This window comes from Variovorax sp. V116 (assembly GCF_041154435.1).
Taxonomy (GTDB): Bacteria; Pseudomonadota; Gammaproteobacteria; order Burkholderiales; family Burkholderiaceae_C; genus Variovorax; species Variovorax paradoxus.
Window position 1 is genome coordinate 2,795,770 of the sequence record NZ_AP028661.1, and the last position, 223,707, is coordinate 3,019,476.

Annotated in this window: 212 protein-coding genes and 3 pseudogenes (2 of these 215 cut by a window edge); 99 read left to right on the forward strand and 116 right to left on the reverse strand. The window is 68.2% G+C overall.

What is annotated here, in order from left to right; all coding sequences use genetic code 11:
- The 4 genes and pseudogenes from ACAM58_RS13345 to ACAM58_RS13360 all read right to left on the reverse strand — a co-directional run.
- A protein-coding gene (locus ACAM58_RS13345) for a DUF6616 family protein (protein WP_369662964.1) crosses the window boundary here: on the reverse strand, window positions 1–273 show its 5' portion. 114 nt of this gene lie to the left of the window's left edge; the window shows 273 of its 387 coding nt (coding positions 1–273); the start codon lies at window positions 271–273; its stop codon lies off the left edge, out of view.
- Complete coding sequence (locus tag ACAM58_RS13350; protein ID WP_369664489.1) at window positions 270–785, reverse strand: MarR family winged helix-turn-helix transcriptional regulator; 516 nt, start codon at window positions 783–785, stop codon at window positions 270–272. Before ACAM58_RS13350 ends, ACAM58_RS13345 begins: the two co-directional genes overlap by 4 nt.
- A 122-nt stretch (window positions 786–907) precedes the next feature.
- Window positions 908–1,003 (reverse strand): annotated as a pseudogene (locus tag ACAM58_RS13355) (DUF736 domain-containing protein); the annotation flags it as partial.
- A 131-nt stretch (window positions 1,004–1,134) separates the two neighbouring features.
- On the reverse strand, window positions 1,135–1,569 hold the full coding sequence (locus ACAM58_RS13360; protein WP_369662965.1) for a cupin domain-containing protein: 435 nt from the start codon (window positions 1,567–1,569) through the stop codon (window positions 1,135–1,137).
- 121 nt (window positions 1,570–1,690) lie between these two features.
- On the opposite strand from ACAM58_RS13360, the gene ACAM58_RS13365 reads away from it, so the two are divergent.
- From ACAM58_RS13365 to ACAM58_RS13385, 5 genes are all read left to right on the forward strand, one after another.
- Window positions 1,691–1,843, forward strand: a complete 153-nt coding sequence (locus ACAM58_RS13365; RefSeq protein ID WP_369662966.1) for a hypothetical protein — start codon at window positions 1,691–1,693, stop codon at window positions 1,841–1,843.
- An 11-nt stretch (window positions 1,844–1,854) separates the two neighbouring features.
- On the forward strand, window positions 1,855–2,595 hold the full coding sequence (locus tag ACAM58_RS13370; protein WP_369662967.1) for a metal ABC transporter ATP-binding protein: 741 nt from the start codon (window positions 1,855–1,857) through the stop codon (window positions 2,593–2,595).
- Window positions 2,592–3,467: a metal ABC transporter permease gene (locus ACAM58_RS13375; protein ID WP_369662968.1), complete on the forward strand. Its 876-nt coding sequence runs from the start codon at window positions 2,592–2,594 to the stop codon at window positions 3,465–3,467. Before ACAM58_RS13370 ends, ACAM58_RS13375 begins: the two co-directional genes overlap by 4 nt.
- 89 nt (window positions 3,468–3,556) lie before the next feature.
- Window positions 3,557–4,462 (forward strand): metal ABC transporter substrate-binding protein, encoded by a 906-nt coding sequence (locus ACAM58_RS13380; protein WP_369662969.1) that lies wholly within the window; start codon window positions 3,557–3,559, stop codon window positions 4,460–4,462.
- Between the two features lie 40 nt (window positions 4,463–4,502).
- On the forward strand, window positions 4,503–5,483 hold the full coding sequence (locus ACAM58_RS13385) for a GTP-binding protein (RefSeq protein ID WP_369662970.1): 981 nt from the start codon (window positions 4,503–4,505) through the stop codon (window positions 5,481–5,483).
- Between the two features lie 52 nt (window positions 5,484–5,535).
- Here ACAM58_RS13385 and ACAM58_RS13390 read toward each other — a convergent pair whose 3' ends face one another.
- A complete protein-coding gene (locus ACAM58_RS13390; RefSeq protein WP_369664490.1) occupies window positions 5,536–6,108 on the reverse strand; it encodes an intradiol ring-cleavage dioxygenase in 573 nt (190 codons plus the stop codon).
- A 158-nt stretch (window positions 6,109–6,266) separates the two neighbouring features.
- On the opposite strand from ACAM58_RS13390, the gene thpR reads away from it, so the two are divergent.
- Both thpR and ACAM58_RS13400 read left to right on the forward strand, forming a co-directional pair.
- On the forward strand, window positions 6,267–6,872 hold the full coding sequence (gene thpR, locus ACAM58_RS13395; protein ID WP_369662971.1) for an RNA 2',3'-cyclic phosphodiesterase: 606 nt from the start codon (window positions 6,267–6,269) through the stop codon (window positions 6,870–6,872).
- Between the two features lie 97 nt (window positions 6,873–6,969).
- Window positions 6,970–7,461, forward strand: a complete 492-nt coding sequence (locus ACAM58_RS13400; protein ID WP_369662972.1) for a RidA family protein — start codon at window positions 6,970–6,972, stop codon at window positions 7,459–7,461.
- On the opposite strand, the gene ACAM58_RS13405 is transcribed toward ACAM58_RS13400, so the two are convergent.
- Window positions 7,458–8,537: a DUF72 domain-containing protein gene (locus ACAM58_RS13405; protein ID WP_369662973.1), complete on the reverse strand. Its 1,080-nt coding sequence runs from the start codon at window positions 8,535–8,537 to the stop codon at window positions 7,458–7,460. The genes ACAM58_RS13400 and ACAM58_RS13405 overlap by 4 nt on opposite strands.
- 61 nt (window positions 8,538–8,598) lie before the next feature.
- On the opposite strand from ACAM58_RS13405, the gene ACAM58_RS13410 reads away from it, so the two are divergent.
- The 8 genes from ACAM58_RS13410 (at window position 8,599) to ACAM58_RS13445 (ending at window position 15,025) form a co-directional block, all read left to right on the forward strand.
- Window positions 8,599–10,098: a sensor histidine kinase gene (locus ACAM58_RS13410; RefSeq protein ID WP_369662974.1), complete on the forward strand. Its 1,500-nt coding sequence runs from the start codon at window positions 8,599–8,601 to the stop codon at window positions 10,096–10,098.
- Window positions 10,095–10,736, forward strand: coding sequence for a response regulator transcription factor (locus ACAM58_RS13415; protein WP_369662975.1), 642 nt, complete (start codon window positions 10,095–10,097; stop codon window positions 10,734–10,736). Before ACAM58_RS13410 ends, ACAM58_RS13415 begins: the two co-directional genes overlap by 4 nt.
- Window positions 10,737–10,873: 137 nt before the next feature.
- Window positions 10,874–11,377: a heme-binding protein gene (locus ACAM58_RS13420; RefSeq protein ID WP_369662976.1), complete on the forward strand. Its 504-nt coding sequence runs from the start codon at window positions 10,874–10,876 to the stop codon at window positions 11,375–11,377.
- Entirely contained in the window at window positions 11,377–12,075 is a 699-nt protein-coding gene (locus ACAM58_RS13425) for an ankyrin repeat domain-containing protein (RefSeq protein ID WP_369662977.1), read from the forward strand. The genes ACAM58_RS13420 and ACAM58_RS13425 overlap by 1 nt, the downstream gene beginning before the upstream one ends.
- Before the next feature lie 45 nt (window positions 12,076–12,120).
- Window positions 12,121–12,765 (forward strand): FMN-binding negative transcriptional regulator, encoded by a 645-nt coding sequence (locus ACAM58_RS13430; RefSeq protein ID WP_369662978.1) that lies wholly within the window; start codon window positions 12,121–12,123, stop codon window positions 12,763–12,765.
- A 1-nt stretch (window position 12,766) separates the two neighbouring features.
- On the forward strand, window positions 12,767–12,970 hold the full coding sequence (locus ACAM58_RS13435; RefSeq protein WP_278878785.1) for a hypothetical protein: 204 nt from the start codon (window positions 12,767–12,769) through the stop codon (window positions 12,968–12,970).
- Entirely contained in the window at window positions 12,960–14,069 is a 1,110-nt protein-coding gene (gene tadA / locus ACAM58_RS13440) for a tRNA adenosine(34) deaminase TadA (protein ID WP_369662979.1), read from the forward strand. Before ACAM58_RS13435 ends, tadA begins: the two co-directional genes overlap by 11 nt.
- Window positions 14,066–15,025 carry an LD-carboxypeptidase gene (locus ACAM58_RS13445; RefSeq protein ID WP_278878787.1) on the forward strand — a complete coding sequence of 320 codons (960 nt, stop codon included), beginning with the start codon at window positions 14,066–14,068 and terminating at the stop codon, window positions 15,023–15,025. The genes tadA and ACAM58_RS13445 overlap by 4 nt, the downstream gene beginning before the upstream one ends.
- A gap of 22 nt (window positions 15,026–15,047) precedes the next feature.
- Here ACAM58_RS13445 and ACAM58_RS13450 read toward each other — a convergent pair whose 3' ends face one another.
- Entirely contained in the window at window positions 15,048–15,284 is a 237-nt protein-coding gene (locus ACAM58_RS13450) for a hypothetical protein (protein WP_012747901.1), read from the reverse strand.
- Window positions 15,285–15,556: 272 nt separating this feature from the next.
- Here ACAM58_RS13450 and ACAM58_RS13455 point away from each other — a divergent pair, with 272 nt between their 5' ends.
- Both ACAM58_RS13455 and ACAM58_RS13460 read left to right on the forward strand, forming a co-directional pair.
- On the forward strand, window positions 15,557–16,504 hold the full coding sequence (locus tag ACAM58_RS13455) for an adenylate/guanylate cyclase domain-containing protein (RefSeq protein WP_012747902.1): 948 nt from the start codon (window positions 15,557–15,559) through the stop codon (window positions 16,502–16,504).
- 124 nt (window positions 16,505–16,628) lie between these two features.
- Window positions 16,629–16,988, forward strand: a complete 360-nt coding sequence (locus tag ACAM58_RS13460; protein ID WP_012747903.1) for a hypothetical protein — start codon at window positions 16,629–16,631, stop codon at window positions 16,986–16,988.
- A 20-nt stretch (window positions 16,989–17,008) separates the two neighbouring features.
- On the opposite strand, the gene ACAM58_RS13465 is transcribed toward ACAM58_RS13460, so the two are convergent.
- The 5 genes from ACAM58_RS13465 to ACAM58_RS13485 form a co-directional block, all read right to left on the reverse strand.
- Window positions 17,009–17,371, reverse strand: a complete 363-nt coding sequence (locus ACAM58_RS13465) for a response regulator (protein ID WP_369662980.1) — start codon at window positions 17,369–17,371, stop codon at window positions 17,009–17,011.
- Window positions 17,372–17,445: 74 nt separating this feature from the next.
- A complete protein-coding gene (locus ACAM58_RS13470) occupies window positions 17,446–18,666 on the reverse strand; it encodes a hybrid sensor histidine kinase/response regulator (RefSeq protein WP_062366906.1) in 1,221 nt (406 codons plus the stop codon).
- Window positions 18,656–19,261: a chemotaxis protein CheB gene (locus ACAM58_RS13475; RefSeq protein WP_012747906.1), complete on the reverse strand. Its 606-nt coding sequence runs from the start codon at window positions 19,259–19,261 to the stop codon at window positions 18,656–18,658. The genes ACAM58_RS13470 and ACAM58_RS13475 overlap by 11 nt, the downstream gene beginning before the upstream one ends.
- Entirely contained in the window at window positions 19,258–20,112 is an 855-nt protein-coding gene (locus ACAM58_RS13480) for a protein-glutamate O-methyltransferase CheR (protein WP_081247642.1), read from the reverse strand. The genes ACAM58_RS13475 and ACAM58_RS13480 overlap by 4 nt, the downstream gene beginning before the upstream one ends.
- Window positions 20,109–23,627, reverse strand: a complete 3,519-nt coding sequence (locus ACAM58_RS13485) for a response regulator (RefSeq protein WP_369662981.1) — start codon at window positions 23,625–23,627, stop codon at window positions 20,109–20,111. The genes ACAM58_RS13480 and ACAM58_RS13485 overlap by 4 nt, the downstream gene beginning before the upstream one ends.
- A 135-nt stretch (window positions 23,628–23,762) precedes the next feature.
- Here ACAM58_RS13485 and ACAM58_RS13490 point away from each other — a divergent pair, with 135 nt between their 5' ends.
- Window positions 23,763–26,120 carry a helicase C-terminal domain-containing protein gene (locus tag ACAM58_RS13490; RefSeq protein WP_369662982.1) on the forward strand — a complete coding sequence of 786 codons (2,358 nt, stop codon included), beginning with the start codon at window positions 23,763–23,765 and terminating at the stop codon, window positions 26,118–26,120.
- A complete protein-coding gene (locus tag ACAM58_RS13495; RefSeq protein WP_369662983.1) occupies window positions 26,089–26,697 on the forward strand; it encodes an alpha-ketoglutarate-dependent dioxygenase AlkB in 609 nt (202 codons plus the stop codon). Before ACAM58_RS13490 ends, ACAM58_RS13495 begins: the two co-directional genes overlap by 32 nt.
- Here the strand turns inward: ACAM58_RS13495 and ACAM58_RS13500 are convergent.
- Both ACAM58_RS13500 and ACAM58_RS13505 read right to left on the reverse strand, forming a co-directional pair.
- Window positions 26,661–27,374, reverse strand: coding sequence for a UdgX family uracil-DNA binding protein (locus ACAM58_RS13500; RefSeq protein WP_369662984.1), 714 nt, complete (start codon window positions 27,372–27,374; stop codon window positions 26,661–26,663). The genes ACAM58_RS13495 and ACAM58_RS13500 overlap by 37 nt on opposite strands.
- Before the next feature lie 42 nt (window positions 27,375–27,416).
- A complete protein-coding gene (locus ACAM58_RS13505; protein ID WP_012747911.1) occupies window positions 27,417–27,614 on the reverse strand; it encodes a hypothetical protein in 198 nt (65 codons plus the stop codon).
- Between the two features lie 427 nt (window positions 27,615–28,041).
- Here ACAM58_RS13505 and bioA point away from each other — a divergent pair, with 427 nt between their 5' ends.
- From bioA to bioD, 3 genes are read left to right on the forward strand one after another with little or no spacing between them, the layout of a single operon-like run.
- Window positions 28,042–29,439 (forward strand): adenosylmethionine--8-amino-7-oxononanoate transaminase, encoded by a 1,398-nt coding sequence (gene bioA / locus ACAM58_RS13510; protein WP_369662985.1) that lies wholly within the window; start codon window positions 28,042–28,044, stop codon window positions 29,437–29,439.
- The gene (gene bioF / locus ACAM58_RS13515; protein ID WP_369662986.1) at window positions 29,423–30,655 is read left to right on the forward strand and encodes an 8-amino-7-oxononanoate synthase; all 1,233 of its coding nucleotides are present in this window, start codon (window positions 29,423–29,425) and stop codon (window positions 30,653–30,655) included. Before bioA ends, bioF begins: the two co-directional genes overlap by 17 nt.
- On the forward strand, window positions 30,652–31,452 hold the full coding sequence (gene bioD, locus ACAM58_RS13520; RefSeq protein WP_369662987.1) for a dethiobiotin synthase: 801 nt from the start codon (window positions 30,652–30,654) through the stop codon (window positions 31,450–31,452). The genes bioF and bioD overlap by 4 nt, the downstream gene beginning before the upstream one ends.
- On the opposite strand, the gene ACAM58_RS13525 is transcribed toward bioD, so the two are convergent.
- On the reverse strand, window positions 31,435–32,484 hold the full coding sequence (locus ACAM58_RS13525; RefSeq protein WP_369662988.1) for an aldo/keto reductase: 1,050 nt from the start codon (window positions 32,482–32,484) through the stop codon (window positions 31,435–31,437). The two genes, bioD and ACAM58_RS13525, sit on opposite strands and share 18 nt — an antisense overlap.
- Window positions 32,485–32,721: 237 nt before the next feature.
- Between ACAM58_RS13525 and ACAM58_RS13530 the strand changes: the two genes are divergently transcribed.
- Window positions 32,722–33,714 carry an AraC family transcriptional regulator gene (locus ACAM58_RS13530; RefSeq protein ID WP_012747916.1) on the forward strand — a complete coding sequence of 331 codons (993 nt, stop codon included), beginning with the start codon at window positions 32,722–32,724 and terminating at the stop codon, window positions 33,712–33,714.
- A gap of 20 nt (window positions 33,715–33,734) precedes the next feature.
- Here ACAM58_RS13530 and ACAM58_RS13535 read toward each other — a convergent pair whose 3' ends face one another.
- On the reverse strand, window positions 33,735–34,178 hold the full coding sequence (locus tag ACAM58_RS13535; protein ID WP_369662989.1) for a universal stress protein: 444 nt from the start codon (window positions 34,176–34,178) through the stop codon (window positions 33,735–33,737).
- A gap of 105 nt (window positions 34,179–34,283) precedes the next feature.
- Here ACAM58_RS13535 and ACAM58_RS13540 point away from each other — a divergent pair, with 105 nt between their 5' ends.
- From ACAM58_RS13540 to ACAM58_RS13585, 10 genes are all read left to right on the forward strand, one after another.
- The gene (locus ACAM58_RS13540) at window positions 34,284–36,617 is read left to right on the forward strand and encodes a heavy metal translocating P-type ATPase (protein WP_369662990.1); all 2,334 of its coding nucleotides are present in this window, start codon (window positions 34,284–34,286) and stop codon (window positions 36,615–36,617) included.
- A complete protein-coding gene (ccoS, locus tag ACAM58_RS13545; protein WP_012747919.1) occupies window positions 36,617–36,754 on the forward strand; it encodes a cbb3-type cytochrome oxidase assembly protein CcoS in 138 nt (45 codons plus the stop codon). Before ACAM58_RS13540 ends, ccoS begins: the two co-directional genes overlap by 1 nt.
- Before the next feature lie 65 nt (window positions 36,755–36,819).
- The gene (ccoN, locus tag ACAM58_RS13550) at window positions 36,820–38,259 is read left to right on the forward strand and encodes a cytochrome-c oxidase, cbb3-type subunit I (protein WP_012747920.1); all 1,440 of its coding nucleotides are present in this window, start codon (window positions 36,820–36,822) and stop codon (window positions 38,257–38,259) included.
- Between the two features lie 9 nt (window positions 38,260–38,268).
- Window positions 38,269–38,898 carry a cytochrome-c oxidase, cbb3-type subunit II gene (gene ccoO / locus ACAM58_RS13555; RefSeq protein ID WP_278878322.1) on the forward strand — a complete coding sequence of 210 codons (630 nt, stop codon included), beginning with the start codon at window positions 38,269–38,271 and terminating at the stop codon, window positions 38,896–38,898.
- Window positions 38,899–38,911: 13 nt separating this feature from the next.
- Window positions 38,912–39,052: a CcoQ/FixQ family Cbb3-type cytochrome c oxidase assembly chaperone gene (locus ACAM58_RS13560; RefSeq protein WP_012747922.1), complete on the forward strand. Its 141-nt coding sequence runs from the start codon at window positions 38,912–38,914 to the stop codon at window positions 39,050–39,052.
- A gap of 19 nt (window positions 39,053–39,071) precedes the next feature.
- A complete protein-coding gene (ccoP, locus tag ACAM58_RS13565) occupies window positions 39,072–39,983 on the forward strand; it encodes a cytochrome-c oxidase, cbb3-type subunit III (protein ID WP_369662991.1) in 912 nt (303 codons plus the stop codon).
- 18 nt (window positions 39,984–40,001) lie between these two features.
- The gene (gene ccoG, locus ACAM58_RS13570; protein ID WP_369662992.1) at window positions 40,002–41,462 is read left to right on the forward strand and encodes a cytochrome c oxidase accessory protein CcoG; all 1,461 of its coding nucleotides are present in this window, start codon (window positions 40,002–40,004) and stop codon (window positions 41,460–41,462) included.
- Between the two features lie 12 nt (window positions 41,463–41,474).
- On the forward strand, window positions 41,475–41,771 hold the full coding sequence (locus tag ACAM58_RS13575; protein ID WP_369662993.1) for a FixH family protein: 297 nt from the start codon (window positions 41,475–41,477) through the stop codon (window positions 41,769–41,771).
- Complete coding sequence (hemN, locus tag ACAM58_RS13580) at window positions 41,768–43,180, forward strand: oxygen-independent coproporphyrinogen III oxidase (protein ID WP_369662994.1); 1,413 nt, start codon at window positions 41,768–41,770, stop codon at window positions 43,178–43,180. The genes ACAM58_RS13575 and hemN overlap by 4 nt, the downstream gene beginning before the upstream one ends.
- A 2-nt stretch (window positions 43,181–43,182) precedes the next feature.
- Window positions 43,183–43,875 (forward strand): sulfite exporter TauE/SafE family protein, encoded by a 693-nt coding sequence (locus ACAM58_RS13585; protein ID WP_369662995.1) that lies wholly within the window; start codon window positions 43,183–43,185, stop codon window positions 43,873–43,875.
- A 13-nt stretch (window positions 43,876–43,888) separates the two neighbouring features.
- On the opposite strand, the gene ACAM58_RS13590 is transcribed toward ACAM58_RS13585, so the two are convergent.
- On the reverse strand, window positions 43,889–46,240 hold the full coding sequence (locus ACAM58_RS13590; RefSeq protein ID WP_369662996.1) for a phosphoketolase: 2,352 nt from the start codon (window positions 46,238–46,240) through the stop codon (window positions 43,889–43,891).
- On the reverse strand, window positions 46,233–46,463 hold the full coding sequence (locus ACAM58_RS13595) for a BON domain-containing protein (RefSeq protein ID WP_012747929.1): 231 nt from the start codon (window positions 46,461–46,463) through the stop codon (window positions 46,233–46,235). The genes ACAM58_RS13590 and ACAM58_RS13595 overlap by 8 nt, the downstream gene beginning before the upstream one ends.
- A 247-nt stretch (window positions 46,464–46,710) precedes the next feature.
- Here ACAM58_RS13595 and ACAM58_RS13600 point away from each other — a divergent pair, with 247 nt between their 5' ends.
- Window positions 46,711–46,932 (forward strand): hypothetical protein, encoded by a 222-nt coding sequence (locus ACAM58_RS13600; RefSeq protein ID WP_062366875.1) that lies wholly within the window; start codon window positions 46,711–46,713, stop codon window positions 46,930–46,932.
- Window positions 46,933–46,949: 17 nt separating this feature from the next.
- On the opposite strand, the gene ACAM58_RS13605 is transcribed toward ACAM58_RS13600, so the two are convergent.
- A complete protein-coding gene (locus ACAM58_RS13605; protein WP_012747931.1) occupies window positions 46,950–47,459 on the reverse strand; it encodes a universal stress protein in 510 nt (169 codons plus the stop codon).
- A gap of 189 nt (window positions 47,460–47,648) precedes the next feature.
- Between ACAM58_RS13605 and ACAM58_RS13610 the strand changes: the two genes are divergently transcribed.
- On the forward strand, window positions 47,649–48,233 hold the full coding sequence (locus ACAM58_RS13610) for a hemerythrin domain-containing protein (protein WP_012747932.1): 585 nt from the start codon (window positions 47,649–47,651) through the stop codon (window positions 48,231–48,233).
- Here the strand turns inward: ACAM58_RS13610 and ACAM58_RS13615 are convergent.
- The 9 genes from ACAM58_RS13615 to ACAM58_RS13655 all read right to left on the reverse strand — a co-directional run bounded on the left by ACAM58_RS13615 (window position 48,230) and on the right by ACAM58_RS13655 (window position 57,960).
- Window positions 48,230–49,108, reverse strand: coding sequence for a murein L,D-transpeptidase (locus ACAM58_RS13615; RefSeq protein ID WP_369662997.1), 879 nt, complete (start codon window positions 49,106–49,108; stop codon window positions 48,230–48,232). The two genes, ACAM58_RS13610 and ACAM58_RS13615, sit on opposite strands and share 4 nt — an antisense overlap.
- Before the next feature lie 91 nt (window positions 49,109–49,199).
- Complete coding sequence (locus ACAM58_RS13620; RefSeq protein WP_369662998.1) at window positions 49,200–50,594, reverse strand: DUF5666 domain-containing protein; 1,395 nt, start codon at window positions 50,592–50,594, stop codon at window positions 49,200–49,202.
- Complete coding sequence (locus ACAM58_RS13625; RefSeq protein ID WP_062366867.1) at window positions 50,591–51,433, reverse strand: DUF6502 family protein; 843 nt, start codon at window positions 51,431–51,433, stop codon at window positions 50,591–50,593. The genes ACAM58_RS13620 and ACAM58_RS13625 overlap by 4 nt, the downstream gene beginning before the upstream one ends.
- 120 nt (window positions 51,434–51,553) lie before the next feature.
- Window positions 51,554–52,069 carry a GspH/FimT family pseudopilin gene (locus ACAM58_RS13630; protein ID WP_369662999.1) on the reverse strand — a complete coding sequence of 172 codons (516 nt, stop codon included), beginning with the start codon at window positions 52,067–52,069 and terminating at the stop codon, window positions 51,554–51,556.
- Between the two features lie 13 nt (window positions 52,070–52,082).
- On the reverse strand, window positions 52,083–55,178 hold the full coding sequence (locus ACAM58_RS13635) for a pilus assembly protein (protein WP_369663000.1): 3,096 nt from the start codon (window positions 55,176–55,178) through the stop codon (window positions 52,083–52,085).
- 46 nt (window positions 55,179–55,224) lie between these two features.
- Complete coding sequence (locus tag ACAM58_RS13640; protein ID WP_369663001.1) at window positions 55,225–55,791, reverse strand: hypothetical protein; 567 nt, start codon at window positions 55,789–55,791, stop codon at window positions 55,225–55,227.
- Window positions 55,788–56,960 carry a PilW family protein gene (locus tag ACAM58_RS13645; RefSeq protein WP_012747939.1) on the reverse strand — a complete coding sequence of 391 codons (1,173 nt, stop codon included), beginning with the start codon at window positions 56,958–56,960 and terminating at the stop codon, window positions 55,788–55,790. Before ACAM58_RS13645 ends, ACAM58_RS13640 begins: the two co-directional genes overlap by 4 nt.
- A complete protein-coding gene (locus ACAM58_RS13650; RefSeq protein ID WP_062366863.1) occupies window positions 56,957–57,556 on the reverse strand; it encodes a prepilin-type N-terminal cleavage/methylation domain-containing protein in 600 nt (199 codons plus the stop codon). The genes ACAM58_RS13645 and ACAM58_RS13650 overlap by 4 nt, the downstream gene beginning before the upstream one ends.
- A complete protein-coding gene (locus tag ACAM58_RS13655) occupies window positions 57,550–57,960 on the reverse strand; it encodes a type IV pilin protein (protein ID WP_369663002.1) in 411 nt (136 codons plus the stop codon). Before ACAM58_RS13655 ends, ACAM58_RS13650 begins: the two co-directional genes overlap by 7 nt.
- A 282-nt stretch (window positions 57,961–58,242) precedes the next feature.
- On the opposite strand from ACAM58_RS13655, the gene ACAM58_RS13660 reads away from it, so the two are divergent.
- The 5 genes from ACAM58_RS13660 to ACAM58_RS13680 all read left to right on the forward strand — a co-directional run bounded on the left by ACAM58_RS13660 (window position 58,243) and on the right by ACAM58_RS13680 (window position 64,176).
- Window positions 58,243–58,503 (forward strand): hypothetical protein, encoded by a 261-nt coding sequence (locus ACAM58_RS13660; protein ID WP_369663003.1) that lies wholly within the window; start codon window positions 58,243–58,245, stop codon window positions 58,501–58,503.
- Window positions 58,504–58,529: 26 nt separating this feature from the next.
- Window positions 58,530–58,775, forward strand: coding sequence for a hypothetical protein (locus ACAM58_RS13665; protein WP_369663004.1), 246 nt, complete (start codon window positions 58,530–58,532; stop codon window positions 58,773–58,775).
- Between the two features lie 134 nt (window positions 58,776–58,909).
- On the forward strand, window positions 58,910–59,218 hold the full coding sequence (locus ACAM58_RS13670; protein WP_369663005.1) for a proteophosphoglycan ppg4: 309 nt from the start codon (window positions 58,910–58,912) through the stop codon (window positions 59,216–59,218).
- Between the two features lie 10 nt (window positions 59,219–59,228).
- On the forward strand, window positions 59,229–59,861 hold the full coding sequence (locus ACAM58_RS13675) for a L,D-transpeptidase (RefSeq protein ID WP_369663006.1): 633 nt from the start codon (window positions 59,229–59,231) through the stop codon (window positions 59,859–59,861).
- 238 nt (window positions 59,862–60,099) lie between these two features.
- Entirely contained in the window at window positions 60,100–64,176 is a 4,077-nt protein-coding gene (locus ACAM58_RS13680; RefSeq protein WP_369663007.1) for an autotransporter outer membrane beta-barrel domain-containing protein, read from the forward strand.
- A gap of 27 nt (window positions 64,177–64,203) precedes the next feature.
- Here the strand turns inward: ACAM58_RS13680 and ACAM58_RS13685 are convergent, their stop codons facing one another.
- The 5 genes from ACAM58_RS13685 to nirB all read right to left on the reverse strand — a co-directional run bounded on the left by ACAM58_RS13685 (window position 64,204) and on the right by nirB (window position 70,586).
- Complete coding sequence (locus tag ACAM58_RS13685; RefSeq protein WP_369664491.1) at window positions 64,204–65,937, reverse strand: protein kinase; 1,734 nt, start codon at window positions 65,935–65,937, stop codon at window positions 64,204–64,206.
- A gap of 24 nt (window positions 65,938–65,961) precedes the next feature.
- Window positions 65,962–66,774 carry a formate/nitrite transporter family protein gene (locus ACAM58_RS13690; protein ID WP_012747948.1) on the reverse strand — a complete coding sequence of 271 codons (813 nt, stop codon included), beginning with the start codon at window positions 66,772–66,774 and terminating at the stop codon, window positions 65,962–65,964.
- 62 nt (window positions 66,775–66,836) lie between these two features.
- Window positions 66,837–67,610 (reverse strand): uroporphyrinogen-III C-methyltransferase, encoded by a 774-nt coding sequence (gene cobA / locus ACAM58_RS13695; RefSeq protein ID WP_369664492.1) that lies wholly within the window; start codon window positions 67,608–67,610, stop codon window positions 66,837–66,839.
- 65 nt (window positions 67,611–67,675) lie between these two features.
- Window positions 67,676–68,107 carry a nitrite reductase small subunit NirD gene (gene nirD / locus ACAM58_RS13700; protein ID WP_369663008.1) on the reverse strand — a complete coding sequence of 144 codons (432 nt, stop codon included), beginning with the start codon at window positions 68,105–68,107 and terminating at the stop codon, window positions 67,676–67,678.
- Window positions 68,108–68,126: 19 nt separating this feature from the next.
- Entirely contained in the window at window positions 68,127–70,586 is a 2,460-nt protein-coding gene (gene nirB, locus ACAM58_RS13705) for a nitrite reductase large subunit NirB (RefSeq protein WP_041945708.1), read from the reverse strand.
- A 372-nt stretch (window positions 70,587–70,958) separates the two neighbouring features.
- Here nirB and ACAM58_RS13710 point away from each other — a divergent pair, with 372 nt between their 5' ends.
- A complete protein-coding gene (locus tag ACAM58_RS13710) occupies window positions 70,959–71,165 on the forward strand; it encodes a dodecin (RefSeq protein ID WP_025569376.1) in 207 nt (68 codons plus the stop codon).
- 53 nt (window positions 71,166–71,218) lie between these two features.
- Here the strand turns inward: ACAM58_RS13710 and ACAM58_RS13715 are convergent, their stop codons facing one another.
- Window positions 71,219–71,641, reverse strand: a complete 423-nt coding sequence (locus ACAM58_RS13715; RefSeq protein ID WP_018905825.1) for a secondary thiamine-phosphate synthase enzyme YjbQ — start codon at window positions 71,639–71,641, stop codon at window positions 71,219–71,221.
- 185 nt (window positions 71,642–71,826) lie between these two features.
- On the opposite strand from ACAM58_RS13715, the gene ACAM58_RS13720 reads away from it, so the two are divergent.
- Complete coding sequence (locus ACAM58_RS13720) at window positions 71,827–72,207, forward strand: cupin domain-containing protein (protein ID WP_062367364.1); 381 nt, start codon at window positions 71,827–71,829, stop codon at window positions 72,205–72,207.
- A 192-nt stretch (window positions 72,208–72,399) separates the two neighbouring features.
- Here the strand turns inward: ACAM58_RS13720 and ACAM58_RS13725 are convergent, their stop codons facing one another.
- The 7 genes from ACAM58_RS13725 to mltG all read right to left on the reverse strand — a co-directional run bounded on the left by ACAM58_RS13725 (window position 72,400) and on the right by mltG (window position 77,679).
- Window positions 72,400–72,885 carry a DUF2726 domain-containing protein gene (locus ACAM58_RS13725; RefSeq protein WP_369663009.1) on the reverse strand — a complete coding sequence of 162 codons (486 nt, stop codon included), beginning with the start codon at window positions 72,883–72,885 and terminating at the stop codon, window positions 72,400–72,402.
- A 113-nt stretch (window positions 72,886–72,998) separates the two neighbouring features.
- Entirely contained in the window at window positions 72,999–73,676 is a 678-nt protein-coding gene (locus tag ACAM58_RS13730) for an ankyrin repeat domain-containing protein (protein ID WP_369663010.1), read from the reverse strand.
- The gene (locus ACAM58_RS13735) at window positions 73,673–74,482 is read right to left on the reverse strand and encodes a TatD family hydrolase (protein WP_369663011.1); all 810 of its coding nucleotides are present in this window, start codon (window positions 74,480–74,482) and stop codon (window positions 73,673–73,675) included. Before ACAM58_RS13735 ends, ACAM58_RS13730 begins: the two co-directional genes overlap by 4 nt.
- A 119-nt stretch (window positions 74,483–74,601) precedes the next feature.
- Complete coding sequence (locus ACAM58_RS13740; protein ID WP_012747958.1) at window positions 74,602–74,982, reverse strand: PilZ domain-containing protein; 381 nt, start codon at window positions 74,980–74,982, stop codon at window positions 74,602–74,604.
- The gene (locus tag ACAM58_RS13745; protein ID WP_027729627.1) at window positions 74,979–76,001 is read right to left on the reverse strand and encodes a DNA polymerase; all 1,023 of its coding nucleotides are present in this window, start codon (window positions 75,999–76,001) and stop codon (window positions 74,979–74,981) included. The genes ACAM58_RS13740 and ACAM58_RS13745 overlap by 4 nt, the downstream gene beginning before the upstream one ends.
- On the reverse strand, window positions 75,998–76,660 hold the full coding sequence (gene tmk, locus ACAM58_RS13750) for a dTMP kinase (protein ID WP_027729626.1): 663 nt from the start codon (window positions 76,658–76,660) through the stop codon (window positions 75,998–76,000). Before tmk ends, ACAM58_RS13745 begins: the two co-directional genes overlap by 4 nt.
- A complete protein-coding gene (gene mltG, locus ACAM58_RS13755) occupies window positions 76,657–77,679 on the reverse strand; it encodes an endolytic transglycosylase MltG (RefSeq protein WP_012747961.1) in 1,023 nt (340 codons plus the stop codon). Before mltG ends, tmk begins: the two co-directional genes overlap by 4 nt.
- A 122-nt stretch (window positions 77,680–77,801) precedes the next feature.
- Here mltG and ACAM58_RS13760 point away from each other — a divergent pair, with 122 nt between their 5' ends.
- Together ACAM58_RS13760 and ACAM58_RS13765 are read left to right on the forward strand one after the other, a co-directional pair.
- On the forward strand, window positions 77,802–78,728 hold the full coding sequence (locus tag ACAM58_RS13760) for a folate-binding protein YgfZ (protein WP_012747962.1): 927 nt from the start codon (window positions 77,802–77,804) through the stop codon (window positions 78,726–78,728).
- 137 nt (window positions 78,729–78,865) lie between these two features.
- Window positions 78,866–79,804: a hypothetical protein gene (locus tag ACAM58_RS13765; protein ID WP_369663012.1), complete on the forward strand. Its 939-nt coding sequence runs from the start codon at window positions 78,866–78,868 to the stop codon at window positions 79,802–79,804.
- Window positions 79,805–79,823: 19 nt separating this feature from the next.
- On the opposite strand, the gene ACAM58_RS13770 is transcribed toward ACAM58_RS13765, so the two are convergent.
- Window positions 79,824–80,702 (reverse strand): YbgC/FadM family acyl-CoA thioesterase, encoded by an 879-nt coding sequence (locus ACAM58_RS13770; RefSeq protein ID WP_018905835.1) that lies wholly within the window; start codon window positions 80,700–80,702, stop codon window positions 79,824–79,826.
- Entirely contained in the window at window positions 80,699–81,676 is a 978-nt protein-coding gene (locus ACAM58_RS13775; RefSeq protein WP_369663013.1) for an alpha/beta hydrolase, read from the reverse strand. Before ACAM58_RS13775 ends, ACAM58_RS13770 begins: the two co-directional genes overlap by 4 nt.
- 69 nt (window positions 81,677–81,745) lie before the next feature.
- Between ACAM58_RS13775 and ACAM58_RS13780 the strand changes: the two are divergent.
- The 7 genes and pseudogenes from ACAM58_RS13780 (at window position 81,746) to ACAM58_RS13810 (ending at window position 90,969) form a co-directional block, all read left to right on the forward strand.
- Window positions 81,746–82,881 (forward strand): annotated as a pseudogene (locus ACAM58_RS13780) (iron-containing alcohol dehydrogenase).
- A 402-nt stretch (window positions 82,882–83,283) separates the two neighbouring features.
- Window positions 83,284–85,626, forward strand: coding sequence for a type VI secretion system Vgr family protein (locus tag ACAM58_RS13785; RefSeq protein WP_369663014.1), 2,343 nt, complete (start codon window positions 83,284–83,286; stop codon window positions 85,624–85,626).
- Window positions 85,627–85,629: 3 nt separating this feature from the next.
- Window positions 85,630–86,073 (forward strand): hypothetical protein, encoded by a 444-nt coding sequence (locus ACAM58_RS13790; protein ID WP_278879269.1) that lies wholly within the window; start codon window positions 85,630–85,632, stop codon window positions 86,071–86,073.
- Window positions 86,074–86,080: 7 nt separating this feature from the next.
- Window positions 86,081–88,726, forward strand: coding sequence for a DUF2169 domain-containing protein (locus tag ACAM58_RS13795; protein WP_369663015.1), 2,646 nt, complete (start codon window positions 86,081–86,083; stop codon window positions 88,724–88,726).
- Complete coding sequence (locus ACAM58_RS13800) at window positions 88,723–89,835, forward strand: pentapeptide repeat-containing protein (protein WP_369663016.1); 1,113 nt, start codon at window positions 88,723–88,725, stop codon at window positions 89,833–89,835. Before ACAM58_RS13795 ends, ACAM58_RS13800 begins: the two co-directional genes overlap by 4 nt.
- Complete coding sequence (locus ACAM58_RS13805) at window positions 89,832–90,566, forward strand: DUF3540 domain-containing protein (protein WP_369663017.1); 735 nt, start codon at window positions 89,832–89,834, stop codon at window positions 90,564–90,566. The genes ACAM58_RS13800 and ACAM58_RS13805 overlap by 4 nt, the downstream gene beginning before the upstream one ends.
- Before the next feature lie 16 nt (window positions 90,567–90,582).
- Window positions 90,583–90,969, forward strand: a complete 387-nt coding sequence (locus tag ACAM58_RS13810; protein WP_369663018.1) for a DUF4150 domain-containing protein — start codon at window positions 90,583–90,585, stop codon at window positions 90,967–90,969.
- 6 nt (window positions 90,970–90,975) lie between these two features.
- Here the strand turns inward: ACAM58_RS13810 and ACAM58_RS13815 are convergent, their stop codons facing one another.
- From ACAM58_RS13815 to ACAM58_RS13825, 3 genes are all read right to left on the reverse strand, one after another.
- Entirely contained in the window at window positions 90,976–91,962 is a 987-nt protein-coding gene (locus ACAM58_RS13815) for a tripartite tricarboxylate transporter substrate binding protein (RefSeq protein WP_369663019.1), read from the reverse strand.
- Between the two features lie 91 nt (window positions 91,963–92,053).
- The gene (locus tag ACAM58_RS13820) at window positions 92,054–93,130 is read right to left on the reverse strand and encodes a phospholipase (protein ID WP_369663020.1); all 1,077 of its coding nucleotides are present in this window, start codon (window positions 93,128–93,130) and stop codon (window positions 92,054–92,056) included.
- 361 nt (window positions 93,131–93,491) lie between these two features.
- Entirely contained in the window at window positions 93,492–95,867 is a 2,376-nt protein-coding gene (locus ACAM58_RS13825) for a Tex family protein (protein WP_369663021.1), read from the reverse strand.
- A gap of 186 nt (window positions 95,868–96,053) precedes the next feature.
- On the opposite strand from ACAM58_RS13825, the gene ACAM58_RS13830 reads away from it, so the two are divergent.
- From ACAM58_RS13830 to ACAM58_RS13895, 14 genes are all read left to right on the forward strand, one after another.
- Window positions 96,054–96,791, forward strand: coding sequence for a FadR/GntR family transcriptional regulator (locus tag ACAM58_RS13830; protein WP_369663022.1), 738 nt, complete (start codon window positions 96,054–96,056; stop codon window positions 96,789–96,791).
- 68 nt (window positions 96,792–96,859) lie between these two features.
- The gene (locus ACAM58_RS13835; protein WP_018904449.1) at window positions 96,860–97,690 is read left to right on the forward strand and encodes an ABC transporter substrate-binding protein; all 831 of its coding nucleotides are present in this window, start codon (window positions 96,860–96,862) and stop codon (window positions 97,688–97,690) included.
- Between the two features lie 44 nt (window positions 97,691–97,734).
- Window positions 97,735–98,589, forward strand: a complete 855-nt coding sequence (locus ACAM58_RS13840; protein WP_012747980.1) for an ABC transporter substrate-binding protein — start codon at window positions 97,735–97,737, stop codon at window positions 98,587–98,589.
- Window positions 98,590–98,596: 7 nt separating this feature from the next.
- A complete protein-coding gene (locus ACAM58_RS13845) occupies window positions 98,597–99,634 on the forward strand; it encodes an L-idonate 5-dehydrogenase (protein ID WP_018904451.1) in 1,038 nt (345 codons plus the stop codon).
- 49 nt (window positions 99,635–99,683) lie between these two features.
- On the forward strand, window positions 99,684–100,349 hold the full coding sequence (locus tag ACAM58_RS13850; RefSeq protein ID WP_012747982.1) for an amino acid ABC transporter permease: 666 nt from the start codon (window positions 99,684–99,686) through the stop codon (window positions 100,347–100,349).
- A 16-nt stretch (window positions 100,350–100,365) separates the two neighbouring features.
- The gene (locus tag ACAM58_RS13855) at window positions 100,366–101,025 is read left to right on the forward strand and encodes an amino acid ABC transporter permease (RefSeq protein WP_012747983.1); all 660 of its coding nucleotides are present in this window, start codon (window positions 100,366–100,368) and stop codon (window positions 101,023–101,025) included.
- Complete coding sequence (locus tag ACAM58_RS13860) at window positions 101,022–101,807, forward strand: amino acid ABC transporter ATP-binding protein (RefSeq protein ID WP_018904452.1); 786 nt, start codon at window positions 101,022–101,024, stop codon at window positions 101,805–101,807. Before ACAM58_RS13855 ends, ACAM58_RS13860 begins: the two co-directional genes overlap by 4 nt.
- A 48-nt stretch (window positions 101,808–101,855) precedes the next feature.
- Complete coding sequence (manD, locus tag ACAM58_RS13865; RefSeq protein WP_307592802.1) at window positions 101,856–103,067, forward strand: D-mannonate dehydratase ManD; 1,212 nt, start codon at window positions 101,856–101,858, stop codon at window positions 103,065–103,067.
- Between the two features lie 5 nt (window positions 103,068–103,072).
- A complete protein-coding gene (locus tag ACAM58_RS13870; protein ID WP_369663023.1) occupies window positions 103,073–104,590 on the forward strand; it encodes a mannitol dehydrogenase family protein in 1,518 nt (505 codons plus the stop codon).
- 38 nt (window positions 104,591–104,628) lie between these two features.
- A complete protein-coding gene (locus ACAM58_RS13875; protein ID WP_038107168.1) occupies window positions 104,629–105,123 on the forward strand; it encodes a hypothetical protein in 495 nt (164 codons plus the stop codon).
- Window positions 105,124–105,182: 59 nt separating this feature from the next.
- A complete protein-coding gene (locus tag ACAM58_RS13880) occupies window positions 105,183–105,545 on the forward strand; it encodes a GIY-YIG nuclease family protein (RefSeq protein ID WP_012747988.1) in 363 nt (120 codons plus the stop codon).
- On the forward strand, window positions 105,542–106,021 hold the full coding sequence (locus tag ACAM58_RS13885) for an AsnC family transcriptional regulator (RefSeq protein WP_369663024.1): 480 nt from the start codon (window positions 105,542–105,544) through the stop codon (window positions 106,019–106,021). Before ACAM58_RS13880 ends, ACAM58_RS13885 begins: the two co-directional genes overlap by 4 nt.
- Complete coding sequence (locus ACAM58_RS13890; protein WP_027729609.1) at window positions 105,991–106,566, forward strand: DUF2239 family protein; 576 nt, start codon at window positions 105,991–105,993, stop codon at window positions 106,564–106,566. Before ACAM58_RS13885 ends, ACAM58_RS13890 begins: the two co-directional genes overlap by 31 nt.
- On the forward strand, window positions 106,563–107,978 hold the full coding sequence (locus ACAM58_RS13895) for an MATE family efflux transporter (RefSeq protein ID WP_018904458.1): 1,416 nt from the start codon (window positions 106,563–106,565) through the stop codon (window positions 107,976–107,978). The genes ACAM58_RS13890 and ACAM58_RS13895 overlap by 4 nt, the downstream gene beginning before the upstream one ends.
- A gap of 21 nt (window positions 107,979–107,999) precedes the next feature.
- On the opposite strand, the gene ACAM58_RS13900 is transcribed toward ACAM58_RS13895, so the two are convergent.
- The 3 genes from ACAM58_RS13900 to ACAM58_RS13910 form a co-directional block, all read right to left on the reverse strand.
- Window positions 108,000–108,476: a VOC family protein gene (locus tag ACAM58_RS13900; RefSeq protein WP_012747992.1), complete on the reverse strand. Its 477-nt coding sequence runs from the start codon at window positions 108,474–108,476 to the stop codon at window positions 108,000–108,002.
- Between the two features lie 65 nt (window positions 108,477–108,541).
- Complete coding sequence (locus ACAM58_RS13905; protein WP_369663025.1) at window positions 108,542–109,867, reverse strand: sensor histidine kinase; 1,326 nt, start codon at window positions 109,865–109,867, stop codon at window positions 108,542–108,544.
- 44 nt (window positions 109,868–109,911) lie between these two features.
- The gene (locus ACAM58_RS13910) at window positions 109,912–110,568 is read right to left on the reverse strand and encodes a response regulator transcription factor (protein WP_026283990.1); all 657 of its coding nucleotides are present in this window, start codon (window positions 110,566–110,568) and stop codon (window positions 109,912–109,914) included.
- A 108-nt stretch (window positions 110,569–110,676) separates the two neighbouring features.
- Here ACAM58_RS13910 and ACAM58_RS13915 point away from each other — a divergent pair, with 108 nt between their 5' ends.
- On the forward strand, window positions 110,677–112,743 hold the full coding sequence (locus ACAM58_RS13915) for a prolyl oligopeptidase family serine peptidase (RefSeq protein ID WP_369663026.1): 2,067 nt from the start codon (window positions 110,677–110,679) through the stop codon (window positions 112,741–112,743).
- Window positions 112,744–112,777: 34 nt separating this feature from the next.
- Here the strand turns inward: ACAM58_RS13915 and ACAM58_RS13920 are convergent, their stop codons facing one another.
- From ACAM58_RS13920 to ACAM58_RS13950, 7 genes are all read right to left on the reverse strand, one after another.
- Window positions 112,778–114,379, reverse strand: coding sequence for an MFS transporter (locus tag ACAM58_RS13920; RefSeq protein WP_369663027.1), 1,602 nt, complete (start codon window positions 114,377–114,379; stop codon window positions 112,778–112,780).
- Window positions 114,380–114,540: 161 nt separating this feature from the next.
- Complete coding sequence (locus tag ACAM58_RS13925; RefSeq protein ID WP_018904464.1) at window positions 114,541–115,173, reverse strand: membrane integrity-associated transporter subunit PqiC; 633 nt, start codon at window positions 115,171–115,173, stop codon at window positions 114,541–114,543.
- A complete protein-coding gene (locus tag ACAM58_RS13930; RefSeq protein WP_018904465.1) occupies window positions 115,170–116,816 on the reverse strand; it encodes an intermembrane transport protein PqiB in 1,647 nt (548 codons plus the stop codon). Before ACAM58_RS13930 ends, ACAM58_RS13925 begins: the two co-directional genes overlap by 4 nt.
- Entirely contained in the window at window positions 116,813–117,529 is a 717-nt protein-coding gene (locus ACAM58_RS13935) for a paraquat-inducible protein A (protein ID WP_369663028.1), read from the reverse strand. Before ACAM58_RS13935 ends, ACAM58_RS13930 begins: the two co-directional genes overlap by 4 nt.
- Window positions 117,526–118,167, reverse strand: a complete 642-nt coding sequence (locus ACAM58_RS13940) for a paraquat-inducible protein A (protein ID WP_018904467.1) — start codon at window positions 118,165–118,167, stop codon at window positions 117,526–117,528. Before ACAM58_RS13940 ends, ACAM58_RS13935 begins: the two co-directional genes overlap by 4 nt.
- Window positions 118,168–118,187: 20 nt before the next feature.
- On the reverse strand, window positions 118,188–119,618 hold the full coding sequence (locus ACAM58_RS13945; protein WP_369664493.1) for an MFS transporter: 1,431 nt from the start codon (window positions 119,616–119,618) through the stop codon (window positions 118,188–118,190).
- Window positions 119,619–119,632: 14 nt separating this feature from the next.
- Window positions 119,633–120,850, reverse strand: coding sequence for a Bcr/CflA family efflux MFS transporter (locus tag ACAM58_RS13950; RefSeq protein WP_027729630.1), 1,218 nt, complete (start codon window positions 120,848–120,850; stop codon window positions 119,633–119,635).
- A 213-nt stretch (window positions 120,851–121,063) separates the two neighbouring features.
- Here ACAM58_RS13950 and ACAM58_RS13955 point away from each other — a divergent pair, with 213 nt between their 5' ends.
- Window positions 121,064–122,929, forward strand: a complete 1,866-nt coding sequence (locus ACAM58_RS13955; RefSeq protein ID WP_369663029.1) for a M48 family metallopeptidase — start codon at window positions 121,064–121,066, stop codon at window positions 122,927–122,929.
- Window positions 122,930–122,948: 19 nt separating this feature from the next.
- Here the strand turns inward: ACAM58_RS13955 and ACAM58_RS13960 are convergent, their stop codons facing one another.
- Window positions 122,949–123,563 carry a pyridoxamine 5'-phosphate oxidase family protein gene (locus tag ACAM58_RS13960; RefSeq protein WP_369663030.1) on the reverse strand — a complete coding sequence of 205 codons (615 nt, stop codon included), beginning with the start codon at window positions 123,561–123,563 and terminating at the stop codon, window positions 122,949–122,951.
- On the reverse strand, window positions 123,560–124,732 hold the full coding sequence (locus tag ACAM58_RS13965) for an MFS transporter (protein WP_369663031.1): 1,173 nt from the start codon (window positions 124,730–124,732) through the stop codon (window positions 123,560–123,562). Before ACAM58_RS13965 ends, ACAM58_RS13960 begins: the two co-directional genes overlap by 4 nt.
- 78 nt (window positions 124,733–124,810) lie before the next feature.
- On the opposite strand from ACAM58_RS13965, the gene ACAM58_RS13970 reads away from it, so the two are divergent.
- Together ACAM58_RS13970 and ACAM58_RS13975 are read left to right on the forward strand one after the other, a co-directional pair.
- A complete protein-coding gene (locus ACAM58_RS13970) occupies window positions 124,811–125,725 on the forward strand; it encodes a LysR substrate-binding domain-containing protein (RefSeq protein WP_369663032.1) in 915 nt (304 codons plus the stop codon).
- A 64-nt stretch (window positions 125,726–125,789) separates the two neighbouring features.
- Window positions 125,790–127,010 carry an MFS transporter gene (locus tag ACAM58_RS13975; protein WP_307592764.1) on the forward strand — a complete coding sequence of 407 codons (1,221 nt, stop codon included), beginning with the start codon at window positions 125,790–125,792 and terminating at the stop codon, window positions 127,008–127,010.
- Between the two features lie 16 nt (window positions 127,011–127,026).
- On the opposite strand, the gene ACAM58_RS13980 is transcribed toward ACAM58_RS13975, so the two are convergent.
- From ACAM58_RS13980 to ACAM58_RS13990, 3 genes are read right to left on the reverse strand one after another with little or no spacing between them, the layout of a single operon-like run.
- The gene (locus tag ACAM58_RS13980; protein WP_369663033.1) at window positions 127,027–127,605 is read right to left on the reverse strand and encodes a methylated-DNA--[protein]-cysteine S-methyltransferase; all 579 of its coding nucleotides are present in this window, start codon (window positions 127,603–127,605) and stop codon (window positions 127,027–127,029) included.
- A 21-nt stretch (window positions 127,606–127,626) separates the two neighbouring features.
- Window positions 127,627–130,704, reverse strand: coding sequence for an FAD-binding and (Fe-S)-binding domain-containing protein (locus ACAM58_RS13985; RefSeq protein ID WP_369663034.1), 3,078 nt, complete (start codon window positions 130,702–130,704; stop codon window positions 127,627–127,629).
- Between the two features lie 16 nt (window positions 130,705–130,720).
- Window positions 130,721–131,416, reverse strand: coding sequence for a GntR family transcriptional regulator (locus tag ACAM58_RS13990; protein WP_278874659.1), 696 nt, complete (start codon window positions 131,414–131,416; stop codon window positions 130,721–130,723).
- A gap of 122 nt (window positions 131,417–131,538) precedes the next feature.
- Between ACAM58_RS13990 and ACAM58_RS13995 the strand changes: the two genes are divergently transcribed.
- The 3 genes from ACAM58_RS13995 (at window position 131,539) to ACAM58_RS14005 (ending at window position 134,929) form a co-directional block, all read left to right on the forward strand.
- Entirely contained in the window at window positions 131,539–132,783 is a 1,245-nt protein-coding gene (locus tag ACAM58_RS13995) for an alanine--glyoxylate aminotransferase family protein (protein ID WP_369663035.1), read from the forward strand.
- Window positions 132,784–132,840: 57 nt separating this feature from the next.
- On the forward strand, window positions 132,841–133,824 hold the full coding sequence (locus ACAM58_RS14000) for a Bug family tripartite tricarboxylate transporter substrate binding protein (protein WP_369663036.1): 984 nt from the start codon (window positions 132,841–132,843) through the stop codon (window positions 133,822–133,824).
- Between the two features lie 346 nt (window positions 133,825–134,170).
- Window positions 134,171–134,929, forward strand: a complete 759-nt coding sequence (locus ACAM58_RS14005; RefSeq protein WP_369663037.1) for a fumarylacetoacetate hydrolase family protein — start codon at window positions 134,171–134,173, stop codon at window positions 134,927–134,929.
- On the opposite strand, the gene ACAM58_RS14010 is transcribed toward ACAM58_RS14005, so the two are convergent.
- Window positions 134,878–135,840 (reverse strand): LysR substrate-binding domain-containing protein, encoded by a 963-nt coding sequence (locus tag ACAM58_RS14010; RefSeq protein WP_027729590.1) that lies wholly within the window; start codon window positions 135,838–135,840, stop codon window positions 134,878–134,880. The two genes, ACAM58_RS14005 and ACAM58_RS14010, sit on opposite strands and share 52 nt — an antisense overlap.
- Window positions 135,841–135,934: 94 nt before the next feature.
- Between ACAM58_RS14010 and ACAM58_RS14015 the strand changes: the two genes are divergently transcribed.
- Both ACAM58_RS14015 and ACAM58_RS14020 read left to right on the forward strand, forming a co-directional pair.
- On the forward strand, window positions 135,935–137,128 hold the full coding sequence (locus ACAM58_RS14015; protein ID WP_369663038.1) for an MFS transporter: 1,194 nt from the start codon (window positions 135,935–135,937) through the stop codon (window positions 137,126–137,128).
- Window positions 137,129–137,169: 41 nt separating this feature from the next.
- The gene (locus ACAM58_RS14020) at window positions 137,170–138,201 is read left to right on the forward strand and encodes an aldo/keto reductase (RefSeq protein ID WP_369663039.1); all 1,032 of its coding nucleotides are present in this window, start codon (window positions 137,170–137,172) and stop codon (window positions 138,199–138,201) included.
- Here the strand turns inward: ACAM58_RS14020 and ACAM58_RS14025 are convergent.
- Entirely contained in the window at window positions 138,168–138,887 is a 720-nt protein-coding gene (locus tag ACAM58_RS14025) for an FMN-dependent NADH-azoreductase (RefSeq protein WP_369663040.1), read from the reverse strand. The genes ACAM58_RS14020 and ACAM58_RS14025 overlap by 34 nt on opposite strands.
- A gap of 99 nt (window positions 138,888–138,986) precedes the next feature.
- On the opposite strand from ACAM58_RS14025, the gene ACAM58_RS14030 reads away from it, so the two are divergent.
- Window positions 138,987–139,907 carry a LysR substrate-binding domain-containing protein gene (locus tag ACAM58_RS14030; protein WP_369664494.1) on the forward strand — a complete coding sequence of 307 codons (921 nt, stop codon included), beginning with the start codon at window positions 138,987–138,989 and terminating at the stop codon, window positions 139,905–139,907.
- Window positions 139,908–140,229: 322 nt separating this feature from the next.
- On the opposite strand, the gene ACAM58_RS14035 is transcribed toward ACAM58_RS14030, so the two are convergent.
- The 20 genes from ACAM58_RS14035 to ACAM58_RS14130 all read right to left on the reverse strand — a co-directional run bounded on the left by ACAM58_RS14035 (window position 140,230) and on the right by ACAM58_RS14130 (window position 164,694).
- On the reverse strand, window positions 140,230–141,135 hold the full coding sequence (locus tag ACAM58_RS14035; protein WP_012748016.1) for an SDR family oxidoreductase: 906 nt from the start codon (window positions 141,133–141,135) through the stop codon (window positions 140,230–140,232).
- 117 nt (window positions 141,136–141,252) lie between these two features.
- The gene (locus ACAM58_RS14040) at window positions 141,253–142,191 is read right to left on the reverse strand and encodes a glutathione S-transferase family protein (protein WP_012748017.1); all 939 of its coding nucleotides are present in this window, start codon (window positions 142,189–142,191) and stop codon (window positions 141,253–141,255) included.
- Window positions 142,192–142,223: 32 nt separating this feature from the next.
- Window positions 142,224–143,864 carry an isovaleryl-CoA dehydrogenase gene (locus ACAM58_RS14045; RefSeq protein ID WP_369663041.1) on the reverse strand — a complete coding sequence of 547 codons (1,641 nt, stop codon included), beginning with the start codon at window positions 143,862–143,864 and terminating at the stop codon, window positions 142,224–142,226.
- Between the two features lie 31 nt (window positions 143,865–143,895).
- The gene (locus ACAM58_RS14050) at window positions 143,896–144,912 is read right to left on the reverse strand and encodes an NADP-dependent oxidoreductase (RefSeq protein WP_012748019.1); all 1,017 of its coding nucleotides are present in this window, start codon (window positions 144,910–144,912) and stop codon (window positions 143,896–143,898) included.
- Window positions 144,913–144,934: 22 nt separating this feature from the next.
- Window positions 144,935–145,399: a PaaI family thioesterase gene (locus ACAM58_RS14055; RefSeq protein ID WP_012748020.1), complete on the reverse strand. Its 465-nt coding sequence runs from the start codon at window positions 145,397–145,399 to the stop codon at window positions 144,935–144,937.
- A 356-nt stretch (window positions 145,400–145,755) separates the two neighbouring features.
- Window positions 145,756–146,550 carry an SDR family oxidoreductase gene (locus ACAM58_RS14060; RefSeq protein ID WP_307592741.1) on the reverse strand — a complete coding sequence of 265 codons (795 nt, stop codon included), beginning with the start codon at window positions 146,548–146,550 and terminating at the stop codon, window positions 145,756–145,758.
- A 31-nt stretch (window positions 146,551–146,581) separates the two neighbouring features.
- The gene (locus ACAM58_RS14065) at window positions 146,582–146,884 is read right to left on the reverse strand and encodes a Dabb family protein (RefSeq protein ID WP_369663042.1); all 303 of its coding nucleotides are present in this window, start codon (window positions 146,882–146,884) and stop codon (window positions 146,582–146,584) included.
- A gap of 22 nt (window positions 146,885–146,906) precedes the next feature.
- A complete protein-coding gene (locus tag ACAM58_RS14070) occupies window positions 146,907–147,143 on the reverse strand; it encodes a hypothetical protein (protein ID WP_012748023.1) in 237 nt (78 codons plus the stop codon).
- Between the two features lie 2 nt (window positions 147,144–147,145).
- Window positions 147,146–148,999, reverse strand: coding sequence for an acyl-CoA dehydrogenase (locus tag ACAM58_RS14075; RefSeq protein ID WP_369663043.1), 1,854 nt, complete (start codon window positions 148,997–148,999; stop codon window positions 147,146–147,148).
- A 136-nt stretch (window positions 149,000–149,135) separates the two neighbouring features.
- Window positions 149,136–150,311, reverse strand: a complete 1,176-nt coding sequence (locus tag ACAM58_RS14080) for an acetyl-CoA C-acyltransferase (RefSeq protein ID WP_369663044.1) — start codon at window positions 150,309–150,311, stop codon at window positions 149,136–149,138.
- Window positions 150,312–150,354: 43 nt separating this feature from the next.
- Window positions 150,355–151,830: a M20 family peptidase gene (locus ACAM58_RS14085; RefSeq protein ID WP_278874163.1), complete on the reverse strand. Its 1,476-nt coding sequence runs from the start codon at window positions 151,828–151,830 to the stop codon at window positions 150,355–150,357.
- Between the two features lie 22 nt (window positions 151,831–151,852).
- Complete coding sequence (locus ACAM58_RS14090; protein ID WP_369663045.1) at window positions 151,853–153,958, reverse strand: 3-hydroxyacyl-CoA dehydrogenase NAD-binding domain-containing protein; 2,106 nt, start codon at window positions 153,956–153,958, stop codon at window positions 151,853–151,855.
- 152 nt (window positions 153,959–154,110) lie between these two features.
- Window positions 154,111–154,806: an ABC transporter ATP-binding protein gene (locus tag ACAM58_RS14095; protein WP_018904492.1), complete on the reverse strand. Its 696-nt coding sequence runs from the start codon at window positions 154,804–154,806 to the stop codon at window positions 154,111–154,113.
- Between the two features lie 358 nt (window positions 154,807–155,164).
- Window positions 155,165–155,941 (reverse strand): ABC transporter ATP-binding protein, encoded by a 777-nt coding sequence (locus tag ACAM58_RS14100; RefSeq protein WP_369663046.1) that lies wholly within the window; start codon window positions 155,939–155,941, stop codon window positions 155,165–155,167.
- Window positions 155,941–157,269, reverse strand: a complete 1,329-nt coding sequence (locus ACAM58_RS14105; protein ID WP_027729939.1) for a branched-chain amino acid ABC transporter permease — start codon at window positions 157,267–157,269, stop codon at window positions 155,941–155,943. The genes ACAM58_RS14100 and ACAM58_RS14105 overlap by 1 nt, the downstream gene beginning before the upstream one ends.
- A 4-nt stretch (window positions 157,270–157,273) precedes the next feature.
- The gene (locus ACAM58_RS14110; RefSeq protein WP_012748031.1) at window positions 157,274–158,227 is read right to left on the reverse strand and encodes a branched-chain amino acid ABC transporter permease; all 954 of its coding nucleotides are present in this window, start codon (window positions 158,225–158,227) and stop codon (window positions 157,274–157,276) included.
- An 81-nt stretch (window positions 158,228–158,308) separates the two neighbouring features.
- A complete protein-coding gene (locus tag ACAM58_RS14115) occupies window positions 158,309–159,547 on the reverse strand; it encodes a branched-chain amino acid ABC transporter substrate-binding protein (protein WP_012748032.1) in 1,239 nt (412 codons plus the stop codon).
- Between the two features lie 200 nt (window positions 159,548–159,747).
- Window positions 159,748–160,977 (reverse strand): branched-chain amino acid ABC transporter substrate-binding protein, encoded by a 1,230-nt coding sequence (locus ACAM58_RS14120; protein WP_012748033.1) that lies wholly within the window; start codon window positions 160,975–160,977, stop codon window positions 159,748–159,750.
- Window positions 160,978–161,117: 140 nt separating this feature from the next.
- Window positions 161,118–162,761 (reverse strand): 3-(methylthio)propionyl-CoA ligase, encoded by a 1,644-nt coding sequence (locus tag ACAM58_RS14125; protein WP_369663047.1) that lies wholly within the window; start codon window positions 162,759–162,761, stop codon window positions 161,118–161,120.
- Between the two features lie 130 nt (window positions 162,762–162,891).
- A complete protein-coding gene (locus ACAM58_RS14130) occupies window positions 162,892–164,694 on the reverse strand; it encodes a carboxylesterase/lipase family protein (RefSeq protein WP_369663048.1) in 1,803 nt (600 codons plus the stop codon).
- 200 nt (window positions 164,695–164,894) lie between these two features.
- On the opposite strand from ACAM58_RS14130, the gene ACAM58_RS14135 reads away from it, so the two are divergent.
- From ACAM58_RS14135 to ACAM58_RS14160, 6 genes are all read left to right on the forward strand, one after another.
- A complete protein-coding gene (locus tag ACAM58_RS14135; protein ID WP_369663049.1) occupies window positions 164,895–165,971 on the forward strand; it encodes an AraC family transcriptional regulator in 1,077 nt (358 codons plus the stop codon).
- A gap of 65 nt (window positions 165,972–166,036) precedes the next feature.
- The gene (locus ACAM58_RS14140; RefSeq protein WP_369663050.1) at window positions 166,037–167,521 is read left to right on the forward strand and encodes a YdiU family protein; all 1,485 of its coding nucleotides are present in this window, start codon (window positions 166,037–166,039) and stop codon (window positions 167,519–167,521) included.
- A complete protein-coding gene (gene msrB / locus ACAM58_RS14145; protein ID WP_369663051.1) occupies window positions 167,518–167,928 on the forward strand; it encodes a peptide-methionine (R)-S-oxide reductase MsrB in 411 nt (136 codons plus the stop codon). The genes ACAM58_RS14140 and msrB overlap by 4 nt, the downstream gene beginning before the upstream one ends.
- Window positions 167,925–168,464 (forward strand): septation protein A, encoded by a 540-nt coding sequence (locus tag ACAM58_RS14150; RefSeq protein WP_369663052.1) that lies wholly within the window; start codon window positions 167,925–167,927, stop codon window positions 168,462–168,464. Before msrB ends, ACAM58_RS14150 begins: the two co-directional genes overlap by 4 nt.
- A complete protein-coding gene (locus tag ACAM58_RS14155; protein ID WP_012748040.1) occupies window positions 168,461–168,742 on the forward strand; it encodes a BolA family protein in 282 nt (93 codons plus the stop codon). The genes ACAM58_RS14150 and ACAM58_RS14155 overlap by 4 nt, the downstream gene beginning before the upstream one ends.
- 138 nt (window positions 168,743–168,880) lie before the next feature.
- The gene (locus ACAM58_RS14160; protein WP_012748041.1) at window positions 168,881–169,666 is read left to right on the forward strand and encodes a peptidylprolyl isomerase; all 786 of its coding nucleotides are present in this window, start codon (window positions 168,881–168,883) and stop codon (window positions 169,664–169,666) included.
- Between the two features lie 69 nt (window positions 169,667–169,735).
- On the opposite strand, the gene purL is transcribed toward ACAM58_RS14160, so the two are convergent.
- Window positions 169,736–173,770 carry a phosphoribosylformylglycinamidine synthase gene (purL, locus tag ACAM58_RS14165; protein ID WP_369663053.1) on the reverse strand — a complete coding sequence of 1,345 codons (4,035 nt, stop codon included), beginning with the start codon at window positions 173,768–173,770 and terminating at the stop codon, window positions 169,736–169,738.
- 200 nt (window positions 173,771–173,970) lie between these two features.
- Between purL and map the strand changes: the two genes are divergently transcribed.
- The 3 genes from map to pgm all read left to right on the forward strand — a co-directional run bounded on the left by map (window position 173,971) and on the right by pgm (window position 179,177).
- Window positions 173,971–174,795, forward strand: coding sequence for a type I methionyl aminopeptidase (gene map, locus ACAM58_RS14170; RefSeq protein WP_018904501.1), 825 nt, complete (start codon window positions 173,971–173,973; stop codon window positions 174,793–174,795).
- A gap of 34 nt (window positions 174,796–174,829) precedes the next feature.
- On the forward strand, window positions 174,830–177,436 hold the full coding sequence (locus tag ACAM58_RS14175; protein WP_012748044.1) for a [protein-PII] uridylyltransferase: 2,607 nt from the start codon (window positions 174,830–174,832) through the stop codon (window positions 177,434–177,436).
- 88 nt (window positions 177,437–177,524) lie between these two features.
- Entirely contained in the window at window positions 177,525–179,177 is a 1,653-nt protein-coding gene (gene pgm, locus ACAM58_RS14180; RefSeq protein WP_012748045.1) for a phosphoglucomutase (alpha-D-glucose-1,6-bisphosphate-dependent), read from the forward strand.
- A 15-nt stretch (window positions 179,178–179,192) separates the two neighbouring features.
- Here the strand turns inward: pgm and ACAM58_RS14185 are convergent, their stop codons facing one another.
- The 3 genes from ACAM58_RS14185 to ACAM58_RS14195 are packed head-to-tail and all read right to left on the reverse strand — an operon-like array spanning window position 179,193 to window position 182,277.
- Window positions 179,193–180,251, reverse strand: coding sequence for an amino acid ABC transporter permease (locus ACAM58_RS14185; protein ID WP_012748046.1), 1,059 nt, complete (start codon window positions 180,249–180,251; stop codon window positions 179,193–179,195).
- On the reverse strand, window positions 180,248–181,246 hold the full coding sequence (locus ACAM58_RS14190; protein WP_012748047.1) for an ABC transporter permease subunit: 999 nt from the start codon (window positions 181,244–181,246) through the stop codon (window positions 180,248–180,250). Before ACAM58_RS14190 ends, ACAM58_RS14185 begins: the two co-directional genes overlap by 4 nt.
- Window positions 181,243–182,277 (reverse strand): amino acid ABC transporter substrate-binding protein, encoded by a 1,035-nt coding sequence (locus ACAM58_RS14195; RefSeq protein WP_012748048.1) that lies wholly within the window; start codon window positions 182,275–182,277, stop codon window positions 181,243–181,245. The genes ACAM58_RS14190 and ACAM58_RS14195 overlap by 4 nt, the downstream gene beginning before the upstream one ends.
- 169 nt (window positions 182,278–182,446) lie before the next feature.
- On the opposite strand from ACAM58_RS14195, the gene ACAM58_RS14200 reads away from it, so the two are divergent.
- The gene (locus ACAM58_RS14200) at window positions 182,447–182,842 is read left to right on the forward strand and encodes a DoxX family protein (protein WP_012748049.1); all 396 of its coding nucleotides are present in this window, start codon (window positions 182,447–182,449) and stop codon (window positions 182,840–182,842) included.
- Window positions 182,843–182,892: 50 nt separating this feature from the next.
- Here the strand turns inward: ACAM58_RS14200 and def are convergent, their stop codons facing one another.
- The 5 genes from def to smc form a co-directional block, all read right to left on the reverse strand.
- On the reverse strand, window positions 182,893–183,432 hold the full coding sequence (gene def, locus ACAM58_RS14205) for a peptide deformylase (RefSeq protein WP_012748050.1): 540 nt from the start codon (window positions 183,430–183,432) through the stop codon (window positions 182,893–182,895).
- 33 nt (window positions 183,433–183,465) lie between these two features.
- The gene (locus tag ACAM58_RS14210; protein WP_259347703.1) at window positions 183,466–183,840 is read right to left on the reverse strand and encodes a hypothetical protein; all 375 of its coding nucleotides are present in this window, start codon (window positions 183,838–183,840) and stop codon (window positions 183,466–183,468) included.
- A gap of 173 nt (window positions 183,841–184,013) precedes the next feature.
- Complete coding sequence (ligA, locus tag ACAM58_RS14215; RefSeq protein ID WP_012748052.1) at window positions 184,014–186,098, reverse strand: NAD-dependent DNA ligase LigA; 2,085 nt, start codon at window positions 186,096–186,098, stop codon at window positions 184,014–184,016.
- Between the two features lie 22 nt (window positions 186,099–186,120).
- Window positions 186,121–187,224 carry a cell division protein ZipA C-terminal FtsZ-binding domain-containing protein gene (locus tag ACAM58_RS14220; protein WP_012748053.1) on the reverse strand — a complete coding sequence of 368 codons (1,104 nt, stop codon included), beginning with the start codon at window positions 187,222–187,224 and terminating at the stop codon, window positions 186,121–186,123.
- A gap of 12 nt (window positions 187,225–187,236) precedes the next feature.
- Window positions 187,237–190,752 carry a chromosome segregation protein SMC gene (gene smc, locus ACAM58_RS14225; RefSeq protein WP_012748054.1) on the reverse strand — a complete coding sequence of 1,172 codons (3,516 nt, stop codon included), beginning with the start codon at window positions 190,750–190,752 and terminating at the stop codon, window positions 187,237–187,239.
- Between the two features lie 113 nt (window positions 190,753–190,865).
- Here smc and ACAM58_RS14230 point away from each other — a divergent pair, with 113 nt between their 5' ends.
- The 4 genes from ACAM58_RS14230 (at window position 190,866) to ACAM58_RS14245 (ending at window position 194,070) form a co-directional block, all read left to right on the forward strand.
- Window positions 190,866–191,627 (forward strand): hypothetical protein, encoded by a 762-nt coding sequence (locus ACAM58_RS14230; RefSeq protein WP_012748055.1) that lies wholly within the window; start codon window positions 190,866–190,868, stop codon window positions 191,625–191,627.
- Between the two features lie 60 nt (window positions 191,628–191,687).
- Window positions 191,688–192,017 carry a transcriptional regulator gene (locus ACAM58_RS14235; protein ID WP_012748056.1) on the forward strand — a complete coding sequence of 110 codons (330 nt, stop codon included), beginning with the start codon at window positions 191,688–191,690 and terminating at the stop codon, window positions 192,015–192,017.
- On the forward strand, window positions 192,014–193,312 hold the full coding sequence (locus tag ACAM58_RS14240; protein ID WP_012748057.1) for a type II toxin-antitoxin system HipA family toxin: 1,299 nt from the start codon (window positions 192,014–192,016) through the stop codon (window positions 193,310–193,312). Before ACAM58_RS14235 ends, ACAM58_RS14240 begins: the two co-directional genes overlap by 4 nt.
- 65 nt (window positions 193,313–193,377) lie before the next feature.
- A complete protein-coding gene (locus ACAM58_RS14245; protein ID WP_012748058.1) occupies window positions 193,378–194,070 on the forward strand; it encodes a mobilization protein in 693 nt (230 codons plus the stop codon).
- Here ACAM58_RS14245 and ACAM58_RS14250 read toward each other — a convergent pair whose 3' ends face one another.
- The 8 genes from ACAM58_RS14250 to ACAM58_RS14285 form a co-directional block, all read right to left on the reverse strand.
- Window positions 194,071–194,574 carry a disulfide bond formation protein B gene (locus ACAM58_RS14250; protein ID WP_041945520.1) on the reverse strand — a complete coding sequence of 168 codons (504 nt, stop codon included), beginning with the start codon at window positions 194,572–194,574 and terminating at the stop codon, window positions 194,071–194,073.
- Window positions 194,571–195,668, reverse strand: a complete 1,098-nt coding sequence (locus tag ACAM58_RS14255; protein WP_012748060.1) for a sulfate/molybdate ABC transporter ATP-binding protein — start codon at window positions 195,666–195,668, stop codon at window positions 194,571–194,573. The genes ACAM58_RS14250 and ACAM58_RS14255 overlap by 4 nt, the downstream gene beginning before the upstream one ends.
- A gap of 90 nt (window positions 195,669–195,758) precedes the next feature.
- Window positions 195,759–196,652, reverse strand: coding sequence for a sulfate ABC transporter permease subunit CysW (cysW, locus tag ACAM58_RS14260; RefSeq protein ID WP_012748061.1), 894 nt, complete (start codon window positions 196,650–196,652; stop codon window positions 195,759–195,761).
- 1 nt (window position 196,653) lies between these two features.
- Window positions 196,654–197,541, reverse strand: a complete 888-nt coding sequence (cysT, locus tag ACAM58_RS14265; RefSeq protein WP_012748062.1) for a sulfate ABC transporter permease subunit CysT — start codon at window positions 197,539–197,541, stop codon at window positions 196,654–196,656.
- Window positions 197,542–198,558 carry a sulfate ABC transporter substrate-binding protein gene (locus ACAM58_RS14270; RefSeq protein WP_012748063.1) on the reverse strand — a complete coding sequence of 339 codons (1,017 nt, stop codon included), beginning with the start codon at window positions 198,556–198,558 and terminating at the stop codon, window positions 197,542–197,544.
- Window positions 198,555–199,130: an alpha/beta hydrolase gene (locus ACAM58_RS14275; RefSeq protein ID WP_012748064.1), complete on the reverse strand. Its 576-nt coding sequence runs from the start codon at window positions 199,128–199,130 to the stop codon at window positions 198,555–198,557. Before ACAM58_RS14275 ends, ACAM58_RS14270 begins: the two co-directional genes overlap by 4 nt.
- 20 nt (window positions 199,131–199,150) lie before the next feature.
- Window positions 199,151–199,792 carry a peroxiredoxin gene (locus ACAM58_RS14280; RefSeq protein ID WP_012748065.1) on the reverse strand — a complete coding sequence of 214 codons (642 nt, stop codon included), beginning with the start codon at window positions 199,790–199,792 and terminating at the stop codon, window positions 199,151–199,153.
- 112 nt (window positions 199,793–199,904) lie between these two features.
- Window positions 199,905–200,819, reverse strand: coding sequence for a LysR family transcriptional regulator (locus ACAM58_RS14285; RefSeq protein ID WP_012748066.1), 915 nt, complete (start codon window positions 200,817–200,819; stop codon window positions 199,905–199,907).
- Between the two features lie 130 nt (window positions 200,820–200,949).
- Here ACAM58_RS14285 and ACAM58_RS14290 point away from each other — a divergent pair, with 130 nt between their 5' ends.
- Window positions 200,950–201,597 carry an FMN-dependent NADH-azoreductase gene (locus ACAM58_RS14290; RefSeq protein ID WP_012748067.1) on the forward strand — a complete coding sequence of 216 codons (648 nt, stop codon included), beginning with the start codon at window positions 200,950–200,952 and terminating at the stop codon, window positions 201,595–201,597.
- A 77-nt stretch (window positions 201,598–201,674) separates the two neighbouring features.
- On the opposite strand, the gene ACAM58_RS14295 is transcribed toward ACAM58_RS14290, so the two are convergent.
- A complete protein-coding gene (locus ACAM58_RS14295) occupies window positions 201,675–202,232 on the reverse strand; it encodes an NADPH-dependent FMN reductase (RefSeq protein WP_012748068.1) in 558 nt (185 codons plus the stop codon).
- Window positions 202,233–202,413: 181 nt separating this feature from the next.
- Between ACAM58_RS14295 and panE the strand changes: the two genes are divergently transcribed.
- On the forward strand, window positions 202,414–203,349 hold the full coding sequence (panE, locus tag ACAM58_RS14300) for a 2-dehydropantoate 2-reductase (RefSeq protein ID WP_012748069.1): 936 nt from the start codon (window positions 202,414–202,416) through the stop codon (window positions 203,347–203,349).
- Between the two features lie 16 nt (window positions 203,350–203,365).
- A complete protein-coding gene (locus ACAM58_RS14305; protein WP_012748070.1) occupies window positions 203,366–204,043 on the forward strand; it encodes a hypothetical protein in 678 nt (225 codons plus the stop codon).
- Window positions 204,044–204,056: 13 nt separating this feature from the next.
- Here the strand turns inward: ACAM58_RS14305 and ACAM58_RS14310 are convergent, their stop codons facing one another.
- The 13 genes and pseudogenes from ACAM58_RS14310 to ACAM58_RS14370 form a co-directional block, all read right to left on the reverse strand.
- Window positions 204,057–205,424 (reverse strand): tryptophan 7-halogenase, encoded by a 1,368-nt coding sequence (locus ACAM58_RS14310; RefSeq protein WP_012748071.1) that lies wholly within the window; start codon window positions 205,422–205,424, stop codon window positions 204,057–204,059.
- Window positions 205,425–205,497: 73 nt separating this feature from the next.
- Window positions 205,498–206,412 (reverse strand): serine O-acetyltransferase EpsC, encoded by a 915-nt coding sequence (gene epsC / locus ACAM58_RS14315; protein ID WP_012748072.1) that lies wholly within the window; start codon window positions 206,410–206,412, stop codon window positions 205,498–205,500.
- A gap of 139 nt (window positions 206,413–206,551) precedes the next feature.
- Window positions 206,552–206,767, reverse strand: a complete 216-nt coding sequence (locus tag ACAM58_RS14320) for a molybdopterin-binding protein (RefSeq protein WP_007829250.1) — start codon at window positions 206,765–206,767, stop codon at window positions 206,552–206,554.
- Between the two features lie 62 nt (window positions 206,768–206,829).
- A pseudogene (locus ACAM58_RS14325) lies at window positions 206,830–208,118 on the reverse strand (O-acetylhomoserine aminocarboxypropyltransferase/cysteine synthase family protein).
- A gap of 36 nt (window positions 208,119–208,154) precedes the next feature.
- A complete protein-coding gene (locus ACAM58_RS14330; protein WP_012748074.1) occupies window positions 208,155–208,985 on the reverse strand; it encodes an ATP-binding cassette domain-containing protein in 831 nt (276 codons plus the stop codon).
- Complete coding sequence (locus tag ACAM58_RS14335; RefSeq protein ID WP_012748075.1) at window positions 208,982–209,956, reverse strand: aliphatic sulfonate ABC transporter substrate-binding protein; 975 nt, start codon at window positions 209,954–209,956, stop codon at window positions 208,982–208,984. Before ACAM58_RS14335 ends, ACAM58_RS14330 begins: the two co-directional genes overlap by 4 nt.
- A gap of 11 nt (window positions 209,957–209,967) precedes the next feature.
- A complete protein-coding gene (gene ssuC / locus ACAM58_RS14340) occupies window positions 209,968–210,822 on the reverse strand; it encodes an aliphatic sulfonate ABC transporter permease SsuC (protein WP_369663054.1) in 855 nt (284 codons plus the stop codon).
- 12 nt (window positions 210,823–210,834) lie between these two features.
- A complete protein-coding gene (ssuD, locus tag ACAM58_RS14345; RefSeq protein WP_369663055.1) occupies window positions 210,835–212,004 on the reverse strand; it encodes an FMNH2-dependent alkanesulfonate monooxygenase in 1,170 nt (389 codons plus the stop codon).
- 24 nt (window positions 212,005–212,028) lie between these two features.
- Entirely contained in the window at window positions 212,029–212,178 is a 150-nt protein-coding gene (locus ACAM58_RS14350; protein ID WP_369663056.1) for a hypothetical protein, read from the reverse strand.
- Window positions 212,178–213,137, reverse strand: coding sequence for a sulfonate ABC transporter substrate-binding protein (locus ACAM58_RS14355; RefSeq protein WP_012748079.1), 960 nt, complete (start codon window positions 213,135–213,137; stop codon window positions 212,178–212,180). The genes ACAM58_RS14350 and ACAM58_RS14355 overlap by 1 nt, the downstream gene beginning before the upstream one ends.
- A 41-nt stretch (window positions 213,138–213,178) precedes the next feature.
- On the reverse strand, window positions 213,179–213,313 hold the full coding sequence (locus tag ACAM58_RS14360) for a hypothetical protein (protein WP_012748080.1): 135 nt from the start codon (window positions 213,311–213,313) through the stop codon (window positions 213,179–213,181).
- Window positions 213,314–213,431: 118 nt separating this feature from the next.
- Window positions 213,432–214,016, reverse strand: a complete 585-nt coding sequence (gene ssuE, locus ACAM58_RS14365) for an NADPH-dependent FMN reductase (RefSeq protein WP_027730598.1) — start codon at window positions 214,014–214,016, stop codon at window positions 213,432–213,434.
- Between the two features lie 50 nt (window positions 214,017–214,066).
- On the reverse strand, window positions 214,067–215,104 hold the full coding sequence (locus ACAM58_RS14370) for a sulfate ABC transporter substrate-binding protein (protein ID WP_027730599.1): 1,038 nt from the start codon (window positions 215,102–215,104) through the stop codon (window positions 214,067–214,069).
- Window positions 215,105–215,241: 137 nt separating this feature from the next.
- Between ACAM58_RS14370 and ACAM58_RS14375 the strand changes: the two genes are divergently transcribed.
- From ACAM58_RS14375 to ACAM58_RS14395, 5 genes are all read left to right on the forward strand, one after another.
- Window positions 215,242–215,514, forward strand: a complete 273-nt coding sequence (locus ACAM58_RS14375) for an oxidative damage protection protein (protein ID WP_012748083.1) — start codon at window positions 215,242–215,244, stop codon at window positions 215,512–215,514.
- 7 nt (window positions 215,515–215,521) lie between these two features.
- Window positions 215,522–217,384, forward strand: coding sequence for an FAD-dependent 5-carboxymethylaminomethyl-2-thiouridine(34) oxidoreductase MnmC (gene mnmC, locus ACAM58_RS14380; protein ID WP_369663057.1), 1,863 nt, complete (start codon window positions 215,522–215,524; stop codon window positions 217,382–217,384).
- 24 nt (window positions 217,385–217,408) lie between these two features.
- Complete coding sequence (locus ACAM58_RS14385) at window positions 217,409–218,317, forward strand: transglutaminase family protein (protein WP_012748085.1); 909 nt, start codon at window positions 217,409–217,411, stop codon at window positions 218,315–218,317.
- A gap of 184 nt (window positions 218,318–218,501) precedes the next feature.
- Window positions 218,502–220,010 carry an alpha/beta hydrolase gene (locus ACAM58_RS14390; protein ID WP_027730601.1) on the forward strand — a complete coding sequence of 503 codons (1,509 nt, stop codon included), beginning with the start codon at window positions 218,502–218,504 and terminating at the stop codon, window positions 220,008–220,010.
- Window positions 220,011–220,099: 89 nt separating this feature from the next.
- A complete protein-coding gene (locus ACAM58_RS14395) occupies window positions 220,100–220,588 on the forward strand; it encodes a YcxB family protein (protein ID WP_012748087.1) in 489 nt (162 codons plus the stop codon).
- 6 nt (window positions 220,589–220,594) lie between these two features.
- Here ACAM58_RS14395 and ACAM58_RS14400 read toward each other — a convergent pair whose 3' ends face one another.
- Together ACAM58_RS14400 and ACAM58_RS14405 are read right to left on the reverse strand one after the other, a co-directional pair.
- Window positions 220,595–222,091, reverse strand: coding sequence for an ATP-binding protein (locus ACAM58_RS14400; protein WP_369663058.1), 1,497 nt, complete (start codon window positions 222,089–222,091; stop codon window positions 220,595–220,597).
- Complete coding sequence (locus ACAM58_RS14405; RefSeq protein WP_278876308.1) at window positions 222,091–222,819, reverse strand: response regulator transcription factor; 729 nt, start codon at window positions 222,817–222,819, stop codon at window positions 222,091–222,093. The genes ACAM58_RS14400 and ACAM58_RS14405 overlap by 1 nt, the downstream gene beginning before the upstream one ends.
- A gap of 97 nt (window positions 222,820–222,916) precedes the next feature.
- Here ACAM58_RS14405 and ACAM58_RS14410 point away from each other — a divergent pair, with 97 nt between their 5' ends.
- Window positions 222,917–223,549 carry a cytochrome b/b6 domain-containing protein gene (locus ACAM58_RS14410; protein ID WP_369663059.1) on the forward strand — a complete coding sequence of 211 codons (633 nt, stop codon included), beginning with the start codon at window positions 222,917–222,919 and terminating at the stop codon, window positions 223,547–223,549.
- A gap of 1 nt (window position 223,550) precedes the next feature.
- A protein-coding gene (locus ACAM58_RS14415) for a molybdopterin-binding protein (RefSeq protein WP_018904536.1) crosses the window boundary here: on the forward strand, window positions 223,551–223,707 show its 5' end (the start). 635 nt of this gene lie beyond the right edge of the window; the window shows 157 of its 792 coding nt (coding positions 1–157); it begins with the start codon at window positions 223,551–223,553; its stop codon lies off the right edge, out of view.

A 223,707-nucleotide genomic window follows, 5' to 3' on the forward strand; every position in this document is an offset into this window, starting at 1 on the left:
ATCGCGGGCCCTGGCATCGGGAAAGCGCCAGATGCCGAGGAAGCGGTGGCCGCTGGCCTGGTCGATGCCTGGCTCGGTCTGGCCCAGCATCAGGATTTCGACGCCGAGTTCGCCCAGGCCGCCCATGCCTGCCTTGATTCCGTCCAGGAACTGGCTGCGCTGCACCGCCGGCAACGCCAGCCAGCCGGGCTTGGGCGAATAGAGTTCAACGAGGTAGTGGGACATGGAAGCTCCTTTGCTCGAGGTTGTGTGATGCGCGGTGTTGTTGGTCATGGCGGGCCTCCCGCCGCATCACTGCGGTCGGCCATGCCTGCCGCTACTTTCTGCAGCAGGCCGCCGAGCGTCTTTCGCTCCTGCGCGGACAGATGGAGGAACAGGCTGGCAATCCAGCGGCCATGTTGATCGAACGCCTTCCTGGCCATCTGCTTGCCCTTGCGCGTGAGTCGAATGGTCAAGGAGCGCCGATCGTTGCCATCGGCATGCCGCTCGATCAGCGACTCGCGCTCCAGCCCATCGAGCAGGCCGGTGACGGTGGCGCGCGTGACGCCTGCCCGCTCGGCCAGTGCATTGGGAGCCAGTCCGTCGTCGGCCGCATCGAGCACGAACAACAGCACGAAGCGGCCTTCGGACAGGCCGAACGGGGCCAGCAGCGCGGCGCAGTCGCGGTCGATGGACGAGGCGAGCGACAGCACCTGAAAGCAAAGCCGGATGCTGTCCAGATCGGGCAACTGGCGCCGCTCGGCTTCACCCAGAAGGGCAAGGTACTTCTGTTCTAGCTTTTTCATAGTCACCATATTGTATGGTGGCTAATCATATCGTCGACATCGCAAGAAGGCGAGAGATTGGAAGATGTTATTGCGAATATGCTCACATCTCTCGACTCGGGGCAGGGCGACGAGGACGAAGATCAGTCAGTAGTGCTGCGTAACCAGATCAGACGATGCGTGTCATCCTCGCCTTCGATCAAGCGGGCGTAGATCGTGACGGGGAACAAACGATCGTCCGAGTCACCAACAGCGTCCACTAAGCCGTGGTCACTGTGTCAGTGACCCAAGAGGACGCGGCGGAAAAGTCATCCCCACAAAAGCGCGCATAGCGATGATCCGATGCCGGGTTCTTGATCCTCTCGAACCGCTAAAACACCATCTCCGGCCGATCGACGGGCACGCCGTCGATTTTGATGGCGATTCTTTCGTTATCGCTGCGCACAACCAAGAAATCAACGGCCTCGCGGTCGCTGAGGTTCAACTCCTGGTGTGGCACATAGGGGGCGAAGTAGACAAAGTCACCATCAGACACCTCAGCCGCAAATTCGAGCCTGTCGCCCCACCGTATTTCACTGCGGCCTTTGAGCACATAGATGGCGACCTCATGGCGACCGTGATGGTGCAGCCCCGTCTTCACACTGGGTTGGACAGTCACTGTGCCAATCCAGGTCTTTTGCCCCCCGGTTCCGGCGAAATCGAGCGCTGTTGCACGTCCAGTTCCCGATGGGTCACGCAAGACCAGGTCCAGTTTCCGTCCCCGCACGACCGTTACACCGTCTCGCCACGTTTTTGTTTCAGGCATCACTCAACTCCATTCAAGGCTTCGATCCAGTCTAAGGCGAAACCATCTTTGACATCAAGATTGCGAGAGGATCAAAGTAGTTATTGCTAATGCATTCGCAATTGCAATATATAGTCAGGGCATGAAACACCCAGCCCGCCAAACTGAAGCCGCGCCCAATGCCTGGCCGCAAAGCCCGCCGAGCCTGCTGATGGCCAGCGCATGGGTGCGTGTGGCGGGCGCGCTGATGCTTGCCGCGGCACTGTGGCTGGCTGTTGGCTGGGCGCTGAAATGAGCGGGGCGCCGATGCCTCCTCCCGCCATCCGGTTGAACAACCTCACGGTGGCCTATCGCGGCCACCCGGCCGTGCATCACCTGTCGGGAGAGTTTGCGCCGGGCTCGCTCACTGCCATCGTCGGGCCGAACGGTGCGGGCAAGACCAGCTTGCTCGCCGCAATCATGGGACGCATCCGGGCGGCCGAGGGCGGGGTCTCTTTCGATGGCGCCTCGCGCGACCGCATCGCGTGGCTGCCGCAGCAGGCCGAGATCGACCGGAGCTTTCCGATCCGGGTGTTCGACCTGGTGGCGCTCGGACACTGGGGACGGCTCGGCTGCTTCAAGGGCATCGCCGCGCGGCAGCGCGATGCCGTGGGGGCGGCGCTCGAGGCCGTCGGCCTTGGCTTCCAGCGCCGCGGCATCGCCGAGCTGTCGGCAGGGCAGTTCCAGCGCGTGCTCTTTGCGCGCGTGCTGCTGCAGGACGCACCGGTGATCCTGCTGGACGAACCTTTCAACGCGATCGATGCGCGCACCACTGCCGACCTGCTGGCCGTGGTCGCGCGCTGGCATGCGGAGGCGCGCACCGTGATTGCCGTGCTGCACGACCTCGAGCAGGTGCGCCTTCATTTCGACCGCACCCTGCTCATGGCACGGCGCTGCGTGGCTTGGGGGCCGACGGCCGAAGTGCTGCATGCCGAGAACCTGTTCCGCGCGCGCCAGATGGCCGAGGCGTGGGACGAGGATGCGCCTGTCTGCAAGGAAGCTGCATGACCGCAGGTGCCTTGCTGGTCCAGCCCTTCGTGGAGTACGGCTTCATGCGCCGCGCGCTGGTGGCCACGCTGGCGCTCGGCCTGGGCAGTGCGCCGATCGGCACCTTGCTGGTGTTGCGGCGCATGAGCCTGATGGGCGATGCGATGGGGCACGCGCTGCTGCCGGGCGCGGCGCTCGGCTTTCTGTTTGCCGGCTTCTCGCTGGCCGCGATGAGCGTGGGCGGATTCTTCGCGGCGCTCGCGGTGGCGCTGGCGGCGGGTTTCGTCACTCGCGTCACCTCGCAGCGCGAAGACGCGAGCTTTGCGGCCTTCTACCTGATCGCGCTCGCGCTGGGTGTGCTGCTGGTGTCGACCCACGGCAGCAGCGTCGACCTGATGCACATGCTTTTCGGCACCATCCTTGCGGTGGACGACGCGGCGCTGCTGCTGATGGCCGGCGTCGCGAGCCTGACCTTGGTCGTGTTGGCGGTGATCTACCGGCCGCTGCTCGTGGAATGCCTCGACCCGGGCTTCCTGCGAAATGTGGGCGGGCCCGGTTCGCTGGTGCACGGCATCTTTCTGGTTCTTACGGTTGCCAATCTTGTGGCGGGCTTCCAGGCGCTGGGCACGCTGATGGCGGTCGGCTTGATGATGTTGCCGGCCACCGCGGCGCGCTTCTGGGCCGCCGAAGTCTGGAGCCTTGCGCTGGTTGCAGCCGGCATGGCGCTGCTGTCCGGCTTTGCCGGGCTGCTGCTGTCCTTCCATGCGCAGTGGCCCTCGGGCCCCGCGATCGTGCTGGTGGCGGGCGCGGCCTACCTGCTGTCGCTCGTGTTCGGACCGCACGGCGGACTGCTCGCCCGGCTCCTGCGCCCACGTTCTCATCGAAATGCCTGACATGAACCCCCACGCTCATCACTTCGTGTATTCGCTGCCCCCCGAGGGGGCGCAGGCCTCCCTTGGGGCGGCCCAGCGGGAGACCTGACATGAACTTTCCATCGAACCCCGCGCGCCGCCGGTTCTTCGCCGCGTCGCTCGTTGCGCTGCCGCTGCCAGTGCTTGCGCAATCCACCGCACCACGGCCGCTGCGCGTCGTCGCGAGCTTCTCGATCCTTGCCGACATGGCGCGCGAGATCGGCGGCAGCGCCGTCGAAGTCGCGGCCCTGGTCGGTCCGGACTCCGACGCGCACGTCTTCCAGCCGAGCCCGGCCGATGCGCGGCGCCTCGCCAATGCCGAACTGGTCGTCGTCAACGGACTGGGGTTCGAAGGCTGGATGGACCGCCTGGTGCGCTCATCCGGCTACCGCGGTCCCGTCGCCGTGGCCAGCGAGGGCGTGCCGGTGCGCCGCATGGGCCGCGAGCCCGATCCGCATGCATGGCAGGACCTTGCGAACGCGCAGCGCTATGCGGCTAACCTGCGCGATGCAATGACGCGGGCACGGCCGGCATTCGCGGGCGAGATCGGGCAGCACTGCGCGAGCTACATCGAGCGGCTCCAGGCGCTCGACCGCGAGATTCGCGCGCGTTTCGACGCGGTGCCTCGCCAGCATCGCCGCGTGATCAGCTCGCACGATGCATTCGGCTATTTCGGCGCGGCCTACGGCATCGAGTTTCTTGCGCCGCAGGGCATGAACACCGACAGCGAAGCCTCGGCCGCCTCGGTTGCGCGCCTGATCGGCCAGATCCGGCGCGAGGATGTGCGCGCGGTGTTCGTCGAGAATATCTCCGACCCGCGCCTGGTCCAGCGCATTGCGCGTGAGGGCGGGGGCATCGTCGGCGGCCGGCTTTATTCCGACGCGCTGTCGGCACCGGGGACCGAGGCGGACACCTACCTGAAGCTGTTCGCGCACAACGCCACAACCATTGCCTCGGCGCTCTCGGCAAAGCGCTGAGCTTGCCGAGCGCCCGATCAATCTTCACTCAAAGTCATCCATGAGCCTCATTCCCGTCACCATCCTCACCGGCTTCCTCGGCAGCGGCAAGACCACGCTGCTGAACCGCATCCTGAAGGAGCAGCACGGCCACAAGGTTGCCGTGATCGAAAACGAGTTCGGCGAAGCCGGCATCGACAACGAACTGCTGGTGCAGGACGAGGGCGAGCAGATCATCGAGATGAACAACGGCTGCATCTGCTGCACCGTGCGCGGCGATCTGGTGCGCATCCTCGGCGAGCTTGCGGCGCGCCGCAAGAACGGCAGCGCGAGCTTCGATCGCGTGATCATCGAGACCACCGGGCTGGCCGACCCCGCGCCCGTGGCGCAGACGTTCTTCGTCGATGAAGAGATCAGCCAGACCTATTTGCTCGATGCGATCGTGACGCTGGTCGACGCCAAGCATGCGATGGCGCAGCTGGACGAGCACCATGAGGCCCAGGAGCAGGTGGGCTTTGCGGACCGCATCCTGCTTTCGAAGACCGACCTGGTGCCAGTCGACGAGGTGAAGGCGCTCGAGCAGCGCCTGCTGCGCATGAATGCGCGCGCGCCGATCACCGCAGCGCATTTCGGCCAGGCGCCGATCGACCAGCTGCTCGACATCCGCGGGTTCAACCTGAATGCGATCCTGGAGATCGAACCCGACTTCCTGACCGATGTGGACCACGAACACGATGACGACGTTTCCAGCTTCGTGTTTCGCGCCGAACGGCCCTTCGATGCGGCGCGGCTGGAGGACTTTTTCGGCGCCATCCTGCGCATCTACGGCACCCACCTGATGCGCTACAAGGGCGTGATCGCAGTGTCCGGGCTGGACACCCGCGTGGTGCTGCAGGGCGTTCACATGCTGATGGGCACCGAGGCCGGCTCCAGCTGGAAAGAGGGCGAGCTGCGCCACAGCCGCATCGTCTTCATCGGCAAGCAGCTGCCCAGGGATGTGCTGGTGCAGGGACTCGAACAATGCCTGGCGCCGGCGCCGTAAGCCGTCCTTGCAGGCCGGACCTGATTCCCCGCGCGTCCGTGGTTGAGCGCCTTCAGGCCGCAACGGCAATCGGAAAGCGCGCCTGCAGGCCATCCGGCCCGCGCTCGAAAGGCACTGTGACAGCCTCCCTTGCGGCCTGCGGAAGATTGCGCCAGATGAAGTCGCGCGCATTGCCCGGGTCGCCGGCCACGTAGAGCTGCGTAGTCAGCAGCTCGCGCGTGCCGAGCTTCACCTTGACGTGGATGTGCGGCGTGCGGCCGCTGTAGGGCACCGGGCGGATGGTGCGGAAGCGGTAGCTGCCGTCTTCGCCGACCGTGACGCGGCCAAAGCCCTGGAAGGCGGCGTCGGCGCGGTCGCCGTCGCCGGGGTGGTGGTAGTGGCCGTTCTGATCGCATTGCCAGATCTCGACCTGCGCGCCGCGCAGCGGCCTGCCGCCCAGGTCGGTCACCGTGCCATCGACCCAGGCCGGCTGGCCGCCGCGGTAGTCCAGCGTGCCGTTGCGCAGCAGATCGCCGTCGGAATCCTGCGGCAGGCGCACGGGGTAGAACGGCCCCTCGGTCTGCGAAGGGGTGGCGAGCCGGCTTGCCGCCGGCTGCGCGCGGGCGCCCAGCCAGAGCGCGGGCATGGCAACGAGCGCTGCGGCGACGGTGCGCCGGGGAAGGCCGGGTGCGGATAGGGCGTTCATGGCAGGTCAGAGCCGTGCAGCATGCGCCGAGTTCCGGGTGCGGGTCAACCGACGGTCTCCGGCCGTGTTTGAATGCACCGGTGAATCCGATATCTCCCATGCCCGAACAACTGCTGCTCCCAGGCATCGATCCCGCGCCGCCGCCGTTGCGCCGCCCGCGCCGCACCGTACCACCCAAGGAGCGCCTGCCGCGCTCGCTGTTCTTCGCGATCTTTCCACGCCCCGAAGATGCCGCATCGATTGCCGCGCTGGCGGCGCGCCTCAAGGACCGGCACGCGCTCAAAGGCAAGCTGACCGAGGCGCATCGCCTGCACGTCACGCTGCATCACCTCGGGCATTTTCCGGCAGTGCCGCGCGAGAAGCTGCAAGCCGCCCTGCAGGCCGCGGCCGCCGTGGCGCCGCCGTCGTTCGAGGTGGTGTTCGACGAGGCCATGCGCTTCGAGCAGAGCAAGGCCTTTGTGCTGTGCGGCAGCGGCACCTCGGCGCTTGCGGCATTCAGGCAGCGCCTGGGCGAGGCGCTGGCGGATGCGGGCTTCAAGCCCGAGCGCGGCTTCACGCCCCACATGACGCTGGCCTACACGCCGCGCAAGATCGAGCCGCATCTGGTCGAGCCGGTCCGGTGGATGGCCGACTCGTTCTCGCTGATCGAAAGCCACGTCGGCGAAGGCATCCACGAGGTGCTGGGGCGGTGGCCTGAGGCGTGACGCATCGTCTGTTGTGCATCGCGCTTGTGCGATCTGTATCTGTTCGCCGAAGAGCGGCTGGCGACAATGAGGCTTCACTAAACGGAAGCCAACAAAGATGACGTCGCAGACCCGAGACCAGATTGCCGACCGCATCGCCGCCGAGCTGGGCCACAGCTTCGAGGGCGAGCTCGTCGCCGGCGGCAACTACATCCCCGTCGTGCGCGACGGCCGCACGCTCTACACCAGCGGCCAGGTGCCGCGCGTGGGCACCACGGTGGTCGTCACCGGCCGCGTGGGCGACCAGGTGCCGCTCGGCAAGGCCCGCGAGGCCGCGCAGATCTGCGCCTTGCGCTGCCTCGCGCTGCTGCGCCGCGAGCTCGGCTCGCTCGACGGCATCGAGAAGGTGCTGCGCGTTGGCGTCTTCGTGCAGTGCACGGCCGAATTCGCGCAGCAGAGCGAAGTGGCCGATGCGGCCTCCGAGCTGCTGCACCGCGTGTTCGGCGAGGCCGGCGTGCATGTGCGCACGGCCGTCGGCGTCTTTGCGCTGCCGAAGAATGCGAGCGTGGAGCTGGAGATGACGGTGGCGGCCAAGGACAACGCAGGTTAGCGCTTTGGCAGCCCGGCGATGTCCCGCGCAAGCGAGGCGATCGTCAGCGGCGCGCAGCCTTCGGCGTTGTTGCTCACCGTGACGTAGGCCAGCTGGCCCGCGCCGGTGGTGCCCGCGATCACGCGGGCCAGGGCCTCGCGGGTCTCGGGGTCGGGATCGACGATCCTGTCGAACGGGCCGTAGAGCTTTTCCGCATCTTCATAGCCGAAGCGGCCGTGGCGGCGGTGCAGGTTCCAGCGGCACACCAGCGGCCCGGGCCAGAGCGCGCGCAGCATCGGCAGCTGGTCCTCGATCGGCGGCATCTTGGCGTGCAGGCCCATGCAGAAGGTGGCGCCCACGCTGCGCAGCATGTCGGCGAAGGCGGGGCAGAGCAGCTGCGGGTCGCGCACCTCGACGGCGATCACGGCATCGGGCGCGGTCGGCTTCAGGCCGGGCAAGGCCTCGAGCATCTCGCCGATACGTGCGAGCAGCGCGGGCTGGTCGGCCAGCAGTTGCGCAGGGATCGGGCTCAGCTGAAACACCAGCGCGCCGATGCGGTGGCCCAACCCTTCGAGCGCCGGCTGCACGAATTCCTGGATCGCGATCTCGCTGTTCAGGAACACCGGATTGGCCTGCGTGCCGCGGCCGCTTTCGTCGCGCACGGTGGCGTCGGTCACGAGGCTCGGCGCCTTCACCACGAAGCGGAAGTCGTCGGGCACCATGGCCGCGTAGCGCGCGTACTGGCTGGCCGTGAGCGCGCGGTAGAAGTTGCGGTCCAGGCTCACGGTGCGAAAGAGCGGATGGCGGGCGAGGGCGGCGAGGCCGCTCTTCGACAGCACCGCCTCGGCGTATTCGCCATCCCAAACGAGGTTGGCCCAGCCCGGATAGCTCCACGAAGAGGTGCCGAGCCGCAGCCCGGGAGGGAGCGCCGCGGCCAGTTCGACCAGCGCCGGGCCGGCGGGCGCCGACGCCACGATGGCGCCGCGCGGCTTCTTCTTCGCGGGCGGCTCGGCCTCGGCCTCCGGCGGCACAGTGGAGGGAGCCTCGGTCGGGCGCGGAAGATCGGGAAAAAGGGAGTCCTGCACTTCATCAGCCATGTTGGGGCCGCATTCTCAACCAACATCGGGCGGCCGCGCCGCGACGGGCACAATCCGCGCCATGAAACAGTGGTTGCGCACGCAGGGTGGCTGGTGGCTGGCATGGCTGGCCCTCACGGCCGTGGGCGCGGTGTGGCTCGCGCGCGCCGAGCTCGCGCAGCTGCAGCAGGATTTCGAGACCGACGCGCGCATCGCGCACCGGCTCATGAGCCAGCAGGTGGTGCAGTACGACGCGGTGCTGGCCACGCTCGCGCTGCTCGAACCCGGCGACGGCGCGGACCGCCCGGAGCAGCGCCTGCCATCGGTCTATCCGTCGATCCTGCGCGTGCAGCGGCGCGAACGCGACCAGGCCTGGCCCGACGAGAAGCAGGCCGGCGCCTTGGCCGCTGCGGAAGCGCGCTCGCGCAGCGAGCGCCGCGCCGAACTGGCGGGACTGGACCTCGCGCAGGGCCGCTACGAGCTCGTGATGGGCGCGACGCCCGTCAGCTACGCCCTCGAGATCGACCTGGCCGGCTCGGTGCCGTGGCGCGACTGGCCGATGGACCCGAAGCAAAGCCCGGTGCGCGTGAGCCTGCAGCGCGGCGCGCAGCAGTTCGTGCTGCAGCCGGGGCGGACGGCGCAATCGGACGCGGGCGGCTGGCGCTTCGGCCTCACCAAGGCCCTGGCCTCGCCGAGCCAGCCTTTCGACCTGATGGCCGAGCGCCATGTGGGCTGGGGTGAACTGCCGTGGCGCGGCATCGCCGGCTGGGCCGTGGCGGCGGCGCTGCTGCTGTCCGGCCTGTGGACCGCGCAGCGCCAGCGCATCGCGCGGCGCCGGGCCGAGGAGCTGCTGCGTCTCGGCCAGGTGGCGCGGCTCAATGCCCTGGGCGAGCTTTCGGCAGGGCTGGCGCACGAGCTGAACCAGCCGCTCACGGCCGTGCTGGCCAATGCGCAGGCCGCGCGCCGGCTGCTCGACGAGGATCCGCCCGACCTGGCGACGGCGCGCAATGCCATGGGCCAGGCCGTGGAGCAGGCGCGCCGCGCGGCCGGCGTGGTCGGCCGGCTGCGCCGTGTCATCGAACGCCCCGAAGCCGGCGGCGACGTGAAGCCGCTGGTGCTGCAGGAGGTGGTGCGCAGCGCCATGCACCTGCTGGCACCCGAGTTCGCGCAGCGCGGCGTGGCGGCGCAGTTCGACGCCACCGCGCAGGCGCCGGTGCGCGTGCAGGCCGAGGCGGTGGCGCTCGAGCAGATCGTGCACAACCTGCTGATGAACGCCTTGCAGGCGCTCGACCTGGTGCCCGCGTCCGAACGCCGCCTTTCCGTTTCGGTCGGCCGCAATGGGCAGGAGGGCGTGCTGACCGTGACCGACAACGGACGCGGCATCGCGCCCGAGGCCATGCCGCGCCTCTTCGAACCTTTCTTCAGCACGCGCGAGGGCGGCCTGGGCCTTGGCCTGAGCCTCAGCGAAACGCTGGCGAGCGGCATGGGCGGCAGCCTCACCGCAGCCAATGCGGCGCCGCGCGGCGCGCGCTTCACGCTGCTGCTGCCGTTGGTGGCGGCGTCCACGGAGCGCATGGCATGAACACCGCCTCTGGCACCCACCAGCCGCAATCGCCGCTGATCCATCTCATCGACGACGACCAGGCGGTGCGCGACAGCCTGTCGCTCCTGATCGGCACGGTCGGCCTGCGGGTGCAGGGCTGGGCCGATCCGCAGGCCTTCATCGACGGCTTCGACCGCGCGAGCGTCGGCGCCATCGTGCTCGACGTGCGCATGCCCGGCATCAGCGGCCTCACGGTGCTCGACCGGCTCATGGCGCAGGGCGTCGACCAGCCGGTGATCATGCTCACCGGCCACGGCACGGTCGAGATGTGCCGCCGCGCCTTCAAGGCCGGCGCGGCCGAGTTCCTGGAGAAACCGGTGGACGACGAGCAGCTGCTCGAGGCCCTGCAGCAGGCGGTGCGCCAGCATGTGCGCTCGCGCGAACGCTCGCAGGCCGACAACGCGGCGCGCGAGCGCGTGGCGCAGCTGTCGGAGCGCGAGCGCGAGGTGCTTGCCTTCATCGTGCAGGGCCTCACCAACAAGGAGATCGCGCGCACGCTCGCGCTGTCGCCGCGAACGGTCGAGACGCACCGCGCCAACCTGTTCGCCAAGCTCGACTGCGTTTCGCTCGCGCAGTTGATCCGGCGCTACGCGGTGCTGGTCGCGGGGCAAGACTGAAAGCGGGCGCTCCGTAGAACTACGGAGCACCGGGCGTAGCCGTACGAATGGCCTTGGCGGACGGTGTTTCCTACAGTGGCGCAGCCGCCGGCAGACAGCCGGTGCCATCACCCTGCATCCACTGGAGAAAACGAAAAATGCGTTCCAACCTTCGCCTCGGCGCTCTCGCCATCCTGCTTGCCGCATCGGCCGTCCAGGCCCAGACGCCTGCACCCGCGGTGCGCACCGAGAAGAACATCTCGCTCGCGCTGGCCAACCAGATCGCGGCCGAAGCCGTGGCCGCCTGCGCAGCCAACGGCTACAACGTGGCCGCCACCGTGGTCGACCGCGCCGGCACCGTGCGCGCCGTGCAGCGCGCCGACAACGCCGGCCCGCACACGCTGGCTTCGAGCGAGCGCAAGGCATGGACCTCGGCATCGGCCAAGAGCGCGACGCAGGCCATGATGGAAGGCGCGCAGAAGAACCCCGGCGCCGCCAACCTGGTGTACCTGCCGGGCTTCCTGCTGCTGGGCGGCGGCGTGCCGGTGAAGTCGGGCAACGAAGTGATCGGCGCCGTGGGCGTCGGCGGTGCGCCGGGCGGCCACCTGGACGACCAGTGCGCCAACGCGGCCATCGAGAAGGTCAAGGGCCAGCTGGGCTGATGATGAAGCGCGGCATCGGGTCCGGGCTGCTGGCGGTTGCGCTTGGACTGGGCGCATCGGCCGGCGTGTCGGCCCAGGTGCCGCCGCAGGCTGCCGAGCTGCTGGCCTATGAAGGACTGCACCGGGCGGCCTGGCAGGGCGACCTGGTCAAGCTGAAGGGCTTGATCGCCTCGGGCGCCAATCTGGATGCGCGCGATCCGCGGGGCCGCACGCCCTTGCACGTCGCCACCCATGCACGGCAGCGCGAGGCGGTGAAGCTGCTTGCCAAGGCCGGCGCGAACCTCGACCTGCTCGACGACGACCGCTACGACGCGGTCACCATCGCCGCGGTGGCCGACGATGCCGCGACGCTCGCGCTGCTGCTGTCGCTCGGCGCGAAGGCCGGGCAGGTGACCAGCCGCTACGACGGCACCGCGCTCATTGCCGCGGCGCACCTGGGCCATGACGAAGTGGTGCGCCAGCTGATCGCGGCCGGCGCGCCGCTCGACCACGTCAACAACCTGCACTGGACCGCGGTGATCGAATCGATCGTGCTGGGCGACGGCGGCCCGCGCCACCAGCGCACGCTGGCCGCGCTGGTCGACGCCGGCGCCAACCTTGCGCTGGCCGACCGGCAGGGCAACACGCCGCTGCAGCTGGCGCGGGCCCGCGGCTACACGGCCATGGTGAAGCTGCTGGAAGCGCCGCGCGCAAGATAGGACGGCTCGGGGACAATCGGAGCCTCACCACGAGGAAATTGCCCCATGTACATGCCGCCGCAATTCAACGCCAAGGACCCGGCCATCGCGCTGGAGCTGATGCGTGCACATCCCTTCGCCAGCCTGATCTCGAACGACGACGAGGGCCTGCCTTACGTCACGCACCTGCCGCTGGTGGCCGAGCAGCAGGAGGGCGGCCAGCTGGTGCTGCTGGGCCACTGCGCCAAGCCCAATCCGCATTGGCGCTACTTGCAGGCGCGGCCGCAGGCGGTGGCCACTTTTCTCGGTCCGCATGCCTACCTGTCGCCCTCGGTCTATCCGGACCTCGCGCGCGTGCCGACCTGGAACTACCTGGTGGTGCACTGCACCGTCGAAGCCCGGCTGATCGAGGAGCCCGCGGCCAAGGACGCGCTGCTCAAGAAGCTCATCGGCGAGCATGAGCCCGGCTACGCGCAGCAATGGCGCGACCTGGGCGAGGAGTTCCAGCTCAAGATGCTGGCCGGCATCGTCGGGTTCGAGCTGCGCGTGAGCGCACTGCAATGCAAGGTCAAGCTGAACCAGCACCGGCGCGAATCGCACGCCGCCATGCATGCCATCTACAGCGCCGGCACGCCCGACGAGAAGGCGCTGGCCGGGTGGATGGAACGCCTGGGCATGACGGCCGAAGCACCGGTGGCGGAAGGAAGCTGAGATGCGCATGTTCGGACTGGTCGGCCTGCTGCTGGCGCTCGTGATCGCCGGGGTGGTGGCGAAGAAGCAGCTCACCAGCGTGGCCGCGCCCGCATCCGGCGAGGCGCCCGCCGATCCCCGCACGCAGGTCCAGCAGGTGCAAAAGCAGGTCAAGGAAGCGCTCGACGCCGCGGCGCAGGCGCGCAAGATGCCGGATGACAACTGAGCCCGCTGCCAAGCCCATGGACGACGCGCACTGGATGGCGCTCGCGCTGGCCGAGGCGCGCCTGGCGGCCGAGGCGGGCGAGGTGCCGGTCGGCGCGGTGCTGGTCAGGAACGGGCAGCTCGTGGCCAGCGGACGCAACACGCCGGTCGCGCAGCACGACCCGAGCGCCCATGCCGAAATCAACGCACTGCGCGCCGGCGCCGCCGCGCTCGGCAACTACCGGCTCGACGGCTGCGAGCTGTTCGTCACGCTCGAGCCCTGCGCCATGTGCGCGGGCGCCATGCTGCATGCGCGGCTCGCGCGCGTGGTGTTCGGTGCGGCCGACCCCAAGACCGGCGCGGCCGGCTCGGTGCTCGACCTCTTTGCCGAACCCCGGCTCAACCACCGCACGCAGGTGCAGGGCGGCGTGCTGGCCGCGGATTGCAGCGCACTGCTGCAAGGCTTCTTCCAGCAGCGCCGCGATGCGGCGCGCGAGCAGGCCCAGCCCCTGCGCGACGATGCGCTGCGCACACCGCCCGAGCGCTTCGACGCGCTCGCGGGCTACGCCTTCGAGCCGCGCTACGTCCATGACCTGCCCAGCCTGCAGGGCTGGCGCATGCACTACCTCGACGAAGGGCCGCAGGACGGCTCGGCCGCCGCGTGCCTCTGCCTTCATGGTCCGGGCGAATGGGGCTACTTCTTTCGCCGCCTCGTCGGCGCACCCGGGCTGCGCACGCTGGTGCCCGACCTGATCGGCTTCGGCAAGAGCGACAAGCCCAAGCGCGAGGCGGCGCACCGCATCGAATGGCACTGCCAGGTCCTGGGCGAATGGCTCGACCGCCTGCAGCCGCCGCCGATGGTGCTGGTGCACAGCGCCGCGGCCACCGGCCTGGCCACGCGGCTGCATGCCGAAAAGGGCGGCCTGTTTGCGGCCGTGCTGCTCGCGCCCGAAGGCGGCGAGCCGGTGAGCGATGCATGGCGCGCGCCGTTCCCCGACCGCGGCTACCAGGCCGCGCTGCGCGCGCTCGGCCCCATCGCGTCGTCGTCCGGCCCGAATGCGCAGCAGGCTGCGCTGCTCGCCCGGGCGGTGCGCAACGCAATGGGATACTCGACGCCGTGAGCAAACACATCTACATCTATTCCCCCTCCAGCGCGATTCGCGACAAGGCCGCCTTCCGGCGCGGCGTGGCAAGACTCAAGGCCCTGGGCTACGAGGTCGAAATCGACGAAGCCGCGCTGGCCGTGCACCAGCGCTTTGCGGGCGACGACGCGACGCGCCTCGCTGCCATCGGCCGCGCGGCCGCGAGCGGCGCCGACATAGCGCTGATCGCACGCGGCGGCTACGGGCTCACGCGCATCCTCGACGCCATTCCGTACAAGGCCGTGGCCAAGGCGATCCAGCGCGGCACCGAATTCGTCGGCCTCAGCGACTTCACCGCGCTGCAGTGCGCACTCTTCGCCAAGACCGGCGCCGTGACCTGGGCCGGCCCCGCGGTCGGCGAAGACTTTGGTGCCGAAGGCGGCGCGGACGACATCATGGAAGCCTGCTTCGACGACCTGGCGAGCGGGCAGGGCGAAGGCACCGGCTGGCGCATGCCGGTGCGCGATGCCGGCCTCAAGGTGAAGCCCGTGCATGACGCCACCTTGTGGGGCGGCAACCTGTGCGTGCTCGCGAGCCTGCTCGGAACGCCCTATTTCCCGGTAGTGGAGAAGGGCGTGCTGTTCATCGAAGACACCAACGAGCATCCCTACCGCATCGAGCGCATGCTCGACCAGCTGCGCATGGCCGGCGTGCTGGCCAGGCAGCGCGCCATCGTCTTCGGCCAGTTCACGGGCATGCGCAAGGTGCCGGGCTACGACCGCGGCTTCGGCTTCGATGCGGTGGTCGACCGGCTGCGCGCCATGCTCAAGGTGCCCGTGCTCACGGGCCTGCCATTCGGGCACGTGCCGACCAAGGTGCTGCTGCCTGTGGGCGCGAAGGTCGAGCTGGCGGCCGAAGGGCGCGACGTCTTCATGGTGTGGGGCCACCGGCATGGCGGCCATGACCATGACCACAGCCACGGCCATGCGCATTGAACGCGCGGCGCCGCGCTATCCTTCAGTGGGTGAAGCGCTGATGGGCGCGCGGGCCCATCGAGCCGGGCAGGCCGCCCTTGAACATGCTGTTGATGGCTTTCATCTGGCGGCGGGCAGCGGCTTCGCCGTCGATGGCACTCAGGGCAACCATCACGTCCTGGCGCAGGTACCAGAGCGCTTCCACGTCGGACGCAAAGCGCACGCGCTGCGCCACGCGCTGGACCGAGTGCCCGCCGTGCGCCTGCAGCACCGACAGCATGGCGGCCCGGATGCGTCCCAGCTGGTTCTCTCCTACCCGGGGAGCCCCGATACCGGGAATTCCGAGAAGGCGGAAAAAACGACGAAGAGGCAGCATGTGGACTAAAGGCGTATTGCCGGGAGCCAGGACGGTCGCTACCTTAAGCCTCGGACGGCCGATTCACAAGTTCTGAAACACTGTTTCTTGTTTGTAAACAACACACTTTACGTTGCACTTAAAGCCTCTGTAGTGATTTGAGTACAAAAGCAATATAAGCAGGCCGCTGTCACAGCATGGACGTCAATTCCACAGTCGTATTCGCAGACCTCACCGGAAGCTCCAGGGTTTTCGAAGCCATGGGAAATGCGCGCGCCACCGACACGGTGACGCGGCTGACCCAATGGATCGGCGGCGTCTGCCAGGCACACGGCGGCAGGGTCGTGAAGTCGCTCGGCGATGGCGTGTTCGCCCTTTTTTCGAACGCGGCCACCGCCATGCAGGCCGTGATCGAACTGCAGCGCTATCACCAGAAGCGCCTCATGACCTGGCCCGTGCCGCTGCGCATGGCGCTGCAGATCGGCGTGGCAAGCGGCGAGGTGGTCGAGGTCGAGGGCGACTGCTTCGGCGATGCGGTCAACCTGGCGTCGCGCCTGAGCGACCTGGCGGGGCCGGGCCAGATCTGGGCCACCGATGCAACCATTGCGCAGCTGGGCGAGACGGCTGTGCGGCACCGCGACCTGGGGCTCATCACCATTCGCGGGCGCAGCGAGATGTCGGCCGTCCACCGCATCGACTGGCAGGAGGAGATGACCTCGTTCCTCACGCTGCCGGCCGCGCTGACGCCGCTGCGGCTGCCCGATTCATCGCTGGGGCAGATCGAACTGGCGTGGCTCGACGTGCGGTCCACCTTCCGCACCGAAGAGCTGCCGATCCACCTCGGGCGCGTGAGCGATGCGCAGTTCGTGGTCAACGATCCGCGGGTCTCCCGGCTGCATGCGCGCATCGAGCTGCGGCATGGCAGCTGCGTGCTGACCGACCTGAGCACCTACGGCACCTGGGTCCGGTTTCATGGCAACGGCGGACCGAGCCAGGAAGTGGCGCTCAGGCGCGAGGAATGCGTGCTGCACGGACGCGGCGAAATCGGCCTGGGCGCGCCGCTGAGCGATTTCACCGCGCCGACCATCGCCTTCAACACCACCGGCGCCGAGGTGCAGCTTTCGCGCCGCGAAATCACGGGCTGAGCGCACACGCCGCGCAGTGACGTTTGGCAACGATCCGGCGAGGCGGCAGGTGCACTCGCAGAGGGCCTCGGGCGTTGCAACCACCATGAGTGCTGGCCGTCGGCACCTTCTCAAGGGAGCTGCAGTGAAACTCGAAAACAAGCGTTCGTCCGTCTTCAAATGGATGGCCCTTGGCGCGATGGCGGCCAGTGCGCTGCTCGCCGCGGGCGCGGCCAGCGCGCGCGGAAGCTGGTCGGTGCAGATCGGGGCGGGCGGCTATCCGGCGCCGTACTACGCGCCTCCGCCGCCTGCCTACTATCCGGCGCCGATCTACTACGCGCCGGCCCCGCCGGTCTATTACCGTCCGCCGCCGCCCGTGTACTACCGTCCCGCACCCGTCTATGCGCCGCCGCCCGGACGGATCTACTACGGGCCGGGCTACCCGTATCGCCCGCCGAACGGCGACGAGTGGGACAACGACCGGGAATACGAAGACCGGGACTGACAGCCCGCCGAATACCCCGCTCAGCGCGGCCCGGACAGGATGGCGGTGAGTTCGCCCATGTCGATGGGCTTCTGAAGATGGTGGTCGAACAGCTTCTGCGCTGCGGCGCCGCCGGCCGCCTCTTCCTCCGAAAAGCCCGAAATGGCGACCAGCAGCCGGGGGCCGCGGTCCGCGGCGGCCAAACGCAGCCGCCGCGCCACCTCGGTGCCGGGAAAGTCGGGCAGCGTGAGGTCGATGAGCGCTGCATCGAAGCGCTCCTCAGCCGCCGCATCCATGGCCTGTTGCGCCGTGTAGGTGCAGCGGGCGGTATGGTCCTGCAGCGTCAGGAGTTCCTGCAGCAGGTCTGCCGCGGCTTCGTTGTCATCGACGATCAGCACGTTCACTGGGAGAAGGCTTTCAAGCAAGTTGTATCCGCCCAGTATCCCGGCCAATCGCCTCCCGTGCAGTAGGAAGGCGCCTACGCCCGCACTTGCGTCGCAGTCTTGGCGGCAGCCTGCAGCGGCAGCTCGACATGGAACAGCGCGCCTTCGCCGGGCCGGCTCTCCACCTCGATGCGTCCCCCGTGCAGGCCCACGATCTTGCGCGTGATGTAGAGCCCGAGGCCCAGGCCGGGCGCGTGCTTGCGGCTGTCGTCGGTGCGTTCGAACTGCTCGAAGATGCGCTCCTGGTCTTCGGGCGCAATGCCGATGCCCTGGTCGCGCATGGTGATGTGCGCGGTGCCGTCACGTTCCCACAGCATCATCTCCACGGGCTTGCCGCCGCCGTAGCGCAGTGCATTGGTCAGCAGGTTGGTCAGCACCTGCTCGATGCGGAACTCGTCCCACACGCCGCGCAGTTCGCCCGGCGCTTCCAATGCAATGACAGAGCCCGCGGCCTCGGCCTGCTGCTTCAGGCCTTCCACCACGGCCCGTGCGAGCGCGGCCAGGTCGACCGGCTTGGGCTGGATCGACAGCGCGTCCCTTCGCATGCGCGTGACATCGAGCATGTCGTCGATCAGCCGCACCATGTTGCGGATCTGCCGCTGGTCGCGCTCGATCATCGCGGGCAGGCGATCCGCGGCAAAGGACTCCAGCTTGCCCCTGGACACCTGGACCTGGCGCAGTTGCGTTTCGAGGTACAGGGTGTTGAGCGGCGTGCGCAGCTCGTGCGAGACCATCGACATGAAGTCGTCGCGCATGCGCACCGCGCGTTCGAGTTCGCCCTGCGTGTGGCGCAGCTGCTGGACCAGTTCTTCCTGCTTCTGGTTGGCCACCGCGAGCGCATTCATTTCGTGCCGCAGCGCCTTGCGGTGGCAATGCAGGTCGACGAACACGTTGACCTTGCCGGTGACGGCATGCGGATCGAGCGGCTTGTAGAGGAAGTCGACCGCGCCGCTTTCGTAGCCCTGGAAGGCGTAGTTCGAATCGCGGCCCGCGGCCGTCACGAAGATGATCGGGATGTGCCGCGTGCGCTCCGTGCCGCGCATCAGCTCGGCCAGCTCGAAGCCGTTCATGCCGGGCATCTGCACGTCGAGGATGGCCAGCGCGAATTCGTGGTCCAGCAGCAGCGCAAGCGCCTCCTCGGCCGAGGAGGCGCGGTACACCGCACGGCCCGGGCCGCGGATCAGGGCCTCGAGCGCAAGAAGGTTTTCGGGCAGGTCATCGACGATCAGCAGCTTGCTTTCGACGTCAATGGGCATGGGCGGACTCCAGTTGCAGCAGCAATGTGCGAAGCTCGCGCAGGGCAAGCACGTGATCGGGGGAATGGCGGGCAATGGCTGCCCTGGGCATGGTGGGAATCTGGGCTTCCTCCGGGTCCTGGACGGCGGTGAGGCCGCCGGCCATGTGAATGCGCAACAGGCCTTCGGCGCCGTCGTCGTTCGCGCCCGTGAGCAGGAACCCGGCGAGCGCGGGGCCGTAGGCGTCGGCGGCCGAGGCCATCAGCACGTCGATCGATGGCCGCGAAAAGTGCACGGGCGGCTCGCAGCTGAGCGAAAAGCATCGGTCGCGCTCGATCGACAGGTGATAGCCGGGCGGCGCGAAGTACAGGCTGTCGGGCGCGACCGGCATCTTGTCGGCGGCCTCGTGCACCGGCATGTGCAGCCGCTCGGCAAAGATCTCGGCCAGGTGGCTCTGGTGGCCTTCGGGCAGGTGCAGGACCACCACCACCGGAAGCCGCCACGGCGGTGGAATGCCGTGCAGGAGCGCCAGCAGCGCCTCGATGCCGCCCGCGGACGCGCCGACCACCACGGCCTCGACGCGCCGCGCAGGGAAGGGGCGGGCATCCGGCTTCATGTGGCCTTCCGGTAGATGCGCTCCGGCTGCGAATGGGCGTCGAAGCGCCCGGCATAGCTCGAGAAGTCGATGCTCTCCTTCGCGCCCAGGCCCAGGAAGCCGCGGTGGCAGAGCGACTCGTGGAACAGGCCGAGCGCGCGGTCCTGCAGCTCGCGGTTGAAATAGATGAGCACGTTGCGGCACGACACGAACTGCGTCTCGGCAAAGACGCTGTCGGTGGCCAGGCTGTGGTCGGCAAAGATGACGTCGGCGCACAGCGCCGGGTCGAAGCGCGCGGCGTCGTAGGCCGCGGTGTAGTAGTCGGAGAACGAACTGCGTCCGCCGGCGCGCTGGTAGTTGGCCGTGTAGCCGCGGATCGATTCGATCGGGAAGATGCCCTGGCGCGCCTTCTCGAGCGAAGCGGGGTTGATGTCGGTGGCATAGATCTGCGTGCGGGAGAGCAGGCCTTCCTCGCGCAGCAGGATCGCCAGCGAAAAGACCTCCTCGCCGGTGCTGCAGCCCGCCACCCACACCTTGAGGGACGCATAGGTGTGCAGGATCGGCACCACGTGCCGGCGCAGCGCGAGAAAGTAGGCCGGGTCGCGGAACATCTCGCTCACGGGAATCGTCAGGAATTCGAGCAGCCGGCCGAACAGCAGCGGATCGCGCAGCACCTTCTCCTGCAATGCCGAGATGCTCGGCAGCCCGAGCTGCGCGAGCGCGTGCAGCACGCGGCGCTTCTGCGAAGCCACGGTGTAGTTGCGGAAGTCGTAGCTGTAGCGCAGGTAGATGGCTTCCATCAGCAGCCGCAGCTCGATCTCCGTGTTGCTCAACGCGGATGGCAGGGGCAGGGATGCGGCATTGGGGTTCACAGCCGCTCCATTTTGGGCATCCACACGCGCAGAAGCGAGAACAGGCGCTCCAAGTCCACAGGCTTGGCCAGGTAGTCGCTGGCGCCCGCGGCCAGGCACTGCTCGCGGTCGTCCTTCATGGCCTTGGCGGTGATGGCGATCACGGGCAGCTTCTCGAAGCGCGGGTCCGCGCGCAGCCGGCGCGTGGCCTCCAGGCCGTCCATCTCCGGCATCATCACGTCCATCAGCACCAGGTCGATCTCGCGCGCCTGGTCGAGCTTCTGGAGCGCCTCGCGGCCGTTGCGGCCGATCTCGACCGCGGCGCCGCGCTGCTCCAGCGCGCTCGTGAGCGCGAAGAGGTTGCGCACGTCGTCGTCCACCAAAAGGATGGTGCGGCCCTCGAAGATGCGGTCGCGCCCGCGCGCCGCCTTCAGCATGCCCTGGCGCTCGCTGGACAGCTCGGCCTCGACCTTGTGCAGGAACAGCGTGACCTCGTCGAGCAGGCGTTCCGGCGAGCGCGCGCCCTTGATGATGATGGAGCGCGAATAGCGCTGCAGCTCGGCTTCCTCGCCGCGCGTGAGGTTGCGCCCGGTGTAGACGATCACCGGCGGGAACGAGACGATTTCCTCCGACGCCATGCGCTTGAGCAGCTCGCTGCCCTGCATGTCGGGCAGGTGCAGGTCGGTGATCATGCAGTCGAACACGCGCCTGCGCAGCAGTTCGAGCGCCTCTTCGCCGGAGCCCACGGCGGCGATCTCGATGTCTTCGTCGCCGATCAGCCGGATCACGCTTTCGCGCTGCAGCGCATCGTCCTCGACCAGCAGCACGGCCTTGACCTTCTGCGTGAGCTTTTCCTCGAGCCGGGCGAACACCTGCGTCAGCTCGGCGCGCGTGGCCGGCTTCTGCGCATAGCCGATGGCGCCCATGTGCAGGGCGGCGGCCTGCGCGTCGTCGGCGGCCGAGACCACGTGGATGGGGATGTGGCGCGTCTGCGGCGAATCCTTCAGGCGCTGCAGCAGGCCGAGCCCGGTGCTGTCGGGAAGGCGCATGTCGAGCAGGATGGCATCGGGCAGGAACTGGTGCGCCAGTTCGAAGCCGTCGGCCGCGCCATGGGCCACCAGGCAGCGGTAGCCCAGCTCATGCGCCAGGTCGTAGAGGATGTGCGCGAACTGCGGCTCGTCCTCGATCACGAGCACCCGGCGCACCTGGTCGGGCGGCAGCGTGCGGTCGTCGGCAAAGGCGGGCGGCGGCACGGCAGCCGGCGGCGAGGGTGCCGCGGGCGTGGCGTGCGCAGCAGGGAAGGGCGCGCGCGCCGCTGCGGACCTGGCGGGCGCCGCGGCAGGGGGCCGAGCTGCATGCTGCGAGGCCTTTTGCGAAGCCTGTGGCAAGGCCTGCGGCGCCGCGGCCGGCAGCTGCAGCGTGAAGGTGCTGCCCTGTCCGGGCTGGCTTTGCAGCGTGAGCGTGCCGCCCAGGAGGCGCGTGAGGTCGCGCGAAATGGAAAGCCCCAGGCCGGTGCCGCCATAGCGGCGGCTGGTGGTGCCGTCGGCTTGCTGGAAGGCTTCGAAGATCAGCTCCTGCTGCTCGGGGGCAATGCCGATGCCCGAATCGCTCACCGCGAAGACCGCGCCGCCGTCCGCGGCCGCCGAGACCGTGAGTGCCACCTCGCCGCTGTTGGTGAACTTGATCGCATTGGAGAGCAGGTTCTTCAGGATCTGCTCGACGCGGTGGCGGTCGGTGGCCAGCGTGGCGGGCGTGCCGGGCTGCATTTCCAGGCGGAAGGCCAGCTGCTTCTCGGCGGCCAGCGGCCTGAAGGTGCTCTCCAGGCTCTGCGCGAGCTTGCCCGGCGCCACCTCCTCGACCACCACTTCGAGCTTGCCGGCCTCGACCTTGGAGATGTCGAGGATGTCGTTGATCAGCACCAGCAGGTCGTTGCCCGACGCGTAGATCGATTCCGCGAACTTCACCTGCTCGGGGCTCAGGTTGCCCTGCGGGTTGTCGGCGAGCAGCTTGGCCAGGATCAGCGCGCTGTTGAGCGGCGTGCGCAGCTCGTGCGACATGTTGGCCAGGAACTCCGACTTGTAGCGGCTGGCGCGCTGCAATTCGTCGGCGCGGTCTTCCAGGTCGCGCTGCACGCGGCGCAGGGCGGCGTTGCGCTGGTCGAGCGCCTCGGTGCGCTCGGAGAGCTGGCTGTTGGTCTGCTCCAGCTCGGCCTGCTGGTTCTCCAGCATGGCCTGCGAAGCCCGCAGCGCACGCGACTGCTCCTCGAGCTCCTCGTTGGCGGTGCGCAGCTCTTCCTGCTGCACCTGCAGTTCCTCGTTCAGCTGCTGCGTTTCGGCCAGCGCGTCCTGCAGCTGCTCGCGGTAACGCGCCGCCGCGAGCGAGTCGCCGATGTCCTCGGCCACCAGGTCGAGCAGTTCGTTGGTCCGCGTATCGGGCACGGCCGGCAGTCCGAGCTCGACCACGCCGTTCACCACGCCGTCGCTCGACACGGGCACCAGCAGCACGGCCGTGGGTGCCATTTCGCCCAGGCCCGAATTGACCTTCAGGTAGTCGGCCTGGATCGGCTCCACGAGCATGCGGCGCCGTTCGGCCGCCGCCTGGCCAACCAGGCTCTGGGTCGGCGAGAACACCTGCGGCGAGGCCTCCGCTTCCATCGAGAAGCCGTAGCTCGCGGCGCGGCGCAGCGTGCCCTGCCGCTCGCGCACGTACAGCGCGCCGACCGCGCTGCCCAGGTAGCGTGAGAAGAAGGCCAGGACCTTGCGGCCCAGGTCGTTGGCATTGAGTTCGCCCACCAGCTCGCCCACCAGTTCGGTCTGCGCGCTGCGCAGCCAGGCTTGCTGCGCCAGCCGCTCGGCATGCTCGGCCTGGTCCCGCAGCACCGCGTCGTAGCTGTCCGAAAGCCGCACCAGCTGCCGGCGGCCGAAGTAGGCCACCATGCCGGTGAACACCAGCGTGAACAGCAGGAACACGGCCACCACCAGCCAGGCCGTGCGGTTGACCTCTTCGTTGCGCTGGTAGCGCAGGCCCTCCTCGGTGTCCATGAAGGCCGTGAATTCAGAGCGCATGTCGTCGCGCAGCTGCTTGCCCCGGCCCTGGCGCACCGCCTGCGGGTAGTTGCCGCCGGCGCGGCGCAGCGCGATCAGGTCTTCTGCGAACCCGTTCCAGGCCTCCTGCAGCGCTGCGATGCGCTCGACACGCTGCGCCTGCTGCCGGTTGTCCAGCACCAGCTCGCGAAGCGCGGCGGTGTCGCTCTTGATTCTTGGCAGCGCCCGGTGGTAGGGCTCGAGAGAGCTTTCATCGCCGGTGATCAGGAAGCCGCGCAGGCCGGTTTCCATGTCGATGCTGCGGCCCTGCAGCTCGCTGGCGCTGCGCGTCACGCGGTCGCTCTGCTCGACCCGGCTGATGGTGAACAGCAGGAACACGATCAGGCTGACGAACACCAGCGCGCCGATCACCCCGCCCAGCAGCGGCCACTTGAGATTGCGGCTCAGCTGGCGGTCGAAGTCGTCGGGGTCGATCGCGGTCGGCGTTTTCATTCGAACAAGATTTGTAAGCAAAACTTTTGAAGTTTTGCCGAATTCTGGAGCGCCGGGTGTCGGAGAAAGGCCCGATACCGCCTTTGCCCCCGGTGCGGTGGTCTCGCTATACTGTTGTTTTATACAGCATCAGCCGTGACCACGGACCTTTCCACCCCGCCGACCGAAGACGCGCCCGATGCCCGCGCCGTCTCCGTCAAGGCCCTGTGCGCCTTCGGTGCCAAGGCCGGCGACCTCGACCTGCGCTTCGTGCCTGCACCCAGCGCGCTCGAAGGCATGGCCGGCCATGCGCTGGTGCAGGGCCGGCGCGGCGACGGCTATGAAAGCGAGGTGCCGCTGGTCTCCCGCTGCGGCGCGCTCCAGGTGCGCGGCCGTGCCGACGGGCACGACCCGCGCGAACCCCGCGTCGAGGAGATCAAGACCTTCCGCGGCGACTTCGACGCCATCCGCGGCAACCACCGGGCGCTGCACTGGGCGCAGGCCCGCTGCTACGGCTGGATGCTCTGCGAGGTGCACGGCTACGAGCACATCACCGTGGCGCTGGTCTATCTGGACCTCGGCACCGGCGACGAAACCGTGCTGGAAGAGCAGCACACGCGGGCCGCGCTGCAGGCGCATTTCGAACTGCTGTGCGAGCGCTACAGCGCCTGGGCGCAGAGCGAGGCCGCGCACCATGCGGCGCTCGGCCATGCGCTCGGCCGGCTTGAATTTCCGCACGGCTCGTTCCGGCCCGGCCAGCGCGAACTGGCCGAAGCCGTCTACCGCGCCGCCGTAAACGCGCGCTGCCTGATGGCGCAGGCACCCACCGGCATCGGCAAGACGCTGGCCACCATCTTTCCGCTGCTGAAGGCGCGGGCCGCGCGCAAGATCGACAAGATCTTCTTTCTCACCGCCAAGACCTCGGGCCGGGCCGTGGCGCTGGAGGCCGTCGGCGTGCTGGGCAAGAACTGCGCGCAGCTGCGGGTGCTCGAACTCACCGCGCGCGAAAAGGTCTGCGAATACCCCGACCGGGCCTGCAACGGCGATGCCTGCCCGCTGGCCAAGGGCTTCTACGACCGCCTGCCCGCCGCGCGCGAAGAAGCCGCGCAGGCCGCCCGGCTCGACCGGCCGGCGCTGCGAAGAATTGCGTTGGCGCACAGCGTGTGCCCCTATTTCCTCGCGCAGGAAATGGCGCACTGGTGCGACCTGATCGTGGGCGACTACAACTACTACTTCGACGGCAGCGCCTTTCTCTACGCCACCATGAAGGATGCCGAATGGCGCGCGGCGGTGCTGGTGGACGAGGCGCACAACCTGCTGGAGCGCGCGCGCGGCATGTACACGGCGCGGCTCGACGGCCTCGCGCTCGAAGAGGCCCACCGCGTGGCGCCGGCCTCGGTGCGCGGCGCGCTGGGCCGGCTGTACCGCGAATGGGACACGGTGCAGCAGGCGCAGGCCGAGCCCTACGACACCGCCGACGAGATTCCCGAGCGCTTCGCGCGCACGCTGCAGGCCGCCAACACGGCCATGGGCGAGTACTTCGCGGCCACGCCCGACGCGGCCCAGGGCCCGCTGCAGCGCTTCTTCTTCGATGCGCTGCAGTTCGCCCGGCTGGCCGACGCCTTCGACGACCATTCGGTCTTCGAGCGCACGTTGGGCCCCGCGCACGACCAGCAGCAGCGCAGCCTCGCGATCCGCAACCTGGTGCCGGCGCCGTTCCTCGAGCCGCGCTTCGCGGACGCCGCATCGTGCACCTGCTTCTCGGGCACCTTGTCGCCGTTCGAGTTCTACCGCGACGCGCTCGGCTTGCCGCCGGAAACGATGCTGCTCGACGTGGCCTCGCCATTCCGCAGCCAGCAGCTGCGCGTGGAGGTGGCCATGAACGTGTCGACCCGCTTTCGCGACCGCGCGGGCTCGCTCGCTCGCGTGGCCGGGATCATCGGCGAGCAGTTCGAGCGCATGCCGGGCAACTACCTCGCGTTCTTCAGCAGCTTCGACTACCTCGAAAAAGCCTGCGCGGCCTTCCTGGCCAGGCACCCCGGCGTGCCCGTGTGGGCCCAGACGCGCGGCATGGCCGAGGCCGACCGCCACGGCTTTCTCGCACGCTTCGAGGAGGGCGGCCGGGGCATCGGCTTTGCCGTGCTCGGCGGTGCGTTCGGCGAAGGCATCGACCTGCCCGGCAGCCGGCTGATCGGCGCCTTCGTGGCGAGCCTGGGCCTGCCGCAGCACAACGCGCTCAACGAGATCACGCGCGAGCGCATGCAGGCGCGCTTCGGCAAGGGCTACGAATACACCTACCTCTATCCCGGCCTGCAAAAGGTGGTGCAGGCGGCCGGCCGCGTCATCCGCACCGAGCAGGACAGCGGCGTGCTGCACCTGCTGGACGACCGCTTTGCGCGCGCCGAGATCCGGCAGCTGCTGCCGCCCTGGTGGGAGCTGCGCCTGGGCGGCCCGGCACACGTGGGCGAAGGAGAGAGCATCGATGCGCTCAGCCAGGCACATCCAGTTCGCTGACGAGCCCGACCTGTTCGGCGAGGCGCCCGCGGCCGCCGTCGAAGGCCTGCGCTACGAGCGCGAATTCCTCACGCGCGCCGAGGAAGCCGAGCTGCTGCGGCTCGTGCAGGGCTTCGAGCTGCGCGAGATGCGCTACAAGGAATACACCGCGCGCCGCCGCGGCATCAGCTTTGGCGGCAGCTACGACTTCGACAAGAAGCGGCTGCGTCCCGGCGCGGCCATGCCGCCCGCGCTTCATCCGCTGCGTGCGCGGGTGGCCGCGTGGATGGGCATGGCGCCCGAGGATTTCGCCCACATGCTGATCTCCGAATACCGGCCCGGCACGCCGCTCGGCTGGCACCGCGACGTGCCGGACTTCGAGGACATCGTGGGCGTTTCGCTGCAGGGCGACGCAGTGATGCAGCTGCGTCCCTACCCGCCGGCCAGCGCCAGCGCACCTGCGAGCCTGCAGCTGCTGATCGAGCCGCGCTCCATCTACATGCTGCGCGGCGAAGCGCGCTGGGCCTGGCAGCACAGCATCGCGCCGACCGAGGCGCTGCGCTATTCCATCACCATGCGCACGCGGCGGCGCGCGTGACTTGCGGCGGGCCTTGCGGCCGGCTTTTTTGCGGCGGGCTGTTTTTCGGCCGGGCGCCTGGCCCCGGCTTTCTTCATCAGCTCCGAAGCCATCGACAGGTCCTTGAGCCAGGCTTCCCAAGCCGCTTCGCGCTGCAGCGGATCGCCGCGCAGCAGGGCGGAGGGATGCAGCGTGACCAGCACGCGGCGGCCTGTTGCGGCATCCTCGACCCACTGGCCGCGCTCCTTCATCACCGCGACCGGCCGGCCGAGCAGTGAGCGCGCAGCCGTGCCGCCGAGCGCGATGTAGGCGCGCGGCTGCACGAGCTCCATCTCGCTTTCGAGCCAGTGGTGGCAGGCATCCACTTCGCGCTGGCCCGGGGTCTTGTGCATGCGGCGCTTGCCGCGCGGCTCGTACTTGAAATGCTTCACCGCATTGGTCACGTAGAGCTTCTCGCGCGACCAGCCGAGCTCGGCCACTGCGCGGTCGAACAGCTTGCCGGCCGGGCCCACGAAGGGGCGGCCGACCAGGTCTTCCTTGTCGCCGGGCTGCTCGCCCACCACCATCAGCGCCGCGCCGACCGGGCCTTCGCCGAACACCGACTGGGTCGCATGCGCGCCCAGCGGGCATTCGCGGCAGGCATCGGTCGCCACGCTGAGCGCCTTCAGCGCGGCCGTGGCTTCGTTGCGATGGGACATGTTGCCGGCTCGGGCAGTTCGGCGGCCTTCAGGCCGCTCTCGTCAATGCGTGGAACCGCCGGCGCCGCCACGCCGCGATTGGCTCTGGTTGCTGCCGCCGACGTGGCTTTCGCGGTCGTGGCGGCTCTCGGTGGTGCGGCGCGGCTCGTTGCGCGGTGTCGGGCTCTGGTGGCCGGCCTTGTTGTGCTGGGGAGGCAACGAACCACGCTCGTCGGGCGTGTTGGGGTTCGTCTTGGACATGGGCTGCTCCTTCGAATGAATGATGAATGGATGGACATTCATTTGTCCGCGCGGTGCCTGCCCGCCGGTGTCGGAATTGGCCCACCGCGGGCGTCGTCCAAGCCTCATGCGCAGGCACGGTGGGGCGCGGAATTTGCCGATAGCCGATATCTGCCACCAGGCTGTCCGATCACGCCAACCACCCCCTCGATCAAGGTAAGAACTCGATACTCCGCAAAAATCTTTGTCGCCGCCAAGACAACTTGCATTGGCCTTGCGGACCCGCCTCCGTACACGATGCCGCCCTGTTGCGCGGCCTTGGTCCGAACGGGCGTGCTACCCCGGCCAACGTCGTTCAAGTGCCCGCATTCCGATGCCCGCACCGGCGGTTTGCCGCGCCGCATGGGCGCCGATACGATCCCGCGCCTTGCCCCAAAGGAATGCGCGGATGCCGCCAACGATTGCTTCTCCCTCGATGCCCGCCGCATCGAAAAACGCCGGCTGGCAGCAGCGCAGCCGGCGCCACGTCTGGCATCCGTGCACGCAGAGCATCCGGCTCGAGGCGGTGCCGCCGCTGCCGATCGCGCGGGGCGAGGGCGTCTGGCTGTTCGACCACGACGGACGCCGCTACCTCGACGCAACGAGCTCGTGGTGGGTCAATCTCTTCGGCCATGCGCACCCGGCCATCAACGCCGCGCTCAAGGACCAGCTCGACACGCTCTCGCACGTGATGCTCGCGGGCTGCACGCACGCGCCGGCCGTCGAGCTGGCCGAGCGGCTCGCCGCGCTGACCGGCCATGCGCTGGGCCATTGCTTCTATGCCTCGGACGGCGCCTCGGCGGTGGAGATCGCGTTGAAGATGAGCTTTCATGCCTGGCGCAATGCGGGCCGCGCCGGCAAGCATGACTTCGTCGCGCTGCGGCAGGGCTACCACGGCGAAACGCTGGGCGCGCTGCATGTGACCGACGTGCCGGTGTTCCGCGACGCGTACGCGCCGCTGCTCGCGAATGCGCACCTCGTGGCATCGCCCGACGCCCGGGCCGCGCGGTCGGGCGAAGACGCCGCTGCCGTGGCGCGCCGTGCCGCGGCCGAGCTCGAAGCGCTGCTGGCCGAACGGCATGCATCGATCGCCGCCGTGATCGTCGAGCCGCTGGTGCAATGCGCCACCGGCATGGCGATGCACGACCCCGACTACTTGCGCCTCGTGCGGGCACTGTGCGACCGCTACGGCGTGCACCTCATCGCCGACGAGATTGCAGTGGGCTGCGGGCGCACCGGCAGCTTCTTCGCCTGCGAGCAGGCCGGCATCTGGCCCGACTTCCTGTGCCTGTCCAAGGGCATCAGCGGCGGCTACCTGCCGCTGGCGCTGGTGATGACGCGCGATGCGATCTACCAGGGCTTCGTGGACGACGACGTGGCGCGCAGCTTCCTGCATTCCCATTCCTACACCGGCAACGCGCTGGCTTGCCGCGCGGCGCTGGCCACGCTCGACCTGTTCGAGCACGAGGACGCGCTGCGCCGCAACCGCGCCCGCGCCGAGCGGCTGATCGGCCGCTTGCGCGAGGGGCTGCACGGCATGCCCGTCGATCACCTGCGCCAGCGCGGAATGATCACGGCCTTCGACGTGCGCGAGCCCGGCGCCCGGTTCGCGGAACGCTTTCACCTGGCCGCACGCGCAAACGGACTGCTGATGCGCCCGATCGGCCCGACCGTCTACCTCATGCCGCCCTACGCGATCGGCGACGACGACATCGACCGGCTGGTCGACGGCACCCTGGCCACGCTGGAAGCGGTGGCCGCTTCCGCCCACGCAGAGGAAGGAGGCCGCAATGCCGCGCTTGCTTGAACGCCTGCAGGACGAGATCACGGCGCTCGACGCGCAATCGCTGCGGCGCCGCCGGCAGATCGCCGAAACCGCCTGCGCACCCGGGCAATCGCTGACGCTGGCCGGCGCGGGCGCGCCGCGCACCATGCTCGGCTTCAGCAGCAACGACTACCTCGGCCTGGCCGCGCATCCGGCGCTGGCCGCCGCACTGGCCGAGGGCGCGGCGCGCTACGGCACGGGTAGCGGCGGGTCGCACCTGATCCTCGGCCACTCGCGCGCGCACGCCGAGCTCGAGGAGCGGCTGGCCGGCTGGATGGCGCCGTTCATCCCGGAGGCGCAGAGCCTGTTCTTCTGCACGGGCTACATGGCCAACCTCGCGGTGCTGTCGGCGCTCGGCGGCGCGGAGGCGGTGATCTTTTCGGAGTCTCTCAACCACGCATCGCTGATCGACGGGGCGCGGCTGGCCAAGGCGCGGGTCGAGCGCTATCCGCACTGCGGCGTGGCCGCGCTCGATGCGCAGCTCGGCGCCTGCGATGCGCCGGTCAAGCTGATCGTGAGCGATGCGGTCTTCAGCATGGACGGCAACATCGCGCCCGTGGCCGAGCTGCTCGCGCTGGCCGAGCGCCACGACGCCTGGCTGGTGCTGGACGATGCGCACGGCTTTGGCGTGCTCGGCGCCACGGGTCGCGGCGTGCTGCAGGCCATGGGGCTGCGCTCGGAGCGGCTGGTGCTCGTCGGCACGCTGGGCAAGGCGGCCGGGGTGTCGGGCGCGTTCGTGGCGGCGCACCGCACGGTCATCGACTACCTGGTGCAGCGCGCGCGGCCGTACATCTTCACCACCGCCGCGCCGCCGGCCATTGCGCATGCGCTGCTCGCGAGCCTCACGCTGATCGAAAGCGAGGAAGGCGACCTGCGCCGCGCCCATTTGAAGGCGCGCATCGCCCAGCTGCGCCGCGGCCTCGAGGCGATCCTGCCGGCGGACGGCAGCGCCTGGCTGCCCGAATCGCCCACCGCGATCCAGCCGCTGGTCGTCGGCGACAACGCGCGCGCGATGCAGGCGATGGCGCAACTCGATGCCCGCGGTTTGCGCGTCGGCGCGATCCGCCCGCCGACAGTGCCCGCCGGCACCGCGCGGCTGCGGATCACGCTGTCGGCCAGCCACTCGGAGGACGATGTGGCGCGGCTGCTCGATGCCTTGGGCGATGCGTTGGCGCGGCCGTGGAAAGAGGCCGCATGAGCGCCGCGCTGCGTGCACCCACGGCACACCGCCGCTGGTTCGTCACCGGCACCGACACGGGCGTCGGCAAGACGCTGGCCAGCAGCGCGATGCTGAGCCTGCTGGCCGCCTCGGGCCTGCGCGCGGTCGGCATGAAGCCGGTGGCCGCAGGGCTGGAGCTGGTCGATGGCGCCTGGCGCAACGATGACGTCGAGCAGCTGCGCGCGGCCGGCAATGTCGATGCGCCGCTGGCCCTGCGCTGCCCGTACCTGCTGCGCGCGCCGATGTCGCCGCATCTGGCGGCAAGGGAGGAGGGCGTGCGCATCGAATTGCCGCCGCTGCTGTCGGCCTTCGCGGCGTTGTCGCAGTGCGCCGACGCGGTGGTGGTCGAAGGCGTGGGCGGCTTCTGCGTGCCGTTCGGCGACGACCTCGACAGCGCCGAGTTGGCCGTGGCGCTGGGACTGCCGGTGATCCTGGTGGTCGGGCTGCGCCTGGGCTGCCTGAACCACGCGCTGCTCACGGCGGAGGCGATCCGCGCGCGCGGGCTCGTGCTGGCGGGGTGGATCGCGAGCACCATCGAACCGGGCATGCTGGCGCCCGAAGCCAATCTGCAGACGCTGCGCGGCCGGCTCGGTGCGCCGCTGCTCGGTGTGGTGCCGCACCTGGCCGAACCCTCGGCGGCCAGCGCCGCGCGGCACCTCGACCTGCGCGCATTGCGCGCCACGGCGGCCTACGCGGCGCGCCGGTCGGCGGAGCTGGCCGAGTTCAGCCACCCGGCGACGCCGGCCGAGCTCAGCCGCTCAGCCGCGCTGGCCTGATTCAGCCAGCCGCTTCGCCCGCGCGCCGCCCTGGCGCTCGAGCATCCAGCCGGGGTACTCGGAGGGCAGGGCGCTCACCTTGCCGAGTTCGGCCAGCTCGTCGGCGGAGAGCCGGATCGCGGTGGCGGCAATGTTGTCGTCCAGCTGCGCGACGCGCTTGGCGCCGACGATCACGCTGGTCACCACCGGCTGGTGCAGCAGCCACGCAAGCGCGATCTGCGCCACCGACACCTTGCGCGCTTCGGCCAGCTGGCGCATCACGTCGATGCAGTCGTAGGCACGCTCGACGTTCACGGGCGGAAAGTCGAAGCTGGTGCGGCGGCTGCCTTTCTCGGCTTCGGTGCCACGCCCGTACTTGCCGCTCAGCAGGCCACCCGCCAGCGGGCTCCAGACCATCAGGCCGAGGTTTTCGCTCTGCAGCATCGGCGCCAGTTCGCGCTCCAGGTCGCGGCCCGCGATGGTGTAGTAGGCCTGCAGCGATTCGAAGCGCGCGAGCCCCTGGCGCTCGGCAATGCCCAGCGCCTTCATGATCTGCCAGGCCGCCCAGTTGGAAACGCCCACGTAGCGCACGTGGCCCTGCTGCACCAGGTTGTCCAGCGCGCGCACGGTTTCCTCGATGGGCGTGACGGGGTCGAAGCCGTGGATCTGGTAGAGGTCGATGTGGTCCAGCTGCAGGCGCCTGAGGCTGGCCTTCACGCCGTCCATGATGTGGTAGCGCGAGGCGCCGGCCGCGTTGGCGGTCTTGCCGGTCTCGCCGAACACCTTGGTGGCGACCACCACGTTCTCGCGCGGCACCTTGAGGTTCTTCAGCGCCTGGCCGGTGATGGTTTCCGACAACCCTTCGGAATACACGTCAGCGGTGTCGATGAAGTTGATGCCGGCGTCGAGCGCGCGGCCGACCAGGCCTTCCGCCTCGGACTGCTGGAGGTTGCCGATCTGGCCCCAGATGCCGCTGGCGCCGCCGAAGGTCATGGTGCCGAGGCAGAGTTCGGAAACGAACAGGCCGGTGCGGCCGAATTTGCGGTACTGCATGAGAGATGTCCTTTGGATGGGTGGCGCAAGAAGGAGGCCGGAAAGCCCCCGCCGTCCGCAAAAGTATCCGGCCGCGGCGCCGGGCATGGCGAGCGCGTTCCTGCAAAGTCCTTGCCTATTTCTCCAGACCTCCTGCACGGGCCGTGCAGATTCGTTGGCGTGGCGCTAAGCTTTGAACCACCCGATCCTCCACGCCGGCCGCCACCGCGGCCCCATCCGTGACAAGGCCCCCCGAACATGCCCCAAGACACACCCGAAATCGCTGCCGCCATTGCCCAGCCGATGCCGCTGGAGCCCGAACTCGACGAAGCCAGGAAGGAACTGGTCGCGCTGATCAACCGCATCACGCGCGGCCAGGACGGCACCGTGGAAACGCCGGTGGCCGGCCTGCAGGTGTTCTGCATCAGCAAGCCCGACGGCCCCAAGCATGCCTTCGCGACCCCGGCGCTCGGGCTCATCGCGCAGGGCTCCAAGCGGATCATCGTGGGCGACGACATCTATGTGTACGACCCGATGCACTACCTGGTGACCTCGGTCGACCTGCCGGTGTGCGGCCAGGTGCGCCTGACGAGCGACAACGAGCCCTACCTGGGCGTGCGGCTGGAACTGGCGATCGACGAGATCGGCAAGCTCATCGGCGACGAGAAGCTGCCCGCGAAGGCCAATGCGCCTGCCTCCCGCGGCATGTACGTCAACCGCATCGGCATGCCGGTGCTCGAGCCGGTGCTGCGGCTGCTGCGGCTGGTCGAGTCGCCCGAGGACGTGCCGATCATGGCGCCGCTCATCAAGCGCGAGATCATGTACCGCCTGCTGGTGAACGGGGAGGGCGCGCGGCTGCGGCAGATCGCGCTGCAGGACAGCCACACCCAGCGCATCGCCAAGGCGATCAGCGCGCTGCGCATCAACTATTCGCAGTCGCTGCGGATCGAGGACATGGCGCGCGCAGTGCACATGAGCGTGTCGTCGTTCCACCATCACTTCAAGGCCGTGACGGCCATGAGCCCGCTGCAGTACCAGAAGCAGCTGCGCCTGCAGGAAGCGCGCCGCCAGATGCTGATGGCCGGCGCCGACGTGTCGAGCGCGGCGCACAGCGTGGGCTACGAGAGCCCGTCGCAGTTCGCGCGCGAGTACAGCCGCATGTTCGGCGCGCCGCCGCTGCGCGACAAGCGCCGCTGGCTCAGCGACGCCGAGAACGACGCGCTCGGCGCGGGCTCGATGCAGGCCGCCTGAAGCTGAGGCCCGCCGCGCGGTCAGCGCAGCACCAGCACGGGCAGCGTGGAGTGCGTCAGCACGTGCTGCGTCTCGCTGCCCAGCAGCAGCCGCTTGATGCCCTTGCGGCCGTGCGAGGCCATGACGATCAGGTCGCACTTGTGCTTCTTTGCGGCGGCGACGATCGATTCGGCCACCAGGTCCGAGTTGGCGATGGCGGTCTTCAGCTGCACGCCGCTCGCCACCGCGCGCGCGGCCACGGCGTCGAGCATGTCCTGTGCCTTGTCGGCCCATTGCTTCTCGACCCGGGCGATGTCTTCGGGCGAGAAGGACATCGCGCCGTCGAAGTAGCTCTTGGGGTAGCGCGGCACCACGGTGAGCGCGACAAGGTCGGCATCGTGCCGGCTCGCGAGGGCGATCGCGCTCGTGACCGCCTTCTTCGAGAGCGTGGAGCCGTCGGTGGCCACGAGAATGCGCTTGTACATGGTTTTTCTTTCCGGAGACGTGTGCCGCGAGCTTAGGCAGGCAGCCACCCGCGCCGCTTGATGCAGATCAAATGCGCGCGCCTGGCCGGCCCTTAGCCTTGCCCGATGCAAGCCGCGCTCGCCTCCTTTTCCCCGGCCGCCGCGCTCCCACGGGCACCCCGTGAGGCGTGGCAGGTGCTCGACGATCCCGCCGAATGGCCCGCCTTCGGCCATGCGCTCGATGGCGGCGATGCGGGCACGGGGCGCTGGGAATCGCAGGTGGCGGTGGAAGGCATGCACTGCGCGGGCTGCGGCCTCGCCGTGGAGGCCGCGCTGCTGCGCGTCGCGGGCGTGCTCGAGGTGCAGGTGAATGCCGCGAGCCAGCGTGCCCGCGTGCTGTGGTCCGCCGCGCAGACGCGGCCCTCGCGCTGGTTCGAGGCTTCAGAGGCCGCCGGCTACCGGCTGGTGCCCGCCGCCGACGGCTCCGCACGCGAGCGCCGTTCGCGCGAGTTGCGGCTCGCGCTCTGGCGCTGGCTGGTGTCGGGCTTTTGCATGATGCAGGTGATGATGTACGCCTACCCGGCCTACATCGCGCAGCCCGGGGAAATGACGCCGGACGCCGCCCAGCTGCTTCGCTGGGCCTCCTGGGTGCTGACGCTGCCGGTGCTGTTCTTCTCCTGCGGGCCGTTCTTTCGCAGTGCGTGGCGCGACCTTCGCCATGCGCGCATCGGCATGGACGTGCCGGTCGCCTTCGGCATCGCCATTGCGTTCGCGGTCAGCACCGCGGCCACCTTCGACGGCGCGGGCGCATTGGGACACGAGGTCTATTTCGACTCGCTGACCATGTTCGTGTTCTTCCTGCTCACGGGCCGCTGGCTCGAGGCGCGGCTGCGCGACCGCACGGCCGGCTCGCTCGAGGCCGTGATGAACCGCCTGCCCGATGGCGTCGAGCGGCTCGGGGCCGATGGCGGCTGGCAGCGCGTGGCGGTGCGGCGCCTGGCCGCGGGCGACGTGGTGCGGGTGCGCCCGGGCGAGGCCTTTCCGGCCGACGGCGTGCTGATCGACGGCGGCACCAGCACCGACGAAGCGCTGCTGACCGGCGAATCCCGCCCCGTGGCGCGGGCGCGCGGCGAGCGCGTGCTGGCGGGCAGCCACAACCTCTCGGCCACCGTGCAGCTGCGCATCGAATCGGTGGGCGAGGGCACGCGCTTCGCGCAGATCGTGCGGCTGATGGAAAGCGCCGCGCTCGGCAAGCCGCGCCTGGCCCAGCTCGCCGACCGCATCGCGCGGCCGTTTCTCGTGCTGGTGCTGGTGTCGGCTGCCGGCGCCGCGGCTTTCTGGTGGCATGCCGACCCGGGCCGCGCGCTGATGGTGGCGGTGGCGGTGCTGATCGTGACCTGCCCGTGCGCGCTCTCGCTCGCCACGCCGGCCGCCATGCTTGCGAGCGCGGGCGCGCTGGCGCGCGGCGGCGTGCTGACCTCCAACCTGCAGGCGCTGGAGGCGCTGGCCTCGGTCGATACGGTGATCTTCGACAAGACGGGCACGCTGACCGGCGACACGCCGCGCCTGGAACGCGTGTACTGCCGCCAGGGTTTGCGCCCGGGCGATGCGCTGGAGATCGGCGCCGCGCTCGGCGCGCACTCGCTGCATCCGGGCGCGCGTGCACTGGTGAATGCATGGAATGCGCAGTTCCGCGCGCCGCCCGGCTGGGAGGTCACGCAACCGACTGAGCTGGCCGGTCTCGGGCTCGAAGGCCTGCTGCGCCGAAGCGGCGATGCCGGCGGCCCGGCGCGGCGCGTGCGGCTGGGCTCGGCGAACCATTGCGGCGTGGCGCCGCTGCAGGTCGAGGCGCCGCAGGTGCACCTGAGCGACGAGCAGGGCTGGATCGCGAGCTTCGTGCTGGCCGAGGAGCTGCGCCGGGACGCCGCCGCCGCGGTGGCGGCGCTGCAGGCCGAAGGCGTCACGGTGCGCCTGCTGTCGGGCGACCGCGACAGCGCCGCGCGGGAGATCGCTGCGCGCGCCGGCATCGAATTCGCACAGGGCGGCTGCACGCCCGAGGACAAGCTCGCGGTCCTGTGGCGGCTGCAGGCCGAAGGCCGGCAGGTGGCGATGGTGGGCGACGGCCTGAACGACGGGCCTTCGCTGGCGCGCGCGAATGCCTCCTTCGCCTTCGGGCGCGCCGTGCCGCTCGCGCGCGCACGGACCGACTTCGTGGTGCCGGGCGATGCGCTCGCGGCCATTCCGCGCACCATCGCGCAGGCGCGGCGAACGCTGCGCGTGGTGCGGCAGAACCTGGCATGGGCGGCCGGCTACAACGCGCTGTGCGTGCCGCTGGCCGTCATGGGCTGGCTGCCCGCCTGGCTGGCCGGGCTGGGCATGGCGGCGAGTTCGCTGGTGGTGGTGCTCAATGCGGCGCGGCTCGCGGCCCCCGCAGCTTCCGAGGCCAGGGCGGTGCGCTGATGGACATCCTCTTCCTGCTGATCCCGCTGTCGGTCGTGCTGGTGCTCGCCATACTTGGCGGCCTCTGGTGGGCCATCGAGCGCGGGCAGTTCGAAGACATCGAGATCGAAGGCGACCGCATCCTGCGCGGCGATTGATCTGCATCAAACCCTCGGGAGGAGGGCGCGGGGACACTGCCCGCAGTCCATCAAGAGGCACCACGATGCAAGAACCCCATCCTCCCGCAGCGGTCTACGACGACACCGCCGTACGGCAGCTCGCCCTCATGTCCGTGGTCTGGGGCGTGGTCGGCATGCTGGTCGGCGTGATCATCGCCACCGAGCTCGCCTGGCCCGAATTCAGCCTTGGCATCCCGTGGCTCAGCTACGGGCGGCTGCGGCCGCTGCACACCAACGCGGTGATCTTCGCGTTCGGCGGCTGCGCGCTCATGGCCACCAGCTTCCACGTGGTGCAGCGCACCTGCCAGGTCCGGCTGTTCGCGCCGGCGCTCGCGTCGTTCGTGGTCTGGGGCTGGCAGGCGGTGATCGTGGCCGCCGCCATCAGCCTGCCGCTGGGCTACACCACGGGCAAGGAATACGCCGAGCTCGAATGGCCGATCGACATCCTGATCGCGGTGGTGTGGGTGGCCTATGCGGTGGTGTTCTTCGGCACCATCGGCATGCGCCGCGTGCGCCACATCTACGTGGCCAACTGGTTCTACGGCGCCTTCATCATCGCGGTGGCGCTGCTGCACATCGTCAACAGCGCCGAGATTCCGGCGGGTTGGATGAAGAGCTACTCGGCCTATGCCGGCGTGCAGGACGCGATGGTGCAGTGGTGGTACGGCCACAACGCGGTGGGCTTCTTCCTCACCGCGGGCTTCCTCGGGATGATGTACTACTACATCCCCAAGCAGGCCGGCCGGCCGGTGTATTCGTACCGGCTCTCCATCGTCCACTTCTGGGCGCTGATCTTCACCTACATGTGGGCCGGCCCGCACCACCTGCACTACACGGCGCTGCCGGACTGGACGCAGTCGCTGGGCATGGTGTTCTCGCTGATCCTGCTCGCGCCGAGCTGGGGCGGCATGATCAACGGCGTGATGACGCTCTCGGGCGCCTGGCACAAGCTGCGCACCGACCCGATCCTGCGCTTCCTGATCGTGGCGCTGTCGTTCTACGGCATGTCGACCTTCGAGGGTCCGATGATGTCGATCAAGACCGTCAACGCCCTGAGCCACTACACCGACTGGACCATCGGCCACGTGCACTCCGGCGCGCTGGGCTGGGTGGGCTTCATCACCATGGGCTCGCTGTACTACCTGATCCCGCGCATGTACGGCCGCACCGCCATGTTCAGCGTGAAGGCCATCGAGGCGCATTTCTGGATGGCCACCATCGGCATCGTGCTGTACATCGCCGCCATGTGGATCGCCGGCGTGATGCAGGGCCTGATGTGGCGCGCCATCAATCCCGACGGCACGCTCACCTACACCTTCGTGGAGAGCGTGAAGGCCACCTTCCCGTTCTACGTGGTGCGGCTGGCCGGCGGCCTGCTGTATCTGGCCGGAATGCTGGTGATGGCATGGAACGTGTGGATGACCGTCATCTCCGGGCGCTCCATGCAGGCCGCCATTCCCCCCGTTGCCATTGCCCACGCCTGAGGAAGCGCCATGACGCAAAAGACCCCCTCCAGCACCGGCTTCACCCATGAGAAGGTGGAGACCAACAACCTGCTGATGATCGTGCTGATCCTCGTGGTCGTCGCCATCGGCGGCCTGGTCGAGATCGTGCCGCTGTTCTTCCAGAAGTCGACCACCGAGCCGATCCAGGGCCTGAAGCCGAACACCGCGCTGCAGCTGGCCGGCCGCGACGTCTACCTGCGCGAGGGCTGCTACAACTGCCACTCGCAGATGATCCGGCCGTTCCGCTCGGAGACGCTGCGCTACGGCCACTACTCGGTGGCCGGCGAGTTCGTCTACGACCATCCGTTCCAGTGGGGCAGCAAGCGCACCGGCCCCGACCTGCACCGCGTGGGCGGCAAGTACAGCGACGAATGGCACCGCATCCACCTGAACAACCCGCGCGACCTGGTGCCCGAATCGAACATGCCGGCCTATGCCTGGCTGGACAAGACCCAGGTCGATGCCGATGCCGTTCCGCGCCACATGCGTGCGCTGCGCCAGGTCGGCGTGCCCTACACGGACGAGGAGATCGCCCGTGCCGCCGACGACGTGCGCGGCAAGACCGAGATGGACGCCACCGTGGCGTACCTGCAATCGCTGGGCCTCGCGCTCAAGTAGGGAGCACCGAACCATGATCGACATCACCACCTTGCGCGTTGCCGCCACCGTTTCGTGCTTCGTGCTTTTCCTCGGCATCGTGGCCTGGGCCTATGCCCGCCGCAACGCGCCGCGCTTCGAGGAAGCCGCGCAGCTGCCGTTCGAGCAGGACTGAAGAACAAAAGGGGCCCACGATGAGCGATTTCGTCAACAACTTCTGGTCCAACTACGTTGCCGCGGGCGCGGTGCTGAGCATCCTCGGATGCATGCTGCTGCTGTGGCTCACGGCCCGCAAGCGCGTGCCTTCCGATGCGGACAACACCACCGGCCACGTGTGGGACGAGGACCTGCGCGAGTCCAACAATCCGCTGCCCATGTGGTGGATCGGCCTTTTCGTGCTGACCATCGTCTTCGCGGTGGGCTACCTGGTGGTCTTTCCGGGCCTGGGCAGCTTCAGCGGCCAGGCGAACTGGAGCACCCGGAGCGAGTACGAAGAGGACGTGGCCAAGGCCACCGCGGCGCTGGCGCCCGTCTACGCGAGCTACGCCGGCATGACCATGGAAGACATCGCGCGCGAACCCAAGGCCATGGCCATCGGCGAGCGCCTGTTCATGAACAACTGTTCCCAGTGCCACGGCTCCGATGCGCGCGGCAGCAAGGGCTTTCCCAACCTGACCGACAAGGACTGGCTGCACGGCGGCACGCCCGAGAAGATCGCCGAGACCATCACCAAGGGCCGCATCGGCACGATGCCGCCAATGGCCGCGGCGGTGGGCACGCAGGACGACGTGAAGAACGTGGCGAACTACGTGCTGAGCCTTTCAGGTGCGCCGCACGATTCGGTGCGCGCCGGCCTCGGCAAGTCAAAGTTCACGGTGTGCGCCGCCTGCCACGGCATCGGCGGCGTGGGCAACCAGGCGGTGGGCGCGCCCAACCTGAGCGACAAGACCTGGCTGCATGGCTACGGCGAGGCGGCCATCGTGCAGATGGTCAATGCCGGCAAGCACAGCGAGATGCCCGCGCAGGAAGGCCGGCTCACCGAGGCGCAGATCAAGCTGCTCGCGTCCTATGTGTGGGGACTTTCCAACCCTGCCACGGGGCCCTGACGCCGCCAGGCCATCACCATGGATCCATCCGCTCCCGTTTCCGCCGCATCGGCCCAGGCCGGCCCCGGCACGCGCAAGATCATTCCGATCGCGCCGGCCGAGAGCGAGTCGGTGGGCCTGTACGAGGCCTCCAAGAAGATCTATCCGCGCACCGTGCGCGGCATGTTCGCGCGCTGGCGCTGGGGCATGGTCTTCCTGACCCAGCTGCTGTTCTACGGCCTGCCGTGGGCCCAGTGGGGCGAGCGGCAGCTGCTGCTGTTCGACCTGGCCGCGCGGCGCTTCTACGTCTTCGGCCTGGTGCTGTATCCGCAGGACCTGATCTACCTCTCGGGGCTGCTGGTGGTGAGCGCGCTGGCGCTCTTTCTCTTCACCGCCGTGGCCGGGCGGCTGTGGTGCGGCTATGCCTGCCCGCAGACCGTCTACACCGAGATCTTCATGTGGGTGGAGCACCGGATCGAGGGCAACCGCACCGCGCGCATGCGGCTGGACGGGGAATCGATGTCGCTCGAGAAGCTGGTGAAGAAGTGGTTCAAGCACCTGGTGTGGATCGGCATCGCCATGTGGACGGGCTTCAGCTTCGTGGGCTACTTCACGCCGATCCGCGAGCTGGGCATGGCCTTCCTGCAGACCCGGATGGGCTCGTGGGAAGTGTTCTGGGTGTTCTTCTACGGCTTTGCGACCTATGGCAACGCGGGCTTCATGCGCGAGCAGGTGTGCAAGTACATGTGCCCGTATGCGCGCTTCCAGAGCGCCATGTTCGACCGCGACACGCTCATCGTCAGCTACGACCCCAAGCGCGGCGAGCCGCGCGCGCCCCGGCGCAAGGGCATCGACCCGCGCAGCATGGCGCTGGGCGACTGCATCGACTGCGGGCTGTGCGTGCAGGTGTGCCCGACCGGCATCGACATCCGCCAGGGGCTGCAGCACGAATGCATCGGCTGCGGCCTGTGCGTGGATGCCTGCGACACGGTGATGCAGAAGATGGCCTATGCGCCGCGGCTGATCCGCTACGACACGCAGAACGGCATGGAGGCCGGATGGTCGCGCCGCCAGCTGCTGCGCCGGGTGCTGCGTCCGCGCGTGCTGGTCTACAGCGCCATCCTGTCGCTGCTGGTCGTCGGGCTGCTCGCGAGCCTCGTGGCGCGCACGCCGCTGAAGGTGGACGTGGTGCGCGACCGCGCCTCGCTGGCCCGCATCGTCGAGGACGGCCCGCTCGAGAACGTCTACCGGCTGCAGATCATGAACGCCACCGAGGAGCCGCGCGACTACCGCATTGCCGCCCACGGCATCGAGGGCCTGACCGTCTCGCCCGGCGCGGCGGTCGCGGTGGGTGCGGCGCAGTCGCGCTGGGTCGCGGTGCGGCTGCAGGTGCCCTACGGCGCGGTTCCCGCGGGCTCGCACACGGTGCACTTCGACATCCGGGACGAACGCGGCGGTTTTCAGGTGTCGGAGAAAGCGGTCTTCCTGGTGCCGCGCTGAAGGAGACGAAAGATGAATGCAACGACGAACGATCCGCCGGCTGCCGGCGATGCATGGTGGCGCCACCCGCTGCTGTGGATGGTGATTGCCGGCCCGGCGCTGGTGGTGGTCGCAAGCTTCGTGACCTTCTGGGTTGCCTGGGGCGGCGCCGACCCGCTGGTGTCGGAAGACTATTACCGCCGCGGCGTCGAAATCAACAAGGCCCTGGCGGACAAGACACTGATGCCCGCCGTCAACGGCAGGAACCACGCGGCGACACCGGCCGAGGCCTTGCCGCTGCCCCGCAATCTTCCCGAGCGTCCGCAATGACACAGCCTTGCACCGCCTCCACGGGGCTTCCAGATGCCGCCCCCTTGTCGGCTGCCGTGCTGCGGCAGTTCGACGTTGCGGGCCCGCGCTACACCTCGTATCCCACGGCCGACCGGTTCATCGAAGCCTTCGGTGCGGACGAGTACGCAGCGGCGCTGCGCGAGCGGCGCGATGCGGGCGCTTCGGCGCCGCCGCTGTCGCTCTACGTGCACATTCCGTTCTGCGAATCGCTGTGCTACTACTGCGCATGCAACAAGGTGGTGACGCGGCACCATGAGCGGGCCACCCAGTACCTGGCCTACCTGGCGCGCGAGACCCGGCTGCAGGCCGCGCAGCTGGGCCGCCGCGCCGCCGTGAGCCAGTTGCACCTGGGCGGCGGCACGCCCACCTTCCTGAGCGACGCGGAGCTGGGCGAACTGCTGGCCATGCTGCGCGAATCCTTCGACTTCGTCCCCGGCGGCGAATGGTCCATCGAGATCGATCCGCGCACCGTCGATGCCGCGCGGCTCGCCAGCCTGGCGACGCTGGGTTTCAACCGGCTGAGCTTCGGCGTGCAGGACTTCGACCCCGAGGTGCAGAAGGCCGTGCACCGCATCCAGCCCGCGCACCAGGTGTTCGGCTTGATGGCCGATGCGCGCGCGCTGGGATTCAAGTCGATCAACGCCGACCTGATCTACGGGCTGCCGCGCCAGAACGACAGGTCCTTCGAGCGCACCATGGCCCAGGTCTGCGAGCTTCGGCCCGACCGCATCGCGCTCTACGCCTATGCACACCTGCCCGAACGCTTCAAGCCGCAGCGGCGCATTGCCGCGGACGAACTGCCCGACGCCGCCGCGCGGGTGCGGATGCTCTCGCGCGCCATTGCCACGCTCAGCGATGCGGGCTACGTCTACATCGGCATGGACCACTTCGCGCTGCCGGACGATCCGCTGGCGGTGGCCAAGCGGCAGGGGCGGCTGCAGCGCGACTTCCAGGGCTACAGCACGCAGCCGCAGGGCGACCTGGTGGCGCTCGGCGTTTCCGCCATCGGCCGCATCGGCGCCAGCTACAGCCAGAACGCCAAGACGCTGGACACCTACTACGACCTGCTCGGCCAGGGCCGCCTGCCCGTGGTCCGCGGGCTTGCGCTGTCGCGCGACGACGTGCTGCGGCGCGCGGTCATCATGGCGGTGATGTGCAGGGGGCGGGTGGTGTTCGACGCCATCGGCGAGGCGCACCGCATCGACTTCCGGCACTACTTCGCGGCCGAGTTCGCGGCGCTCGGGCCGCTTGTGGCCCAGGGACTGGTGCGGGTCAGCGACCACGACATCGAGGTCACGGCCGAGGGCTGGTTCGTGGTGCGCGCCATCGCCATGGTGTTCGACCGCTATTGCCGCGAGAACCGCACGCGCTTTTCGCGCGTGGTCTGAGCATGCAGACCGCGTGGGCCGCCTTGCTGATGGGCCTGGCAGGCGGCCCGCACTGCGTGGCCATGTGCGGCGTGGCCTCGGCCGCGGTGATCCGCATCGTGCCGGCGGCGGCGGGCGGCCATGCCAACACTGCCTTCGCGGCGCCGGCGGCCTTTCATGTGGGCCGCATCGCAAGCTACGCCGCCGCGGGCGCCATTGCGGCCGCAAGCGTGGACAGCCTGGCCCAGGCCAGCGCGCAGGTCGCCGCGCTCAGGCCGCTGTGGATGCTGCTGCATGTGTTCGTGTTCGCATGGGGCGCCATGCTGGCCGTCGCGGGCCGGCAGCCGGTATGGGCGCAGCGCGTCGGCCGAACGCTCGAAGCGCGCCTTCGCCCGCTGGCCGGCGGCACGCCGCTGGGGCTGCTGGCCGCGGGCGCACTCTGGGTGGCCATGCCTTGCGGGCTGCTCTACTCGGCGCTGCTGCTGGCCAGCCTGGGCAACGGGCCGCTGCAGGGCGGTCTCGCGATGGTGCTGTTTGCCATCGGCAGCGGCATCTCGCTGGTGCTGGCGCCGTGGCTGTGGCAGCGGCTGCGCTGGGGCGGCACCGGCCGGCTCCAGGCCTGGGGCGCGCGCCTGGCGGGCGTGCTGCTGGCGGCGGTGGCGCTGCAGGCGCTCTGGGCGGACCTCGGCCACCGGATCGCCGACTGGTGCCGCTGAGCGGCGCGCCGGCTCAGCCCGCCCAGCGCCAGTCCTCGATCTCCGGCATGTCCTTGCCGTGCACGGTGACGTAGGCGCGGTGCTCCAGCAACTTGTCGCGCAGATGCTGCTGTACATGGCCCGCGCTGTCGCGAAAGCGCTCCACGCGCGCAATGGCGTCGGCCGCCAGGTGGAAGCGGTCGAGCCGGTTGAGCACGGTCATGTCGAACGGCGTGGTGGTGGTGCCCTCCTCGCAGTAGCCGTGGACATGGAAGTTGTCGTGGTTGGTGCGCTTGTAGGTGAGCCGGTGGACCAGCGAGGGATAGCCGTGGAACGCGAAGACCACCGGGCGGTCGGTGGTGAAGATGGCGTCGAACTCCGCATGCGGCAGGCCGTGCGGATGCGCATCGGGCGACTGCAGCGCCATCAGGTCGACCACGTTCACCACGCGCACCTTCAGTTCGGGCAGCATCCTGCGCAGCAGGTCGACGGCCGCCAGCGTCTCGAGCGTAGGCACGTCGCCGGCGCAGGCCATCACCACGTCGGGCACGGCATCCTGGTCGTTGCTGGCCCAGGTCCAGATGCCCAGGCCCACGGTGCAGTGGCGCACCGCGGATTCGATGTCCAGCCACTGCGGGCCCGGCTGCTTGCCCGCGACGATCACGTTCACGTAGTTGCGGCTCTGCAGGCAATGGTCGACCACCGACAGCAGCGTGTTGGCATCGGGCGGCAGGTACACGCGCACCACCTCGGCCTTCTTGTTCACCACGTGGTCGAGAAAGCCAGGGTCCTGGTGGCTGAAGCCGTTGTGGTCCTGCCGCCAGACATGGCTGGTGAGCAGGTAGTTGAGCGAGGCGATCGGGCGGCGCCAGCCGATGCCGCGCGTCACCTTGAGCCACTTGGCATGCTGGTTGAACATCGAGTCGACGATGTGGATGAAGGCCTCATAGCACGAGAAGAAGCCATGGCGCCCGGTGAGCAGGTAGCCTTCGAGCCAGCCCTGGCACAGGTGCTCGCTCAGCACCTCCATCACGCGGCCTTCGGGCGACACATGGTCGTCGCCGGGGAGGATCTCGGCGGTGGAAGTCCGCGCCGTGACCTCGAACAGCGCGCCCAGCCGGTTCGACGTGGTTTCGTCCGGCCCCATGACGCGGAAGTTGCGCGCTGCCTCGTTGCGGCGCATCACCTCGCGCAGGAACTGGCCCGCCACGCGCGTGGCCTCCGCATCCGCGGCGCCGGGCGTGGCCACCGCCACCGCATGCTCGCGGAAGGGCGGCATGGCCAGGTCCCGGAGCAGCAGGCCGCCGTTGGTGTGCGGATTGGCGCTCATGCGCCTCGCTCCCTTGGGCGCCAGCGCCGCGATCTCGGGGCGCAACGCGCCGCCTTCGTCGAACAATTCCTCGGGCCGGTAGCTGCGCATCCAGTCTTCGAGCAGGCCTACATGCTCCGGCTTGGCGGCAAAGCCGGTGAGCGGCACCTGGTGCGCGCGGAAGGTGCCCTCGACCGGCACGCCGTCCACCTGCCGCGGCCCGGTCCAGCCCTTGGGCGAACGCAGCACGATCATCGGCCAGCGCGGCCGCTCGCGGAAGCCGTTCTTCCGGGCATCGGCCTGGATGGCGTCGATGCCGTCGAGCGCCTTGTCGAGCGCGGCCGCCATCAGCCGGTGCATCTGCGCGGGCTCGTGGCCGACAACGAAGTACGGCTCGTGCCCGTAGCCCCGCAGCAGTTGCGCCAGCTCTTCGTCCGGAATGCGCGCGAGCACCGTGGGGCCGGCGATCTTGTAGCCGTTCAGGTGCAGGATCGGCAGCACGGCGCCGTCGCTCTCGGGGTTCAGGAACTTGTTGGAGTGCCAGCTTGCCGCGAGCGCACCGGTTTCGGCCTCGCCATCGCCGATCACGCAGCAGGCGAGCAGGCCGGGGTTGTCGAACACCGCGCCGTAGGCATGCAGCAGCGAATAGCCGAGCTCGCCGCCTTCGTGGATCGAGCCCGGCGTTTCGGGCGCCACGTGGCTCGGAATGCCGCCCGGGAACGAGAACTGCGTGAAGAGCCGCTTCATGCCGTCGGCATCCTGGCCGATGGCGGGGTAGACCTCGCTGTAGGTGCCCTCGAGATAGGTGTTGGCAACCACGCCCGGGCCGCCGTGGCCGGGGCCGGCGATGAAGATGGCGTCGAGCTCGCGCGCCGCGATGGCGCGGTTCATGTGCGCATAGACGAAATTGAGGCCCGGCGTCGTGCCCCAGTGGCCCAAGAGCCGCGGCTTGATGTGCGAAAGGCTCAGCTTCTCGCGCAGCAGCGGGTTGTCCATCAGGTAGATCTGGCCCACGGACAGGTAGTTGGCCGCGCGCCACCAGGCGTCCAGCAACGCGAAGTCGTCGTGCTCAGTCATTGTTCGCGCATTCCGCGGTGGTCAGCCGGTTGACGATCAGCGTGACGCCTTCGGCCCGGCGCACGGCGCGCTCGACGGCGCTCTTCAGGTCCTCGCTGGCCAGCTGGCCATGCAAGGTGACCACGCCGTCGGCCACGCGCACGTCGACATCGCAGCTGCACACCGCCGGGTCCCAGTTCAGCTGGGCGAAGACCTCGTGCCTGAGTTGAATATCGGGGTTCATCTCAAACCTTTCGAAGAAGAAAAGACAGAGAAAAACAAAGAGGAGCGGCTTCCACTATCGGTGCACACGCTTCGCACCTTGCCGTCGCGGCGCAATTCCGATGTGGCCTGCGGGTCTTTTTTGAGTTCGCGCCGGCTTTTGCGCGGACCGCGCCCGCTCGATAGGATGTGCTCGACGCGGCTGCATCGCGGCGCCCGACCCGGCTCGCCCCACATGATTCCATTTCCGGACAACCCAGGAGAACAGCATGGACAGCAACGTTCCCGCAACACCCGCATCGGCATGGACCGATGCCTACTTTCGCTCCCTGCTCGACTGGCAGGCGGCCTGCGGCGCGAGCGTGCTGCGGGCGCAGCAGGTCCAGTGGGGAATGCTGGCTGCCTGGCAGCAGTCGGCCAAGGCCGTCCAGCAGGAACTGCTGGACCAGTGGACCAGCCGTTTCGGCGGCGGCGTGCCGCTGGACGGGTAGACACCCGGCCGGCCTGCCTACTGGCTCGCCACCGCGCCGCCCGGCATGGTGAAGCGCGCCGCTTCCGCCTTGGCATGCGACTCGGGCGCGCGCACCAGCAGCACCGGAACGCTCGCGCTGCGCAGGATCTGTTCCGCACTGCTGCCCATCACCATGCGGCCAAGGCCGCGCCGGCCGTGCGTTCCCAGCACGATCAGGTCGGCGGGCCATGAAGCCGCCTCGGCCGTGACCCGGTCGGGAACGGCCCCCCTGAAGTTGTCGCACAGCACCGAGTCGGCCTCGACGCCTTCGGCGGCGGCCCTTGCCTTGCCTTCCTCGAGCAGCCTGGCGGCGGCGGCGCGCAGTTCATCGAGCCAGTCGCCCGTGCGGCCCGAATAGGCGTCCATTGCCAGGGCAAAGGAGAGCTCGTCGATGACGTGGATCAGGCGCAGGCGCCCTGCGGTGACCTTGGCAAGGCGAATCGCTTCGCCCAGGCCATGGCTGGATGTCGAACTTCCATCGACAGGAACAAGAATTCGCTGGTACATGGTGTCCTCGCTTTGCTTTGAGGTGGGTATGCGGCCAGTGTCCGGGCCGGTGCGAGGCGCGGCTTGATGCGGATCAAGCGAAGGCGTTCTCGCGGGCGAAAAGGTCCGCACGGGATGCATCGCGTTTGATCTGCAGCAAGCCTGTGCAGGCCCGGACCCGCGATCCTCGGGTACGCACAGGAGCCATCCATGACCCACGCCACCGTTCGCATCATTCGCCAGGAGCATGCGGCGCTTGCCGCCATGCTGCGCTCCATCATCATGCTGCTCGAACAGCACCGCCGCAAGGGAACCCCGCCCGACTTCGCGGCCTTGCGCGCCATGCTGTTCTACGTGGACGAATTCCCGGAAAAGCGCCACCACCGCAAGGAGAGCGAGCTGCTGTTTCCCAAGCTGCGCGCCCGCACGCCGATCTCGCGCGAGCTGATGGACCGGCTCGACAACGACCATGCCTGGGGCGAGCGGAAGATCCGCAACGTGGAGCACGCGATGCTGGCCTTCGAGATGCTGGGCGACTCGCGGCGGGCCGCCTTCGAAAGCGCGATGGGGCAGTACGTCGACTTCTACCTGGACCACATGGCGATCGAGGAGCGCGAGATCCTGCCGCTCGCCGAGAAGGTGCTGACTGCCGAGGACTGGCGCGACTTGGACGAGGCGTTCGGACGCAACCGCGATCCGCTCACCGGCTACCGGCCGGAGCGGGAGTACGAAGCGCTCTTCACCCGCATCGTGAACATCGTGCCCGCGCCGATCGGGCTGGGCCCTGCGGCTTAGGGCGCGGAATCGGCGCCCGTGGGCAACGGGCCGGGCTTCGGCGATGGCGGCGGCGACCAGGCGGGCCGTTCGGAGCGGCCGGTGTCGACGACGATGAGATAGCGCCCCGCGCCTTCGACCGGCGCCTGGTCCGGCGGCAGCACCCACGGCGCGCTGCCCTCGGCCTTGGCCCTGAGGTAGTCGGCATCGAGCACGCCCAGGCGGTCGAGGAAGCGGTTCAGGCTGGCCGCAATGCGGATGCAGCCCTTCGATTGCACGCTGCCCAGCCGCGCCTCGAGCCGGTCGGGATCGGTGGCGTGCATCTGCAGCCGCATCGTGCTCGTGCCGCCCCGGCCCCACAGGCGCCGCGCCTGCTGCCAGCCGAAATCGAACACGCGCATTCCCTTTTCGCCATAGCCCCGAATGCCGAATTCGTTGCGCGTGCCCTCCGCGCGGAAATCGGGGTTTGCCACCGAGTGGTCGAACACGCCCAGCGGCGTCTCGAAGTACTCGAACCCGCCGCGGCGCCCGGTCGATACCGGCGCTGCCCCGATCAGCACGGGCGCGGCGCCGGCCGGCAGCCAGAAGACGAAGAGGGCCTGGACCGAGGCGCTGCGGTCCACCAGCAGCGCGTACTGGGGCGGCTCCTCGGCGATGCCCGCGCGCCTGAGTTCATCGCGCGCGAGGTTGCCGTAGCGCTGCACTTCGTCGGGTGGCGGATCGAGCCGGCGATCGACCTGTTCCATGAAAGCCTGGCGCAGGCCCATTGGGTCTTCGGCCCAGCAGGTGGCGAGCGCGCCTGCAAGCGCCGCAAAGACGAGCGCCCGGGCGGCGCAGCGCAGCCTGCCGAGAACGGCCGCGCCCGTGCTCTTCTCTTGTGCTCCCGTTTCCTTCATGCCTGCCAGGGCAGGCGAGTTGCGCCGGCCCTGGAAGGTTGGTACCCCGGAGGCCTGCGCGAGTTCCCGGGGTGCGGCCCGGCCGGCCTGTTCAGGGCGTCAGGAATGTGACGCGGTTCGCGATGAGCACGCCGTCGACCACCGTGTCGCCCACCACAGAGACTTGGCGATTGGGGGGGAGATTGGCGAGATCGGCGATCGTGCCGTTTTCGAATACCGTTGCGGAGCCGCTGGCATTCACGCGCTGTCCCTTCACCTTGAAGTCGGAAGCGGATTGATAGTTGGTAACAGGGCCGATGACAGTGAACACGACCGGCCCGCCCGTGCCGGGGACATAGCGGATGCGCAGCTTCTTCACCACCAGCACGCCATTGGTCATGAAGCCGTCGAGTTCCACCTTGACGCCGTTGCCGACCGAGCTTGCCGGGCCACCCGTGACGAGCGCATTCGATGCATCGACGGCCGTGCCCAGCACCTTGAAGGCATTGAGCCCGGCGTAGTTCGTGATGACACCCGCCAGCTGCACCGCGGCCGCGTTCTGCGTGGGCACCGCGTACCAGCCCTGCACCTTGCTTGCAGTGAAAGTGCCCAGCACCGGCGCAGCGCTGCCGCGCACGCGGACGATGGCGCCCTCGGCCAGCGTGGAGGCGTCGATGCCGCCCGAGAATGTGGCGCTGCCGTAGCGCACCGTGAGCTGGCCCAGCGTGAATTGCTGGGCAAGCCGGTCCAGGTTTTGCACCGCGCCGGTCACCAGCGGCTCAGCCGAAGCCGGCTTGAGTTCAACCCGCGTGGCACGCAAGCTGCCCGGCGCCGAGGGCAGGCCCCAGACCTGCACCACGCCGCCGATCGTGAGCCCAGCCAGGCTGTTCGCGCCGCTCCAGACCGTGGCGTTGTCGATGGTGACCGTGGTGCCCATCACGGCGAAGCTGCCGCCGACGGCATCGATGGCCGAGACGGCACCGCGCAGCTCGGCAGCCGAATCGACCTGCTGCGCCGTGGCCGCGGTGAAGTCGCTGTCGATCTTGCCGGCAATGCGCACGCTCATGCCGATCTGCAGTTCGGTGGTGTCTTCGAGGTTGGTGCTGGCGGTATCCGTGTTGTAGCGCACGCCATTCAGGATGATGCTGCCCAGCCCGCCGACGGAGCCGATGCCGGTGGCGTCGGCGGTGCTCACGCCGGTGCCGCCCGAGCCCACGCCCGAACCGTCGCCGCTGCCGCTGCCGGCGGTGCTCGTGCCGTCGGAGCCGCCCGCGGTACCTGTGCCACCTGTACCACCTGTACCGCTGGTGCCATCGGTCCCGCCGCCTCCCGTGCCCGCGCCATCGCTTCCAGAGCCTGTCGCGCCGCTCCCGCCAATGCCGGCCAGGCTGCCTGCCGAACCCCCGCCGCCGCCGCCACCACCACCGCCGCACGAGAGCAGCAAGGCCATGGCTCCGGCAAAGAGGATGCCGCGCATCCATCGGAAGTGGTGGTTCTTCATCATCATCGTGTTCCTTTGTCCCGCGGGGCGGGGACGGGAGGCGCGCCGGGCGCCGCCTCGTCTTCATAGTAGGTGTAGATCCCGACGCGCATGCGCCCCTTGGCGCCCTCTGGCGCCCGGTCGACCGCGCGGTTCATCTCGCCCGCCAGTTCCAGGTGCAGGGCCGCCCAGCGCTCGCGCACCATCTGGTGGATATTTTCACAATCCTGAAGGGAAAGGCCGCGCGCATACACCGAGCGCTCGAGCATGCGGGGCTCTTCGCCGAGCGTGTTGGACACCGCCGCCAGCAGGTGGTCGCGGCCGTTGTCGCCAAGGAACGCCAGCATCGACTGCAGGTCGTCCACCGGCACGAAGCCGTTGGCCTTGAGCTCGGCATAGCCGTCCTGCTCGGCCACCATGTTCAGGCGCACCAGCTCGTCCAGGATGGTTCGATGGTGCACGTTGCCGCGGCTGCCGAGCCTGGCCACGGTCTCGAAGGAGGGCGCATCGTCGCCCTCGGAGGTGATCGGCAAGCGCTGGAAGGACTGGTTCTGCGACACCATCTGCAGCCACAGCGTGAAAGTCTTGGCCGCGGCCGAGATTTCGGTGTGGGGCAGGGCGTCCACGGTGTCGCGCACCTTGGCCGTCACGGCTTTGCGGTTGAGCCCTGTGGTGACGGACAGCTGGCTGATATTGGGCTTTGCCACCCCCTGCTGGCGCCAGGAGCGCTTGGCCTCCTCGAGCAGCAGGTCGCGCAGCAGGACTTCCAGGTGCGGGTGCTTGACCCCCATCGCCAGGGCGAGCCTGACCACCGGCCGCAGGATGCGGGCGCAGGCGGCCAGTGCCCAGTCGAGCTGGTGTTCCATGAAATGAGGCGTTTCTTCTGATGCGATTGCGGTGCGGCGGCCGGGACTGAAGGGGGCCCCGGGCCGTCGATCAGTGCACTATTGTCCGCGTCGCCGAGGATCGCACAAAAAAGACCTCATTCATGCGGCGCAGCTTCCTGCATCGGTCCGCGTGACAGAGGAACGGCCGGTGGCGCTGATCTTGACCAGCCGCTTCGGGGTACCCTGCGGGGTAGCCCGGCAGATCGTGAAGTTGGCCGCGGTGGCGCCGACGCCGGTCCCTTCGAAGGCGAGCGCGCTGAGGCCGCCGCTGTCGCGGATGCGGTAGCCGCTGGCGGCTGCGGGCTGCTTCTGGATCACCGTGGGTGTCGCACCGCTGCTGATGATGATCCAGCCGGCCTCCCATTGACCGTCGGTGGCGCAACTGGTGCCGTTGGACGAGGCGCACAGCGTGACGGGCGCGTTGCGCTTGATGGCCTCGCTGCGCGCGAGCTGGCTGCCGGCGACGAGATCGGTCGCGTAGGAATTCAGCCGGGTCGAAAGCCTTATGTAGTCGAAGGAGGGAACCGCCACCGACACCAGCACGATCAGCACCACGAGGGTGATCATCAGCTCGATGAGCGTGAAACCGCGAGCGCGCGTGCCGGCCATGGCCATCCCTTTTTTCCTTTTACTTCTGGATGAACCAGTAGACGCGGCCCTTGGGCTGCTTGAAGGCGGCCTTGACCGTGGCGCCCTTCGGGCTCAGGAACGAGTCGGGGTTGGCGCCGATCACCACGTCGCGCAAGGTGTCGCCCACCATGACCCGGCCGACCACGGGCGATGGCGCGAGGCCGCCGCCAATCACGTTCTGGAAGCGCGCGCCGTTCTGCCCCGTGGCGTCCAGGTACGACAGGTTGTAGACGTTGGCGGTGCCCAGGTTGGAGCGGCACGACTGGCTCACGGCCGGGTCGGTGGGCGTGTGGGTGTTGAAGGTCGTGTTGCCATAGGCCGTGACCGACGAGGTCACCACCTGCTCGCCGGCCGCAAGCGCGAGGTACCAGCCCTTCTTGGCCGCGAGCTCGGTCGCGGACGGCGCCGTGGTGCCCGTGATGGCAAAGAGCGAGTTGTGGCACAGCAGCGAGTTGCCGTCGCAGTGGCTGGCCTCCGCGGTGAGCCAGGCGGTGTCGGAGGGCTTGTCGACCAGCATGTAGAAGCGGTTGGAGACGCTGAGCGCGGCGGCGTAGGAGCGCAGCGGCTTCTCGCGGTCGCCCGAGCCCAGCAGCAGCACGTACATGCCGTTGTCCTCGACCACGTCGGGACCGAACATGAACTTGCGGTTGGGCGTGCAGGCGGTCACGGTGTCGCTGCAGCCGAGCGAGGCGATCTTGACCATGCTCCAGCTGGCGGGCGCGCCGCTTCCGATGGTGATGCGGTACACGTTGCCGCCCAGGTCGGCCGCGTAGGCGAACTTGGCGAGGCCGGTGCTGTCGTTCACGATGGTGACCTCGCCGCTGACCGCGCGGACGGTGTCGAAGGTCTTGAGGACATCGCCAGTGCTGGCGTCCAGCACATAGATCTTGTTGCCCTTGGTGGCCGAGCCGCAGGCGCTGGCGGGCGTGGTGGTGTCGACGTCCTCGCACTTGTCGTAGCCGCCGCCGAACATCACCATGGGCGTGTTGCCGGCGCCATAGCCGCTGGCCTTCACGATCTTCGGTGCCGACCAAGTCTGGCCGATGCCGCTCATGTCGTTGGCGCCGCTGTCGCAGCCCGTATCGTTGTCCTGGTTCGGGCAGCCGCGGCGCCATTTGAGAACGGGCGACGCGGGGTTGGACACGTCGAACGCATAGATCAGCCGGCCGCCGCGGCGCATGCTCGCATAGAGCCATGCCGATGTGCCCTGGCGGTAGGCCGCCATCGGGCCGTCCATGCCATAGGGCTTGGGCGCGGTGGCGCCCACGCTGACCGGAATGCCCGGAAAGTTGATCCGCGTGGTGTTGTCGTACAGCCGCTTGATGCTGCCGTAGAACTCCGGCGGCACGAAGGACCACAGCTCGCTGCCGGGCGCTGCCGACCCGATGGAGGTGGCCTGATTGCCGTTGACGGCGCGCAGCACGCCGTCGTTGGCGCCATAGAACACCACCACCTGCGCGTTCGCCAGGTCGTCGCTGCCGTAGTTGATGGCCACCGGCCGCGAATGCACCACGTCGCCGTGCACCGAGGGGCGCATGGCGGTGGTGGAGGTCAGGGGATTTCCGGTGGTGTCCTTGCGCTCGTCGCCCTTGTTGTCCAGGCCCCGGAGCCAGTTGATCAACGCGGTCCGTTCGGTGGTGGTTTGCGCCCCGAGGGCCGTCGACGTGATGCCCGCATTGCCATCGGCGAAGGTGGTCAAGGCCGAGCAGGCGCCCGGCGCGCAGGTCATGACGTTGCGGTCGGCGGTGGCCACTTGGCGCAGCATGTAGGCTTGTGCGCCTTTCTCGACCACGTTGCCGTCCGGGCTGTCCGAAGCGCGAAGGTCGATGGTTGTGTCGCTGCTGATGCAATCGCCGGAGGGGTTGAAGCTCCAATAGGTGTTGCGACTGGTCGGCGTCCAGAAACTCCGCGCGCAAGGTGCAATGAAGCCGGTCTGGTTGTTGATGGCGTTGGCGCCCGAGGCGTCCTGCAGGATCAGCTGGTTGCTGCCATCCACGCCCAGCTTGTATTGCTTGAGATTGCCGTTCCAGCGGGGATAGGCGGAATCGTCGGGGCGGAACATGCCCACGAACACCTGGTTCAGGTAGGTGCCCTGCGTGTTCACGCTCACGGGCAGGCTCACCGACGAGAACACGCTGTTGACCGACTGGATCTTGCTGAAGATGTCGTCGAGCGCATCGCTCAGCGCCTTGCCCAGGTTGGGATTGGTGGAAATGTCGTAGTACTCGCCATTGCTCTGCTTGGACATGCTCTTGAGCAATGCAGTCCAGCCCGGCCCCTGGCCGCCGCTGGCCGTCGCGGCTTCGACGGTGTAGACCTTCACGCCCATCCTGCTTTGCAGGAACCTGGCCCATTCGTCGGCCACGTTGTCCTGCGAGCCGCTCGGGTTCAGCGTAATGGCGGTGGTCGTGCCGCCCGCGGCGCGCAGGGCATCGGTGGAAGTCGTGGTGTCGCTGTTGTTGTCCTGTGCGGCACCATTGCTGATGTAGATGACGTAGGTGCCGATGCAGTTGGCCGTGTTCGGACCGATATAGGTGTTGCTATCAACGGCCGTCAAGGGGTTTCCCGGCAGCGCATAGATTGCCTTGGATGCGGCGGTTCCAAAGGTATTGCCCGCGTAGTCCGCCTTGGCCTTGTTGTTGCCAGCCATGGGTGCGCCGTTGCTCAGGTAGCGGTAGACCTCCGCCATCATCTTGCCGGCCTTGCCGCCGTTGGACTTGTCGTCCCGCACATCGAGGCTACGGATCAGCGCGCCGTAGTTCGTCTTGTTGGCAGCATCGAGCAAGCGCACGCCAGCGCGCAGGTAAGCACCATCGACGTTCGAATTGCCTCCGCCCGTTTCGGTGAACATCATCACGCCCACCTTGAACTTGCCCACGGGCAGGCTTTCGAAGGCGCTCGCCAGCGCGTTCATTTCAGCGGTGAAGAGCGGGGTCCAGTTGGCCGTGTTGTCCACCACGAACAGCACATTCGGCGCCTCCGTGGTGGTCTGGTTGTAGCCGACGAAAAGATCGATGTCTTCCGCCTGGGCCGAGCCCAGGCCGAGCATCAGCATCGCAGCGGCGCAGAGCGACCGGAAGAAGTTCTTTTTCATGATTGCGATCCGTTCGTCGTCGTGATCATCGGGAGGAGGGGAATGGCTATGAACACAGCGCCAGGAACTGCTCTTTGCTCAGGAGCGCGCGCACGCCCTGGCGAACCGAGGTGACCGTGCCGCTCACGGCATCGGTCACGCTGGTGCTGATGTCCCACACCGAGTTGTATTGGTCGGGCAGCGCATTGAGGCCCGAGCCGGCGGTGGATGCCCCGCCGCCGATGCCGCCGGGTCCCACCGCGCCGCCGCCGCCGGTATCCGTCGACTTGGTCGCCCGCACGCAGGTCGGCGGTGCAATCTGGACTTCGTAATCGATCGTGCCGTCGTTGTTGATGTCCACCATGCTCACGGTGCGCTGCGGCGCCGCAAGCGAAGGCGAGCCGTCCACGCCCGGCAGCAGCAGCGAGGCCGCCACTTCCTCGATGGCGCGGTTGGAAGCGGCCACGGCTTCGTTCCGGCTCTGCATGTTGCCGACCGACTTGAGGTTGGTGTTGCTGAGCGTGAACCCCGCCGTCACGGCCAGCGTGATGAGCACCAGCATGATCAGCCCGACGATCAACGCCGCGCCGTCTTGTTGCCGGCGCATGGTGGAGTGCGTTGTCGATGGCTTCACGGCGTTTCCCTGCGTCCGGTCACGTTGGTCATGCGGATCGCGGTGGTGAACGCATGCCGCTTGTAGTGGTCGTTGAAGGGGCCGAGCGATCCGCTTCCCATGTTGTAGGTGCGCGTATCCGTGTGGCCGGGAGAAATCTCCAGGCTGCGGGCGACCACATAGAGCTTGACGGCCGCCACGTTCATCAGCTGGTCGGCCGTGCAGGGCAGCGCGGTGCTGCAGTGCACGAAATCGCCATCGGGGCTTCCGTCGCCGCGATTGGTGGGCGTGGACCTGTTGGCCACGTCGGCCCAGTTGATGGCCTGGGCGTAGTTCACGAGCGCGCCGGTCTTGCTGAGCGTGTCCAGGCCCAGTTCCACGCGGAAGCCCTCGATGCCCTCGATGAGGGGAACCGGCGGCTGCTGCGCCAGGCCGGTGGCCGAGAGGTCGAAGCGCGAGCGCGCCAAGGTCGGAATGCCGTCGCCCACGGTCTCGGCGTAGGTGCGCACGTAGTAGATGTCGGAGATGAACTTGCGCTTGGGCGCCGGCGCCGTGCAGTTCTTGGCCAGCATGGTGGCAAAGCCCGCCGTGCTGAGATCGAAGTCCGAGGGCTTCTGCGTACCGCAGAACGACGACTGGAAGTAGAGCTTGCCCAGCGTGTCGGCTTCGCAGTTGGGCGCGCCCGGCACGCAGGTCTCGGCATGGCGCACCACCAGCACGTCGGTGCCGGCTTTCTGATTCGGCAGCAGATCGGTGCAGCTGGCGGGCACCGCGGCGTAGGCCTGCACGGGCATGTCGAGCAGGCTGCGCTTGTAGTCGTCGGTCCAATTGGCCGCCGAGTAGGCCAGGCAGGGATCGGGCGCCGTGCCGGTGGGTACTTTCTGGGGCACGCCACTGACGGTGAGGTCGTCGAACTCGGGCATGTAGTTTTCCCAGAAGCCCGCGTGCGAGACCTCGTTCTCAAGCACGAAGATGCTGAGGCGGCCGCTCTCGATCTGGCGATTGACCCTGACCATCTCGCGCTGGGTGTTGTTCACGTTGAGGAACAGCGCCAGCAGCGCGGCCACGACGATCAGCATGATGGTGATCGCCACCATCAGCTCGATCAGCGTGAGGCCGTGCTGGCGCAGCGAGGCGCGTGTCCGCCGGGCAGGGCGCTGAACCGCGATCGCGAAGCTGGCCTGGCTCATGAGAGATTCCCGATGCGCACCAGCGTCGTCACGGTCCTTCGGCACCTGTCGCTGGAACAGGCCGGCGCCGGTTCGCTGGCCGAGGCCGGGGCAGCTGCGTCGTACAGGTCCTTGCCGCAGGGCACGCCCTCCGGCGGCGCGGCGATGGGCACCAGGCCTTGCCAGGCGACCGTGATCAGGTATTCGTTGTTGCCCAGGTCCTGCACGCAGCCGCGGCCGCCGATCATCGCGCCAAGCTTGGTGCCGCTGGAGGTTTCGGCTGCGCCCTGCAGCGCGTTGCACCACTCCTTGACGTCGACCTGCAAGCGCGTGGCGGTGGCGGTCGGGCAAGTGGCTCCGGCGCCCAGCGGCGCAGTCGTGACGTAGCTGGAGGCCATGCGGCGGTTGATCTCGATGCGGCTGGCCATGTCGTTGAGCAGGATCAGCGCCTGCGAGCGCTGGTAGGACTCCATCTCCGACGACTGGAGGCGTGCTTGCAGGCCCACGAGCCCAAAAAGCCCGAACGAGACGATCAGCAGCGTGACCAGCACCTCGAGCAGCGTGGCGCCGCGCTGCCCTCGGCCGTTCGGTGCGGCAGACAAATGGCGCCTCACCATTTGCCCGCCGGCGTCTTGACGCCCTGGTTGTCGAGGGTGAGGTCGCCATCTCTCTGCTGGCTTCCCGTGGGGCTGAAGGTCAGGAGAAAACTGGGCACCTGTGTGCCGGCGTCCTGCAGCGTGATGGTGTAGCCGTAGTTGGCCGCAACCTCCGCGGGCAGCGTGTAGCCGCTGGCCGTGAGGGCGTCCTTGGTGGCGTAGCTGCGGTTGGCCAGCAGGAACTGCTGCTGGCGGTTGGCGATGTCCATCATCTGCGCCTGGGCCGCCGAGCGCTTGGACCGGATGATGTACTGCTGGTAGCTGGGATACGCGATGGACGCCAGGATCGCAATGATCGCCACCGTGATCATCAGCTCGATCAATGTGAAGCCATTGCGCTTGCGCGGGAACGAGTGCTTTTTCATTCAGCTGGCCATCAATGTTTCACAATGTTATTTATGTGAATTTATCACATACAAATGTGAATAGGGGGCATTCGATGCTGATCCATTCGAGCGCCGCCGGCAAGGTGTTGCGCCTTTGGAGAAACGCTTCAGCAACATTCAACAACCGAACGGCGGCCCTGGGGCGAGGAAGCTTCCGACTCAGGGACGCTGGCCTCGTCCTACGTGCGGGACCGGGCTACCTCCCAGAATGGGTTCGTTCCAACTTGTGTTCCCAAAGCGAACAGAGAGGAGTCGATCGACATGACCAGAGCACCCGGAAGCCTCGGTTCAGGCGACGGATCGCGGCCCACCACCGACGGGGGCGTCGACAACATCGGCGCAGGCGACAAGTTCGCGAGCAGTTCATCGGCGGCAGGCGAACAGGACTCGGCACCGGCGCCGGCCGAGCGCATGGCGCGCAAGCGCAAGAACGCGGAGGCCTCGCGCCATGACGATTCCGCGCCCTTCGGGCTGCGGGAGGATCTCCGCGCCGAAACCAACCAGGAGCCGTCCAAGCCCTGATGCTTGGATGGCCTGAGGAGCCCAAGATGACTTCTTCGGAAAAAGCCTTTCCCTTTCCCACCTCCAAGAACCACGGCAAGCCGCCGGTCGAGCCCGCCAAGCCGACCGAACAGGCGCCGAGCGAGGAGGCCCTGGACAGCGGGGTCGAGGAATCCTTTCCCGCGAGCGACCCGGTGTCGGTCACGGTGACCAAGGTCAAGTTGCCCAAGGCGCCGCAGGACAAGCCGCAAGACAAGGCGCAGGAAGGCCCCGACCCGGACGCCAAGAGGTAGCGCTCCTACACCGCGCCGCGCAGCGAACCGACCCCGCGCAGCCGCGAGGCTCCTAGCTTTCCTGAGGTCGGGCATCCGGTTCGACACGGCCTTTTCTGCCGGGGATTGCCGGCTTCTCTTCAGGAGACATGACCATGAACAGCACTTCCAGACTCCTTGCAGCGCTCGCCCTGGGTGCCGCAGGCGCGGCCTTCGCGCAAGGCAACCCGCCCACCACGGCGCCCGCCAATCCGGCCACGGCGGCCGGCCAGCAGAATCCGTCGGGCGGCGCCATGGGCACCACGGGCGTGACGCCGCAGAACACGCAGAGCGGCAGCACCTCGGGAAGCTCCTCCGCGCCCACGGCCCAAAGCTCGCCTGACACCAGCAGCAGTTCCAGCAGCACCATGGCCGCGTCGGGCGACACGCCTGCCATGCGGCGTGCACGCGCCGACCGCAACTGAGCGCGGTGCCGTGACAGCTGCGCCGGGCACGGCGAGCCGCGCGCTTGCCGTGTTCGTCTCGCTTTCGCTTCTGTCGCTGTCGGCGTCGGCCCCGTCGCCGCCCGCGGTGGAAGATGCGCAGTGGCTCGCGCGGGCCGTGGTGGCCACGGCGGACAACCGGGCGGCCCCGTTCGCGGTGGTCGACAAGAGGAACGCCCGCGTCTTCGTCTTCGACGCGGCTGGCCGGCTCCAGGGTTCGTCGCCCGTGCTGCTGGGCCTGGCGCACGGGGACGACTCCGTGCCGGGCATCGGCGAGCGCGAGATGTCCAGGATTCGGCCTGAGGAGCGCACGACGCCGGCGGGGCGCTTCAGGACGGAGCCGGGTCGCAACGCCCAAGGCGAAGACATCGTCTGGATCGACTACGACGCCGCCGTCTCGATGCACCGGGTGCGCGCCACCGTCAAGTCGGAGCGCCGCCTGGAGCGGCTGGCGTCGCCCAGCGTGGCCGACAACCGCATTTCGTATGGCTGCATCAATGTGCCGGCCGCGTTCTACGACGCCTACATCAAGCCCGCGCTCGGCAGCCGCCGCGGCGTGGTGTACGTGCTGCCCGAAACCGTGGCGCCGCACCAGCGCTTCGAATTCCTGAGCCGGCCTGAATAGCGGCCGCCTGGACTGGGCAGGACGGCGCGCGGGCAAGCCTCTCGCCTCTCACAAACAGTTGAAAGAAGACACGCACTCTGGCATAAAGCCAGAGGTTGTGACGAAGTGTCTTTATATGTCAACTATTGTTTCAATATTTCCCGCTGCTCCATCGCGATGCCTGCCGGGAACGCGGAATGAGGCCGCCTTCGCCACAGGTTCCGCATAGCCAATACCAATCAATACGAGGAGCGAGGGCATGAACAACATTCATTGCAGCGTCTGGAACGCTGCGCTGGGCGCGTGGGTGGCCGTTTCGGAGCTTTCACGGCGGCGCAGGCGAGGAGCTTCGTCTTCCGCCGCGGCGGCCGTGTGCCTGCTGGCGCTTGTGAGCCTGCCGGGAACGGCCTCCGCGCAGGCCGCCGGCGGCGGCGCAGCCATGGTGGCCGGAGGCACCGGTGGCCGCGGCGGCGCGGGAAATGGCGCCGGAGCCGGGGGCGGCAGCGTCGGCGAGTACCCCACCAGCAATGGACAGGCGCCGACAGCCGGAGCCGGGGGTGCTGGCGGCAACGGTGCGGCGGGGGCTGGCGGTACGGGCGGCGCGGTAGGCGCCACCAGTGCCGCGGGCTCCGCCACTGGGGCGTCGGGAACCAACGGCGTTGCCGACCCCGACCCTGTCTATGGCGCCGGCGGTGGCGGTGGCGGCGGTGCCGCCGTGTACACCACCGACACATCCATCACCGTGGTAGGTGGGACCACTCTCCTGGGTGGCAACGGCGGCAACGGTGGCATTGGGCGCTTGTCCGGCGGCGGCGGCGGTGGCGGCGCGGGCCTTCAGGCCGTCGCCGCGAATGCAGTGGTCAACAATGCGAGCCTGACGGTCACGGGCGGCAATGGGGGCAACGGAGGCGTCGGCCAATGGGCCGGCGGCGGTGGTGGCGGCGGCGATGGCATCGTGTTGCAAGGCGGAGGCGCCATTGTCAACAACACCGGCACTGCCACGGGCGGAAATGGCGGAAGTGGTGGCACCGTCACCATCGGCGGCCTGGTGGGCGGCGGCGGCGAAGGCGGTGCCGGCCTGGCGCTGGAGTCCAGCGGCAACTCGGTGCTCAATACCGGTGCGCTGGTGGGAGGTGCAGGCGGTGCCGGCGGAAGCAGCGCTGCCAACGGCATCGGCGGTGCGGGCCTGCGCATCCGCGGCAACACGAACACCATCGTCAACACCGGCATCTTGACCGGGGGCTTCGCCGGCGATGGCGCTACGCGTGGCGATGCGGTGCGCATCACCGGCAACGACAACTCGCTCGAACTGCAGGGCGGCTCGGTGATCACCGGGACGCTGACTGCGAACGGCATCGGCAATGTGCTGCGCCTGGCCGGCGCGCTGACCGATGGAACCACCTCGCTCGGCGCCGCCACCTACCGCGGCTTCGACCGCTACGAGAAGACGGGCGCCAGCACCTGGACGCTGACCGGCACCACCACCGAACTGACGCCCTGGCACGTGCTGGGCGGCACGCTCGCCATTGCCGACGACGCCGCCCTCGGCAGCTCGGCCGGCACGCTCACGCTCGACGGCGGCACCTTGCGCGCCACCGGCACGACCGCCGGCACGCGCAATGTCACGGTGGGCGCGGGCGGTGCGGCTTTCGAGATTGATCCTGCGCAGGCGCTGACACTCAACGGCGTGCTTTCCGGCAGCGGCAGCCTGCAAAAGACCGGCGCCGGCACGCTGGTGCTCGGCGCGGCCAACAACTACGGCGGCGGCACCCTTGTCAACGACGGGTCGTTGATCGCGACAGCCAGCGGAGCCCTGGGCAGCGGACCCGTCATCGTCAACGCGTCGCTCACGTTCGAGACCGGCGTGAATGCGGGATCGCTGTCCATCACCAACCAGAACGGCTACACCCGATTCAACGGCACCAGCACCGCAGGCACGGCCAGCATCGTCAACAACAACGGCAGCGGCACCGACTTCTATGGCGACAGCCGCGCAGGCACGGCAAGCATCACCAACAATGACTACGCTTTCACATACTTCCGCGAGACTGCATCGGCGGAGCAGGCGACGATCCTGAACCCCTCGGGCACCACCTTCTTCATCCAGAACGCCACGGCCGGCAACGCCAACATCGACAACAGCGGCGGGCAGGCGCGCTTCTACGACAGCAGCAGCGCGGGCTCCGCGAAGATCATCAATCGCAGCGGCGGCATCACCTATTTCGTGAACACCAGCAGTGCCGAAAGCGCCACCATCGACAACCGCGCCGGAGGCAGTGTCGATGCGTCGTACCACACCGGCGGGCTCTCGATCGGTGCGCTGTCGGGCGCCGGGCGCCTGCTTCTGGGCGCCGAGGCCGTCAGCGTGGGGGCGCTGGGCACGAACACGACGATCAGCGGCGTGATCGCCGATGGCGGCGAGAACGGCGGCACCGGCGGCTCGCTCGTGAAGGTCGGCACCGGCACCTTGACGCTGTCGGGCGCCAACACCTACACCGGCGGCACCGCGCTGAAGCAGGGCCGCCTCGACCTCGGCCACAGCCAGGCGCTGGGCACCGGCACGCTGGCGATGGACGACGGCACCACGCTCGGCTTCAGCGCCGACGGACTGACCATCGCCAATGCCATCGAGCTGACCGGCAGCAACGACCCCGTCATCGACACCGGCACCTTCAGCGAAACGCTCAGCGGCGCGATCAGCGGCGGCGGCTTCATCACCAAGCAGGGCAGCAGCACGCTCACGCTGACGGGCGCCAACACCTACACCGGTGCCACCAACGTGGCCCAGGGCACCTTGCGTGCCGGCGCGGCCAACACCTTCAGCGCGAGCTCCGCGCACAGCGTGGCGGCCGGCGCCACGCTGGACCTGGCGGGCTTCAGCCAGACGGTGGCCTCGCTTGCCAACAGCGGCACCGTCTCGCTCGTCGGCAGTGCGCCGGGCACCACCTTGACCGTCAGCGGCCCCTACGCCGGCAACGGCGTGCTGCGCCTGGGCACCGCGCTGGGCGCCGATGGCAGCGCGAGCGACCGGCTGGTGCTCGACGGACCCACTGCCGTTGCCAGCGGCAGCACGACGGTGCAGGTCACCAACCTGAGCGGACTGGGCGCACTCACCAGCGGCAACGGCATCGAGGTGATCAGTGCACGCAACGGCGCCACCACCACCGCGCAGACCACGAAGAGCGCCTTCTCGCTCGCGGGCGGCCATGTGGATGCGGGTGCCTACGAGTACCGCCTGCATGCCGCCGATGCGGGTGGGGCAGGGGAGAACTGGTACCTGCGCTCCACCACGAACGTGGTCCCGCCGGCCGATCCCGTGGCGCCGTCTCCCCCGGACCTTCCAGCCGCGCCACCTGTCGTCGTGCCCACCTACCGCGCCGAGGCCTCGCTGTATTCCGCGCTACCGAGCCAGCTGCGCCAGGGCAGCATCGCGATGCTGGGCGACCTGCGCAAGCGCGTGGGCGACGACGATGTGAAGGGCACGGCCGCAGCGCCGGCGGGTTCGCAGCGCCGCGCCTGGGCACGCGTGCTCTCCGCCGACCTCGACATCCGGCAGGGCGGCACCGTCTCGCCCACCAGCAAGGGGCGCTTGACCGGCGTCCAGGCCGGCACCGACCTGCTGGCCGCACCCAACTGGCGCGCTGGCCTCTACGTGGGCCAGCTCGACGGCGATGCGCGCGTCAACGGCTTTGCCAGCGGCTTGCAGAACCTGCGCGTGGGCCGCAACGACCTGCGCAGCCAGTACGTGGGCATCTACGGCACCTACAGCGGCGACAGCGGCCTGTATGCCGACGCCGTGGTGCAGTCGGGCCGGCACCGCTACACGGTGCAGCCGAACCTCGGCGGCGGCGTGGAAGGCAAGGGCCACAGCCTGCTGGGCTCGATCGAAGTGGGCCAGGCCTTCGCGCTGGGCGCGAGCGGCTGGAGCGTGGAGCCGCAGCTGCAATTGATCCACCAGCACCTGGACCTGAACAACTCGGCCATCGTCGGCGCGGTGGTCCAGCCCGAGGCCGACAGCGGCTGGATCGCACGCGCGGGCATCCGCGTGAAGGGCGAGCTCGCCACCGGCCTGGGCACGCTGCAGCCGTACGGCCGCTTCAACGTCTACAAGAGTTCGAGCGGCGCGGATGTGGCGCGCTTCGTGAACGGCGCCACGCGCACCGACATCGCGGCGCCGACCGGCGGCACCAGCACCGAGCTGGCGGGCGGCTTCACGCTGGCGCTGGGCAACACCACCAGCCTGTACGGCGAAGTGGGCAAGCTCTGGTCCTCGGGCGGGGACGCCAAGGTGAAGAGTTCGGTCAACGCGTCGCTCGGCGTGCGGGTCAAGTGGTGAGCGGCCGAGCGGGCGGCCTTCGCTCCCTCAGCTGCGCAGGCTGATCACACCAAGCAGCACCACCACCGCCATGCCCAGCAGCAAGGCGGTGCATTTCCAGAAGACCACCGGGTTCTTGTCGACGAGCGGCGTGCCGCGCCGGGCCAGGAAATCAGGATGCGGCTGGCGCAGGTCCTCGACGAATTCCGACAGCGCTTCATGGCGCTTGAGCGGGTTGGGGTGCAGCGCCTTGCGCAGCACTTCATCGATCCATGCGGGGATGGCGCGCTGCGCTTCGAGTGCCGGGCGGTACTGCAAGTTGCGCTGGTCCGCGCGCGTGCGGATGCGCGCCACCTGCGCGCCGTAGGGCAGGCGGCCAGTCAGCATCTGGTAGACGACCACGGCCAGCGAGAACAGGTCGGACTGCGCTGAGCCGCCGTCGCCGACGAAGTATTCGGGCGCCGTGTACTGCACCGTGCCCAGCACCTGGGCCGGGTCGGCCAGCTTGCTGTCGCCCAGGCCCGCCACCCAGGCCGAGCCGAAGTCGATGATCCGCACCGTGCCCGTGCGGTCGATCATGATGTTCTCGGGCCGCAGGTCCTGGTGCAGCATCTCCATGCGATGGAAGGCCTGCAGCCCCTTGGCCAACTGCTCCACGATGCCGCGCACCGACTCCAGGCTCGGCCGCGGGTTGTCGACCATCCACTGCGCGAGCGTCTGCCCGTCGACGAACTCCATGGCCACATAAAGATAGCTGCGCTTGCGTTGCGGCACATGCGGCTTGAGCACATGCGCACTGTCGATGCGCCGCGCCACCCATTCCTCGAGCAGGAAGCGGTCGAGATGGGCCTCGTCGTTCTGAAGGTCGACGGACGGCGTCTTGAGCACGACGCGCTCGCCCGTGTCGTTGTCGACCGCCAGGTAGATGTGGCTGCGGCTGCTGCGGTGCAGGTCGCGCACGATGGTGTAGCCGTCGAACTGCATGCGCGCTTCGAGCATCGGCGGCAGGCGCAGTGCCGCGCGCTGCACCTGCAGTTCATTGACCTCGCCGTCGGGCAGGGCGTCGACGCGCACGATCTGCACCGTCAGGTTGTCGGGGCTGCCGCGCCGGTACGCTTCCTCGGCGATGCTTCTTGCCGCGGCGTCCAGGTCGCCGGGGTGGGCATCGAGCGCGGTGCTGATGGCGGCCGCATCCACGTGTTCATGGACGCCGTCGGAGGTCAGCAGGAAGACATCGCCTTTCTCGATGGCGAGGGCCTGGTAGTCGATCTCCACATGCGGACCCACGCCCAGCGCCCGGCTCAGATAGCCGTGCCCGCCGGCCACCGAGACGCGGTGGTCTTCGGTCAGCTGCTCGAGCGCCCCGGCATGCCAGCGGTAGACGCGCGTGTCGCCCACATGGAAGACGTGCGCCGTGGTCGACTTGATCACCAGCGCGCTGAAGGTGCAGACGTAGCCGCGGTCCTTGTCGAAGCGGCCGCTGCTGTTCTGGGTCTGCGCGTGCAGCCAGGCATTGGCGGCCGTGAGCACGCGCTGCGCCGAGCGGCTCACGCTCCAGGCGTCGGAGGTGCAGTAGTAGTCGGTCAGGAAGCTCCTGACCGCCGACTCGCTGGCCACGTGGCTCACGTCGCTGCTGCTGATGCCGTCGGCAATGGCGACGGCCACGCCCTTGGCGCTGCGGCCCGGCGCCTCCGGCAGGGCGGCGCCGTGGAAGTCCTGGTTGGAATCCTTGCGTCCCTTGTCGGAGTACTGGCCGATGGAGACCGCGAGGCCGGAGCGCATCGTCACGCGGCGTCGGTGCGCAGGTCAGCGCGGAACGCGCTTGGGCGCCGTGCGCACGTGCGTGGCGTACAGCGTCAGGCCGGTGAACGACAGGCCGCCGACGAGGTTGCCCAGCACGGTGGGGATCTCGTTCCAGATGATGTAGTCCATGATCGAAAAATTGCCGCCCATGAGCAGCGCCGAGGGGAACAGGAACATGTTGACCACCGAGTGCTCGAACACCATGAAGAAGAACACCATGATCGGCATCCACATGGCCAGCACCTTGCCGGTCACCGAGGTCGAGATCATCGCACCCACCACGCCGGTGGACACCATCCAGTTGCACAGCATGCCGCGCACGAAGAGCGTCAGCATGCCCGCGGCGCCATGGGCGGAGTAGCCGAGCGTGCGCGCTTCGCCGATCGTGGCGATCACCTGGCCGACCTTGTCGGGCGGGCTGGTGAAGCCGAAGGTGAAGACGATGGCCATCAGCACGGCCACGGTGAAGGCGCCGAGGAAATTGCCGACGAACACCAGGCCCCAGTTGCGCAGCACGCCGCCAATGGTCACGCCCGGCCGCTTGTCGATCAGCGCGAGCGGCGTCAGCACGAACACGCCGGTCAGGAGGTCGAAGCCGAGCAGGTAAAGAATGCAGAAGCCGACGGGAAACAGGATCGCGCCGATGATCGAGTAGCCGGTCTGCACATTGATGGTGACGGAGAACACCGCCGCCAGCGCGAGGATCGCGCCCGCCATGAAGGCGCGGATGAGCGTGTCGCGCGTGGACATGAAGATCTTGGATTCACCGGCGTCCACCATCTTGGTGACGAATTCGGAAGGCTGCAGGTAGGCCATGGATTTTTTCTTTGGAATTGAAGGGTGAGAAGCTGAACGGAAAAAGGGGGAGGGGCCGCGCCTCAGGCGGCCTTCTCCAGCGCGGGCTGCGCGGAGGAAGCTGCGGCCGCGAGCCCTTGCAGGACATCGCCGACCACGATGATCGAGGGGCTGCCAAGGCTGTTGTCGGCAATCGTGCGCTGCAGCGTCGCCAGCGTGCCGACGGCGTGCCGTTGCAACGGCAGGCTGGCGTTCTGCACCACCACGACAGGCGTGGCCGGCGGCAGTCCGCTCAGCAGTTCGTCCTGGATCGAGCCCGCGCTCGATACGCCCATGTAGATGACCAGCGTGAGGCGCGCCGAATGGGCCGTGGCCGCCAGCGTGCGCCAGTCCGGCCCCGGCGATCCGGGCTTCGCGTGGCCGGTGATGAACACCACGCCCTGCGCATGCGCACGGTGCGTGAGCGGCACGCCGAGCGAGGTCAGCCCGGCCAGGCCGGCGGTGATGCCGTTCACCACCTCCACATGGATGCCGGCCTGCGCGAGGTGCTCGACCTCTTCGCCGCCGCGGCCGAAGATGAAGGGGTCGCCGCCCTTGAGCCGGACCACGTGCTCGCCTTCGCGCACCGCCATGATCATCAGCCGCTCGATGAAGCTTTGCGGCGTGCTCTTGCAGCCGCCGCGCTTGCCGACGTGGATCACGCGCGCGCCCGACGCTGCCATGGCGACGATGTCGTCGCTGACCAGGTCGTCGACGAGCAGCACGGTGGCCGACTGGATGGCCCTGAGCGCCTTCAGCGTGAGCAGTTCGGGATCGCCGGGGCCGGCGCCGACGAGGGTGCAGCGGCCGAGCGCCATGGGCGCCCGCACATGCGTCGCAGGCGTCGAAGAAGTCAGAGTGAGGCTCATGGTGGCTCCGCGGTTCAGGCGGCCGTGTCTTCGGACAGGCGGGTGCGGTTCGCGGGCCCTGCAACGGGGCGTTCCAGTTCGACGGCATGCGTCGCGAGTTCTTTCGAATCCAGATGCACCACGCCTTCGGCGACCTTCACCGCAAACTTCGGCGTGCACCCCACATCCGGCGACTTGGCACACCCGTCCTCCAGCCCGATGGCCCAGTTGTGCAACGGACACGCCACGCTGGTGCCGAACACGATGCCCTGGCTCAAGGGCCCGCCCTTGTGCGGACAGCGGTCCAGCAGCGCGAACACCTGGTCCTCGGCATTGCGGAACACCGCCACGTCCACGCCCACCGGCCGTGCCACGCGGCGCGCCCCCAGCACCGGGATGTCCTCGACCCGGCAGATCACCTGCCACTCGTTGCCGCTGTTGTTGGGGTTGCTGTTGTTGTTGCTCATTTGCTGTTGCTCCTCGTCTTCAGGCCGCCTGGCTCGCCTTGTCATCCACCACCGCCACCGGCGTGAACTGCCGCACGTCCACCGACGCCTGGCTCGACTCGAACCACGGATCGGGCTCCCCATCCAGCGCGAACTGCAGCCGCTCCCACAGCGCCTTGCGGCCTTCGGTGTCCTCCAGGATCTTCTTCTTCACATGGTCCAGCCCCACCCGCCCGATGTAGTGCACCGTGCGCTCCAGGTACCAGCCTTCCTCGCGGTACAGCTGCAGGAAGGCGCCCGAATACTCCATCACCTCGGCGGCCGTCTTCACCTTCACCAGGAACTGCGCCACCTCGGTCTTGATGCCGCCGTTGCCCCCCACGTACAGCTCCCAGCCCGAATCCACCCCGATCACCCCCACGTCCTTGATCCCGGCCTCGGCGCAGTTGCGCGGACAGCCCGAGACCGCGAGCTTGACCTTGTGCGGCGAATACATCGCCCACAGCGCCCGCTCCAGATCCTTGCCCATCTGGGTGGAATCTTGCGTGCCGAAGCGGCACCACTCGCTGCCCACGCAGGTCTTCACCGTGCGCAGGCTCTTGGCATAGGCAAAGCCCGAGGGCATGCCGATGTCCTTCCACACACCCTCCAGGTCCTCCTTCTTCACCCCCAAGAGGTCGATGCGCTGGCCGCCCGTGACCTTGACGGTCGGGATCTGGTACTTGTCGGCCGCATCCGCGATGCGGCGCAGCTCGTCGGGCGTGGTGTGGCCGCCCCACATCCGCGGGATGACGGAATAGGTGCCGTCCTTCTGGATGTTGGCGTGGCTGCGCTCGTTGATGAAGCGGCTCTGCGGATCGTCCTTGGCCTCCTTGGGCCAGGTGCTGATCAGGTAGTAGTTGATGGCCGGGCGGCAGGTGGCACAGCCGTTGGGCGTGCGCCAGCCCAGGTTGCGATACACCTCGTCGTGCGTCAGGTAGTGTTCGCGGCGGATGGCGTCGCGCACGTCCTGGTGGTTCGCGTCGGTGCAGCCGCACACGGCCTTCTTCTTGGGCGTGGCCGAGTAGTCGCCGCCGGCGGTGAACATCAGGATCTGCTCCACGAGGCCGGTGCACGAGCCGCAGCTGGCGCTGGCCTTGGTGTGCTTCTTGACCTCGTCCAGGGTGAACAGGCCCTTGTCCTTGATGGCCTTGCAGATGGTGCCCTTGGTCACGCCGTTGCAGCCGCACACCTCGGCGTCGTCGGGCATGCCGGCGGCCTTGCTGTGGCCCTCGTGGCCGGTGTCGCCGATGTTGGATTCGCCGAACATCAGCTTGTCGCGGATGTCGTGCACGCTGCGCCCGTCGCGCAGGAGCTTGAAGTACCAGCTGCCGTCCACCGTGTCGCCGTACAGGCACGCGCCCACCAGCTTGTCGTCCTTGATGACCAGCTTCTTGTAGACCCCGCCGAAGGGGTCGCTCATGACGATCTCTTCCGTGCCTTCGCCGCCCATGAACTCGCCGGCCGAGAACAGGTCGATGCCGGTGACCTTGAGCTTGGTGGAGGTGAGGGACCCCAGGTAGCGCCCGATGCCGAACTGGGCCAGGTGGTTGGCCGCGACCTTGGCCTGCTCGAAGAGCGGGGCGACCAGGCCGTAGGCGATGCCGCGGTGGGCCGCGCATTCGCCCACCGAGTAGATGCGCGCATCGGTCACGGTCTGCATGGTGTCGGTGACGACGATGCCGCGGTGGCAGTGCAGGCGCATCCGCTCGGCCAGTTCGGTGTTGGGGCGGATGCCCACAGCCATGACGACCAGGTCGGCGGGAACCTCGGTGCCGTCCTTGAAGCGGATGGCGGCCACGCGGCCCTGGTCATTGCCCACCAGTTCCTGGGTCTGGGCGCCGATCAGGAACTTCAGGCCCCGGTCTTCGAGCGACTTCTGCAGCAGCTTGCCCGCCACGTCGTCCAGCTGGCGCTCCATCAGCCAGGGCATGACGTGCACCACGGTGACGTCCATGCCGCGCAGCATCAGGCCGTTGGCCGCTTCCAGCCCGAGCAGGCCGCCGCCGATGACGACGGCGCTCTTGTGGGTGCGCGCGGTCTCGATCATGTAGTCGGTGTCGGCGATGTCGCGGTAGGCGATGACGCCCTTCAAGTCCTTGCCGGGCACCGGGAGCATGAAGGGGTTGGAGCCGGTGCACATCAGGAGGCGGTCGTAGGGGGCCTCGGTGCCGTCCTCGGCGCGCACGATGCGTTTCACGCGGTCGACCTCGGCCACCTTCTTGCCGGCGTGCAGGGTGATCTTGTTCTCGGCGTACCACTCCCAGCTGTTGAGGACGATCTCGTCGACCGTCTGCTCGCCGGCGAGCACGGGCGACAGCAGGATGCGGTTGTAGTTGGGGTGCGGCTCGGCACCGAAGACGGTGATGTCGTACAGGTCGGGGGCGAGCTTCAGCAGCTCTTCGAGCGTGCGCACGCCGGCCATGCCGTTGCCGACCATCACGAGCTTGAGTTTCTTCATCATGGGTGGGGCCTTCGGAGAATCAATCGATTCGAAACAACAAATACAAATGCCGACATGCAGCCTTTGCGGGGCCGCATCGTCGGGCGGGGATTAAGGGGGCAGGGAAGCCCGCGGAGCGCGGGCGGGGTGCTGGGCGCTCTTCACGCTCCGGGCTCCGCAAGACCGCGGAAACCTCACCAAAACAGTGCTTCGTTACACCGTGAGCTTGCAGTCACGCAAAGACCGTGCCTGCGCCACGCCGGGTTTGCGCGGCGCGAAAAACCTTCGGTCCGGCACTTCCAACAAGCGGGCCGAGGGGTCAACATGTGTGCCGTGCGGCCGATCCGCACCGAGAGCAGCTGCGGCGCACCAATTCAAGGAGCAAAAGACATGTCGAATCACGTTTACAAGTCGCTCGAGCTGACCGGCTCTTCGCCGATCGGCATCGAGGATGCCGTGCAGACGGCCATCACCAAGGCGCACGAGACGGTCCGCAACATCCAGTGGTTCACCGTGACCGAGACGCGCGGCCACGTGGTGGATGGCAAGGTCGCGCACTGGCAGGTGACGGTGAAGATCGGATTCACTCTGGAGTAACCGCGGGCAGCGTACCGGCGCAGCCCGGCAGAGAAGGGCGGTGGGCCGGGCCGCTAGGACCCGATCAGGTGCAGGGCCACCTGCCTCCGGTGCGGCTTCAGCCGGTGCTCCCACAGGTAGATGCCCTGCCAGGTGCCCAGCGCCATGCGGCCGTTCGTCACCGGAACCGACAGCTGGACCGCGGTCAGCGCCGAACGCACATGGGCCGGCATGTCGTCCGGCCCTTCGGCGCGATGCCGGAAAAGCGCGTCGCCATCGGGCACCAGGCGCGCAAGAAAACGGTCGAGATCCGCCTGCACTTCAGGATCCGCGTTCTCCTGCACCAGCAGGCTGGCCGAGGTATGGCGGATGAAGAGCGTCAGCAGCCCGGTCTGAAAGCCGGTGCTCGCGACCCATTGCGCCACGGCCTCCGTGATTTCCAGAAGGCCCCGGCCATCGGTGTCGAAGTCGAGTGTGGTGGTTGTCTGCCTGAGCATCGCATCGACACTTTAGCGGCCGCAAGTTTCTGCGCACCTGCTCCAGGTGCACGCCAGTGGGTACCTACCGGGCGAGAAATGCGTCGCCGCAAGCGTGGCCCAGGACTAGTATTCCATCGTTCGGCGCGCGGCTTGGCACGAGGCTGCCGCGGACTGCCTACTCACTCGTGCCAAGGAGAGTAGCGATGGCAAGTTCTATGAATGTCACCAAGCTTCAGACGAAATCCCATGACGAGCCGGACGAGGTTCGGGAGCCCGAAAAGACCCGCGTCGAAGTGGTCCGCCTCGAGGGCTACACCCTGGGGCGCTTCAAGTTTCAGCCCGGGTGGCGCTGGTCGCAGTGCATCAAGCCGGTCGTCGGCACGGACAGCTGCCAGGTGGCCCACGTCGGGTACGTGGTTTCCGGGCGGATCACGGTGCAAATGAACGACGGCTCGAAGACCATCCTCGAGGAAGGCATGTCGTACACCATTCCTCCGGGCCATGACGCATGGGTTGAAGGCAACGACCCGTTCGTTGGCGTCGAGGTGATGAGCGCAGAGGAATACGCAAAGCCCAAGAGCTGATGACCCCGATGGGTCTGTCGGCCGGCTGGCAATGGTGACGAGGATTTACCGCAGCAGCTGCAGGGAGCAGTGGGACATGGACGACAAGGTCCTGCGGGGCGGAGTTGCTGCTTATGTCATTTAACATAATGCACATTGTGTTCCTTTTGGGTGAAGCTGATCGAAGGCCATCCAGGCCAAACCAGCCCGCCCTCAGGAACCCATGGGACTCACCGACGCCAGCGTCGGATCGAAGTCCGCTTCCACGCGCCCCACATCCGGCATCCGTGGATAGCGCAGCACGCGGTAGCCGGCTTCCACCAGCAGCGCCTCGCGGTCCAGGTCGCGCTGCGACTTGCCCTTGCTGCTCTTGTCGCCGCCAAACGCGACCACGGCCACGACCTTGAACGAACGGTCGCACACGACGAAGTCGGCAATCTTCCGGCTGAACGAGCTCCGCGCCGCGCGCGTGCGGGCCGTGAGCAATGCACCGAAGCTGACCTGCGGCAGCACCACGAGGTCCGGCAGCGTCTGCACGAGCCGGTTGTACATGGCCTGTTCGCGCGCCGTGAGCGGCGGGCGTGCCTTGGGCTTGTCGACGAAACCGCTGCTGTTTTGCGCCGACCTCTTTTTGGCGACCGCTGCGAGCACAAGCAGGCCGATGGCCAGCAAAAAGATTATGAATAGGAACGTATTCATCTCTGCTTCTCCTTCAGCGCAGAGTCTCGCACGAGGCGCGGGCGCCCTCTTTTTGGCGTTTTCCCGGGCCTGCCGTTGCGGCGGATCCGGCCCTCAATGGAGCGTATGGAAGCTCACCATTTGCCGTCCTTCGGAATGGCCTTGGGGTCCGCCTTGGCGCCGGCCGCAGCAGCGATCAGCTGCGCAGCCTCCGGGCGGTTGGCCTTGTTCGCGAAGTCGACCGCCGTCATGCCGAGCTGGTTCTTCATGGTGGTGTCCGCACCTTCGGCCAGCAGGAGCTTCACGGCCTCGGTCGAGCCGTACATCGCGGCCATCATGAGCGGCGTGGTGCCGTTGGGCGATTGCGCATCGAGGAAGGCAAAGTTGTCGAGCAGCACCTTCATGATGCTCAGCTGGCCGCTGCTGGCGGCGTAATGCAGCGGCGTCCAGCCGGTCTTGTTGACGGCGGCGTCGCGCTTGAGCAGCTGCGCGACCACGTCCTGCTGGCCCTTGATGGCGGCCAGCATCAGCGGGGTTTCGTCCTTGGCGTTGGCGATGTCGACGTCGGTCTGCGGCGATTCGATCAGCACCTGGACCACCTTGGGCGACGGTTCGCGCAGCGCGATGATCAGGCCGGTCTGGCCGTGCTCGTCGCGCGTGTTGGGGTCGAAACCGCGGTTCAGCAGGGTGCGCACGCCGCTCGCGTTGTCTGCGCGCACGGCCCGGAAGAAATCTTCGAACGAACCTGCGTGGGTGGAAAAAGTTGCTGCCACGACAGCAAGATACAAGAACTTCTTGATGTATTTCTTCATATTGCTTTGACGCCCTTGAACAGCGTTTCGAAGTTGCTGCTGGTGGCCTCGGCCACGGCTTCGAGCGGCAGCTTGCGCAGTTCGGCGATCTGCTTGGCCACAAGGGGCACGTAGGAGGGGTTGTTGGTCTTGCCGCGGTACGGCACCGGCGCCAGGTACGGGCTGTCGGTTTCGATCAGCATGCGGTCGAGCGGCACGAAGGCCGCCACGTCGCGCAGGTCCTGCGCCTTCTTGAAGGTCAGGATGCCCGAAAAGGAAATGTAGAAACCCAGGTCGAGCGCCGCGCGCGCCACTTCGGCGGTTTCGGTGAAGCAATGGAACACGCCGCCCGCAGCCTTGCCGGCGCCGTCTTCGCCCTCCTCCTTGAGGATGGCGAGCGTGTCGGCCGAGGCTTCGCGCGTATGGATGACCAGCGGCATGCGGGTTTGCTGCGCGGCGCGGATGTGCACGCGGAAGCGGTCGCGCTGCCACTCCATGTCGGAGATGCTGCGCCCGCCCTTGCGCTCTTCCATCTGGTAGTAGTCGAGCCCGGTTTCGCCAATGGCCACCACGCGGGGCAAGGCCGCGCGGCGCACCAGGTCGTCCACCGTGGGCTCGGCGATGTCCTCGTTGTCGGGGTGCACGCCCACGCTCGCCCAGAAGTTGTCGTAGCGCGCGGCCAGCGCCTGCACATCGTCGAACTCCTCGAGCTTGGTGCAGATGCACAAGGCCCGGTCGACCTGCGCCTCGGCCATGGCGGCGCGGATTTGCGGCATCTGGTCCGCGAATTCGGGGAAAGTGAGGTGGCAGTGGGAATCGGTGAACATGGCGCTGATTGTCTGGCTTATGCCAGAGACACCGAGGAACCGGCTTTGCCGGGCTTCTGGTGTCGCCCCCGGTAGGGGGTGGGCGTAGCGACACGAAGTGCGCGCAGCCTGGGGGCGAGCTAAATGGTTTGTGTGGGGCGGTCGGAGGCCATCGAGCCGCCGAGCGCCGCTTCGATGCGGGCCTTGAGCTGGCGCGATTTCTCGTCCGACGGAAAGCGGATGCCCACGCCCGGCGCCCGGTTGCCCGCGGCGCGCTGCGGCGTGATCCATGCGACCTTGCCGGCCACCGGATAGCGCTGCGGGTCTTCAGGCAGGGTCAGCAGCACGTAGACGTCGTCGCCCAGGCGGTATTCGCGCGTGGTCGGAATGAAGATGCCGCCTTCGGCAAAGAGCGGAATGTAGGCGGCATAGAGCGCGCCCTTTTCCTTGATGGCGAGCTGGATCACGCTCGGCCGTTGAGGCGCCGGGGCGGCGGGTGCGGGTGCGGCTGGTTGGTTCATGGGCGGCGAGCAGCAGAGTTTAGGGTGGTTCGCGCTTCGCTCACAAGCGCTTCCAGCATGAGGCCCGCATTGAAGGGGTGTTCGGCGGTCCTGGCCGCGTTCGCGAGCGACTTCGACCAGCGCGCGAGCGCCAGGTGCGAAGGCACCGCGGACGGCAGGTCGGCGGCATCGAAGAAGCGCGGCGCGGCGCCGCTGCCAACGGCCATCAGGTCGTGGCAGAGCTTCTGCAGCGAGCCGATGGCCTGCGAGGGCGACTGGTCCGCAAGCGCGGCCACGTCGCCGCGCGAAACGGCCTTGGGCAAGAGCGACCAGGCCTTGGGCGACTGGCCGGAGCGCGCAAGCCGCAAGGCATCGCTGGGGCGCCCGCCGGCGGCGCGCAGCAACGCAGTGGCATCCCCGGCGGGCACGTCCTGCGCGGCCAGCCAGGCTTCGGCCTCGGCCGTCTCGGGCCAGGGCAGCGTGAAGCCCAGGCAGCGGCTGCGGATGGTCGGCAGCAACTGCCAGGCCGCCTCGCTGGCCAGCACGAAGCGCACATCGCCGACCGGCTCCTCGAGCGTCTTGAGCAGCGCATTGGCCGTGATGGTGTTCATGCGCTCGGCCGGATACACCAGCACGACCTTGCCGCGGCCGCGGGCGCTGGTGCGCTGGGCAAAGCCGACGGCGTCGCGCATGGCCTCGACGCGGATCTCGCGGCTGGGCTTGCGCTTCTTGTCGTCGATGTCGGCCTGCGCCTTTTCGTCGAGCGGCCAGCCCAGTTCCTGCATGGCCACTTCGGGCATCAGCACGCAGAGGTCGGCATGGGTGCGCACCTCGATGGCATGGCAGCTCGGGCAATGGCCGCAGGCGGTGCCGCCCTCCTCCTTGCTGGGCTGCTCGCACAGCCAGGCCGCGGCAAGCGCGAGCGCCAGTTCGTATTGGCCCAGTCCCGAAGGCCCCTGCAGCAGCCAGGCGTGGCCGCGCTGGCGCAGCAGTTCCGCAAGCGGCCGATGCAGCCAGGGCGAGAGCGCGGGCGTGCTCATCGCGCCGCTCCAGTTGCAGGTGCCAGCGCGCCACGCGCAACGAGCGCGGTCTCGACCTGTTGCCAGACCTGGTCGCGCGTCTGGCTTGCATCGATGCGCACGAAGCGCTGCGCATCGGCCGCCGCGCGGGCCGCATAGCCCGCCGCTACGCGCCGGAAGAATTCGACCGGCTGCGATTCGAACTTGTCGGGCAGGCGCGCGCCCGCCAGCCGCTCGGCGGCAATCTCGGGTGCCAGGTCGAACCAGAGCGTGATGTGGGGCTGAAGAAGCAGCCCTGCCGCTCCCCTGCCCCCCTGCACCCATTGCTCCAACGTCGACAGCACCTGCGTATCGAAACCGCGGCCCGCGCCCTGGTAGGCGAAGGTGGCGTCGGTGAAGCGATCGCACAGCACCACGTCGCCGCGCGCCAGCGCCGGCTCGATGACCTGCACGATGTGGTCGCGCCGCGCGGCGAAAACCAGCAGCGATTCGGTCAGCGGGTCCATCGCCTGCTCGAGCACAAGGCCGCGCAGGGTTTCGGCCAGCGGCGTGCCGCCGGGCTCGCGCGTGCGCACGACCGTGCGGCCGCGGGCCTTGAAGAGCGCCTCCATCGCGTCGAGATGGCTCGACTTGCCGGCGCCATCGATGCCCTCGAGCGTCAGAAACAAGCCTTCACTCATTGCGCAACTTTCGGTTTGGGTTCGCCGCCGCCGCGCTGGTAGCGGTTGACCGCGCGGTTGTGGTCGTCGAGCGAACTGCTGAACTGGCTGGTGCCGTCGCCGCGCGACACGAAGTACAGCGACTTGCTCTGCGCCGGCTGTACCGCCGCCAGCAGCGCCGCCTTGCCGGGCATCGCGATGGGCGTGGGCGGCAGGCCGCCGCGCGTGTAGGTGTTCCAGGGGGTATCGGCCAACAGGTCCTTCTTGCGCAGGTTGCCGTCGAACGCGGTGCCCAGGCCGTAGATCACGCTCGGGTCGGTCTGCAGCGGCATGCCGGCGCGCAGCCGGTTGACGAAGACGGCGGCGATCTCGGCGCGGTCCTTGGCTTTTCCTGTCTCCTTTTCGACAATGCTGGCCAGGATCAGCGCCTGATCCGCCGACTGGAGCGGCAAATCGGCCGCCCGGGCAGCCCACGCGGCTTCGAGCTTCTTGTCCATGGCCCGCATGGCGCGCTGCAGCAGCGCGATGTCGGTCGAGCCCTTCGAATAGGTGTAGGTGTCGGGGAAGAAGCGGCCCTCGGGATGCACGCCGGGCCGGCCCAGTTTGGCCATCAGCGCATCGTCTGGCAGGCCGACGGTTTCGGGCTTGAGCTGCTCGGCCTTGGCGAGCGCGGCGCGCACCTGGCGGATGTTCCAGCCTTCGACCAGCACCAGGCTGCGGGTGGCCTCCTCGCCGCGCACCAGCACGTTGAGCAGCATCTTGGGCGTGATGCCGCGCTCCAGCTCGTAGCTGCCGGCGCGGATCTGGCGGTCCTGCCCCGAAATGCGGAACCAGAAATAGAGCATCTGCGGCTGCACGTCGGTGCCGGTATCGGCCACCGCCTGCGCGACGCCGCGCGGCGTGGTGCCGGGCTCCACGGACAGGTCGACGCTGGGCGCGGGCAGCTTGAGGGGCTGGTGCACCCACCAGAGGCCGGCGGCGCCAAGGCCGAGCGCAGCCAGGGCGGCGAGCAGGAAAAGCGTGAGGAAGAAGCGGCGCACGGGTCCGATGATTTAGCGGAGAGAAGAAAACGAATCAGCACGAAAAGCCGGTGGCCCTGCGGGAACCGGGGCGGGATTCCCTGCGGACCCGACGGAACGGCTCCGACCATGATAATTCAGCGATGACTACTGTCGTTCTCAATGGTGTTACCGCTCTTTCCGACCTTGGCGTGATCCGCGCCGAGGGGCCCGATGCCGCCAGCTTCCTGCATGGCCAGCTCACCCAGGATTTCGCGCTGCTGGGCGCCACCGAGGCCCGCCTGGCCGCGCTTTGCACCGCCAAGGGCCGCGTGATCGCCAGCTTCGTCGGCATCCGGCCGCAGCCGGAGCTGGTGCTGCTGGTGTGCAGCCGCGACATCCTGGCCGCCACGCTCAAGCGCCTGTCGATGTACGTGCTGCGCGCCAAGGCCAAGCTCACGGACGCCACCGAGCAATTCGCGCTGTACGGCCTTGCCGGCACCGCGCTGGCCGCCAACGGCCTCGATGCCACGGCCTTGCCCGGCCAGCGCACCGCCATTGGCCAAGACATCAGCGCGGTGTCGCTGTACCCGGCCGACGGCGTGCCGCGCGCGATGTGGATCGCGCCGGCCGGCAGCCCGGCGCCCGCGGGCCCGGCGCTCGATGCGCAACTGTGGCAGTGGAGCGAGGTCCGCAGCGGCATCGTGACCGTGACCACGCCGGTGGTCGAGGCCTTCGTGCCGCAGATGATCAACTACGAATCCGTGGGCGGCGTGAACTTCAAGAAGGGCTGCTATCCGGGCCAGGAAATCGTGGCGCGCAGCCAGTTCCGCGGCACCCTGAAGCGGCGCACCTACCTCGTGCAGGCCGATGCGCCCCTCGGCGCCGGCCAGGAGGTGTTCGCGGCCGGCGATGCCGAACAGCCCGTGGGCACGGTGGCGCAGGCCGCGCCGGCGCCCGGCGGCGGCTGGGCCGCGCTGATCTCGATCCAGATCTCGGCACTCGAAACCGGCGGCCTGCATGCGGGCAGCGCCGACGGGCCGGCGCTCACGGTCGAGCCGCTGCCGTATCCGCTGCTCGAAGACATCTAGACGCAACTGGACTGAAGAAACGGACGCCTGGCGCCGCCCCGAAAGAGGCGGCGCCATTTTTTTGCGCGCGTTTAACCCTGCCGCCGGTGCTGCTGCGTAGAAGCCGTACCGATCCACTCCTGGCAAGGAAAGACATCATGAAGCGCAGACTCCTCTTCTCGACCGCCCTCGCATGGACCGCGCTGGGCGTGCTGCCCGCTTGCGCCGAAAGCCCGGTGCAGCCCCTGCCCCCGCTTTCGCCGCCCTCCAACCGCATCGGTTCGCTGATGCAGCTCAGCGTGGTCGACCGCGCGAGCGGCCGAGAACTGCCCATCTATCGCCACCGCGGCGAATACTGGGTGGCCGGCCGGCCCGGCACACGCTACGCGATCCGCGCGCGCAATGCGATGGGTGAGCGCGTCATGGCCGTGATGTCGGTGGACGGCATCAACATCGTGACCGGAGAGACCGCGGGCGTGCTGCAGAACGGCTATGTGTTTTCCGGCGGCGAGCGCAGCGACATCACGGGCTGGCGCAAGAGCGATTCGCAGATTGCGGCCTTCGAATTCACGTCCGTCGGCAATTCGTATGCAAGCCGCACCGGCCGGCCGGACGACGTGGGCGTGATCGGCGTCGCGATGTTCCGCGAACGCGTGCCCGAGCCGCCGCCTGCGCCGCCCATCGCCTTTCCGCGCCGCGACGGCGGCACGCGCGAGATGGAACGCCGCAGCGAGGCGCCATCGGCCGCAGCCGAAGCCGCACCGGCCGCGCAGGCCCGCTCGGCCGACAGCGCCCTGGGCGCCGAGGCGGCGGCATCGGCGAAAGGCAGCCTGGCCCGGCCAGCGCCGCCCAGTCCGAGCCTGGGCACCGCCCACGGCCGGCGCGAGACTTCGCATGTCGGCCACACCAGCTTCGAGCGCGCCCAGTCCACGCCCGACGAGGTGGTGCGCATTCGCTACGACAGCCGCGAGAACCTCATCGCCGCGGGCGTGATCCCGGTGCCGCCGCCCGCGCGCTGGCCGCGTCCCAAAGGCCCGTCCGCCTTTCCGGGCTCGGAGATGGGCTACGTGCCCGATCCGCCGGCGCGCTACGAGTGAGCTCTCTCGAACGCCGCGATCAGGCCAGCGTGCGGCGCATCTCGATGTGCGGGATGCCGGCTTCCTCGAAGGGCTCGCCGTGCACGGCATAGCCCAGGCGCGCATAGAAGCGCTCCGCGCTGCGCTGCGCGTGCAGGCCGATCTCGCGGTCGCCGCGCGCCTTGGCTGCCGCCTCCAGCGCCTGCATCACGGCGGCGCCGTGGCCGCCGCTGCGCAGCGCGCGGTGCACGGCCATGCGGCCGAGCATGGCCGTGCCGTCGACCGCATCGAGCAGCCGGCCGGTCGCAATCACCTGGCCGAGCCGGTTGCGGACCACCGCGTGCAGCACGATGGCATCGTGCGCATCCCACTCCAGTTCCTTGGGAATGTTCTGCTCCTCGATGAAGACCGCGCGGCGCAGCGCACCCGCGCCTTCGCCCAGGGTTTTCCAGTCGCCCGTTTCCACGGCGCGCATCGGCTCGCCGGCCTCGAAGCCCGTGAGGATTTCGCGCAGTGCCGCCGGCACCGGCTTGGAGGTCTGCGTGGCCGGGTCGGCAAACACATAGACGAGCTCGCAGCCCACCAGGTACTGGTCCTGCCGGAACAGCGCACCCTCGAAGACGATGGACGAGTTGCCGATGCGCGCGCACTTCATGGCCACGTCGATCACGTCGTCCATGCGCGCCGAGGCGCGAAAGTCGACCGTGGCCTTGCGCACGTAGAGGTCGCCGCCCAGCGCATGCATGACTTCTTCGTAAGGCAGCGCGAGCGCACGCCAGTAGTCGGCAATGGCGGTGTCGAAGTACATCAGGTAGTGCGCATTGAATACGATCTTCTGCATGTCGACTTCGGCCCAGCGCACGCGCAGGCGATGAAAGAAGCGGAAGTCTTTTCTCTGGGGCATGGTCTTGTCGTTCATGGGTTCAGTGCGTCCTTGAGTGCACGGGCCGCATCGTCCTGCGCCTGCAGCGCCTCGGGAATGGCGCGGCCCATTTTCAGAAATTCGTGGATCACGCCGCGGTAGATCTCGAGGTCGACCGCCACTCCCGCGGCGCGGAGCTTGTCGGCGTAGGCAATGCCTTCATCCACCACCGGATCGCATTCGGCCAGGCCGATCCATGCGGGCGCCACGCCGTCGACGTCGTCGGCCAGGAGCGGCGCAAAGCGCCAGTCGTCGCGGTCGGCCGGCGTGCGCACGTACTGGCCGAAGAAATAGTCGATCAGCGCCTTGGTGAGCAGCGGGCCGTGGGCGTAGCGCCGGTGCGAGGCGGTGTCCTGGTGCGCCGCGGTGCCGGGATAGATGAGCATCTGCAGCGCGAGCGGCAGGCCCGCGTCGCGCGCGAGAATCGCGCACACCGCGGCCAGCGTGCCGCCGGCGCTGTCGCCGCCCACGGCCAGGCGGCCCGCGTCGATGCCCAGGCGCGCACCTTCGTTTGCAATGAAGGCAAAGGCATCCCATGCATCGTCCGATGCCGTCGGAAACCTGAACGCAGGCGCCAGCCGGTAATCGACCGACACCACCGCGCAGCCGCTCTTGCTCGCCAGCACGCGGCACAGCGTGTCGTGCGTGCGGATGTTGCCGACCGTGAAGCCGCCGCCATGAAAATACACCAGCGCCGGCAGCATCGCCGTTGCCGACGGCGCATAGAGCCGCGCCGGAATCGCGAAGCCGTCGCGCGCCGGAATCGTGAAGTCGTCGACGCGCTCCAGCGCGGGCTTTTGCACTTCGAGCACGCCCGCGCCTTTTTCGTAGGAGGCCTTGGCCTCGTCGGGCGTGAGCTGGTCGAGCGAGGGATGGCCGGCCCGCGCCATGCGCTCGACCACGTTGGCCATCTTCGCGGTGAGCGGAGGCTGCCATGTGCCGGGTGCGACAGCGGCAAGGGTTTTGTTCATGTGCAAGACTGTCCCTGCTTGTTAGATTTGGGTGGTCTGCAATCGTACTGCCCCAGGCAAACCCACCTCATGGCCCTCATCCAATACCTCACCCAGATCCAGTTCGAATTCGGCGCCATCAAGCTGCTGTCCAGCGAATGCGCGCGCATCGGCATCAACCGGCCGCTGATCGTGACCGATGCCGGCGTGCGCGCGGCCGGCGTGCTGCAGAAGGCGCTCGATGCCATCGCCGACCTGGAAGTGGCGGTGTTCGACCAGACCCCCTCCAACCCCACCGAAGCCGCCGTGCGCGCAGCCGTCGAGCTGTACCGCAGCGGCCGCTGCGACGGGCTCATCGCGGTGGGCGGCGGCTCGGCCATCGACTGCGCCAAGGGCGTGGCCATTGCAGCCACGCACGAAGGCCCGCTCAAGACCTACGCCACCATCGAGGGCGGCTCGCCCAAGATCACCGACCGCGCGGTGCCGCTCATCGCGGTGCCCACCACCAGCGGCACCGGCAGCGAGGTGGCGCGCGGCGCCATCGTGATCGTCGACGATCACCGCAAGCTCGGCTTCCACAGCTGGTCCTGATGCCCAAGGCCGCCATCTGCGACCCCGAGTTCACGCTCGGCCTGCCGCCCCGGCTCACGGCCGCCACCGGCATGGACGCGATTGCGCACTGCATGGAAACCTTCATGTCGGCCGCCTTCAATCCGCCGGCCGACGGCATCGGCCTGGACGGCCTGGAGCGCGCCTGGCTGCACATCGAGCGCGCCACCAAGGACGGCAGCGACCGCGAGGCGCGCCTCAACCTCATGAGCGCGTCGATGCAGGGCGCCATGGCGTTCCAGAAGGGCCTGGGCTGCGTGCATTCGCTGAGCCACAGCCTGGGCGGCGTCGATCCGCGCCTGCACCATGGCACGCTCAACGCCCTCTTCCTGCCGGCCGTGATCCACTTCAACGCCGGTGCCGAGTCGGTGCAGAAGGAGCAGCGGCTGCAGCGCATGGCGCGGGCCATGCACCTCGATTCGCCCGGCGATCTCGGCGACGCGATCCGCGACATGAACGCGCGCCTGGGCCTGCCCAAGGGCCTGGCCGAAGTGGGCGTCACGCCCGCCCTGTTCGAGCAGATCGTCGACGGCGCCATGGCCGACCACTGCCACAAGACCAACCCGCGGCTGGCTTCGCGCGACGACTACAAGGCGATGCTCGAGGCCTCGATGTAGGGGGCCGTCCATTTGAGGCAGGTTGGGCGCGGTTGTTCGGGGCGCGATCACGCCGACGGGGTACCTTGCTCCGCGAATGTCCTCCGGCCTGCGGCCTCCCCCTTGATTTCGCTGCGCAAGGCACCCCATCGACGTGATCGTTATTCAGCGCGGTCGTTGATCAGCGGTACACAACGAGCGTGCCCAGGTGCACAGAGCATCGGGTGCTCCCCGCAGCGAAATCAAGGAGGAGCCGAAGGCGGGGGACATTCGCGGAGGGGAGTACCCGGTGATCTGTGCACACCCCCCGAACAACAGCGCCCCAAACTAGAGCGCACGTCATGTATATGACATAAGGAATTTCTAGACTGCCAATCGAAGGCTTCGCATCCGCAGAAGCCCCAAGGGCCAGGGAAATTTCGAATGCCACGTACCGTCCAGGTTCACACCGTACTCAACGCCGAGCAGCTGAAGTTCCGCGCGATGCGGGGACAGGAAGGCCTCTCGCAGCTGTTCGAGTTCGAGGTCGACATGGTCAGCCCGAGCTTCAACCTCGACCTGAAGAAGCTGCTGGGCACTTCGCTCACGCTCGAACTGCAGGACGAAGGCGCATCGCGCTTTCTCAACGGCACCGTGGTGCGCTTCGAGCTCGTGGGCCGCGCCAACGAAACCGGCCGCCACTACGTCTACCGCGCATTGGTGCAGCCCTGGCTCTGGTACCTCACGCGCACCACCGACTGCCGCATCTTCCAGAACAAGAGCGTGCCCGACGTGCTCGACGAAGTGCTCGGCAAATACGGCTTCGAATACGAGAAGCGACTCAGCGGCAGCTACCGCCCATGGGAATACTGCGTGCAGTACCAGGAGAGCGACTTCGCCTTCGTCTGCCGCCTCATGGAGCACGAGGGCATCGCCTACCACTTCGAGCACCGGAGCGGCTCGCACCTGCTGGTGCTGGCCGACGACATCGGCGGCTACAACACCCTGCCGGGCCACGCCAGCATCGCCTACCGTCCGCGCGACCGCGTGGTGAACGCCATGGAGCCCTGCATCGACCAGTGGCGCATCTCCGAGCAGATCACCTCGGGCCGCGTGATGCTCGACGACTTCGACTTCAGGAAGTCGCGCGCCTCGCTCCAGAGCGTGCAGCAGGACCCGAAGGGCCACGACCATTCGAGCTACGAAGTCTATGAATGGCTGGGCGGCTACAGCGAGAACGACCAGGGCGACAGCTACGCGAAGATCCGCCTACAGGAGCTGCAGTGCGCGCACGAGCTGGCCACGGGCCACACCAACGTGGCGGGCATGGCGCCGGGCTACCTGTTCCAGATGACGCACTGCCCGCGCGAGGCCGACAACCGCGAATACCTCGTCACGCAGACCCGCTACGACCTCCAGGAGCCCGAGTACGCGACCGGCGGCACGGCCGAATCGGTGTGCGAGTTCGACTTCACCGTGCTGCCTTCCAGCGTGCCCTACCGCCCCGCGCGCAAGACGCCCAAGCCGCGCACCAGCGGCCCGCAGACCGCCACCGTGGTCGGCCCCGAAGAGATCTGGACCGACCGCTTCGGCCGCGTGAAGCTGCAGTTCCGCTGGGACCGCTACGGCCAGTCGGACGAGAACAGCTCGTGCTGGGTGCGCGTGTCCAGCAACTGGGCCGGCGCCAACTACGGCACCATGCACATGCCGCGCGTGGGCCAGGAAGTGATCGTCGATTTCATCGGCGGCGAACCCGACCGACCCATCATCACCGGCCGTGTCTACAACAACGACCAGATGCCGCCGTGGGAGCTGCCCGCCAATGCCACCGCCAGCGGCATCCTCACGCGCTCGAGCAGCGGCGGCGCGGCCAACCAGGCCAACATGCTGCGCTTCGAGGACCGCAGCGGCGCCGAGCAGATCCTGCTGCATGCCGAGCGCAACCTCGACGTGGAGGTGGAAGCCGACGAAACGCACACCACCAGCGGCACGCGCACCACCCTCATCCAGGGCCACGAGTCGGCCACCTACCAGAGCGGCGAGACGCGCGACATCACCGCGGGCGCGAAAGAAACCATCACCGGCGGCGACACGCGCGACGTGACCGGCGGCTTCAGCGAAACGGTCAGCGGCGGCGTCACGCAGACCATTTCGGGCGGCAAGAAGCGCACGCTCAGCGGCGGGCTGAACGACACCATCAGCGGCGGCGTCAACCTTGCGATCACCGGCGGCTTCCACGGCACCATCGATGGACGGGAGATCCGCTTCGTGAGCGGCGGACGCAACGACACCATCGACACCTCGAACACCGTGCTGGTCAACGGCCCCTCGAACACCACCGTGACCGGCCCGACGGTGCACACCTCCCCGGATGTGACCTTCAACACGACGAACCACATCCACAACACGACGCAGCACGTCATCAACACCAACGTCTACAACACCACGTCGAACACCTACAACAACCTGACCAACAACTACACGAACAACTCGGTCAGCTACACCAACAACTACTCCAAGAGCAGCGACTGGAGGTGGTTCCGCCTGGGCGGCACCGGCCTGAACATGGACGTGTCGGGCATTTCGCTGGGCGTGGTGGCCGTGCGTTCGATGGCCATCGGCGTGCAGGCGCAGGCCATCGGCGTGAAGCTGGAGGCTGTGGGCGCGGAGTGGAAGAACAAGGCAATGTCGCTGGGGGATGCCGGTGCGCTCATCCAGCTCGTGGGCACGGAGATCAAGACGGGCGGCCTGCGCGCCGGCATCCAGGCGCTCAAGATCCTGCTCTGAAGCGTGGAAAACGTGCTCGAGATCGTGCTGTGGGGGGTGTTCGGCATCGTCAGCCTGGGCGTGATCGTGCTCGCCGCAATCGTGCTCACGGTGTCGCTGATGAGCCATCGCGCCTATGCCGAGGAAGGCCGGCTGTGGCAGCAGCTGCAGGCCAGCGGGCGTCCGCTGCAGGGCGTCGCGGTTTCCCTGGTGCGCTCGCCCAGCGGCTACTCCCGTCGCGGCCCCGTCGGGCAGCGCATGACAGCCGTGCAGCTGGGCGTCGCCTACGTCGATGCCGACGGCATCGAGCAGCAGACCACCTTGCGCACGCTCATCGACGAGGACCTGCTGGCCCATTTTTCCGCGGGCCGGCCCGACATCCATCTACTGCAGGACCCGCAAGACCCGTCGCGGCTGGCCATCGACCGCAGGCACACCCCCCTGGTGATCCGCGGCGCAAGGCGCTGATCCCGCCGTGAAGACCATCAAGCCCCTGCGCCTGAGCGTCCTGACGCGACCCTTCCTGCGCGCGCAAAGCCAGCGTCTCGCACTCACCGTGATCGGCATGCACACCCTCGGCGAAGGGGGCGTGCTGCTGCCGGAGACGGAGCTCTGGAAGACCGTCTCTGCCGAACTGGGAAACCAGTCCGCGATCGATCTCGGCATTCCCAAGCTGCGGCCCGAATTCCTGGTGAGCGGCCAGGCCTACACCTGCCACCAGCAGGACAAGACACGCTGCGCGGTCGACCTGCGCGTCGGCACCTTGCGACGCCAGTTCCTCGTTTCGGGCGACCGCTACTGGCTGGATGGCCGCGCCACCGAGCCGCAGGCTTTCGACACCATGCGCCTGGACTGGCGGCACGCGTTCGGCGGCCCCGGCTTTGCCGCCAATCCCGCGGGCATCGGGTACGCACCCGAGATGGTCAATGGCCTGCTGGTGCAGCGGCTTCCCAACGTCGAACGCCCGGGCGATGGCATGGACCGCCCCGACCGCAGGCCGGTCCCGGCCTGCCCGGGTGCGATGGACGTCGATCTGCCCGAACGCCTGAAGCTGCTGGGAACGGACTACGGCGACCAGTGGCGCGAGACGCTCTACCCCGGCTTCGCGCGCGACATGGACTGGCAGTTCTTCAACGCCGCGGCTGCGGAACAGCGCTGGAACGACGAACTGTCCATCCCCGCTGCCGCGCCCTACGAGATCTGGAACATGCACCCAGAGCATGCGGTGCTGCGCGGACGGCTTCCGGATCTGCGCGCGCGCGGCTTCGTGGCGAGAAAGTCTGCGCGGCCCCTTGCGCTGGAAGAGGTGCCGCTGCGGCTGACCACCGCCTGGTTCTTCCCGCACATGGCGCAGGTCATGCTGATCTTCCACGGCGAGACGCTCATCGTAGAGGACGATGCCGCGGATATCACGCATGTCATGCCGGCGATGGAGGCGGCAGACAGTCCGCAGCGCCCCCTCTCCCACTACGGGAAGGTCTTCGGGAATCGCTGCAACCTGGAGAAAGGCGCGATCCATGCGCTCCTCGACGAGGAACTGCTGCCGGCCTCGGCCATCGGCCCCTGGCTGGACCAGATCGACGCGCGCGAATCGATCCTGGCAAGGAACATCAAGGACAAGGGCGAGCGCCTGCGCGCCGAACTGACGGCGCGCGGCCTGGAGGCCGGCCACAAGGCGCGCCATTTCCGGGAACGGCCCCTGCCGAAGCCTTTCGACAAGATGCCCACGCTGGCCGAACTGCCCGAGTTCATCGACAAGACACGCGCCTACCAGCGCGAACAGCAACGCAAGCTGGAGGAAGCCAGGCAGGAGGTCGCGAAGGCGGCCCGGGACAACGCATCCGAATCGCGCAAGGCGGGCTTCGACAGCAGCCGGATCACCGACGAAAGCCAGAACGCGCAGCTCAAGGGCCCGCCGAAATTCGAGGCCGAGACGATCGTCGAGGGCCTGGTTGGCATCGCCGCGGCCACGGGCACCCCGGCCATGAGCGCCGCCGAGCACGCCGAGCTGCAGGCCCTCGGGCAGCGGGGCCGGCAGGACATGCTGACGCTGTACCGCATGGCGGCCCACCACCAGGCCGCTGCCGATCCGATGGCTGCCGAACAGAATGCGCAGACGCGCGAACGCGTGCTCGCCGCCATGGCCGCGGACCGCGACCTGTCCGCCATGGATCTGACGGGCTGCGACCTGTCGGGCCTCGATCTGCGGGGCGCCCGCATGCACCGGACCTTGCTCGAAGGCGCCCGCCTCCAGGGCACCCGCCTGGATGGCGCCGACTTGAGCCAGTCGGTGCTGGTGCGCGCCGACCTGCGCCAGGCCTCGTTGGCGGGCTGCAACCTGGAGCGTGCCAACCTCAGCCTCGCGCGCTGCGAAAACACCAACTTCGCGCAGGCCCGCTTCGAGCGCACGCAGATGGAAAAGCTGCGCCTCGACGGCTGCTGTCTCGACGAAGCGAGGTGGAGCCATCTGTTGCTGCAGGGGATCGAACTCGCGGACTGCAGCCTTCGGCGCGCCGACCTCCGCTACGTGAGCATGGCCGAACACTGCCGGCTGGCGCGCTGCGACTTCGGCGAGGCACGCCTGGAAAAGGTGCTGTTCGTGCAGGCCGAATTCGAGTCGGTGGATTTTTCCGGCGCCACCGTCGAAGCCTGCAGTTGGGCCCACACGCCGCTGCACAAGGGCATGCGGTTTCGGCATGCCATGCTCAAGACCACCAGCTTCGTCGGCACCACGGATCTTCGCGAGGCCGACTTCGAGGATGCCACGCTGGTGCATTGCACCCTGCGCGAGCTGCCTCTCGACGGCGCGAACTTCAGGCGGGCGACGCTCGATACCTGCGATTTCTCCTCCGCGTCGCTCAAGGGCGCGGACCTGCGCGCGGCGGCGGCGCCCGACAGCCTCTTCATCCGCGCCGATTTCACGCGTGCCTCCCTGCGGCTCGCCAATCTCATGAATGCCAACCTTCAGAAGGCCTGCCTGGTCGATGCCGACCTGGGCGAGGCCAACCTGTTCCGTGCCGATGTCTCCCAGATCCTCATCACCCCCGGCACGATCACCCTGGGTGCCCACATCGACCAGATAAAGACACTGCCCCGGCGCCCCGAGGCGGGCGGCGCGTGAATGCCGAGACGCTGGCAGCCCAGGTCCGCAACGGCGAGCCGATCCGCGAGAAGGACTTCAGCCACATGGACATGAGGGGCATCGACCTGCGCGGCGGCGTGTTCAGCGAATGCAGCTTCCGGGGCGTTCAGGCCGATGCCGCGCGCCTGGGCGAATCCCTCTTCGAGAAATGCCGCTTCGACCAGGCGCAGTTGCCGGCGGCGGAGCTGACGCGCGCCGCCTTCCACGAGTGCAGCCTGCAGGATGCGGTGCTCGATGCGGCCTCCATGCCGCATTCGGTGTTCAGCGGCTGCACGCTGCGGGGCATTCGGCTGGAAGAGGCCTTCATGGACCAGGCGAACTTCCATCGAAGCGAGCTGCGCAACGCCTGCCTGGACCGTGCCAGCCTCGACAAGGCCGTGTTCTCCGAGTGCGACTTGACGGGCGCGTCCTTCAATGCGGTGGCCTTCTCGTCGACCATCTTCTTTCGCGCAGCGCTGGCGGGCACACGCTACGCCGGAGCCAGCTTCACGAACGCGATCTTCAGCGAGGCGGATCTTGCGGGGCAGGACTTCTCCGGGCAGCAGTTCCACCTCTGCCAGTTCATCGATGCGGTGCTGGCGGCCTGCCGATTCCGCGATGCGCGCCTCACGCAGTGCAACTTCAAGGGGGCCGACCTGCGCAATGCGGTGCTGGCAGGGGCGCAGGCCATGCAGTGCCTGTTTCCCGAGGCCGATCTGCGCGGCGTCGATGCGCGGCGCGGCCACTTCCAGCAGAGCATCTGGGTCGACGCCCATCTCGACGGCGCAGACTTCTCGCAGGCGCAGCTCGAGCAGGGCGTCTTCCATCGCGCGCACTGCGGGCAGACCGCATTCGCCGGCAGCCGCCTGGACTACGCCGATTTTTCCTACGCCTCGCTGGTCCAGGCCGACTTCCGCGATGCCGCTTTCCTGCGCACCGTGTTTCATCGCGCCGACCTGGACGGCGCGAGGTTCAGTACCCGCCTGGGTACGCTGGACCGGGACCCTGCGCTGCACGAAGCCGAGAAGGTGGCGCTCCAGCAACCCGAGCGCCCATGCCGCCTGGACCGCGACATCCATGGCCGCCGCCCCAAGAAAGAAAGCCCATGACCTCCACCCGGACCACCGACGGCCACACGATCGCCACTGCACGCCATGCAACGCAAGGCGTGCTGGATCCGCTCATGCAGCGCCCTTCGCATGCGGCCCGCGCGGACTCCGGCACGCGGACCGCCACCGTGATTGCCAGCGATGGCGATCCCTGGTTCGAGGTCGACCTCGACGACGGCCAGGGATCGCTGCGCTGCCGGCGCGTCGCCAGCTGCCTGCTGCTGCCGGCGCCGGGCGATACGGTGCTGATCACCTCGACCCGCCAGGGCGACAGCTACGTCATCGCGGTGGTCGTCCAGGCCGATCCGCGGCAGGCGACGCTGGCCGTGGACGGCGACCTGACGCTGGTGTCGCGCTCGGGTGGCATCCGCGCGCGCAGCGCCGGCCCGATGGCGCTGGAGTCGGACACCTCGATCGCCATGCAGTCGCCCGAGTGGCGCGCGCAGGCCCGGCGGGCCCATTGCGAGATCGGGGAGATGGACTACCAGGGCGCCCGCATCCGCTTCAGCGTGCTGGTGTCGCGCTTCGTCGGGCGCACCTGCGAGGTGGTGCTGGATCGCCTCAACCTGCTCACCCGCTCGAGCTTCCGCCTGACCGAGGAGATGGAACAGGTGCGTGCCGGCCAGATCGACATCCAGGCCGAAGAGACCCTGCGCCTGCATTCGAAGAACACGCTGCTGACCAGCAAGGGGCTGGTCAAGGTCGATGCCGAGCAGATCCACATGGGCTGAAAAAAAGGAGCACCGCATGTTCGCCAACTGCCAGATGATGGGCCTCGATCTCGCCTTCCCCGACGTCTGCAAGACGCCGCCGGCGCTGCCCATTCCCTACCCGAACTTCGCGCTCGGACCCACGGCCATCCCCAACGCCTGGAACATCCTGTACGGCGGCGCGCCGGCGCACAACCTGGCCACCACCACGCCCATCACCAACGGCGACAACGCGGGCGTGCTGATGGGCGTGGTGTCGCAGACGGTGATGGGGCCTTCGCGCCACATCACGGGGGCTTTCACCGTGCTGCTCAAGGGCACGCCCTGCACGCGCATGACCAGCCTGTCGGTGCAGAACCGCTGCAACATCGTCGGCATGCGGATCGTGCCGAGCCAGTTCAAGGTGCTGGTGCTGGCGGCCTGATTTTTTTTATTCCGCCTTCACACCCGCCGTGCGGATGACCTTGCCCCACTTGGCCGTCTCGGCCTTGATGAAGGCATCGAACTCCTCGGGCGTGCTGCCCGCCGGAATGGTGCCCATGGCGTCGAGCTTGGCGCGCGTCTCTTCGCTTTTGATGATGCGCGCGAGCTCGTCCGACATGCGCTTGACGATGTCGCGCGGCGTGCCGGCCGGCGCCAGCATGCCGGCCCAGGTGCTGCCGGTGAAGCCCGCGAAGCCCTGCTCGATGAAGGTCGGCACATCGGGCGCAGCGGTCAGGCGCTTGTCGCCCGCCACGCCGATGAGCCGCACCTTGCCCGCCTTGGCCTGGTTGATGAGGCCCGTGGGTGCATCGAAGAACAGCTGGATCTGGCCGCCCATCAGGTCCGTGAGCGCAGGCACTGCGCCGCGGTACGGAATGTGGATCATGTAGGTCTGCGTGAGCGACTTCCACAGCTCGGTCGTCAGGTGCGCGGCCGAGCCATTGCCCGACGAGCCGAAGCTCACCTTGCCGGGATTGGCGCGCGCGTAGTCGATGAGTTCGCGCGCGGTCTTGAACGGTGCATTGATGTTGACCGCGGCCAGCAGCGGCGAGATGCCCATCAGCGAAACACCCGCCAAGTCCTTTTGCGGGTCGTAGGGCAGCTTGGGGTACAGCGTGGTGTTGGCCGCATAGGCCGCGATCACGACGCCGAAGGTGCTGCCGTCGGGCGGCGCCTTGGCAATGGCATCGACGCCGATCAGGCTGTTGGCACCGGGCTTGTTGTCGACCAGCACCGGCTGGCCGAGCCGCGCCTGCAGGCCCACCTGCACCAGCCGCGCCATCTGGTCCGTGAACCCGCCCGGCGTGTAGGGCACGATGATGCGGATCGGCTTGTTCGGCCACGCGCTCTGTGCCAGCACGGGCATCGGAACGGTCGCGGCGGCAGCGGCGGCGGCAAGGGTGAATCGGCGGCGTGAAATGCGGGCCTGCGGCATGGATGGCGGCTTTCTCTGGACAAGAATGATCCGGCCATTCTCGAAGCCGCTGCGCCGCCGACCCCTCAGGGTTTGCCCCGGCGGGGCCTGTTCAGAGCGGCAGGATGTCGCGCGTGCGACCGCCGGTTGCGAGCCAGGCTTCGAACTCGTCCGACAGCCGCTCGGCCTCTCGCGTGGCACGGCTCCATGCGCTGATGCGCGCCTGCGCGTCGTTCGCAAAGTGGATGAAGTCCTTGCGGTCGGGCAGCTTGCCGTTGGGCAGCGAGCGCACCCAATCGGCATCGGGCGCGAGCACCACCATGCGGTCCAGAAAGCTGGTGGACCTGTGGCGCCAGCGCAGGCCCTTGTCGAGCCAGCCCGGCACCACCGCGCGCTGGAAATGCGGGTACAGCACGATGCCTTCGTCGGCCGGCTGGTAGTCCAGGTGCAGGTGGTAGTCGGTGATGCCGCCGTCCCAGTACGCACCGCGCGGCGCGCCGGGAATGTCGTGCACCGCGGCCAGAAGAAACGGAATGGAGCACGAGGCCTGCAGCACCAGGTTGAAGTTCTCTTCGCTGAGCGCGTGCTGTCGCGTGCGGAAATCTTTCGTGCCGAAAGGCAAGGCCGCGCCGGGCGTGGAAAACACGCAGCGCTCCAGCCATGCGCCCAACCCCTTGCGATGCAGGCTGTTGGTGGCAAAGGCGCCCAGGTAGCCGACCGGCGTGCGCGCCCTGCCCTCGCGCCCGAGGATGTGGCGGCCGCGCGAAGTCACCACGTGGAGCCGGTAGCGCGAGTGGTGCAGCACCTCACCGATGCGTCCGCCGTAGAAGTCAGCCAGGCTGTCGGCAAAGCGTGCGCTGAGCTGCTGCGGGCTCAGGCGCTTCTGCCCCGGCGGCACCTCGAACTGCTGGCGCACGTAGTCGTGCTCGAAACGCGCAAAGGCTTTCTGCGGCTCCGCGAGGCAGGCCGTGGCCAACCGCCATGCGCCGATCGACGCGCCCACCAGGTGCACCGGCTGGCTCGACTGCATGAGCCATCGCCCGAAGATGAAGCGGTCGAGCGGCCCAAGGATCAGGCCCTTGGGGCCACCCGCTGCGCCGGGAATGGTACGCACGTCCTGCGGGCGCAGGCCGTGCTGTTCGATGTGCTTGCGGGCGGCGGGGCCGGCGTAGATGCGCAGGGCTTTCATGCCACCCTTTGCTCGGAAATGACATCCATGTGCAAAGAAGGCATCCGGACTTCTCTCATTGATCCGGCGCAACACCCCGCCTGCGTGCTTCACCTCTCCGCAGAACGAGGAGCTCGCTACGCGCAGGCGCGAAAAGCAGCAACTCCTTGATCGAGGGAGTGGCCGCAGTGGCCTCTTCGCCTTCGGGTTGAGCGCCTTCTTTCGATTGCCCGCTCGGACAGGCATTCGGACGATCGATGACGCGCACCTTCGTGATTGGGACTGGCTGGCGGCTCATTGCACTCACTCCCTCGGCCCGGTTTCTGACTTGCTCGGCAACTTGATCGCCCCGTTCGCTACGAGATGACGCTCTCAATGAATACTACTTGCGCAACCCCTGCAGCTTGGCAAACGCACTCGCCATCTGTCCCGCGGGCTGCGGCGAGTTGTCCCGGCGCGGGCCCTGCTGCTGGCCGCGGCCTGCGCCTTCGAAACGGTTGTCGCGCGGGCCGTCGCGGCGCGCGGGGGCGGCGTCGAGCTTCATCGACAGGCCGATGCGCTTGCGCGCCACGTCCACTTCCATCACCTTCACCTTGACGATGTCGCCGGTCTTGACGACCTCGCGCGCGTCGTTCACGAACTTGTGGCTCAGCTGGCTCACGTGCACCAGGCCGTCCTGGTGCACGCCCAGGTCGATGAAGGCGCCGAACTGCGCCACGTTGCTCACGGTGCCTTCGAGGATCATGCCCTCGACCAGGTCCTTGATGTCGTCCACGCCGTCGTTGAAGCGCGCCACCTTGAAGTCCGGGCGCGGGTCGCGGCCGGGCTTCTCGAGTTCGCCGAGGATGTCCTTGACCGTGATGACGCCGAACTTCTCGTTCGCGAACAGCTCGGGCTTCAGGGTCTTGAGCATCTCGGCGCGGCCCATCAGCTCGGCAATGGGCTTGCCGGTCTTGACGATGATCTGCTCGACCAGCGGATAGGTCTCGGGGTGCACGCCGGTCACGTCGAGCGGGTCGGCGCCGCCGCGGATGCGCAAAAAGCCCGCGCTCTGCTCGAAGGCCTTGGGGCCGAAGCCGCTCACGTCGAGCAGCTGCTTGCGCGTGGAGAACGCGCCGTTGGCTTCCCGCCAGCGCACCACCGCCTTGGCCACGCTGGCCGACAGGCCCGAGACGCGGCTCAGCAGCGGCACGCTCGCGGTGTTGAGGTCCACGCCCACCGAGTTCACGCAGTCTTCCACCACCGCCTGCAGCGTGCGCGCGAGTTCGCTCTGGTTCACGTCGTGCTGGTACTGGCCCACGCCGATGCTCTTGGGGTCGATCTTCACGAGCTCGGCCAGCGGGTCCTGCAGGCGGCGCGCAATGCTGGCGGCGCCGCGCAGGCTCACGTCCACGTCGGGCATTTCCTGCGAGGCGAATTCGCTGGCCGAATAGACGGAAGCACCGGCCTCGCTGACCACCACCTTGTCGACCGTCATCTCGGGTGCGCCGGCCTGCGCGGCCATCTTGGCGAGCAGCTTGATCAGGTCGGCGGCGAGCTTGTCGGTCTCGCGGCTGGCGGTGCCGTTGCCGATCGCGATCAGGTTCACGCCGTGCTTGGCGCACAGCTTGCCGAGCGTGTGCAGCGAGCCTTCCCAATCCTTGCGCGGCTCGTGCGGGAACACGGTGGCGGTCTCGACCAGCTTGCCGGTGGCATCGACCACGGCCACCTTCACGCCGGTGCGGATGCCGGGGTCCAGCCCCATCACGACGCGCGGGCCGGCCGGTGCGGCCAGCAGCAGGTCGCGCAGGTTGTCGGCAAACACCTTGATCGCCACCTTCTCGGCCTCTTCGCGCAGGCGGGTGAACAGGTCGCGCTCGGTGGAAAGCGCGAGCTTCACGCGCCAGGTCCAGGCCACGCACTTGCGCAGCAGGTCGTCGGCCGCGCGGCCGGCATGGCTCCAGCCCAGGTGCAGCGCGATGCGGCCTTCGGCGACGCTGGGCTTGCCCGGCTCGGGCTCCACCGGCAGCACCAGCTTGGCGTCGAGGATGTCGAGCGCGCGGCCGCGGAACACCGCCAGTGCGCGGTGCGAAGGCACGCGGCCGATGGGCTCGTCGTAGTCGAAGTAGTCGCGGAACTTGGCGACATCGGCGTTGTTCTCGTCCTTGCCGGCCATCAGCGTGGACTTGAGCAGGCCTTCGTTCCAGAGCCATTCGCGCAGGCTCTGCACCAGCGCTGCATCCTCGGCCCAGCGTTCGGAGAGGATGTCGCGCACGCCGTCGAGCACGGCGGGAACGGTCGAGAAATCAGGGCCCGGCTTGCCATCGTCGAGCGTGGTGGCGGGCTGCAGGAAGGCCTTGGCTTCCACGGCGGGGTCGAGCGTGGGATCGGCCAACAGCTTGTCGGCGAGCGGCTCGATGCCGAACTCGCGCGCGATCTGGCCCTTGGTGCGGCGCTTCTGCTTGAACGGCAGGTACAGGTCCTCGAGCTCCTGCTTGGTCGGCGCGAATTCGATGGCGGCGCGCAGCTCGGGCGTGAGCTTGCCCTGCTCGTCGATGCTCTTCAACACCGCGGCGCGGCGGTCTTCGAGTTCGCGCAGGTACGAAAGGCGCGCCTCGAGTTCGCGCAGCTGGATGTCGTCGAGGCCGTCGGTCACTTCCTTGCGGTAGCGGGCAATGAACGGAACCGTGGCACCGCCATCGAGCAGTTCGATGGCCGCCTTCACCTGGTGCTCGCCTACCTTGATCTCGGCGGCGAGCTGGCGAATGATTTTTTGCATGTCGGAGGGGATCCCTGGAACTGGCGACGCCGTTCGGACGCCTTGCGGATAAAGCGCGGAAGTTTGCCATAGGGTGCGGCCGCCCCAGGCGCCGCGGCGCCCGCGCAAACGCCATTGCTAGTGGTAAACCACTATGGGTCTAATTGGTATGCCACGCAAAATGTGGTCTAACCACTTTGATCCGCCATGGCCCTCAAGCTCATTCACCCGTCCTCCGAAGCGATGTCGAAAATCGGCCAACCTCCAATGGAGAAGCCGTACCAGCGCCTGGCTGCCAATATCCATGAATTGGTCAAACAGGGTGAGTTTCTGGTCGGCCAGCGGCTGCCCTCCGAGCGGGCGCTGGCCGAGCGCTTCGACGTCAGCCGCACCTCGGTGCGCGAGGCCATCATTGCGCTGGAGCTGCAGGGCGTGGTCGAGGTGCGCGGCGGCTCGGGCATCTACATCTGCCAGCCGCAGGACGCGCCCACGCGGCTGCCGGTGGTGCAGGAAACCGGCGCCGGCCCCTTCGAGCTGCTGCGCGCGCGCTGCCTGATCGAGTCCGAGATCGCCTCGCTGGCGGCCACCACGCGCAAGGACGCCGACCTCGACAAGATGTTCGGCGCGCTCGCCACCATGCGCGAGCAGATGCACGACAAGGAAGCCAACGAGGCGGCCGACTGCATGTACCACCTGCACATTGCCGAATCCACCGGCAACAGCGTGCTGCTGCAGACGGTGACGAATCTCTGGGACCAGGCCAAGGGCCCGATCTGGACGCAGATCGAGCAGCACTTCCATTCGCCCGCACTTCGCCTCCAGTCGCAGGACGACCACCAGCGCATCTTTGCCGCGATCGTCTCGGGCGATGCCGAGGCCGCGCGGCTGGCCATGCGGGCGCACCTGGAACGCGTGATCGGCGAGTTCGCCCAGAGCTGGCGCTAGGCGCCCTGCCCCGCGCGCGGCTGCCCCGGCGCGCTTCATCCTTTCAAAAAAAGACGGAGACACGAACCATGAAGCCCAAACTCGCCCGCGGCCTGGCCGCACTGCTGCTCGCCGGCAGCTTCGGCGCCGTCCAGGCGCAGGAACCGCCCGCGCCCGGCGCGAGCCCGCGCATCGACGCCATCCGCAAGGCCGGCGAACTGCGCGTCGGCGTGCTGCAGAACGCGCCTTGGCTGATCGAGAACACCACCGGCAACGGCGAGCCCTGGAGCGGCCCGGCCTGGCTGCTGGCCAAGGAGTACGCCCGCCTGCTCGGCGTCAAGCTCAGCACGGTGCCGGTGTCGCACGAGACCAAGGTGCCGGTGCTGGCATCGAACCAGGTCGACATGACCATCAGCCCGCTGGGCGAAACGCCCGAGCGCTTGAAGGTGGTCGACTTCGTCGTCTATTCCGCCACCAGCGTGTGCATGTTCGGCCGTGCCGACAACGCCAAGCTGGCCAAGGCCGCATCAGTGGACGACCTCAACCGGCCCGAAGTGACGATCGCCTACTTCACCGGCGGCGCCGAGGAAGGCTGGGTCAAGGAACGCTTTCCCAAGGCCAGGCTGCGCGCCGTGGCCAGCTCTGGCGCCACCGCGCCGGTGGAGGAAATCATGGCGCGCCGCGCCGATGCGGCACCGATCAACCGCGTGCCGTGGGTCGGGCTGCAGCACAAGGTCAAGGGCCTCGCGGTGCTGCCCAAGGAAAACAACTGCCAGGGCAGCACCGAAAAAGCCTCGCCGGTCGGCCTGGCCGTCGACAAGAACCAGCCCGCCTACCTCGAATGGCTGCGGCAGGTCGCCAAGGCCCGCAAGGCGCAGCTCGACGCCGACGAGGCCCGCGTGATCGGCGCACTGAAATAAGCAAGCAAGTCACACATCAAGCCAACAGAAAACCGGAGACCTTCATGCCACACATCCCCCGCACTTTCCTCGGCCGCAAGCTGGCCCGCGCAGCACTCGCGGCCGCCCTGGCCGGCAGCTGCATCGGCGCACTGGCGCAGACGCCGCCGCCACCCGGCGCGAGCCCGCGCATCGACGCCATCCGCAAGGCCGGCGTGCTGCGCGTGGGCGTGGTCAACAACCCGCCCTGGCTCGCGCAGAACACCGCGGGCGACGGCGAGCCGTGGTCGGGCCCGTCGTGGACGCTGGGCAAGGAGTTTGCGAAGCTGCTGGGCGTGAAGGTGGAGCCCGTGCCGGTGAGCCATGAGACCAAGGTGCCGTCGCTCACGGCCAACCAGATGGACATCATGATCGGGCCGCTGAACGAGACCGCGGAGCGCGCGAAGATCATCGACTTCGTCACCTTCTCGAGCACCGGGGTGTGCATGTTCGGCCGCGCCGACAACCCGAAGTTCACCAGCGCGCGCACCCTGGAAGACTTCAACAAGCCCGAGATCACCATGGCGTATTTCTCGGGCGCGGGCGAGGAGCCGCTGGTGCGCCAGCAGTTCGCGAAGGCCAAGCTGCGCGGCGTGGCCAACTCCGGTTCGGTCGCGCCCATCGAAGAGGTGCTGGCCGGCCGCTCCGACGTGGCGCCGCTCAACCGCATGCTGTGGCCCAACATCAGCAAGAAGGTCAAGGGCCTGGCCGTGTTCCCCAAGGAGAACGACTGCCAGGACAGCAAGATCTTCCAGATCCAGACCGGCATGGGCGTGGCGAAGGACCAGCAGGTGTACCTCGACTGGCTGCGCGCCGTGGCCCAGCGCATGCAGCCCGCGCTCAGCGAAGAAGAGCGCCGCATGACGCAGAACCTGAAGTAACAACACCATGCTGAACTGCGAAATCCACGGCGCGCTCGACCTGCGCCTTGCCGAACGCCCGGCCGAACCGCTGGCGCCCACCCAGGTGCGCGTGGCCGTCAAGGCGGTCGGCATCTGCGGCTCCGACCTGCACTACTACCGCCACGGCCGCGTCGGCGACTTCGTGATCCGCGCACCGCTGACGCCGGGGCACGAGGCCTCGGGCCAGGTCATCGAAGTGGGCGCGCAGGTGAGCTCGGTGAAGCCGGGCGACCGCGTGGCCCTCAACCCGTCGCGCACCTGCGGCGTCTGCCGCTTCTGCCGCGCGGGCGCTTCCAACCACTGCGAGAACGTGCACTTCTTCGGCAGCGCGAGCCGCTGGCCCCACATGCAGGGCGCGATGCGCGAGCAGGTGGTGGTGGAGGCCACGCAGTGCCTCATCGTGCCCGACACGCTGTCGTTCGAGCTGGCCGCCTTCGGCGAGCCGCTGGCGGTGGCACTGCATGCGGTGCAGGAGGCCGGCTCGCTGCTCGGCAAGACAGTGATGGTGGTGGGCGCGGGGCCGATCGGCGCACTGATCCTCATGGCCGCGAAGCTCGCGGGCGCGAGCCAGCTGATTGCGGTGGACATCGTGGACGAGACGCTCGCGGCCTGCACCCGCGTCGGCGCGACGCGCACCATCAACGCGGCCACGCAGCCCGATGCGCTGCAGGCATTGGCCGCGGACAAGGGCCAGGTCGATGCGTGCTTCGAGGTTTCGGGCCACTACGGCGGCCTGGCCAATTGCATCCGGTCGACGCGCCCGCGCGGCACCATCGTGCAGGTGGGCACGCTGGGCGGCAACAGCGAGGGCTGCCCGTTCAACCAGGTCATGGTCAAGAGCCTGCACCTGGTCGGCAGCTTCCGCTTCGTCGACGAATACGCCTGGGCGGTGGACTACCTGAGCCGCGGCCTGCTGGACGTGTCGCCCCTGCTGACCGAGGCGGTGCCGGTGGCACGCGTGCACGACGCCTTCGCGCTGGCGGCGGACCGGCACCGCGCGATGAAGGTGCTCGTCACGTTCTGAGGGCGGGGTCGCTTGATCCTGCCGCCCTTCCCTCTCCCGCGGAGCTTCCATGGAATTCGACTTTTCCCCGATTGCCGACAACTGGCGCTTCTTCGCCAGCGGCCTGGGCGTGACGGTCGCGCTGAGCCTCATCAGCGCAGTCACCAGCATCCTCGCGGGCCTGGCGATCGCGCTGCTGCGGCTGTACGGCCCCGGCTGGCTGCGCCGGCTGCTCGTGTTCTACATCGACTCGATGCGCGCCATTCCGGTGCTGGTGGTGCTGGTGTGGATGTACTTCGCGTTCCCGCTGCTCGTGGGCTTCACCTTCGCGCCGTTCTGGGCCGCGGTGATCGCGCTGACGCTGCACATCGCGGCCTATGCGGCCGAGGTGATCCGCGCGGGCATCGAGTCGATCCGGCCGGGCCAGACGCGCGCCGCATTGGCGCTGGGCATGTCGCGTGCGCAGCTGCTGCGCAAGGTGCTGCTGCCGCAGGCCACCATCCGCATGCTGCCGGCTTTCGGCTCGATCCTCACCATCGCCATCAAGGACACGGCCATTGCCACCGTGATTGCCGTGCCCGAGCTGATGCACCGCGCCGAAACGGTGGCGGGCCAGAGCTACCGGCCGGTGGAAGTGTTCACCGCGGTGATGGTGGCGTACTTCGCGATCCTGTTCCCGGTCACGCGCGGCATCGACCGGCTCTACCACCGCGTCGCGCACCTGGGGCGTTCATGATGAAGAGGGCCATCCCATGACTTTCGACTGGTCCGTGATCTGGACGCACCGCCAGGCCTTGCTCGAAGGCGCGGCGCTCACCGTGGGCCTCACGGTGCTGACCATGCTGCTGGCCGTGCCGGGCGGCATCGTGCTGGCACTGATGCGGCTGTCGTCCAACAAGCTGCTGCAGTCGGCCTCGCTCGGCTTCGTGGAGTTCTTCCGCAACCTGCCGCTGATCCTGGTGATCTACTGGGTCTTCTACGTGATGCCGATGGCGGTGGACTTCCAGCTGTCGCCGCTCGTCACCGCGCTGGTGGCGCTGGTGCTCAACATCTCGGCCTACAACGCCGAGACCTTCCGCGCCGGCATCAACTCCATCCGCAAGGGGCAGCTGGAGGCGGCGCTTGCCATGGGCATGTCGCGCCGCCAGGCCATGTTCAAGGTAGTCATTCCGCAGGCGGGCCGCCGCATCCTGCCGGTGATCGCGAGCACCTGGGTCTCGCTCTTCAAGGACACCTCGCTGGTGTCCGTGATCGCCGTGAGCGAACTGGCCTACACGGCGATGCAGATCCGCGCGCAGACCTTCCGCGTGCTGGAAATGCTCACCGCCATGGCCGTCCTCTACTGGCTGATGGGCTACCCGCAAGCCAAGCTGGTGGACTGGATCCACCGCAAATATGGAGTCAAGGAATGAACAACGACATTGCCCGCGCCCCGGCGCGCAAGAACGCCGACCAGCCGCCGGTGCTGGTCTACGAAGAGGTGCGCAAGCTCTATGGCGACTTCGTGGCGCTCGATGGCGTCTCGCTGCAGGTCCACAAGGGCGAGGTGATGTGCCTGATCGGCCCTTCGGGCTCGGGCAAGTCGACCCTGCTGCGCTGTACCAACGCGCTGGAAACCATCAACGGCGGGCGCGTGCTGATCGACGGCGTGCCGCTGCCCGCGCAGGAATCGGCGGTGCGCAAGGTGCGCCAGCGCATGGGCATGGTGTTCCAGAGCTTCGAGCTGTTTCCGCACAAGTCGGCGCTCGACAACGTGGCCATGGGCCCGATCACCGTGCTGGGCATGCGCGAGGCCGAGGCCAAGGCGCGCGCCATGGCGCTGCTCGAGAAGGTCGGGCTCTCGGCCAAGGCCGGCAACTTTCCGGCCAACCTTTCGGGTGGCCAGCAGCAGCGCGTGGCCATCGCGCGCGCCCTGGCCATGGAGCCCGAAGTGATGCTGTTCGACGAGCCCACCTCCGCGCTCGACCCCGAGACCGTGGGCGAAGTGCTCAGCGTGATGCAGAAGCTCGCGCAGGAGGGCATGACCATGATCGTGGTCACGCATGAAATGGGCTTTGCGCGGCGCGTGGCCGACTGGGTGGTGGTGTTCGAGTCCGGCGCCATCATCGAACAGGGCCCGCCGGCACAGATCTTCGAGCACCCCACCGTGGAGCGCACGCGCGACTTCCTCGGCCACCTCGGCTGGAACGGCTGACGACGCACGAACGCTGCTGCCGCCCCCGCCATCTCTCTTGCTTCAACCATGAAAATCACCAACGCCCGCGTCATCGTCTGCAGCCCCGGCCGCAACTTCGTCACCCTCAAGATCGAAACCGACGAGGGCCTGACCGGCATCGGCGACGCCACGCTCAACGGGCGCGAACTCTCCGTGGCCGCCTACCTCACCGAGCATGTCATCCCCTGCCTGATCGGCCGCGACGCCCACCAGATCGAGGACATCTGGCAGTACCTCTACAAGGGCGCCTACTGGCGCCGCGGCCCGGTCACCATGACCGCCATCGCCGCCGTGGACACCGCCTTGTGGGACATCAAGGCCAAGGCCGCCGGCCTGCCGCTGTACCAGCTGCTGGGCGGCAAGAGCCGCACCGGCGTGATGGTCTACGGCCATGCCAACGGCAGCGACATCGAGCACACGGTGGACGAGGTGCTGCGCTATGCGGACGCCGGCTACAAGGCCATCCGCGCGCAAAGCGGCGTGCCGGGGCTGGAGAAGGTCTACGGCGTGGGCAAGGGCACGCTGTTCTACGAACCGGCCGATGCCGACCTGCCCTCCGAGCACGACTGGTCCACCGAGAAGTACCTGCGCCACACGCCCAAGCTGTTCGAGCGCATCCGCGAGAAGCTGGGCTTCGAGCACCACCTGCTGCACGACGTGCACCACCGCCTCACGCCGATCGAGGCCGGGCGCCTGGGCAAGGCGCTGGAGCCCTACAACCTTTTCTGGATGGAAGACGCGACGCCGGCCGAGAATCAGGACGCCTTCCGCCTGATCCGCCAGCACACCACCACGCCGCTGGCGGTGGGCGAGATCTTCAACTCCATCTGGGACTGCAAGGAGCTCATCGAGAACCAGCTGATCGACTACGTGCGCGCCACCGTGGTCCACGCCGGCGGCATCACGCACCTGCGCCGCATCGCCGACCTGGCCTCGCTCTACCAGGTGCGCACCGGCTGCCACGGCGCCACCGATCTGTCGCCGGTGTGCATGGGCGCGGCGCTGCACTTCGACCTGTGGGTGCCGAACTTCGGCATCCAGGAATACATGCGCCACACCGAGGAAACCGACGCCGTGTTCCCGCACGCCTACACCTTCGACCAGGGCATGCTCTACCCCGGCGACGTGCCCGGCCACGGCGTGGAAATCGACGAGGCGCTGGCCGCGAAGTACCCCTACAAGCGCGCCTACCTGCCGGTGAACCGCCTGCAGCACGACGGCACGCTGTGGAACTGGTGAGCGCCATGACCAGGCTGAATGCCGAGATGCTGGCCGCGCTGCCGCCCGCGGTGGCGCGCCCCGCCTACGACCGCGCAGCACTCGAGGCCGGCATCGTCCACCTGGGTGTCGGCGCATTCCAGCGCGGTCACCTGGCCGCCGTCAACGAAGCCGCACTGCACGCGAGCGGCGACCTGCGCTGGGGCATTGCGGGCGTGTCGCTGCGCAGCCCCGAGACGCGCGATGCGCTCGCGCCGCAGGACGGCCTCTACACGCTCGCGCTGCGCGACGTGGACGAGACCGGCACGCCGCGCGCGTCGCTGCAGGTCATCGGCTGCCTGCTCGGCGTGCAGGTCGCGCCCGAAGACCCGGCGGCGGTGCTCGCGCGCATCGCGCATCCCGCGACCCGCATCGTGAGCCTCACCGTGACGGAAAAGGGCTACTGCCACGACCCCGCCACCGGTGCGCTGCGCGCCGACCATCCCGACGTGCTGCACGACCTCGCGCGCCCCGATGCGCCGCGCGGCACGCTCGGCTTCGTGGTCTCGGGCCTGCGCCTGCGGCAGCTGCGCGGGCTCGCACCGGTCACGCTGCTGTCGCTCGACAACCTGCCGTCCAACGGCCATTTGCTGCGCGGCCTGGTATTGGACTTCGCGCAGCGCGTCGATCCGCAGCTGGCACGCTGGATCGCCGAGCACTGCAGCTTTCCCTGCTCGATGGTGGACCGCATCGTGCCGCGCACCACCGACGCCGACCGCGCGCAGGTCAACGCCGCGCTCGGGCTGGAGGACGCCTGGCCGGTGGTCGGCGAACGTTTTCTCGAATGGGTGGTGGAAGACGATTTCGCGGCCGGCCGCCCGGCATGGGATGCCGGCGGCGCCCGCTTCGTGCCCGACGCGCGGCCCTTCGAGACGCTCAAGCTGCGCATGGTCAACGGCGCGCATTCGGCGCTTGCGTACCTGGGCGCGATGGCAGGGCTCGACACCGTGGACCGCGCCGTCGCCACGCCGGCCCTGCACCGCTACCTCGACCGCCTGATGCGCGAGGAGATTGCGCCCACGCTGCCGGCGCTGCCCGGCCTCGACCTCGATGCCTACCGCCGGCGCCTGCTCGAACGCTTCGCCAACCCGGCGCTCGCGCACCGCACCGCGCAGATCGCAATGGACGGCTCGCAGAAGCTGCCGCAGCGCCTTCTGGGCACGGTGCGCGACCGCCTGGCCGCGGGTGCTCCGATCGACCGTCTTGCACTCGCCGTCGCGGCCTGGCTGCACTACCTGCGCGGCATCGACGAACTGGGCCGCCGCCACGAGATCCAGGACCCGCTCGCCGATGCGCTGGCCGAACACTGCGCTGCGGCCGAACGCGCGGCGGCCGCGTCCGCGCCGGCACAGGCCGACGAAGCGCGCGTGGCCGTGTTCGCGGCCTTCGCGCCGGTGTTCGACAACGACCTGGGGAGCAATCCGCGCTTCGTCTCGGCCGTGGCCACGCAGCTGCGTGCGTTGCGCGAACTCGGCGTGCACAAGACACTGGCCGACCAGCCCTGAGCCAGCGCGCATCGGCCCGCGGTCACAATGCCGTGGCCATGCGCTTCTTCATCCGCCTCCTGCGCGCCCTTGCCGCGGCGCTGCTCGTTCCCATCCTGCTGTTCGAAGAATGGGGCTGGGAGCCGCTCGCCGCGCTGGTGCGCCGCCTCGCGCGGCTGCCGCTCTGGGCGCGGCTCGAAAACCGGCTGCGCGAACTGCCGCCGTGGGGCGCGCTGCTCGCGTTCCTGCTGCCGGTGCTGCTGCTGCTGCCGGTCAAGGTGCTCGCGCTCTTCCTGTTCGGCCGCGGCCATGCCGCGAGCGGCGTGACGGTGCTGGTCGCCGCCAAGCTGATCGGCACCGCCTTCGTGGCGCGCATCTTCCAGCTGGTCGAGCCCGCGCTCATGCGCATTCCGCTGTTCGCCCGCTGGTATCCGCGCTGGAAAGCCTGGAAGGACCATGTGCTGACGCTCGTCCGCGAGAGCCGGCCATGGCGCGTGGTGCGAGCCCTCAACCGCCGGCTCGCTCGCGGATGGCGGCGACTGCGCGGGGGGTGACTGCTTATTTTTACCCGGGTATATTGTGTTTTTAGTTTTACCCGGATAATATATGGCGCATGAACATGCCCCAGGAGACGAGGCGCGCCCTCGCCAGGAAATACAAGGAAACGGTCCGCCCCGCGGGCGTCTTCGCCATCCGCAACACGCTCAGCGGCCGCCTCTACGTGGCCGGCAGTCTCGATGTGGAGGGAGCGATGAACCGCGCCCGCTTCGAACTCGGCCTGCGCTCGCACCGCAACAAGGCGCTGGTGCGCGACTGGGCCGCGCACGGTGCGGCGAACTTCAGCTTCGAGGTGATCGACCGCGTCAAGGAGCGCGACGACCCGGCCTTCGACCGCGCCGCGGAACTCGAAAAACTCCTTGTGCTCTGGCGCGAGGAGCTTCAATGCCACGGCGACCGGGGCTACGACGCACCATGAGCATCGATCCGCTGGACCTGTGCCTCAACATCGGCCGTGCCCACGCCAGCCTGAACCTGAAGCTCCAGGAGCATCTGGGCGCCTTCCATGGCCTGGACTACGAAGACTTCACGCTGCTTCATCGGCTGCTGGGCGCCGAAGGCGGCCGCATGCCCACGGCCGAGCTTGCGCGATCCCTCGGGTTGCCGGTCTCGGCGTTGATTCGCAAAATGGTCCTGCTCGAAAAAACGGGCCTCGCCGAACGCACGGCCGGCGCGAATGGAAGCGGCCGCCACGCAGCCATCCGCCCCGGCGGCAGAAAATTGATGCAAGCTGCCGTCATGACCGCCGACGCGATCTGCGCCGATGCGGTGAAATCGCTGGCTCCACAAAGCCTGCCGCAAATCAACGCTGCGCTCCTTGCGCTTTGCCGCGACGACACGCGCTACGACCGAAGAAACCCGACATGCCATCCGACACGCCACCCGGCAACCTGATAGTTTTTGCCGACTTCAAATGCATCGCCCAGGGAAGCACCGCCGACGTGCTCGCGCAACTGCGTGAGCGCAAGGACGACACGCCCTACCTGGTGTTCAACGAACAGACCGGTGAACTGCTCGACTTCGACCTGCACAACCGGGCCGGCGCCGTGGCGCATGCGGCCAGCGCCGAGACCGCCGAGGAAGCCCCGCGCGGCGTGGGCCGCCCCAAGCTCGGCGTGGTCGCGCGCGAAGTCACCCTGCTGCCGCGCCACTGGGATTGGCTCAACCGCCAGCCCGGCGGCGCCTCGGTCGCACTGCGGCGGCTGGTCCAGGAAGCGAGCCGCGTCAACGCCGACCGCGACGCCGTGCGCGCATCGCGCGAAGCCGCCTACCGCTTCATGACCGCGATCGCCGGTGCCCTGCCCGGCTTCGAGGAAGCCACCCGCGCGCTGTTCGCGGGCGAACGCGAACGCTTCGAGGCGCTGATCGGCTCCTGGCCCGCGGACCTGCGCATCCACCTTCAAAAATTGTCTGCCGCCGGCTGGAGCACCACCGCATGAGAGCAAGTCCTGAAAACGCAGCCACCGGCCAGAGCGGCCTGCACGGAACGCCGGTGGCGCCCGTGGGCGCACCGCGCGCGCTGTGGAAGACCTTCCTTTTCTTCCTGGCGCCGATGCTGCTCAGCAACATCCTGCAGTCGATGTCGGGCACCATCAACAACATCTACATCGGCCAGATGATCGGCGTTGGCGCGCTGGCGGCCGTGTCGAGCTTCTTTCCGGTGATGTTCTTCTTCATCGCCTTCGTCATCGGCCTGGGCGCCGGCGCCTCGGTGCTGATCGGCCAGGCCTGGGGCGCGCGCGATGCCGCCAAGGCCAAGGCCATCGCGGGCACCGCGCTGTCGGTGGGCATCCTGCTCGGGCTGGCGGTGGCCGTGTTCGGCGGCGCCTTCACGACGCCGCTCTTGTCCTTCCTGGGCACGCCGCCCGACGTGCTGGCCGACTCCACGCGCTATGCGCGCATCATGCTGATCGCGATGCCGGGGCTGTTCGTGTTCCTGCTTTCCACCGCGATGCTGCGCGGCGTCGGCGACACGGTCACGCCGCTGCTCACGCTGCTGATCTCCACCGGAACCGGCCTGGTCGTCACGCCCGCGCTGATCCGCGGCTGGGGCGGCCTGCCGCAGCTGGGCGTTGCGAGCGCGGCCTGGGCCTCGGTGCTGGCCTTCGTGCTTGCCACGCTGTGGCTGGGCTGGCGCCTGCGCCGCCGCGGCAGCCCGCTGGCGCCCGATGCGGAGTTCATCCGCCACCTGCGCATCGACCCCAAGCTGCTGAAGGCCGTGCTGAAGGTGGGCATACCCACAGGCGTGCAGATGATCGTGGTGGCGCTGGCCGAGGTGGCGCTGCTCTCGCTGGTCAACAGCTATGGCTCCAGCGCGACCGCGGCCTACGGCGCGGTGAACCAGGTGGTGGCCTACGTGCAGTTCCCGGCCATCTCGATCGCCATCACGGCGTCCATTCTTGGCGCGCAGGCCATCGGCGCGGGCCGCGCCGACCGGCTGGGCGCCATCGCCAAGACCGCGCTGCTGATGAACCTGGTGCTCACGGGCGGCTTGGTGCTGCTGGGCTATCTGTTCTCGCGCCACCTCATGGGCTTCTTCATCACCAGCGCGCCGGTGATCGAGATCGCGCAGACGCTCTTGCACATCATGCTGTGGAGCCTGGTGATCTTCGGCATGGCCTCGGCCATCTCGGGGATCATGCGCGCCAGCGGCTCGGTGCTGGTGCCCACGGCCATCTCGATCCTGTGCCTGATCGGCATCGAGGTGCCCGTGGCCTGGTTCATGAGCCACCGCATCGGGCTCAACGGCATCTGGTGGGCCTACCCCGTGACCTTCGGCGCGATGCTGCTGCTGCAGACGGCCTACTACCGGCTGGTGTGGCGCAAGAAGGCGATCCGCCGGCTGGTGTAGGGCCGCGGGGCCGGCGCTTGCTCACTCGCCGTCGAAGGCTTTCTGCGCCGCGGCGAGGTCGAGCTTGATCATCTTCATCATCGCCCGCATTGCGCGCGCGGCCTTGGCCGAATCCTTGTCCTGGAACATCCGGATCATGGCCATGGGCACGACCTGCCACGACACGCCGTAGCGGTCGGTGAGCCAGCCGCACTGCACCGGCTGGCCGCCGCCCTCGAGCAGCCTGTCCCAGTAGTGGTCCACTTCGGCCTGTGTCTCGCACTGCACGAGCATCGAGATGGCCGGCGTGAACTTGTACTCCGGCCCGCCGTTGAGCACCATGAACGACTGCCCGTCGAGCTCGAAGGTGGCGGTCAGCAACGAACCCTTGAGGCTCGGATTGGTGTCGCCCCAGAACAGCCGGTCGGTGACGCGCGAGTTCGGAAAGATCGAACTGTAGAACTTGAGCGCGTCTTCGCCGTTGCCGTCGAACCAGAGGCAGGGAATGATCTTCTGCATGGGAATCTCCTGGGTCTTTAATAATGAACCTGAAGGTTCAGTATCCAGGCGATGCGAGGTGCTTGTCAACCCTTCGGGCTCGCCGGCAGTACGACGCGGAATCCCACGCCCTGGTTCAAAAGGCCCTCGGTCACTTCCACCCTGCCCCCCATGCGGCCGGCAGCCTGCCTGACGATGGCAAGGCCCAGGCCCGAACCGCTCGCTTCGTGTCCCGATCCGCGATAGAAGCGCTCGAACACCTGCTCATGCTCGGCCGCCGGAATACCGGGACCGTCGTCGGCCACCGTGAGCACCAAGCCTGCCGGGTCTTCGGTGCGAAGCGTCACGGTCACGTGTGCACCGCCGTGCACATACTGGACCGCGTTGTTGAGCAGGTTCTCCAATATCGACTGGAACGCCGGTACGTCGATGGGCGCGTTCAGGCTGTCCGGCGCATCGAATGTCAGCTCGACGCCCCGCGCCATGGCCCGCGGCGCCGCCTGTGCGAGGACCTCGCGGGCCAGCTGCGCAACGTCGACGCGTTTCGGCACCGCGGGCTGGGCATCGTCCAGCAGCGCAAGATCGAGCAGCTGCTGCGTCAGGTGCGAGGCCCGCGCGATCGCCTGCTCCAGATGAGCCTGGGCACGGCCGCGGCTCTCGCTGCTGTCCGCGCCCGCCAGCGCATGCGCCTGCGCCGCAATGACCGCCATCGGCGTTCGCAGTTCGTGCGCGGCGTCGTGCACGAACGCACGCTCGCGCGCTACCTTGTCGCGCAGCTGCTGCAGCATGCGTTCGATTGCGGATGTCAGCGGCCTGAGTTCCGCATAGGGCGGATCGACGCCCAGCGGCGAAAGATCGGATGCCTTTCGATGCCCGATGCCGTCGGCCAGGCGGCGCAACGGCCGCAAGCCGTGCTTCACCGCAAACCAGACTGGCAGCAGCACAATGGGAAAGGCGAGCAGCAGATAGGGCAGCACGCTGCGCGTGTTGTTGGGCAGCACCTTGACGAAGGTGCGCTCAGGCTCTGCAATGCGCAGCGACCAGCGCGGCGTTTCGTCCTGGTACACCCAGTACGGCTCGCCATCGATGTGCTGCGTTGCCACCTTTCGCAAGGGCCCGGCCAGGATCTCGCTGCGCAGTTCCGGCGACGAATGAATCAGCTTTCCGCCGCGGTCCGACAGCTGGAACCGGAGCGTCCCCGCCGGGTTGCCGCTGATCCGCATGCTCTTGTAGATCGTTTCGGCCGAGGCGATCACGGCGCGCGCGCGCGCTTCGTCATCGAGCTGCGAGATCGCCTGCGTCAACGACCTGCCGAGCCGGCTCAACCCCTGGTCGACGGTCAACGACTGCCGGAAGTTGATATACATGTACGCCTGCAATGCCAGCAGCACGAAGACGAAGGCCAGCAGCACCGCAAGAAACACACGCTGCACGAGCGAGGGGCGCCACAGCCTGCTCATGGCACGAGCATGTAGCCCACGCCGCGCACGGTGTGCACCATGGCACCGCCGATCTTGCGCCGCAGGTTGGACACATGCACCTCCACCGCGGCGAAATCCACCGGCTCGCCCAGGGGCTCCAGCTTTTGCGCGAGCACGCCCTTGGCAACCACCGCGCCCGGCTCGCGCGCCAGCTCGAGCAGCAGCCGGAACTCGCGCGGCGACAGTTCCAGCGGCTCGCCGTTCAGCGACGCCACGTGCCGGCGCGGTTCGATGGACAGCGTGCCCAGGGTCCACACCTCGCTGGCCTGCCGCGCCGAGCGGCGCAGCACGGCGCGAATGCGCGAAATCAGCTCGGCGGTGGCGAAGGGCTTGATCACGAAATCGTCCGCGCCTCCGTCGAGCCCGGCCAGCCTGTCTTCCACCGCCGAACGGGCGGTGATCACGATGACGGGGAGGCTGCTGCCCCCGCGCCGCCAGCGTGCGAGCAGCTCAAGGCCATTGCCGTCGGGCAGCGACAGGTCGAGCAGCACGCAGTCGAATGCGCTCCCGTCCAGTTCGCGTGGCGCATCCGCTGCCCGCCGGCGCCATTCGCTGCTCAGGCCGTCGACCTTGAGCGCGGCCTGCAGGGCGCGGCCGAGTTCAAGGTCGTCTTCGATCAGCAGGATGTGCACCCGGCCATTGTGCGCGAGCGAACCTTTGGCAAAGCCAAAGGTTGCGGCCCGCAGAATCCAGGCGCGGACAAGGCCGCACGCCAGAACATTCATGAGGGACCCCAAAGCATGAGAAACATCAGGACCCCCAGCGGTTGGTACGCCGCTCTTGCAGCCATGTGCAGCGCCGCGGCACTGCTTGCCGGCTGCGCCACCGGCCCCACGCACCCCGCGCTGGTGTCGGCGCGGCAGGACAACACGCTCCCGCCGCTCGTGCCGATGCGGCGTTTCGTGGCGAACATCGATGCGGTCAACGGCCATGTTCTCTCGCCCGATGGACAACAGCTTGCATGGGTGCAGGCGGTCGGAACCGATGTGGGACTTGGCGTGCGCAAGACCTCCGATGCAGCCGAGGTCAAAAGCCCCAGCACCCGCACCTTTGCGACCGGCACGCTCGCGCGGCCCTTCGTGTCCGGGCCAACCTACATGTGGCTGCCCGACAGCCGCCACCTGGCCTACCTCAAGGACTTCACGGGCGACGAGAACACGCAGATCTTCGTGCTCGACACCGAGGCTCCGGGCGCCAGGCCCTGGGCCGTCACGCCCTGGCCGGGCGTGCGCTCGGCCATGCTGGGATGGGGCGCGCCGGGCAGCGCCACCTTCCTGTTCGCGAACAATCAGCGGGACCGCTCCAGCATGGATCTTTTCGAAGGCGATGCCCGCACGCGCACCGTGCGCGAAATTGCGCGCAGCGAGCCCGACAGCCGCGTGCTGGCCTGGTTCATCGACACCCGGCGCGAACTCGCGGGCCGCATGCGGCAGCTCGGAAGCGCGGACGGCTCCGACCGGCTTCTGGAACTGCGCCAACCCGACGGCAGCTGGCGCGCCTTCCGGACGGTGAAGGCATTCGATTCCTTCTGGCCGCAGCGCATCGACCTCGGCGCGGGGCGGCTCTGGGCATTGGCGAATGTGGGGCGCGACAAGCTTGCGCTGGTCGAGGTGGATCTTGCCAACGGCACGGAGAAGCTGCTCGCGGAAGATGCCGAGGTCGACCTTGACTACGGCGTGTTCCCGCCGCAGCAGGGAGTGCCGCTGGCGTATGTTTCCGAACCCGGCCGTCCCCGCATCACCTACCTCGACACCGCACTGGCCAGCGAAGTGGCCGGCGCCGTGAAGACGGCCCGGGAGCGCGGCTGGCTGGAGGCCGAACCCGTCATCACGCGGCCCGCGAGCATGGCCAACGACGTGCGCCGCATCGTGCTGCGCTCGACCACCGAGAACGAACGCGTCGAACTGCTGCTGGACCGCACGAGCGGCCAGCTCACGCGCCTCACGCCGCCGCGCGAGCCGACGGCCGACCTCTTCTCGCCCATGGAACCCTTCTCCTTCAAGGCATCGGATGGTCTCATCGTGCATGGCTATCTCGTGCGGCCGCTCGGGGTAAAAGGGCCCGCGCCGCTGGTGGTCGACATCCACGGCGGCCCCTGGGGCCGCGACTCATGGCAATCTGCCGGCTTTACACCCACGCAGATGCTGGCGAACCGAGGCTATGCCGTCCTCAACGTGAACTACCGCGGCTCCGGCGGCTACGGGCGCGCCTTCATGATGGCGGGCGCGCGCGAAACCAGCGGCCGGCTTCAGCGCGACATTGCCGAGGCCGTGCAATGGGCCATCGACCAGGGCGTGGCCGACCCCAAGCGCATGGCCGTGCTGGGCGGCAGCTTCGGCGGGTTCTCGGTGCTCGCCCAATTGATCCAGAAGCCGCACGACTACCGGTGCGGCATCGACGTGGTGGGCGTGGCCAACTGGCCCCGCGTGATCGAGAACTGGCCGCCCTTCTGGCGCAACCGCCACTACTTCGCACTCTTCTACGGCGACGTGAACAAACCGGAGGAACGCGCACGCATGCTGCAGGACTCGCCCATCTCGCAGATCGACCGCATCACCGCGCCGTTGCTGGTGATTCATGGTGCCAACGACGTACGCGTGCTGCGGCAGGACTCGGACGACGTGGTGGCCACGCTCCAGAAGCTCGGCCGGCCGGTCGAGTACATGAGCTTTCCCGACGAGGGGCACAGCGTGCGCAAGTGGCGCAACCGGCTCGCGCAATGGCGAAAGATCGAGGACACCCTGGCGGTGTGCCTTGGCGGGCGCAGCAACGGGTTCGACTTCTACGAACTGATGCCCCGGCAATAGTCCTCGTGGCGCCGGGGCGCGGCGCGGCTTTTTTTCAGCCGCCGCTGCCGTGGTCCTTTGCCGCCCCGCCGCCGATCATCAGCCAGGCGCTCAAGGCGCTGAGCACCGCCAGGCCCGCGCTCAGCAGCATCACCCAGCGAAAGCCCGCGACGAAGGATTCGGCCACGGCCTTCTTCAGGGCCGCGGCGGTGGCCGCATCGACGCCCGGCGGCAGCGCGGCGCCGGCCAGCTTGCTGCGCTCGCCCTGGAGAAATGCCGTCGCCTCGGGCGATGCGCCGATGCCGTGCAGGCTTTCGGCCAGCGCGCCGTCGAAAGCCCAGGCCATGACCACGCCGAACACCGCAATGGCCAGCACCGCGGCCGCGCGCGACACCGCGTTGTTGACGCCCGAGGCCACGCCGGCCTGCTCCGGCCCCACCGCGTTCATCACGGTGGTGGTGAGCGGCGCCACGGTCACGGTCATGCCGAAGCCCAGCACCACCACCGCGGGAAAGAAGCCGCGCCAGTAGCTCGCTTCCACGCCGGGCACCGCGAACAGTGCGAAGCCCGCCGCGGCAATCGCGGGGCCGATCACCAGCGGCAGCCGCGGGCCGAAGCGGTCGACCAGCTGCCCGGCCCAGCCCGAGAGCGCGAACATGATGAGGATGAACGGCAGCAGCGCCGCGCCCGCCACCGTGGCCGAGTAGCCCTGCACCTGGATCAGGTTGAGCGGAAAGAAATACAGCCCGCCGCCGAGCGCCGCATACAGCAGCAGGGTCAGCAGGTTGGCGCCGCTGAAGTTGCCGATGCGCAGCAGCGCGAGCGGCAGCATCGGCGTGCGCGCACGGCGCTCCACGGCAATGAAGCCCGCGCTGGCGGCGATGCCGATGCCCAGCGCCGCCAGCACCGCGGGCGAACGCCAGTGCTGCGTGGGCGCCTCGATGAACGCATAGACGATGCCGCCGAGGCCGGCCGTGGCCAGCAGCGCACCCACGAGATCGAGCCCGCCGCTGGCCGACGAGCCGCGGCTCTCGGGCACGTGGCGCCATGCGATCCACAGCACCAGCAGCGCCATCGGCACGTTGATGAGGAAGGCCCAGGCCCACGAGAAGTGATCGACCAGGAAGCCGCCGAGCACCGGTCCCGCGGCCGCCGTGATGCCGCTGAAGCCCGACCAGACGCCGATGGCCTTGCCGCGCTCCTTCTCGGGAAATGCGGCGCTGATGAGCGCGAGGCTGCCGGGCACCAGCAAGGCCGCGCCGATGCCCTGCACCGCGCGCGCGGCAATCAGCTGCTGCACGCTGCCCGAGAGCCCGCAGGCCACGGAAGCAAGGGCGAAGATGCCCACGCCGATCGCAAAGATGCGGCGCCGCCCGAAGTGGTCGCCGAGCGCGCCGCCCACCAGCAGCAGCGCCGCCAGCAGCAAGGCATAGGACTCGACCACCCACTGCGCCTGGAACGCCGTGGCCCGCAGGTCGGCCTGGATGGCCGGCAGCGCCACGTTGACCACCGTGCCGTCGATGAAGGCCATGCTCGACCCCACGATGGCCGCGGCCAGCACCCAGGGCTTGGACACGTCGGGACAGGCGCCCTCCTGCGTCTTGGCGCCATGCAGGATCAATACGTTGTCGCAGGGTGCCTTGCCGATCTGTGCCATGGTGAGAGCTCCGATCTATCTGGAAGCAGATGCCTGTCTTGCTCCTTCCCCCTCCGGGGGAAGGTCGGGATGGGGGCTGCTCGCAACTGGACGCCACGCATCGATGAGCGCCGTCGTGCCCCCACCCCGGCCCTCCCCCGGAAGGGGAGGGAGAAAGAGAATCAGGCCGCACATAAGGTCGCGGACGGATTCGCCCGCGCCGCATTCACGCTGCGCGCAATGGCCGCGGCTGCCGCGGCGGTGATGCGCTGCGCGCCCTGCGCCACCGCATCGATGCCGCCTGCGACCGCTTCGCCCGCGTCCAGCTGGCACACCACGGTGCGCGGCTCGTCGGAGCGCCGCAGCGTCCAGTTGAAGCCTGCATCCACGCGCCCGCCATCGACCGCGTCGAACCGCCGCACCTGCACAGCGATGCGCCACACGGGCTGCGCGGACGGGCGGCCGCCCTTGGTGACATCGAGCGCACCGAGCCGCGCCGCGATGCCGCTGGCCAGCGCGTCCTGCAGCTCGTTCTCGAACGATGCGGCCCAGCGGTGCTGCTCGAGCACGTCGACCTGCACGCTGCCGCCCGGCCGGCCCACCACCATCTGCGGCCGCGCGAGCCGCTCGGGCACCGCCACCGGCGCCAGCTCGATGTAGAGCGGCGCCGCGGTGCCGAGGGTCGACGGGGCCGCCTCCGCGGCCGGCACTGCGCTGGCGAGCGTGTAGTAGCTGTCGGGCTTGCTCGCGCAGCCTGCGAGGACCATCAGCGCCGCGACGGCAGCAAGCGAAAGCAGATTCTTCTTGTTCTTCATTTCTTGTCGTCCGGTTTGCCGCGCAGGAGCGACTCGGGATGCCGCTCGAGGTAGTCGGTCAGCACGCGCACCGAGCCCGCGGCGCGCGTGAGTTCGCGCAGCGTCTGGCGCATGTCCTGCTGCAGCGGAGAGTCGTCGGCCAGCGTGCGCTCGGCGCTGTTGACGGTCTTGCGCACATCCTTCATGGCGGCGGCCAGTTCGGGCGTCAGGTCGGTGTTGATGCGGTTCACCGCCTGCTCGGTGCTGGCCAGCGTCTTGTTGAGCGAGGCCAGCGTGGTGCGCAGGTCGGCCGCGATCTGCTCGTAGGGCACCTTGTTGAGCTTGCTTGCGATCTCCTGCACCTGCGACTGGATCTCGTCGAGGCTGTTGGCAATGGTGGGCAGCTCGATCGGGTTCTTCGTCACGTCGATGCGGGCGGGCGGCGCCTTGGGGAAGAAGTCGAGCGCCACGTACACCTGCCCGGTCAGCAGGTTGCCGTTGCGCAGCTGCGCGCGCAGCCCCTTCTCGGCCAGGAAGCGCAGCCGCTCCTGCTGGGTGGCACGCGACTCCACGCCGCTCTCGCCCGCGCGGCGGCGCAGCCGGTCCGGATAGACCTGCACCAGCACCGGCATGCGGAACTCGCGCTCGGCGCGGTCGAACTCCACGCCGATCGACTTGACCTCGCCGATCACCACGCCGCGGAAATCGACCGGCGCCCCGGGCGTGAGGCCGCGCAGCGACTGGTTGAAGTACATCAGCAGCGTCTGCGGTGGGCCGTCGGGCTCCTTCATGGCCGCGGTTTCGTCCTGCGCCAGCGTGAAGGCCGTGTTCTCCTTGGCCAGCGGGCCCATGGCGTCGTCGGGCGCCTGGAAGGCGATGCCGCCGAGCAGGATGGTGGCGAGCGACTGCGTGCGCAGCGTGAAGCCGCTGGCGCTGAGCTGCGCGTCGATGCCGCTGGCCTGCCAGAAGCGCGTGTTGACGCCCACGAACTTGTCGTAGGGCGCATTGACGAAGATGCGCAGCGTCACGCCGCGGCCGTCGCCATCGAGTTCGTAGGCGGCCACCTGGCCCACCTTGATGCGCCGGAAATACACCGGCGAGCCCACGTCGAGCGAGCCCACGTCGGTGGCGCGCAGCAGGAACTGCTGGCCCGAGGCATCGCGCGTGACGATCGGCGGCACCTCCAGTCCCTTGAACTCGCTCGCGGTCTCGTTCGACACGCCCGCGTCGGCGCCGATGTAGGCGCCCGACAGCAAGGTGCCCAGGCCCGAGATGCCCGAGGTGTCGAGCCGCGGCCGCACCACCCAGAAGCGCGAATCCTCGGCGGTGAAGCTCTCGGCTTCCTTGCTGAGCTGCACGGTCACGCGCACATGCGAGCGGTCGCGCGCGAGCTTCAGGCTCTGCACCGTGCCGATCTGCACGTCCTTGTACTTGACAGCCGTCTTGTTGGCCTCCAGGCCTTCGGCCGTGTTGAAGGTGAGCACGATCTCGGGCCCGCGCTGCATCAGGATCCGGACCACCAGCATCACGCCGACCAGCGCGGCAACGATGGGGATCAGCCAGATCAGCGAGGGCAGCCATTCGCGCCGGCGCACCACGCGCGGCGCAGGAAGCCCGGGCGGGGGGGATGGATCGTTGGGGGGTCTGGCTTCGTCGTCGCTCATGCTGGCTTGTGTTCCCTGTTGTCGCGTGCCGGTTCCCGGCGTTCCCGTTCGGCTTCCTGCTGCTGCTCCTGCCGGCTGTCCCAGTTGAGCCTGGGGTCGAAGCTCAGCGAGGCCAGCATCGTCAGCACCACCACCGATCCGAAGGCCGCAATGCCCACGCCCGCGTTGATGACCGCAAAGCCCTGGATCTGCACCAGGCCGGTGAGCAGCGACACCACGAACACGTCGAGCATCGACCAGCGGCCGATGATCTCGATGATGTGATAGAGCCTGGCCCGCTCGGGCCGGCGCCAGCTGCTGCCGCGCTGCGCCAGCAAGGCCAGCAGGATCAGCACCGTGAGCTTGAACAGCGGCACCAGGAAGCTCGCAATGAAGATGATGGCCGCGAGCCCGTAGGCGCCCGACACCCAGAAGTAGATGACGCCGCTCAGGATGGTGTCGTACTGCGCGCCGAAGAGCGTGCGCGTGATCATCACCGGCAGCAGGTTGGCCGGGATGTACATGATGCACGCCGCAATGAGGAAGGCCCAGGTGCGGTTCAGGCTATAGGGCTTGCGCGTGTGCAGGTGCGTGCCGCAGCGCCCGCAGGACTCGCCCTCGGCAGCGCCGCGCCAGACGGCATCGCAATGCGGGCAGGCCAGGAGGCCCAGCGCGCTGGCCGTGGCCACCGGCGCTTCGGCGTCGTCCGGCGCCTGGAATTCGCCTGCGCTCACGCGGCCTCCCTGCCGGGCTCGCCGGATTCGCCGGGCGGGCGGAAGGTCATTTCCCAGAAGGCATTGGGGTTGAACGAGAGCACCGCGGTGAGCAGCACCGTGAGCGCCATGAAAGCCCACAGCGCCGGCCCCGCCACCACGCTCGCCATGCTCGAGAGCTTGACGATCGCCACCAGCACGCCGAGCAGGAACACCTCGATCATTCCCCAGGGCCGCAGCATCTGCATGGCGCGCACCAGGATCGCAAAGCCGGCCGGGCGGCGCTCGCGGCTGAGCGGCACCAGCAGGTAGGCCAGGATGCACAGCTGCATCAGCGGAAAGAGCAGCGTCGTCGCCAGCACCAAGAGCGCCACCACCGACATGCCTTCGCGGCTCAGCACCAGCACGGCGCCGGCCAGCGTGGTCTGGCTGCGCAGGCCCTGCAGCTCGATCTCGACGATCGGGAACAGGTTGGCAATGGCGAACATGATCAGCGAGGCCACCGTCAACGGCAGGATGCGGCGCTGCTGGTCGCCCGCGTGGCGATAGAGCTCGGTGCCGCAGCGGGCGCAGCGCGACACCTCGCGCGGCTTCAGCGGCGCGCGGCTGAAGACCGCATCGCAGCCCGGGCAAACCACGGTTCCAGGTACTTCCGTCATAGGGGCGTACCCTAACCTATTCAGCCGCCCTGCCCCGTCGTCTTCAGCCGCAGGCTGCTGAAGACCGCCGCCAGGCCCGCGCAGCAGGCCGCCAGCACCAGCGCCACCACCGGTCCGCGGCCGCCGTGCGGGGTCCAGATGCTGAACACGCCGGCCAGCACCACCGCGCCCAGCGTCTGCCCCGTGAGCCGCGCCGTGCCCAGCATGCCGCTGGCCGCGCCGCTGCGGTGCGCCGGCGGCGAGGTCACGATGGTGTGGTTGTTCGGCGACTGGAACAGGCCGAAGCCCAGCCCGCACAGCGCCATGCGCCAGGCGATGTCGGCATTGCCCGGATGCGCCGGCAGCGCCGCCAGCAACGCCAGGCCGATGGCGAGCAGGCCCAGCCCGATGCCGCCCAGCAGCCCGTCCGGATAGCGCCCGATCAGCCGGCCCGCGATGGGCGCCATCGCCACGATGGCCAGCGGCCAGGCGGTGATGAGCAGCCCGGCCTCGATGTGGCTGCGGCCGTACACCTCGAGCAGCAGGAACGGCAGCGCAATGTAGGCCAGCATCTGCGCGCAGAAGGCCGCCACCGACGTGCCCATGGAAAGCGCGAACACCGGAATGCGCAGCAGGTCGATCGGAAACAGCGGCACCGCCAGCCTGCGCTGGCGCCGCAGATAGACGAAGCCCACCGCCACGCCGGCCAGCAGGATGGCCCAGGCCGAGGCCTGCGCGCCGCCGGGCACGCCGCCCTCGCGCACGCCCAGCCGGTCGACGCCCAGGAACACCAGCGAGAACATCAGCACGTTGAGCGCCACGTCGATCGGCGAGAAGCGCAGGCCCGCCGCCGGCGCCACGCGGTTGAACGGCAGCGCCTTGAGGCCCAGCGCCAGCGTGATGGCGCCCAGCGGCACGTTGATGGCAAACAGCCACGGCCACGAAGCCACCGAGAGAATGGCGGCCGCCACCGAAGGCCCGGCCACCGAGGAGGTGGCCACCACCATCGAGTTGATCGCCATGCCGCGCCCCAGCAGCGCCGAGGGAAAGGTCAGCCGCACCAGCGCCGCGTTCACGCTCATGATGCCGGCCGCGCCCAGGCCCTGGAAGGTGCGCGCGGCAATCAGCGTGGCCAGCGAATCGGCAAAGGTGGCGCCGATGGAGGACACCGTGAACACCGCCATGCCCACCAGGTAGACGCGCCGGTAGCCGACCAGGTCGCCGAGCGACGCGAGCGGCAGCAGCATCACCAGCGTGGCGATCTGGTAGGCGTTGACCACCCAGATCGCATGCGAGGGGCTGGCCTGCAGTTCGCGCGCAATGCCCGGCAGCGCCAGGTTGACGATGGTGCCGTCGAGCACCGCCACCATGATGCCGAGGATGATCACCAGCATTGCGCGCTGGCGCGCGGGCTGGTCCAGCCCGTCGGCGGCCTGCGCGGCGTTGCCCTCGACCGCCGCCGCGGCTTGCATGTGCGCTGCGCCGCTCACGCCTCTTGCGTCCTGCGCGTGGGTTCGGAGCGCACGCTGCCCAGCGTGAGCCAGGTCAGCACCAGCGCGATCAGCGCGCCGCCGGCCATGCCGGCCACCATCGGCAGCGGGCGGCCGTCGGTGAAGAGGCCCACCACCGCCATGGCCAGTGCGCCGGTCAGCATCTGCAGCGTGCCGAGCAGCGCCGAGGCCGTGCCCGCGATGGCGCCGTGCATCTCCAGCGCCAGCACGCCGGTGGTCGGGATCACCAGGCCCATGAAGCCGGAGGCGATGAAGTACAGCACGATCAGCACCCAGAGGCTGTCGCCGCCCGCGGCAAAGTACGCGAACATCGCCAGCATCGCCATGCCCGAGGCCACCACGCCGAACTTGACGAGGCCCACCAGCCCGAAGCGCTCGCCCAGCGAACCGGTGAACTGCGAGGCGCCGATGAAGGCCGCCGCGTTCACGCCGAAGGCCACGCTGTAGAGCGCGGGCGACAGGCCGTAGTGGTCGATCATCACGAACGACGAATTCGCCAGGTAGGTGAAGAAGCCCGCCATCGCAAAGCCGCCGATGAACACCAGCCCGAGGTAATGCCAGTCGCGCAGCAGCACCCCGTAGGCCGACAAGGCGCTGCCGAGGCTGCTCTCGACGCGCTCCGAGGCCGGCCGCGTTTCGCGCAGTTGCGTGACCATCATCGCAAGGCCCGCCACCGCGGCAATGGTCACGGCCCAGAACACGCCGCGCCAGCCCGCCACCGCAATCACCGCGCTGCCCGCGAGCGGCGCGAGGATCGGCGACACGCTGAACACCAGGATCAGCAGCGACATGAGGCGCGCGGCATCGGTGCCGGTGTGCAGGTCGCGCACCACCGCGCGCGGAATCGCCATGCCGGCCGCCGCGCCCAGGCCCTGCACGAAGCGCAGCGCGATCAGCGTGTGGATGTCGGTGGCCAGCGCGCAGCCCACGCTCGCCAGCGCGAACAGCACCAGCCCGGCGTACAGCGGCGGCTTGCGCCCGACCATGTCCGAGACCGGCCCGTACAGCAGCTGGCCCGCGCCCAGCGAAAGAAAGAACGCCGTGAGGCTCATCTGCACCGCGCCGATGTCGGCGCGCAGCGCCTGGCCGATGGCCGGCAGCGCCGGCAGGTACATGTCGATGGCGAAGGGCCCGATGGCCGAGAGCAGGCCCAGCAGCAGGGCCATCTTGAAAAAAGGAGACGAAGAACGCATTGGAGCGATTGTCGCCAAGCGCGGCATCCGATGCAGGCGTGGGGTCGCCGCATCGCTGTTGCTAATTCTGCGCAAAGAGTACGACCTTCGTATTCACGCCATGCGCATGCACGATTTTCGACATACGCAAGGAGGCAAACGCCCGCTACGCTATCGCCTTTCCGGCCGGTTTTGCACAACGAATCACAACATCGCATCCAGGAGAAGCACCCCATGGCCCTCGCCCGAACGATCCATGCCGACCTCTTTCGCGTCTTCCTTCTGACCCTGGTGTCGCTCTTCGCCATTCCGGCGGCGACGCTGGTCTTCACGGAGTACGCGCTGCGCACGGAGGACGCCGAATTCCTGCAGGCGATCGAGAAGCGCATCGCCTCCGACACCAGCCTGTCCGCCGGCAACAAGGCGCAGGCCACCGAGTTCTACCGCAGCCACCCGCTCTCCAAGGCCTGCAGCGCGACCGCGCCCGAAGACAAGAACTACCACGACAAGGTGTGCAGCCCCTACTCGATGCACTGGCAGTTCCACTGGGCCGACCGCGCCGCCGGCTGGACGCTGGTGCTGGGCGCGGCCCTGCTCGCGGCGGCGCTGGTGCTGGGGGCCTTGGCCTTTGCCAACCGGGGCCTGCGCTATGCGAGCTTCGTGGCGGGCTGGCGGCTCATGACGGTGTCGAGCGCGCTCGAGGTCGCGCTGCAGGGCGCGATGCTGGTGTGGCTGTCGTTCTGGGTCACGGCCTACTTCTGGCACAGCTACTACGTCAAGCTGATCATCATCGCGGGCATCGCGGCCGCGGTGGCCGTGTTCTATGCGATCTACACGCTGTTCAAGAAGCTGCCCTTCGGCAACGAGATCGAGGGCGAAGTGGTGGCCGAGGCCGATGCGCCGCGCCTGTGGGAACGCATCCGCCAGCTGGCCGCGCGCGTGAAGACCGCGCCGCCCGACCAGATCGTGGCCGGCATCGACACCAACTTCTTCGTCACCGAGGCGCCCTGCGAGGTGGGCGGGCGCACGCTGCAAGGCCGCACGCTGTTCGTGAGCATTCCGCTGCTGCGCGTGCTCGACCAGTCGGAGGCCGATGCGGTGCTGGCGCATGAGCTGGCCCACCTGGGCGGCGGCGACACCCGCAGCAGCGCGGCGCTCGGCCCCAAGCTGCTGCAGTTCGACCAGTACACCTGGAAGATGCGCGACGGCGGCCTGAGCATCGTGGCGCACTACCTGCTGCGCCTGTATCGCATGATCTTCGCCTTTGCCCTGGCGCGCGACAGCCGCGAGCGCGAATACAAGGCCGACAGCGTGTCCGCGAGCCTCACGGCGCCCGGCGCCATCGTGCAGTCGCTCATCAAGATCGCGGCCTATGCGAGCTACCGCAACGACGTCGAACGCAAGCTCTTCGCGCAGGACCGCCAGCACGACGGCGCGCTCGGCATCGCGGGCTTCGTGGCCGCCGGCCTGCCGCCCTATGCCAGTTCGGATGCGTTCGTCGAAACCATGAAGACCGCCGACGTGCCGCACCCCTACGACAGCCATCCGCCGCTGCTCGAACGCATGCGCAACGTCGGCCACCATGTGCCCGAAAGCGACTACGGTGCGATCGTCGCGACCGCGCCCGCGGCCTCGTGGGCCGACGACATCGAAACCGCCGCCGCCATCGAACAGCGGCTGTGGAGCGACTACGAGCAGCGCTTCGTGCAGAACCACGAACTGAGCCTCGCCTACCGCTACGAGCCGGCCACCGAGGAGGAGCGCGCCGTGGTGCTGCGCCACTTTCCGCCGGTTGCCTTCGCGCTGAAGAACAGCGAGAGCATCGAGGTGAGCCATGCGGGCCTGCGCCAGAGCGTGGATGGCGGCTCGACCGTCGGCTGGGACGAGGTCAAGGACCTGACCTTCCAGGACAACACCTTCGGCGACCTGCTGGTGGTCACGCACCACGACAAGGGCATGCTCGGCGCGCGCACCACCAAGCTCAAGGTGGGCGGCCTCGGCAAGCAGAAGGAGAATTTCAAGGGCGCGGTCGGGCGCTACTGGCAGCGCCACCAGATCATGCGGGCGCAGCAGCAGCACCAGGCCTCGCCCGAGCCCTGAACGAACCGAAAGGCGCTGCTCAATACAAGGTGGCGCGCTGCCGCGCCGGCAGTTCGCGGTCGTAGCTCTCGCCATCGAAGGCGGCATCGGTCAGCGCCGACAGGATGGCGCCGGGCGTGGGCACTTCGCGGCGCAAATCCGCCGGCAGCGGCGCCCACAGCTTCGAACGCTGGATGGCGCGCGCGCATTGGAAGAAAACCGATTCCACCCGGATCTCGATCACGCACTGCGGCAGCTTGCCCTCCATTGCGAAGCGGGCCATGAGCCCGGGCTCGGTCGTGATGCGCGCCCTGCCGTTCACGCGCAGGGTCTCGCCCACGCCCGGAATCAGGAACAGCAGCGCCACGCGCGGATCGGCCACGATGTTGCGCAGGCTGTCGATCCGGTTGTTGCCGCGGCGCTCGGGCAGCAGCAACGTCTTCTCGTCCTGCACCGCCACGAAGCCGGGCGGGTCGCCGCGCGGCGAGGCGTCGAGGCCGCCGGGCCCGGTGGTGGCCAGCACCGCAAAAGGAGAAGCAGCAATCAGCGCCTGGTAGCTCGGGTGCAGCCAGGGCACCTCCTTCTTGAGCGAGGCCTCGCCGGCTTCGCCGAACAGCGCTTCGAGCTGCGCGAGGGTGTCGATGGCATGGGTCATGGGATCACTCCTTGTTGCTTGTCCGGCGATGCCGACGGGTTCCTGCCGCAGGCCAGCGCCGCGGCGGCGAGCAGCAGCGCGCAGATGCCGTAGAGCCACGACGATGCCACGACCGGCAGCAGGAGCCCGGCCAGCAGCGGCCCGATGCCGGCGCCCACGTCGCGCCACACCGCGCGCGCGGCCAGCGCATTCATGCGCTCGGGCCCCGGCGTGCGGCGCGCCACGATCGGCGGCAGCAATGGCAGCTGCAAGGCGCGCAGCACCACGATCAGTGCCGCGCAGCTCCACAGCCAGCCCAGGCCGAAGCCTGCCAGCCCGATCGCCGTCACGAGCGAAAGGCTCACCAGCAGCCGCTCGGCACCGAAGCGCTCCGCCATGTGGCCGCCGACCGGGCTCAGCAGGATTTCCGCGAGGTAGCGCAGCGCCATCAGCGAGCCGGCCATCACCACCGCGCCGCCCGGCATCAGGTCCTTGCCCAGATAGGACAGGCCGACGATGAAGAGCCCGTCGAGCGTGAGTCCTTCCATGAACGACCAGGCATCGAGGCTGTTGGGCCGCCCGAAGCGGCGCGCGGGCCGGCTGTGCGGGCTGCCGTGTGGCGCCGCAGGCAGGCGCCGCGTGGCCAGCACCGCCGCCAGCGAGAACGCCGCAAGAATGCAGAAGATGATGCGCGGCCCGGCCCACAGCGCCAGCAGCGCGCCCAGCGGCAATGCGAGCACCGGCCCCATCGCGATGAGCGCGCGCGAACGCCCGCTGCGGCGCGCCGCACCGAGCAGTTCGGCCGTGGCCAGCGACTGCGTCGACAGGTTGAGCGCGGCAAAGCACAGCCCCCACACGAGCCGCAGCGGCAGCAGCGCCCAGAAGCCCGAGAGCGTGGCATAGCCGAGTCCGCAGAACGCAGCCGCCACCACCGCGATGCTGCAGGTGAGCCGATCGCCGTTGCGCGCATAGAAGCGCGCCACCACGCCGTAGCCCGCAATGCGCACGAGCCGGTTGGCCGCAAGCAGCATGCCGGCCTCCGCCAGCGTCACGCCGAACTGCGCCGCATACATCGGCAGCAGCAGGTAGAGCACCACGTCGGCCGGCAGCGAAAGGCCGAGCGCAATGGCCGCGTGGCGGGAGTTCAGGTCGGTGGCAGCGGGAGCTGGAGCGGGCTGTGTGCGAAACATCGAGCCCGCATCGTGCGCCGGCGCAAGGCATGCCGACAAACGACATTAATGCCCGCCATGCGTGAGAAAATTGCACGCATGCCGCTTCGAGAACCGCCCCTCAATGCCGTGCGCGCCTTCGTCGCCGCGGCCCGCCACCAGAGCTTCACGCGCGCAGCCATCGAGCTTCATGTGACGCACAGCGCGGTGAGCCGGCAGATCAAGAGCCTGGAGGAATGCCTGGGCGTCGCGCTGTTCGAGCGCCGCATCCGCCAGGTCGCCCTGACCGCGGAGGGACAGCAGTTCTTCGCCGAGGCGGGCCCGGCCATCGCGCAGATCCATGCGGCGGCGCGTGCATTGCAGGCGCAAGGGCCGGCCCGTGCCGTGAGGATCAACGTGCGGCCCTCCTTCGCGGTGCGGTGGCTCATTCCGCGCCTGCCCTTGTTCGTCGAGCGCTACCCCGAGATCGAGCCGCAGGTGGTCACGAGCACGGTCATGCCCGAACAGGCCGCGGGCAGCTTCGACATCGCGGTGCGCCGCGGGCTCGAGGGCTGGCCGCCTTCCATCGAGGTGCGCCCCTTCCTCGAAGACGAAGTGCTGGTGGTCGGCGCGCCGGCGCTGTTCAAGGCGCATCCGCTTTCGGACCTGCGCGCGCTGGCCTCGCATGTGCAGCTGTCGGCCCGCACGCGCAAGGAAGACTGGGACGCCTGGAAGAAGCACGTCGGCGCACCGCGCGCCAAGCCGGCGGGGCGGCTGCAGTTCGACCACCTGCACTTCGTGCTGCAGGCCGCCGTCGACGGGCTCGGCATCGCATTGGCGCCGACCTCGCTGGTGGCCCACGACCTGGCCTCGGGCCGGCTGCAGTCGCCACTGCCCGCGCTGCGCATGCCGCTGAACCGCTACTACTACGGCCTCTCGCCCGACGCCGCGCCGGAAGCCGCGTACGTCGCGCAATGGTTCGAGGAGATGATGGCCTCGGACTCGCAAGGCGCGATGGCGCTCGCAGGTCCGTAAACGGCCAGCGCCAGGCGGCGCGCGACCGCAGCATGGAGGCTTCCTCGCACAAAGCACCTCCAGCATGAAAGCCGCCCTTCCCCGTCCCTTTGTCTATCTCGCGTGGTGCAACCTCGCAGCGCAGTCCGCCGAGCAGCTGAGCCTTGCGGCGGTGCCGCTGGTCGCGGTGCTCGTGCTCGGTGCCGGGCCAGGCGAGATCGGCTTTCTCGCGGCCATTCAGACGCTGCCTTTCCTACTGCTGTCGATGCCGCTGGGCGTGCTGGCCGATCGCATGTCGCGGCAGCGGCTGATGGTGGCATCCGAGGGACTGCGCGCCGTCTCGCTGCTGGTGCTGCTGGCCATGGTGCTGGCGTCGAAGCTCGGCATCGGCTGGCTCGCGGTGCTCGGCTTCCTGGGCGCGGTCGGCACCGTGGGTTTCAGCGTCGCAGCACCCGCGCTGGTGCCGGCGCTCGTGCCGCGCGATGCATTGGCGGCCGCCAACGGCCGGCTGGAGCTTGCGCGCAGCGCCGCGTTCACGGCCGGGCCTGCGCTGGCGGGCGCGCTGGTCGCGTGGGCGGGTGCTTCGACGGCTTTCGTGCTGGCGGCCGTGCTGTCGATTGCGGCGGTGGGCCTGCTGCTGCGCCTGGCCGAGGCGCCGCGCCCGGCTGCATCCCAGCGCCATCCGCTGTTCGAGGTGCGCGATGGCGCGCGCTTTGTCTGGCGGCATGAATTGCTGCGGCCCATGCTGATGACGGGCGCGGTCTTCAACATCTCGTGGTTCGTGCTGCAGGCCGGCTACGTGCCGTATGCGGTGCGGGTTCTGGGCCTTGGTGCGCAGGGGGTCGGCTTCACGCTGGCGATGTACGGCGCGGGCATGGTGGCGGGCGCGCTGCTGACCTCGCGCGTGGTGGCGCGCCTGCCGTTCGGCCGCGCGATCCAGGTCGGGCCCGCAGTGGCGGTGGCGGCCGCGGCAACCATGGCGGCCACCCTGGTGGTGCCGGCCGCGTCACTGGCCGCGCTGTCATTCTTTCTGTTCGGTGCCGGGCCGATGGTCTGGACCATCACCACCACCACGCTGCGGCAGAGCGTCACGGCCTCGGCGATGCTGGGCCGGGTGTCGGCGGTGTTCCTCACGGTCAATGCGGGCGCCCGGCCGATCGGTGCCGCACTGGGCGGCGCGGTGGGTGCCGCGTGGGGCGAGCCGGCCTGCCTGCTGCTCGCGCTGGCGGGCTTCATGCTGCAGGCGGGAATCATTTTTGCCTCGCGCATCGCGGGGCTGCATCGGCTGCCGGTTGCAGCCGCGTGACTGCCTCCTCAGGCTGCTAGAAAAGCGAAGCCATTCCGTTCGGCCGCGCGCCTTCGATGTCGAGCATGCGCAGCTTCGTCAGCGCGCCGCCGCCCGCCGAAAAGCCGCCGGGCTTGTTGCCCGCGGCCAGCACGCGGTGGCACGGCACCACGGGTGCGAAGGGGTTGTGGCCCATGGCTTGGCCCACCGCGCGCGACAGGCCCTTGTCGCCGAGTTCGGCCGCGATCTCGCCATAGGTGCGCGTCTGCCCGGGCGGAATGCGCCGTGCAATCGCATAGATGCGCTGGTGGAATTCCGACACATGGCTCATGTCGAGCACGATGCCGCTGAGGTCGTCATCGGATTCGCCGTTCAGCAGGCCCTGGATGGCCGCGATCGCGCGCCGCGCGCTTTCGGGCGGCTCGGCTTCGCTCAGGTTTGCAAAGCGGCGCCGCATGCGCGCCCGCGTGGCAGCCTCACCGTTTTCTTCGGGCAACTGCACGCCGACGAGCCCGCGCGGACCCCAGGCCAGCGCGCAGGTGCCGATGGCGGTTTCGAACAAGGCAAAGCCTGGCTCGATGGTTTCGCTGCTGGTGCTGCCCGATGCTGCATTCATCGCGCCATTTTCTGCCAGCCGCTAAGCCTGATCGGGCGGCAGGGTTGGCGGCACCAAGTGCCGCTCCAGCAGCACCGCCACATGCACCGCCTCGCGCTGCGCGCCGTCGCCGATCTGATGGCGGCAGCTGGTGCCGTCGGCCACCACGATGGCGTCGGGCCGCGCGCGGATCGCGGGCAACAAACTGGCCTCGGCCATCTGCATCGACACGTCGATGTGGCGCGCCTCGTAGCCGAAGCTGCCCGCCATGCCGCAGCAGGAGCTTTCGATCAGCTCGGGCTCGGCGCCGGGAATGAGCCGCAGCACGTCCAATATCGGGCTCACCGCGCCGAAGGCCTTCTGATGGCAGTGGCCGTGCAGCAGGATCGGCGCCGTGGCGGGCGTGAGCGCGAGCTTGAAGCGGCCGGCCTTGAGCTCGCGTGCAATGAACTCCTCGAGCAGCAAAGCCTGCTTCGCCACGGTTTCGGCCTTCTTGCCGAAGCCCATCACCAGGGTTTCGTCGCGCAGCGTCAGCAGGCACGAAGGCTCGAGCCCGACGATGGGCACCCCGGCCTCGGCCAGCGGCCTGAGCGCGTCGATCAATGCTTCCGCACGGCGCTTGGCCTCGCTGACCATGCCGCTCGCCAGGAAGGTGCGGCCGCAGCAGTGGTGCCCGCCGCTCTTCTCGACCGTGTGCAGCGTGTAGCCCGCGGCCTTGAGCACACGCGCCGCGGCCAGCGCGTTCTCGCTTTCGAAGGTGCCGTTGAAGGTGTCGACGAAAAGCACCGCCGCGCGGCCGCCGTTCGCCTGCACCGACAGCACGGCCTCGCGGCTGGCGAACATGCCCGGCAGCTCGGCCTTGGCGCGCCAGAAAGTGTCGGAGCGCCATTCGGGCAGCGACCGGCGCGCCGAAAAGCCCAGCAGCTTCTCGCCGAGCCAGGCGGCGCCGGGCACGGTGTTGCGCAGGTTCATGAGCCACGGCAGGCGGCTCGCCTTGTGCGCATAGTCGGGCATGTGGGCCACCAGCTTGTCTTTTAGCGAGTGGCCGTGGCGCTTCTTGTAGTGGTCGAGGAACTCGATCTTCATCTTCGCCATGTCGACGCCGGTCGGGCAGTCGCGCTTGCAGCCCTTGCAGCCCACGCACAGGTCCATGGTCTCGTGCATCTCTTCGCCGGTGAAGGCGTCGGCGCCGAGCTGGCCCGAGAGCGCGAGCCGCAGCGTGTTGGCGCGTCCGCGCGTCAAGTGCTGCTCGTCGCGCGTCACGCGGTAGCTCGGGCACATGGTGCCGGCGTCGAACTTGCGGCAGTGGCCGTTGTTGTTGCACATTTCCACGGCCTTGGCGAGGCCGCCGGTGCTGTCGCCGCCGGTGCCGGGCGCGGTGGTCTTCTCGGTCACCGGGTCGGCGTTGACGTTCCAGGCCGACCAGTCGAGCGCGGGCTTGAGCTCGATGCGCCGGTAGGGCCTGGGCGCGGTAGGCGGCGCAAAGCGCAGCAGCGAGGCATCGTCCATGCGCGGCGTATCGACGATCTTGCCGGGGTTGAACAGGTTGGCCGGATCGAGCTCGCGCTTGATGGCGCGGAAGGCCTCGTTGATGGCCGGGCCGAACTGCCATTCGATCCACTCGCCGCGGCACAGGCCGTCGCCATGCTCGCCGCTGAAGGCGCCCTTGTACTTGCGCACCAGCGCCGCGGCTTCTTCCGCAATGGCTCGCATCTTGGCGCCGCCGTCGGTGCGCATGTCCAGGATCGGCCGCACGTGCAGCGTGCCGACCGAGGCATGCGCATACCAGGTGCCGCGGCTGCCGTACCTCGCAAACACCTCGGTCAATGCATCGGTGTATTCGGCCAGGTGCTCGAGCGGCACGGCGCAGTCCTCGATGAAGCTCACCGGCTTGCCGTCGCCCTTCAGGCTCATCATGATGTTGAGGCCGGCCTTGCGCACTTCCCACAGGTTCTTCTGGCGCGCGTCGTCGGGCATTTCGACCACGCTGCCGGGCAGGCCGAGGTCGCCCATCAGCTCGACCAGCTGCCTGAGCCGTGGCAGCAGCGCGGCTTTCTCGGCGCCGGCAAACTCGACCAGCAGGATGGCCGCGGGCTTGCCGATCAGCGCGGTTTCCACCGTGGGCTTGAAGGCCGGGTTGGCAAGGCTCAGCTCGATCATCGTGCGGTCGACCAGCTCCACCGCCGTGGGGCCCAGCTTCACGATGTGCTGCGCCGCATCCATGGCCGCATGGAAGGTCGGAAAGTTCACGATGCCCAGCACCTTGGCGCGCGGCAGCGGCGCGAGCTTGAGCGTGAGGCTCCGGGTGTAGGCCAGCGTGCCTTCGGCGCCGACCAGAAGGTGCGCGAGGTTCACGCTGCCGTCGGCGGTGTAGGGGCGCTCGCTCTGGTTGTCGAAGATGTCGAGGTTGTAGCCCGCGACGCGGCGCAGCACCTTGGGCCAGTGGGCGTGGATCTGCTCGCGGTGCGCCAGCGCAAGCCCGTGCACGAACTTCGCGATGCCCGCCGCGCGGGCGCCCAGCGTGGATTGCGGGCCAAACTCCACCAACTCGCCGCTCGAGAGCCAGGCGCTCGCACCCAGCACGTTGTGCACCATGTTGCCGTAGGCGATGGAGCGCGAGCCGCAGGAGTTGTTGCCCGCCATGCCGCCCAGCGTGGCCTGCGCGCTGGTCGACACATCGACCGGATACCAGAGGCCGTGCGGCTTGAGCTGCGCATTCAGGTGGTCGAGCACCAGGCCGGGCTCGACGGTGGCGGTGCCCTCCTCCAGGTTCACGTCGAGCACGCGGCGGAAATGCTTGCTGTTGTCGATGACCAATGCAGCGCCCGTGGTCTGGCCGCACTGGCTGGTGCCGCCGCCGCGCGCGAGCACCGGCACCTTCAGCTCGCGTGCGATGTCGATGGCGGTGGCAATGTCGCGTTCATTCGTCGGCACGAAGGCGCCGACCGGCGTGATCTGGTAGATCGACGCATCGGTGGCATAGCGGCCGCGCGAGCCGTCGTCGAACAGCACCTCGCCCTCGGTCTCGGCGCAGAGCCGCCGTGCGAGCAGCTCGCAGGTGTCGTTGGGCGGAAGAACGGTTCCGGCGGGCTGGATGTGGCTGGCGGGATCGACGCGCATGGTGTTGTGGCGAAGCTCAGCTCGCCTTGTGGGCCTGGGGATAGATCTGGCCGGTGCGCATCAGCTCCAGCACCGTGTCGCGCTTGCGCATCACGTGCGAGATGAGCACCTTGCGCATGCCGGCGGCATCGCGCGCGGCCAGCGCAACGATCATCTGCTCGTGCTCCTCGACCGCGTGCTTCCACTTGGCATCGTTCTGGTTGGTGCGAAAGCGCAGCGACTGCACGCGGGCATTGATGGAGCGGTAGGTGCTGGACAGCACCGGGTTGCCCGCGGCCTCGTTGATGGCGGTGTGGATGCGCGCGTTGAGGCGGTAGTAGCCCGAGAGATCGCGCCGCGCGAAGCAGGCCATCATTTCGTAGTGCAACGCGCGCACCTCGGCCAGTTCCTCGTCGGTGATGCGCTTGGCCGCGAGCTCGCCCGACATGCCTTCGAGCATGGCCAGCACCTCGAAGGTGTTGAGCACGTCGGCCTCGGTGAGCTTCACCGCCACCGCGCCGCGATTGGGCAGCAGGTCGACCAGCCCTTCGGCCGCGAGCAGCTTGATGGCCTCGCGCAGCGGCGTGCGCGAGACGCGCAATTGAAGGCACAGCTCGCGCTCGTTGAGCTTGGCGCCGGGCGCGATGTGCCCTTCGACCAGCATCGTGCGCAGGCGCGACGCGACCTGGTCGTGCAGCGCGAGGCGCGAGATTTCGATGATGTCTGCGGTCATTTCTGTTTCCCTTGAATGCATTTTGAATGCAAAAAACCACAGCTGCAATCCCATTAATTAAGGGTAAACCAGCATGTTTAAATCAGTTTTGAATGCAAAACTGAAAGCGAAAGGACAGTCCCATGCTGCAACTCGACATCCATCCCACCGGCCGCCACTTCCTCCAGATCCCCGGCCCGAGCCCGGTGCCCGACCGCATCCTGCGGGCCATGAGCCTGCCGACCATCGACCACCGCGGGCCCGAGTTCGGCACGCTGGGGCTCAAGGTGCTCGGCGGCATCAAGCAGATCTTCAAGACGAAGCATCCGGTCGCGATCTACCCCGCTTCCGGCACCGGTGCCTGGGAGGCCGCGCTCGCCAACACGCTGAGCCCGGGCGACCACGTGCTGATGTACGAGACCGGCCACTTCGCATCGCTGTGGCAGAAGATGGCCACGCGGCTCGGCCTGTCGACCGAGTTCCTTGCCTGGTCCGGCAAGGACGAGCAGCTGCCCGCCGCGCCCAGCTGGCGCCGCGGCGTGCAGGCCGACCTCATCGAGGCGCGCCTGCGCAAGGACACCGAAAAGAAGATCAAGGCCGTGTGCGTGGTGCACAACGAAACCTCCACCGGCGTCACTTCCGACATCGCCTCGGTGCGCAAGGCCATCGACGCGGCGGGCCACCCTGCCCTGCTGATGGTCGACAGCATCTCGGGCCTGGCGAGCGCCGATTTCCGGCACGACGAATGGGGCGTGGACGTCACCATCAGCGGCTCGCAGAAGGGCCTGATGCTGCCGCCGGGCATCAGCTTCAACGCGCTCTCGCCGCGCGCGCTCGAAGCCTCGAAAAGCGCGAAGCTGCCGCGCGCCTTCTGGGCCTGGGACGAGATCGTGGAGATGAACAAGGACGGCTACTGGCCCTACACGCCCAACACCAACCTGCTCTACGGCCTGTCGGAATCGCTCGACATGCTGCTGGCCGAAGGGCTGGACAACGTGTTTGCGCGCCACCAGCGCTGGGCCGCCGGCGTGCGCGCGGCGGTCGATGCCTGGGGCCTGCCGATCCAGTGCGCCGACCCGGCCGTGTATTCGCCCGTGCTCACCGGCGTGATCACGCCCGAAGGCGTGGATGCCGATGCGCTGCGCCGGCTCATCCACCAGCGCTTCGATCTTTCCTTGGGCACGGGCCTGGGCAAGCTCAAGGGCCGCATGTTCCGCATGGGCCACCTGGGCGACGGCAACGACCTGACGCTGGTGGCCATGGTCGCGGGCGTCGAGATGGGCATGAAGCTCAGCGGCATCAAGCTCGCGGGCAGTGGCGTGCAGGCCGCGATGGACCATTTCGCGAGCCATGCGGCGGCGCATGCCGGCCTGCAGAAGGCCGCCTAGCTGCGAGCACGCATCGAGCCCGGCACGCATCGGACCCACCACACAACGGAGACAAAGATGATGATGCAGAGACGTTCGCTGATCCAGGCCGCGGGAGCCGCGGCCGCCACGCTGGGCGTGCCCCGGCTCTTCGCGCAGGAGTGGCCTTCGGGGCCGGTGCGCATCGTGGTGGGCTTTCCGCCCGGCGGCGGCACCGATGCGCTCGCGCGCGTGGTGGCGCAGAAGCTCACAGTGATGTGGAACCAGCAGGTCATCGTCGAGAACAAGGGCGGCGTGGCCGGCGTGCTGGCAGCCGAATACGTGTCGCAGCAGCCCAGCGACGGCAGCACGCTGCTGATGGCGCACATCAACAGCCATGCGCTCGCGCCCAGCCTGCAGCCCAAGCTGCGCTACAGCGTGGAACGCGACTTCGTGCCGATCGTGCTGGTGGGCGTCACGCCCAACCTGCTGATCGCGAGCCCGGCGCAGAAGGCGCTCACGGTGAACGACATCGTGGCCGCCTGCAAGGCCTCGCCCGGCACGGTGAGCTTCGGCTCCGCGGGCGCGGGCTCGGCGCAGCACCTGGCGCTGGAGATGTTCAAGCTGCAGGCCCGGGTCGATGCGCTGCATGTGCCCTACAAGGGCAGCGGCCCGCTGCTGGCCGACCTGATGGGCGGGCAGATCCAGTACAGCTTCGAGACCATGACCGCGGCCACGCCGCATGTGAAGAGCGGCCGCGTGCTGGCCGTGGCGCAAACGCGCACCAAGCGCGCCAAGGGCCACGCGGGCGTGCCGACGATGCAGGAGCAGGGCTTCGCGGGCTTCGAGGCCACCACCTGGTACGGGCTCGCAGGTCCGGGCAAGCTGCCGCCGGGGATTGCCGAGAAGGTGAACCGCGACGTCAATGCCGTGCTCGCGATGCCCGACGTGCAGGAAAAGCTCGACACCTATGGCGCGGAAGATGGCGGCGGGTCGCAGGACAAGTTCAAGCAGTTCATCTCGACTGAAATCACCAAGTGGGCGAAGGTGGTGAAGGACGGCAAGGTGCATGTCGATACTTGACGTGCTGTTGTTCAGGGCGGCGCTCCCGCCGACGGGGTACCTTGCTCCGCGAATGTCCCCCGGCCTTCGGCCTCCTCCTTTATTTCGCTGCGCAAGGCACCCCATCGACGGGAGCGTGATCAGAGCCGTCGTTGATCAGCGGTACACCAGCAGCGTGCCCTGGTGCACAGGGCATCGGGTGCTCCCCGCAGCGAAATCAAGGAGGAGGCCGAAGGCCGGGGGACATTCGCGGAGGGGAGTACCCGGTGGCCTGTGCACGCGCCCTGAACAACGCGAACAACCGCGCCAAGAACAAAAGCCCGAAGACACAAAAGCAGCGAAGACAATCCAACCCATGACCCCTTCAATGACAGCCCTCGCCAACGCCCTGATCCAGGCCCGCCAAAGCAACCAGACGCTCGATGCCACGTCCTGGCTCAACACGCTGGAGACGGCCGACCAGGCCTATGAAGTGCAGGACGCCGTCGCTTCGGCGCTGGCCTGGTTCGGCGGCCAGACCGTGCCCCGTTATTGGAAATCCGGCGGCGCCTCGCGCAGCGCCACGCTCACACACGCGCCGCTGCCCCCGGCCGGCGTGCGCACGGGCCCGGCGGATTTCAGCGACATGGCCTTTCACGTGCCCGGCATCGAGGCCGAGATCGCGCTGCGCCTCGGGCAGGACGTGACGCCCGCCATGGCCGCGAAGCTCGACCACGGCGATGCCGCTTCGCTCATCGATGCCATGGCCGTCTCGGTGGAAATCGTCGATTCGCGCTGGCAGGACCTGGCCGCCACGCCCGCCTTGCTGCGCCTGGCCGATTCGCAGGTGCACGGCGCGCTCGCGATTGGCGAGTGGCAGCCCTATGCGGCCGTCGACTGGGCTTCGCAGCGCTGCGAAACAAAAGTCGGCAGCGCCGAAACCATGGTGCGCGAAGGCACCCATCCGCTGGCCGATCCGGCGTGGCTGCTGCCGGTCTGGCTGCGCCACGTCACGCGGCACGGGCAGACCGCGCCGGCCGGCACCGTCGTCACCACCGGCTCGTGGATCGGCATCGTGCCCTGCCGCCGCGGCGATCAGGTGGCGGTGGAGTTCGCGGGCATTGGCGCGCTGCGCTTGAGCGTGTAGCGCCCTCCTCCCACGCCCGAGTACGCCACCAGGAAGTCGAGCACCGCGCGCACGCGCGCCGGCAGCGTGCCGGCCTTGCCGATGTACACCGCATGGATCGGCTCCACCTCGCCGGGGTTGAATTCCTCGAGCAGCGGCACCAGCCGGCCGGCATCGATGTCGTGCTGGACGTGGTACAGCGACAACCGCGCCACGCCCGCGCCGGCAATCGCCAGCTGGCGCAGGGTTTCGCCGTCGCCCGCGCGCACCGGCCCGGCCACGGGCACCGCAATCATTCGTCCATCCACGCGCAGGGGCCAGTCGGGCGTATTGCGGCGGTAGCTCCAGCCCAGCCGGTTGTGCGCCTCCAGCTCCTGCGGCGTGCGCGGCGTGCCGTACTTCTCAAGATAGCCCGGCGAGGCCACGATGGACTGGCTGGTCTCGCCCAGGCGCCGCGCCACCAGGTCGGACGGTGGCAGCTGGCCCCAGCGGATCGCGATGTCTGCGCGCTCGTCCATCAGGTCGACGATGCGGTCGGTCAGCGCAATGTCCAGCGTGATCTGCGGATGCAGCTCGAGCAGGCGCGGCACCAGCGGCACCAGCTTGTGGTGCCCGAAGGACACACTCGCGTTGATGCTCACGCGCCCGCGCGGCGCAGCACCCGCGGCGGCGCAGCGCTCGGCCTCGTCCATGTCGGCCAGCACGCGCGTGCTGCGCTCGTAGAAATGCAGGCCCTCGGGCGTGAGCTGCAGCTTGCGCGTGGAGCGGTACACCAGCTGGATGCCCAGCCGCAACTCGAGCCGCGCGACGAGCTTGCTCACGGCCGAGGGTGTCATGTCGAGCAGCCGCGCCGCCGCGGAAAACCCGCCGGATTCGACCACCTGCACGAAGGCTTCCATTTCGCCGGAGCGATTGACGTCGATGCGAGGCATGGCGGATGTCCTTATCTGTGACTTCAATTCACAAGTGCGTGTAGCAGCGGCATTCTAGTCATCAAGGCCGGATGCCCGCACAGTACAGGGCATCATGCCAATCGCTCTACTCGCCCTTACCGCCGGTGCCTTCGGAATAGGCACCACCGAATTCGTCATCATGGGCCTGCTGATGCAGGTCTCGGCGGATCTGCACGTCTCCATCACGGCCGCCGGCCTGCTGATCTCGGGCTATGCGCTCGGGGTGGCCGTGGGTGCGCCGATCCTCACCATCGCCACCCGCAAGCTGCCGCGCAAGACGGTGCTGCTCGCGCTGATGGCGATCTTCACGCTCGGCAACCTGGCCTGCGCGCTCGCGCCCAGCTACGAACTGCTGATGGCCGCGCGCGTGGTCACCTCCCTCGCGCACGGCACCTTCTTCGGCGTCGGCTCGGTGGTGGCCACCGGACTCGTGGCGCCGGAACGGCGCGCCTCGGCCATCGCCATCATGTTCACCGGCCTCACGGCCGCCACGCTGCTGGGCGTGCCGGCCGGTGCCTGGCTCGGGCTGCAGTACGGCTGGCGCGCCACCTTCTGGGCGGTGACGCTGATCGGCGTGCTGGCCTTTGCGGTGCTTGCGGTGTTCGTGCCCCGCGTCAAGGGCGAAGCCAGGCCGGCGCCGCTGCGCGAGGAGCTCGCGGTGCTCGCGCGGCCGCAGGTGCTGCTCGGCCTGGCGATGACGGTACTCGGCTTTGCGGGCGTGTTCGCGGTGTTCACCTACATCCAGCCCTTGCTGACGCAGGTCACGGGCCTGTCCGGATCGGCGGTGTCGCCGATCCTGCTGGTGTTCGGCGGCGGCCTGGCCGTGGGCAACATCCTCGGCGGCAGGCTGGCCGACAGGTCGACCATGCCGGCCGTGCTCGGCACGCTGGTGGCGCTGGCCGCGGTGCTCGGCGCGATGCAGTTCACCATCGGAACGCCGTTCGCAGCGGTGGTGTTCGTCGGCCTGCTCGGCATTGCTTCGTTTGCCACCGTGGCGCCGATGCAGCTGCGCGTGCTCGAGAAGGCCTCGGGCGCGGGCCAGAACCTGGCGTCGAGCCTCAACATCGCGGCCTTCAACCTGGGCAATGCGCTCGGCGCCTGGGTGGGCGGCGTGGTCATCGACCATGGCCCGGGCCTGCGCGCGCTCGGCTGGGTGGCCGCGCTGCTCACGCTCGCCGGGCTGGCGATCGCGCTCTGGAGCCGTGCGCTCGACCGGCGCGAAGGCGGCAATGCCGGGGCGGCCGATTGCGCGTCGGCCCGGGCCTGAACTCTCCATTCTTTTTTTAACGACCACAAAGACACGACATCATGGAACAACGCTTTCTCGGCCGCTCCGGCTTCAAGGTTCCCGCACTCGGCTTCGGCGCCGGCACTTTCGGCGGACAGGGCCCGCTCTTCAGCGCTTGGGGCAACACCGACGTGGAGGGCGCACGCAGCATCGTCGACCTGGCGCTCGATGCCGGCGTGACGCTGTTCGACACGGCCGACGTGTATTCGAACGGCGCGTCGGAATCGATTCTCGGCGCCGCGCTCAAGGGCCGGCGCGACAAGGCCATCATCTCGACCAAGCTCGCGCTGCGCGCCGGCGACGGGCCGAACGACGTCGGCGCCTCGCGCCACCACCTGATCGCCGCGACCGATGCCGCGCTCAAGCGCCTGGGCACCGACTACATCGACATCCTGCAGCTGCACGCCTTCGACGCGATGACGCCGGTCGAGATGGTGCTCGACACGCTCGACGACCTGGTGCGCGTGGGCAAGGTGCGGCTGATCGGCGCCTCGAACTTCTCGGGCTGGCAGCTGATGAAATCGCTCTCGGCCTCCGACCGGCTCGGGCTGCAGCGCTTCGTGGCCAACCAGACCTACTACTCGCTGATCGGACGCGACTACGAATTCGAGCTGATGCCGCTGGGCCTGGACCAGGGCCTGGGCGCCATCGTCTGGAGCCCGCTCGGCTGGGGCCGCCTGACCGGCAAGGTTCGCCGCGGCCGGCCGCTGCCCGCCGGAAGCCGCCTGCATGAAACCGCCGGCTTCGCGCCGCCGGTGGACGACGAGCGCCTGTACCGCGTGGTCGATGCGATGGACCAGGTGGCCGAAGAAACCGGCAAGACGCTGCCGCAGATCGCGCTCAACTGGCTGCTGCAGCGGCCCACCGTGTCGAGCGTGCTGATCGGCGCGCGCAACGAGGAGCAGCTCAGGCAGAACCTCGGCGCGCTCGGCTGGCAGCTCAGCGCGGACCAGATCCAGCGGCTCGATGCGGCCAGCGCAGTGACGCCGCCCTACCCCTACTACCCGTACTGGAACGGTCAGTTCGCCGAGCGCAGCCCGGTGGCCGTGTGAGCTGAGCGCGGCTCGGCGGCGAGCTGGTCCACCAGGCCGTCGACCTTCCGCTCCGCCTGCCGCAGCGACTCGGCCAGCTGCTCGCCGCCGAACTCGTCGCACTCCACCGCGGCCTCGAACACCTCGGTGATGCCGATGTAGCCGAACACCGAGCGCACGGTGCGCTCGGCATGGTTCAGGTGCGCGATGCGCCCGCCCCGGTCGTAGCCGTGGTCGCCGCGCGCGCCGAGCAGCACCATGCGCTTGCCCGCGTCGGCGAGCATCGGCCAGTACGGCACCGCGCCGCGCGCACGGTCGAAGCCGAAGGTGCGGCCCACGCGCACGATGTTGTCGATCCAGGCCTTGAACTGCGCGGGCACGCTGAAGTTGTACATCGGCAGGCCCACCACGATCAGGTCGGCGGCCACGAGCTGGTCGACCAGCCGGTCGCTCTCGGCCAGCGCCTCGGCCATCCAGGGTTCGCGCTCGGCGGGCGCGGTGAAGGCGGCATGGATCCAGCGGGCATCGACATGCGCGGGCGGATGCTGGCCCACGTCGAGGTAGTCGACGCGGTCGTCCGGCCGCGCCTCGCGCCAGCGCTCGACAAAACGCGCGGACAACCGGCGCGTGTGCGAGCCATGGGAATCGATGCCGGAGCGGCCCGGACGGGCACTGGCGTCGATGTGAAGAAGGTTCATTGTGTTCATGGATGAATTGCTCTGTTCTGTCCTGCGCTGCCACAATGGCGGCACAGGTTTCTAATCTAGAGACGTAGACGACCTCCGACAAACGATCATTTCTCCATGATGAACGAGATTGGCTCATCCGTGCGGCGCCCCAGGCGCCTGCCGCCCCTGCTCTCCCTGCGGGCCTTCGAAGCGGCGGCCGCGCACCTGAGCTTCCAGCGCGCGGCGCTCGAGCTTTCGGTCACGCCCTCGGCCATCAGCCACCAGGTGCGCGCGCTCGAAGACACACTGGGCCGGCCGCTGTTTCGCCGGCTCACGCGGCAGCTCGCACTGACGCCCGCGGGCGAGCGTCTGTTCGACGACCTGCGCGCGGGCTTCGACGCGCTGGAGGCCGGCGTCGAAAGGCTGCGCCAGCCGTCGGCCCCGCAGGCCGTCACGCTCACCACCAACACCGCCTTCGCGGCCCGCTGGGTGCTGCCGCGCATGGCGGCCTTTCGCAAGGCCTGCCCGGGCATCGAGCTGCGGCTGCATGCGAGCGACACACTGGTCGACCTGGCGCGCGGCGGCGCCGACATTGCCTTGCGCTCAGGCAGCGGCAACTGGCCGGGCCTGGTGTCGCGCGAGCTGATGCCCGAGCGCTACGCGCCGCTGTGCAGCCCGATGCTGGGCCTGAAGCGCGCGGCCGATCTGCCGAAGCACGAGCTGATCCATTGCGACTGGCAGCCCGGCGCAGCGGCGCCCGCGCTGTGGCCGCGGTGGTTCAAGGAAGCCGGCATCGCGCCGCCGCGGGGCCGGTCGATGAAGGCCGCTGGCCTGTCGTTCTCGGACGAGACCCACGCCATCCTTGCCGCGCTCGCGGGCCACGGCGTGGCGCTGCTGAGCCTCACGCTCGCAGCCGAGGAACTGCGCAGCGGCGCGCTGGTGCAGCCCTTCGGACCGGCGCTCGACACGGGCAGCTACTTTCTCGCGGTGGCCGCCGGGCATGAAGGCGAGCCGGCCGTGCGCGCCGTGTGGGAGTGGATTGCTTCGCAGGCTGCCTGAGGGTTGGCGCAAGGCCGCTGTTCAGGGTGCGCTCCCGCCGACGGGGTACCTTGCTCCGCGAATGTCCCCCGGCCTTCGGCCTCCTCCTTAATTTCGCTGCGCAAGGCACCCCATCGACGGGAGCGTTATGCGGAGCGGTCGTTGATCAGCGATACATAACGAGCGTGCCCTCGTGCGCAGGGCATCGGGTGCTCCCCGCAGCGAAATCAAGGAGGAGGCCGCAGGCCGGGGGACATTCGCGGAGGGGAGTACCCGGTGGCCTGTGCACGCGCCATGAACAAGAACAACGGCGCCCCGAACAACAGCGCCACGAAACAAAGCATCACCCCGCGCGCAGCTGCTCCCGCAACTTCTGCCCGATCTCCGGCCGCTCGAGGAACGGGTCGGCCGGATTCTTGACCGCCACGATGTTCTCCATGCGGCTCCTCACGTTGCCCAGCGCCTTTGGATGGCTGAACACGTAGAACTGGTTGTCGCTGATCGCGTCGAACACCTTCGCCGCCACTTCGGCCGCCGTGATCTTGCCGCTGCTCACCGCCTTGTTGCTCATGGCCTGGCCGATCAGCTGGCTCTTGGTGAGCTCGGTTTCCTTGGGCGCGTTCGGGCGGTTGCGCTCGCTGCTCGTGATGCCGGTCGGCACGAAGTACGGGCACAGGAGGCTCGCGCCGATCTGGTCGGTGACCAGCGTCAGGTCCTGGTACAGCGTCTCGGTCAGGCTCACCACCGCGGCTTTCGCGGCGTTATAGATGCCCATGTTGGGCGGCGTGAGCAGACCGGCCATGCTGGCCGTGTTGGTGATGTGGCCGCGGTAGGCCGGGTCTTTCGCGGCGGCCTCGAGCATCATCGGCGTGAACAGGCGCACGCCGTGGATCACGCCCCACAGGTCCACGCCCAGCACCCACTCCCAGTCGGCCACGGTGTTCTCCCACACCAGGCCGCCCGCGCCCACGCCGGCGTTGTTGAACACGAAGTGCGGCGCGCCGAAGCGCTCCTTCACCGCAAGGGCCAGGGCTTCCATCTGCGCAGCGTCCGACACGTCGACCTTGCGCGCGAGCACCTGCGCGCCGGCGGCTTCCATCTCGGCGCGGGCCTTGTCGAGCGCGTCCTGCTGCACGTCGACCAGCACGAGATTCATGCCGCGCGCAGCGCCGATGCGCGCGCATTCGAGGCCGAAGCCCGAACCCGCGCCGGTGAGTACGGCCGTCTTGCCCTTGAAGTCCTGAATCATTTGCCGGTGTCCTTCTTGCGTTGAATGTCTCTGACTGAGCTTGGAGCCGCTATTGAAATACGGAACGCGCCGCGGCGCAGTCACGAAGGTGCCCATGCCGGCGCTTCTGCTTCTTCTTCAGGCCTCTGCTTTCTTCAGCACATAGCCGATGCGCGGGAAGTGCACGTGCACCGTGCCCACACGCTCGTGGCTGCGCTCCAGCGTGTAGTGCGTGCGCGTGGCGGCCACCAGCGTGCCGGGGGTTTCCTCCAGGCCGAAGCTCTCGGCGCGAATTGTGACCGCGGTGCCCAGCGCAATGCCGTGGTCGTCCTGGAAGGTGCTGTCTGTCAGCAGCGTGTGCGGCGTGCCGGCCTTGGCGATGGCGATGGCTTCGTCCGAGCTGGATTTTTCGATGCTGCCGTGGCCGATGGCGGCCATGCGGTCCATCCAGTCGACGACCGCGGGCGTGAGGTCGAGGATGCCGCGCACCGAGTCGATGCGGCGCGTGTACCAGAGCGGGTGGTAGACCGAGAAGTCGGCAATGCACGGCACCTCGCCCAGCAGGTAGGGCTTGTCGTCGAGCATGTCGGACAGGCGGCGCAGGTACGACTTGTAGGCGCTGGTAGCGTCGGCCGGGCGCAGCCGCGTCATGTTGCCGGTGCTCATCTTTGCGCGGTCTTCGCCGAAGGCCTTGGCGGCTTCGGGCGGCGCCTTGGCAAACAGCTCGGCCGCGCCGCGGGGCTGCATGCTCCAGGCCATGGCGGCCCAGAACAGCGTGGTGTCGGCCCACTGCGCGAGGATGCGCGACATGCCTTTTTCGGGCTCGGGGTAGAGCGTGGCTTCGGGCTGCAGGTGCTCGAGCACGTCGGCGATCAGTGCGCTGTCGCAGTAGATGTCGGCGCCGATCTGCAGGAACGGCGTCTTGCGGTAGCCGCCCGTGAGCACCTCCACGTCGGGCTTGGGCATGACGGGCGGAATGAGCACGGACTTCCACGCCAGCTTCTTGGCGCCGAGGATGAGCCGCACCTTCTCGGAAAACGGCGAGGTGTTGTAGTGGTGCAGGATGAGTTCGGCCATGTGCTGGTTTCCCGTGGATGAAATGTTGGAGCTCAGCGCGGCTGCGCGCGCTCGATGATCGAATCGAAATCGGTGCCCGCGCCCAGCGTGCCGAAGGCATTGCCCCAGTCGCCGCCCAGCCGCGATGCGCAGAAGGCGCCCACGACGGCCGGTGGCGCGGTCTGTGCGAGCAATGCCGCCTGCACCGCCAGGGCCACGTCCTGCGCGAGGCGGCGCGCCTCGGTCTCGGAAGCCATGGCCTCGATGCGGGCCGGCAGCGCATCGGCCAGGCGGTCGAGCGCCGCATGCTGGCCGCGCGCGGGCGCCAGCTCCTTGCCCAATGCGGCCACGGCATCGCCCTTGCGCAGGCCGCGCAGCAGGTCGAGCGCCATGATGTTGCCGGCGCCTTCCCAGATCGAGTTGAGCGGCATCTCGCGGTAGATGCGCGCCATGATGCCTTCGCCGCCCTCTTCCACATAGCCGTTGCCGCCCAGGCATTCCATGGCTTCCTGGGCGAAGTGGCTGCCGCGCTTGCAGATCCAGAACTTGGCGACCGGCGTGAGCAGGCGCGCCATCAGGCGCTCGTGCTCGTCGGCCTGCCGGTCGAAGGCGCGCGCGAGGCGAATGGCCAGCGCGGTGGAGGCCTCGCTTTCGAGCGCGAGGTCGGCCAGCACGTTCTTCATGAGCGGCTGCTCGATCAGCGGCTTGCCGAAGGCCATGCGCTGGCTCGCGTGGTTGAGCGCAATGCCGAGCGCCTGCCGCATCAGGCCGCTGGTGCCCAGCGCGCAGTCGAGCCGGGTCATGGTGCCCATCTCGAGGATCTGCGGAATGCCGCGCCCTTCTTCGCCCACGAGCCATGCGCTGGCGCCGTGGAACTCGACCTCGGAGCTCGCGTTGGCCTTGTTGCCGAGCTTGTCCTTCAGGCGCTGGATGTGGATGGCGTTGCGGCTGCCGTCGGGCAGCACGCGCGGCAGGAAGAAGCAGCTCAGGCCGGCCGGCGCCTGCGCGAGCACCAGGAAGGCATCGCACATCGGCGCCGAGAAGAACCACTTGTGGCCGGTGATCGCGTAGCGCTCGCCCCAGGCGTCGCTGCCGTCGCGCACGGCTTGCGTGGTGTTGGCGCGCACGTCGGAGCCGCCCTGCTTCTCGGTCATGCCCATGCCCATGGTCAGGCCGGGCTTGTCCTTGAACGAAGCGAGCGCCGGGTCGTACCAGAGGCTGCCGAGCTTCGGGCCCCAGTCGGCATACACGGCGGCATTGCCACGCAATGCGGGCGTGGCGGCGTAGGTCATGGAGACCGGGCAAAGGATCGATGGCTCCAGCTCGGTGAAGAGCATGAAGCCGGCCGCCCGCAGCACGTGCGGCGAGGCCGAAGTGCCCGTCCAGGGCGTGCCGTGCAGGCCTGCGCCCACGGCGGCGGCCATGAGCACGTGATAGCTCGGATGGAACTCCACCTCGTCGATGCGCCGGCCGAAGCGGTCGTGCGTGTGCAGTTCGGGCGGGTGGGTGTTGGCGAGCCGCGCATGCGCCTGCATCTCGGCCGAGCCGATGGTTGCGCCCAGCTCGCTCAGCTGCGCGAGCTGAAGCGATGGCGCATTGAACTTCAACGCATCGCGCAGGGGCCGGTTGGTTTCGAAGAGGTTGTAGCCCACCAGCGGCTCGGGCTGGTTGAACACCTCGTGCGTCGTTTCCATAACCGGCCTCCTTGCCGTGCGTTCAGCTCATTCAGATCAGCTTGACGAGCTGCTTGCCGAAATTCTTGCCCTTGAGCAAACCCAGGAAGGCCTCAGGGGCAGCCGCTATGCCTTGCGCCACCGACTCGCGCGGCCTGAGCTTGCCGCTGGCCACCAGCGCACCGAGCTCGGCCAGCGCCTCGGGCCACACTTCCATGTGCTCGCTGACGATGAAGCCTTCGATCTTCATGCGGTTGATGAGGATCAGCGCCGGGTTCGCGAGCGGCAGCGGCTGGCCGTCGTAGCCCGCGATCATTCCGCACAGCGCCACGCGCGAGAAGGCATTGGCGCGCAGCAGCACGGCGTCGAAGATGTAGCCGCCCACGTTCTCGAAATAGCCGTCGATGCCATTCGGGCAGGCTTCCTTGAGCGCGGCGCTCATGCTCTTGGCGTCGGGGTGCTGGCGGTAGTCGATGCAGGCATCGAAGCCGAGCTCGTCGGTCACGTACTTGCACTTGTCCGGCCCGCCTGCAATGCCCACCACGCGGCAGCCGCGCGCCTTGGCCAATGCACCGAAGGCACTGCCGACCGCGCCGCTAGCGGCAGTGACGACCATCGTCTCGCCGGCCTTCGGCGCGATGATCTTCACGAGGCCGTACCAGGCCGTGACGCCCGGCATGCCGACCGCGCCGAGGTAGTGCGACAGCGGCACCTGCGTGGTGTCGACCTTCTTGAGCGCGCCGGGCTGCGAGGCATCGACCACGCTGTATTCCTGCCAGCCGCCGAAGCCCACCACCTTGTCGCCGACGGCGTACTTGGGGTGCTTGCTCTCGACCACTTCGCCGGCCGTGCCGCCCTGCATGACCTGGCCCAGCGGCTGCGGCTGGGCGTAGCTCTTGGAGTCGTTCATGCGACCGCGCATGTAGGGGTCGAGGCTCATGTAGTGGTGGCGCACGAGCACCTGGTTGTCCTTGAGCGCGGGCGTCTCGGCGGTCACGAGCTTGAAGTTGCCGGCAACGGCTTCGCCTTCGGGGCGGTTGTCGAGGTGGATCTGCTTGTTGGTGGGCATGGGGGTCTCCGGGAAAATGCAATCAATCGGTGGAAGGTGGGCGCATCGCATTGGCGCTCGCGGGGCCGGTGGGCAGACGGCGCTTCACGTACTTGAAGGTGCCGGTGGCGTGCGCGCATACGCGCTCCAGTTCGTCGTAGATCTTGGCCTCGGTGAAGGCCAGCGTCGCGGTTCGGTGGATCAGCGTGCCGCGCGCATGCAGCGGCCCGACCGAAGGCTGCATGAAGCTGGTCTTCATCTCGATGGTGACCACGCCGGTCTCGGGCGCCACGCTGCGTGCGGCGGCTGCCATGGTGATGTCGAGCAGCGTCATGCAGGCGCCGCCGTGCGTCACGTCGAAGGTGTTGAGATGTTCGGGCTTGGCGGTGTAGATGATCTCGGACTCGCCGCCCTCGAACTTGGTGAGCTCGAAGCCCAGGTGCCGCGCGAACGGGATCTGGCTCGTGTAGGAGAGGATGTTGATGTCGGTGGAATCGGGGGAAGGCATCTCAGGTTTGCTTTGCGTGTCGTGTTGTGGGGTCATGTGTTCGGGGCGCTGTTGTTCTTGTTCGGGGCGCGTGCACAGGCCACCGGGTACTCCCCTCCGCGAATGTCCCCCGGCCTTCGGCCTCCTCCTTGATTTCGCTGCGGGGAGCACCCGATGCCCTGTGCACGCTGGGCGCAGCGCTTGTGCCGACCGATCAACGACCGCTCTGAACAACGCTCCCGTCGATGGGGTGCCTTGCGCAGCGAAATCAAGGGGGAGGCCGAAGGCCGGAGGACATTCGCGGAGCAAGGTACCCCGTCGGCGGGAGCGCGCCCTGAACAACCCACAACCCGGCAGGTCAAAGCGCGAGCCCGCATCTAGGCCCCGAGCACCACGCTCACACCACCATCCACCGCCAGCCACTGGCCGGTAATGTGCTTGCCCGCATCGCTCGCATACAGCAGCGTCAAGCCCTTCAGGTCTTCGTCGTCGCCAAGCCGCCCGAGCGGCGCATGCGAGGCCATCTTTTCCTCGCCCAGCGACTTGATCAGCCCGGCGGCCATCTTGGTCATGAAGAAACCCGGGCAGATCGCGTTCACGTTGATGTTGTACTTGCCCCATTCGGCGGCCAGCGTGCGCGTGAAGCCGATCACCGCGGTCTTGGAGGTGTTGTAGGCCAGCGTCTGCATCTCGGGCGGGTTGCCGTTGAGGCCCGCGATCGAGGCGATGTTGATGATGCGGCCCGTCTTCTTCGGGATCATGTAGCCGTTGGCCACATGCTGCGACAGGATGAAATAGCCGCGCACATTGAGGTTCATCACCTTGTCCCAGGCCTCGACCGGATGGCTCTCGGCCGGCGCGCCCCAGCTGGCGCCCGCGTTGTTCACGAGGATGTCGATCGCGCCCATGCGCTGCAGCGTCTCGTCGGCCAGGCGGCGCGTGTCTTCTTCCTTCGAACAGTCAGCGGCGATCCAGCGCGCGTCGATGCCGGCCGATTGCAGCTCGGCCGCGGCCTGCTCCAGGTCGTCGGCCTTGCGCGAGCTCAGCATGATCTTCGCGCCGGCCTCGCCGAGGGCATGCGCCATCTGCAGGCCCAGGCCGCGCGAGCCGCCGGTGATGAGGGCGGTCTTGCCGCTGAGGTCGAACAGCTTTTGAATGGTGCGGGCGGTCATGGGAAAGTCTCCGTTGTTCGGTTTGGAATGTTCAGGCGATGTAGTCCATGCACTGGCGCGCTTCGCGCACCGCGCCGATGAAGGGCTTCAGCGCCACGTGCTGCGGATGGTCCGCATAGGCCGCGAGCGCGGCCGCGTCGGTGAATTCCGAATACAGGACTAGGTCGTAGGTGGCTTCGAGCCCGGGCTGGGCAACGGCCACCTCGAAACGCAAGGTGCCGGGCGACAGCCTGGCGCAGGCGTCGAGCAGCGCCTTGGCCTTCAGCAGGTTGGTCGCCTTGTCGGCGCCTTCGGCATGTTCCTTGAACTTCCACATCACGATGTGCCTGAGCATGGTCTGCCTTTCCTTGGCCTCGTTATTTGTCGCCCAGGCGCGAGCGCACGTAAATGAGCACAAAGCCCACCAGCGCGACCACGGCGCCGGGCACGGCCATCGACCACCCGAGCGCCGGCTCGGTGCGGCCCGTGGCAATGCCGAGGATCACGAGAAACAGGCCGCCGTAGATCAGGATCCAGATCCACTTCTCTAGCCGCGCATGCGGCTTTGGCGGCTTGACGGGGTTGGGCGTGTTGTTGGGAGCGGCGTTGGCCATTGTCAAAAAGCGTCCTCGGGCAATGCGGTACAGGTAGGGTCGCGGCTCTCGACCACGTTGAGCCAGGCACCGATTTTCGGCAGCTCGTAGTGGAAGAAGTAGTCCGTGGCGCCTATCTTGCCAGCTGTTACCGCCCTCGCCTTGTCCGCATCGATCTCCAGCGCCCGCCGCGCCACGTCCAGCCAGATCCAGGCCAGCACGGTGTGGCCGAAGGCCTGCATGTACGGCACGGCGTTGGCCAGCGCGTCGGCCGGATCGCCGGTGGACCAGGCCGCCTGGGTGGCGCTGCCTATGCGCTGCCATGCGGCGTCCAGCGCCCTGGCGTGCGCCGCGAGCGCGGGCACCTTGGCGGCGTGGCCGATGGTCTCGGCGATGCGCCCGCCCAAGAGCTGCAGGCCGCGGCCCTTTTCCATCAGCACCTTGCGGCCCAGCAGGTCGGCCGCCTGGATGCCGTGCGTGCCCTCGTGGATCATGTTCAGGCGGTTGTCGCGCCAGTACTGCTCCACCGGAAAGTCGCGCGTGTAGCCGTAGCCGCCATGCACCTGGATGGCCAGCGAATTGGCCTCCAGGCACCACTCGCTGGGCCAGCTCTTGGCAATGGGCGTGAGCACCTCCAGCAAGAGGCGCGCGTCGTCCGCGGCCTGCGCGTTGCCGGTCTTCTGCTCGTCCACCAGCCGCGCGCAGTACAGCTCCAGCGCCAGCGCGCCTTCGCAGTACGCTTTCTGCGCAAGCAGCATGCGGCGCACGTCGGCATGCTCGATGATGCGCACCTGCGGGCTGGCCGAGTCCTTGGCGACCGCCGTGCCGGGCTGCTCCGCCTTCTTCACGAGCCGGCCCTGCGGCCGCGTCTTCGCATAGTCGAGCGAGGCGTAATAGCCGGCCATGCCCAGCATGGTGGCGGCCGTGCCGACGCCGATGCGCGCCTCGTTCATCATGTGGAACATGCAGTGCAGGCCCTTGCCGGGCTCGCCGACCAGGTAGCCCACCGCACCTGCCTTGCCGCCGACCGGGTACTTGCCCTCGCCGAAGTTCAGCAGCGTGTTGGTGGTGCCACGCCAGCCGAGCTTGTGGTTGAGGCCTGCGAGCGCCACGTCGTTGCGCTCGCCGGTCAACTCGCCTTGGGTGTTCACCATGCGCTTGGGCACGATGAACAGCGAAATCCCGCGCGTGCCCGGCACCAGCTTGCCATTCGCATCCGGAATCTTTGCGAGCACGATGTGCACGATGTTCTCGGTGAGCTCATGGTCGCCCGCCGAGATCCACATCTTGTTGCCCGTGAGCCGATAGCGCGGCCCGAGCGGATCGCCCTGGTAGCCGTCGCCGTCGGGCACGGCGCGCGTGGCCACGTCGCTCAGCGACGAGCCGGCTTGCGGCTCGGACAGGCACATGGTGCCGGCCCAGCGGCCCGAGAACTCGTTCTTGGCGAACACTTCCTTCTGCATCTCGGTGCCGTGCACCATCAGCAGGTTGGCGTTGCCGCTCGTGAGCATGTTCGAGCCGATGCTGACCGACGCCATCGCGAAGAAGCTGTTGGCCGCGGCCTGCAGCGTGTAGGGCAGCTGCATGCCGCCGATGTCGTAGTCCTGCGCCGCGCTCATCATTCCCGATTCGACAAAGGCCTTGTGCGCATCATGCGTGGCCTGCGGCAGCACGACCTTCTCGCCGTCGAAATGCGGCTCCTGCGTATCGACGATGCGATTGGCCGGCGCGTACTTTTCGCGCGCAATGCGCTCGCAGGTGTCGAGCACCGCATCGAAGGTCTCGCGCGAATGGTCCGAGAAACGCTCGCGCTGGCTCAGCGATTCCGCATCGAGCCAGTCGTAAAGCAGGAAGTCGAGGGTGGGACGCAGGCTCATGATCGATCTCGGTGTGAATGGGTGCGCGGGTTCTGCGCCAGAAACACCGCGGAACCGGCTCCGCCGGGCCGCCGGTGTTGCCCCGGGAAGGGGGTTGGCGGAGGCGACACGAAGTGCGCCGCCGATTAGGGGAGAGTCAAAGCACTTCAAACACGCCGGCCGCGCCCATGCCGCCGCCGATGCACATCGTGACCAGCACCTTCTTGGCGCCGCGGCGCTTGCCTTCGATGAGCGCGTGGCCCGTGAGGCGCTGGCCGCTCACGCCGTAGGGATGGCCCACGGCAATGGCGCCGCCGTCCACGTTCAGGCGGTCGGCCGGAATGCCGAGCTTGTCGCGGCAGTAGATCACCTGCACCGCGAAGGCCTCGTTGAGTTCCCACAGGTCGATGTCGTTGACCGTGAGGCCCAGGCGCTTGAGCACCTTCGGGATCGCGAACACCGGGCCGATGCCCATCTCGTCGGGCTCGCAGCCGGCCACCGCAAAGCCGAGGAAGCGGCCGAGCGGCTTCAGGCCCTTCTGCTGCGCGTATTTTTCGTCGACCACCACGCAGGCGCCGCCGCCGTCGGAGAACTGGCTCGCGTTGCCGGCCGAGATCAGGCCGCCGGGCATCGCCGAACGGATGCCGCTGATGCCTTCCTTGGTGGTGCCGGGGCGGATGCCCTCGTCGTTCTCGATCGTCACTTCCTTGGTGCGCAGGCCCATCACGGGATCGGCCACGCCGGCCAGCACGGTGATCGGTGCGATCTCGTCCTTGAAGCGGCCGGCCTCGAGCGCAGCCGTGGCCTTCTGCTGGCTGGCGGCGCCGTATTCGTCCATGGCGTCGCGGCCGATGTTGTAGCGCTTGGCGACCTGCTCGGCCGTCTGCAGCATGTTCCAGTAGATCTCGGGCTTGTGCTTCACGAGCCAGGGGTCGGCCAGCATGTGCTTGTTGGCTTCGTTCTGCACGCAGGAGATGCTCTCGACGCCGCCGGCCACGTACACCTCGCCCTCGCCAGCGATGATGCGCTGCGCCGCGGTGGCGATGGTCTGCAGGCCCGACGAGCAGAAACGGTTGATCGTCATGCCCGAGGTGGTCACCGGGCAGCCGGCGCGCAGCGCGATCTGGCGTGCGATGTTGGAGCCGGTCGCGCCCTCGGGCGTGGCGCAGCCCATGATCACGTCGTCGACTTCGGCGGCTTCGATGCCGGCGCGCGCAATGGCGTGCTGCACGGCATGGCCGCCGAGCGTGGCGCCGTGCGTCATGTTGAAGGCACCCTTCCAGCTCTTCGCGAGCGGCGTGCGGGCGGTGGAAACGATGACGGCGCTGGTCATGGTGAGGTCCTTTGAAGATGGAAGGGAAAGAGGGTTGTGGTGGTCATTGCGCCGGCGCGGCGTTGCCGTTGCGCAGGAGCTGGTGATAGAAGCCGATCATCTCGCCGTAGTTGGCGATCGAGACGCGCTCGTTGTTGCCATGGAAGCGCGCAAGGTCCTCGCCCTTCATGCGCAGCGGCGAGAAGCGGAAGACCGCGTCGCTCACGAGGCTGAAGTGGCGCGAATCGGTGGCGGCCGTCATGAGGCCGGGCGCCACCACCACATCGGGGAACGACTGGCGCACCGCCTGCTGGATCGCGCGGTAGCCGGTGCTGTCGGTCGGCGACACGGGCGACGGCTCCGAGTTGCCGGGATAACGCTTGATCTTGATCTCGTCGTTGCCCAGGCTCTTGCGCAGGTGCGCTTCCACGCTGTCGATGCTGTCGCCCGGCAGGATGCGGAAGTTGACCGCCGCCTCGGCGCGGCCGGGCAGCACGTTGTCCTTGTTGCCGGCGCGCACGATGGTCAGCGCCGTGGTCGTGCGCAGCATCGCGTTGCTGCTCGGGCTCTTTTCGAGCTGGCCGCGCACCAGCGGTTCGGTGAGCCACAGGTTGGAGAGCATGACGCGGTTCACGCCGCTCATCTCGGGCGCGAGCGCGCCGAACATCTGCGCGGCCACGCCCTTGATGCCGCCGGGCATCGGGTTGGCCTCGAGCCGCGCGAGCGCCGCACTCATGCTGCCGATGGCGCTGTGCTGCGGCGGCATCGACGAATGGCCGGGCGCAGTGTCGAGCGAGAGAAAGAAGGTCCCGTAGCCCTTCTCCGCCAGGCCGATGAGCGCCGCGGGCTTGGAAAGACCCGGCAGCACGCCGTCGAGGACCAGCAGGCCCTCGTCGAGCACCCAGTCGAGCCGCACGTTGCGCGACTTGAGCAGCTCGGCAATCGGCTGCGCACCGCGCAGGCCGCTCACCTCCTCGTCGTCGCCCATCACGAGGTAGACGGTCTGCCTCGGCTGGAAGCCGCTCGCAACCAGCAGCTCGATGGCTTCCATCTGCGCGAACAGGTTGCTCTTGTTGTCGAGCGTGCCGCGGCCCCAGACGAAGCCGTCCCTGATCTCGCCCGCGAACGGGTCGACCGTCCAGGCCTTCTCGGTACCCGGGGCAATGGGCACCATGTCCTGGTGCGCCATGAGCGCAATGGGCTTGGCCTGCGGATCGCTGCCGGCCCATGTGTAGAGCAGCGCCCTGTTGCCGACCACTTCCTTCTTGAGGGTGGCGTGGAGCTTGGGGAACTGCTGCGCGAGGTAGGCATGCAGCTTGTCGAACTCGGCCAGGTTCGCGGCCGGGTCGTCCAGGGCCGACACCGTGCGGAACGTGATCGCGGTGGACAGCCGCTTCGCGGCCGCCTGCAGGTCGATGTCCAGCTTGGGTGCGGGCGCCACCGCCAGCTGCTGCGATGGCGTGGTCCAGGTCTTGACCGCCACGGCCGCCACCAGTGCCAGAAGCACCAGCAGCAGCCCGAGAAAGATGCGTTTCAACATGGGCGGCCGGAGTCCTTCGCGATCAGCTGAACTGCTTGCCTTCGGCCACCAGCTTCTGGATCAGCGGCGCGGGCTGCCAGAACTCGGCGTCGTCGCGCGGGTTCTTGGCAAAGCGCTTCATGGTTTCGGCCACGTTGTACAGGCCCACCTGCGACGCGTAGTGCATCGGGCCGCCGCGCCAGACCGGGAAGCCGTAGCCGGTGAGGTACACCATGTCGATGTCGCCCGACTTCGAGGCAATGCCGTCCTCCAGGATGTGCGCGCCTTCGTTGACCAGCGCATACACCAGGCGCTGCACGATCTCTTCATCGGAAATCTTGCGCGGCGTGATACCCAGTTCCTTGCGGTGGTCCTCGATCATCTTGTTGACCAGTTCCGAGGGAATCGCATCGCGCTTGCCGGCCTGGTAGTCGTACCACCCTGCCCCGGTCTTCTGGCCGAAGCGGCCCAGTTCGCAGAGCTTGTCGGCCGTGCGGCTGTACTTCATGTCCGGATGCTCCACGGCCCGGCGCTTGCGGATGGCCCAGCCGATGTCGTTGCCAGCCAGGTCGCCCATGCGGAACGGACCCATCGCAAAGCCGAACTTCTCGACGGCCTTGTCGACCTGCTGCGGCGTGGCGCCCTCGTCCAGCAGGAAGCCGGCCTGGCGCGAGTACTGCTCGATCATGCGGTTGCCGATGAAGCCGTCGCACACGCCCGAGACCACGGCCGTCTTCTTGATCTTCTTGCCAATGTCCATCACCGTGGCCAGCACGTCCTTGGACGTGGCCTTGCCGCGCACCACTTCGAGCAGCTTCATCACGTTGGCCGGGCTGAAGAAGTGCATGCCGACCACGTCCTGCGGGCGCTGGGTGAAGGCTGCGATCTTGTCGACGTCGAGCGTCGAGGTGTTGGAAGCCAGGATCGCGCCCTTCTTGGCCACGCGGTCGAGTTCCTTGAACACCTTCTCCTTCACGCCGAGTTCCTCGAACACGGCTTCGATGATCAGGTCGGCATCCTTCAGGTCGTTGTAGTCGAGCGTGGTGCTCAACAGCGCCATGCGCTGCTCGTACTTGTCCTGCTTGAGCTTGCCCTTCTTGACCTGCGATTCGTAGTTCTTCTTGATGGTGGCAATGCCGCGGTCGAGCGCTTCCTGCTTCATCTCGAGAATCTTCACGGGAATGCCCGCGTTCAGGAAGTTCATCGAGATGCCGCCGCCCATGGTGCCGGCGCCGATCACGCCCACCGACTTGATCTCGCGCTTGGACGTGTCTTCGGGCACGTCGGGAATCTTGGAGGCCGCGCGCTCGGCCATGAACAGGTGCCGCAGCGCCAGCGATTCGGGCGTGAACATCAGCGCGGTGAAGATCCGGCGCTCTTCGGCCATGCCTTCGTCGAACTTCATCCGGGTGGCGGCCTGCACCGCGTCGACGCACTTGAGCGGCGCCGGGTAGTTCTTCGACATGCCGCCGACCATGTTCTTCGCGAACTGGAAGTAGGCATCGCCCTGCGGGTGCTTGCACGGCAGGTTGCGCACCAGCGGCAGCGCGTCGCCGGTCTTGCCTGCCACGCTCTTGGCGAATGCAAGGGCTTCCTCGAACACCGATTCGGGCGAGGCCGCGAGCTTGTCGAACAGCTTCTGGCCCGGCAGGCCGGCGAGCAGTTCGCTCTTGACGGGCTCGCCGCTCACGATCATGTTGAGCGCGGTTTCCACGCCCAGCACGCGCGGCAGGCGCTGCGTGCCGCCGGCGCCGGGAATCAGGCCCAGCTTGACCTCGGGCAGCGCAATGCTGGTGCCGGGCGCCGCCACGCGGTAGTGGCAGCCGAGCGCCAACTCGAGCCCGCCGCCCATGCACACCGAGTGGATCGCCGCGACGATCGGCTTGGGCGAAGCCTCGAGCGCAAGGATCACGCTCAGCAGGTTGGGCTCCTGCAGCGCCTTGGGCGTGCCGAATTCCTTGATGTCCGCACCGCCCGAGAACGCCTTGCCGGCGCCGGTGATGACGATGGCCTTGACGGCGTCGTCGGCATTGGCCTTCGCGAGCCCATCGGTGATGCCGATGCGGGTCGAGAAACCGAGACCGTTGACCGGAGGGTTGGTCAGTGTGATCACGGCGACATCGCCGAGCACTTTGTATTCAGCCGTCATGCTGCGTTCCTTGGTGTGTGAAGAAAAAGAAGAAAAAGCACGAGTGTTCTTTTTCGGGAGATTCTAGGCGTTTGGCGCGACGCAACAATGGCACGCAGTCGCTGTTGGGACAAGGGGATCCGGGGCGCGGCCCGGATCCCCGGAGGGCTTCTTCAGACCTCGAGCCACTCTTTGCGAGTGGTTGCGTCCGCACGCAGGCTGTCGGGCGTGCCGTCGAACACGATGCTGCCGTGGCCCATGACGAGCGCGCGGTCGGAGATCTGCATCGCGATGGTCAGCTTCTGCTCGATCAGCAGCACCGAGATGCCCTTGTCCTTGAGCGTCTTCAGGTACTGCCCCACCAGCTCGACGATCTTGGGCGCAAGGCCTTCGGTGGGCTCGTCGATGATGATCAGGTCAGGGTCGCCCATCAGCGTGCGGCACAGCGTGAGCATCTGCTGCTCGCCGCCCGAGAGCACGCCGGCCTCGGTGTGCTGGCGCTCCTTGAGGCGCGGGAACATGCCGTACATGTCGTCGAAGGACCAGCGGCTGCCCTTGCCCGAGCCCTTCTGGCCCAGGAGCAGGTTCTGGTGCACCGTGAGCTTGGGAAAGATGTCGCGGTTCTCGGGCACGTAGCCGATGCCCAGGTGGGCGATCTCGTAGGCCTTCCTGCGCAGGATGTCCTGGTCCTTCCAGCGCAGCGTACCCTCGGCATGCACCAGGCCCATGATGGCCTTGGCGGTGGTCGAGCGGCCGGAGCCGTTGCGTCCCAGCAGCGCGACGATCTCGCCGGCGCCCACGTTGAAGGAAACGCCATGCAGCACATGGCTCTTGCCGTAGTAGGCGTGGATGTCGTGAAGCTTCAGCATGTCAGTGGCTCCGCGGCGTGTTGCTGTGTTGCGGGTTGCTTGTGTTCTTGGCGCTGTTGTTTTTGTTCAGGACGCGTGCACAGGCCACCGGGTACTCCCCTCCGCGAATGTCCCCCGCCTTCGGCTCCTCCTTTATTTCGCTGCGGGGAGCACCCGATGCCCTGTGCACCTGGGCACGCTGCTGGTGTATCGCTGATCAACGACCGCTCCGCATAACGCACCCGCCGATGGGGTGCCTTGCGCAGCGAAATCAAGGGGGAGGCCGAAGGCCGGGGGACATTCGCGGAGCAAGGTACCCCGTCGGCGGGAGCGCGCCCTGAATGACAGACGACGCGACGCAAAGAAAAGCGAAAGTTCATCAATGCCCCGCCCCCTGCGCATCGGCAACCGAAGACCCCAGATACGCCTCCTGAACCCGCGCATTGGCGCGAACGGCAGCCGGCGTGTCGAAGGCGATGACCTCGCCATACACCACGACCGCGATCTTGTCGGCCAGCCCGAAGACCACGCCCATGTCGTGCTCCACCGTCAGCAGCGTCTTGCCGACCGTGACGTGCTTGATGAGCGAGATGAAGTGCGCCGTCTCGGTCTTGCTCATGCCCGCCGTCGGCTCGTCCAGAAGGATGACACCGGCGCCGCCCGCAATGGTCACGCCGATCTCGAGCGCGCGCTGCTCCGCATAGGTGAGGTTCACCGCGTGCACGTCGCGCTTGCGCTGCAGGCCGATCTGCTTGATGAGTTCTTCGGTGCGCGCGTTGGCGTCGTCCAGGTTCGAGAGAAAGCGCAGGAAGGTGTAGCGGTAGCCCAGGCTCCACAGCACGCCGCAGCGCAGGTTCTCGAACACGCTGAGCTTCGGGAAGATGTTGGTGATCTGGAAGCTGCGCGACAGGCCCAGCCGGTTGATCTCGTAGGGCTTCTTGCCGTCGATGCGCTCGCCGTTCAGCAGCACCTCGCCGCTCGTGGGTGCGAGCCGCCCGCTGATCAGGTTGAACAGCGTCGACTTGCCCGCTCCGTTGGGGCCGATGATGGCCACGCGTTCCCCGGCCTTCACGGCCAGGTCCACGCCGCGGATGATCTCGGTCTTGCCGAAATTCTTGCGCAGCGACTTCAGTTCCAGTGCATATTGCGCGTTCATTACGCAGCCTCCCGGCGCTTGATTTCTGCTTCGATCTCTTCCTGCGCCTGGCCCCAGACACGCACGAAGCGGCGGCGCGCGACCTCCAGCGCAGCCAGGCCCACGGCCAGGATCGCGGCGGCGCCGAGCCAGCTTGCCGCAGAGGATGTATCGATCGCCACGCCGAAGTAGTTCAGGTTGGGTCCGAGCGCTGCGTTGAGCTGGATGTGATAGATCATCTCGATCAGCGCGGCGGCGCCCACCACCACCGGCACCAGTGCCACCGCGAGCGCGACGTACAGCAGCCAGAAGCGGCCGAACTTGCCGAACCTGGCAACCCGCAGGTTCATCATCACCAGGCTGGCGATGCCGCCGGGCGCGAACATCACCATGAACACGAACACCAGGCCGAAGTAGAGCTGCCAGGCCTTCGAGAGCTCCGACAGCAGGATCGAGGCGAACACCAGCAGCACCGCGCCGATGATCGGCCCGAAGAAGAACACCGCGCCGCCCAGGAAGGTGAACAGCAGGTAGCCGCCCGAGCGGATGGCGCTCAGGCTGTCGGCCGCATTCACGATCTCGAAGTTGATCGACGCCAGCCCGCCGCCGATGCCTGCGAAGAAGCCCGCGATGATGAAGGCGAAGTAGCGCACGCGCTGCGTGTTGTAGCCGATGAACTCCACGCGCTCCGGGTTGTCGCGCACCGCGTTCAGCATGCGCCCGAGCGGCGTGCCGGTGAAGGCATACATGAGCGCGGTGCAGACGAAGCAGTAGGCGGCGATCAGGTAGTACACCTGGATCTGCGGTCCGAAGTTGAAGCCGAAGAAGCTCGGCCCGTACACGCGGTTGGTGGTGATGCCGCCCTCGCCGCCGAAGAAGCTCGGGAACATCAGCGCCATGGAGGCCACCAGCTCGCCGATGCCCAGCGTGATCATCGCGAAGGTGGTGCCCGACTTCTTCGTCGTGACGAAGCCCAGCAGGATGGCAAAGAACATGCCGGCCAGGCCACCCACCAGCGGAATGGCCACCAGCGGAATCTGCAGCCCGCCCTTCTCGCCCATGTTCATCGCATGGATCGCAAGGAAGGAACCGAGCCCGACATACACGGCATGCCCGAAGCTCAGCATGCCGCCCTGCCCCAGCAGGATGTTGTAGCTCAGGCAGATGATGATCAGGTAGCCCATCTGCGAGAGCATGGTGAGCGCCAGGCTGCTCTTGAACAGCAGCGGCGAGACGATCAGCACGATCGCGAACAGCGACCAGATCAGGAAGCGCCCGATGTTCCAGGGCTTGAAGCGGTAGTACTGCGTGGTGGTGGCCGCAGTGGTCGTGGTGGTTGTGCTTGTCATGGCTTCAGTCCTCCCGGGTGCCAAGAAGACCCTTGGGCCTGAAGATGAGAATCAGCACCAGGAACAGGTACGGCAGGATCGGCGCGACCTGCGAGATCGTGAGCTTGAGCAGCTCGTAGCCGAAGGTCTGGTCGGTCACCGTGAAGCCCAGCATCTGCAGGCCGCCGGCAAACGACTGGTCCATGGCCACCGCGAAGGTCTGGATGATGCCGATCAGGAGCGACGCCAGGAACGCGCCGGCCAGCGAACCCATGCCGCCGACCACCACCACCACGAAGATGATCGAGCCCACGGAGGCCGCCATCGCCGGTTCGGTGACGTAGGTGTTGCCGCCCACCACGCCCGCAAGGCCCGCGAGCGCGGCGCCGCCGCCGAACACCAGCATGAAGACGCGCGGCACGTTGTGGCCCAGCGCCTCGACCATGTCGGGGTGCTTGAGCGCCGCCTGGATCACCAGGCCGATGCGCGTGCGCGTGAGCAGCAGCCACACCGAGATGAGCATCAAGACGGCCACCAGCATGATGAACGAGCGCGACTTGGGAAACTGCGTGCCGTACAGCGAGAACAGCGGCCCCTGCAGCTGCGGCGGCAGGCCGTAGGGCACGGTCGAGCGCCCCCAGGCAAGCTGCACCAGCTCCAGGATGAGGTACGAAAGCCCGAAGGTCACCAGCAGTTCCGGCACGTGGCCGAACTTGTGGACCCGGCGCAGGCTGTAGCGCTCGAAGGCCGCGCCCAGCAGGCCCACCAAGAGCGGCGCGATGAACAGCGCCGGCCAGAAGCCGACGATGCCCGAGAGCGTGTAGGCGATGTAGGCGCCCAGCATGTAGAAGCTGGCGTGCGCAAAGTTGAGCACGCCCATCATGCTGAAGATCAGCGTGAGGCCGGAGCTCAGCATGAACAGCAGCAGCCCGTAGCTGACGCCGTTGAGCAGCGAGATGACGAAGAATTCGACGTTCATCGGTCTTTCGTGTCAGGTGAGAAAAGAAAAAGGCCCGAGTGTTGAAGTCGGGCCTCGACCGGTCGGCGCGCGATCGGGCGATCAGGAGTTGTTGGGCCGCTTCATCTGGCACGAGGTGGGCGTGCTCGCAACGTAGGCTTCGTAGAACTTGACGGGCGCCAGCGTGTAGCCGGTGTTCTCCGGGCTGTAGGGGTTCTTGGCGTCGGCCTTCTGCCAGCGCGTGATCCACAGGCCCTGCTGCAGCTGGTGGTCGGACTTGCGCATCTCGACATCGCCGTTGAAGCTCTTGAACTTCATGCCTTCCATCGCGGCCGCCACCTTGACGGGCTCGGTCGACTTGGTGCGCACGAAGGCTTCGCTGAGCATGGCGTACACCGTGTAGATGTCGGTGGTGTACATGTCGTCGTTGAACTTCTTCTTGAACTCGTTCATCAGCGGCTGCACGGGGCCGGGCGCGTTGTAGTGGCTGTAGCCCACCTGGTAGACCTTGCCGTCCGAAGCCGCGCCCATGGCGGTGGGCGTGCCGTTGGTCACGGCGTAGTAGGTGTAGAACTTGACGTTCAGGCCCGAGTCGTTGGCCGACTTGATGAGCAGCGCGAGGTCGGAGCCCCAGTTGCCGGTGATGACGGTGTCGGCACCCGAAGCCTTGATCTTGGCGATATAGGGCGAGAAGTCGCGCACCTGGGCCAGCGGATGCAGGTCGTCGCCCACGATCTCGACATCGGGCCGCTTGTCCTTGAGGTTCTGCTTGGCGAACTTGGAGACCTGCTGGCCGTGCGAGTAGTTCTGGTTGATGAGGTAGACCTTCTTGATGTCGGGCTGCTCCTTCATGAAGGCGGTCAGCGCTTCCATCTTCATGGAGGTGTCGGCATCGAGGCGGAAGTGCCAGTAGCTGCACTTGCTGTTGGTGAGGTCGGGGTCGACCGCCGCGTAGTTGATGTAGAGCACTTCCTTGCCCGGGTTGCGGGCGTTGTGCTTCTCGAGCGCGTCGATGATGGCCAGCGCCGGGCCGGAGCCGTTGCCCTGCACCACGTAGCGTGCGCCCTGGTCCATGGCCGAGCGCAGCGCGCTGGTGGTCTCCTGCGGGCTCAGCTTGTTGTCGATGGCGATGACCTCGAACTTCACGCCGGCCGCGTTCTTCTTGTTGAACTCCTCGGCCAGGAACTGGAAGGTCTTGAGCTGGTTGGTGCCAACGGCGGCCATCAGGCCCGACAGCGGGTCGAGCCAGGCGATCTTCACGGTTTCGCCCTTCTGGGCCAGCGCGCCGGCGGCGCTCGCTGCGAGGATGGAGGCGGTAGCGATTTTCAGAGCGAACTTCACGATCTATTTCTCCTGGTCAAACCGATTCAAATGGCCGCACGAGAGTACAAGCGTTTGTGGCCCCTACCCTCAGGGAATGCCCGTAAGGAGGCGGCCGCAAGGCCCGTTTCTATCGCGCAGGCGACACTGCATTTCTCAAGCTTGCTACCGCGCGGTAGGCAGCTGCTACCAGCGGGTAGGAAACGCCATCACGTGGATGCTCAGGGGCGCTTCATCTGGCAGGTGGTGGGCGTGCTCGCCACATACGACTCGTAGTACTTCACGGGGACATTCGTGTAGCCGGTGTTCTCGGCGTCGTAGGGGTACTTGGCGCTCGCCTTCTCCCAGCGCGAGATGTACAGGCCCTGCTGCAGCTGGTGGTCGGCCTTGCGCATCTCGACCTCGCCGTTGAAGCTCTTGATCTTCATGCCTTCGAGTGCCGCGGCCACCTTGACCGGGTCGGTCGATTTGGTCTGGACGAAAGCGGCATCGAGCAATGCGAACGTGTGATAGATCGAGGACTGCGTCAGGTCGTCGTTCATCTTCTTCTTGTAGCCGGCAAGAAGCCGCTGGATCTCGCCGCCCATGTTGTAGTGGGCATAGGCCACGGTGTAGACCTTGCCTGCCGAGGTGGCGCCCATGGCCGTGGGCGTGCCAGCGCCCGGCGCGTAGTACGTCAGGAACTTGACGTCCAGCCCCGAGTCGTTCGCCGCCTTGATGAGCAGCGACAGGTCGGAGCCCCAGTTGCCCGTGATGACCGTGTCGGCGCCCGAGGCCTTGATCTTGGCAATGTAGGGCGAGAAGTCGCGCACCTGCGCGAGCGGGTGCAGGTCGTCGCCCACGATCTGGATGTCGGGGCGCTTGGCCTTCAGGTCTTCCTTCGCGAACTTCGACACCTGCTGGCCGTGCGAATAGTTCTGGCCAAGGATGTAGACCTTCTTGATGTCGGGCTGGTCCTTCATCCAGGTGGTCAGCGCTTCCATCTTCATGGAGGTGTCGGCGTCGAGCCGGAAGTGCCAGTAGCTGCACTTGCTGTTGGTGAGGTCGGGGTCCACCGCCGCGTAGTTCAGGTAGAGCAGTTCCTTGCCGGGATTGCGCGCGTTGTTCTTTTCGACGGCGTCGATGATCGCAAGCGCCGGGCCCGAGCCGTTGCCCTGGGTGATGTAGCGCGCCCCCTGGTCCTGCGCCGAGCGCAGCGCCGCGGTCGTCTCTTGCGGGCTGAGCTTGTTGTCGATCGCGATGATCTCGAACTTCACGCCCGAGGCATTCTTCTTGTTGAACTCCTCGGCCAGGAACTGCGTGGTCTTGAGCTGGTTGGTTCCCACCGCCGCCATCAGGCCCGACAGCGGATCGAGCCAGGCGATCTTGACGGTCTCGCCCTTCTGGGCGAGTGCGGCCGTCATGCCGACCAACATGGCACAGGCGGCTGCTGACTTGATGGCAAATTGCATGAAGAGTCTCCGGAGTGAAAGGCGGGATGCCAGCGTACAAGCGCCCTTTTCTTCGCCGCACAGGGATTGCCCGGAAGGAAGGCCGCCGAAGCGGCCTTGCTATCGCATGCGCGACAGTGCGGCCAGGCCTTGGCGCGGGGTCAGCAGGTGGGCAGCTTGTAGTCCTTGAGCAGTTCGCGAAGCTTGGTCTTGAGGATCTTGCCGGTGGCGCCGATCGGAATCGCCTCGACGAACACCACGTCGTCGGGCACCTGCCACTTGGCCGTCTTGCCCTCGTAGAACTTCAGCAGCTCCTCGCGCGCGACCTCGGCGTTGGGCTTCTTCACCACCGCGATGATCGGCCGCTCGTCCCACTTGGGGTGGTACACGCCGATGCAGGCGGCCATGGCCACGGCCGGGTGCGCGACGGCGATGTTCTCGATCTCGATGGAGCTGATCCACTCGCCGCCGGACTTGATCACGTCCTTGCTGCGGTCGGTGATCTGCAGGTAGCCCTCGGCGTCGATGGTGGCGACGTCGCCCGTGGGGAACCAGCCGCGGCCCTGCGCGTCGCGGATGAGCGGATCGCCGCCCTCGCCCTTGAAGTATTCCTTCACGATCCAGGGGCCCTTGACCAACAGGTCGCCGTAGGCCTTGCCGTCCCAGGGCAGCTCCTTGCCGTCGCCGTCGACGATCTTCATGTCGACGCCGAAGATCGCGCGGCCCTGCTTCATGCGGATCTGCAGCTGCGCATCGGGCGGCAGCGACAGGTGCTTGTTCTTGAGCGTGCACAGCGTGCCGAGCGGGCTCATCTCGGTCATGCCCCAGGCATGCAGCACCTCGACGCTGTAGATCTCCTGGAACGCCGTGATCATGGCCGGCGGGCAGGCCGAGCCGCCGATCACCGTGCGGTTGAGCTTGCTGAACTTCAGGCCGTTGGCCTGCATGTGGCCGAGCATCATCTGCCACACGGTGGGCACGCCGGCCGCGAAGGTCACGCCCTCGGATTCGATCAGCTCGTACACCGACTTGCCGTCGAGCGCCGGACCCGGAAACACGAGCTTGCAGCCCACCAGCGCGGCCGAGTACGGAATGCCCCAGGCGTTGACGTGGAACATCGGCACCACCGGCAGCACCGAGTCGCGCGCCGACAGCCGCATGACGTCAGGCAGCGCCGCGGCGTAGGCATGCAGCATGGTCGAGCGGTGGCTGTAGAGCGCGGCCTTGGGGTTGCCGGTGGTGCCGCTCGTGTAGCACATGCTCGAGGCCGAGTTCTCGTCGAAGGTGGGCCAGTCGTAGCCGGTGGACTGCCCGCCGATCCAGCTTTCGTAGCTCACGAGGTTGGGCACGCCGCTGTCCGCCGGCAGCTTGTCGGCGTCGCACAGGGCAATCCATTTGCGCACCGTGGGGCACTTGGCGTGCACTGCCTGCACCAGCGGCAGGAAGTTCAGGTCGAAGCACAGGATCTGGTCTTCCGCGTGGTTGGCGATCCAGGCGATCTGGTCGGGGTGCAGGCGCGGGTTGATGGTGTGCAGCACGCGGCCGCTGCCGCTCACGCCGTAGTACAGTTCCAGGTGCCGGTAGCCGTTCCACGCCAGCGTGGCGATGCGGTCGCTGAACAGCAGCTGCTCGCCGTCCAGCGCATTGGCCACCTGCCGGGCGCGCGATGCGATCCCGCCCCACGTCGTGCGGTGGATGTCGCCCTCGACCCGGCGCGAGACGATCTCGCCGTCGCCGTTGTGGCGCTCGGCGAACTCGATCAGCGACGAGATCAAGAGCGGTTGGTCTTGCATCAAACCCAGCATCTACGGACTCCTTTTTGAAATGACTTCATGAAAGCTTGCGGACAACGGATTCACGCAAGCTTCGGCCACTTCCACAATGACACAAACCCGCACTGCCGGATTGAACGGAGCGGCTCATTGATGCGCCCGATCAAGGCACGGCCTGCGCCGCCGTGACCACGGCCGCCGAGGGCGTGGCATCGAGCCGCAGCTGCGACGGCCATGTCGCCCAGGTTGCACCAAGTTCGGGCGTGTTCGGGTCGCCCTTGCGCATGAAGGCGCCGACGCTGGCCATCACCGCCCTGGACAGCGCGAGCCGGCCCGCCTGGTTGGCCTTGCCGCCCATCACGTTGCTGAGCAGCGAGCCGCTGAAGTTGCCGAACACGAACGGCAGGTCGAAGGCATGCGCGGCCCCGTACACGTCGTTCCACGACGAGGGCTCCTGCGCCCAGTCCAGGCGGTAGTGCCAGATGTTCGACTGGTGCGTCTTCATGGTGTTGAGCAGGTTGTCGCGGTTGGCCTCGAACAGGCCTTTCGTGATGACGGCGGTGGCCGCGTTGTAGCCGGTGCCGGGCGTGTCTACCGGAAGGTAGGACGCGTCGATGATGTCGGCCACCGTGAGCGTGGGCGGTGCATCGGGGTCGAAGTTGAACATCATCGAGAAGCGCTGGGCATCGGTGACGATCCAGCCCGGCTTCGGGAAGCCGATGGTTCCCAGCAGCGAGGCGAAGAGCTTGCCCTCGTCGCGCGTGTTGCCGGCCAGCATCGGCACCTTGGCGTAGTTGCCGGCCGCGATGGCGCCGATCGGATCGGCCGGCAGCACCGTGCCGTCGGGAATCGGCGCGACGCTGCCCAGGCCGTTGGCGACCACCGTGGCCAGCATCGCCCCACCCTCCTGGGCGCGCAGGTACTCGGCAATCTGGGCCGGCGTGCGCGTGCCGATGTAGGCCTTGGCGGCGGCCGCGTCGGCGGCGGTGCCGTCGGCCACGAGCAGCTTCTCGAGGATCGACTGCCCCTGCGCGAGCGAAGCCGCTGCCGGCGCCAGGGTCGGCAGCGTGCCTGGCGGCAGGTTGCTCGCGAGCGAGATGCCGCCGCTCATCTCGAAGGCCTTGTGGAACAGGCCCTTGGCCATCGGCGAGGTCATCACCGCCAGCAGGTTGGTGGCGCCGGCCGATTCGCCTGAGAGCGTGACGTTGCCCGGATCGCCGCCGAAGTTCGCGATGTTGTTCTTGATGAAGCGCAGCGCCGCCATGTTGTCGAGCAGCGCGAAGTTGCCCGAGTCGTCTCCCGCGCTGCCGCCCGGGCGCAGCTGCGGCATGTTCAGGAAGCCCAGGATGCCCAGGCGGTAGCTGGCGGTGACGACCACCGCGTTGGCGGCCTTCGCGAGCCGGGCGCCGTCGTAGAGCGGATCGGCCGTGTAGCCCGAAATATTGCTGCCGCCGTGCACGAACAGCAGCACGGGCAGGTTCCGCTCGTCCGTCGCGGGCCGCCAGATGTTGACGAACAGGCAGTCCTCGCTGCCGACCGGCTTGCCCAGCGTGGTGCCGATGGTGGCGTCGTAGGTGTTGTTGGCGCCGGGGCTGAAGAGCCGACCGATCTGCAGGCAGGCATTGCCGAACTTCGCGGCCGGGCGGATGCCGCTCCACGCCTCGGGTTCCACCGGCGCACGCCAGCGCAGCGCGCCGACCGGCGGCTGCGCGAAGGGGACGCCCTTCCAGGACCAGGTGCCCGAGCTGGCGCTGTCGTCCACGCCCTCGATCTTGCCGGCGGTGGTCTGGCGCACCATGGGACCGTCGGCGGCCGGCGGCGGCGCGGCTGGCGGCGGCGGCGCAGGCGGCGCGGCCGGCAGGAACGAGAACGACCCGCCCGAGGAGCCGCCGCCGCAGGCCGCGAGGGCCAGGCAGGCCGCCGCGGCCAGTGCCCGCGCCGCCGCTGCCGTGGCCGTTGCCGCCATGCCCTGGTTTTCTGGCCGGGCGCGTAGCGCTGCTGTCAGTGCCTTGTCCATTTTTTGTCTCCACACCGGGTTAATCGGAATTCCTGCCTGCGCGTCCGGTGGCCATACTCCGGCCCGCCGAACCCCTCAAAAATTCTAGGAACGCACGCCGTTTCCGCCGCTATCGCAAGCGCGCCAATTCAATGACTTCAGGAGCCTCCATGCCGCATGCCCAGCGCCGGCCGCAACGCCGGTCCGGCTGCGCGCAGCAGCCCGAGCTGCGGACCAGTTCGGCCGCCTGGCTCGAAGGCGTGCTCTCGATGTTCGAGGCCGAAGGAATCGACGTGCCCTCGCTGCTGCGCGACGCGGGCTTCGACCCCGATTCGCTGCATCGGCAGAACACCCGCATTCCGGTGGACGAGATCTCGGTGCTCTGGCAGCTGGCGGTGGCGCGCGCCGGCAAGCCCACGCTGGGCCTCGCGCGCGACCTGGCCGCCACGCACAGCAAGCTGGGCACGGTCGGCCACGCCATGGCCTGCAGCGCCGACCTGGGCGCGGCGCTCGCGCGGCTCACGCGCTACATGGCGGTCATCTCCGACGCGACCGCCTTCTCGCTGCAGCGCGAGGCGCGCGGCTGCTGGATGGTGATGGAGCACACCGGCGGCAGCCTGCCGATTCCGCGCCAGCGCGTCGAATACGCCCTGCTGACCGTCTTCATGCAGTGCCAGTGGCTCACGCGGCGCGAGCTGCAGCCGCTGGCGCTCGAATTCGTCTATCCGCCGCCGGCCGACGACCGGCTGCACCGCGAGGCCTTCGGCTGCGCAATCCGCTACAACGCGCCGGCCAACCGGCTGCTGCTGTCGGCGGCCGACATGGCGATGCCGCTGCCCACCCATCACCCCACGCTGGGCGAAATGCAGGAGCACCTGCTGGACGAGCAGCTGAACCTGCTGGGCCAGACCACCACCAGCACCCTGGTGTGCGCCGAGATCGCGCGCCGGCTGCCGCAAGGCGAACCGCGCCGGCAGGACGTGGCCGCGGGCCTCGGCCTTGCGGAGCGCACGCTGCAGCGGCGGCTGCAGGAAGAGTCGGTGTCGTTCCAGTCGCTGCTCGATCGCACCCGCCGCGAACTGGCGCAGCAGTACCTGGCGGAAGACCGCCACACGCTCACCGACGTGGCCGACATGCTCGGCTTCGTCGACAGCAGCAACTTCTTCCGGGCCTGCAAGCGCTGGTTCGGGCTGCCGCCCGCCCAATACCGGGCGCGCATCTGGGACACGCCGGCGCTGGCCCACTGAAGGGGCCTCGACCTTCCGATGGCCCGCATCGCCAGGGGTCTCGCGCTCTGCCGGACAATCCGGGCATGAGCTTGCTTGCTGAAGACACGGCCGCCGCGGACCTGGGATTGCGCTGGAAACCCGGATTCCGGGCGCTGGGCCCCGCCTTTCTCACCGAACTGCGGCCGACGCCCCTGCCCGATCCCCCCTACTGGGTGGGCCACAGCGAGGCAGCGGCCCGCCTGCTCGGCCTGCCGGCCGATTGGCGGCAATCGGAGGGCACGCTGGCGGCACTGACCGGCAACCTGCCCGTCGCCGGAACGCTGCCCTTCGCCACCGTGTACAGCGGCCACCAGTTCGGCGTCTGGGCCGGCCAGCTCGGCGATGGCCGCGCCATCATGCTCGGCGAAACCGAGGGCGGCCTCGAAGTGCAGCTCAAGGGCGCGGGCCGCACGCCCCACTCGCGCGGCGCCGACGGCCGCGCCGTGCTGCGCTCCAGCATCCGCGAATTCCTTTGCAGCGAGGCCATGCACGGCCTGGGCATCCCAACCACCCGCGCGCTCTGCGTCACGGGCTCCGACGCACGCGTGTACCGCGAAGTGCCCGAAACCGCCGCGGTCGTGACCCGCGTGGCGCCCAGCTTCATCCGCTTCGGCCACTTCGAGCACTTTGCGGCCAACCAGCGCGACGCCGAGCTGCACGCGCTGGCCGACTACGTCATCGATCGCTACTACCCGGCCTGCCGCACCACCGACCGCTTCAACGGCAATGCCTACGCGGCCTTCCTGGAAGCCGTGAGCGAGCGCACCGCCGCCCTGCTCGCGCAGTGGCAGGCCGTGGGCTTCTGCCACGGCGTGATGAACACCGACAACATGAGCATCCTCGGGCTCACCATCGACTACGGGCCGTTCCAGTTCCTGGACGGCTTCGATCCGCGCCACATCTGCAACCACAGCGACACCAGCGGGCGCTATGCCTTCAACCAGCAGCCCAACGTGGCCTACTGGAACCTGTTCTGCCTGGCGCAGGCGCTGTTGCCGCTGATCGGCGACCAGGAAATCGCCGTCGCCGCGCTGGAGTCCTACAAGACGGTGTTCCCGCGCGAATTCGAGGGCCGCATGCGCGCCAAGCTCGGCCTCGCGGAGCCCGCCGAAGGCGACCGCGCGCTCATCGAGGGCGTGCTGAAGCTGCTGGCCGCCGAAAAGGTCGACTACACCATCTTCTGGCGCCGCCTGTCGCAGCACATGGCCGACGGCAACGCCGAACCGGTGCGCGACCTGTTCCTGGACCGCGCGGGCTTCGATGCCTGGCTGCTATCCTTTTCGCAGCGGCATGCGCAACTGCAACGCGCCCAAGCCGCGGACCTGATGCTCGAATCGAATCCGAAGTACGTGCTGCGGAACCACCTGGGCCAGCAGGCCATCGAAGCGGCCAGCCAGAAAGACTTCTCGGCTGTGGCAACCTTGTTGGCCCTGCTCGAAACCCCATTTGAAGAACATCCCGGCGCCGATGCCTATGCCGGGTTCCCGCCCGACTGGGCCTCCACGATCGAAATCAGCTGCTCATCATGACCACTCCCATCGAGAAAACCGACGCCGAATGGAAGGCCCTGCTTGCCGAAAAAGGCGCCGAGCCCGCGGCCTTCGAGGTCACGCGCCACGCGGCCACCGAACGGCCCTTCACCGGCAAGTACGAGGCGCACTGGGACGACGGCACCTACCACTGCATCTGCTGCGGCGCCAAGCTGTTCGAATCGGGCACCAAGTTCGATGCGGGCTGCGGCTGGCCCAGCTTCTCGCAAGAGGCGGTGCCGGGCGCCATCCGGAACATCGTCGACCGCTCGCACGGCATGGTGCGCACCGAGAACGTCTGCGCCAATTGCGGCGCCCACCTGGGCCACGTGTTTCCCGACGGTCCCACCGAAACCGGCCTGCGCTACTGCATGAACTCGGCCTCGCTCGACTTCAAGAAAAAATGAAACTGATCCTCGACTTCTTTCCGATCCTGCTGTTCTTCGGCGCTTACAAGCTGGCCGACATCTACACCGCCACCGGCGTGCTGATGGCCGCCACCGTGCTGCAGATGGGCATCATCTACGCCATGGAGCGCAAGCTGCAGGCCATGCAGAAGGCCACGCTGGTGCTGATCCTGCTGTTCGGCACGCTCACGCTGGTGCTGCACGACGACCGCTTCATCAAGTGGAAGCCCACGGTCCTGTACGGCGCCATGGCCATTGCGCTGGCGGTGGCGCTCTGGGCGCTGAAGAAGAACTTCCTCAAGATGCTGCTGGGTTCGCAGCTGCAGTTGCCGGACCGCATCTGGGGGCGCCTGAACGTGGCGTGGATCGGCTATTGCTTCTTCATGGCGGCCATCAACGGCTACGTGGCGGCGTACTTCACGACCGAGGCATGGGTCAACTTCAAGCTCTGGGGCTACGTGTTCCCGATCGTGTTCCTGGTGGCGCAGGGCCTCTACATCTCGCCGCACCTCAAGAACGACGAACCCTCCGTATGAGCACCGCCACCACCCATCCGCTGCCCACGGCGCGCGACCTCGAGGCCGCGCTGCGCCAGGCACTGCAGCCCACCACGCTCGAGGTGATCGACGAGAGCGGCGCCCATGCCGGCCATGCGGGCGCCAATGCCGAGGGCCGGGGCACCCATTTCCGGGTTCGCATCGCTTCCCCACTGTTCGAAGGGAAGCCCCGCGTGGCGCGCCATCGCCTTGTGTATGATGCCCTCCAAGTTTTTATCGCACAGGGTCTGCACGCCATCGCCATCGAGGTGCTCTGAGTCGTTCGATTGCCGGCACGCGCCGATACGGCCGCGGCGGCCCGACCCCATTTCTTCTTCCCGCTCCTCTTCTTCTCCGCTTTTTTCCACGCGCTTTTTCCTACACGCGCATTTCCCCTCCAGCCTGATATTCATTTCATGAAAAAACAACTCTTGCAGGCCGTTGCGGCCGCAGCGCTGCTCGGTGCGATTCCTCTGGCGGCCGTGGCGCAGAACGCAGCCATCGTCAACGGCAAGCCCGTGCCCAAGGCGCGCATGGACGTGCTGGCCCAGCAGCTGGCGGCAGCCGGCCGTCCGGTCACGCCGGAAATGCAGGGCCAGCTGCGCGAGGAAATCGTCGCGCGCGAAGTGTTCATGCAGGAAGCGCAGAAGCAGGGCCTGGACGCCACCGACGACTACAGGAACCAGCTCGAACTCGCCCGCCAGGCCATCCTGATCCGCGCGCTGTTCGAGAACTACCGCAAGACCAGTCCGGTTTCTGACGCCGAGGTGAAGGCCGAGTACGACAAGTTCGTGGCGGCCAACGGCGGCAAGGAATACAAGGCCCGCCACATCCTGGTCGAGACCGAAGACCAGGCAAAGAAGATCATGGCCGACCTGAAGAAGGGCGCCAAGTTCGAGGACATCGCCAAGAAGCAGAGCAAGGACCCGGGATCGGGCGCCAATGGCGGCGATCTCGACTGGGCCAACCCCGCGAGCTTCGTGCCCGAGTTCTCCGAGGCAATGATCAAGCTCAAGAAGGGCGAGACCACGCCCGCCCCCGTCAAGACGCAGTTCGGCTATCACATCATCCGCGTCGACGACGTCCGCCAGGCGCAACTGCCGAAGCTGGAAGAAGTGCAGCCGCAGATCACGCAGCAGCTGCAGCAGCAGCGCCTGCAGAAGTACCAGGAAGAGCTGCGCGCGAAGGCCAAGGTCGAGTAAGCCTCACGGCTTTCCTGCCCCATGAAAAAAGCGGCCCGCGGGCCGCTTTTTCGTTCCGGGCTCTTTCTTTCAGCCCACCCAGCGGCGCGCGTTGCGCCAGATGCGCATCCAGGGGCTCAGCTCGCTCCGGTCGCCGCCGGTCCAGCTCATCTGGATGTTGCGGAACACGCGCTCGGGGTGTGGCATCACGGCCGTGAAGCGGCCGTCCGGCGTGGTCACCGAGGTCAGGCCGCCGGCGCTGCCGTTCGGATTGAACGGGTACTGCTCGGTCGGATTGCCGTGGTTGTCCACGAAGCGCATGGCGGCAATGGCCTTGGCGGCATCGCCGCGGTGCTTGAAGTTGGCATAGCCCTCGCCGTGCGCCACCGCGATCGGCAGGCGCGTGCCCGCCATGCCCGCAAAGAAGATGCTCGGCGATTCGAGCACCTCGACCATCGACAGGCGCGCCTCGAAGCGTTCGCTCTGGTTGGTGGTGAAGCGCGGCCAGGCCTCGGCGCCCGGGATGATGTCGGCCAGCTCGGCGAACATCTGGCAGCCGTTGCACACGCCCAGGCCGAAGGTGTCTTCGCGGCCGAAGAAGGCCTTGAACTGCTCGGCGAGCTTCGGGTTGAAGGTGATGCTGCGCGCCCAGCCGATGCCGGCGCCCAGCGTGTCGCCGTAGCTGAAGCCGCCGCAGGCCACCACGCCCTTGAAGTCGGCGAGGTCCGCCCTGCCGGCCTGCAGGTCGGTCATGTGGACGTCGAAGGCCTCGAAGCCGGCCTCGGTGAAGGCGTAGGCCATCTCGACGTGCGAGTTGACGCCCTGCTCGCGCAGGATCGCGACCTTGGGGCGGGACTGCAGGATGGCGGGGGCGTTGAGGCTGCTGCCCTCACCCCGGCCCTCTCCCGGAGGGAGAGGGAGGAAGACGTGCATGCCCGGGTCCGAAGGATCGCCCGCTGCGGCATGTTCGGCATCGGCGCAGGCCGGGTTGTCGCGCTCGCGGGCGATCTTCCAGCTGACCGAATCCCACACCTGGTGCAGGTCCTGCAGCGTTGCGCTGAACACGGCCTTGGCATCGCGCCAGACTTCGAGCTTGCCCTTGCCGGCATCCATCGTGGAGCTGGCGGGCCGCGTCTTGCCGACGAAGTGGCTGTGGGCGCTGAGGCCGTGGGCGCGCAGCACCTGCATCACATCGTTGCGCTCGGCCGTGCGCACCTGCAGCACCATGCCGAGCTCTTCGTTGAACAGCGCCTTGAGCGTGAGCTCCTCGCGCCGCGCGCTGACCTGCTGCGCCCAGTTCTTGGCGTCGCCGGTTTCCATGCGGCTGTCGGAGATGCCGTCGCCTTCGGTCACCAGCATGTCGACGTTGAGCGCCACGCCCACGTGGCCGGCAAAGGCCATCTCGCAGGCGGTGGCGAACAGGCCGCCGTCGCTGCGGTCGTGCATGGCCAGGATCTTGCCGTCGGCGCGCAGCGCGTTCACGGCGTTGACCAGCGCGACGAGCTGCGCCGGGTCGTCGAGGTCGGGCACCGTGTCGCCGCTCTGGTTGAGCGTCTGCGCGAGGATGCTGCCGGCCATGCGATGCTGGCCGCGGCCCAGGTCGATCAGCACCAGCGTGGTGTCGGCCTCGGCGGCATCGAGCTGCGGCGTGAGCGTGCCGCGCACGTCGGCCAGCGTGGCGAAGGCGGTCACGATCAGGCTCACGGGAGAGGTGACCTTCTTCGCTTGCTCGTCGTCCTTCCACTGCGTGCGCATCGACAGCGAATCCTTGCCGACCGGAATCGACACGCCCAGCGCCGGGCACAGCTCCAGGCCCACGGCCTTCACGGTTTCATACAGCGCGGCATCTTCGCCGGGCTCGCCGCAGGCGGCCATCCAGTTGGCCGACAGCTTCACGCGCGAGAGCTCGATCGGCGCGGCCAGCAGGTTGGTGATGGCCTCGGCCACGGCCATGCGGCCCGAGGCCGGCGCGTCGAGCGCAGCCAGCGGCGTGCGCTCGCCCATGCTCATCGCCTCGCCGGCAAAGCCCTTGTAGTCGGCCAGCGTCACGGCGCAGTCGGCCACCGGCACCTGCCAGGGGCCGACCATTTGGTCGCGGTGGCTCAGGCCGCCCACGGTGCGGTCGCCGATGGTGATCAGAAAACGCTTGGAGGCCACGGTCGGATGCGAGAGCACGTCGATGGCGGCCTTCTGCAGGTCGACGCCCGTGAGGTCGAGCGGCTTGAAGGTGCGGGCGACGCTCTTCACGTCGCGGTGCATCTTGGGCGGCTTGCCGAGCAGCACGTCCATAGGCATGTCGACGGGCTGCATGGCCCCGCCCTCGTCGGCCACCAGCAGCTGGCGCTCCTCGGTCGCCACGCCCACCACCGAGAACGGGCAGCGCTCGCGCTCGCAGAAGGCCCTGAACTGTTCGAGCGATTCGGGCGCGATGGCCAGCACGTAGCGCTCCTGGCTTTCGTTGCACCAGATTTCCTTGGGCGCCATGCCCGACTCTTCGAGCGGCACCGCGCGCAGGTCGAAGCGCGCGCCGCGGCCGGCGTCGTTGGTCAGCTCGGGGAAGGCGTTGCTCAGGCCGCCCGCGCCCACGTCGTGGATCGCGAGGATCGGGTTGGCCGCGCCCTGCTGCCAACAGTGGTTGATGACCTCCTGCGCACGGCGCTCGATCTCGGGATTGCCGCGCTGCACCGAGTCGAAGTCGAGCTCGGCTGCGTTGGCGCCCGTGGCCATCGAGCTCGCGGCGCTGCCGCCCATGCCGATGCGCATGCCGGGCCCGCCGAGCTGGATCAGCAGCGAGCCGGCCGGGAACTGGATCTTCTTCGTCTGCGTGGCGTCGATGCTGCCAAGGCCGCCCGCGATCATGATGGGCTTGTGGTAGCCGCGCTGCACCGTGTCGACGTCGCTCGCCACGGTCTGCTCGTATTCGCGGAAGTAGCCCAGCAGATTGGGCCGGCCGAACTCGTTGTTGAATGCGGCGCCGCCCAGCGGGCCCTCGGTCATGATCTGCAGCGGGCTGGCAATGTGCTCGGGCTTGCCGTAGTGGCCCTCTTCCGGCCAGAGCTTCGACACCGTGAAACCGGTCAGGCCGGCCTTGGGCTTGGAGCCGCGGCCGGTGGCGCCTTCGTCGCGGATCTCGCCGCCCGCGCCGGTCGAGGCGCCCGGGAACGGCGAAATGGCGGTCGGATGGTTGTGCGTCTCGACCTTCATCAGCACATGGCTCAGCGCGCTATCTTTTTGATAGCTCTGCGAATCCGGAGCCGGAATGAAGCGCTCGACCGTCGTGCCCTCCATCACCGAGGCGTTGTCGGCATAGGCGATCACCGTGTGCTGCGGGTTCTCTTTCTCGGTGTGACGGATCATCGAGAACAGGCTCTGCGGCTGGGCCTGGCCGTCGATGGCAAAGCTGGCATTGAAGATCTTGTGGCGGCAGTGCTCGCTGTTGGCCTGCGCGAACATCATCAGCTCGACGTCGCTCGGGTTGCGTCCGAGCCGGGTGAAGGCTTCGACCAGGTAGTCGATCTCGTCTTCCGCCAGCGCCAGGCCAAAACCCGTGTTGGCCGCCACCAGCGCGGCGCGGCCCCCGCCCTGCACGTCGACCAGCGCCATCGGCTGGGCCGGCAGCTCGCTGAAAAGGCTGGCGGCCTGCTCGACCGTGGCCAGCACCGATTCGGTCATGCGGTCGTGCAGCGGGACGGCCACGGCGGCCAGCAGGTCGCCTTCGAGCACGGGCGCCTTGCCGATCAGCGGGGCCTTGAGCTTCAGGTGGTACTGGGTGACGCGCTCGACCCGGCGCAGCGCCAGGCCGCAGTTGTGGGCGATGTCGGTGGCCTTGGAGGCCCAGGGCGAGACGGTGCCCAGGCGCGGCGTGACGACCACCGAGGTGCCCGCCTTGGCCGGCGCCTCGAAGGGCTCGCCGTAAGCCAGGAGCGCGGCAAAGCGCTCGCGGCCGGCCGCATCGAGCGCCGCGTCGGTGACCACCAGGTGCACGAAACGGGCGCTGACGCCCTCGATGCGCGCATCGATCGCCTGCAGCTTCGGCAGCAGCTGCCGCGCGCGGAAATCGCTGAGTGCGCTGCCGCCCTCGAAAAAGGTTACGACGGGGAGGGCTTGAGGTGCGGGCTGCGTCACGGTCGGATGGAGGCCTCTGGGGCCGCGTTGGAAATCAAGAAATCTGGGCGGATGGCCGCTGACTGGGGCCATCCGCGTAAGCCCTGAATTTTAGGCCAATGCCGGGCCGCCCCAAGTTGGCCGCCCCCCTCGGGGGGCAGCGGGGCACGAAGTGCTCCGCGTCGGGGGCAGGTTCTTCTGGTGAATGGGATAATTCCGGGATGAGCATTACCTACAAAGACGCCGCAGGCATCGAAGCCATGCGCGTCGCCTGCCGCCTGGCCTCCGAGGTGCTGGACTACCTCACGCCCCTCATCAAGCCCGGCATCACCACGAACGACGTCGACCGCCTGGCCGCCGAATACATGGTCAAGCAGGGCACCACCTCGGCCACCGTGGGCTACATGGGCGCGAGCAGCGTGCCCTTCCCGAAGTCGCTCTGCACCTCGGTGAACCACGTGGTCTGCCACGGCATTCCCAATGACAAGCCCTTGAAGAAGGGCGACATCATGAACGTCGACGTGACCGTCATCAAGGACGGCTGGTTCGGCGACAACAGCCGCATGTACATCATCGGCGATGCCTCCATTGCCGCCAAGCGGCTGTGCAGCATCACCTTCGAAGCCATGTGGCACGGCATCCTGCAGGTGCGCCCGGGCGCCCACCTGGGCGACGTCGGCCACGCGATCCAGAAATTCGCCGAAGGCCAGGGCTATTCGGTGGTGCGCGAATTCTGCGGCCACGGCGTGGGCCAGCGTTTTCACGAAGAACCGCAGGTGCTGCACTACGGCCGTCCGGGCACGCTGGAAGAACTCAAGCCCGGCATGATCTTCACCATCGAGCCGATGATCAACGCCGGCAAGCGCGAGGTGAAGGAAGACTTCAAGGGCGGCCAGTACGACGGCTGGACCATCGTCACCCGCGACCATTCGCTGTCGGCGCAATGGGAACACACGGTGCTGGTCACCGAAACGGGCTACGAGGTGCTCACGCTGTCCGAAGGCAGCCCACCCCTGCCCTCGTTCGTCACTTCCACGAAAACGTGAGCCGCGCGAGCGGCGCACGGCTCCGGACACTGCCGTGATCGAACCCGCCAAGATCGATGTCGCCACCTTGCGCGAGGCCTATCGCGCCAGGAAGCTGGCGCTGTTCGACACCCTGCGCTTTGCGCGCGCGCCCACGCGCAGCGTGCACACGGTGCTGCGGCAGCTGTCGGCCCTGGCCGACCAGACGCTGTGCACGCTCTGGCGCGAGGCCGATTTCGGCGACGCGCTCGCGCTGGTGGCCGTGGGCGGCTTCGGCCGCGGCGAGCTGTTTCCCTACTCCGATGTCGACGTGCTGCTGCTGCTGCCGCCCGAGGGCGAGGCCGGCGCGATCGATCCTGCGCGCATCGAGGCCTTCATCGGCCACTGCTGGGACGCGGGGCTCGAGATCGGCTCCAGCGTGCGCACCGTCGACGAGTGCCTGGCCGAAGCCGAGAAGGACGTCACGGTCCAGACCTCGCTGCTCGAATCGCGGCTGATCACGGGCGACAAGAAGCTCTTCGTGGGCTTCCGCCGGCGTTTTGCACGCGCCATCGATCCGCAGGCCTTCTTCGTGGCCAAGTCGCAGGAAATGCGCCACCGCCACCAGAAGTTCGACAACACGCCCTACGCGCTCGAACCCAACTGCAAGGAATCGCCGGGGGGCCTGCGCGACCTGCAGACCATCCTCTGGATGACCAAGGCCGCGGGCTTCGGCAGCCGCTGGGACGACCTGGCCAAGAACGGCCTGGCCACCTCGTTCGAGGCACAGCAGATCAAGCGCAACGAAGCGCTGCTCTCGCTGATCCGCGCGCGCCTGCACGTGATTGCCAACCGGCGCGAGGACCGCCTGGTGTTCGACCTGCAGACCGCGGTGGCGGCAAGCTTCGGCTATGAAAGCGAATCGCAGCGCAAGTCGAGCGAGGCGCTGATGCGCCGCTACTACTGGGCGGCCAAGGCGGTGTCGCAGCTCAACCAGATCCTGCTGCTGAACATCGCGGAGCGGCTGCAGCCGGTGGACGAGCAGCACACGCCGATCAACGAACGCTTCTTCGAGCGCGCAGGCCTCATCGAGATTGCGAGCGACGACCTCTACGAGCGCGAGCCGCACGCCATTCTCGAGACCTTCCTGCTCTACCAGAAGACCATCGGCGTGAAGGGCCTGTCGGCCCGTACGCTGCGCGCGCTCTACAACGCGCGCCACGTGATGGACAGCAAGTTCCGCAACGACCCGGTCAACCACCAGACCTTCATGCGCATCCTGCTGCAGCCCTACGGCATCACGCATGCGTTCCGGCTCATGAACCAGACCTCGGTGCTGGGGCGCTACCTGCGGGTGTTCCGCAGCATCGTGGGGCAGATGCAGCATGACCTGTTCCACGTGTACACGGTGGACCAGCACATCCTGATGGTGCTGCGCAACGTGCGGCGCTTCTTCATCGCCGAGCATGCGCATGAGTACCCGTTCTGCTCGCAGCTTGCGGCGGGCTGGGACAAGCCATGGATCCTTTACGTGGCGGCGCTGTTCCATGACATCGCCAAGGGCCGCGGCGGCGACCATTCCACGCTCGGCGCACGCGACGTGCAGCGCTTCTGCAAGCAGCACGGCATCGCGCGCGAGGATTCCAGGCTGATCGAATTCCTGGTTGCGGAGCACCTGGTGATGAGCCAGGTCGCGCAGAAGCAGGACCTGAGCGACCCCGAGGTGATCGGCGCCTTCGCCAGGCGCGTGGGCAACGAGCGCTACCTCACGGCGCTCTACCTGCTGACGGTGGCCGACATCCGCGGCACCTCGCCGCGCGTGTGGAATGCCTGGAAGGGCAAGCTGCTCGAAGACCTGTACCGCTACACGCTGCGCGCGCTCGGCGGCCGCATGCCCGATCCCGACGCCGAGGTGGAATCGCGCAAGCGCGAGGCGCTGGTGCAGCTGGCCCTGCACGCGCAGCCCTTCGAGGCCCACAAGGCCCTGTGGGCCACGCTCGACGTCGGCTACTTCATGCGCCACGAGGCCACCGAGATCGCCTGGCATGCCAAGCAGCTCTCGCGCTTCGTGCCGCCGCCCAACGTGCCCATCGACCCCAAGGCGCCGCCGATCGTGCGGGCCCGTCTTTCGCCGGTGGGCGAAGGCCTGCAGGTGGTGGTCTACACGCCCGACCAGCCCGACCTGTTCGCGCGCATCTGCGGCTACTTCGACCAGGCCTCGTTCAGCATTCTCGATGCGAAAGTGCACACCGCGACCAACGGCTACGCGCTCGACACGTTTCAGGTGGTGACCACCTTCCTGCCCGACCACTACCGCGATCTCATCAGCATGGTGGAGTCGGGCCTGGCGCAGACGCTGACCGAAGCCGGCCCCCTGCCCCCGCCCAGCGTGGGCCGCGTGTCGCGGCGCGTGCGCAGCTTTCCGATCAAGCCGCGCATCAGCCTTTTGCCCGACGACAAGGCCCAGCGCTGGCTGCTCAACATCTCGGCCAGCGACCGCGCCGGGCTGCTCTATTCGGTGGCGCGCGTGCTCGCCCGGCATCACCTGAACCTGCAGCTCGCCAAGGTCACGACGCTCGGCGAGCGCGTGGAAGACACCTTCCTGATCAGCGGGCCCGAACTGCAGGGCCAGAAGACGCAGTTGGCCATCGAGACCGACCTGATGGAAGCGCTGGCCTCCTGAGGCCCGCTTGCCGCTTGTTTCATCCGCAGGCGCATCCTGCGGCATGATGGTGCCGACTCTTGTTTCAACTCGAACGGCAACCCTCGACATGAGCCAGAAAACCAATCCCCTCGCAGGCCAGCCCGCACCGCTGGACCTGCTCGTCAATGTCCCGCGCCTGATCTCGGCCTACTACACCGGCCGGCCCGATCCCTCGGTGCCTTCGCAGCGCGTGGCCTTCGGCACCTCGGGCCACCGCGGCTCCTCCTTCGACAACGCGTTCAACGAATGGCATGTGCTGGCCATGAGCCAGGCCATTGCCGACTACCGGCGCCAGAAGGGCATCGACGGCCCGCTGTTCCTCGGCATCGACACGCATGCGCTTTCGACGCCCGCCTTCAACAGCGCGGTGGAAGTGCTGGCGGCCAACGGCGTCGAGCTGATGCTGTCGAAGGACGACGAGTACACGCCCACGCCCGCCGTCTCGCATGCGATCCTGGTCTACAACCGCGGACGCACGGCGGGGCTGGCCGACGGCATCGTGATCACGCCTTCGCACAACCCGCCCGAAAGCGGCGGCTTCAAGTACAACCCGCCGAACGGCGGCCCCGCGGGCACCGACATCACCTCGGCGGTCGAAGCCGCGGCCAATGCTTTTCTTGCGGCGGACCTCAAGGGCGTGAAGCGCCTGCCGCTCGCCCAGGCGCTGCGCGCTGCGACCACGCACCGCCACGACTACCTCAACACCTACGTCGAAGACCTCGCGCAGGTGCTCGACATGGATGCGATCCGCGGCGTGGAGATCGACCTGGGTGTCGATCCGCTGGGCGGCGCGGGCGTGCGCTACTGGCCGGCCATCGCCGAGCGCTACAAGCTCGGGCGGCTCAATGTGCTGAGCCAGGAGGTCGACCCCACCTTCCGCTTCATGTCGCTCGACTGGGACGGCCGCATCCGCATGGACCCGTCGTCGCCCGACGCCATGCACCAGCTGATCGGCCTGCGGGAACGCTTCGGCATTGCCTTTGCCTGCGACACCGACCATGACCGCCACGGCGTCGTCACGCGCAGCGCGGGGCTGCTGCCGCCCAACAACTACCTGGCGGTGATGGCCGACTACCTCTTCACGCACCGGCCGCAGTGGGCGGCGCATGCGGCCGTGGGCAAGACGGTGGTCAGCAGCCAGATGATCGACCGCGTGGCCGCCCGGCTGGGCCGCAGGCTCTACGAGGTGCCGGTGGGCTTCAAGTGGTTCGTCGACGGGCTGGTGGATTCGTCGCTGGGCTTTGGCGGCGAGGAAAGCGCGGGCGCTACCTTCCTGCGGCGCGACGGCACGGTATGGACCACCGACAAGGACGGCATCGTGCCCGCCCTGCTCTCGGCCGAGATTGCCGCGCGCACCGGGCGCGATCCCGGCGAACGCTTTGCCGAACTGGCGCAGGCGCTGGGCCAGCCGGTGGCCAATCGCGTGGATGCGGCGGCCACCGTCGAGCAGAAGAAGAAGCTCTCCAGCCTGTCGCCGCAGCAGGTGCTGTCCACCGAGCTTGCCGGCGAGAAGATCCAGGACGTGCTGAGCCACGCACCCGGCAACGGCGCGGCCATCGGCGGCGTGAAGGTGGTCACCGAGAACGGCTGGTTCGCCGCGCGGCCCTCGGGCACCGAGAACATCTACAAGATCTACGGCGAGAGCTTTCTCGGTGCCGAGCACCTGGGCCGCATCCTCGAGGAGGCGCAGCTGCTGGTCGACAAGGCGCTGGCGGGCTGAGTGCGGCCGGCGCGTTCAGCGCGCGCCCTCTCCCAGCCGCCGCTCGAGCCACACGCTGTAGCGCGATAGCCCGAAGCACAGCACCCAGTACACCGCCGCAACGAAGAGGTAGCCCTCGAGGTAGAACGGCCGCCAGGTCGGGTCGCCGCCGAGTGCGAGGCCCAGCGCGCCGGTCAGCTCGAACAGGCCGACCACCGTGACCAGCGAGGTGTCCTTCAAGGTGCCGACCACGCTGTTGGTCAGCGCCGGCACCACCAGCCGCAGGGCCTGCGGCAGCACGATGTCCCGCTGCACCGGCCAGCGGCCGAAGCCCAGCGCCATCGCCACTTCGGTCTGGCCGCGCGGCACGGCCTGCAAGCCGCCGCGGATGATCTCGGCCAGGTAGGCCGCAACGAACAGCGTGAGCCCCGCCAGCACGCGCACCAGCACATCGGGCTGCCAGCCCGCGGGCCAGAGCAGCGGCAGCAGGAACGAGGCCATGAACAGCACCGAGATCAGCGGCACGCCGCGCACCAGCTCGATGTAGCTCGCACTGAGCGTGCGGACCACCGGCCAACCCGAGCGGCGCCCGAGCGCGAGCAGCAGCGCGAGCGGAAAGGCCAGCGCGAGGCCCACCACCGCCAGGCCGATGGTGAGCGGCAATCCGCCCCAGCGGCTGGTCGGCACGGGGGCGAGGCCCGCCACGCCGCCGCGCATCAGCAGCACGAACAGCACGAGCGCCACCACCCAGAGCAGCGCCAGCCACCAGCGCCAGCTGCGCGGCCAGGCGCTCATCACAGTGACGGCCGACAGCACGGCCACGGCAATGGCCGGGCGCCATTGCTCTTCGTAGGGAAAGCGGCCGAACAGCATCGGGCGCCATTTCTCGGCCACCACGCCCCAGCAGGCGCCATGCTGCACCGCGCGGCAGGCTTCCGCGTCAGGCCGGAAGACGGCGTGCAGCACGCCCCATTCGACCGCGTGGTAGCCGCCCCATGCCAGCAGCGCGAGCAGCAGCACGGTCGCCAGCGCCCGCGGCGGCGAACCCCAGAGTTCGCTGCGCCAGGCGATCGGGCCCTGGGCCACGTTCCTCATCGCCAGCCCCTGAGCGCGACGCGCGCGTTGTAGCGGTTCATGCCGAAGGAGATCAGCAGCGACAACAGCAGGTAGACCGCCATGATGATGGCGATGCACTCGAAGGCACGGCCGTTCGAGCCGATGGTGGTGTTGGCCACCGACACCAGCTCCGGATAGCCGACGGCCACCGCGAGCGATGAATTCTTGACGAGGCTCAGCAGCTGGTTGGTGAGCGAGGGCACGATCACCCGCAGCGCCTGCGGCAGGATCACGATGCGCAGCTGCTGTACCGGCGCGAGTCCCAGCGCTTGGCCCGCAAGCACCTGCCCCTGCGGCACCGAGAGGATGCCGGCGCGCACGATCTCGGCCACGAACGCGGCCGAGTAAAAAGACAGGCCCGCGACGATGGTCACGTACTCCGGACTCAGCGCCGCGCCACCGCTCACGCCGAAGTCGCCGCGCTCGGGCCAATCGAAATGCGTGGGCCACCAGCCACCCTCGCCCGACGCCGGCCAGGGCACGCTCAGGCCGCCCTTGCTGAGCCACACGCCCGGCAGCAGCCGCACAGGCTCGGTGGGATCGGGCAGCAGGTTGGCAATCGCAAAGGCCAGCATCAGCAGCTGCACGAGCAGTGGCACGTTGCGCAGCAGCTCGACGTAGGCGGTGCAGATGCCGCGCAGCAGCACGTGCGGCGCGAGCCGGCCGATGCCGATCAGCGTGCCGAGCACCACCGAAAAAATGGCGGCGGGCACCGAGGCGCGCACCGTGTTGACCAGGCCCGCAAGGAAGGCGCGCCAGAACGGCTGGCTGGCCTCGAAGCCGAGCCAGCCTTCGCTGATGGAGAAGCCCGCAGGCTCGGCAAGAAAGTCGAAGCCCGATCGGACGCCGCGCGCCCGCAAGACCTCGAGCGCATGGTTCACGACCCAGGCCGCGCCGGCCACCACGGCCAGCACCAGCAGCGCCTGGACGACCCAGCCCAGCCAGGCGCCGCGGCGCGAGGCTCCGCTGCTCATCGAACCGGTGGTGCGTAGATCAGGCCGCCCTTGTTCCAGAGGTTGTTCGAGCCGCGCGGCAGCTTCAGGACCGACTTGGGGCCCACGTTGCGCTCGAACATCTCGCCGTAGTTGCCGACGGCCTTGATGGCGCGGAACGACCAGTCCTTGTCCAGGCCCAGCAGCTTGCCCAGGTCTTCGCCGGCGCCCAGCAGGCGCTGCTGCGCCGGGTCCTTGCTGCCGGCCTTGAGCTCGTCGGCATTGGCCTGCGTGACGCCGAATTCCTCGGCCTCGATGAGCGCGTTGGGCACCCATTTGGCAATGGCGAACCATTCGTCGTCGCCGCGGCGCACCAGCGGCGCGAGCGGCTCCTTGGAAATGAGCTCGGGCAGGATGACGTAGTCGTCGGGGTTCGGCGCTTCCTTGTTGCGCAAGCCCGCCAGCGCCGAGGCGTCGGTGGTGAAGGCTTGGCAGCGGCCCGAGAAGAAGGCCTTGAACGAGGCCTCGAAGCTCTCGAACACCACCGTCTTGACCGGGATGTTCTGCGCGCGGAAGTAGTCGGACACGTTCTTCTCGTTGGTGGTGCCCGACTGCGTGCAGATGGTCGCGTTCTTGAGCTGCTTGGCGCTCGTCACCTTGAGCTTCTTCGGCACCAGGAAACCCTGGCCGTCGTAGTAGGTGATGGTGGTGAAGTTGAAGCCCAGCGACGCATCGCGCGTGAGCGTCCAGGTGGTGTTGCGCGCAAGGATGTCGATCTCGCCGGCCTGCAGCGCCGAGAAGCGCTGCTGCGAATTGAGCGGCACGAAGTCGACCTTCTTCGGATCGCCGAGCACGGCCGCCGCAATGGCGCGGCAGGTGTCGACGTCCAGGCCCGACCAGTTGCCCTGCGTATCGGGCGCGGAAAAGCCGGCCACGCCATTGGTCACGCCGCACTTGACGGTGCCGCGCTGCTTGACGGCATCGAGGGTCTTGCCGGCAAAGGCGGGGGCGGCAGCGGCAAGCGCTGCAACGGCTGCGGCCATGGCCAGTGCGGGACGGAATCGGTTCTTCATTGGTGTGTTCTCCTCAACAACAAGCAAAAGCCAGTGTACGAGGCTGCGCGCCACTCTGCCAAAGAACGGGCGGTTGGATGCATATGCCGCAGGCGCCGGCACGGTGTTTTTCTTGGACGCCGCATTCACTAACATACGGGCCTTCAATCACTTCACCAGGAATCTGCACATGACCAAATCCGATGACACCGGCAAGCTCGTTCTGCGCGTCGCGCTCGGCATCCTCATCCTGCTGCACGGCATCGCGAAGGTCGGCAAGGGCGTCGACGGCATCGGCGGCATGCTGGCATCCCACGGCTTGCCGGCCGCCATGGCTTACCTGGTCTATGTGGGCGAGATCCTTGCGCCCGTGCTGCTCATCGTGGGCCTGTTCACCCGTCCGGCTGCGCTGATCGTTGCGCTCAACATGCTGGTGGCCATCTGGCTCGTGCACCGGAAAGACCTGGGCGCACTCAATGGCCAGGGCGGCTGGGCGCTGGAACTGCAGGGCATGTTCCTGTTCTCGGCACTTGCCATTGCGCTCTTCGGCGGCGGCCGGTTCGGCCTGGGCGGCAAGTACAACTGAAGGAAGAAGGAAGGAAGCATGCGGCCGGCGGCGTGCCGGCCGTTCTTTCGTCACTCGTCGTCGTTCGCGTCCAGCCCTGGAAACAGGACGTCGGTATAGCCGAAGCGCGAGAAGTCGCGCACCCGCATCGGATAGAGCTTGCCCAGCAGGTGATCGACTTCATGCTGCACCACGCGTGCATGAAAGCCGCTCGCGACGCGGTCGATCGGATCGCCGTAGGGGTCGAAGCCGGTATAGCGGATGTTGGCAAAGCGCGGCACCACGCCGCGCAGGCCCGGCACCGAGAGGCACCCTTCCCAGCCCTCTTCTTCCTCGTCGCCGATCGGCGTGATGACCGGGTTCAGCAGCACGGTGCGCGGCACCGGCGGCGCGTCGGGATAGCGGGGATTGACCACGTCGGTGCCGAAGATCACGAGTTGCTGGTCGACACCGATCTGCGGCGCGGCCAGGCCCGCCCCATTGACGGCCAGCATGGTCTCGAACATGTCGCGCACCAGCAGGTGCAGTTCGTCGGTGTCGAAGGCAGCCACCGGCTGTGCAATGCGCAGCAGCCGGGGGTCGCCCATCTTGAGGATTTCGCGGATGGCCATGGCGGGATTATCGCGAGCGGCCCCGCCGCGGCGTCATGGAGGGGTTTGTCCCTTGGAGTCGGGCGACGACCACAGCCGCGACGCGCCGCGCGGCGGATCCGGCCGGTATTGCGGCAGCGGCGACACGCCGGCAGCCGGCGGCCGCGCGCCACCGCCGCCGCCCCAGCCGGGGCGAGAAGGCACAGGCACGGGAACCGGCACTGGCACCGGACGCGCCACCGGGTAGCCCGGGCGCCCGTAGTAGGGCCTGCCACCGTAGTAGGGGCGGTCATGGTCGTAATAGCGGCGCCCGCCTTCGTAGTAGCCGCCGCCCTGGATATAGACCGGCGCCGGATTCACCACCACCGGATCCGAGTAGTACGGCTGCGAATAGCCCCCGCTGTAGTAGGGGTCGCCAGGAACAGCCACGCAGCCGCCAAGCAGCGCGAAGCCGCCGATGGCGACACTGATACCGAGAACACGAATTTTCTGCATGAGGGACTCCTTGTCAGCCTTCAGTTTTCAACGCCAGCTTGTAGGCCCTGTTGACTGCGGTGGTGTGAAGTCGCGTAACTGCCGGTAAGAACCGCGCTTCACCCCCTTCAACCCGGCGCACCGCCGGCGAGCAGCTCCAGCATACGCGCCTCGTCGATCACCTCCACGCCGATCTCGCGCGCCTTGTCCAGCTTGCTGCCGGCCTCTTCGCCGGCCACCAGGTAGCTGGTCTTCTTGCTGACGGAACCCGCCACCTTGGCGCCGGCTGCTTCCAGTTTGTCCTTGGCTTCGTCGCGGCTCAGCGTAGGAAGGGTGCCGGTAATCACGAAGGTCAGCCCCGCCAGCGGCTTGGGCGCCCGGGCGGCGGGTTCGCCCTCCTCCCAGGTCAGCCCGCAGGCGCGCAGCTGCTCGACCACCTCGCGGTTGTGCGGCTGGTCGAAGAAGGTGCGCAGGCTTTGCGCGACGACCGGGCCCACGTCGTTGACTTCCAGCAACTGCTCCTCGCTCGCATCCATGATCGCGTCGAGCTTGCCGAAGTGCTTGGACAGGTCCTTGGCCGTGCTCTCGCCCACGTGCCGTATGCCCAGGCCGAACAGGAAGCGCGGCAGCGTGGTCTTCTTCGACGCCTCGAGCGCATCGACGAGGTTCTTGGCCGACTTGTCGGCCATGCGGTCCAGCCCCGCCAGCGTGGCGAATCCGAGCTTGTAGAGGTCGGGCAAGGTGCGGATCAGGTTGGCATCGACCAGCTGCTCGACCAGCTTGTCGCCGAGCCCGTCGATGTCGACCGCGCGGCGCGCCGCAAAGTGCAGGATGGCTTCCTTGCGCTGGGCCGCGCAGAACAGGCCGCCGGTGCAGCGGTAGTCGACTTCGCCCTCTTCGCGCAGCGCTTCCGATCCGCACACCGGGCACTGGTGCGGCATGGTGAAGAGCAGGCCTCGCTCGCCCTCGGGCCTGGCGAGGCTTTCGGGCACCACGCCGACCACTTCGGGGATCACGTCGCCGGCCCGCCGCACGATCACCTTGTCGCCCACGCGCACGTCCTTGCGGCGCGCCTCGTCCTCGTTGTGCAGCGTGGCGTTGGTGACGGTCACGCCGCCCACGAAGACCGGCGCGAGCTTGGCCACCGGCGTGAGCTTGCCGGTACGCCCGACCTGCACCTCGATGCCCAGCACCTCGGTGATCTGCTCCTGCGCCGGGTACTTGTGTGCCACGGCCCAGCGCGGTTCGCGCGAGACGAAGCCCAGCCGCCGCTGCAGCTCGATGCTGTCGACCTTGTAGACCACGCCGTCGATGTCGTAGGGCAAGGCATCGCGCTGGCGCCCGATGTTCTCGTGGAAGGCGATCAGTTCGATGGCACCGGTCGCGCGTGCGGTCTGCGTGGCCACCGGAAAGCCCCAGGCGTGGAACTGCTGCAGCCAGTCGAACTGGGTCGGAAATTCCGGCCCGCCTTCGCTGGCCGGCGTGACCTCGCCGAGGCCGTAGGCAAAAAAGCTCAGCGGCCGCGCCGCCGCAATGGCCGGATCGAGCTGGCGCACCGCGCCGGCCGCGGCATTGCGCGGATTGACGAAGACCTTCTCGTTCTTCTGCCCGGCCGCGATCTTCTCGCGCTGGCGCTCGTTGAGCGCCTCGAAGTCGGCGCGCTTCATGTAGATCTCGCCGCGCACCTCGACCACGGGCGGCGCCTTGCCATTGAGCCGCAGCGGAATCTCGCGCACCGTGCGGATGTTCTGCGTGACCTCCTCGCCGACCTCGCCATCGCCGCGCGTCGCGGCCTGCACCAGCACGCCGTTCTCATAGCGCAGGTTCATGGCCAGGCCGTCGAACTTGAGTTCGCAGACGTACTCGACCTGCGGCCCGTCCTCGGCCAGGCCCAGTTCCTTGCGCACGCGGGCATCGAAGGCGCTGGCGCCGCCGGGCGAGATGTCGGTCTCGGTGCGGATCGACAGCATCGGCACCTTGTGGCGCACCTTCACGAAGCCTTCGAGCACCTTGCCGCCGACGCGCTGCGTGGGCGAATCGGGCGTGCGCAGTTCGGGGTATTCGGCTTCCAGCGCCTGCAGCCGCTGGAACAGCCGGTCGTACTCGGCGTCGGGCAGCTCGGGCGCATCGAGCACGTAGTAGAGATGGGCGTGCTTGTGGAGCTGTTCGCTCAGTGCGGCGGCTTCGCGTGCCGCTTCGTCGCGCGTGGTCATGGGTGTCTCCCGAACGATCGGATCAGCTGAAAAGGCGGCGCGCCAGGGGCGAGCCGGCGGCCAGGTCGCGCGACTCGAGCGTGTCGTAGAGCTGCTCGAGGTCGGCGCCGATCGCATCCATGGTTTCCTCGCGCAGCAGCTGGCCGTCGCTGTCGGTGACCACGCCGTCCATCTCGCGCGCCAGCGTGGCGGCGGCTTCGCGCATGCGGCGGAACGGCTGCTCGGCGCGGTCGACCTGCGGCACGTCCAGGCTCAGGCTGAGTTCGCGGATGGCCGACTGCGCCGGATCGTCGGCCAGCGCGGCCTGCGTGTCGAACGAGAGCCCGAGGATCGGCGGCAGCCCGGCCTCGCTGGTCGGCAGCACCATGCGCCCCGGGATGATGCCGGCCACAAAGCCCAGCCGCGCCGCGTTCTGCTGCACGTAGCCGGGACTCCAGGCGGCATGCAGCGCGCGCAGCACGAAGCCCAGCTGCGCATCGTGCGCGCTGGCGAACTGGTCGAGCTCGCGGGCGCGCGCCACCTCGTCGAGCATTTCAGGAAATTCGAGCGCGCCGTTGACGGCATCGGCAAAGGCCTGCGCCTTGACCACGAATTCGGAGTATTCGATCTCGTTGAGCGCGCCGGTGCGGTTCGCCAGCTGCACACCCACCTGGAAGGCGCTGTAGCGCTGGCCCGGCACGGGCGGCTCCCACTGGCCGGTGTGTTCGTTCAAGCCCTCGATGGCCACGGGCTTGCTGCCCGCGCGGCGCGTGGGCGGCATGGCGGCAATGGCCGCGTCGCCCGATGCGAGCCCGTCCAGCGACACCGGCGCGATCACGTCGATCAGCGGATCGAGCCCGCCGCGCCGCTCGGCCGCGGGCACCGGGCTCGCGCTGGGCGCGGGCAGGTCGGGGTCGAACAGCGGTTCGTGGCGTTCATGACCCGGCGTCGGGTGCGGATCGATGTGCAGCATCGGCTCCACGCCGTCGGACGAGGACGATGGCCGAGGGTCCGCCTCGGACAGGTCGCGGTCAGCGGCGTCGGGCTGGCGCGGCGCATTGCGGCGCGAGGTCAGGGTGTTGTAGGCAACGACGGCCGCGAGGACGAGGCCGCCGAGGATGGCCAGGGCGAGAGTGAGATTGCTCATGGGCTGCCCGGATCAAGCAGCCTCGACCATGGAGGCGGCCGCTTCCATGTCGACCGCGACGATGCGCGAGACGCCCTGCTCCTGCATGGTGACGCCGATCAGCTGCTCGGCCATTTCCATGGCGATCTTGTTGTGGCTGATGAAGAGGAACTGGGTTTCGCGGCTCATGGCGGTCACGAGTTTGGCATAGCGTTCGGTGTTCGCATCGTCCAGCGGCGCGTCCACTTCGTCGAGCAGGCAGAAAGGCGCCGGGTTGAGCTGGAAGATCGCGAACACCAGCGCAATGGCCGTGAGCGCCTTCTCGCCGCCCGAGAGCAGGTGGATGGTCTGGTTTTTCTTGCCGGGCGGCTGCGCCAGCACCTGCACGCCGGCGTCGAGGATCTCGTCGCCGGTCATCACGAGCCGTGCATTGCCGCCGCCGAACAGCTCGGGGAACATGCGGCTGAAGTGCTCGTTGACGATCTTGAAGGTGCCGCCCAGCAGGTCGCGCGTCTCGGCGTCGATCTTGCGGATGGCGTCTTCCAGCGTGCCGATGGCCTCGTTCAGGTCGGCGGACTGCGCATCGAGGAAGGTCTTGCGCTCGCTGGCCACGGCGAGCTCGTCGAGCGCCGCCAGGTTGACCGCGCCCAGCGCCACCACTTCGCGGTTCAGGCGGTCGATCTCGCCTTGCAGGCCGGTGAGGCGGACCTTGTCGGCTTCGATCGACTGGGCAACGGCCTCGAGGTCGGCGCCGGCGTCGTCCAGCAGCTGCTGGTATTGCTCGACGCCCAGGCGCGCGGCCTGTTCCTTGAGCTGGAATTCGGTGATGCGCTGGCGCAGCGGATCGAGTTCGCGCTCCAGCTGCAGCCGGCGTTCGTCGCTGGCGCGCAGCTTCAGCGTGAGGTCGTCGTACTGGCTGCGCGCCGCACCCAGCGCGGCCTCGCGCTCGAGCTTGAGCGCCAGCGCGTCCTGCAGGCCGGCCTGGGCCGCCGCATCGGACAGCCGGCCGAGTTCGGCGCGGGCGCGCTCGTCTTCGTCGGTGAGCGACAGCACCTGCTGCGATGCGGTTTCGATCGCGCGGTTCAGCTCGCCGCGGCGGGCTTCGAGCGTGCGCTGCGAGAAGGTGGCCTCCTGCGCCTGCCGCTCGAGGCTGCGGTGCTGCTCGCGGCTCGCGGCCAGCACGCGGCCGGCCTCGATCACGCGTTCGTCGAGCTGCGCGTGGCGCTCCTGGCTGTCGGCCAGCTGCATGTCGAGCTCTTCGAAGCGGCCTTCGGCCGCCATGCGCTTTTCCTGCAGTTCTTCCAGCTGCGCGTCGACCTCGGCCAGGTCGGCAGCCAGCTGCTCGCTGCGCGCGCGCGTCTGCTCGGCGAGCTGCGTCATGCGCAGCGTCTCGACCTGCAGTTCATGCGCACGCGATTGCGTTTCGGCCGCTTCGCGGCGCGCCGTGACGAGGCGCTGCGCCGCATCGGCGTAGGCGGCTTCGGCGCGGACCAGCGCGGTGCGCGCCTCTTCGCTGATGAGGGCCTGGGCACGCAGCTGGCGCTCGAGGTTTTCCATTTCCTGCTGGCGCGCCAGCAGGCCAGCCTGCTCGGAATCGGGGGCGTAGAAATTGACGCTGTGCGAGAAGACGGCGTGGCCGCTCTGCACGTAGATGACTTCGCCCGGCTGCAGCGTGGCGCGCTGCGCGAGCGCTTCTTCGAAACTCTGCGCGGTGTAGCAGCCGTGCAGCCAGTCGGTCAGCAGGGCCTGCAGGCCCGCATCGTTCAGGCGCAGCAGGCTCGACAGGCGCGGCAGCGCGGCCGTACCTTGCGGCGCGCCGGCCGCGGGCGGGCTGTAGAACGCGAGCTTGGCGGGCGGCGCATCGTTGCCGAAGGCGCGCACCATGTCGAGCCGGCTGACCTCGAGCGCGCCCAGGCGTTCGCGCAGCGCCGCTTCGAGCGCGTTTTCCCAGCCCTGCTCGATGTGGATGCGGCTCCACAGCCCCTGCATGCCTTCGAGCCCGTGCTTGGCGAGCCAGGGCGCCAGCTTGCCATCGGTCTTGACCTTTTCCTGCAGCGCACGCAGCGCCTCGAGCCGCGCCGAGAGCTCGGCATGGCGCGCGCCTTCGGTGTTGACGGCCTGCTGCTTGGCGCGGCGGTCGTCGTCGAGCTGCGGCACCGATTCCTGCAGCTCGTGCAGGCGCGCGTCGGCCTCGCTCGCGGTTTCCTGCGCGGCCGCATGCTCTTCCTGCAGGGCTTGCAGGCGCGCCTCGTCGGGCGCGGCCAGTGCGTTCTGGTCGGCGCGCAGGCGTTCGCTGCGCTGCGTGAGCTGCCGGCTCTGCTCTTCGATGTTGCGCTGGTCGGCCGCCAGCACCTGGATCTGCTGCTGCACCTGCGAGACGGTGCTGCGCTGGGCGTTGGCCTCGTCCTGGGCGCGCTGCACGGCTTCCTCGAGCTCGGGCATGCGCGCGTCGTGTTCCTCGAGCTGCGCGGCCAGCAGCACGGCCTGCTCTTCCGCGTCGACGCCCTGGCCGGCCAGGGTTTCGATCTCCGCCTCGGCCTCTTCGCGGCGGCGGCCCCATTGGCCCATCTGCTCGCGCAGCTGGACCAGCCGCTGCTCCACGCGCTGGCGGCCTTCGACCACGAAGCGGATCTCGCCTTCGAGGCGGCCCACTTCGGCGCTGGCTTCGTAGAGCTTGCCCTGGGCCTGGTTGACCTGGTCGCCGGCCGCGTAGTGGGCCTGGCGCACGGTTTCGAGTTCGGATTCGATGCGGCGCAGGTCGGCGGTGCGCGACTCGAGGTCGTTGATCGCCTTTTCCGAGTCGGCCTTGATCTTGGCCTGGTCGGCATCGCTTTCGCTGCGCTTGAGGAACCACAGCTGGTGCTGCTTTTTGGTGGCTTCGCCCTGCAGCGCGTTGTAGCGCGCAGCCACCTCGGCCTGCTTCTCGAGCTTTTCGAGGTTGGCGTTGAGTTCGCGCAGGATGTCTTCCACGCGCGTGAGGTTCTCGCGCGTGTCGCCCAGGCGGTTTTCGGTTTCGCGCCGGCGCTCCTTGTACTTGGAGACGCCCGCCGCCTCTTCGAGGAACAGGCGCAGCTCCTCGGGCTTGGACTCGATGATCCGGCTGATCGTGCCCTGGCCGATGATCGCGTAGGCGCGCGGTCCGAGGCCGGTGCCCAGGAACACGTCCTGCACGTCGCGGCGGCGCACCGGCTGGTTGTTGATGTAGTAGCTGCTGGTGCCGTCGCGCGTGAGCACGCGCCGCACGGCAATTTCGCCGAACTGGTTCCACTGGCCGCCCGCGCGGTGGTCGGCGTTGTCGAACACCAGTTCCACGCTCGAACGGCTGGCCTGCTTGCGCGTGGTCGTGCCGTTGAAGATCACGTCCTGCATCGACTCGCCGCGCAGCTCCGACGCGCGCGACTCGCCCAGCACCCAGCGCACCGCATCCATGATGTTCGACTTGCCGCAACCGTTGGGCCCGACGACGCCGACCAGTTGGCCCGGCAGCAGGAAGTTGGTGGGTTCGGCGAACGACTTGAAGCCCGAAAGCTTGATGGAATTGAGACGCACGACTTGTCGGCCTGCCTTGGCATGACGCCAAGGTATTGATTTGTAAGGAAAATTGCACGGACCTGCCGTTCGAGACAGGCCGCCGCCCCAGCCGTGGATGATAACGTCAGGGCATGAGCGATTCCCTGGTTTCATCACCTCTTGCCGCGCGCCGCGGCTGCCTGCTGGCCGGTGCGGCCGCCCTGCTGGGCCTTGGCGGCTGCGCGGCCGTGCGTTCCACCAACCGCGCCGAAGCCTATAGCAACCAGGAATGGTTGCAGTCCAGCGCCAACCGCATTGCCAACCTCTCGCTGCGCGACAACCTGCAATCGATCCGGCGCGTGCAGACCACGCTCTACCGACGCAATCCGCGCGAATGGCGCAAGTCGGCCGCCAGCGTCGAGGCGGCCGCCCAGCGCGCCTGGGATGCGGTGCTGACCGGCCCTGCCCTGCCCGAGCTGCGCGGCGCCACGGGCATCGAAGCCATCCGCATGGCTTTCGATACCGGGCCGCAGGGCTACCAGGGCGACCGGGTGGCGGCACTGGTCGTCGGCTGGGCCACCATGCTCAAGCAGGCCAACGGCGACACCTGGGACCAGACCATGCTCGACGGCGTCAATGCCGAGAACAGCTTCCGGGCCGCGCGCAACTTCGAGATATCGCTCTGGCTGATTGCCTCCAAGACCGGCCCCGACGGCCAGCCGCTGCTGCTGGCCACCGAGATCAGCGAGCGCGGGCGCAACCTCGTGGCCGACCGCGAACTGTCCAAGGTGGTGGCGCGGCTCGACCTGCTGGCCGCCCAGGCCGACGAGAAGTACCGGCGCGCGGCGCTCGATTTCGGGCAGAACTGGGTCATGGGCGTCGTGATGCCCTTCTTCACGCTCATTCCCCGGTAGCGATTGCGGGCACTCTCGGAAACATATTTCCGAAACTGCAGCTTGCGGTAATATGTTTCCGTGAACAAGCAGGAACTCATCACCGCCCTGGCGGCCCGGCGCGAAGCCGCGGGTCTCGGCAACGCTGAAATCGCGCTGCGCTCCGGCCTCACCGAACGTTCGGTGCGCAATGCGCTGAGCCTGAAGGGAAATCCGCAGATGTCCTCGCTGCTGGCGCTGGTGGATGCCCTGGGCCTCGAGCTGCAGCTCGCGCCCAAGGGCTTCGGGGAACGCGCGGACGCCGAGCCCGGCTACCGCCCGGTGCCCACGCGCATCGGCAACGCCGTCGGCGCTGCGGCGGTGCCGCCGGCTCCGGCGTCCGGGCCCCGTTCGAAAAAGCCTTCGCCATGAACGTCAAGATCCTCGAGATCTCGCTCGGCGCGCGCCGCTTCGGCAAGCTGTTCCAGTACGCGGACCTCTGCCGCTTCGTGGCGGAGCCCGAACTGGTGGCCGCGCCGCCGCCCGAGGTGCTGTCGCTATCGATGGTGGCCAGCGATCCCTCGGCGCAGGCCGCCCTGTGGAGCGACGTCAAGAACCCGCTCTTCAACGCACAGGGCGGGCAGTTGCCGCGCTTCTTCCAGAACCTGCTGCCCGAAGGCGTCCTGCGCAGCCACATCGCGCAGCTGCGCGGCTGCCGCGAGAACGACCATTTCGAGCTGCTTGCGGCCTGCGGCGGCGACCTGCCCGGCGCGGTGAGCGCGCGGCCGGTCTCGGTCGACCGCGGCACCTTGCAGCGGCTCATCACCCAGGACCAGGACGCGCTCGAAATGTCGGTGGTCGAGCTGCCGATGCCGCAGGGCATCTCGGTGTCGGGCGTGCAGCCCAAGCTCGGCCTGCGCCGGCAAGGCGGGCGCTACGTGGCCCGCACCCGCGCCGGCGCGAGCACGCGCGTGATCGCCAAGCTGCCGGTGGCCGGGCGGCCCCACATGCCGCAGCTGGAAATGCTCTCGCTGCAGATGGCGGGTGCGGCCGGCGTCGAGGTCTGCCATGCCGAACTCGCGCCGCTCTCGGCCATTGCGGCCGAGCACAGCTACGCGCTGCCCGACGAGCCCGACTTCCTTGCCGTGACGCGCTTCGACCGCGAAGGCGCGCGCCGCATCCATTTCGAGGATTTCGCGCAGGTGCTTGCGGTCGACCCGATGCACAAGTACAGCGCCAGCTACCTCGACATGGCGCTGGCGATGCGCGCCTTTCCATCGCTGGGCGAGGAAGCGGTGCTCGAACTCGTGCGGCGCCTTGCGGTGAACGACCTGCTCGGCAACCCCGACGCGCATCTGAAGAACTTTGGCGTGCTGTACCCCGACGGCATCGCGCCGCGGCTGGCGCCGGCCTACGACATCGTGGCCTATGCGGCGCTGCAGGGCGTCGACGGCCATGCGCTGCCTCTTCTGCCCGCAACGCCTGGCGAGGCCGCCCCCAGGCGCAGCGCCCTGTTCACGCCCGCCAGCGTGCGCGCCTTCTGCTTCTCGGCCGGGCTGCACGAGCCGCTGGTGCGGCGCACCGTGGCCGACACGGCGCGGCTCGCGCGCAGCCGCTGGCCCGCGATGATCGAGGCATCGGCGCTGCCGGCCGCGTGGAAGAAACGGCTGCAGCAGCGCTTGCAGGCACATCCCTTGCTGCAGGGGATGGCGCGGCGCGGCAAATAGAAAAGCCCGCCCCCTAGAATGATCCGGCCCTTCACTCCTCCACCCTTTCGAGGCAGCAGCAACTCATGAGCTCCATCAATTTCATCGGCGGCGAAAAAGGCGGTGTCGGCAAGTCGGTCACGGCGCGCGTGCTGGCGCAGTACTTCATCGACCACAGCAAGCCCTTCACGGGCTTCGATACCGATCGCTCGCACAGCTCGTTCACGCGCTTCTACGAAGGCTTTGCCTCGCCCATCGTGGTCGACAGCTTCGAGGGCCTGGACACCGTGGTGAACGGCTTCGAGACGAATCCGCAGCAAAGCGTCATCGTCGACCTGGCGGCCCAGACGCTCGCGCCGCTGTCGCGCTGGATCAAGGAATCGGACCTGTTCGACGTGTTCGACGAGTTGGGCGTGGCCGTCAACTTCTGGCACGTGCTGGACGACGGCAAGGACTCCACCGACCTGCTCGGCACGCTGATCGACACCTTCGGCAACCGGCCCAACTACATCGTGGTGCAGAACTACGGCCGCGGCAGCGACTTCGGCATGCTGCTGGCGTCGCAGTCGCTTTCCAAGGCCACCGCGAACGGCGCCCGGGTGATCACGCTGCCGCGCCTGCACGAGGCGAGCATGCGCAAGATCGATGCGCAGAACACCAGTTTCTGGAAGGCCGTGAACGACCGCGAAGGGCCGCATGCGCTGGGCCTGCTGGAGCGCCAGCGCGTGAAGTCCTGGCTGGCGACCGCCTACGCGGCCTTCGACACCCTGCCGCTCTAGCTAGCGCGCTGCGGGCCGGCGAAAAAGCAGCACGAGCAGCAGGACCGACAGCACCACGAAGGCAATGAACGACCAGTTCGCGAGCGTCAGGCCGAACAGCGACCAGTCGACCTTCGAGCAGTCGCCGCCGCCGCGGAAGATCATCGGCAGCGCCCGCTTGAGCGGAAAGGTCTCGATCATTCCGTAGAGGTCGCGCCCGCAGGTCACGACCTCGGGCGGGTTCCACTGGAGCCAGCTTTGAGCCGCCGCCGTGTAGGCGCCGCCGGCCGCTGCCACCAGCGCCAGCACACCGCCCGTGGCCTGCAGGCCGCGGCTCCTGAACACGCCGGCCAGGCCGGTGAAGAGCGCCACCAGCACCAGCGCATAGCGCTGCACGATGCACATGGGGCACGGCTCGAGGCCGACCACGTGCTGCAGGTAGAGCCCGAAGGCCAGCATCAGGACGCAGGCCAGGCAGATCAGCCCATACGCGCGGCGCGGCGCGCCGAAGTACCAATCGATCAAGGGGAAACCCAATCTTCTTCTACGAACACCCGGGCCTTGCGCGGCGTGGCGACGACCGTGTCGCCCTCGTGCAGGCCCAGTTCACGGAACTGTTGCGCAGGGAGTTGCGCCTCGATGATGGTTCCGGAGCCCGGATTATCTGGATTCGTTTCGGTGGGCTCAAGTTCCAGCCGCGCGATCGGGCCGACCACGATGGCGCGCGACAGGGTGGCCACGATGCCGGTGGCGCCGGCGGTGTAGCGCTCCACGGTGAGGTCGTGCGGGCGCACATAGGCCATGGCCTTGGCGTCGCGCGCGCCGCTGTGTTCAGGCGAGTCCAGGCGCATGCCGTCGAGCTGCACCGCGCCGTTGTCGGCCCGGCCGTGGAACAGGTTCACATCGCCCAGGAAGCCGTAGACGAACGGGCTGGCGGGCTGGTCCCACACCTCCTGCGGCGAGCCGACCTGCTCGATGCGGCCCTTGTTGATGACCACCACGCGGTCGGCCACTTCGAGCGCTTCTTCCTGGTCGTGCGTGACGAAGATCGAGGTGACGTGCAGCTCGTCATGCAGCCGGCGCAGCCAGCGGCGCAGTTCCTTGCGCACCTTGGCGTCGAGCGCGCCGAAGGGTTCGTCGAGCAACAGCACCTTGGGTTCCACCGCCAGCGCGCGCGCCAATGCGATGCGCTGCCGCTGGCCACCCGAGAGCTGCGAAGGATAGCGGTCGGCCAGCCAGTCGAGCTGCACCAGCTTGAGCAGGTCGGTCACTTTCTGCCTGATCTGCGCGTCGCTCGGGCGCTCCTTGCGCGGCTTCACGCGCAGGCCGAACGCGACGTTCTCGAACACCGTCATGTGGCGGAACAGCGCGTAGTGCTGGAACACGAAGCCCACCTGGCGTTCGCGCACATGCACGTCGGTGGTGTCCTCGCCCGAAAAGAGAATGCTGCCGGTGTCGGCCGTCTCCAGCCCCGCGATGATGCGCAGCAGCGTGGTCTTGCCGCAGCCCGAGGGACCGAGCAGCGCGACGAGCTCGCCCGACTCGACGTCGAGGTTCACGTTGTTCAGTGCGCGGAAGTCGCCGAACTGCTTGCTGATGTTGCGGATTTCGATGCTCATGGAATCTCTTCCTCTGCCTTCTTCTGATTTCTCCCTCTCCCCTCGGGGAGAGAGCCGGGGTGAGGGTTGTTCCCCTCACTCGAAGCCTTCTCAAGCCGCCGTGGGCCGCTCTGGCGGCAGCTCCGCAATGGCTTTCATTTCGCGTTCGTGGCGCCACTCGATGACCGACTTGATCACCAGCGTGACCAGCGCCAGGATGGCAAGCAGCGAGGCCACGGCAAAGGCCGCGACCGACTGGTATTCGTTGTAGAGCACTTCCACATGCAGCGGCATGGTGTTGGTCTGGCCGCGGATGTGGCCCGACACCACCGACACCGCGCCGAACTCGCCCATGGCGCGCGCGTTGCAGAGGATCACGCCGTACAGCAGGCCCCACTTGATGTTGGGCAGGGTCACGCGCCAGAAGGTCTGCCAGCCGGTCGCGCCGAGCACGATCGCGGCCTGCTCCTCGTCGGTGCCCTGCGCCTGCATCAGCGGCACGAGCTCGCGCGCAATGAACGGAAAGGTCACGAACACGGTCGCCAGCACGATGCCCGGCACCGCGAAGATGATCTTGATGTCGTGTTCGGCCAGCCACGGGCCGAGCCAGCCCTGCGCGCCGAACACCAGCACGTAGATCAGGCCCGCCACCACCGGCGACACCGCGAACGGCAGGTCCACCAGCGTGGTCAGGAAGGCCTTGCCGCGGAACTCGAACTTGGCAATGGCCCAGGCCGCCGCCACGCCGAACACCAGGTTCAGCGGCACCGCGATGGCGGCCGTGATCAGCGTGAGGCGGATCGCGCTCCAGGCGTCGGGTTCCTTCAGCGCTTCGAGATAGGCATCGAGGCCCTTGCGCAGGGCTTCCGTCGCCACGGCGGCCAGCGGCAGCACGAGGAACAGGAACATGAACGCGAGCGCAACGCCGATGAGCAGCCAGCGCACCCAGGCCGATTCGGTGGTGCCGGCCTGCGCGCGGCGAATGATCTTGGAAGGCGCACTCATCTCAAGCTCCCGCGCGCTTGCGCTGCCAGGCCTGCAAGCCGTTGATGACCAGCAGCAAGAGGAATGAAATGACCAGCATCACGAGCGCGACCGCGGTGGCGCCGGCAAAGTCGTACTGCTCCAGCTTGCCGATGATGATGAGCGGCGTGATCTCCGAGATCATCGGCATGTTGCCGGCAATGAAGATCACCGATCCGTACTCGCCGATGGCGCGTGCGAAGGCCATCGCAAAGCCCGTGAGCAGCGCCGGCGCGATCGACGGGAAGATTACCTTGGTGAAGGTCTGCAGCCGCGTCGCACCGAGCGACGTGGCGGCTTCCTCGAGCTCCTTCTCGGCGTCTTCGAGCACCGGCTGCACCGTGCGCACCACGAACGGCAGGCCGATGAAGATCAGCGCAATCACGATGCCCGCCGGCGTGAACGCGAGCTTGATGCCGTGCGGCTCGAGCAGCTGCCCGATCCAGCCGTTGCCCGCGAGCAGCGCCGTGAGCGAGATGCCGGCCACCGCCGTGGGCAGCGCGAACGGCAGGTCGACCAGCGCATCGACGATGCGCTTGCCCGGGAACTTGTAGCGCACCAGCACCCAGGCCACGAGCAGGCCGAACACCGCGTTGACCACGGCCGCGATCAGCGAGGCGCCGAAGGTCAGCCGGTACGAGGCCATCACGCGCGGCGCGGTCACGGCCACCCAGAACTGCTCCCAGCTCAGCGTGAAGGTCTTGAAGACCAGCGCCGAGAGCGGGATCAGCACGATCAGGCTCAGGTAAAGAATGGAGAAGCCGAGCGTGATGTGGAAACCGGGCAGCACGCGCTTGGCGCCCCCTGCCCGGTTGGCACGCGAAAAAGGCGCTCCCGCGGACGGGAGCGCCGAAGAAACAGCGCCGCTCATTTACTTTGCGCCGGGCGTGTAGAGCTTGTCGAACTGGCCGCCGTCGTTGAAGTGCACCTTCTGCGCTTCGCCGAGGCTGCCGAACAGTTCCTGCACCGTGAACAGCTGCAGCGGCTTGAAGGTGGCGGCGTACTTCTTGAGCACGGCCTGCGAGCGCGGACGCAGCGCGTGCTTGGCGGCGATTTCCTGCGCCTCTTCGGAGTAGAGCCAGTCGAGGTAGGCCTTGGCGAGTTCGCCAGTGCCCTTCTTCTTGGTGGTGCGCTCGACCACGGCCACCGGGTTCTCGGCCACGATGCTGATCGACGGGTAGACCGAATCGACCTTGCCCGAGCCGAATTCGCGCTCGATCGACACCACTTCGGATTCGAAGGTGATCAGCGCATCGCCGATGTTGCGCTGCAGGAAGGCGGTGGTGGCGTCGCGGCCGCCGCGCGCCAGCACCGGCACGTTCTTGAACAGCTTGCCGACGAACTCGGCCGCCTGGGCGTCGGTGCCGCCCTTCTTCTTGACGTAGCCCCAGGCCGCGAGATAGGCGTAGCGCCCGTTGCCGCCGGTCTTGGGGTTGACGATCACGACCTGTACGCCGGGCTTGACCAGGTCTTCCCAGTCCTTGATGCCCTTGGGGTTGCCGTTGCGCACCAGGAACAGCATGGTCGAGGTGGTGGGCGATGCGTTCTCGGGGAATTTCTTGTTCCAGTCCTTCGCGACCACGCCGGTGTTGGCCAGGAAGTCGATGTCGGTGGTGGTGTTCATGGTCACCACGTCGGCATCGAGGCCGTCGGCCACCGCGCGCGCCTGGGCGCTGGAGCCGCCATGCGACTGGTCGATCTTCACGTCCTTGCCGGTGGTCTTCTTGTAGTTGGCCACGAACGCCGCGTTGTAGTCCTTGTAGAACTCGCGCGCCACGTCGTACGAGGCGTTCAGCAGCGTGTTGCCCTGGGCAAAGGCGCTGCCGCCCGCGAGCGCGGAAGACGCCAGCGCGAGCACGGCGGCAAAGGTCTTGAATCTGGAAGTCATGTGGTTGCCAAGTTTTCTGAAAATTCACGGCCCGCCGGCCAGGCGGCGGGCTCGTCGGTCAGCGACTGGAGCAAGGCGAGGCCGAGCGGCCAGTCTCCGTGCCCCGAGTCGATGTTGATATGCCCCGCATTCTGCATGCGGACAAACTCACTGCCCCAGGCGCGGGAATACGCGCCGGCCAGGCGGATCGGACAATAGGGATCGTTGCTGCTCGCCACCACGATGCTGCGGTACGGCAGCGCCGCATAGGGCACGGGCGCGAAGTCCGACAGCACGGCCCGGCGCTCCGGATCGGCCGGCGCCACCAGCAGCGCCCCGCGGATGCGCGCCGCCGCCTCGGCCGGCAGGTGCGCCGTGGCGATGCAGCCCAGGCTGTGCGCGGCAATCACCACCGGCCCGGGGCTTTCGAGCACCAGCCTGGCGAGCGTGGCCACCCAGGCCTCGCGCTTGGGCGATGCCCAGTCGTCCTGCACCACGCGCGCCGCGCCCGGAATGCGCTCTTCCCACAGGCTCTGCCAATGGCCGGGCCCGGAGTCGCGCCAGCCGGGCACGATGATCACGGAAGTCTGCATGAAGGCGCTGCCCTGTCCGCTTACTTGTTGGGCTGCGGCGTGATGCGCAGGTAAGGCTTCACGGCCTTGAAGCCCTTGGGGAAGCGCTCCGCCAGTTCGGCCGGGTCCTGGATGCTCGGGATGATGACCACGTCGTCGCCATCCTTCCAGTTCACGGGCGTGGCCACCTTGTGGCTGTCGGTGAGCTGCAGCGAATCGATCACGCGCAGGATCTCGTCGAAATTGCGGCCGGTCGAGGCCGGGTAGGTGATGGTCGCGCGGATCACCTTCTTCGGGTCGATGATGAACACGCTGCGCACCGTGGCCGTGGCCGATGCGTTCGGGTGGATCAGGTCGTACAGGTCGGCCACCTTGCGGTCGTGGTCCGCAATGATCGGGAAGTTGACGGTGGTGTTCTGCGTCTCGTTGATGTCGCCGATCCACTCCTTGTGCTTGGTGGCCGGGTCGACGCTCAGCGCGATGGGCTTCACGCCGCGCTTGGCGAATTCGCCCGACAGCGCCGCGGTCTTGCCGAGTTCGGTGGTGCACACGGGCGTGAAATCGGCCGGGTGCGAGAAGAACACCACCCACGAATCGCCGGCCCATTGGTAGAAGTCGAGGGGGCCTTCGCTGGAATCCTGGGTGAAATTGGGGGCTGTGTCGCCGAGTCGCAGGGTCGCCATGGTCGCTCCTTGGATGGATGGGACCTGGGATTGTGCGAAGTGCAGCTTCAATGCCAAACGAATATCTACTTGTTTGGTTATGGCGTTTTTCGCATAAGCGGCGCCGATCCGGCTAATACATGCCCGATTGGCTCCCGCTCATGTGCTCCGCCAGGAAGTCGATCAGCTGGCGCACCGCCGGCACCAGGGCCCGGCGCGGCGGAAAGACCATGTGCGCAATGACGGGCGCCGGCCCCCAGCCGGGCAGCACCTGCACGAGCCGGCCCGCCTCCACGTCGGCGCGGCACATGTAGCCCGGCAGCAGCGTTGCGCCCACGCCCTCGAGCGCAACCAGCTGCAGCGTCACGAGATCGTCCGCCACGCAGCGCGGCGTATGGACGTGCACGTGGATCTCGCCGTTCGGGCCCTCGAGCCGCCATTCGCTGCGGCCCTCGCTGTTGGCCGACATGGCCGCCGTGGGCAGCCGCTCGAGGTCGGCCGGCGTGCGGACCGGGCCCAGGCGCTGCAGCAGATCCGGCCGGGCCACCAGCACGGCACGGCTGGTGCCCAGCACCTTGGCCACGAGCGTGGTGCTGTCCTCGATGGCGGGGCGCACGCGCAGCGCGATGTCGATGCCCTCCTCGATCAGGTCCACCGGCCGGTTCATGACGCGCAGGTCGACGCGCACCGCCGGATAGCGCTCCATGAAGCGCGGCAGCAGCTGCGCGAGCCCGCTGTGGGCGACGGTGATCGGGCAGCTCAGGCGGACCGTGCCGCAGGGATCGGTGTGCACCTGCGCCACCGCCTCGGTCGCGGCCTGCGCCGCGTCGCGCACGGCGGCCGAATGCCGCAGGAAGATCTCGCCCGCCGGCGTGAGCGACAGCCGCCGCGTGCTGCGCTGCATCAGCTGCACGCCGAGCCGGTCTTCCAGCTCCGCCACGCGGCGCGACAGGCGCGACTTGGGAATGCCGAGCGCGCGGCTGGCCGCGGCAAAGCCGCCGCGCTCGGCCACTTCGGCGAAAAAAACCATGTCGTTGAGGTCTTGCATTCGCCGATTGTCCTGCATGTGGAACGATGTAGTCAAAATTTGGCTACTTATCAGAGACTCGCACCAAAAATAGAATTACTCCATCGCCGGCCACCTTTGAGCGCCGACCTCCACACGAAAGTGATCGACCATGAAGCTGCTCCACATCGACTCCAGCATCCTGAGTGCCAATTCGACCTCCCGCCTCCTCACGGCAGAGATCGTGGCGGCCTGGAAAGCCGCGCATCCCGACACCACGGTCGAGTACCTCGACCTTGCCGCCAATGCGCCCTCGCACTTCGGCGCCGATGCCCTGGGCATCAAGACCGGCGTGCAGGCCCAGCCGACCGAAGCCCAGCAGCGCGAGAACGCGCTCTCGGAACAGCTCGTGAGCCAGTTCCTGGCTTCCGACGTCATCGTGGTGGGCGCGCCGCTGTACAACTTCTCGGTGCCGACCCAGCTCAAGGCCTGGATCGACCGGCTCGCGCAAATCGGCCGCACCTTCAAGTACACCGACAAGGGCCCCGTGGGCCTGGCCGGCGGCAAGACCGTGATCGTGGCGTCCAGCCGCGGCGGCATCTACTCGACCACCGAAGGCGGCCAGGCCGCGGAACACCAGGAGAGCTACCTGAAGGTGGTGTTCGGCTTCTTCGGCATCACCGACGTGCGCTTCGTGCGTGCCGAAGGCGTGGCCATGGGCGATGCCACCAAGGCCGCCGCACTGGCCGCGGCACGCGCCGACATCCTTGCGGCCACGGCCGAAGCCGCCAACCAGCAGGACGTGGCACAGGCCGCCTGAGCCTCGGTTCCATCCCAAAAGCAAATGCCGCCCCCGGGGCGGCATTTTCATTGGCGGGCTCAGGGACCCAGGCCGTCTCAGGCTGCCGCGTGGCTCTTGATCCAGGCCACGTACTTGTCCATCCAGCCCTGCAGGAACTTCTTCGTGCCTTCATTGCCGATGTGGCCCTTGTCGTCGAACAGGTCGTCCTTGAACTGCAGGAAGATCTCCGGCGCGCCCAGGGTCGGAACGTCGAGATAGGCCAGCACGTTGCGCAGGTGCTGCTGCGCCAGCGCAGTGCCGGTGGCGCCCACCGAAATGCCCACCACGCCCGCGGGCTTGCCGGCCCAGGCGCTCTGCCCGTAGGGGCGCGAGGCATGGTCGATCGCATTCTTCAGCACGCCAGGCACCGAACGGTTGTATTCGGGCGTAACGAACAGCAGGCCCTGGGCCGCCACGATCTCGGTCTTGAGCCGCTTCACCGAAGGCGCCTGGTTGCCGTCGTCGTCCTGGTTGTACAGGGGCAGGTCGTCGATGCGCAAATGCTCGAAGGTGAAGTCCGGCGGCGCAAGGTGCGCCAGCGCAAGGGCCAATTTCTGGTTGAACGAATCCTTGCGAAGGCTGCCGACGATCACGGCAATTCGGGTCTGGCTCATGGATGAAGCTCCTTGAAATGTAGAAGGGACAAAAAGGATTGGCGCGGGCAATTATGCGAAGCGCCCAAGACCTTTTCCAGAAAAGCTCTTCGGCCCCGCCCTGGCTTTGCGGCATGCGCAGCAGGCTTGCGCAATCGCGTGCATCATCGCCCGAGCCCTTTGGTTCCAGGAGCAGTTCACGATGCGATTTCTGATGGTGGGTGCCGGTGCACTCGGTGGTTATTTCGGCGGCCGGCTGCTGGAGGCGGGACGCGACCTCACTTTTCTGCTGCGCCCGCGGCGGGCGGCGCAGATCGCGAAGACCGGTCTGGTGGTGCAGAGCCCCTTCGGCAACCTGCAGCTGCCCTCGCCGCCCCACGTGCTGGCCGAAGACATCCGGGCGCCGTTCGACGTGGTCGTGGTCGGCAGCAAGGCCTACGACCTCGACGCGACCATGGCGTCGTTCGCGCCAGCCGTCGGGCCCGACACGGTCATTCTTCCGCTGCTGAACGGCATGAGCCACATCGACCGCCTGGCCGAGCGCTTCGGCAGCGAACGCGTGCTCGGCGGCCTGTGCATGATCTCCGCCACGCTGGACGACGAAGGCCGTGTGCTGCACCTGAACGACATGCACGGCCTTGCCTTCGGCGAGCGCGCGGGCGGACGCTCGGCGCGGGTCGAAGCCATTGCCGCGCAGTTCGCGGGCGCGAAATTCGACGCCACGCTGAGCGAGAACATCTCGCAGGACATGTGGGAGAAGTGGGTCTTCATCGCCTCGGCGGCCGGGCTCACGAGCCTGATGCGCGCCTCCATCGGCGACATCGCGAGCGCGGGCGGCCAGGACGTGGCGCTCGCGATCTTCGACGAATGCTGCGCCATTGCCGCGCACAACGGCTTCGCGCCGCGCCCGGCAGCCGTCGAGCGCGGCCGCGCCATCATGACGGCGCCGGGCTCCCCGATGACCGCCTCCATGTACAAGGACATCGTGCGCGGCGCGCCGGTCGAGGCCGACCACATCGTGGGCGACCTGCTGGGCCGCGCGCCGGCCGCATCTTCTTCCTGTGCGCCTTCGGTGCTGCGCACGGCCTACGTCCACCTGAAGGCCTACGAGGCACGGCGCGCCCGCGAAGCGGCCTGACGGGGCTTTCCGCGCGATGAACGACGCCATCGCCTTCCTCCACACGGCGCAGGTCCATGTGCCGACCTTCGAGCGCCTGACCCGCGAGATCGCGCCCGAGTTGGAGGTGCGCCACCTGGTGATGGAGGAACTGCTGCACGAAGCCCGCGCCGTGGGCATCGACAACCCGATGCTGGCCGCGCGCGTGCACGAGGCCATGCGCGAGGCCGCCTCCGAGGGCGCCGCCGTGGTGGCGTGCACCTGCTCGACCATCGGCGGCATCGCGGAAAGGACCCCGACGGGCGGCGCCTTCGCGGCCCAGCGCATCGACCGTGCGATGGCCGACCGCGCCGTGCGCGCCGGCCCGCGCGTGCTGATTGCGGCAGCGCTCGAAAGCACGCTGGAGCCGACCACCGCGCTGCTTCTTTCGGCCGCCGCGCAGGCCGGCGTCGGCGTCCGGCCGAGCACGCTGCTGGTCGCCGAGGCCTGGCCGCACTTCGAGGCCGGCGACAGCGCCCGCTACATCGAGATGCTGGCCAGCGCGATCCGCAGCGCCGCCATCGGCGCCGACGTGGTGGTGCTGGCGCAGGCCTCGATGGCCCCTGTCGCGGATGAGCTCGCAGACCTCGGCATCGAAGTGCTCGGCAGCCCCGGCCCGGGCGTGGCGCATGCCGTGGCCACGCTGCGCGCCTCGCGCTCGGCGTGGGCGCCCTGAGGCGCTACTGCGGCTACTCCGACTTGAGGATCGTCTCGCCCTTCAGTGCGCCCATGTCTCGGATGTTGAAGCGGTGCCGCTTCCAGCCGGCCCAGGTGCGGCGCAGGTGGGTGATCGAGATGAAGTAGTAGAGAAACTTGAACATGCCGAGCGCCCGCCAGATCGGCGTGCCGCGGTAGATGTCGCCGGCCAGCAGCGACATCAGCCCCTCCTTCACGCGGAAGGGATTGCCCGGGTGCATGAACATGTCGCGGATGGTCGGGTTGGTCACGCGGTAGATGAACCACGAATACTCACGCGGCCCCTTGCGCATCATGGCCTCGAAGTTCTCGCGCACGGGCGCCAGTTCGGCCGGCCGGTCGAGCGCGGTGGCCACCAGCCCGGCGCCGTCGAAGGCGCTGTGCATCGCCAGGTACACGCCCGACGAGAACATCGGGTCGATGAAGGTGAAGGCATCGCCCAGCATCAGGTAGCGGTCGCCCGTGGCGTGCGTGCTCGAATACGAGAAGTTGCCGGTGGCATGCACCGCATCGTCCACCAGCGTGGCGTGCTTCAGCCGGTCCACCAGCACCGGGCACAGCGCGATGGTGTCGTAGAAGAAATCTTTCAGCGGCTTGTCGCGTGTCTTCAGGTAGTACGGCCAGCAGACCGCACCGACGCTGGTGGTTCCGTCGGCCAGCGGAATGAACCAGAACCAGCCGTGCGCAAACCAGCAGATGCTGATGTTGCCTTCCTTCTTGCCCTCCAGCCGCTCGGCGTTGGTGAAATGGCCGAACAGCGCCGTGCTGTTGTGGTCGGGGTTCTTTTCCTTGCAGCGGAATTTGTTGGCCAGCAGCGTGTCGCGGCCCGTGGCATCGACCACGAAGCGCGCGCGCCAGCTGCGCCTGGCGCCGTCGTCCATCTGGGCCTGAACCGTGGCGCCATTTGCATCGAAGGCCACGTCGCGCACCTTGCAGCCTTCGAGTGCCTGCGCGCCGCGCGCGGCGGCATTGCGGAACAGCAGCTCGTCGAGCTCCGAGCGGCGCACCTGCCAGGCCGAATCGAGCGACTTGTCCCAGCCTTCGGCAAAGTCCACGTAGCTGCGGTGCTCATGCTCGGGCGAGACGAACTCGATGCCGAACTTGGGCATGCCGATCTTCTCGACTTGGTCGCGCACGCCGAGCCTGTCGAACAGTTCCACATTCGCGGGCAGCAGCGATTCGCCAATGTGAAAGCGCGGATGGTGCTCCTTCTCGAGCAGCACCACCTTGCGGCCCTGCTGTGCGAGCAGCGCCGAGATCGTGGAGCCCGCGGGGCCGCCACCGATCACGAGCACGTCGCAGGACTCGTCGGCCGCCGGGGGCGCGGAAGAAATGGAGGAAGTGGCTTGAGGCAATGACATGCGAAGGCAAGCTACATAGTTGACAACAGCCAAGCATAGCGCGGCCGAAGCCGGCCGCCCCTTGGTGCCGTTCCTATGGCGCGTTCGCCTTCGGCGCGTTCTGCAGGCTGGCCTGCGTCACGCTCGCGCCCGCGGGCACGTCGTCGGTGATCCACACATTGCCGCCGATGACCGCGCCCTTGCCGAGCGTCACGCGCCCGAGGATGGTGGCGCCGGCGTAGATCACCACGTCGTCCTCCACCACCGGGTGGCGCGGCAGGCCCTTCTGCAGGTTGCCCTCGGCATCGGTCGGAAAGCGCTTGGCGCCCAGCGTGACGGCCTGGTACAGCCGCACGCGCTTGCCGATGACCGCCGTCTCGCCGATCACCACGCCCGTGCCGTGGTCCATGAAGAAGCCCGCGTCGATCTGCGCGCCGGGGTGGATGTCGATGCCGGTCTGCGCATGCGCGAGCTCGGCCACGATGCGCGCCAGCAGCGGCAACTCAAGCTTGTAGAGCTCGTGCGCCAGCCGGTGGTGGATCATCGCGAGCACGCCCGGATAGCACAGCAGCACCTCGTCGACGCTGCGCGCCGCCGGATCGCCCTGGTAGGCCGCGAGCACGTCGGTGTCGAGCAGGCGGCGCAGGCCCGGCAGCGCGTTCGCGAACTGGCGGATGGCCTCGGCGGCGAGGCCGCCGACTTCGTTCGATGGGCGCGGCTCGTGGCGGGCGTTGTAGTTGAGTTCCAGCCGCGCCTGCACCAGCAGCGCCTGCAAGGCGGTGTTCAGCGTGTGGCCGACATAGAAGTCTTCGCTCTCATGGCGCAGGTCGGGCGGGCCGAGCCGCATCGGGAACAGCGCGCCCTTGAGCGATTCGATGACCTGCGCCAGCGCATCGCGCGACGGAAACTCGCGCGTGCCGGGCTCGCGCGAGCGGCGCTGCGAATCGCGCCATTCATCGCGCGCGGCGTGCAGCGCGCGGACGATGTCGCCTACTTCGAAATTGGCCATGGCTTTCTCTCCGGGCGTTTTGTACATCACACTGTAGAAGCCCGCGGCCGATGTGCCAAGAACTGAAAACCCGGCTGCTGCAAGCGGAAAAACCCCGGCGCCAACACGGCGCCGGGTTGTTCGCAAGCTTGAGGGTCCGTCAAAGCTTCGCGATCGAAACCTCCGTCGACTTCACGAGCGCGACCACGTCGGAGCCCACCTTGAGCTGCAGCTCGTCGACCGAGCGCGTGGTGATGACCGAGGTGACGATGCCCCAGGCGGTTTCGACGTCGACTTCGGAGACGACGTCGCCGCGGATGATTTCGCGGACCTTGCCCTTGAACTGGTTGCGGACATTGATGGCTTGGATGGACATGGTGTTTCTTTCTCTTTGAGGTTGAAGGAAGGGTTCAGGCATGAGGAACAGGGGCACCGCGCTCACACGGCCGCGGCAGCCAGCGCCTGGTCGAGGTCGGCGACCAGGTCGTCGATGTGCTCGATGCCGACCGACAGGCGCACGGTGTCTTCCGTGACGCCGGCCCGCGCCAGCTCTTCGGGCGAGAGCTGCCGGTGCGTGGTGGAGGCCGGGTGCGTGGCGAGCGAGCGCACGTCGCCGATGTTCACGAGCCGCGTGAAGAGCTTGAGCGCATCGAGGAACTTCGCCCCGCCCTCGCGGCCGGCGCCGATGCCGAAGGTCAGCACGCCGCTGGACCGGCCGCCGAAGTACTTCTTTGCCAATGCGTGGTCGGGATGGTCCTCGAGCGCCGCGTAGTTGACCCAATTCACGGCCTTGTGCGTCTTCAGGTGCTGGGCCACCGAAAGCGCGTTGCTGCTGATGCGGTCCATGCGCAGCGCCAGCGTCTCGATGCCCTGCAGGATCAGGAAGGCGTTGAACGGCGAGATCGCCGCGCCCGTGTTGCGCAGCGGCACCACGCGCGCGCGGCCGATGTAGGCGGCCGGGCCCAGCGCCTCGGTGTAGACCACGCCGTGGTAGCTCACGTCGGGCTCGTTCAGGCGCCGGAAGCGCTGCTTGTGTTCGGCCCACGGGAACTTGCCCGAATCGACGATGGCGCCGCCGATGCTGGTGCCGTGGCCGCCCAGGTACTTGGTGAGCGAATGCACCACGATGTCGGCGCCGTGTTCGATGGGCCGGCTCAGGTACGGCGAAGGCACCGTGTTGTCCACGATCAGCGGCACGCCGTGGCGGTGCGCGATCTCGGCGATGGCCGCGATGTCGGTCACGTTGCCGGCCGGGTTGCCGAGCGATTCGACGAACACCGCCTTGGTCTTCTCGTCGAACAGCCTCTCGAAGCTGCTCGGGTCGCGGTGGTCCGCGAAGCGCGTGGTGATGCCGAACTGCGGCAGCGTGTGCGCGAACAGGTTGTAGGTTCCGCCGTACAGCGCGGTGCTGCTGACGATGTTGTCGCCCGCCTCGGCAATGGTCTGGATCGCATAGGTCACGGCCGCCTGGCCGGAGGCCAGCGCCAGCGCCGCGATGCCGCCCTCGAGCGCGGCCACGCGCTGTTCGAGCACGTCCTGCGTCGGGTTGTTGATGCGGGTGTAGATGTTGCCCGGCACCTTCAGGTCGAACAGGTCGGCGCCGTGCTGCGCGCTGTCGAAGGCATAGGCCACCGTTTGATAGATGGGCGGCGCCACGGCGCGCGTGGTCGGCTCGGCGAGTAGCCAGCGTGCACCGACAGGGTTTCGAATTTCCAGTTCTGCGACATGCGACTGCCTTTCTTTTTTGTGGATGAACGGTGGACTCAGATCGCCCAGCGCAGCGTGTGCGCCGAGGGCTGCAGCCAGTTGGCGTCCGTGGCGGCGGATTCGGCCTCGCCGGGCTTCTGCAGCACGCGGTCGAGGATGCGTTTCTCGATGGCTGCGAACGCCGGGTCGCCCTGCGAGCGCGGCCTGGCGAGCGCAATGTTCTCGTCGAGTGCGATGCGCCCGTCCTCGATCAGGATCACGCGGTCTGCAAGCGCCACGGCCTCCTGCACGTCATGCGTCACCAGCAGCGCGGTGAAGCGGTGGCGCTGCCAGAGGTTCTCGATGAGGCGATGCATCTCGATGCGCGTGAGCGCATCCAGCGCGCCCAGCGGCTCGTCGAGCAGCAGCAGGCGCGGGTGGTGCACCAGCGCCCGTGCGAGCGCCACGCGCTGGCGCTGGCCGCCCGACAGGCGCGCCGGCCATTCGTTCTCGCGGTCGGCCAGGCCCACCTGCGCGAGCACCTCCTTGCCGCGCGCCTTGGCCTCGGCGGGCAGGCCGAGCGTCACGTTGTCGAGCACGCGGCGCCAGGGCAGGAGGCGCGCTTCCTGGAACATGATCCGGGTGTCGTCGTGCAGGCCGTCGATGGCCTTGCCGTCCGTGTAGAGCCCGCCGGCGCTGGCCTTCTCGAGCCCCGCAACCAGCCGCAGCAGCGTGCTCTTGCCGCAGCCGCTGCGCCCGACGATGGCGATGAACTGCCCCGGCTCGATGGCGAGTTGCGTGTTGCGCAGCACCTCGCGCTCGCCATAGCGCTTGTGCAGCCCGCGCGCCTCCAGGCGAACGCCGCCCGCAATGGCCAGCGGCCGTGTGTCTTTCAGAACAGCATTCATGATGATTTCAGGCCCGGTTGGAAGAGCGCCACGTCGAGCGCGTTGATCTTTCTAGGCAGCAGCTTTTCCGCGAAGAAGGCATCGGCGATGCGCTGCTGCTCGGCCAGCGCCTCGGCCACCACCGGACGCACCGCGTAGCTGCGGCGAGCGTTGGCCCGCTCGATGGTTGCCGCGTCCAGGCCCCACACGGGCGACAGCAGCGCCGCGGCCTCCTTCGGGTTCTGCTTGACCCATCGGCCGGTTTTCTCGAGCTCGGCATAGACCACGCGCAGCACATCGGGACGCGCCTTCGCGAACTTGGTGCTGGCGAGGTAGTAGCGCTGGTACGAGGCGATGCCGGTGCCATCGGCCAGCACGCGCACCCTGGCCTGGCGCTGCGCGGCCGCCAGGAACGGATCCCACACGACCCAGGCGTCGATGGCGCCGCGCTCGAAGGCGGCACGGCCGTCGGCCGGCGTCAGGTAGGCGGGATCGATGTCCCTGAAGGACAGGCCAGCCTTCTCCAGCGCCGCGATCAGCAGGTAGTGCGCGCCGGCCGCCTTGGCGAAGCCGACCTTCTTTCCCTTCAGGTCGGCCACCGACCGGAGCGGCGAGTCCTCGCGCACGAGGATGGCCTGCGCGGCCGGCGACGGCGCTTCCTGCGCGACAAAGGTCAGGTCGGCGCCGGCGGCCTGCGCGAACACCGGCACGGTGTCGGCCACGTCGGCACTGATGTCCAGGTTGTCGAGGTTCAGCGCCTCGAGCAGCGGCAGGCCGCTGGTGAACTCGTGCCAGCTCGGCGTGGCGTTGAGCGGGGCAAGCTGCCTTTCGAGCGTGCCCTGCACCTTCAGCAGCGCGATCAGCGTCGAGGACTTCTGGTAGCCGAGCCGCACGGTGAGGGGCCGCGTGGCCCCGCCCTGCGCGAACGCGGCACCGGCGCCCAGTGCGCCCAGCGTGGCGATGGCCGCGCGCCGCGAAATGATGTTCTTCATGTGCCCTGCCCTCACTTCGCCGTCTTCTTCTGGTAGCCCGGATGCCAGCGCAGCCACCATTGCTCCAGCCCGCGCGCGAACAGGTCGGCCAGCTTGCCGAGCAGCGCATACAGGAGGATGCCCACCAGCACGATGTCGGTCTGCAGGAACTCGCGGGCGTTCATCGTGAGATAGCCGATGCCGGCCTGCGCCGAGATGGTTTCGGCCACGATCAGGATCACCCACATCAGCCCGAGCGAAAAGCGCAGGCCCACCAGGATGGACGACAGCGCGCCGGGCAGGATCACCTCGCCGTACAGCTGCCAGCGCGAAAGCCCGTAGGTGCGCCCCATCTCGATCAGCTGCGGATCGACATTGCGGATGCCGTGAAAGGTGTTGAGGTAGATCGGAAAGAACACCGACACCGAGATCAGGAACAGCTTGGCCGACTCGTCGATTCCAAACCACAAGATCACCAGCGGAATCAGCGCCAGCGCGGGGATGTTGCGCACCATCTGGATGGTCGAATCGAGCAGCGTCTCGAAGAACTTCACCGAGCCCGTCAGAAGGCCCAGCACCAGCCCCGTGCCGCCGCCGATCGCAAGGCCCGCGAGCGCGCGGCCCGCACTGACCTTGACGTGCGTCCAGAGCTCGCCCGACACGGCCAGCGCCCAGGCGGCCTTGACCACGTCCACCGGCGCCGGCAGCACCCGCGTGGAGAGCCAGCCCAGCGACGAAGCGATCTGCCAGAAGACGATCAGCCCCACCGGCACCAGCCACGGCACCAGCCGAACCGCCACGCTGGCGCCGAAGGCCTTGAACGCGCCGCCGGTGGTTTCTTCCGAAGAAGACGCGACCGCCGGCAGTTCCTGTACCTGTTCCGTCATGGGAGATCCTTCTTAGCTTTGGGAAGCGAGGCGCGAAGGCGCATCGAGATTGGCAACGACTTCGCCGAACGGCCCGCTCAGCGAGCCGCCCGCGAGCCGCGACTGCGCCTTGCGCGAGAGCAGCGGGAACACCAGCTCGGCGAAACGGTAGGCCTCTTCGAGATGCGGGTAGCCCGAGAGAATGAATTTGTCGAGGCCGAGCGCCGCGTATTCCTCGATGCGCGCCGCCACCGTCTGCGGGTCGCCCACCAGCGCCGTGCCCGCGCCGCCGCGCACCAGGCCGACGCCGGCCCAGAGGTTGGGAGAAATCTCGAGCTCGGCGCGCGAACGCCTGGCGCCGCCTGCATGCAGCGCGGCCATGCGGCGCTGGCCTTCGGAATCCATGCGGGCAAAGGCGGCCTGCGCGCGGATCACGGTCTCGTCGTCGACGCGGCTGATCAGCTCTTCGGCGGCCTTCCATGCGGCGTCTTCGGTCTCGCGCACGATCACGTGCAGCCGGATGCCGAACTCGACCGTGCGGCCCTTGCGCGCGGCGCGGTTGCGCACGTCGGCGATCTTCCTGGCCACCTCGGCGGGCGGTTCGCCCCAGGTGAGATAGGCATCGACCTGCTCGGCCGCAAGCTCGTGCGCGGCGGCCGACGAGCCGCCGAACCACACCGGCGGATAAGGCTCCTGCACCGGCGGATAGAGCAGCTTCGCGCCCTTCACGCTCAGGTGCCGGCCCTCGTAGTCGAAGGCCTGCCCGCTGTGGCTGCGCGCAAGGATCTCGCGCCAGATGCGGATGAACTCGGCCGATTGCTCGTAGCGCTGCGCATGGTCCAGGTACACGCCATCGCCTTCGAGCTCGGCCTGGTCGCCGCCGGTGACCAGGTTCACGAGCAGGCGGCCGCCCGAGAGGCGGTCGAATGTCGCGGCCATGCGCGCCGCCAGGCTGGGCTGGTGCAGGCCGGGGCGCACCGCCACCAGGAACTTGAGGTTCTTGGTCGCGCCGATCAGGCTCGAGGCGATCACCCACGGGTCTTCGCAGGAACGGCCGGTGGGAATCAGCACGCCTTCGTAGCCGAGCTGGTCGGCCGCGCCCGCGATCTGCTGCAGGTAGGCCAGGTCGATGGGCCGCGCACCTTCGCTGGTGCCGAGATAGCGGCTGTCGCCATGGGTGGGGAGAAACCAGAATATCTGCATGTGTCGTCTTTCGGTGGTGCTGCGTCAGATCGCGAACAAGGCGCCGCGCACGCGGGGCAGCGCGCAGCGCGAGCGCGGCAATGCGGCGCGCACACGCTGCCGCTCGGCAAGGCCCCAGGCGCGCGTGGTCGTGGCCAGCACGCGGGCGGCGCGATCGCGCAAGGCTTCCGGCATCACGCGATGCCCGCCGCAGCGGCCTCGAGCACGCTGATCCTTCGGGGGATCAGCTTCAGGTCGAAGAAGGTGTCGGCGATCTTCTGCTGCTCGGCGAGCACGGCCTTGCTGATGGGACTGGTCCCGTAGGCGGCGCGTGCCACCGTCAGTTCGGCCACCGGTTTCGGCAGGCCCCACAGGGCCGCGAACTCGGCGGCAAGATCGTCCTTGTGGGCGGTGCCCCAGACGTCGACCTTGTTGATCTCCTCGATCGCAATGGCCAGCACGTCGGCGTTCTTGGCCGCATAGCCGAGCGACGAGAAGTAATAGCCGCGGTTGCCCACCACGCCGGTCGCGTCGGCCAGGACGCGGGCCTCGAGCGATTTTTCGGCGGCGGCAAGGAACGGATCCCAGATCACCCAGGCATCGACCGAGCCCTTTTCGAAGGCCGCGCGCGCATCGGCCGGCGGCAGGAAGACGAGGTTCAGGTCGCTGTAGGCAAGGCCGTGCTTCTCGATCAGCTTGGCGATGAAGTAGTGGACGTTCGAGCCCTTGTTGAGCGCGACCTTCTTTCCCTTCAGCTCGGCCACGGTCCTGATGGCCGAGCCCTTGGGCACCAGCACGGCCTCCGACTGGGGCCGCGGCAGCGTGGTGGCCACGTAGGCCAGCGGCGCGCCGGCGGCCTGCGCGAAGATCGGCGGCGCCTCGCCCACGTCGCCGAAATCGATGGAGCCGACGTTCAGCGCCTCGAGTTGCACAGGGCCGGCGGTGAACTCGGTCCACTTCACGGCCACGCCGAGCGGCGCCAGCCGCTTCTCGAGCGTGCCGCGGCCCTTGAGAATGCTGAGGGCGCCCTTCTGGTGGCCGATGCGCAGTTGCCGCGCCGGCGCCTGGGCCAGCGCGGCGAAGGAAGGCAACGCGATTGCGGCGGCAGCGGCGCCCTGCAGCAGGCGGCGGCGCGGTATGGAGATGGAAGTCATGGACTCGTCCTTTTCGAATGCGGATGCGGATGCAGGTGGCCTCAGGCCGAGATGAAGCCGACGATGAGCGCGATGGCGGTCACCACGATCGTGCTGATGGCCAGGTCCCGCAGCGCCTTCCAGATGGAGCGGGGCTGCGCGTCGAGTGCGGAGTCTTCGGTGGCAACGGGGTTCATGCGTGATTCCTTGTGCAAAAACTTCGGGCAAGGCTGCGCCCTCGCCGCGCAAGACGCGACTTCAAAAACGGGAACAGGAATGGGGCTGGCCGGACTCGGGTTCGATCAAGAACCCGTTCTAGACACTACATCGCACCCTGGAGAACGGCACGGGTTCGAAGCCGTGCGTGGCGGGCAGCTTCAGCCCTTCGGTCGCAAGCACCTCGACGGCCTCATTGAGCCGTTCGGCCAGGTCGGTATGCACCTGGTAGGCGTTCTCGGGCGTGAGCGTGATCTGCGAATCGGTCGCGTAGACACCCGGCAGGATGTGGCGCGCCGACAGCGCATGCAGCACCGGCCGCAACGCGTAGTCGAGCGCGAGCATGTGGTGCGGGCTGCCGCCGGTGGCCAGCGGCAGCACGGTCTTGCCCTTGAGCGCGTTCTGCGCCAGCAGGTCGAGAAAAACCTTCAGCACGCCGCTGTAGGCGGCCTTGTAGACCGGCGTCGCCACCACGACCACGCGCGCATGCGCCACCTGCGCAATCGCGCGCTCGATGGCCGGATGGTTCCAGTCCGCCAGCAGCAGCGCCTGGGCCGGCAGGTCGCGGATCGCGAGCCGTTCGATGCGCGCGCTGCGGCCGGCCAGCCGCTCGCCCACGGCCTCGAGCAATGCGCTGGAACGCGAAGGTGCGGAGGGACTGCCGGCAATCAGGAGAACGGACACGGAGGGACTTTCGGTTTTCTTCGGGATTTCGCTTCGAGGTGCGAGGCGGATTACTTCTGCTTGGTCGTGTAGATCTGGTCGAACGAAGCGCCGTCGGCAAAGTGCTCCTTGTCGGCCTTGGCCCAGCCGCCGAAGGCCTGGTCGATGGTCACCAGCGTGAGCTTGGGAAACTGCTTGTCGTACTTGGCCTTGGCCTTTTCCGAGGTCGGGCGGTAGAAGTTGCGGCCCGCAATGTCCTGGCCTTCGTCCGAATACAGGTACTTGAGGTATTCCTCGGCCACCGCGCGGGTGCCCTTCTTGTCGACCACCTTGTCGACCACCGCCACGGTGGGCTCGGCCAGGATCGAGATCGACGGCACCACGATCTCGAACTTCTCGGCGCCGAATTCCTTCAGCGCCAGGAAGGCTTCGTTCTCCCAGGCCAGCAGCACGTCGCCCACGCCGCGCTGCACGAAGGTGATGGTGGCGCCACGCGCGCCGGCATCGAGCACCGGAACGTTCTTGAACAGGCTGCCGATGTATTCCTTGGCCTTGGCGTCGCTGCCGTACTTGCGCTTGGCGAATTCCCAGGCGGCCAGGTAGTTCCAGCGCGCACCGCCGGAGGTCTTGGGGTTGGGCGTGATCACCTGCACGCCGGGTTTCACGAGGTCGTCCCAGTCCTTCAGGCCCTTGGGATTGCCCTTCTTCACCAGGAACACGATGGTCGAGGTGTAGGGCGCCGAGTTCTGCGGCAGGCGCTTTTGCCAGTCGGCCTTGACCAAGCCGCCGTGCGTGGCGAGCGCGTCGATGTCGCCGCCCAGCGCCAGCGTGGCAACGTCGGCATCGATGCCGTCGATGATCGAGCGGGCCTGCTTGCCCGAGCCGCCGTGCGACTGCTTGACCGTCACGTCCTGGCCGGTCTTGCCCTTCCAGTATTTGGCGAAGGCGCGGTTGTAGTCGACGTACAGCTCGCGCGTCGGGTCGTACGACACGTTGAGCAGCGTCACGGGGGCCGCGCCCTGCGCGAACGACGGCAATGCCGTCAGGGCCATGGCACCGGCCACGCCGGCCCCCAGGGAAAGCTTGATAAAGTCGCGGCGAAGGCTCATGGTGTCTTGCTCAAAAAGGCATATCAATGAAGCTGCGTATTCTCAATACGACATATAGAAACTGGAACGACCGAGTTTTCAGTTCTAAATAGCCAAATCAACTAAGCAACCGCTTTCCCCACCAGAGGCAATCAAAAATGGCACGCATGGTTCAGTGCATCAAGCTCGGCAAAGAAGCCGAAGGGCTCGACTTCCCGCCCTATCCCGGGGAACTGGGCAAGCGCCTGTGGGAAAACGTCAGCAAGGAAGCCTGGGCCGCCTGGCTCAAGCAGCAGACCATGCTGGTCAACGAAAACCGGCTGAACCTGGCCGATCTGCGCGCCCGCCAGTACCTGGCCCGCCAGATGGAAAAGCACTTCTTCGGCGAAGGCGCCGACGTGGCGCAGGGCTACGTTCCCCCCTCGAACTGAGCCCGTCTTGGCCGCCGAGCCCGTCGCCTGGCGCGCCGACGGCGTGCCGTTGAGCGAGCGCTTCGGCGACATCTATCACACCGAAACCGGGGCGCTGGCGCAGTCGCGCCACGTGTTCCTGGGCGGCTGCGGCCTGCCCGGCGCTTGGTCCGGACGGCCGCAATGGCGGATTCTCGAAACCGGATTCGGGCTTGGCCTCAATTTCCTGACAAGCTGGCAGGCCTGGCGCGCGGATGCGAACCGGCCGCGGATGCTGCATTACGTCTCGGTCGAGGCGTACCCGGTCGGGCCTGAAGACCTGCTGCGCGCCGCCGGGGCCTATCCCGAGCTGATGCCGCTGGCCCGGGAACTGGCGGCGCAGTGGCACGGGCTGCTGCCGGGCTTTCACCGGCTGGCCTTCGACGCCGGCCGCGTGCTGCTCACGTTGTGCATCGGCGACGTGCAGCCGATGCTGCGCGCCCAGCGCTTCGAGGCCGATAGCCTCTTCCTGGACGGCTTCAGCCCGCAGCAGAACCCCGCCATGTGGTCGCCCGACACGCTGAAGGCGGTGTCGCGCTTTGCGCGCCAGGGCACCGGCCTTGCCACCTGGACCTATGCCCGTGCGGTGCGCGATGCGCTGGCGCAGAACGGCTTCCAGCTCGAAAGGCGGCCGGGACTGCCGCCCAAGCGCGACTGCCTGGGCGGCGTTTTTGCGCCGGCCTGGACGGTGCGCCGCCGCGGCCCCGCGCCCGGGCACGTCGAAGCACCGGGCCGCTGCACCGTGATCGGCGCCGGGCTGGCCGGCGCGGCCGTGGCGGCCAGCCTGGCGCGGCGCGGATGGCAGGTCACGGTGCTGGATGCGGCGGACCGCCCCGCCGCCGGTGCGTCCGGACTGCCGGTTGGCGTGATGGCGCCGCATGTCTCGCCAGACGACGCCCTGCTGTCGCGGCTCACGCGCGCCGGCATCCGCGCGACCTGGCATGAACTGGAACGCCTGCTGGAGGAAGGCCGCGATTGGCGCGCCAGCGGCGTGCTGGAGCGCCGGCCCGAAGGCGACACGCGCGTGCCCGCCGGGTGGAGCGACAGCGGCCCCAATGAATCGTGGCCCGCAAGCGCCGCGCAATTGGCAGAGGCCCGCTTGCCGGCCGATGCACCGGCCCTCTGGCATGCGCGCGCGGGCTGGGTGCGGCCGCAGCGGCTGATCACGGCCTGGCTGCGCCTGCCAGGGATCGAGTTCCGCGGCAACGCACGGGTCGCACGCATGGCGCAAGGCGGCGGCACGTGGCAGCTGTTCGATGCGGCGGACCGGCTGCTGGCCGAAGCGGAGCGCGTGGTGATCGCCGCGGGCTTCGAATCGGGCCGCTTCGCACTGGGGCTTCCGCTGCAGCCCGTGCGCGGCCAGGTCATGTGGGGCGCGATGGCGGCGGATGACGGGCTGCCCCCGACACCCGTCAATGGCGACGGCCACCTGATCGCGCACGTACCCGCCGACGGCGACGGCACCGAGCTCTGGCTGGCCGGCGCCACCTTCGACCGCGACAGCACCAACCTGGAGCCGAACGGCGCCGATGCCGCCGCCAACCGCGAGCGCCTGGCGCGCCTGCATCCCGCCGCGGCCGCCGCGCTGGCCGCGAGCTTCGATCGCGGCCAGGTCCACGCCTGGGTCGGCGTGCGCTGCGCATCGGGCGACCGCCGGCCGCTGGTCGGCCCGCTCGATGCCGATGGTGCAGCCGGTGCGCCAAGTCCCTGGGCCTGCACCGCGCTGGGCTCGCGCGGCCTGAGCTTCGCGGCCCTGTGCGCCGAACTGCTGGCCGCGCAATGGCATGGCGAACCGCTGCCGCTGCCGGCCAACCTGGCCAAGGCGCTCTCGACCGCGCGAACGCAAGCGTAGGCGCTACCGCGCCAAGGCCCCAGAATGCAGCGCATGGCCATCCAATACGACATCACGCACACCACCGTCTACCGCTACAAGAAGCCGGTCACCTTCGGTCTGCACCGGGTGATGTTCCGCCCGCGCGACAGCCACGACCTGCGCGTGCTCGCCACCGACCTGCAGGTGAGCCCCGAGTCGTTCACCCGGCTGATCCAGGACCCGCATTCGAACTCGGTCGCGCTGGTGCAGCCCATGGGCGAGGCCACGGAGCTGCGCATCGTGTGCTCCTTCACCATCGAGCACGTGCCGGCGCAGCAGGACCAGCTCGCGCTCGATCCGGCCGCCGAATTCCTGCCCTTCGCCTATTCGGTGCAGGAGCGGCTCGACCTCGAGCACTACCTGCGCCCGCACCATGACGACGATGCCAACGGCACGCTGATCCGCTGGGCCCACCAGTTCCTGCACACCGACCAGCCCAACAGCACGCGCGAAGTGCTCGCGCGCATGAACGCGCACATCGGCCAGAGCCTCGAATACAAGGCGCGCGACGAGGAAGGCACGCAAACGCCGCTGCAGACGCTGGCGCTGGGCAGCGGCAGCTGCCGCGACTACGCGCTCTTGATGATGGAGGCCGCACGGCGCCTGGGCATTGCCACGCGCTTCGTCTCGGGCTACCTGTACGACGCCGCGCTCGACCGCGCGGCCCAGGCGCCCGGCGAATCGATGACCGGCGCCGGCACCACGCACGCCTGGCTGCAGGCCTACCTGCCGGGCATCGGCTGGCTCGCCTTCGATCCCACCAACAACCTCATGGGCAGCGGCCAGCTGATCCGCGTCGGCGTCACGCGCGACCCGGCGCAGGCCGCGCCGATCTCGGGCAGCTGGTATGGCGATGCCGAGGCCTATGACGGCCTCGAAGCCACCGTGGTGGTGACGCGCCGCAAGGGCTGACGCAGCGCGCGCGGGTGTCGCGCAGGAGATAGCAGCTACGGGAAAGCCCGGGCCGGTGCGCCCGGCAACGCCCCTACGCTGCGCCGCCGGTCCAGCGAAATAGCACGGTCGTTCTCTACGGCCGCGCGAGGCTGCGCTGCGCCGGGCTTCTTCCCAACACCACAAGAACGGAGAGAGACATCCCATGCATTCCGCACGCCTGACATTTCTTGCCCTTGCAGCCAGCCTGGCCGTCGCCTCCTGCGGCGGAGGCGGCGGCGGCAACGGCTTTGCCTTCATGCCATTGCCGCCGGCTCCGGCACCCGCGCCGCCGGCACCGCCTCCTCCACCTCCCCCGCCGCCCGAAGAAACCCGCCTGCAGGACAGCCGCAACTCCTTCGCGCCCGCCGATCCCGCGGCCACCACCTTCGCGGCGCTCGCCTCCGACGCCAGCGACACCGTCGACAACACCACCACCAGCCGCTGGGCCGGCATGCTCGGCGGCGCGCAGTACCGCGTCGAGGTGCCCGCCAACTGGAACGGCAAGCTCGTGATGTACGCGCATGGCTACGCCGGCGAAAGCAACCTGCTGCAGGTGAACAACCCCTCCATCCGCCGCTTCCTGATCCAGAACGGCTACGCCTGGGCCGCCTCGAGCTACAGCAAGAATTTCTACGACGTGCGCGCGGGCGTGGAAGACACCAACGCGCTGGCCCTGCAGTTCAACGCCATCGCCAAGGCCAACGGCCGTGAGCTCGCGGCGCCTTCGAGGATCTACATCACGGGCCATTCGATGGGCGGCCACATCACGGCGGCAGCCATCGAGGACGAGGCCTACGCCACCGCCAACCACAAGATGAAGTACCACGGCGCGGTGCCGATGTGCGGCGTGATGGGCGACACCGAGCTGTTCGACTACTTTGCGGGCGCGCAGGTCGCCGCGCAGGCGCTGGCAGGGCTGCCCAAGTACCCGAGCGTCAACTGGCTGGACATCCGGGCGCAGGTCACGGGCACGCTGTACACCGCGTTCCCAGGCACGCCCACGGCCACCGGCCTGAAGTTCGGCTCGGTGGTGAAGAACCTCACGGGCGGCGAGCGGCCGATGTTCGACCTGGGCTTCACGCAGGGCGGCTCGTTCGCAGCGGTATGGGGCGTGTTCGGCAGCGATGGCACGGTCAACGGCATCCTGAACCGGAGCACGCTCGACACCAACCGCTTCACCTACACCATCGACGGCGACGTGCCGGGCACCACGGCGCTGAACACCTCGGTGCTCAAGCTGACCGCGGCGGCCGATGCCAACCGCCTGCGCACCGACGGCCTGCGCTGGATTCCCAAGGCCAATGGCGAGTTCAGGATTCCGGTGGTCACGCTGCACACGCTGGGCGACCTGTACGTGCCCTTCAGCATGGAGCAGATCTACCACCAGCGCGTGGCGGCCAAGGGCAACGGCGGCTGGCTGGTGCAGCGCGCCGTGCGCGGCATCTCGCACTGCGACTTCACGATCGCCGAACAGGTCGAGGCCTTCGACGCGATGGTCAAGTGGGAGCGCGACGGCGTGAAGCCGGCGGGCGACGACGTGGTCACCGCGGCCACGGTGGCGGACCCGGCCTACGGCTGCACGTTCACGCGCCCGCTCGGCACGCTGGACGAAAGCCCCACCAGCAAGGCGACGCGTCCCGGCGCAGCCGCGGCACGCCCCTGCCCGCCCTGAGCGGCGGGACCGGCAGGTGGATCGGTAGATGCTGGGCGCCCGCGCTGTAGCATCGCCTCCACCCACAGGCCACCCATGAGCGCTGCACGATGACCGCGACATTCAGGATCTCCGAGGACGACTATGTCGACGCCATGAAGCTCTACGCGCGCCTGCCGCGCACGGCGCGCTGGCTCCTGGGGGCCGCGGCCGTGCTGCTCGTGCTGGCGGCGGTCTTCGGCACGCGGCAGGTCCAGGCGAGCGCGCTGGGCGGCCTGGCCGGCGGCGCGGGCGTGCTGCTGGCCATGCGCGTTTTCGTCATGCCGATGACGGCCCGCCGGCACTACCGCAAGTACAAGGCGATCCGCGAAGAGTTTTCTGCGGAGCTGCTGGACGACGCACTGCGCCTTCGCGCCCCGCACGGCGAGAGCCGGATCGTCTGGGCGAACGTGCTCAAGTGGCGGCAGGACGACCGCTTCGTGCTCATCTACCTGATGCCGCGCCTCTTCCATGCGCTGCCCAAGTCGGTGGCGTCGCAGGGCTTCGACCTGCCGGGGCTCATCGAGCGGCTGAACCGGCACGTCGGCCCCGAAGCCTGAGGCGCTTCAGGCGGCCGTGGCGCCGCCTAGCTGAAAGCGGAACACCGCCCCCTTGTCGGGCTGCTGCACGAGCCGGATGTCGCTGCCGTGCAGCTGCAGGATGCGCTGCACGATCACCAGGCCCAGCCCGCCGCTGCCGGAACCGTCGCTGCGCGCCCCGCTCAAGAACACCGGGCGCACGAAGAGCCCCTTCTGCAGCTCGCCCGGAATGCCCGGGCCCGTGTCGCTCACCTGCACCGCCACGCCCGAGCTGGCGGGCCGCAGCTGCACCTCGATCTGGCCGCCGGCCGGCGTGTGGCGGATGGCGTTGTCCAGCAGGTTGGTCAGCACGCGCTCGATCATCCCGAGGTCGGCCGACACCACCGGCAGGCCCGGCGCGATGTCGGGCCTGAGCTGCTGGTGGCGCGCCTCGGCCGCGAGTTCGAATTTCTGGAACACGTCCTGCACGAGATCGGCCAGCGCGAAGTTCTCCTTCTCGGGCTTGACCACGCCGTATTCGAGCCGCGCCAGTTCGAACAGCTCCTGTGCGAGCCGGCCCACCTTGCGGCTCTGGCCGAGCGCGATTTCCAGGTAGCGCCGGCGCTCCTCTTCGCTCAGCGAGCCGGCCTTGAGCAGCAGGGTTTCGAGATAGCCGTGCAGTGAAGTGAGCGGCGTGCGCAGGTCGTGCGAGATGTTGGCGAAGAGCTCGCGGCGCTGCTGGTCCGAAAGCGTGAGTTCGCGCCATTGCTCGGCGATGCGGCGCGTCATCTGCGTGAAGGCCTGGCCCAGCAGCGCGATCTCGTCGCCGCCGCGCGAGAGCCGCGCAAGGGTGGGCGCCTCGCCCCCGGACGAAGCCGGGCCTTCGGTCTCGAAGCGCTTGACGGCCTGGGTCAACTCGCGCAGCGGCCGCGTGATGAGCCGGAACGCCGCCAGGCCCGCAATGAGGCCGAGCAACGCCACCAGCGCCATCGACCAGAGCGTGGTGCGCAAGAGGTTGTCGGCCGCGAGCCTGGCCGCCAGCGCGTCGTAGTCCTCGCCCTGCAGCACCACGTAGACATAACCCGCATCCCGTCCGCCCACCTTGAGCGGCGCGGCGCTGAACACCTTGGCCGCATCCGCGCTGCGCGGATCGTCGCCCACGATGGGCAGCGCAGCACCCGACAGGAGCTTGCGGATCGGCTCCAGTGCCACACGGTCGCGCTTCAGGTGCCCGGGCGGCGCGGCCTGGGCCTCGATGCGGCCGTCCAGCCCCAGCAGGTAGACCTCCACGGCGGGGTTGACCGCCATCAGCTTGTCGAACAGGTCCTTCACCGCGGCCTGGTTGAGGCCGCCGGGGCGCATCAGCTCCGAGTTCTCGGCGATGTGCGCCGCCAGCCCCATCGACAGGCGCTGCACCACCTCCTGCCCGTGCAGCCCGCTCGCGCGCACCTGCAGCCAGGCCGAGGCGCCGCAGCAGGCCAGCAGCAGCAGCGCGAACACCACCGAGAGGCGGCGCGAGAGCGTGGCCCAACTGGCCCAGGCCATCACGCGCCCCCTTCCTCGCCGGCTCCGGTGGGCGAGAGCTTGTAGCCCCGCCCCCAGACGGTCAGGATGCGCCGCGGCTCGGCCGGATCGGCCTCGACCTTGGTGCGCAGCCGGTTGATGTGCGTGTTGACCGTGTGCTCGTAGCCGTCGTGCTGGTAGCCCCAGACCTGGTTGAGCAGGTCGAGCCGCGAGAACACCTTGCCCGGATGGCGCGCAAAGAAGTACAGCAGGTCGAACTCGCGCGGCGTGAGCTCGATCAGCCTGGCATCGACGCGCACCTCGCGCGCCACAGGATCGATGTCCAGGTTGCCCAGCGTGAGGCTGCCCGACTCCAGGCGCGCATTGCGCGCCAGCGCATCGGTGCGCCGCAGCAGCGCCTTGACGCGTGCCACGAGTTCCAGCACCGAGAAGGGCTTGGCCAGGTAGTCGTCGGCGCCCAGCTCCAGGCCAAGGATGCGGTGCACCTCGCTCGACCGTGCGCTGATGATGATGATCGGCGTGTAGCGCGCCATGGCGCGGGCGCGGCGGCAGATCTCGAGGCCGTCCACGCCGGGCAGCATCAGGTCGAGCACCAGCGCGTCCCAATGGCCGCGCTCCAGTTCGCGCAGGCCCGTGTGGCCGTCCGCGGCGTGTTCGATCACATAGCCTTCGTCGCGCAGGTGCATGCGCAGCAGTTCGGCGATGTGGGCGTCGTCCTCGACGATCAGCACGCGTTTGGCAGTGTCCATGGCACCGATTGTCCCGCCAACCGGCTTTTGGAGTTATCACGATTAATTGAACTCTGCGTGATGAATCGGCCATGGGGTGCGCCCAAGAATCGGCTCCATGACCAGCACCGCCATCGCAAGCACCGCACCCGATGCCCGCCCCATCCACCCGCTGTGGATGCGCATCACGCACTGGCTCAATGCCCTTGCGGTGCTGGTGCTGGTGACGAGCGGCTGGCGCATCTACAACGCATCGCCCCTCTTTGAATTCCGCTTTCCGGGCGCGGTGACGCTGGGCGGCTGGCTCGGCGGTGCGCTGCAATGGCATTTCGCGGCCATGTGGCTGCTGGTGTTCAATGGCTTGGTCTACCTGGCGATCAACATCGCGAGCGGCCGGCTGGCCGCCAGGTTCTTTCCGGTCACGCCGGCCGGTGTCTGGCACGACGCGCTGGCCGCGCTCAAGGGCCGGCTCTCGCATGCCGACCCGCGCCGCTACAACAGCGTGCAGAAGCTGGCCTACCTGTTCGTGATGCTCGACATCGCCGTGATCGTGCTTTCGGGCCTCGTGCTGTGGAAGTCCGTGCAGTTCGCCGTGCTGCGCGACTTGCTGGGCGGCTACGAATTTGCGCGCCGCATCCACTTCTTCGGCATGGCCTCGCTGGTCGCCTTCGTCGCCCTACACCTGGTGATGGTGGCGCTGGTGCCCCGCACCCTTCTCACCATGATCCGCGGCCTCGCGCCAAAAGCCTGATATGAGAATCTTCAAAGCCCCAAAGATGACCGGCGTCGATGCCGACGCCGTGGTGCGCGAGGCCCGCACACTGATCGCGAAGCAGCTCGACCAGCCCGCGCGCCGCGCCTTCCTGCAGCGCTCGCTGACGCTCGGCGGCCTTTCGCTGCTTACGGGAT

Coding starts and splice junctions, on each gene's coding strand:
- ACAM58_RS13350 (WP_369664489.1), bottom strand. CDS start 785: ATGAAAAAGCTAGAACAGAAGTACCTTGCCCTTCTGGGTGAAGCCGAG.
- ACAM58_RS13360 (WP_369662965.1), bottom strand. CDS start 1,569: ATGCCTGAAACAAAAACGTGGCGAGACGGTGTAACGGTCGTGCGGGGA.
- ACAM58_RS13365 (WP_369662966.1), top strand. CDS start 1,691: ATGAAACACCCAGCCCGCCAAACTGAAGCCGCGCCCAATGCCTGGCCG.
- ACAM58_RS13370 (WP_369662967.1), top strand. CDS start 1,855: ATGCCTCCTCCCGCCATCCGGTTGAACAACCTCACGGTGGCCTATCGC.
- ACAM58_RS13375 (WP_369662968.1), top strand. CDS start 2,592: ATGACCGCAGGTGCCTTGCTGGTCCAGCCCTTCGTGGAGTACGGCTTC.
- ACAM58_RS13380 (WP_369662969.1), top strand. CDS start 3,557: ATGAACTTTCCATCGAACCCCGCGCGCCGCCGGTTCTTCGCCGCGTCG.
- ACAM58_RS13385 (WP_369662970.1), top strand. CDS start 4,503: ATGAGCCTCATTCCCGTCACCATCCTCACCGGCTTCCTCGGCAGCGGC.
- ACAM58_RS13390 (WP_369664490.1), bottom strand. CDS start 6,108: ATGCCCGCGCTCTGGCTGGGCGCCCGCGCGCAGCCGGCGGCAAGCCGG.
- thpR (WP_369662971.1), top strand. CDS start 6,267: ATGCCCGAACAACTGCTGCTCCCAGGCATCGATCCCGCGCCGCCGCCG.
- ACAM58_RS13400 (WP_369662972.1), top strand. CDS start 6,970: ATGACGTCGCAGACCCGAGACCAGATTGCCGACCGCATCGCCGCCGAG.
- ACAM58_RS13405 (WP_369662973.1), bottom strand. CDS start 8,537: ATGGCTGATGAAGTGCAGGACTCCCTTTTTCCCGATCTTCCGCGCCCG.
- ACAM58_RS13410 (WP_369662974.1), top strand. CDS start 8,599: ATGAAACAGTGGTTGCGCACGCAGGGTGGCTGGTGGCTGGCATGGCTG.
- ACAM58_RS13415 (WP_369662975.1), top strand. CDS start 10,095: ATGAACACCGCCTCTGGCACCCACCAGCCGCAATCGCCGCTGATCCAT.
- ACAM58_RS13420 (WP_369662976.1), top strand. CDS start 10,874: ATGCGTTCCAACCTTCGCCTCGGCGCTCTCGCCATCCTGCTTGCCGCA.
- ACAM58_RS13425 (WP_369662977.1), top strand. CDS start 11,377: ATGATGAAGCGCGGCATCGGGTCCGGGCTGCTGGCGGTTGCGCTTGGA.
- ACAM58_RS13430 (WP_369662978.1), top strand. CDS start 12,121: ATGTACATGCCGCCGCAATTCAACGCCAAGGACCCGGCCATCGCGCTG.
- ACAM58_RS13435 (WP_278878785.1), top strand. CDS start 12,767: ATGCGCATGTTCGGACTGGTCGGCCTGCTGCTGGCGCTCGTGATCGCC.
- tadA (WP_369662979.1), top strand. CDS start 12,960: ATGACAACTGAGCCCGCTGCCAAGCCCATGGACGACGCGCACTGGATG.
- ACAM58_RS13450 (WP_012747901.1), bottom strand. CDS start 15,284: ATGCTGTCGGTGCTGCAGGCGCACGGCGGGCACTCGGTCCAGCGCGTG.
- ACAM58_RS13455 (WP_012747902.1), top strand. CDS start 15,557: ATGGACGTCAATTCCACAGTCGTATTCGCAGACCTCACCGGAAGCTCC.
- ACAM58_RS13470 (WP_062366906.1), bottom strand. CDS start 18,666: ATGCCCATTGACGTCGAAAGCAAGCTGCTGATCGTCGATGACCTGCCC.
- ACAM58_RS13475 (WP_012747906.1), bottom strand. CDS start 19,261: ATGAAGCCGGATGCCCGCCCCTTCCCTGCGCGGCGCGTCGAGGCCGTG.
- ACAM58_RS13485 (WP_369662981.1), bottom strand. CDS start 23,627: ATGAAAACGCCGACCGCGATCGACCCCGACGACTTCGACCGCCAGCTG.
- ACAM58_RS13495 (WP_369662983.1), top strand. CDS start 26,089: ATGCGCTCAGCCAGGCACATCCAGTTCGCTGACGAGCCCGACCTGTTC.
- ACAM58_RS13500 (WP_369662984.1), bottom strand. CDS start 27,374: ATGTCCCATCGCAACGAAGCCACGGCCGCGCTGAAGGCGCTCAGCGTG.
- ACAM58_RS13505 (WP_012747911.1), bottom strand. CDS start 27,614: ATGTCCAAGACGAACCCCAACACGCCCGACGAGCGTGGTTCGTTGCCT.
- bioA (WP_369662985.1), top strand. CDS start 28,042: ATGCCGCCAACGATTGCTTCTCCCTCGATGCCCGCCGCATCGAAAAAC.
- bioF (WP_369662986.1), top strand. CDS start 29,423: ATGCCGCGCTTGCTTGAACGCCTGCAGGACGAGATCACGGCGCTCGAC.
- bioD (WP_369662987.1), top strand. CDS start 30,652: ATGAGCGCCGCGCTGCGTGCACCCACGGCACACCGCCGCTGGTTCGTC.
- ACAM58_RS13525 (WP_369662988.1), bottom strand. CDS start 32,484: ATGCAGTACCGCAAATTCGGCCGCACCGGCCTGTTCGTTTCCGAACTC.
- ACAM58_RS13530 (WP_012747916.1), top strand. CDS start 32,722: ATGCCCCAAGACACACCCGAAATCGCTGCCGCCATTGCCCAGCCGATG.
- ACAM58_RS13535 (WP_369662989.1), bottom strand. CDS start 34,178: ATGTACAAGCGCATTCTCGTGGCCACCGACGGCTCCACGCTCTCGAAG.
- ACAM58_RS13540 (WP_369662990.1), top strand. CDS start 34,284: ATGCAAGCCGCGCTCGCCTCCTTTTCCCCGGCCGCCGCGCTCCCACGG.
- ccoS (WP_012747919.1), top strand. CDS start 36,617: ATGGACATCCTCTTCCTGCTGATCCCGCTGTCGGTCGTGCTGGTGCTC.
- ccoN (WP_012747920.1), top strand. CDS start 36,820: ATGCAAGAACCCCATCCTCCCGCAGCGGTCTACGACGACACCGCCGTA.
- ccoO (WP_278878322.1), top strand. CDS start 38,269: ATGACGCAAAAGACCCCCTCCAGCACCGGCTTCACCCATGAGAAGGTG.
- ACAM58_RS13560 (WP_012747922.1), top strand. CDS start 38,912: ATGATCGACATCACCACCTTGCGCGTTGCCGCCACCGTTTCGTGCTTC.
- ccoP (WP_369662991.1), top strand. CDS start 39,072: ATGAGCGATTTCGTCAACAACTTCTGGTCCAACTACGTTGCCGCGGGC.
- ccoG (WP_369662992.1), top strand. CDS start 40,002: ATGGATCCATCCGCTCCCGTTTCCGCCGCATCGGCCCAGGCCGGCCCC.
- ACAM58_RS13575 (WP_369662993.1), top strand. CDS start 41,475: ATGAATGCAACGACGAACGATCCGCCGGCTGCCGGCGATGCATGGTGG.
- hemN (WP_369662994.1), top strand. CDS start 41,768: ATGACACAGCCTTGCACCGCCTCCACGGGGCTTCCAGATGCCGCCCCC.
- ACAM58_RS13585 (WP_369662995.1), top strand. CDS start 43,183: ATGCAGACCGCGTGGGCCGCCTTGCTGATGGGCCTGGCAGGCGGCCCG.
- ACAM58_RS13590 (WP_369662996.1), bottom strand. CDS start 46,240: ATGACTGAGCACGACGACTTCGCGTTGCTGGACGCCTGGTGGCGCGCG.
- ACAM58_RS13595 (WP_012747929.1), bottom strand. CDS start 46,463: ATGAACCCCGATATTCAACTCAGGCACGAGGTCTTCGCCCAGCTGAAC.
- ACAM58_RS13600 (WP_062366875.1), top strand. CDS start 46,711: ATGGACAGCAACGTTCCCGCAACACCCGCATCGGCATGGACCGATGCC.
- ACAM58_RS13605 (WP_012747931.1), bottom strand. CDS start 47,459: ATGTACCAGCGAATTCTTGTTCCTGTCGATGGAAGTTCGACATCCAGC.
- ACAM58_RS13610 (WP_012747932.1), top strand. CDS start 47,649: ATGACCCACGCCACCGTTCGCATCATTCGCCAGGAGCATGCGGCGCTT.
- ACAM58_RS13615 (WP_369662997.1), bottom strand. CDS start 49,108: ATGAAGGAAACGGGAGCACAAGAGAAGAGCACGGGCGCGGCCGTTCTC.
- ACAM58_RS13620 (WP_369662998.1), bottom strand. CDS start 50,594: ATGATGATGAAGAACCACCACTTCCGATGGATGCGCGGCATCCTCTTT.
- ACAM58_RS13625 (WP_062366867.1), bottom strand. CDS start 51,433: ATGGAACACCAGCTCGACTGGGCACTGGCCGCCTGCGCCCGCATCCTG.
- ACAM58_RS13630 (WP_369662999.1), bottom strand. CDS start 52,069: ATGGCCATGGCCGGCACGCGCGCTCGCGGTTTCACGCTCATCGAGCTG.
- ACAM58_RS13635 (WP_369663000.1), bottom strand. CDS start 55,178: ATGAAAAAGAACTTCTTCCGGTCGCTCTGCGCCGCTGCGATGCTGATG.
- ACAM58_RS13645 (WP_012747939.1), bottom strand. CDS start 56,960: ATGAGCCAGGCCAGCTTCGCGATCGCGGTTCAGCGCCCTGCCCGGCGG.
- ACAM58_RS13650 (WP_062366863.1), bottom strand. CDS start 57,556: ATGGTGAGGCGCCATTTGTCTGCCGCACCGAACGGCCGAGGGCAGCGC.
- ACAM58_RS13655 (WP_369663002.1), bottom strand. CDS start 57,960: ATGAAAAAGCACTCGTTCCCGCGCAAGCGCAATGGCTTCACATTGATC.
- ACAM58_RS13660 (WP_369663003.1), top strand. CDS start 58,243: ATGACCAGAGCACCCGGAAGCCTCGGTTCAGGCGACGGATCGCGGCCC.
- ACAM58_RS13665 (WP_369663004.1), top strand. CDS start 58,530: ATGACTTCTTCGGAAAAAGCCTTTCCCTTTCCCACCTCCAAGAACCAC.
- ACAM58_RS13670 (WP_369663005.1), top strand. CDS start 58,910: ATGAACAGCACTTCCAGACTCCTTGCAGCGCTCGCCCTGGGTGCCGCA.
- ACAM58_RS13680 (WP_369663007.1), top strand. CDS start 60,100: ATGAACAACATTCATTGCAGCGTCTGGAACGCTGCGCTGGGCGCGTGG.
- ACAM58_RS13685 (WP_369664491.1), bottom strand. CDS start 65,937: ATGCGCTCCGGCCTCGCGGTCTCCATCGGCCAGTACTCCGACAAGGGA.
- ACAM58_RS13690 (WP_012747948.1), bottom strand. CDS start 66,774: ATGGCCTACCTGCAGCCTTCCGAATTCGTCACCAAGATGGTGGACGCC.
- cobA (WP_369664492.1), bottom strand. CDS start 67,610: ATGGCGCTCGGCCGCTGCACCCTCGTCGGCGCCGGCCCCGGCGATCCC.
- nirD (WP_369663008.1), bottom strand. CDS start 68,107: ATGAGCAACAACAACAGCAACCCCAACAACAGCGGCAACGAGTGGCAG.
- nirB (WP_041945708.1), bottom strand. CDS start 70,586: ATGAAGAAACTCAAGCTCGTGATGGTCGGCAACGGCATGGCCGGCGTG.
- ACAM58_RS13710 (WP_025569376.1), top strand. CDS start 70,959: ATGTCGAATCACGTTTACAAGTCGCTCGAGCTGACCGGCTCTTCGCCG.
- ACAM58_RS13715 (WP_018905825.1), bottom strand. CDS start 71,641: ATGCTCAGGCAGACAACCACCACACTCGACTTCGACACCGATGGCCGG.
- ACAM58_RS13720 (WP_062367364.1), top strand. CDS start 71,827: ATGGCAAGTTCTATGAATGTCACCAAGCTTCAGACGAAATCCCATGAC.
- ACAM58_RS13725 (WP_369663009.1), bottom strand. CDS start 72,885: ATGAATACGTTCCTATTCATAATCTTTTTGCTGGCCATCGGCCTGCTT.
- ACAM58_RS13730 (WP_369663010.1), bottom strand. CDS start 73,676: ATGAAGAAATACATCAAGAAGTTCTTGTATCTTGCTGTCGTGGCAGCA.
- ACAM58_RS13735 (WP_369663011.1), bottom strand. CDS start 74,482: ATGTTCACCGATTCCCACTGCCACCTCACTTTCCCCGAATTCGCGGAC.
- ACAM58_RS13740 (WP_012747958.1), bottom strand. CDS start 74,982: ATGAACCAACCAGCCGCACCCGCACCCGCCGCCCCGGCGCCTCAACGG.
- ACAM58_RS13745 (WP_027729627.1), bottom strand. CDS start 76,001: ATGAGCACGCCCGCGCTCTCGCCCTGGCTGCATCGGCCGCTTGCGGAA.
- tmk (WP_027729626.1), bottom strand. CDS start 76,660: ATGAGTGAAGGCTTGTTTCTGACGCTCGAGGGCATCGATGGCGCCGGC.
- ACAM58_RS13760 (WP_012747962.1), top strand. CDS start 77,802: ATGACTACTGTCGTTCTCAATGGTGTTACCGCTCTTTCCGACCTTGGC.
- ACAM58_RS13765 (WP_369663012.1), top strand. CDS start 78,866: ATGAAGCGCAGACTCCTCTTCTCGACCGCCCTCGCATGGACCGCGCTG.
- ACAM58_RS13770 (WP_018905835.1), bottom strand. CDS start 80,702: ATGAACGACAAGACCATGCCCCAGAGAAAAGACTTCCGCTTCTTTCAT.
- ACAM58_RS13775 (WP_369663013.1), bottom strand. CDS start 81,676: ATGAACAAAACCCTTGCCGCTGTCGCACCCGGCACATGGCAGCCTCCG.
- ACAM58_RS13785 (WP_369663014.1), top strand. CDS start 83,284: ATGCCACGTACCGTCCAGGTTCACACCGTACTCAACGCCGAGCAGCTG.
- ACAM58_RS13805 (WP_369663017.1), top strand. CDS start 89,832: ATGACCTCCACCCGGACCACCGACGGCCACACGATCGCCACTGCACGC.
- ACAM58_RS13810 (WP_369663018.1), top strand. CDS start 90,583: ATGTTCGCCAACTGCCAGATGATGGGCCTCGATCTCGCCTTCCCCGAC.
- ACAM58_RS13815 (WP_369663019.1), bottom strand. CDS start 91,962: ATGCCGCAGGCCCGCATTTCACGCCGCCGATTCACCCTTGCCGCCGCC.
- ACAM58_RS13820 (WP_369663020.1), bottom strand. CDS start 93,130: ATGAAAGCCCTGCGCATCTACGCCGGCCCCGCCGCCCGCAAGCACATC.
- ACAM58_RS13825 (WP_369663021.1), bottom strand. CDS start 95,867: ATGCAAAAAATCATTCGCCAGCTCGCCGCCGAGATCAAGGTAGGCGAG.
- ACAM58_RS13830 (WP_369663022.1), top strand. CDS start 96,054: ATGGCCCTCAAGCTCATTCACCCGTCCTCCGAAGCGATGTCGAAAATC.
- ACAM58_RS13835 (WP_018904449.1), top strand. CDS start 96,860: ATGAAGCCCAAACTCGCCCGCGGCCTGGCCGCACTGCTGCTCGCCGGC.
- ACAM58_RS13840 (WP_012747980.1), top strand. CDS start 97,735: ATGCCACACATCCCCCGCACTTTCCTCGGCCGCAAGCTGGCCCGCGCA.
- ACAM58_RS13845 (WP_018904451.1), top strand. CDS start 98,597: ATGCTGAACTGCGAAATCCACGGCGCGCTCGACCTGCGCCTTGCCGAA.
- ACAM58_RS13850 (WP_012747982.1), top strand. CDS start 99,684: ATGGAATTCGACTTTTCCCCGATTGCCGACAACTGGCGCTTCTTCGCC.
- ACAM58_RS13855 (WP_012747983.1), top strand. CDS start 100,366: ATGACTTTCGACTGGTCCGTGATCTGGACGCACCGCCAGGCCTTGCTC.
- ACAM58_RS13860 (WP_018904452.1), top strand. CDS start 101,022: ATGAACAACGACATTGCCCGCGCCCCGGCGCGCAAGAACGCCGACCAG.
- manD (WP_307592802.1), top strand. CDS start 101,856: ATGAAAATCACCAACGCCCGCGTCATCGTCTGCAGCCCCGGCCGCAAC.
- ACAM58_RS13870 (WP_369663023.1), top strand. CDS start 103,073: ATGACCAGGCTGAATGCCGAGATGCTGGCCGCGCTGCCGCCCGCGGTG.
- ACAM58_RS13875 (WP_038107168.1), top strand. CDS start 104,629: ATGCGCTTCTTCATCCGCCTCCTGCGCGCCCTTGCCGCGGCGCTGCTC.
- ACAM58_RS13880 (WP_012747988.1), top strand. CDS start 105,183: ATGAACATGCCCCAGGAGACGAGGCGCGCCCTCGCCAGGAAATACAAG.
- ACAM58_RS13885 (WP_369663024.1), top strand. CDS start 105,542: ATGAGCATCGATCCGCTGGACCTGTGCCTCAACATCGGCCGTGCCCAC.
- ACAM58_RS13890 (WP_027729609.1), top strand. CDS start 105,991: ATGCCATCCGACACGCCACCCGGCAACCTGATAGTTTTTGCCGACTTC.
- ACAM58_RS13895 (WP_018904458.1), top strand. CDS start 106,563: ATGAGAGCAAGTCCTGAAAACGCAGCCACCGGCCAGAGCGGCCTGCAC.
- ACAM58_RS13900 (WP_012747992.1), bottom strand. CDS start 108,476: ATGCAGAAGATCATTCCCTGCCTCTGGTTCGACGGCAACGGCGAAGAC.
- ACAM58_RS13915 (WP_369663026.1), top strand. CDS start 110,677: ATGAGAAACATCAGGACCCCCAGCGGTTGGTACGCCGCTCTTGCAGCC.
- ACAM58_RS13920 (WP_369663027.1), bottom strand. CDS start 114,379: ATGGCACAGATCGGCAAGGCACCCTGCGACAACGTATTGATCCTGCAT.
- ACAM58_RS13925 (WP_018904464.1), bottom strand. CDS start 115,173: ATGAAGAACAAGAAGAATCTGCTTTCGCTTGCTGCCGTCGCGGCGCTG.
- ACAM58_RS13930 (WP_018904465.1), bottom strand. CDS start 116,816: ATGAGCGACGACGAAGCCAGACCCCCCAACGATCCATCCCCCCCGCCC.
- ACAM58_RS13940 (WP_018904467.1), bottom strand. CDS start 118,167: ATGACGGAAGTACCTGGAACCGTGGTTTGCCCGGGCTGCGATGCGGTC.
- ACAM58_RS13945 (WP_369664493.1), bottom strand. CDS start 119,618: ATGCAAGCCGCGGCGGCGGTCGAGGGCAACGCCGCGCAGGCCGCCGAC.
- ACAM58_RS13950 (WP_027729630.1), bottom strand. CDS start 120,850: ATGCGTTCTTCGTCTCCTTTTTTCAAGATGGCCCTGCTGCTGGGCCTG.
- ACAM58_RS13955 (WP_369663029.1), top strand. CDS start 121,064: ATGGCCCTCGCCCGAACGATCCATGCCGACCTCTTTCGCGTCTTCCTT.
- ACAM58_RS13960 (WP_369663030.1), bottom strand. CDS start 123,563: ATGACCCATGCCATCGACACCCTCGCGCAGCTCGAAGCGCTGTTCGGC.
- ACAM58_RS13965 (WP_369663031.1), bottom strand. CDS start 124,732: ATGTTTCGCACACAGCCCGCTCCAGCTCCCGCTGCCACCGACCTGAAC.
- ACAM58_RS13970 (WP_369663032.1), top strand. CDS start 124,811: ATGCCGCTTCGAGAACCGCCCCTCAATGCCGTGCGCGCCTTCGTCGCC.
- ACAM58_RS13975 (WP_307592764.1), top strand. CDS start 125,790: ATGAAAGCCGCCCTTCCCCGTCCCTTTGTCTATCTCGCGTGGTGCAAC.
- ACAM58_RS13980 (WP_369663033.1), bottom strand. CDS start 127,605: ATGAATGCAGCATCGGGCAGCACCAGCAGCGAAACCATCGAGCCAGGC.
- ACAM58_RS13985 (WP_369663034.1), bottom strand. CDS start 130,704: ATGCGCGTCGATCCCGCCAGCCACATCCAGCCCGCCGGAACCGTTCTT.
- ACAM58_RS13990 (WP_278874659.1), bottom strand. CDS start 131,416: ATGACCGCAGACATCATCGAAATCTCGCGCCTCGCGCTGCACGACCAG.
- ACAM58_RS13995 (WP_369663035.1), top strand. CDS start 131,539: ATGCTGCAACTCGACATCCATCCCACCGGCCGCCACTTCCTCCAGATC.
- ACAM58_RS14000 (WP_369663036.1), top strand. CDS start 132,841: ATGATGATGCAGAGACGTTCGCTGATCCAGGCCGCGGGAGCCGCGGCC.
- ACAM58_RS14005 (WP_369663037.1), top strand. CDS start 134,171: ATGACAGCCCTCGCCAACGCCCTGATCCAGGCCCGCCAAAGCAACCAG.
- ACAM58_RS14010 (WP_027729590.1), bottom strand. CDS start 135,840: ATGCCTCGCATCGACGTCAATCGCTCCGGCGAAATGGAAGCCTTCGTG.
- ACAM58_RS14015 (WP_369663038.1), top strand. CDS start 135,935: ATGCCAATCGCTCTACTCGCCCTTACCGCCGGTGCCTTCGGAATAGGC.
- ACAM58_RS14020 (WP_369663039.1), top strand. CDS start 137,170: ATGGAACAACGCTTTCTCGGCCGCTCCGGCTTCAAGGTTCCCGCACTC.
- ACAM58_RS14025 (WP_369663040.1), bottom strand. CDS start 138,887: ATGAACACAATGAACCTTCTTCACATCGACGCCAGTGCCCGTCCGGGC.
- ACAM58_RS14030 (WP_369664494.1), top strand. CDS start 138,987: ATGAACGAGATTGGCTCATCCGTGCGGCGCCCCAGGCGCCTGCCGCCC.
- ACAM58_RS14035 (WP_012748016.1), bottom strand. CDS start 141,135: ATGATTCAGGACTTCAAGGGCAAGACGGCCGTACTCACCGGCGCGGGT.
- ACAM58_RS14040 (WP_012748017.1), bottom strand. CDS start 142,191: ATGGCCGAACTCATCCTGCACCACTACAACACCTCGCCGTTTTCCGAG.
- ACAM58_RS14045 (WP_369663041.1), bottom strand. CDS start 143,864: ATGGAAACGACGCACGAGGTGTTCAACCAGCCCGAGCCGCTGGTGGGC.
- ACAM58_RS14050 (WP_012748019.1), bottom strand. CDS start 144,912: ATGCCCACCAACAAGCAGATCCACCTCGACAACCGCCCCGAAGGCGAA.
- ACAM58_RS14055 (WP_012748020.1), bottom strand. CDS start 145,399: ATGCCTTCCCCCGATTCCACCGACATCAACATCCTCTCCTACACGAGC.
- ACAM58_RS14060 (WP_307592741.1), bottom strand. CDS start 146,550: ATGACCGCCCGCACCATTCAAAAGCTGTTCGACCTCAGCGGCAAGACC.
- ACAM58_RS14065 (WP_369663042.1), bottom strand. CDS start 146,884: ATGCTCAGGCACATCGTGATGTGGAAGTTCAAGGAACATGCCGAAGGC.
- ACAM58_RS14070 (WP_012748023.1), bottom strand. CDS start 147,143: ATGGCCAACGCCGCTCCCAACAACACGCCCAACCCCGTCAAGCCGCCA.
- ACAM58_RS14075 (WP_369663043.1), bottom strand. CDS start 148,999: ATGAGCCTGCGTCCCACCCTCGACTTCCTGCTTTACGACTGGCTCGAT.
- ACAM58_RS14080 (WP_369663044.1), bottom strand. CDS start 150,311: ATGACCAGCGCCGTCATCGTTTCCACCGCCCGCACGCCGCTCGCGAAG.
- ACAM58_RS14085 (WP_278874163.1), bottom strand. CDS start 151,830: ATGTTGAAACGCATCTTTCTCGGGCTGCTGCTGGTGCTTCTGGCACTG.
- ACAM58_RS14090 (WP_369663045.1), bottom strand. CDS start 153,958: ATGACGGCTGAATACAAAGTGCTCGGCGATGTCGCCGTGATCACACTG.
- ACAM58_RS14095 (WP_018904492.1), bottom strand. CDS start 154,806: ATGCTGAAGCTTCACGACATCCACGCCTACTACGGCAAGAGCCATGTG.
- ACAM58_RS14100 (WP_369663046.1), bottom strand. CDS start 155,941: ATGAACGCGCAATATGCACTGGAACTGAAGTCGCTGCGCAAGAATTTC.
- ACAM58_RS14105 (WP_027729939.1), bottom strand. CDS start 157,269: ATGACAAGCACAACCACCACGACCACTGCGGCCACCACCACGCAGTAC.
- ACAM58_RS14110 (WP_012748031.1), bottom strand. CDS start 158,227: ATGAACGTCGAATTCTTCGTCATCTCGCTGCTCAACGGCGTCAGCTAC.
- ACAM58_RS14120 (WP_012748033.1), bottom strand. CDS start 160,977: ATGCAATTTGCCATCAAGTCAGCAGCCGCCTGTGCCATGTTGGTCGGC.
- ACAM58_RS14125 (WP_369663047.1), bottom strand. CDS start 162,761: ATGCTGGGTTTGATGCAAGACCAACCGCTCTTGATCTCGTCGCTGATC.
- ACAM58_RS14130 (WP_369663048.1), bottom strand. CDS start 164,694: ATGGCGGCAACGGCCACGGCAGCGGCGGCGCGGGCACTGGCCGCGGCG.
- ACAM58_RS14135 (WP_369663049.1), top strand. CDS start 164,895: ATGCCGCATGCCCAGCGCCGGCCGCAACGCCGGTCCGGCTGCGCGCAG.
- ACAM58_RS14140 (WP_369663050.1), top strand. CDS start 166,037: ATGAGCTTGCTTGCTGAAGACACGGCCGCCGCGGACCTGGGATTGCGC.
- msrB (WP_369663051.1), top strand. CDS start 167,518: ATGACCACTCCCATCGAGAAAACCGACGCCGAATGGAAGGCCCTGCTT.
- ACAM58_RS14150 (WP_369663052.1), top strand. CDS start 167,925: ATGAAACTGATCCTCGACTTCTTTCCGATCCTGCTGTTCTTCGGCGCT.
- ACAM58_RS14155 (WP_012748040.1), top strand. CDS start 168,461: ATGAGCACCGCCACCACCCATCCGCTGCCCACGGCGCGCGACCTCGAG.
- ACAM58_RS14160 (WP_012748041.1), top strand. CDS start 168,881: ATGAAAAAACAACTCTTGCAGGCCGTTGCGGCCGCAGCGCTGCTCGGT.
- map (WP_018904501.1), top strand. CDS start 173,971: ATGAGCATTACCTACAAAGACGCCGCAGGCATCGAAGCCATGCGCGTC.
- pgm (WP_012748045.1), top strand. CDS start 177,525: ATGAGCCAGAAAACCAATCCCCTCGCAGGCCAGCCCGCACCGCTGGAC.
- ACAM58_RS14185 (WP_012748046.1), bottom strand. CDS start 180,251: ATGAGGAACGTGGCCCAGGGCCCGATCGCCTGGCGCAGCGAACTCTGG.
- ACAM58_RS14190 (WP_012748047.1), bottom strand. CDS start 181,246: ATGAGCAGCGGAGCCTCGCGCCGCGGCGCCTGGCTGGGCTGGGTCGTC.
- ACAM58_RS14195 (WP_012748048.1), bottom strand. CDS start 182,277: ATGAAGAACCGATTCCGTCCCGCACTGGCCATGGCCGCAGCCGTTGCA.
- ACAM58_RS14200 (WP_012748049.1), top strand. CDS start 182,447: ATGACCAAATCCGATGACACCGGCAAGCTCGTTCTGCGCGTCGCGCTC.
- def (WP_012748050.1), bottom strand. CDS start 183,432: ATGGCCATCCGCGAAATCCTCAAGATGGGCGACCCCCGGCTGCTGCGC.
- ligA (WP_012748052.1), bottom strand. CDS start 186,098: ATGACCACGCGCGACGAAGCGGCACGCGAAGCCGCCGCACTGAGCGAA.
- ACAM58_RS14220 (WP_012748053.1), bottom strand. CDS start 187,224: ATGAGCAATCTCACTCTCGCCCTGGCCATCCTCGGCGGCCTCGTCCTC.
- ACAM58_RS14230 (WP_012748055.1), top strand. CDS start 190,866: ATGAGCGATTCCCTGGTTTCATCACCTCTTGCCGCGCGCCGCGGCTGC.
- ACAM58_RS14240 (WP_012748057.1), top strand. CDS start 192,014: ATGAACGTCAAGATCCTCGAGATCTCGCTCGGCGCGCGCCGCTTCGGC.
- ACAM58_RS14245 (WP_012748058.1), top strand. CDS start 193,378: ATGAGCTCCATCAATTTCATCGGCGGCGAAAAAGGCGGTGTCGGCAAG.
- ACAM58_RS14255 (WP_012748060.1), bottom strand. CDS start 195,668: ATGAGCATCGAAATCCGCAACATCAGCAAGCAGTTCGGCGACTTCCGC.
- cysW (WP_012748061.1), bottom strand. CDS start 196,652: ATGAGTGCGCCTTCCAAGATCATTCGCCGCGCGCAGGCCGGCACCACC.
- cysT (WP_012748062.1), bottom strand. CDS start 197,541: ATGAGCGGCGCTGTTTCTTCGGCGCTCCCGTCCGCGGGAGCGCCTTTT.
- ACAM58_RS14270 (WP_012748063.1), bottom strand. CDS start 198,558: ATGACTTCCAGATTCAAGACCTTTGCCGCCGTGCTCGCGCTGGCGTCT.
- ACAM58_RS14275 (WP_012748064.1), bottom strand. CDS start 199,130: ATGCAGACTTCCGTGATCATCGTGCCCGGCTGGCGCGACTCCGGGCCC.
- ACAM58_RS14280 (WP_012748065.1), bottom strand. CDS start 199,792: ATGGCGACCCTGCGACTCGGCGACACAGCCCCCAATTTCACCCAGGAT.
- ACAM58_RS14285 (WP_012748066.1), bottom strand. CDS start 200,819: ATGCAAGACCTCAACGACATGGTTTTTTTCGCCGAAGTGGCCGAGCGC.
- ACAM58_RS14290 (WP_012748067.1), top strand. CDS start 200,950: ATGAAGCTGCTCCACATCGACTCCAGCATCCTGAGTGCCAATTCGACC.
- ACAM58_RS14295 (WP_012748068.1), bottom strand. CDS start 202,232: ATGAGCCAGACCCGAATTGCCGTGATCGTCGGCAGCCTTCGCAAGGAT.
- panE (WP_012748069.1), top strand. CDS start 202,414: ATGCGATTTCTGATGGTGGGTGCCGGTGCACTCGGTGGTTATTTCGGC.
- ACAM58_RS14305 (WP_012748070.1), top strand. CDS start 203,366: ATGAACGACGCCATCGCCTTCCTCCACACGGCGCAGGTCCATGTGCCG.
- ACAM58_RS14310 (WP_012748071.1), bottom strand. CDS start 205,424: ATGTCATTGCCTCAAGCCACTTCCTCCATTTCTTCCGCGCCCCCGGCG.
- epsC (WP_012748072.1), bottom strand. CDS start 206,412: ATGGCCAATTTCGAAGTAGGCGACATCGTCCGCGCGCTGCACGCCGCG.
- ACAM58_RS14320 (WP_007829250.1), bottom strand. CDS start 206,767: ATGTCCATCCAAGCCATCAATGTCCGCAACCAGTTCAAGGGCAAGGTC.
- ACAM58_RS14330 (WP_012748074.1), bottom strand. CDS start 208,985: ATGAATGCTGTTCTGAAAGACACACGGCCGCTGGCCATTGCGGGCGGC.
- ACAM58_RS14335 (WP_012748075.1), bottom strand. CDS start 209,956: ATGAAGAACATCATTTCGCGGCGCGCGGCCATCGCCACGCTGGGCGCA.
- ssuC (WP_369663054.1), bottom strand. CDS start 210,822: ATGACGGAACAGGTACAGGAACTGCCGGCGGTCGCGTCTTCTTCGGAA.
- ssuD (WP_369663055.1), bottom strand. CDS start 212,004: ATGCAGATATTCTGGTTTCTCCCCACCCATGGCGACAGCCGCTATCTC.
- ACAM58_RS14350 (WP_369663056.1), bottom strand. CDS start 212,178: ATGCCGGAAGCCTTGCGCGATCGCGCCGCCCGCGTGCTGGCCACGACC.
- ACAM58_RS14355 (WP_012748079.1), bottom strand. CDS start 213,137: ATGACTTCCATCTCCATACCGCGCCGCCGCCTGCTGCAGGGCGCCGCT.
- ACAM58_RS14360 (WP_012748080.1), bottom strand. CDS start 213,313: ATGAACCCCGTTGCCACCGAAGACTCCGCACTCGACGCGCAGCCCCGC.
- ACAM58_RS14370 (WP_027730599.1), bottom strand. CDS start 215,104: ATGAGCCTTCGCCGCGACTTTATCAAGCTTTCCCTGGGGGCCGGCGTG.
- ACAM58_RS14375 (WP_012748083.1), top strand. CDS start 215,242: ATGGCACGCATGGTTCAGTGCATCAAGCTCGGCAAAGAAGCCGAAGGG.
- ACAM58_RS14385 (WP_012748085.1), top strand. CDS start 217,409: ATGCAGCGCATGGCCATCCAATACGACATCACGCACACCACCGTCTAC.
- ACAM58_RS14390 (WP_027730601.1), top strand. CDS start 218,502: ATGCATTCCGCACGCCTGACATTTCTTGCCCTTGCAGCCAGCCTGGCC.
- ACAM58_RS14395 (WP_012748087.1), top strand. CDS start 220,100: ATGACCGCGACATTCAGGATCTCCGAGGACGACTATGTCGACGCCATG.
- ACAM58_RS14400 (WP_369663058.1), bottom strand. CDS start 222,091: ATGGCCTGGGCCAGTTGGGCCACGCTCTCGCGCCGCCTCTCGGTGGTG.
- ACAM58_RS14405 (WP_278876308.1), bottom strand. CDS start 222,819: ATGGACACTGCCAAACGCGTGCTGATCGTCGAGGACGACGCCCACATC.
- ACAM58_RS14410 (WP_369663059.1), top strand. CDS start 222,917: ATGACCAGCACCGCCATCGCAAGCACCGCACCCGATGCCCGCCCCATC.